Source organism: Arenivirga flava (assembly GCF_030161575.1).
In the GTDB taxonomy this organism is placed as follows: Bacteria; Actinomycetota; Actinomycetes; order Actinomycetales; family Microbacteriaceae; genus Arenivirga; species Arenivirga flava.
Window position 1 is genome coordinate 623,206 of sequence record NZ_BSUL01000001.1, and the last position, 221,584, is coordinate 844,789.

The 221,584-nt window shown below is 71.9% G+C and carries 214 protein-coding genes, 2 tRNA genes and 19 pseudogenes (2 of these 235 running past the window's edge); 85 read left to right on the forward strand and 150 right to left on the reverse strand.

The genetic code is table 11. The features are described from left to right. The 5 genes from QQK26_RS03000 to QQK26_RS03020 form a co-directional block, all read right to left on the reverse strand. Positions 1 to 235, reverse strand: the start of a protein-coding gene (locus QQK26_RS03000) for a cytochrome P450 (protein WP_284229912.1). It extends 1,058 nt beyond the left edge of the window; only the first 235 of its 1,293 coding nucleotides appear in the window; it begins with the start codon at positions 233 to 235; its stop codon lies off the left edge, out of view. A gap of 131 nt (positions 236 to 366) precedes the next feature. Continuing rightward, positions 367 to 1,893 carry an alpha-N-arabinofuranosidase gene (locus QQK26_RS03005; protein ID WP_284229913.1) on the reverse strand — a complete coding sequence of 509 codons (1,527 nt, stop codon included), beginning with the start codon at positions 1,891 to 1,893 and terminating at the stop codon, positions 367 to 369. 32 nt (positions 1,894 to 1,925) lie between these two features. Then, positions 1,926 to 2,750: a carbohydrate ABC transporter permease gene (locus QQK26_RS03010; RefSeq protein WP_284229915.1), complete on the reverse strand. Its 825-nt coding sequence runs from the start codon at positions 2,748 to 2,750 to the stop codon at positions 1,926 to 1,928. Further along, complete coding sequence (locus tag QQK26_RS03015; RefSeq protein ID WP_284229917.1) at positions 2,747 to 3,712, reverse strand: carbohydrate ABC transporter permease; 966 nt, start codon at positions 3,710 to 3,712, stop codon at positions 2,747 to 2,749. Before QQK26_RS03015 ends, QQK26_RS03010 begins: the two co-directional genes overlap by 4 nt. Positions 3,713 to 3,776: 64 nt before the next feature. Beyond that, positions 3,777 to 5,018, reverse strand: coding sequence for an ABC transporter substrate-binding protein (locus QQK26_RS03020; RefSeq protein WP_284229919.1), 1,242 nt, complete (start codon positions 5,016 to 5,018; stop codon positions 3,777 to 3,779). A gap of 163 nt (positions 5,019 to 5,181) precedes the next feature. Here QQK26_RS03020 and QQK26_RS03025 point away from each other — a divergent pair, with 163 nt between their 5' ends. Beyond that, the gene (locus QQK26_RS03025) at positions 5,182 to 6,171 is read left to right on the forward strand and encodes a LacI family DNA-binding transcriptional regulator (RefSeq protein ID WP_284234419.1); all 990 of its coding nucleotides are present in this window, start codon (positions 5,182 to 5,184) and stop codon (positions 6,169 to 6,171) included. A gap of 866 nt (positions 6,172 to 7,037) precedes the next feature. Here QQK26_RS03025 and QQK26_RS03030 read toward each other — a convergent pair. The 4 genes from QQK26_RS03030 to QQK26_RS03045 all read right to left on the reverse strand — a co-directional run bounded on the left by QQK26_RS03030 (position 7,038) and on the right by QQK26_RS03045 (position 9,845). Next, positions 7,038 to 7,817 carry a MerR family transcriptional regulator gene (locus QQK26_RS03030; protein ID WP_284229922.1) on the reverse strand — a complete coding sequence of 260 codons (780 nt, stop codon included), beginning with the start codon at positions 7,815 to 7,817 and terminating at the stop codon, positions 7,038 to 7,040. Positions 7,818 to 7,837: 20 nt separating this feature from the next. Next, positions 7,838 to 8,311: a VOC family protein gene (locus QQK26_RS03035; protein ID WP_284229923.1), complete on the reverse strand. Its 474-nt coding sequence runs from the start codon at positions 8,309 to 8,311 to the stop codon at positions 7,838 to 7,840. Positions 8,312 to 8,472: 161 nt separating this feature from the next. After that, positions 8,473 to 9,258 (reverse strand): SDR family oxidoreductase, encoded by a 786-nt coding sequence (locus tag QQK26_RS03040; protein WP_284229925.1) that lies wholly within the window; start codon positions 9,256 to 9,258, stop codon positions 8,473 to 8,475. After that, complete coding sequence (locus QQK26_RS03045; RefSeq protein WP_284229927.1) at positions 9,255 to 9,845, reverse strand: TetR/AcrR family transcriptional regulator; 591 nt, start codon at positions 9,843 to 9,845, stop codon at positions 9,255 to 9,257. Before QQK26_RS03045 ends, QQK26_RS03040 begins: the two co-directional genes overlap by 4 nt. A gap of 75 nt (positions 9,846 to 9,920) precedes the next feature. On the opposite strand from QQK26_RS03045, the gene QQK26_RS03050 reads away from it, so the two are divergent. Continuing rightward, the gene (locus tag QQK26_RS03050; protein WP_284229929.1) at positions 9,921 to 10,436 is read left to right on the forward strand and encodes a DUF8453 domain-containing protein; all 516 of its coding nucleotides are present in this window, start codon (positions 9,921 to 9,923) and stop codon (positions 10,434 to 10,436) included. On the opposite strand, the gene QQK26_RS03055 is transcribed toward QQK26_RS03050, so the two are convergent. Together QQK26_RS03055 and QQK26_RS03060 are read right to left on the reverse strand one after the other, a co-directional pair. Further along, entirely contained in the window at positions 10,430 to 10,684 is a 255-nt protein-coding gene (locus tag QQK26_RS03055; protein ID WP_284229931.1) for a Txe/YoeB family addiction module toxin, read from the reverse strand. The genes QQK26_RS03050 and QQK26_RS03055 overlap by 7 nt on opposite strands. Continuing rightward, entirely contained in the window at positions 10,681 to 10,938 is a 258-nt protein-coding gene (locus tag QQK26_RS03060; RefSeq protein WP_284229933.1) for a type II toxin-antitoxin system Phd/YefM family antitoxin, read from the reverse strand. The genes QQK26_RS03055 and QQK26_RS03060 overlap by 4 nt, the downstream gene beginning before the upstream one ends. A gap of 98 nt (positions 10,939 to 11,036) precedes the next feature. Here QQK26_RS03060 and QQK26_RS03065 point away from each other — a divergent pair, with 98 nt between their 5' ends. Beyond that, positions 11,037 to 12,230 carry an exonuclease domain-containing protein gene (locus QQK26_RS03065; RefSeq protein ID WP_284229935.1) on the forward strand — a complete coding sequence of 398 codons (1,194 nt, stop codon included), beginning with the start codon at positions 11,037 to 11,039 and terminating at the stop codon, positions 12,228 to 12,230. 688 nt (positions 12,231 to 12,918) lie between these two features. Here the strand turns inward: QQK26_RS03065 and QQK26_RS03070 are convergent. From QQK26_RS03070 to QQK26_RS03085, 3 genes and pseudogenes are all read right to left on the reverse strand, one after another. Continuing rightward, positions 12,919 to 13,311 (reverse strand): type II toxin-antitoxin system VapC family toxin, encoded by a 393-nt coding sequence (locus QQK26_RS03070; RefSeq protein ID WP_284229937.1) that lies wholly within the window; start codon positions 13,309 to 13,311, stop codon positions 12,919 to 12,921. Continuing rightward, positions 13,308 to 13,577 (reverse strand): hypothetical protein, encoded by a 270-nt coding sequence (locus tag QQK26_RS03075; protein ID WP_284229940.1) that lies wholly within the window; start codon positions 13,575 to 13,577, stop codon positions 13,308 to 13,310. The genes QQK26_RS03070 and QQK26_RS03075 overlap by 4 nt, the downstream gene beginning before the upstream one ends. A gap of 73 nt (positions 13,578 to 13,650) precedes the next feature. Then, positions 13,651 to 18,491, reverse strand: a pseudogene (locus QQK26_RS03085) (DEAD/DEAH box helicase). A gap of 75 nt (positions 18,492 to 18,566) precedes the next feature. Here QQK26_RS03085 and QQK26_RS03090 point away from each other — a divergent pair. Beyond that, positions 18,567 to 18,818, forward strand: a complete 252-nt coding sequence (locus QQK26_RS03090) for a GNAT family N-acetyltransferase (RefSeq protein ID WP_284229947.1) — start codon at positions 18,567 to 18,569, stop codon at positions 18,816 to 18,818. Here QQK26_RS03090 and QQK26_RS03095 read toward each other — a convergent pair. Next, a complete protein-coding gene (locus tag QQK26_RS03095; protein WP_284229949.1) occupies positions 18,808 to 19,107 on the reverse strand; it encodes a hypothetical protein in 300 nt (99 codons plus the stop codon). The genes QQK26_RS03090 and QQK26_RS03095 overlap by 11 nt on opposite strands. 55 nt (positions 19,108 to 19,162) lie before the next feature. Between QQK26_RS03095 and QQK26_RS03100 the strand changes: the two genes are divergently transcribed. The 4 genes from QQK26_RS03100 (at position 19,163) to QQK26_RS03110 (ending at position 20,316) form a co-directional block, all read left to right on the forward strand. Continuing rightward, on the forward strand, positions 19,163 to 19,492 hold the full coding sequence (locus QQK26_RS03100) for a hypothetical protein (RefSeq protein ID WP_284229951.1): 330 nt from the start codon (positions 19,163 to 19,165) through the stop codon (positions 19,490 to 19,492). Positions 19,493 to 19,565: 73 nt separating this feature from the next. Then, complete coding sequence (locus QQK26_RS16375) at positions 19,566 to 19,691, forward strand: helix-turn-helix domain-containing protein (protein ID WP_431308025.1); 126 nt, start codon at positions 19,566 to 19,568, stop codon at positions 19,689 to 19,691. 11 nt (positions 19,692 to 19,702) lie between these two features. Then, the gene (locus QQK26_RS03105) at positions 19,703 to 19,915 is read left to right on the forward strand and encodes a nucleotidyltransferase family protein (protein WP_284229952.1); all 213 of its coding nucleotides are present in this window, start codon (positions 19,703 to 19,705) and stop codon (positions 19,913 to 19,915) included. Then, a complete protein-coding gene (locus QQK26_RS03110) occupies positions 19,912 to 20,316 on the forward strand; it encodes an antitoxin (protein ID WP_284229954.1) in 405 nt (134 codons plus the stop codon). The genes QQK26_RS03105 and QQK26_RS03110 overlap by 4 nt, the downstream gene beginning before the upstream one ends. A 7-nt stretch (positions 20,317 to 20,323) precedes the next feature. Here QQK26_RS03110 and QQK26_RS03115 read toward each other — a convergent pair whose 3' ends face one another. After that, on the reverse strand, positions 20,324 to 20,554 hold the full coding sequence (locus tag QQK26_RS03115) for a hypothetical protein (RefSeq protein WP_284229955.1): 231 nt from the start codon (positions 20,552 to 20,554) through the stop codon (positions 20,324 to 20,326). Positions 20,555 to 20,726: 172 nt separating this feature from the next. Between QQK26_RS03115 and QQK26_RS03120 the strand changes: the two genes are divergently transcribed. Together QQK26_RS03120 and QQK26_RS03125 are read left to right on the forward strand one after the other, a co-directional pair. Further along, on the forward strand, positions 20,727 to 21,227 hold the full coding sequence (locus QQK26_RS03120) for a hypothetical protein (protein ID WP_284229957.1): 501 nt from the start codon (positions 20,727 to 20,729) through the stop codon (positions 21,225 to 21,227). Beyond that, positions 21,116 to 22,678 (forward strand): alpha-glucuronidase, encoded by a 1,563-nt coding sequence (locus tag QQK26_RS03125; RefSeq protein WP_284234421.1) that lies wholly within the window; start codon positions 21,116 to 21,118, stop codon positions 22,676 to 22,678. The genes QQK26_RS03120 and QQK26_RS03125 overlap by 112 nt, the downstream gene beginning before the upstream one ends. A 93-nt stretch (positions 22,679 to 22,771) precedes the next feature. Here the strand turns inward: QQK26_RS03125 and QQK26_RS03130 are convergent, their stop codons facing one another. The 8 genes and pseudogenes from QQK26_RS03130 to QQK26_RS16165 form a co-directional block, all read right to left on the reverse strand. Then, positions 22,772 to 24,814 carry a beta-galactosidase gene (locus QQK26_RS03130; protein ID WP_284229959.1) on the reverse strand — a complete coding sequence of 681 codons (2,043 nt, stop codon included), beginning with the start codon at positions 24,812 to 24,814 and terminating at the stop codon, positions 22,772 to 22,774. Then, the gene (locus QQK26_RS03135) at positions 24,811 to 25,275 is read right to left on the reverse strand and encodes a hypothetical protein (protein ID WP_284229962.1); all 465 of its coding nucleotides are present in this window, start codon (positions 25,273 to 25,275) and stop codon (positions 24,811 to 24,813) included. The genes QQK26_RS03130 and QQK26_RS03135 overlap by 4 nt, the downstream gene beginning before the upstream one ends. After that, on the reverse strand, positions 25,209 to 25,496 hold the full coding sequence (locus tag QQK26_RS03140; protein ID WP_284229964.1) for a hypothetical protein: 288 nt from the start codon (positions 25,494 to 25,496) through the stop codon (positions 25,209 to 25,211). Before QQK26_RS03140 ends, QQK26_RS03135 begins: the two co-directional genes overlap by 67 nt. Next, a complete protein-coding gene (locus tag QQK26_RS03145) occupies positions 25,496 to 27,133 on the reverse strand; it encodes an ABC transporter substrate-binding protein (protein WP_284229966.1) in 1,638 nt (545 codons plus the stop codon). The genes QQK26_RS03140 and QQK26_RS03145 overlap by 1 nt, the downstream gene beginning before the upstream one ends. A gap of 44 nt (positions 27,134 to 27,177) precedes the next feature. Next, positions 27,178 to 28,047: a carbohydrate ABC transporter permease gene (locus QQK26_RS03150; protein ID WP_284234423.1), complete on the reverse strand. Its 870-nt coding sequence runs from the start codon at positions 28,045 to 28,047 to the stop codon at positions 27,178 to 27,180. Between the two features lie 50 nt (positions 28,048 to 28,097). Next, entirely contained in the window at positions 28,098 to 29,135 is a 1,038-nt protein-coding gene (locus QQK26_RS03155; RefSeq protein WP_284229968.1) for an ABC transporter permease, read from the reverse strand. Further along, on the reverse strand, positions 29,132 to 30,193 hold the full coding sequence (locus tag QQK26_RS16160; RefSeq protein ID WP_348519983.1) for a glycoside hydrolase family 3 C-terminal domain-containing protein: 1,062 nt from the start codon (positions 30,191 to 30,193) through the stop codon (positions 29,132 to 29,134). The genes QQK26_RS03155 and QQK26_RS16160 overlap by 4 nt, the downstream gene beginning before the upstream one ends. 260 nt (positions 30,194 to 30,453) lie before the next feature. Beyond that, positions 30,454 to 31,470 (reverse strand): annotated as a pseudogene (locus tag QQK26_RS16165) (glycoside hydrolase family 3 protein); the annotation flags it as partial. A gap of 242 nt (positions 31,471 to 31,712) precedes the next feature. Between QQK26_RS16165 and QQK26_RS03165 the strand changes: the two are divergent. Together QQK26_RS03165 and QQK26_RS03170 are read left to right on the forward strand one after the other, a co-directional pair. Next, positions 31,713 to 32,756, forward strand: a complete 1,044-nt coding sequence (locus QQK26_RS03165) for a LacI family DNA-binding transcriptional regulator (protein ID WP_284229970.1) — start codon at positions 31,713 to 31,715, stop codon at positions 32,754 to 32,756. Positions 32,757 to 32,766: 10 nt separating this feature from the next. Next, on the forward strand, positions 32,767 to 33,759 hold the full coding sequence (locus QQK26_RS03170) for an acetylxylan esterase (protein ID WP_284229971.1): 993 nt from the start codon (positions 32,767 to 32,769) through the stop codon (positions 33,757 to 33,759). A 62-nt stretch (positions 33,760 to 33,821) separates the two neighbouring features. Here QQK26_RS03170 and QQK26_RS03175 read toward each other — a convergent pair whose 3' ends face one another. Beyond that, entirely contained in the window at positions 33,822 to 34,052 is a 231-nt protein-coding gene (locus tag QQK26_RS03175; RefSeq protein WP_284229974.1) for a hypothetical protein, read from the reverse strand. Positions 34,053 to 34,345: 293 nt separating this feature from the next. Then, entirely contained in the window at positions 34,346 to 34,741 is a 396-nt protein-coding gene (locus QQK26_RS03180; protein ID WP_284229976.1) for a hypothetical protein, read from the reverse strand. A 139-nt stretch (positions 34,742 to 34,880) separates the two neighbouring features. Between QQK26_RS03180 and QQK26_RS03185 the strand changes: the two are divergent. The 9 genes and pseudogenes from QQK26_RS03185 to QQK26_RS03225 form a co-directional block, all read left to right on the forward strand. Next, positions 34,881 to 35,276, forward strand: a pseudogene (locus tag QQK26_RS03185) (DUF4192 family protein); the annotation flags it as partial. Between the two features lie 8 nt (positions 35,277 to 35,284). Further along, entirely contained in the window at positions 35,285 to 36,034 is a 750-nt protein-coding gene (locus QQK26_RS03190) for a DUF4192 family protein (protein ID WP_284234425.1), read from the forward strand. A 31-nt stretch (positions 36,035 to 36,065) separates the two neighbouring features. Next, positions 36,066 to 36,641 carry a helix-turn-helix domain-containing protein gene (locus QQK26_RS03195; protein WP_284229978.1) on the forward strand — a complete coding sequence of 192 codons (576 nt, stop codon included), beginning with the start codon at positions 36,066 to 36,068 and terminating at the stop codon, positions 36,639 to 36,641. A 1-nt stretch (position 36,642) separates the two neighbouring features. Next, positions 36,643 to 37,194 (forward strand): hypothetical protein, encoded by a 552-nt coding sequence (locus tag QQK26_RS03200; protein WP_284229980.1) that lies wholly within the window; start codon positions 36,643 to 36,645, stop codon positions 37,192 to 37,194. A gap of 42 nt (positions 37,195 to 37,236) precedes the next feature. Further along, complete coding sequence (locus QQK26_RS03205; protein ID WP_284229982.1) at positions 37,237 to 38,394, forward strand: exonuclease SbcCD subunit D; 1,158 nt, start codon at positions 37,237 to 37,239, stop codon at positions 38,392 to 38,394. Next, entirely contained in the window at positions 38,394 to 41,399 is a 3,006-nt protein-coding gene (locus QQK26_RS03210; protein ID WP_284229984.1) for an AAA family ATPase, read from the forward strand. Before QQK26_RS03205 ends, QQK26_RS03210 begins: the two co-directional genes overlap by 1 nt. 24 nt (positions 41,400 to 41,423) lie before the next feature. After that, positions 41,424 to 42,358 (forward strand): annotated as a pseudogene (locus QQK26_RS03215) (aldo/keto reductase). A 52-nt stretch (positions 42,359 to 42,410) separates the two neighbouring features. Next, positions 42,411 to 43,715, forward strand: a complete 1,305-nt coding sequence (locus tag QQK26_RS03220; RefSeq protein WP_284229985.1) for an MFS transporter — start codon at positions 42,411 to 42,413, stop codon at positions 43,713 to 43,715. Further along, complete coding sequence (locus QQK26_RS03225; protein WP_284229988.1) at positions 43,702 to 44,436, forward strand: MerR family transcriptional regulator; 735 nt, start codon at positions 43,702 to 43,704, stop codon at positions 44,434 to 44,436. Before QQK26_RS03220 ends, QQK26_RS03225 begins: the two co-directional genes overlap by 14 nt. A 71-nt stretch (positions 44,437 to 44,507) precedes the next feature. On the opposite strand, the gene QQK26_RS03230 is transcribed toward QQK26_RS03225, so the two are convergent. The 5 genes from QQK26_RS03230 to QQK26_RS03250 form a co-directional block, all read right to left on the reverse strand. Continuing rightward, entirely contained in the window at positions 44,508 to 44,720 is a 213-nt protein-coding gene (locus tag QQK26_RS03230; RefSeq protein WP_284229990.1) for a hypothetical protein, read from the reverse strand. Between the two features lie 12 nt (positions 44,721 to 44,732). Further along, entirely contained in the window at positions 44,733 to 44,924 is a 192-nt protein-coding gene (locus tag QQK26_RS03235; protein ID WP_284229992.1) for a hypothetical protein, read from the reverse strand. A gap of 100 nt (positions 44,925 to 45,024) precedes the next feature. Beyond that, positions 45,025 to 45,300, reverse strand: a complete 276-nt coding sequence (locus QQK26_RS03240) for a hypothetical protein (RefSeq protein ID WP_284229995.1) — start codon at positions 45,298 to 45,300, stop codon at positions 45,025 to 45,027. After that, entirely contained in the window at positions 45,297 to 46,472 is a 1,176-nt protein-coding gene (locus tag QQK26_RS03245) for an alcohol dehydrogenase catalytic domain-containing protein (protein WP_284229997.1), read from the reverse strand. The genes QQK26_RS03240 and QQK26_RS03245 overlap by 4 nt, the downstream gene beginning before the upstream one ends. Before the next feature lie 116 nt (positions 46,473 to 46,588). After that, positions 46,589 to 47,182: a helix-turn-helix domain-containing protein gene (locus QQK26_RS03250; RefSeq protein ID WP_284230000.1), complete on the reverse strand. Its 594-nt coding sequence runs from the start codon at positions 47,180 to 47,182 to the stop codon at positions 46,589 to 46,591. A 77-nt stretch (positions 47,183 to 47,259) separates the two neighbouring features. On the opposite strand from QQK26_RS03250, the gene QQK26_RS03255 reads away from it, so the two are divergent. Both QQK26_RS03255 and QQK26_RS03260 read left to right on the forward strand, forming a co-directional pair. Next, positions 47,260 to 48,186, forward strand: a complete 927-nt coding sequence (locus QQK26_RS03255; RefSeq protein WP_284230003.1) for an NAD(P)/FAD-dependent oxidoreductase — start codon at positions 47,260 to 47,262, stop codon at positions 48,184 to 48,186. 118 nt (positions 48,187 to 48,304) lie between these two features. Next, positions 48,305 to 48,595, forward strand: coding sequence for a hypothetical protein (locus QQK26_RS03260; RefSeq protein WP_284230008.1), 291 nt, complete (start codon positions 48,305 to 48,307; stop codon positions 48,593 to 48,595). A gap of 106 nt (positions 48,596 to 48,701) precedes the next feature. On the opposite strand, the gene QQK26_RS03265 is transcribed toward QQK26_RS03260, so the two are convergent. From QQK26_RS03265 to QQK26_RS03275, 3 genes are all read right to left on the reverse strand, one after another. Then, positions 48,702 to 49,016: a rhodanese-like domain-containing protein gene (locus tag QQK26_RS03265; RefSeq protein WP_284230010.1), complete on the reverse strand. Its 315-nt coding sequence runs from the start codon at positions 49,014 to 49,016 to the stop codon at positions 48,702 to 48,704. Between the two features lie 68 nt (positions 49,017 to 49,084). Next, positions 49,085 to 49,309 (reverse strand): hypothetical protein, encoded by a 225-nt coding sequence (locus QQK26_RS03270; protein WP_284230012.1) that lies wholly within the window; start codon positions 49,307 to 49,309, stop codon positions 49,085 to 49,087. Continuing rightward, positions 49,306 to 49,500 carry a hypothetical protein gene (locus tag QQK26_RS03275; RefSeq protein WP_284230014.1) on the reverse strand — a complete coding sequence of 65 codons (195 nt, stop codon included), beginning with the start codon at positions 49,498 to 49,500 and terminating at the stop codon, positions 49,306 to 49,308. The genes QQK26_RS03270 and QQK26_RS03275 overlap by 4 nt, the downstream gene beginning before the upstream one ends. 129 nt (positions 49,501 to 49,629) lie before the next feature. On the opposite strand from QQK26_RS03275, the gene QQK26_RS03280 reads away from it, so the two are divergent. Beyond that, positions 49,630 to 50,133 carry an MOSC domain-containing protein gene (locus QQK26_RS03280; RefSeq protein ID WP_284230016.1) on the forward strand — a complete coding sequence of 168 codons (504 nt, stop codon included), beginning with the start codon at positions 49,630 to 49,632 and terminating at the stop codon, positions 50,131 to 50,133. Positions 50,134 to 50,186: 53 nt separating this feature from the next. Continuing rightward, positions 50,187 to 50,345 (forward strand): hypothetical protein, encoded by a 159-nt coding sequence (locus tag QQK26_RS03285; RefSeq protein WP_284230019.1) that lies wholly within the window; start codon positions 50,187 to 50,189, stop codon positions 50,343 to 50,345. Between the two features lie 5 nt (positions 50,346 to 50,350). On the opposite strand, the gene QQK26_RS03290 is transcribed toward QQK26_RS03285, so the two are convergent. From QQK26_RS03290 to QQK26_RS16385, 4 genes and pseudogenes are all read right to left on the reverse strand, one after another. After that, on the reverse strand, positions 50,351 to 51,502 hold the full coding sequence (locus QQK26_RS03290; protein WP_284230021.1) for an SLC13 family permease: 1,152 nt from the start codon (positions 51,500 to 51,502) through the stop codon (positions 50,351 to 50,353). A gap of 119 nt (positions 51,503 to 51,621) precedes the next feature. Continuing rightward, on the reverse strand, positions 51,622 to 52,662 hold the full coding sequence (locus QQK26_RS03295) for an NAD(P)-dependent alcohol dehydrogenase (RefSeq protein WP_284230023.1): 1,041 nt from the start codon (positions 52,660 to 52,662) through the stop codon (positions 51,622 to 51,624). A gap of 109 nt (positions 52,663 to 52,771) precedes the next feature. Continuing rightward, on the reverse strand, positions 52,772 to 53,230 hold the full coding sequence (locus tag QQK26_RS16380) for a PfkB family carbohydrate kinase (RefSeq protein ID WP_431308026.1): 459 nt from the start codon (positions 53,228 to 53,230) through the stop codon (positions 52,772 to 52,774). Beyond that, positions 53,188 to 53,769, reverse strand: a pseudogene (locus tag QQK26_RS16385) (PfkB family carbohydrate kinase); the annotation flags it as partial. The gene QQK26_RS16380 and the pseudogene QQK26_RS16385, both read right to left, overlap by 43 nt. 156 nt (positions 53,770 to 53,925) lie before the next feature. Between QQK26_RS16385 and QQK26_RS03305 the strand changes: the two are divergent. Further along, positions 53,926 to 54,456 (forward strand): annotated as a pseudogene (locus QQK26_RS03305) (DNA/RNA non-specific endonuclease); the annotation flags it as partial. Between the two features lie 156 nt (positions 54,457 to 54,612). On the opposite strand, the gene QQK26_RS03310 reads toward QQK26_RS03305, so the two are convergent. Then, positions 54,613 to 55,587, reverse strand: coding sequence for a helix-turn-helix domain-containing protein (locus QQK26_RS03310; RefSeq protein WP_284230027.1), 975 nt, complete (start codon positions 55,585 to 55,587; stop codon positions 54,613 to 54,615). Positions 55,588 to 55,642: 55 nt separating this feature from the next. Here QQK26_RS03310 and QQK26_RS03315 point away from each other — a divergent pair, with 55 nt between their 5' ends. Beyond that, positions 55,643 to 56,950 carry an MFS transporter gene (locus QQK26_RS03315; protein ID WP_284230029.1) on the forward strand — a complete coding sequence of 436 codons (1,308 nt, stop codon included), beginning with the start codon at positions 55,643 to 55,645 and terminating at the stop codon, positions 56,948 to 56,950. Between the two features lie 90 nt (positions 56,951 to 57,040). After that, positions 57,041 to 57,682, forward strand: a complete 642-nt coding sequence (locus tag QQK26_RS03320; RefSeq protein ID WP_284230031.1) for an NADPH-dependent F420 reductase — start codon at positions 57,041 to 57,043, stop codon at positions 57,680 to 57,682. On the opposite strand, the gene QQK26_RS03325 is transcribed toward QQK26_RS03320, so the two are convergent. Together QQK26_RS03325 and QQK26_RS03330 are read right to left on the reverse strand one after the other, a co-directional pair. Continuing rightward, positions 57,616 to 57,969 (reverse strand): hypothetical protein, encoded by a 354-nt coding sequence (locus QQK26_RS03325; protein ID WP_284230033.1) that lies wholly within the window; start codon positions 57,967 to 57,969, stop codon positions 57,616 to 57,618. The two genes, QQK26_RS03320 and QQK26_RS03325, sit on opposite strands and share 67 nt — an antisense overlap. A gap of 85 nt (positions 57,970 to 58,054) precedes the next feature. Next, entirely contained in the window at positions 58,055 to 59,017 is a 963-nt protein-coding gene (locus tag QQK26_RS03330) for an IS481 family transposase (protein WP_284230035.1), read from the reverse strand. 132 nt (positions 59,018 to 59,149) lie between these two features. Here QQK26_RS03330 and QQK26_RS03335 point away from each other — a divergent pair, with 132 nt between their 5' ends. Next, complete coding sequence (locus tag QQK26_RS03335; RefSeq protein WP_284230037.1) at positions 59,150 to 59,332, forward strand: hypothetical protein; 183 nt, start codon at positions 59,150 to 59,152, stop codon at positions 59,330 to 59,332. Between the two features lie 39 nt (positions 59,333 to 59,371). Here QQK26_RS03335 and mgrA read toward each other — a convergent pair whose 3' ends face one another. Both mgrA and QQK26_RS03345 read right to left on the reverse strand, forming a co-directional pair. Continuing rightward, complete coding sequence (mgrA, locus tag QQK26_RS03340) at positions 59,372 to 60,373, reverse strand: L-glyceraldehyde 3-phosphate reductase (RefSeq protein WP_284230039.1); 1,002 nt, start codon at positions 60,371 to 60,373, stop codon at positions 59,372 to 59,374. Positions 60,374 to 60,398: 25 nt separating this feature from the next. After that, positions 60,399 to 60,845: a helix-turn-helix domain-containing protein gene (locus tag QQK26_RS03345; protein ID WP_284230041.1), complete on the reverse strand. Its 447-nt coding sequence runs from the start codon at positions 60,843 to 60,845 to the stop codon at positions 60,399 to 60,401. Between the two features lie 162 nt (positions 60,846 to 61,007). Here QQK26_RS03345 and QQK26_RS03350 point away from each other — a divergent pair, with 162 nt between their 5' ends. Genes QQK26_RS03350 through QQK26_RS03360 form a run of 3 tightly spaced genes read left to right on the forward strand, consistent with a single transcriptional unit; the run spans position 61,008 to position 67,647 of the window. Then, entirely contained in the window at positions 61,008 to 64,199 is a 3,192-nt protein-coding gene (locus QQK26_RS03350) for a DUF5107 domain-containing protein (RefSeq protein ID WP_284230043.1), read from the forward strand. Continuing rightward, the gene (locus QQK26_RS03355; RefSeq protein WP_284230045.1) at positions 64,199 to 65,422 is read left to right on the forward strand and encodes a cellulase-like family protein; all 1,224 of its coding nucleotides are present in this window, start codon (positions 64,199 to 64,201) and stop codon (positions 65,420 to 65,422) included. Before QQK26_RS03350 ends, QQK26_RS03355 begins: the two co-directional genes overlap by 1 nt. Further along, positions 65,419 to 67,647 carry a beta-galactosidase gene (locus QQK26_RS03360; RefSeq protein ID WP_284230047.1) on the forward strand — a complete coding sequence of 743 codons (2,229 nt, stop codon included), beginning with the start codon at positions 65,419 to 65,421 and terminating at the stop codon, positions 67,645 to 67,647. The genes QQK26_RS03355 and QQK26_RS03360 overlap by 4 nt, the downstream gene beginning before the upstream one ends. Positions 67,648 to 67,669: 22 nt before the next feature. On the opposite strand, the gene QQK26_RS03365 is transcribed toward QQK26_RS03360, so the two are convergent. Together QQK26_RS03365 and QQK26_RS03370 are read right to left on the reverse strand one after the other, a co-directional pair. Then, entirely contained in the window at positions 67,670 to 67,972 is a 303-nt protein-coding gene (locus QQK26_RS03365; protein ID WP_284230052.1) for a transcriptional regulator, read from the reverse strand. Then, on the reverse strand, positions 67,969 to 68,793 hold the full coding sequence (locus tag QQK26_RS03370) for a hypothetical protein (RefSeq protein ID WP_284230054.1): 825 nt from the start codon (positions 68,791 to 68,793) through the stop codon (positions 67,969 to 67,971). The genes QQK26_RS03365 and QQK26_RS03370 overlap by 4 nt, the downstream gene beginning before the upstream one ends. Before the next feature lie 147 nt (positions 68,794 to 68,940). On the opposite strand from QQK26_RS03370, the gene QQK26_RS03375 reads away from it, so the two are divergent. The 3 genes and pseudogenes from QQK26_RS03375 to QQK26_RS03385 all read left to right on the forward strand — a co-directional run bounded on the left by QQK26_RS03375 (position 68,941) and on the right by QQK26_RS03385 (position 72,225). Beyond that, positions 68,941 to 69,441, forward strand: a complete 501-nt coding sequence (locus QQK26_RS03375) for a MarR family winged helix-turn-helix transcriptional regulator (RefSeq protein ID WP_284230056.1) — start codon at positions 68,941 to 68,943, stop codon at positions 69,439 to 69,441. A 54-nt stretch (positions 69,442 to 69,495) separates the two neighbouring features. Then, positions 69,496 to 70,437: a helix-turn-helix transcriptional regulator gene (locus tag QQK26_RS03380; protein ID WP_284230058.1), complete on the forward strand. Its 942-nt coding sequence runs from the start codon at positions 69,496 to 69,498 to the stop codon at positions 70,435 to 70,437. 802 nt (positions 70,438 to 71,239) lie between these two features. Continuing rightward, a pseudogene (locus tag QQK26_RS03385) lies at positions 71,240 to 72,225 on the forward strand (aldo/keto reductase). A 22-nt stretch (positions 72,226 to 72,247) separates the two neighbouring features. Here QQK26_RS03385 and QQK26_RS03390 read toward each other — a convergent pair. Next, positions 72,248 to 73,168 (reverse strand): GTP-binding protein, encoded by a 921-nt coding sequence (locus tag QQK26_RS03390; RefSeq protein WP_284230060.1) that lies wholly within the window; start codon positions 73,166 to 73,168, stop codon positions 72,248 to 72,250. Between the two features lie 45 nt (positions 73,169 to 73,213). Here QQK26_RS03390 and ykgO point away from each other — a divergent pair, with 45 nt between their 5' ends. After that, positions 73,214 to 73,336, forward strand: coding sequence for a type B 50S ribosomal protein L36 (ykgO, locus tag QQK26_RS03395; protein ID WP_284230062.1), 123 nt, complete (start codon positions 73,214 to 73,216; stop codon positions 73,334 to 73,336). Positions 73,337 to 73,345: 9 nt separating this feature from the next. Here ykgO and QQK26_RS03400 read toward each other — a convergent pair whose 3' ends face one another. Next, on the reverse strand, positions 73,346 to 74,176 hold the full coding sequence (locus QQK26_RS03400) for an aldo/keto reductase (protein ID WP_284230064.1): 831 nt from the start codon (positions 74,174 to 74,176) through the stop codon (positions 73,346 to 73,348). A 139-nt stretch (positions 74,177 to 74,315) separates the two neighbouring features. Here QQK26_RS03400 and QQK26_RS03405 point away from each other — a divergent pair, with 139 nt between their 5' ends. Then, positions 74,316 to 75,269: a Gfo/Idh/MocA family protein gene (locus QQK26_RS03405; RefSeq protein WP_284230065.1), complete on the forward strand. Its 954-nt coding sequence runs from the start codon at positions 74,316 to 74,318 to the stop codon at positions 75,267 to 75,269. 10 nt (positions 75,270 to 75,279) lie between these two features. Here the strand turns inward: QQK26_RS03405 and QQK26_RS03410 are convergent, their stop codons facing one another. The 3 genes from QQK26_RS03410 to QQK26_RS03420 form a co-directional block, all read right to left on the reverse strand. Further along, complete coding sequence (locus QQK26_RS03410) at positions 75,280 to 76,410, reverse strand: serine hydrolase domain-containing protein (protein ID WP_284230068.1); 1,131 nt, start codon at positions 76,408 to 76,410, stop codon at positions 75,280 to 75,282. An 83-nt stretch (positions 76,411 to 76,493) separates the two neighbouring features. Beyond that, positions 76,494 to 77,240, reverse strand: a complete 747-nt coding sequence (locus QQK26_RS03415; RefSeq protein ID WP_284230070.1) for a formylglycine-generating enzyme family protein — start codon at positions 77,238 to 77,240, stop codon at positions 76,494 to 76,496. A gap of 38 nt (positions 77,241 to 77,278) precedes the next feature. Beyond that, a complete protein-coding gene (locus tag QQK26_RS03420; RefSeq protein ID WP_284230072.1) occupies positions 77,279 to 77,494 on the reverse strand; it encodes a hypothetical protein in 216 nt (71 codons plus the stop codon). A gap of 219 nt (positions 77,495 to 77,713) precedes the next feature. Between QQK26_RS03420 and QQK26_RS03425 the strand changes: the two genes are divergently transcribed. Next, positions 77,714 to 79,156, forward strand: a complete 1,443-nt coding sequence (locus tag QQK26_RS03425) for an XRE family transcriptional regulator (protein ID WP_284230074.1) — start codon at positions 77,714 to 77,716, stop codon at positions 79,154 to 79,156. Positions 79,157 to 79,160: 4 nt separating this feature from the next. Here QQK26_RS03425 and QQK26_RS03430 read toward each other — a convergent pair whose 3' ends face one another. Next, entirely contained in the window at positions 79,161 to 80,216 is a 1,056-nt protein-coding gene (locus QQK26_RS03430; protein ID WP_284230076.1) for an EamA family transporter, read from the reverse strand. Here QQK26_RS03430 and QQK26_RS03435 point away from each other — a divergent pair. The 5 genes from QQK26_RS03435 to QQK26_RS03455 all read left to right on the forward strand — a co-directional run bounded on the left by QQK26_RS03435 (position 80,188) and on the right by QQK26_RS03455 (position 84,247). Next, positions 80,188 to 81,084: a LysR family transcriptional regulator gene (locus QQK26_RS03435; protein ID WP_284230078.1), complete on the forward strand. Its 897-nt coding sequence runs from the start codon at positions 80,188 to 80,190 to the stop codon at positions 81,082 to 81,084. The genes QQK26_RS03430 and QQK26_RS03435 overlap by 29 nt on opposite strands. A gap of 36 nt (positions 81,085 to 81,120) precedes the next feature. Next, the gene (locus tag QQK26_RS03440) at positions 81,121 to 81,663 is read left to right on the forward strand and encodes a YaeQ family protein (RefSeq protein WP_284230080.1); all 543 of its coding nucleotides are present in this window, start codon (positions 81,121 to 81,123) and stop codon (positions 81,661 to 81,663) included. 160 nt (positions 81,664 to 81,823) lie between these two features. Beyond that, positions 81,824 to 82,669 carry a helix-turn-helix transcriptional regulator gene (locus QQK26_RS03445; protein ID WP_284230082.1) on the forward strand — a complete coding sequence of 282 codons (846 nt, stop codon included), beginning with the start codon at positions 81,824 to 81,826 and terminating at the stop codon, positions 82,667 to 82,669. Positions 82,670 to 82,747: 78 nt separating this feature from the next. After that, entirely contained in the window at positions 82,748 to 83,581 is an 834-nt protein-coding gene (locus tag QQK26_RS03450; protein WP_284230084.1) for a MerR family transcriptional regulator, read from the forward strand. A 102-nt stretch (positions 83,582 to 83,683) separates the two neighbouring features. Continuing rightward, positions 83,684 to 84,247, forward strand: a complete 564-nt coding sequence (locus QQK26_RS03455) for a dihydrofolate reductase family protein (protein WP_284230086.1) — start codon at positions 83,684 to 83,686, stop codon at positions 84,245 to 84,247. 27 nt (positions 84,248 to 84,274) lie between these two features. Here the strand turns inward: QQK26_RS03455 and QQK26_RS03460 are convergent, their stop codons facing one another. Together QQK26_RS03460 and QQK26_RS03465 are read right to left on the reverse strand one after the other, a co-directional pair. Further along, the gene (locus QQK26_RS03460) at positions 84,275 to 84,955 is read right to left on the reverse strand and encodes a hypothetical protein (RefSeq protein WP_284230087.1); all 681 of its coding nucleotides are present in this window, start codon (positions 84,953 to 84,955) and stop codon (positions 84,275 to 84,277) included. A 2-nt stretch (positions 84,956 to 84,957) separates the two neighbouring features. Then, positions 84,958 to 85,896: a DMT family transporter gene (locus QQK26_RS03465; protein WP_284230089.1), complete on the reverse strand. Its 939-nt coding sequence runs from the start codon at positions 85,894 to 85,896 to the stop codon at positions 84,958 to 84,960. 71 nt (positions 85,897 to 85,967) lie between these two features. Between QQK26_RS03465 and QQK26_RS03470 the strand changes: the two are divergent. Together QQK26_RS03470 and QQK26_RS03475 are read left to right on the forward strand one after the other, a co-directional pair. After that, positions 85,968 to 86,093: pseudogene (locus QQK26_RS03470) on the forward strand (LysR family transcriptional regulator); the annotation flags it as partial. Positions 86,094 to 86,170: 77 nt separating this feature from the next. Continuing rightward, the gene (locus QQK26_RS03475; protein WP_284230094.1) at positions 86,171 to 86,869 is read left to right on the forward strand and encodes a LysR family transcriptional regulator substrate-binding protein; all 699 of its coding nucleotides are present in this window, start codon (positions 86,171 to 86,173) and stop codon (positions 86,867 to 86,869) included. A gap of 57 nt (positions 86,870 to 86,926) precedes the next feature. Here the strand turns inward: QQK26_RS03475 and QQK26_RS03480 are convergent, their stop codons facing one another. After that, the gene (locus QQK26_RS03480) at positions 86,927 to 87,553 is read right to left on the reverse strand and encodes an FMN-dependent NADH-azoreductase (RefSeq protein ID WP_284230096.1); all 627 of its coding nucleotides are present in this window, start codon (positions 87,551 to 87,553) and stop codon (positions 86,927 to 86,929) included. 146 nt (positions 87,554 to 87,699) lie between these two features. Then, a tRNA-Leu gene (locus tag QQK26_RS03485) sits at positions 87,700 to 87,785 on the reverse strand. 145 nt (positions 87,786 to 87,930) lie between these two features. On the opposite strand from QQK26_RS03485, the gene QQK26_RS03490 reads away from it, so the two are divergent. Genes QQK26_RS03490 through QQK26_RS03500 form a run of 3 tightly spaced genes read left to right on the forward strand, consistent with a single transcriptional unit; the run spans position 87,931 to position 90,323 of the window. Beyond that, positions 87,931 to 89,229 carry a M20/M25/M40 family metallo-hydrolase gene (locus QQK26_RS03490; protein ID WP_284230098.1) on the forward strand — a complete coding sequence of 433 codons (1,299 nt, stop codon included), beginning with the start codon at positions 87,931 to 87,933 and terminating at the stop codon, positions 89,227 to 89,229. A gap of 12 nt (positions 89,230 to 89,241) precedes the next feature. After that, a complete protein-coding gene (uppP, locus tag QQK26_RS03495) occupies positions 89,242 to 90,123 on the forward strand; it encodes an undecaprenyl-diphosphatase UppP (RefSeq protein WP_284230100.1) in 882 nt (293 codons plus the stop codon). Positions 90,124 to 90,182: 59 nt separating this feature from the next. Continuing rightward, positions 90,183 to 90,323: a hypothetical protein gene (locus tag QQK26_RS03500; protein WP_284230102.1), complete on the forward strand. Its 141-nt coding sequence runs from the start codon at positions 90,183 to 90,185 to the stop codon at positions 90,321 to 90,323. On the opposite strand, the gene QQK26_RS03505 is transcribed toward QQK26_RS03500, so the two are convergent. Together QQK26_RS03505 and QQK26_RS16170 are read right to left on the reverse strand one after the other, a co-directional pair. After that, a complete protein-coding gene (locus tag QQK26_RS03505; RefSeq protein ID WP_348519984.1) occupies positions 90,292 to 91,056 on the reverse strand; it encodes a PAC2 family protein in 765 nt (254 codons plus the stop codon). The two genes, QQK26_RS03500 and QQK26_RS03505, sit on opposite strands and share 32 nt — an antisense overlap. Before the next feature lie 38 nt (positions 91,057 to 91,094). After that, positions 91,095 to 91,175: pseudogene (locus QQK26_RS16170) on the reverse strand (hypothetical protein); the annotation flags it as partial. Between the two features lie 180 nt (positions 91,176 to 91,355). Between QQK26_RS16170 and QQK26_RS03510 the strand changes: the two are divergent. The 9 genes and pseudogenes from QQK26_RS03510 to lnt all read left to right on the forward strand — a co-directional run bounded on the left by QQK26_RS03510 (position 91,356) and on the right by lnt (position 101,221). Continuing rightward, positions 91,356 to 92,027: an HAD family hydrolase gene (locus QQK26_RS03510; protein ID WP_284230104.1), complete on the forward strand. Its 672-nt coding sequence runs from the start codon at positions 91,356 to 91,358 to the stop codon at positions 92,025 to 92,027. Continuing rightward, entirely contained in the window at positions 92,024 to 93,028 is a 1,005-nt protein-coding gene (locus tag QQK26_RS03515; RefSeq protein WP_284230107.1) for a tRNA (adenine-N1)-methyltransferase, read from the forward strand. The genes QQK26_RS03510 and QQK26_RS03515 overlap by 4 nt, the downstream gene beginning before the upstream one ends. Positions 93,029 to 93,062: 34 nt before the next feature. After that, positions 93,063 to 94,019, forward strand: coding sequence for an FKBP-type peptidyl-prolyl cis-trans isomerase (locus tag QQK26_RS03520; protein ID WP_284230109.1), 957 nt, complete (start codon positions 93,063 to 93,065; stop codon positions 94,017 to 94,019). A 17-nt stretch (positions 94,020 to 94,036) separates the two neighbouring features. Then, positions 94,037 to 95,035 carry a helix-turn-helix transcriptional regulator gene (locus QQK26_RS03525; RefSeq protein ID WP_284230111.1) on the forward strand — a complete coding sequence of 333 codons (999 nt, stop codon included), beginning with the start codon at positions 94,037 to 94,039 and terminating at the stop codon, positions 95,033 to 95,035. Further along, entirely contained in the window at positions 95,032 to 96,048 is a 1,017-nt protein-coding gene (locus QQK26_RS16390) for a helix-turn-helix transcriptional regulator (RefSeq protein ID WP_284230113.1), read from the forward strand. The genes QQK26_RS03525 and QQK26_RS16390 overlap by 4 nt, the downstream gene beginning before the upstream one ends. Before the next feature lie 40 nt (positions 96,049 to 96,088). After that, on the forward strand, positions 96,089 to 96,322 hold the full coding sequence (locus QQK26_RS03535; protein ID WP_284230115.1) for a twin-arginine translocase TatA/TatE family subunit: 234 nt from the start codon (positions 96,089 to 96,091) through the stop codon (positions 96,320 to 96,322). 7 nt (positions 96,323 to 96,329) lie between these two features. Continuing rightward, entirely contained in the window at positions 96,330 to 97,193 is an 864-nt protein-coding gene (gene tatC / locus QQK26_RS03540; protein WP_284230121.1) for a twin-arginine translocase subunit TatC, read from the forward strand. Between the two features lie 16 nt (positions 97,194 to 97,209). After that, positions 97,210 to 99,611 (forward strand): annotated as a pseudogene (locus tag QQK26_RS03545) (DEAD/DEAH box helicase). After that, positions 99,608 to 101,221 (forward strand): apolipoprotein N-acyltransferase, encoded by a 1,614-nt coding sequence (gene lnt / locus QQK26_RS03550; protein WP_284230123.1) that lies wholly within the window; start codon positions 99,608 to 99,610, stop codon positions 101,219 to 101,221. Before QQK26_RS03545 ends, lnt begins: the two are co-directional and overlap by 4 nt. A gap of 103 nt (positions 101,222 to 101,324) precedes the next feature. Here lnt and QQK26_RS03555 read toward each other — a convergent pair whose 3' ends face one another. From QQK26_RS03555 to QQK26_RS03570, 4 genes are all read right to left on the reverse strand, one after another. Next, positions 101,325 to 101,675 (reverse strand): RNA polymerase-binding protein RbpA, encoded by a 351-nt coding sequence (locus QQK26_RS03555; protein ID WP_284230125.1) that lies wholly within the window; start codon positions 101,673 to 101,675, stop codon positions 101,325 to 101,327. Positions 101,676 to 101,839: 164 nt separating this feature from the next. Next, positions 101,840 to 102,610 carry a glycerophosphodiester phosphodiesterase family protein gene (locus tag QQK26_RS03560; protein WP_284230128.1) on the reverse strand — a complete coding sequence of 257 codons (771 nt, stop codon included), beginning with the start codon at positions 102,608 to 102,610 and terminating at the stop codon, positions 101,840 to 101,842. Continuing rightward, positions 102,607 to 103,554, reverse strand: coding sequence for an SPFH domain-containing protein (locus QQK26_RS03565; RefSeq protein ID WP_284230130.1), 948 nt, complete (start codon positions 103,552 to 103,554; stop codon positions 102,607 to 102,609). The genes QQK26_RS03560 and QQK26_RS03565 overlap by 4 nt, the downstream gene beginning before the upstream one ends. After that, positions 103,551 to 104,024 (reverse strand): NfeD family protein, encoded by a 474-nt coding sequence (locus tag QQK26_RS03570; protein ID WP_284230132.1) that lies wholly within the window; start codon positions 104,022 to 104,024, stop codon positions 103,551 to 103,553. The genes QQK26_RS03565 and QQK26_RS03570 overlap by 4 nt, the downstream gene beginning before the upstream one ends. Before the next feature lie 94 nt (positions 104,025 to 104,118). Here QQK26_RS03570 and QQK26_RS03575 point away from each other — a divergent pair, with 94 nt between their 5' ends. The 4 genes from QQK26_RS03575 to QQK26_RS03590 all read left to right on the forward strand — a co-directional run bounded on the left by QQK26_RS03575 (position 104,119) and on the right by QQK26_RS03590 (position 106,912). Further along, positions 104,119 to 104,883, forward strand: a complete 765-nt coding sequence (locus tag QQK26_RS03575) for an SDR family oxidoreductase (protein WP_284230134.1) — start codon at positions 104,119 to 104,121, stop codon at positions 104,881 to 104,883. 88 nt (positions 104,884 to 104,971) lie between these two features. Next, the gene (locus tag QQK26_RS03580; protein WP_284230135.1) at positions 104,972 to 105,565 is read left to right on the forward strand and encodes a hypothetical protein; all 594 of its coding nucleotides are present in this window, start codon (positions 104,972 to 104,974) and stop codon (positions 105,563 to 105,565) included. Continuing rightward, complete coding sequence (locus QQK26_RS03585; protein WP_284230137.1) at positions 105,556 to 105,993, forward strand: hypothetical protein; 438 nt, start codon at positions 105,556 to 105,558, stop codon at positions 105,991 to 105,993. Before QQK26_RS03580 ends, QQK26_RS03585 begins: the two co-directional genes overlap by 10 nt. 4 nt (positions 105,994 to 105,997) lie before the next feature. Beyond that, on the forward strand, positions 105,998 to 106,912 hold the full coding sequence (locus tag QQK26_RS03590; protein WP_284230139.1) for a hypothetical protein: 915 nt from the start codon (positions 105,998 to 106,000) through the stop codon (positions 106,910 to 106,912). Here the strand turns inward: QQK26_RS03590 and QQK26_RS03595 are convergent. Genes QQK26_RS03595 through QQK26_RS03605 form a run of 3 tightly spaced genes read right to left on the reverse strand, consistent with a single transcriptional unit; the run spans position 106,909 to position 109,538 of the window. After that, complete coding sequence (locus QQK26_RS03595) at positions 106,909 to 108,546, reverse strand: DHA2 family efflux MFS transporter permease subunit (RefSeq protein ID WP_284230142.1); 1,638 nt, start codon at positions 108,544 to 108,546, stop codon at positions 106,909 to 106,911. The genes QQK26_RS03590 and QQK26_RS03595 overlap by 4 nt on opposite strands. Next, the gene (locus QQK26_RS03600) at positions 108,543 to 109,160 is read right to left on the reverse strand and encodes a TetR/AcrR family transcriptional regulator (RefSeq protein WP_284230144.1); all 618 of its coding nucleotides are present in this window, start codon (positions 109,158 to 109,160) and stop codon (positions 108,543 to 108,545) included. Before QQK26_RS03600 ends, QQK26_RS03595 begins: the two co-directional genes overlap by 4 nt. A 36-nt stretch (positions 109,161 to 109,196) precedes the next feature. Continuing rightward, positions 109,197 to 109,538, reverse strand: a complete 342-nt coding sequence (locus tag QQK26_RS03605; protein WP_284234427.1) for a nuclear transport factor 2 family protein — start codon at positions 109,536 to 109,538, stop codon at positions 109,197 to 109,199. A gap of 139 nt (positions 109,539 to 109,677) precedes the next feature. Here QQK26_RS03605 and QQK26_RS03610 point away from each other — a divergent pair, with 139 nt between their 5' ends. Next, entirely contained in the window at positions 109,678 to 110,208 is a 531-nt protein-coding gene (locus QQK26_RS03610) for a GNAT family N-acetyltransferase (RefSeq protein ID WP_284230145.1), read from the forward strand. A 55-nt stretch (positions 110,209 to 110,263) separates the two neighbouring features. Here QQK26_RS03610 and QQK26_RS03615 read toward each other — a convergent pair whose 3' ends face one another. From QQK26_RS03615 to ku, 6 genes and pseudogenes are all read right to left on the reverse strand, one after another. After that, complete coding sequence (locus QQK26_RS03615) at positions 110,264 to 110,608, reverse strand: hypothetical protein (RefSeq protein WP_284230147.1); 345 nt, start codon at positions 110,606 to 110,608, stop codon at positions 110,264 to 110,266. Positions 110,609 to 110,662: 54 nt separating this feature from the next. After that, positions 110,663 to 111,685 (reverse strand): FUSC family protein, encoded by a 1,023-nt coding sequence (locus QQK26_RS03620; protein ID WP_284230149.1) that lies wholly within the window; start codon positions 111,683 to 111,685, stop codon positions 110,663 to 110,665. A 287-nt stretch (positions 111,686 to 111,972) separates the two neighbouring features. Next, positions 111,973 to 113,471, reverse strand: a pseudogene (locus QQK26_RS03625) (catalase). Further along, positions 113,464 to 113,939 (reverse strand): annotated as a pseudogene (locus tag QQK26_RS03630) (Fur family transcriptional regulator). Before QQK26_RS03630 ends, QQK26_RS03625 begins: the two co-directional pseudogenes overlap by 8 nt. Positions 113,940 to 113,994: 55 nt before the next feature. Beyond that, on the reverse strand, positions 113,995 to 114,972 hold the full coding sequence (locus tag QQK26_RS03635; RefSeq protein ID WP_284230151.1) for a DNA topoisomerase IB: 978 nt from the start codon (positions 114,970 to 114,972) through the stop codon (positions 113,995 to 113,997). Between the two features lie 2 nt (positions 114,973 to 114,974). Then, positions 114,975 to 115,793 (reverse strand): non-homologous end joining protein Ku, encoded by an 819-nt coding sequence (ku, locus tag QQK26_RS03640; protein WP_284230153.1) that lies wholly within the window; start codon positions 115,791 to 115,793, stop codon positions 114,975 to 114,977. Positions 115,794 to 115,862: 69 nt separating this feature from the next. Here ku and QQK26_RS03645 point away from each other — a divergent pair, with 69 nt between their 5' ends. After that, positions 115,863 to 118,145: an ATP-dependent DNA ligase gene (locus QQK26_RS03645; protein WP_284230155.1), complete on the forward strand. Its 2,283-nt coding sequence runs from the start codon at positions 115,863 to 115,865 to the stop codon at positions 118,143 to 118,145. 51 nt (positions 118,146 to 118,196) lie between these two features. Here the strand turns inward: QQK26_RS03645 and QQK26_RS03650 are convergent, their stop codons facing one another. Then, a complete protein-coding gene (locus tag QQK26_RS03650; RefSeq protein ID WP_284230157.1) occupies positions 118,197 to 118,364 on the reverse strand; it encodes a hypothetical protein in 168 nt (55 codons plus the stop codon). Further along, a complete protein-coding gene (locus tag QQK26_RS03655) occupies positions 118,361 to 118,579 on the reverse strand; it encodes a hypothetical protein (RefSeq protein ID WP_284230160.1) in 219 nt (72 codons plus the stop codon). The genes QQK26_RS03650 and QQK26_RS03655 overlap by 4 nt, the downstream gene beginning before the upstream one ends. Before the next feature lie 79 nt (positions 118,580 to 118,658). Between QQK26_RS03655 and QQK26_RS03660 the strand changes: the two genes are divergently transcribed. Together QQK26_RS03660 and QQK26_RS03665 are read left to right on the forward strand one after the other, a co-directional pair. Beyond that, complete coding sequence (locus tag QQK26_RS03660) at positions 118,659 to 119,021, forward strand: RNA-binding S4 domain-containing protein (RefSeq protein WP_284230162.1); 363 nt, start codon at positions 118,659 to 118,661, stop codon at positions 119,019 to 119,021. 24 nt (positions 119,022 to 119,045) lie between these two features. Further along, positions 119,046 to 119,618, forward strand: a complete 573-nt coding sequence (locus tag QQK26_RS03665; RefSeq protein ID WP_284230166.1) for a TspO/MBR family protein — start codon at positions 119,046 to 119,048, stop codon at positions 119,616 to 119,618. A gap of 3 nt (positions 119,619 to 119,621) precedes the next feature. Here the strand turns inward: QQK26_RS03665 and QQK26_RS03670 are convergent. Together QQK26_RS03670 and QQK26_RS03675 are read right to left on the reverse strand one after the other, a co-directional pair. Beyond that, positions 119,622 to 121,411 (reverse strand): annotated as a pseudogene (locus tag QQK26_RS03670) (DEAD/DEAH box helicase). A 103-nt stretch (positions 121,412 to 121,514) separates the two neighbouring features. Next, the gene (locus QQK26_RS03675; protein WP_284230169.1) at positions 121,515 to 121,784 is read right to left on the reverse strand and encodes a GlsB/YeaQ/YmgE family stress response membrane protein; all 270 of its coding nucleotides are present in this window, start codon (positions 121,782 to 121,784) and stop codon (positions 121,515 to 121,517) included. A gap of 195 nt (positions 121,785 to 121,979) precedes the next feature. Here QQK26_RS03675 and QQK26_RS03680 point away from each other — a divergent pair, with 195 nt between their 5' ends. Further along, positions 121,980 to 122,756, forward strand: coding sequence for an SGNH/GDSL hydrolase family protein (locus QQK26_RS03680; RefSeq protein WP_284230171.1), 777 nt, complete (start codon positions 121,980 to 121,982; stop codon positions 122,754 to 122,756). Positions 122,757 to 122,768: 12 nt separating this feature from the next. Here QQK26_RS03680 and QQK26_RS03685 read toward each other — a convergent pair whose 3' ends face one another. From QQK26_RS03685 to QQK26_RS03695, 3 genes are read right to left on the reverse strand one after another with little or no spacing between them, the layout of a single operon-like run. Then, a complete protein-coding gene (locus tag QQK26_RS03685) occupies positions 122,769 to 124,037 on the reverse strand; it encodes a D-alanyl-D-alanine carboxypeptidase family protein (RefSeq protein ID WP_284230173.1) in 1,269 nt (422 codons plus the stop codon). 14 nt (positions 124,038 to 124,051) lie between these two features. Continuing rightward, positions 124,052 to 125,314, reverse strand: a complete 1,263-nt coding sequence (locus QQK26_RS03690; protein WP_284230175.1) for a D-alanyl-D-alanine carboxypeptidase family protein — start codon at positions 125,312 to 125,314, stop codon at positions 124,052 to 124,054. A 49-nt stretch (positions 125,315 to 125,363) separates the two neighbouring features. Beyond that, positions 125,364 to 126,170, reverse strand: a complete 807-nt coding sequence (locus tag QQK26_RS03695) for a TrmH family RNA methyltransferase (protein WP_284230177.1) — start codon at positions 126,168 to 126,170, stop codon at positions 125,364 to 125,366. Positions 126,171 to 126,254: 84 nt separating this feature from the next. On the opposite strand from QQK26_RS03695, the gene QQK26_RS03700 reads away from it, so the two are divergent. Then, positions 126,255 to 127,115, forward strand: a complete 861-nt coding sequence (locus QQK26_RS03700; protein ID WP_284230179.1) for a Sir2 family NAD-dependent protein deacetylase — start codon at positions 126,255 to 126,257, stop codon at positions 127,113 to 127,115. A gap of 41 nt (positions 127,116 to 127,156) precedes the next feature. Beyond that, positions 127,157 to 127,792 (forward strand): histidine phosphatase family protein, encoded by a 636-nt coding sequence (locus QQK26_RS03705; RefSeq protein WP_284230181.1) that lies wholly within the window; start codon positions 127,157 to 127,159, stop codon positions 127,790 to 127,792. A 10-nt stretch (positions 127,793 to 127,802) separates the two neighbouring features. Here the strand turns inward: QQK26_RS03705 and QQK26_RS03710 are convergent, their stop codons facing one another. Beyond that, positions 127,803 to 128,885 (reverse strand): glycosyltransferase family 4 protein, encoded by a 1,083-nt coding sequence (locus QQK26_RS03710; protein WP_284230183.1) that lies wholly within the window; start codon positions 128,883 to 128,885, stop codon positions 127,803 to 127,805. After that, positions 128,882 to 129,778 (reverse strand): alpha/beta fold hydrolase, encoded by an 897-nt coding sequence (locus tag QQK26_RS03715; RefSeq protein ID WP_284230185.1) that lies wholly within the window; start codon positions 129,776 to 129,778, stop codon positions 128,882 to 128,884. The genes QQK26_RS03710 and QQK26_RS03715 overlap by 4 nt, the downstream gene beginning before the upstream one ends. An 80-nt stretch (positions 129,779 to 129,858) precedes the next feature. Here QQK26_RS03715 and QQK26_RS03720 point away from each other — a divergent pair, with 80 nt between their 5' ends. Beyond that, positions 129,859 to 130,596, forward strand: a complete 738-nt coding sequence (locus QQK26_RS03720) for an exonuclease domain-containing protein (protein ID WP_284230187.1) — start codon at positions 129,859 to 129,861, stop codon at positions 130,594 to 130,596. A gap of 132 nt (positions 130,597 to 130,728) precedes the next feature. On the opposite strand, the gene QQK26_RS03725 is transcribed toward QQK26_RS03720, so the two are convergent. From QQK26_RS03725 to glgA, 3 genes are all read right to left on the reverse strand, one after another. Then, positions 130,729 to 130,977 (reverse strand): type B 50S ribosomal protein L31, encoded by a 249-nt coding sequence (locus QQK26_RS03725; RefSeq protein ID WP_284230189.1) that lies wholly within the window; start codon positions 130,975 to 130,977, stop codon positions 130,729 to 130,731. Between the two features lie 136 nt (positions 130,978 to 131,113). After that, positions 131,114 to 131,902, reverse strand: a complete 789-nt coding sequence (locus QQK26_RS03730) for an ABC transporter ATP-binding protein (RefSeq protein ID WP_284230192.1) — start codon at positions 131,900 to 131,902, stop codon at positions 131,114 to 131,116. Between the two features lie 53 nt (positions 131,903 to 131,955). After that, positions 131,956 to 133,140: a glycogen synthase gene (gene glgA, locus QQK26_RS03735; protein ID WP_284230194.1), complete on the reverse strand. Its 1,185-nt coding sequence runs from the start codon at positions 133,138 to 133,140 to the stop codon at positions 131,956 to 131,958. A gap of 101 nt (positions 133,141 to 133,241) precedes the next feature. Between glgA and QQK26_RS03740 the strand changes: the two genes are divergently transcribed. Next, complete coding sequence (locus QQK26_RS03740; protein ID WP_284230195.1) at positions 133,242 to 134,483, forward strand: glucose-1-phosphate adenylyltransferase; 1,242 nt, start codon at positions 133,242 to 133,244, stop codon at positions 134,481 to 134,483. A 53-nt stretch (positions 134,484 to 134,536) separates the two neighbouring features. Next, entirely contained in the window at positions 134,537 to 135,175 is a 639-nt protein-coding gene (serB, locus tag QQK26_RS03745) for a phosphoserine phosphatase SerB (protein ID WP_284230196.1), read from the forward strand. A 12-nt stretch (positions 135,176 to 135,187) separates the two neighbouring features. Here the strand turns inward: serB and QQK26_RS03750 are convergent, their stop codons facing one another. Both QQK26_RS03750 and fabG read right to left on the reverse strand, forming a co-directional pair. Continuing rightward, complete coding sequence (locus QQK26_RS03750) at positions 135,188 to 135,505, reverse strand: hypothetical protein (protein ID WP_284230198.1); 318 nt, start codon at positions 135,503 to 135,505, stop codon at positions 135,188 to 135,190. 40 nt (positions 135,506 to 135,545) lie between these two features. Continuing rightward, a complete protein-coding gene (gene fabG, locus QQK26_RS03755; RefSeq protein WP_284230201.1) occupies positions 135,546 to 136,307 on the reverse strand; it encodes a 3-oxoacyl-ACP reductase FabG in 762 nt (253 codons plus the stop codon). A gap of 73 nt (positions 136,308 to 136,380) precedes the next feature. Between fabG and QQK26_RS03760 the strand changes: the two genes are divergently transcribed. The 3 genes from QQK26_RS03760 to QQK26_RS03770 are packed head-to-tail and all read left to right on the forward strand — an operon-like array spanning position 136,381 to position 137,743. Next, positions 136,381 to 136,653 carry a DUF3099 domain-containing protein gene (locus QQK26_RS03760; protein WP_284230203.1) on the forward strand — a complete coding sequence of 91 codons (273 nt, stop codon included), beginning with the start codon at positions 136,381 to 136,383 and terminating at the stop codon, positions 136,651 to 136,653. Next, positions 136,650 to 136,898 carry a hypothetical protein gene (locus QQK26_RS03765; RefSeq protein ID WP_284230205.1) on the forward strand — a complete coding sequence of 83 codons (249 nt, stop codon included), beginning with the start codon at positions 136,650 to 136,652 and terminating at the stop codon, positions 136,896 to 136,898. Before QQK26_RS03760 ends, QQK26_RS03765 begins: the two co-directional genes overlap by 4 nt. After that, entirely contained in the window at positions 136,895 to 137,743 is an 849-nt protein-coding gene (locus tag QQK26_RS03770; RefSeq protein ID WP_284230207.1) for an SURF1 family cytochrome oxidase biogenesis protein, read from the forward strand. The genes QQK26_RS03765 and QQK26_RS03770 overlap by 4 nt, the downstream gene beginning before the upstream one ends. Positions 137,744 to 137,759: 16 nt before the next feature. Here the strand turns inward: QQK26_RS03770 and QQK26_RS03775 are convergent, their stop codons facing one another. The 6 genes from QQK26_RS03775 to sufB form a co-directional block, all read right to left on the reverse strand. Next, positions 137,760 to 139,358 (reverse strand): ABC-F family ATP-binding cassette domain-containing protein, encoded by a 1,599-nt coding sequence (locus tag QQK26_RS03775; RefSeq protein WP_284230209.1) that lies wholly within the window; start codon positions 139,356 to 139,358, stop codon positions 137,760 to 137,762. 138 nt (positions 139,359 to 139,496) lie between these two features. Beyond that, positions 139,497 to 139,826 carry a metal-sulfur cluster assembly factor gene (locus QQK26_RS03780; protein WP_284230211.1) on the reverse strand — a complete coding sequence of 110 codons (330 nt, stop codon included), beginning with the start codon at positions 139,824 to 139,826 and terminating at the stop codon, positions 139,497 to 139,499. Positions 139,827 to 139,835: 9 nt separating this feature from the next. Next, positions 139,836 to 140,594 (reverse strand): Fe-S cluster assembly ATPase SufC, encoded by a 759-nt coding sequence (gene sufC, locus QQK26_RS03785; RefSeq protein WP_284230213.1) that lies wholly within the window; start codon positions 140,592 to 140,594, stop codon positions 139,836 to 139,838. Between the two features lie 39 nt (positions 140,595 to 140,633). Then, a complete protein-coding gene (locus QQK26_RS03790; RefSeq protein WP_284230215.1) occupies positions 140,634 to 140,963 on the reverse strand; it encodes a non-heme iron oxygenase ferredoxin subunit in 330 nt (109 codons plus the stop codon). Positions 140,964 to 140,965: 2 nt separating this feature from the next. Then, positions 140,966 to 142,144 (reverse strand): Fe-S cluster assembly protein SufD, encoded by a 1,179-nt coding sequence (gene sufD / locus QQK26_RS03795; RefSeq protein ID WP_284230219.1) that lies wholly within the window; start codon positions 142,142 to 142,144, stop codon positions 140,966 to 140,968. A gap of 2 nt (positions 142,145 to 142,146) precedes the next feature. Further along, entirely contained in the window at positions 142,147 to 143,565 is a 1,419-nt protein-coding gene (gene sufB, locus QQK26_RS03800; RefSeq protein ID WP_284230221.1) for a Fe-S cluster assembly protein SufB, read from the reverse strand. A 373-nt stretch (positions 143,566 to 143,938) separates the two neighbouring features. Here sufB and QQK26_RS03805 point away from each other — a divergent pair, with 373 nt between their 5' ends. Beyond that, the gene (locus QQK26_RS03805) at positions 143,939 to 144,838 is read left to right on the forward strand and encodes a COX15/CtaA family protein (RefSeq protein ID WP_284234429.1); all 900 of its coding nucleotides are present in this window, start codon (positions 143,939 to 143,941) and stop codon (positions 144,836 to 144,838) included. Between the two features lie 160 nt (positions 144,839 to 144,998). On the opposite strand, the gene QQK26_RS03810 is transcribed toward QQK26_RS03805, so the two are convergent. Continuing rightward, complete coding sequence (locus QQK26_RS03810; protein ID WP_284230223.1) at positions 144,999 to 145,919, reverse strand: heme o synthase; 921 nt, start codon at positions 145,917 to 145,919, stop codon at positions 144,999 to 145,001. A 286-nt stretch (positions 145,920 to 146,205) separates the two neighbouring features. On the opposite strand from QQK26_RS03810, the gene tkt reads away from it, so the two are divergent. From tkt to pgl, 6 genes are read left to right on the forward strand one after another with little or no spacing between them, the layout of a single operon-like run. Beyond that, entirely contained in the window at positions 146,206 to 148,302 is a 2,097-nt protein-coding gene (gene tkt / locus QQK26_RS03815) for a transketolase (RefSeq protein ID WP_284230225.1), read from the forward strand. Between the two features lie 29 nt (positions 148,303 to 148,331). After that, positions 148,332 to 149,441 (forward strand): transaldolase, encoded by a 1,110-nt coding sequence (tal, locus tag QQK26_RS03820; RefSeq protein WP_284230227.1) that lies wholly within the window; start codon positions 148,332 to 148,334, stop codon positions 149,439 to 149,441. Next, on the forward strand, positions 149,438 to 151,030 hold the full coding sequence (locus QQK26_RS03825) for a glucose-6-phosphate isomerase (RefSeq protein WP_284230229.1): 1,593 nt from the start codon (positions 149,438 to 149,440) through the stop codon (positions 151,028 to 151,030). The genes tal and QQK26_RS03825 overlap by 4 nt, the downstream gene beginning before the upstream one ends. A 15-nt stretch (positions 151,031 to 151,045) precedes the next feature. After that, positions 151,046 to 152,587 carry a glucose-6-phosphate dehydrogenase gene (zwf, locus tag QQK26_RS03830; protein ID WP_284230231.1) on the forward strand — a complete coding sequence of 514 codons (1,542 nt, stop codon included), beginning with the start codon at positions 151,046 to 151,048 and terminating at the stop codon, positions 152,585 to 152,587. Further along, entirely contained in the window at positions 152,584 to 153,546 is a 963-nt protein-coding gene (locus QQK26_RS03835; RefSeq protein ID WP_284230234.1) for a glucose-6-phosphate dehydrogenase assembly protein OpcA, read from the forward strand. Before zwf ends, QQK26_RS03835 begins: the two co-directional genes overlap by 4 nt. Continuing rightward, on the forward strand, positions 153,543 to 154,346 hold the full coding sequence (pgl, locus tag QQK26_RS03840) for a 6-phosphogluconolactonase (protein WP_284230238.1): 804 nt from the start codon (positions 153,543 to 153,545) through the stop codon (positions 154,344 to 154,346). Before QQK26_RS03835 ends, pgl begins: the two co-directional genes overlap by 4 nt. A gap of 190 nt (positions 154,347 to 154,536) precedes the next feature. On the opposite strand, the gene QQK26_RS03845 is transcribed toward pgl, so the two are convergent. The 21 genes and pseudogenes from QQK26_RS03845 to polA all read right to left on the reverse strand — a co-directional run bounded on the left by QQK26_RS03845 (position 154,537) and on the right by polA (position 178,178). After that, entirely contained in the window at positions 154,537 to 154,902 is a 366-nt protein-coding gene (locus QQK26_RS03845) for an RNA polymerase-binding protein RbpA (RefSeq protein WP_284230239.1), read from the reverse strand. A 63-nt stretch (positions 154,903 to 154,965) separates the two neighbouring features. Then, positions 154,966 to 155,211 carry a preprotein translocase subunit SecG gene (gene secG / locus QQK26_RS03850; RefSeq protein WP_284230240.1) on the reverse strand — a complete coding sequence of 82 codons (246 nt, stop codon included), beginning with the start codon at positions 155,209 to 155,211 and terminating at the stop codon, positions 154,966 to 154,968. Between the two features lie 100 nt (positions 155,212 to 155,311). After that, a complete protein-coding gene (tpiA, locus tag QQK26_RS03855; protein WP_284230241.1) occupies positions 155,312 to 156,103 on the reverse strand; it encodes a triose-phosphate isomerase in 792 nt (263 codons plus the stop codon). Further along, on the reverse strand, positions 156,091 to 157,308 hold the full coding sequence (locus QQK26_RS03860; RefSeq protein ID WP_284230242.1) for a phosphoglycerate kinase: 1,218 nt from the start codon (positions 157,306 to 157,308) through the stop codon (positions 156,091 to 156,093). The genes tpiA and QQK26_RS03860 overlap by 13 nt, the downstream gene beginning before the upstream one ends. Positions 157,309 to 157,315: 7 nt before the next feature. Further along, complete coding sequence (gene gap, locus QQK26_RS03865; protein WP_284230243.1) at positions 157,316 to 158,323, reverse strand: type I glyceraldehyde-3-phosphate dehydrogenase; 1,008 nt, start codon at positions 158,321 to 158,323, stop codon at positions 157,316 to 157,318. Between the two features lie 163 nt (positions 158,324 to 158,486). Further along, complete coding sequence (locus QQK26_RS03870; RefSeq protein ID WP_284230244.1) at positions 158,487 to 159,107, reverse strand: superoxide dismutase; 621 nt, start codon at positions 159,105 to 159,107, stop codon at positions 158,487 to 158,489. A 127-nt stretch (positions 159,108 to 159,234) separates the two neighbouring features. After that, a complete protein-coding gene (gene whiA / locus QQK26_RS03875) occupies positions 159,235 to 160,212 on the reverse strand; it encodes a DNA-binding protein WhiA (RefSeq protein WP_284230245.1) in 978 nt (325 codons plus the stop codon). A gap of 80 nt (positions 160,213 to 160,292) precedes the next feature. Next, a complete protein-coding gene (gene rapZ / locus QQK26_RS03880; protein ID WP_284230246.1) occupies positions 160,293 to 161,171 on the reverse strand; it encodes an RNase adapter RapZ in 879 nt (292 codons plus the stop codon). A 70-nt stretch (positions 161,172 to 161,241) separates the two neighbouring features. Beyond that, positions 161,242 to 163,135, reverse strand: a pseudogene (gene uvrC, locus QQK26_RS03885) (excinuclease ABC subunit UvrC). A gap of 74 nt (positions 163,136 to 163,209) precedes the next feature. Continuing rightward, positions 163,210 to 166,068, reverse strand: coding sequence for an excinuclease ABC subunit UvrA (uvrA, locus tag QQK26_RS03890; protein WP_284230247.1), 2,859 nt, complete (start codon positions 166,066 to 166,068; stop codon positions 163,210 to 163,212). A gap of 94 nt (positions 166,069 to 166,162) precedes the next feature. Continuing rightward, the gene (locus QQK26_RS03895; protein WP_284230248.1) at positions 166,163 to 167,065 is read right to left on the reverse strand and encodes an SDR family NAD(P)-dependent oxidoreductase; all 903 of its coding nucleotides are present in this window, start codon (positions 167,063 to 167,065) and stop codon (positions 166,163 to 166,165) included. Continuing rightward, on the reverse strand, positions 167,062 to 169,125 hold the full coding sequence (uvrB, locus tag QQK26_RS03900; protein WP_284230249.1) for an excinuclease ABC subunit UvrB: 2,064 nt from the start codon (positions 169,123 to 169,125) through the stop codon (positions 167,062 to 167,064). The genes QQK26_RS03895 and uvrB overlap by 4 nt, the downstream gene beginning before the upstream one ends. A 10-nt stretch (positions 169,126 to 169,135) precedes the next feature. After that, positions 169,136 to 169,738: a dephospho-CoA kinase gene (gene coaE / locus QQK26_RS03905; protein WP_284234431.1), complete on the reverse strand. Its 603-nt coding sequence runs from the start codon at positions 169,736 to 169,738 to the stop codon at positions 169,136 to 169,138. Further along, on the reverse strand, positions 169,738 to 170,256 hold the full coding sequence (locus QQK26_RS03910; RefSeq protein WP_284230250.1) for a hypothetical protein: 519 nt from the start codon (positions 170,254 to 170,256) through the stop codon (positions 169,738 to 169,740). The genes coaE and QQK26_RS03910 overlap by 1 nt, the downstream gene beginning before the upstream one ends. Positions 170,257 to 170,352: 96 nt before the next feature. Beyond that, on the reverse strand, positions 170,353 to 171,822 hold the full coding sequence (gene rpsA / locus QQK26_RS03915) for a 30S ribosomal protein S1 (RefSeq protein WP_284230251.1): 1,470 nt from the start codon (positions 171,820 to 171,822) through the stop codon (positions 170,353 to 170,355). 230 nt (positions 171,823 to 172,052) lie between these two features. Continuing rightward, positions 172,053 to 172,322 (reverse strand): HPr family phosphocarrier protein, encoded by a 270-nt coding sequence (locus QQK26_RS03920; protein WP_284230252.1) that lies wholly within the window; start codon positions 172,320 to 172,322, stop codon positions 172,053 to 172,055. Between the two features lie 143 nt (positions 172,323 to 172,465). Next, positions 172,466 to 172,924, reverse strand: a complete 459-nt coding sequence (locus QQK26_RS03925) for a PTS mannitol transporter subunit IIA (protein ID WP_284230253.1) — start codon at positions 172,922 to 172,924, stop codon at positions 172,466 to 172,468. Between the two features lie 3 nt (positions 172,925 to 172,927). After that, positions 172,928 to 173,236, reverse strand: a complete 309-nt coding sequence (locus QQK26_RS03930) for a PTS lactose transporter subunit IIB (RefSeq protein WP_284230254.1) — start codon at positions 173,234 to 173,236, stop codon at positions 172,928 to 172,930. A gap of 25 nt (positions 173,237 to 173,261) precedes the next feature. Further along, positions 173,262 to 174,479 carry a PTS mannitol transporter subunit IICB gene (locus QQK26_RS03935; RefSeq protein WP_284230255.1) on the reverse strand — a complete coding sequence of 406 codons (1,218 nt, stop codon included), beginning with the start codon at positions 174,477 to 174,479 and terminating at the stop codon, positions 173,262 to 173,264. Between the two features lie 111 nt (positions 174,480 to 174,590). Next, a complete protein-coding gene (locus tag QQK26_RS03940; protein WP_284230256.1) occupies positions 174,591 to 175,352 on the reverse strand; it encodes a DeoR/GlpR family DNA-binding transcription regulator in 762 nt (253 codons plus the stop codon). A 158-nt stretch (positions 175,353 to 175,510) separates the two neighbouring features. Further along, positions 175,511 to 178,178, reverse strand: a pseudogene (polA, locus tag QQK26_RS03945) (DNA polymerase I). Between the two features lie 65 nt (positions 178,179 to 178,243). On the opposite strand from polA, the gene QQK26_RS03950 reads away from it, so the two are divergent. Next, complete coding sequence (locus tag QQK26_RS03950) at positions 178,244 to 178,672, forward strand: hotdog fold thioesterase (RefSeq protein ID WP_284230257.1); 429 nt, start codon at positions 178,244 to 178,246, stop codon at positions 178,670 to 178,672. Positions 178,673 to 178,731: 59 nt separating this feature from the next. On the opposite strand, the gene QQK26_RS03955 is transcribed toward QQK26_RS03950, so the two are convergent. The 17 genes from QQK26_RS03955 to QQK26_RS04035 form a co-directional block, all read right to left on the reverse strand. After that, entirely contained in the window at positions 178,732 to 179,340 is a 609-nt protein-coding gene (locus QQK26_RS03955; RefSeq protein WP_284230259.1) for an ANTAR domain-containing response regulator, read from the reverse strand. Between the two features lie 72 nt (positions 179,341 to 179,412). After that, positions 179,413 to 179,494: transfer RNA gene (locus QQK26_RS03960), tRNA-Leu, on the reverse strand. A gap of 30 nt (positions 179,495 to 179,524) precedes the next feature. Continuing rightward, a complete protein-coding gene (locus tag QQK26_RS03965) occupies positions 179,525 to 181,213 on the reverse strand; it encodes a cation:proton antiporter (RefSeq protein WP_284230261.1) in 1,689 nt (562 codons plus the stop codon). A 119-nt stretch (positions 181,214 to 181,332) separates the two neighbouring features. Continuing rightward, the gene (gene pyk, locus QQK26_RS03970) at positions 181,333 to 182,775 is read right to left on the reverse strand and encodes a pyruvate kinase (RefSeq protein WP_284230263.1); all 1,443 of its coding nucleotides are present in this window, start codon (positions 182,773 to 182,775) and stop codon (positions 181,333 to 181,335) included. Positions 182,776 to 182,823: 48 nt separating this feature from the next. After that, on the reverse strand, positions 182,824 to 184,281 hold the full coding sequence (locus QQK26_RS03975; RefSeq protein WP_284230265.1) for a glutamate synthase subunit beta: 1,458 nt from the start codon (positions 184,279 to 184,281) through the stop codon (positions 182,824 to 182,826). Then, positions 184,274 to 188,851: a glutamate synthase large subunit gene (gene gltB, locus QQK26_RS03980; protein ID WP_284230271.1), complete on the reverse strand. Its 4,578-nt coding sequence runs from the start codon at positions 188,849 to 188,851 to the stop codon at positions 184,274 to 184,276. The genes QQK26_RS03975 and gltB overlap by 8 nt, the downstream gene beginning before the upstream one ends. A gap of 97 nt (positions 188,852 to 188,948) precedes the next feature. Then, positions 188,949 to 189,959 carry a prolipoprotein diacylglyceryl transferase gene (gene lgt / locus QQK26_RS03985; protein ID WP_284230273.1) on the reverse strand — a complete coding sequence of 337 codons (1,011 nt, stop codon included), beginning with the start codon at positions 189,957 to 189,959 and terminating at the stop codon, positions 188,949 to 188,951. Positions 189,960 to 190,034: 75 nt separating this feature from the next. After that, positions 190,035 to 190,850: a tryptophan synthase subunit alpha gene (gene trpA / locus QQK26_RS03990; RefSeq protein WP_431307979.1), complete on the reverse strand. Its 816-nt coding sequence runs from the start codon at positions 190,848 to 190,850 to the stop codon at positions 190,035 to 190,037. Next, positions 190,847 to 192,058 carry a tryptophan synthase subunit beta gene (gene trpB / locus QQK26_RS03995; protein ID WP_284230275.1) on the reverse strand — a complete coding sequence of 404 codons (1,212 nt, stop codon included), beginning with the start codon at positions 192,056 to 192,058 and terminating at the stop codon, positions 190,847 to 190,849. Before trpB ends, trpA begins: the two co-directional genes overlap by 4 nt. After that, entirely contained in the window at positions 192,045 to 192,833 is a 789-nt protein-coding gene (trpC, locus tag QQK26_RS04000) for an indole-3-glycerol phosphate synthase TrpC (protein WP_284230276.1), read from the reverse strand. The genes trpB and trpC overlap by 14 nt, the downstream gene beginning before the upstream one ends. A gap of 2 nt (positions 192,834 to 192,835) precedes the next feature. Further along, entirely contained in the window at positions 192,836 to 193,090 is a 255-nt protein-coding gene (locus QQK26_RS04005; RefSeq protein WP_284230278.1) for an HGxxPAAW family protein, read from the reverse strand. A 61-nt stretch (positions 193,091 to 193,151) separates the two neighbouring features. Then, a complete protein-coding gene (locus tag QQK26_RS04010) occupies positions 193,152 to 193,784 on the reverse strand; it encodes a Trp biosynthesis-associated membrane protein (RefSeq protein ID WP_284230280.1) in 633 nt (210 codons plus the stop codon). Then, positions 193,781 to 195,304, reverse strand: coding sequence for an anthranilate synthase component I (locus QQK26_RS04015; RefSeq protein ID WP_284230282.1), 1,524 nt, complete (start codon positions 195,302 to 195,304; stop codon positions 193,781 to 193,783). The genes QQK26_RS04010 and QQK26_RS04015 overlap by 4 nt, the downstream gene beginning before the upstream one ends. Positions 195,305 to 195,318: 14 nt before the next feature. Beyond that, positions 195,319 to 195,681, reverse strand: a complete 363-nt coding sequence (gene hisI, locus QQK26_RS04020) for a phosphoribosyl-AMP cyclohydrolase (protein ID WP_284230283.1) — start codon at positions 195,679 to 195,681, stop codon at positions 195,319 to 195,321. A 31-nt stretch (positions 195,682 to 195,712) separates the two neighbouring features. Continuing rightward, positions 195,713 to 196,474 (reverse strand): imidazole glycerol phosphate synthase subunit HisF, encoded by a 762-nt coding sequence (gene hisF, locus QQK26_RS04025; protein WP_284230285.1) that lies wholly within the window; start codon positions 196,472 to 196,474, stop codon positions 195,713 to 195,715. Beyond that, entirely contained in the window at positions 196,474 to 197,313 is an 840-nt protein-coding gene (gene hisG, locus QQK26_RS04030; RefSeq protein WP_284230288.1) for an ATP phosphoribosyltransferase, read from the reverse strand. The genes hisF and hisG overlap by 1 nt, the downstream gene beginning before the upstream one ends. A 49-nt stretch (positions 197,314 to 197,362) precedes the next feature. Beyond that, positions 197,363 to 197,626 (reverse strand): phosphoribosyl-ATP diphosphatase, encoded by a 264-nt coding sequence (locus tag QQK26_RS04035; RefSeq protein ID WP_284230290.1) that lies wholly within the window; start codon positions 197,624 to 197,626, stop codon positions 197,363 to 197,365. Between the two features lie 171 nt (positions 197,627 to 197,797). On the opposite strand from QQK26_RS04035, the gene QQK26_RS04040 reads away from it, so the two are divergent. Then, on the forward strand, positions 197,798 to 198,442 hold the full coding sequence (locus QQK26_RS04040; RefSeq protein ID WP_284230293.1) for a hypothetical protein: 645 nt from the start codon (positions 197,798 to 197,800) through the stop codon (positions 198,440 to 198,442). Between the two features lie 71 nt (positions 198,443 to 198,513). Here QQK26_RS04040 and QQK26_RS04045 read toward each other — a convergent pair whose 3' ends face one another. From QQK26_RS04045 to aroQ, 19 genes and pseudogenes are all read right to left on the reverse strand, one after another. Continuing rightward, positions 198,514 to 199,347, reverse strand: a complete 834-nt coding sequence (locus QQK26_RS04045; protein ID WP_284230296.1) for a universal stress protein — start codon at positions 199,345 to 199,347, stop codon at positions 198,514 to 198,516. 36 nt (positions 199,348 to 199,383) lie between these two features. Continuing rightward, on the reverse strand, positions 199,384 to 200,052 hold the full coding sequence (gene rpe, locus QQK26_RS04050) for a ribulose-phosphate 3-epimerase (protein WP_284230298.1): 669 nt from the start codon (positions 200,050 to 200,052) through the stop codon (positions 199,384 to 199,386). A 37-nt stretch (positions 200,053 to 200,089) separates the two neighbouring features. Further along, positions 200,090 to 201,445, reverse strand: a complete 1,356-nt coding sequence (locus QQK26_RS04055; RefSeq protein WP_431308027.1) for an RsmB/NOP family class I SAM-dependent RNA methyltransferase — start codon at positions 201,443 to 201,445, stop codon at positions 200,090 to 200,092. Positions 201,446 to 201,552: 107 nt separating this feature from the next. Then, on the reverse strand, positions 201,553 to 202,473 hold the full coding sequence (gene fmt / locus QQK26_RS04060) for a methionyl-tRNA formyltransferase (protein ID WP_284230299.1): 921 nt from the start codon (positions 202,471 to 202,473) through the stop codon (positions 201,553 to 201,555). A 20-nt stretch (positions 202,474 to 202,493) separates the two neighbouring features. Continuing rightward, entirely contained in the window at positions 202,494 to 204,329 is a 1,836-nt protein-coding gene (locus QQK26_RS04065; RefSeq protein WP_284230301.1) for a primosomal protein N' family DNA-binding protein, read from the reverse strand. Positions 204,330 to 204,331: 2 nt separating this feature from the next. Then, complete coding sequence (gene metK / locus QQK26_RS04070; RefSeq protein WP_284230302.1) at positions 204,332 to 205,525, reverse strand: methionine adenosyltransferase; 1,194 nt, start codon at positions 205,523 to 205,525, stop codon at positions 204,332 to 204,334. Positions 205,526 to 205,595: 70 nt separating this feature from the next. Beyond that, a pseudogene (gene coaBC / locus QQK26_RS04075) lies at positions 205,596 to 206,800 on the reverse strand (bifunctional phosphopantothenoylcysteine decarboxylase/phosphopantothenate--cysteine ligase CoaBC). 19 nt (positions 206,801 to 206,819) lie between these two features. Further along, positions 206,820 to 207,071, reverse strand: coding sequence for a DNA-directed RNA polymerase subunit omega (rpoZ, locus tag QQK26_RS04080; protein ID WP_284230304.1), 252 nt, complete (start codon positions 207,069 to 207,071; stop codon positions 206,820 to 206,822). Positions 207,072 to 207,122: 51 nt separating this feature from the next. Further along, a complete protein-coding gene (gene gmk / locus QQK26_RS04085; RefSeq protein ID WP_284230305.1) occupies positions 207,123 to 208,022 on the reverse strand; it encodes a guanylate kinase in 900 nt (299 codons plus the stop codon). Beyond that, a complete protein-coding gene (pyrF, locus tag QQK26_RS04090) occupies positions 208,010 to 208,870 on the reverse strand; it encodes an orotidine-5'-phosphate decarboxylase (protein ID WP_284230307.1) in 861 nt (286 codons plus the stop codon). Before pyrF ends, gmk begins: the two co-directional genes overlap by 13 nt. Continuing rightward, positions 208,867 to 212,162 (reverse strand): annotated as a pseudogene (gene carB, locus QQK26_RS04095) (carbamoyl-phosphate synthase large subunit). Before carB ends, pyrF begins: the two are co-directional and overlap by 4 nt. Then, entirely contained in the window at positions 212,162 to 213,316 is a 1,155-nt protein-coding gene (gene carA, locus QQK26_RS04100; RefSeq protein WP_284230309.1) for a glutamine-hydrolyzing carbamoyl-phosphate synthase small subunit, read from the reverse strand. The pseudogene carB and the gene carA overlap by 1 nt, the downstream one beginning before the upstream one ends. Continuing rightward, positions 213,313 to 213,800, reverse strand: a pseudogene (locus QQK26_RS16575) (PH-like domain-containing protein). Before QQK26_RS16575 ends, carA begins: the two are co-directional and overlap by 4 nt. A 52-nt stretch (positions 213,801 to 213,852) precedes the next feature. After that, on the reverse strand, positions 213,853 to 215,196 hold the full coding sequence (locus QQK26_RS04110; protein ID WP_284230319.1) for a dihydroorotase: 1,344 nt from the start codon (positions 215,194 to 215,196) through the stop codon (positions 213,853 to 213,855). Beyond that, positions 215,193 to 216,163, reverse strand: a pseudogene (locus QQK26_RS04115) (aspartate carbamoyltransferase catalytic subunit). The gene QQK26_RS04110 and the pseudogene QQK26_RS04115 overlap by 4 nt, the downstream one beginning before the upstream one ends. Further along, positions 216,160 to 216,696, reverse strand: a complete 537-nt coding sequence (gene pyrR, locus QQK26_RS04120) for a bifunctional pyr operon transcriptional regulator/uracil phosphoribosyltransferase PyrR (protein ID WP_284230325.1) — start codon at positions 216,694 to 216,696, stop codon at positions 216,160 to 216,162. Before pyrR ends, QQK26_RS04115 begins: the two are co-directional and overlap by 4 nt. A gap of 127 nt (positions 216,697 to 216,823) precedes the next feature. Continuing rightward, positions 216,824 to 217,234, reverse strand: coding sequence for a transcription antitermination factor NusB (gene nusB / locus QQK26_RS04125; protein ID WP_284230327.1), 411 nt, complete (start codon positions 217,232 to 217,234; stop codon positions 216,824 to 216,826). A gap of 12 nt (positions 217,235 to 217,246) precedes the next feature. Continuing rightward, the gene (gene efp, locus QQK26_RS04130) at positions 217,247 to 217,804 is read right to left on the reverse strand and encodes an elongation factor P (RefSeq protein WP_284230329.1); all 558 of its coding nucleotides are present in this window, start codon (positions 217,802 to 217,804) and stop codon (positions 217,247 to 217,249) included. A 73-nt stretch (positions 217,805 to 217,877) separates the two neighbouring features. After that, entirely contained in the window at positions 217,878 to 218,312 is a 435-nt protein-coding gene (gene aroQ / locus QQK26_RS04135; RefSeq protein ID WP_284230331.1) for a type II 3-dehydroquinate dehydratase, read from the reverse strand. An 87-nt stretch (positions 218,313 to 218,399) separates the two neighbouring features. Between aroQ and QQK26_RS04140 the strand changes: the two genes are divergently transcribed. Then, positions 218,400 to 219,839, forward strand: a complete 1,440-nt coding sequence (locus QQK26_RS04140) for a DNA-3-methyladenine glycosylase 2 family protein (protein WP_284230333.1) — start codon at positions 218,400 to 218,402, stop codon at positions 219,837 to 219,839. After that, positions 219,836 to 220,369, forward strand: coding sequence for a methylated-DNA--[protein]-cysteine S-methyltransferase (locus QQK26_RS04145; protein ID WP_284230335.1), 534 nt, complete (start codon positions 219,836 to 219,838; stop codon positions 220,367 to 220,369). Before QQK26_RS04140 ends, QQK26_RS04145 begins: the two co-directional genes overlap by 4 nt. On the opposite strand, the gene QQK26_RS04150 is transcribed toward QQK26_RS04145, so the two are convergent. Together QQK26_RS04150 and aroB are read right to left on the reverse strand one after the other, a co-directional pair. Further along, entirely contained in the window at positions 220,337 to 221,521 is a 1,185-nt protein-coding gene (locus QQK26_RS04150; protein WP_284230337.1) for a MarP family serine protease, read from the reverse strand. The two genes, QQK26_RS04145 and QQK26_RS04150, sit on opposite strands and share 33 nt — an antisense overlap. Positions 221,522 to 221,561: 40 nt before the next feature. After that, a protein-coding gene (aroB, locus tag QQK26_RS04155) for a 3-dehydroquinate synthase (protein WP_284230339.1) crosses the window boundary here: on the reverse strand, positions 221,562 to 221,584 show its final stretch. The gene runs 1,054 nt beyond the window's last position; 23 of the gene's 1,077 nt are visible here — the last part of the coding sequence; the start codon falls outside the window, past its right edge; its stop codon occupies positions 221,562 to 221,564.

A 221,584-nucleotide genomic window follows, 5' to 3' on the forward strand; every position in this document is an offset into this window, starting at 1 on the left:
AGCCGTGTCCGAACAGCGACTCCTGCACGAGGCCGGGCATCGCGCCGTGCCGACGGATGCTGCCCTCGTCGTAGAACAGCTCGACCGCCTCGGCGCCGCGCACGAGCAGCGCCGGATCGCCGAGCAGCTGCAGCGGCGCCGAGCGCGCACCGCGGCGCACGCGCCGCCAGATGCGCTCACCGAAGCCGTAGCCGTGCAGCAGGAGAGCGGGGGAGTCGTCGCGCAGAAGGGCCATGCCCCCACGTCATCACGCAAGCGGATGCGGTCGCCGGCGCCCCCGTCCGCTCGCACCGACCGCGCACGCGGCTCCCAGGCGCGGACGAGGCGCCGGCCCCTGGGGACCGGCGCCTCGCATCCGCTCGAGGATCAGGCCAGCTGCAGCGACACCGTCACGTAGGAGTGCGGCGGCAGCTCGACCTCGAGGCCGCGCTCGTGCTCGCGCACGCCCGTGTGGGTGACCGGCGCGACCGCATCCGGCCGCTCGGGGGTGTTGTGCGTCTGCAGGGTGTCGGCGGTCAGCAGCGTCGCTTCGACGCCGGTGAACGCTCGGCCGCGCAGGTCCAGCACGATCGTCGTGGCCGAGGCCGCGTCGAGGTTCGACAGCGAGATCAGCGCGGCGCCGTCCTTCGTCGACGCCGAGGCGGAGACGAGCGGCACCTCCGCGCCCTCCACCGACCGGGTCGGCAGCGCCTCCTTGAACGCGAGCGGCAGCCGCGCGGCGTCGTGATGCCCCGTGTTCATCGCGAAGACGTGGTAGCTGGGCGTGAGCACGAGCGCGCCCGAGTCGGGGTCGGTGAGGATCATCGCCTGCAGCACGTTGACGGTCTGCGCGATGTTCGCCATGTGGATGCGCTCGGCGTGCTCGTGGAAGAGATCGAAGTGCACGCTCGCGACGAGCGCATCGCGCATCGCGTTCTGCTGATACAGGAAGCCGGGGTTGGTGCCCGGCTCGACATTCCACCAGGTGCCCCACTCGTCGACGATGAGGCCGACCGTGCGCTCGGGGTCGTAGGCGTCCATCACCGCGCTGTGGCCGCGCAGCAGCTCGCCCATGCGCTGGGCGCGCTTGACGGTCACGTAGTAGTCGTCCTCGCCGAACACGGTGGCGTCGCCCTTGTCCTGCCACGACCCGTTGATCGTGTAGTAGTGCAGCGACAGACCCTGGAACAGCTGGTGGGCCCGCTTGTCCGCGCCGCCGAGTCCGCTCTGCGCCTGCATGAGCGACTCGGTCCAGCCGTAGTCGTCGACGTTCGCGCCGGCAGCGATCTTGTAGACCGGGGTCTCGCCGTGGTTGCGGATGTACGTGGAGTACTGCCGCGCCAGGTGCGTGTACTGCCCGGCCGTCATGTTGCCGCCGCAGCCCCAGGCCTCGTTGCCGATACCGAAGAAGGGCACGGTCCACGGCTCGTCACGGCCGTGCTCGCGGCGCAGCGCCGCCATGGGCGAGTCGTCGCCGCGGGTGAGGTACTCGACCCACTCGCTCATCTCGCGCACGGTGCCCGAGCCGACGTTGCCGTTGATGTACGGCTCGGCGCCGAGCAGCTCGCAGAGGTGCAGGAACTCGTGCGTGCCGAAGGCGTTGTCCTCCACCACGTCGCCCCAGTGCGAGTTGACCATGCGTGGCCGCTCCTCGCGCGGGCCGACGCCGTCGCGCCAGTGGTAGTCGTCGGCGAAGCAGCCGCCCGGCCAGCGCAGGTTCGGGATCCTCAGTGCGCGCAGCGCCTCCACGACGTCGAGGCGGATGCCGCCCTCGTTCGGGATCTCGCTGTCCTCGCCCACGTAGAAGCCGCCGTAGATGCAGCGGCCGAGGTGCTCGGCGAAGTGGCCGTAGACGTGCCGTGAGATGCGCGCCCCGGGGAGGTCGAGGTCGATGACGGCGGTCAGCTGGGACATGGTTTCCGTTCTGTTCTCGGTACTGCGGTCGGTCATCCCTTCACGCTCCCCGCGAGGAGGCCGCTCACGATGTGGCGCTGCGTGAAGACGAAGAAGATCACCATCGGGATGAGGGCGATGACGGTCACGGTCATGAAGGCCGGCCAGTCGGTGGTGAACTCGCTGACGGCGCTGTAGACCTCCAGCACGACGGTCTTCTTCGCCGGGGTGGAGAGGAAGACCGTCGGCAGCAGGAAGTCGTTCCAGACCCACATGGTCTGGAAGACGCCGACTGTGATGAGGATGGGGCGGATGAGGGGCAGCACGATGCGCCAGAACACCTGGAACGTGCCGGCCCCGTCCACGCGCGCCGCCTCGATCACCTCGTAGGGGATCGTGCGCATGTAGCCCTGGATGAGGAAGAAGCAGAAGATCGACCCGCCCAGGTACATGAGCACGAGCCCGTTGAGGTTGTCGACCAGGCTGAGGCCCACGAGGGTGCGGTACAGCGGGATGAGCGTCGACTGCCCCGGGATCATGAACCCCAGCAGCATGGCCGCCGCGGCGAAGCGGGCCAACCTGCTCGAGGTGATGAGCATCGCGTACGCGGCCATCGCGCCGACCAGCAGCTGCAGCAGCACGCCGAGCACGGTGATGTAGAGGGTGTTGCCGAAGGACTGGTAGATGCCGGGATCGGCGAGCGTCGAACCCCAGTTCTCGAACGTCCACTGCTGCGGCAGGGCGAGCGGCGAGGCCACCATCTCGGCCTGCGTCTTGAAGGTGTTGACGACGATGTAGTACAGCGGCACCGCCATGATCAGTGCGAGCGCGATCATCACGACGCTCAGCGTGGTGCGGCGCCAGACGGGGACCCTCATGAGAACCGCTTCCCGATCGCGCTGGCGACCTTGAGCTGGCTGAAGCCGATCACGGCCACGGCGATGGTGAAGAGCACGGCCAGAGCGGATGCGAGACCGTAGCGCCCCTGCCCGACACCGGAGACGACGATCGACTGGGTGATCGTGTAGGTGGTGAAGCCGGGCCCGCCGCCGGTGAGGGTGAAGGGCAGCTCGTACACCTTGAGCCCCGCGGTCAGCAGCAGGAAGGTGCTGATGACGATCGCGGGGGTGAGCAGCGGCAGCGTGATGCCGAAGAACTGCTGCCGGCTGCTGGCGCCGTCGATCTTGGCGACCTCGTAGTACTCGGCAGGGATCGACTGCAGGTAGGCCACGTAGAGCACCGCGTGCCAGCCGGTCTGGGCCCAGACGCCGACGAGGATCACGGAGCCCTGCGCCAGCGTGTTGTCGCTCAGCCACGAGATCGCGTCGATGCCGAACCAGTCGTTCAGCAGCGTGTTGAACACACCCGACGGCAGCGGCGAGAGGATGTACCCCCACACCAGACCGAGGATCGCCATGCTCGGCACGGCGGGGAAGAACCAGAGCGAGCGCACGAAGCTGCGCCCCGCGAAGGCCTTGTTGAGCTGCACGGCGAGCGGGATCGCGATGAGCGTGGTCACGAGCGTGGAGCCGACGGCGAAGACCAGCGTGAAGCTGAGGCCGGCGAGCATCGACGGGTCGGCCATGATCGCCGCGTAGTTGGCGAGGCCGACGAAGTTCGCCTCCGTGCTGTACCCGGTGAAGTCGGTGAGCGACCAGTACAGCGACTGGGCGAGCGGGATGATGAACAGGAAGACGAAGACGACGACGGCGGGCAGCAGGAAGGCGCGGTTGAGCGCGATCTGCTTCCATCCGCCCTCGACGGAGCGGCGTCGCGTCACCGGCTTCGCGGAGACGGAGCCGGCCGGCGGTGCGGGGCGCGTGGCGAGTTGCGATGTCATGGAGTCACCTCGGGAGGGGACCCGACGGGGCCTGCGCAGCCCCGCCGGATCCGCATCCGCTCGCTCAGTCGCTCAGCTTCGCGTCGAGGGCGGCGGCGACGTCCTCGGGCTCGATCTGGCCCTGGATCATGCGCTGCATCTGGGCCACGGCCTCGACGTTGAGCACGTCCTCGTCGCGCTGCCACGAGATCATCGGCAGGTAGAGCTGGCCGTCGCGGATGGGGGCGACCATGGGTTCGAAGATCGGGTTGACCTCCGGCGTGAACGACTCGGTGACGGTGACGTCGTTGGTCTGCTGGTTGAACAGCTCCACGCCTTCCGGGCTGGCGAGCCAGGTGAGGAAGGTCTTCGCGGCCTCCTGCTTGGCCTCGTCGCTCTTGGCGTTGATGGCGTAGCCGGGGCTCGCGGCGCCGGCCTGGAACGGCTTGCCGCCCTCGATGCCGGGCACGGGTGCGAACGAGAACTGCAGCTCGGGGTTGGCCTCGGTGACGGCGTTGATGATCCACGGGCCGGCGTTGATGATCGCGACGCGCTCGTTGGCGAACTCGTCGCGCACCTGGTCGCCGTCGAGGGCGACCACGTCGCTGCTCACGAGCCCCTCGGTGTAGAGGCGGTCGTACTGCTCGAGCACGTCGCTCCACTCGTCCTCGAAGGTCGAGGCGCCCGAGAAGATCTGCTCGTCGAGGCTCGGGTCCATGCCGCTCGACTTCGCGCCGATCATGGCCGACACGGTCGTGGGCATCTGGTCGACGCTCTCGAGGAACGGCGTGTGGCCGGCGTCCTCGAGCGCCTGCAGCAGCTCGAGGAACTCGTCCCAGGTCTCGGGGATCGCGTCGTAGCCGACCTCGGCGAGCATCTCCTCGTTGTACGCGTAGCCGGCGGCCCAGCTCGAGAGCGAGAGGCCGTACTGCGCGCCGTCGCGGCCGTACGTGTCGAGGTTGAACTCCTGCACGCCCTCCATGAAGGGCTCGTCGCTGAGGTCGACCACGGCGCCCGCGTCGATGAGGTTGGTCTTGTTCTCGGCGGCGATGAGGAAGACGTCGGGAGCGGTGCCGGAGAGCACGCGGGTCTGCAGGGTCTGGATGTACTCGGCCACCGGCGGCGCGTACGAGACCTCGAGCTTCACCTCGGGGTGGTCCTCGGCGAAGGCGTCGAGCACCGGCTGCATCTGCTCCTCGCCGGTCCAGCTGAGGAAGGAGATGGTGGTGACGCCCTCGGCGTCGCCGCCGGCCGAGCAGGACGCCAGGCCGAGGCCGAGCGCGGCCGCGGCGGTGATGGCCGAGGCACGCACGAGACGTGACTTCATGGAGAACTCCCTTGTTCGCATGAGCGGGGCGTGGCTGCGGCCCCGTTGCGGTATATCGTTATACCGAACTGCAGGGAAGAATAGCCCGACGGTGCGGTGCCGCGTCAAGGGGCAATTCCGCTGCCATGCTGAGCGCAGCCGAGGGAGGTGCGCAGTGCCCACGATGAGCGATGTGGCGGCGGAGGCCGGCGTGTCGGTGATGACCGTCTCGAACGTGCTCAACGACCGCCCCAAGGTCGGTGCGGCCACGAAGCTGCGCGTGCTCGACGCCGTCGAGCGGCTCGGCTACGAGATCAACCTCACCGCCCGCGGCCTGCGCTCCGGCCGGACCGGCACCATCGGCCTCATCGTGCCGCGCTTCGACCACCCGTACTTCGGCGAGCTCGCCGCCAAGCTCGCCGTGGCGCTCGCGGCCACCGGTCGCCACCTCAGCGTCGAGCAGTCGAACGCCAGCCCCGAGAGCGAACGCGAGGCGCTCTCGCAGGCCCGCCTCGCCACCTACGACGCGGTGCTGCTCAGCGTCGTCGGCCTGCACTACGACGACGTCGACCGCCTGCGCACGAGCAAGCCGGTGGTGCTGCTCGGTGAGCAGCAGATGCCGCCGCGCTTCGACCACCTGCAGCTCGACAACGAGACAGGGGCCTACCTCGCCACGAGGCACCTCATCGAGGGCGGCGCCCGCAAGCTGCTCATGATCGGCGGCGGCGACGAGGGCTTCCCGTCCATGTCGACCATGCGCACCGTCGGTTTCGAGCGGGCGCTCCGCGAGGCGGGCCTGCAGGGGTCGGTGCGGCCGATCATCCGCTACGAACCGGCGGATGCGCGGGTGGCAGTCGCCGAGCGCCTGCGGCAGGACCCGGGGGTCGACGGCGTCTTCGCGATCACCGACCAGGTCGGCATCGGTGTGCTCGCCGGCGTGCGCGACGCCGGACTGCGCGTGCGCGACGACGTGCAGGTGGTCGGCTTCGACAACCTGGCGTTCGGCGAGCACATCGACGATGGCCTCAGCACCATCGACCCCAGCCACGACTGGGTCGTCTCGCGCGTCGTCGAGCTGATCGACCGGCGCATCGCGGGGGAGCAGCTGCCGCCGCAACACCTCACGAGCCCGGCGACGCTCGTGGTGCGCGGCTCGACGCGGCTGCCCGGCTGAGCGGGCGCCGGCCTGAGCCCGCCTGCCGTGTCGCGCGGCCCGGTGCGGTCCGCGCCCGCCGCCCGCCCGTGTCGCCCGCATGTGCTGCCCACCCGCCCACGCCGCCCACCCGCGCGCGCTGCCCGCCCGCGCGCGCTGCCCGCCCGCGCGCGCTGCCCGCCCGCGCGCGCTGCCCGCCCGCGCGCGCTGCCCGCCCGCGCGTGTCGCTCTCGCACTTCTTCCACATCGAGTTGCCGCGTATGGCTGTTTCGGCCGCCTCGAGACCGCCGTTCGCGGCAACTCGGTGGCGGTTCCGCTTGTAGCTCCCTTTCGACGAGCGGCCGAGCGGATGCGTTGGCCAGGTCACGGCGCCGCCGTCACTGTCCGTGTCGCGTGTCGCGACTCGTGACCGCAGTACCCGTCGAGTTGCCGCGTATGGCTGCTTGGGCCGTCTCAAGACCGCCGTTCGCGGCAACTCGGTGGCGGTTCCGCTTGTAGCTCCCTTTCGACGAGGGGCCGAGCGGATGCGTTGGCCAGGTCGCGGCGCTGCCGTCACCCTCCGTGTCGCGTGTCGCGACTCGTGGCCGCAGCATCCGTCGAGTTGCCGCGTGTGGCTGCTTTGGCCGCCTCGGGACCGCCGTTCGCGGCAACTCGATGGGCAGGCCGCTGTGAAAGCGCCCCCAGTGCTGACAACGGCGATGCGAACGAGCGGATGCAGATGCCCCAACCAGCACCGCTGGCATCGACGACCTCTCTGAGAACCGGCCGACCGACTCGCGCTACGAAACGCCTGGCATCCCGGTAAGGCGCCGCGATCGCCGGCGGATGGGCCACCCCAGCCCGCGATCGCCGGTGGGTGCATCAGCCCGCGAACGGCGCCGGATGGATCACCCCCAGACCGCGGTCGCCGGGTCCACGCCGTGCGCCCGCGCGTTCTCCTCGATGACCGCCCGCAGCCACTGCGCGAGCCCCTCGGCAGTGCGGTCGTAGTGGGCGCGGAAGCGCTCGTCGTCCACGTACCTCCGCGACAGGCAGACGTGCATCGCGTGCGTGCAGGCGAACTGGGTGCCGATCGTGGCGCGGTGGCGCTCGGCGAGCGCGTTCGCCGCATCCGATCCCGGCACCGTGCCGGCGAGCATAGCCGCGGCGAGGTTCTCGTCGAGGGCGCGCATCCGCTCGGCAACGTCCCGCCAGTCGTCGGCGTCGCGACCCGCCGCGCGCTCGGCGTACTCGCGCCACTGCGCGTTGCCGCCCCAGCGCTCACGGGCCTCGTCGAGCCAGGCGGGGTCCCATCCGGGCCCGAAGATCTCGGCCTGCTGGCGCGCGGTCAGCAGGAGTCCTCGGGAACCGGCGTCGATCATCCGCTCGACCCCCTCGACCATGCCCTGCAGGTCGCGGATGCGCTGCTGCAGCCGATCGCGCTGCTCGCGCAGCGAGGCGCTTGCGTCGCCCCCGTCGAGCAGGGCGGCGATCTCGTCGAGCGGCAGTTCGAGCGCGCGGTAGACCTGCACCCGCTGCGCCCGCGCGAGGTCGGCGGCGGCGTAGAGCCGGTAGCCGGCCTCGGAGCGAGCGGCCGGCGCGACCAGGCCGATGTCGTGCCAGTGGTGCAGCGTGCGCACGGTGACGCCGAGGCTCGCGGCGGCCTCGCCGACGGTGAGTCCGTCCATGGTCCCCAGTGTCGCAGCGCTCACGGAGCGATGCCGATGTCGGCGAGGTTCCGCGCCTCGATGCTCGCTGGGTCGAACGGCTTCGCGGCGGTCATGACGACGCGGGCCCCCTCCGGCGTGACGACCTCGAGGTCGACGGTGTTCCACGGCGTGTGCCGCGGCTCGACCCCGGTGCGCCGTGCGAGCTCGTCGATCTCGCCCAGCACGCAGGCGAAGCTGACGCTGCGCCCGTCCGCGGGCTCCGGGTCGCCGGGCGCCAGCAGCACGTCCTGGAACGCCCAGCGCCGCAGGTGCGTCAGCTGGCCGGGGATGCTGAACAGGTCGATGAAGCCGAGCGCGTCGATCCAGAAGCGGCGGCTGGCCTCGAGGTCGGCGGTGGGCAGCGTGACGAACATCGGCATGCCGTAGATGGCGCGGCTGATGCCGGGGGAGACGGCGTCGGGGCCGGGCGCGGGCACGGGGCTGAGGTCGAAGGCGGTGAAGTTCTCGGTCATGGAGTCGAGCGTGGGGGCTCACGCCGCGTGAGGGTCAAGCGGATGCAGGCATCGAGTCGCCGCGAGCTGAGATCGAGCGGATGCGCGCCGTCGCGTCGAGGTGCCGCGAACGGCTGGCATCGCGCGCTCGACGAGACCGTTCGCGGTAATTCGATGTCGTCTCAGACGAGCTCGGGTCGACGGATGCTCTCCGCGCCGCCGTCCGCGAAGATCACCTGTCCGGTGACGTAGAGGTTCTCGGGGCTGATCAGCCACGCGAGCAGGTTCGCGATCGCCGCGGGGTCGGCGGCCGGCCCGCCGTAGGGCGCGGGCGCGCCGGCGTCGAGGGCGGCGCGGCCCTCCTCGGTCTCGAGGGCGGCGGCGGTCATCGGGGTAAGGATCACGCCCGGCGCGACGGCGTTGAGCGCGATGCCGGCCTTCGCCCAGTCCGCGCTCGGCGCGGTGCGGCGGGTCCAGCGCGCGACCGAGAGCTTCGAGGTCGTGTAGAGCACGGAGGAACCGGTGGCGTTCGCGGTGGCGCCGAGCGAGCCCGCGTGGGCGAGCGCCGCATCCTCGTCGCCGGTCTCGATGAGGCGCAGCAGCTCCTCGTCGACCTCTTCGAGGGCGGCGAGCGAGGCGACGACGGCGGCACGCGGCGCCTCGGACTTCGCGAGCAGCGGCCGCAGGCCCTCGAGCGTCGCGATGGCGCCGAAGTGGTTCACCGCGACCGTGACCGGTGCGGGCGCGACCAGGCCGGCGATGGCGAGCACACCCTCGACGACGCCTCCGCTCAGCTCGGTCGCCTGCTCGACGAGCGCGGTGCGCCCCTCGGCGGTGGTGAGGTCGACGGCGATGTCGGCGTCCTTCAGATCGACGCCGATCACGCGGTGGCCGTCCGCGCGCAGCTTCGCCGCGGTGGCCTCGCCGATGCCGGATGCGGAGCCGGTCACGATGATGGTGCGGGTCATGGGTGCTTCCTCTCGTCGGGCTGCGCGTCGCTGCTCAGCCAGGTGGGCAGGAGTGCGAGCAGCTGCTGCTGCACGGTCTCCACGGGTGCGGGCTCGTCGCTGAGCAGCCAGGCGGTGAGCACGGCGAGTGTGCCGCCGGCAAGGTACTCGGCGGCGATGCGCGGGTCGAGGTGCGCCGGCGCGGTCTGCAGCATGGTGCCGAGCGCCTGCTCCGCGAACGCCTCGCTCACGGCCCGGTGCGTCTCGGTGGTGGTGCGGCTGCCGAGCACGCTCGCGTAGAGCGCGCGCCGCCGGGCGAACTCGGCGACGAGCTGCGCGGTGGTCGCACGGGCGGCGTCGATCGGGCTGGAGGTCGACCGCAGCTCGAGGTCGAGCGCCTCGATCTCGGCGAAGGCGCCGGTGAGGATGCGGACGGCCAGCGCATCGAGATCGCGGAACTGCGTGTAGAACGTCGAGCGGCTGATCCCCGCCTCGGCGACGATCGCGGGGACGGTGATCTCCTCGTCCCGCTCCGAGAGGGTGCCGACGGCGGCGAGGATCGCGGCGCGCGTGCGCGCGGGGCGGGGATCCTCGGCTCTGGGGGTCACGGGTCGACGGTAGCACTTTTCGGACGGCCGTCCGGAAAAGAGCTTGGCTAGGGTTGCCTCATGGACTGAGGATCCTTGGCGGAATGGTTCACCGTGCTCGTGACGGTGCCGACACTCATCTACGCGCTGGTGCAGCTGCGGTCCGCGCGCGATGCTGTCGACGCTGCGCGCGAGGCGACGCAGGCCGAAACGCGACCGTACGTGTGGCTCACCTTCCACGAGTCGGTGAACGAGCATGAACAGATCGGCGTGCGGCTCTGCGTCGCAAACAGCGGTCGCACGCCAGCGTTCGACGTCGTGATCACCTTCGACGACACATCCGCGCCGTGGAAGGACCCGAGCATCGCTCCGGGCTTCATGTTCTTGCGGGATGAAGGGGGCATCCGCACGCTGCCGCCTGGTGCCGAGCTGCGCTATCACGTAGGCCCTTGGAAACGCGGTGCGGCGCTCGTCACCGTCGCCAAAAACAGAGGCGTCTCGACCGGCTCCATCGAGTACCGAACGGCCGACGGCCGGGTCTTCTCCGAGCCCTTCGCCATCTCGCTTCGCGACCTCGCCGGCACAGGTGAGCTCAAGTCACCGCGTCAGTAGTGGTACCGAGCCTGGGCAATCCGGATCTCGTCGTCCATGATCTTGTAGACCAGCCGGTGCTCATCCGTGATGCGACGCGACCAGTACCCCTGGAAGCCGTGTTTCAGCGCCTCCGGCTTGCCGATGCCCTCATTGCCGTTGCGACGGATGTCCTCGAGCAGCAGGTTGATGCGCTTGAGCACGCGACGGTCGGTTGCTTGCCAGTGCAGGTAATCGGCCCACGCATCGTCCGACCAGACGAAGCTCATGCCTCGTCGAGCAGATCGCGCGCCGTGCCGCCGCCGCGTTCGAGGGCGTCGATCGAGCGGAGGAGACGGGCCGCGTTCGCAGGGCTGCGCAGCAGGTAGGCGGTCTCCTTGAGCGACTCGTAATCCTCGAGGCTCACGATCACCACCGGATCTTTGCCCGCACGCGTGATGACGACCTCCTCGCGGTCGTCGATCACGCTGTCGAGCGTCTGCGCGTAGTTGGCGCGCGAGGTGGTGAACGAGATCGTCTTCATGGTGGCCTCCTGTACATGAAAGCGTACACCCAGCCCCCGAACGCGGACTCTCGAGACCAGCGCGTCACTGCGTACCCTCTCGCAAGGGAGTACTGCGCATGACCGGCTTCGCCACGATCGACTTCGAGACCACGGGTCTTTTCCCGACCAAGCACGACCGCGCCATCGAGGTGGCCGTCGTCCACTCCGACCCGGATGGACGGATCACCGGGCGCTGGGAGACGCTCATCAACCCGGGCCGCGACCTCGGCGCGCAACGCATCCATGCGATCCGCGCCGCGGACGTGCTCCGAGCGCCGACGTTCGCGGACATCGCCGCCGAGCTCGTCGACCTGCTGAGCGGACGCGTCGTCGTCGCCCACAACGCCAGCTTCGACCAGCGTTTCCTGCTCGCGGAGCTCGACCGCATCGCGTATTGGGCGCCGCAGTTCGACCCGCTCTGCACGATGCGCCTCGCTCGCGACATCCTCCCCGGCGCCGGCCGCAGCCTCGCCGACTGCTGCGCGGCCTTCGACATCGACCTCACCGGCGCGCACCGCGCATCCGTCGACGCCTTCGCCACCGCCCAGCTGCTCGAGGCCTACATCGCGAGCACGAGCGACTGGAGCGGATGGGCGTGCGCCCTCGCCGAGGCGCAGCCGTGGACGCCGCACGACGCGCCGCGCCTCGCCTGGTTCAGCCGCGACGACGTCAGCTCGGACGAGCCCGCCGACTTCCTCGAGCGCATCACCGTCAAGCTGCCCGAGCACGCCGGCCCCGCCGAGCACCAGGACTACCTCGCCCTGCTCGACCGCTGCCTCATCGACCGTCACCTCTCCATCAGCGAAGCGGATGCGCTGGTCGCCGCAGCGGAATCGCTCGGCATCAGCCGCGACACCGCCGCCCGCCTGCATGACGACTACTTCGCGGCGCTCACCGCGATCGCCTGGGCGGATGCGGTGCTGACCGATGCGGAGATCGCCGACCTCACCGCGGTGGCGGCACTGCTGCGCATCCCGGATGCACGGCTCGCGTTGGCGCTCGTCGCGCCTGACGTTGAGGCCCCGGTTGCGGTCGCCGCCTTCGCGCTCGAGCCCGGCGACCAGATCGTGCTCACGGGCGAGATGACCCGCCCGCGCGTCGAGATCGAGGCGGAGCTGATCGCCCGCGGCTTCGTGCCGAAGTCGGCGATCACGAAGAAGACCAAGTTGCTCGTCGCGGCCGACCCGGACTCGCTCTCGGGCAAGGCCCGCAAGGCGCGGGAGTACGGGGTGGCCGTGGTGGGGGAGAGTTGGCTCGCCGGGCTGCATTGAGAGCGGACAGCTGACGACGCGGACGCGTTCATGCATGGCGGGGCGTTCCAGCGAAACGATGAGCGGCGATGACGTCGGCAGCAGACAACGCTGCGGCTCGGATCTCGTTCCCGCCGGCTGGGCGTTTCGGTGGCGCGCTCCACATCGGCCGCGCCGATTCTCGCGGGCAGCGGCGTGCCTCATGGGCGCGGAGAAGAACGGCCGTCGGCCTTCCTCGTCACCATTGCGCAGATGTTCGAGGACCTCGTTGCGGCGCAGCTCCGGCTGCATCTCGGGCGTCGTGCCGGTCGCGTACTGAGCCAGTGCTCCGACCAGCCCGATGAGGCGGGTCGATTCATCATCAGGCCCGACGTCGTGTGGTCCCGTGACGGCGCAGTGGCGGCAGTGGCCGGCGCCGAGCACAGTTCCGAGAAGCCGCAGGGATTCCCACGTGCCGACATCGATCGGTTGCACGTTTCCTGCAGCCGGTTCGGGCTGGCCGATGCCCATCTCATCTCTGCGCGCCGAGGAACCGACCGTGCACCAGCTGCGGGGAAACGGCGTGCGCGTGCATGGTCACGCAACCGATCTGAGTACGCCGGACGCTGCACAGGCGTCGATGGCGCGGGTCGCGGAGGCCATAGCCGCCGCCTCGCCGGAGGGGATGCCATAGCAGGAGAGCGCCGTATCGGCCTCGCTGCGCTGGGACTCAGGCGCCGGGCCGCAGTGTCGGCACGCCGAGCGATTCTGCGGCACGGGCGAGTGCCGTGTCGGTGGTGCAGAGGGTTGCATGATGCTGCTGTGCCGCGTGCAGCACGACCGCATCGGGCATGCGCAGACGCGATCGTGCGCGCAGCTCGGCCAGGGACCGGGCATCGCTGCCGCCCAGGACGAGACGCTGCAGACCGATGCTGTCGAGGGCTCGCTCGGCATCGCTGGCCGTACCCGCGAGTGACGGATGGACGAGCGCCTCAGCGATGGTGAGCGCGGTGCTGGCCAGCGCCTCATCGGCCGTCATGGCCAGGCTGTCGACGACCGCTGCGTGGTGCGCCTCATCGCGATCGAGGAAAGCGATCAGGATGTTCGCGTCGACGACGATCACGCCGGCCATTCGTCGTGCAAAGCCGCTGCGGCGCCTGCCGGGAAGCTGCCGGTCGCAGCGCCAGCGGCACCGCGCACCCGCTGCTCGCGCTCATCGCGCTGCAACCGATCCTCACGCTCGAGGCTCTCGGCCCCGCGCGCGACGAGAGCGCGCAGCAGCGCAGCACGATCGTCGCGCTGCGCGGGCCAGTGCTCGCCAGCGACGCGTAGCGCCGCCGCGAGCTCGTCAGTCTCGGTCAGCGTGTGGCGCGGGCGGGTGGTGGGCATGGCGGGAGTGTAGCACCGCGGGTTTCGGTGCAGCACTGCCCGGATCGATGGGTGTCTCGCGCCCTGACCTGGATCAGTCGAGACCAAGATCGGGCAGGGCGTCGACGATGCGCATCGTCTCGAGGCTGACCGTGACGACGCGGCCGATGAGATCGATGATGTAGCGCGGCTGCCCGTGCTCGCGTGACCAGTCGTTGGGGTCGTTGACGATGCCCGAAGGCTTGTCGGTCCTCACCTGGTAGCGCTCGAGGATCCAGTCGAGGCCCGAGCGGCTGCCGAGCAAGTAGCGCTGCGCCTCCTCGGGAATGCCGTCGAGGTCGACGGAGGCGTTGTAGCGGATGCGCGTCTTGTCCCATGCGCCCGCCTTGCCGGCATAGCTCATCTTGCGCACGGCGAACCGCTCGTAGGGATCGGTCGGTGCACCGCTCGCGACAGTCTCGACCAGCGGATGCGGCTCGACGCTTTCGTAGCCGATGTGCAGCTCGCTGAGCGCCCGGCCCGCCGTGGCGAACGCGTCGAAGCGCTCGCGGCCCGGCACCAGCGGGATGCGCGGCAGCTGCTTCTTGAGGTCGGCGGCGTAGCGATCGCGGTACTCGGGGAGTGCAACAGTCCGTAGACGGAGAAGAAGATGTCGTCCTTCGAGACCTGCGGGCCGTAGGTGCGCTGGTACTCGCCGAGCGCCCAATCGCTGATGTTGTCGATTCGCTCTGGCTCGGCGAAGAGCTGATTCTCGTCCGGCTGCGCGTAGGAGTAGCGGGCGAAAAACTGGCCCCCACTTCCCGCGCCTGTCACGTGGAGGTCTGGAAGATGATCGATCATAACGACGCTGAACGGAACGGCTGAGCCAGCGCCCACCTGGTAGAACCCTAAAGTTCCATTTCCAGCGTCGGGGAACAGGTCGTTCAAGCGGTAGATCATGTCGTTGGCTTGGCGGTCGAAGTACACATGCTGCTTCTGGAATGGTCGATACTGGGCAACTCGGGGAGCGCCAGGATCGAAGGTGTAGCGGCGGCCTCGAGCGAGGTGGACTTTGTCGGCACGGTTCCAACTGATCTTCGCGGGGTCGTTGTCGATGAACGCGCCGACATCCCCGCCAACACTCTTGTAGCGTTCGACTTCGCGGTTGTAGAAGTCGAGCATGCGCGTCACATTCGAAGTCAGTTCCTCGGTAGAGGAGTTGTAAACCCATGCGTCTCGAGCTGTTGCGAGGCCGCGAGTGTGAAGAGCAAAGATCGTCTCGCGCGCACCCTTCTCCGCGATCGGCGTGTAGGTGTCGAAGCGTGCATCCCGCTGGTTGATCCAGTCGCCCTCGGCGTTCGGCGTCAGCCGCTGCCAGTCGAGCGTGCCGATAGACGCCGCGTCGACAAGCGCGAGCTTCTGCGAACGATCGAGATAGTCACCGATGTCGCGGTAGTGCAGTGTGCTCGACTCCACCGGTCCGGGGCGCTTGATGAGCAGCAGGATCGCGACGGTGTTGCGCGATCCGGAGTCGAAGACCTTGCCTCCCTCCTTCCGGCTCTGCTCACCAGCAGTGCGCTGATTGCCGCGCAGGTTGTAGACGTACACGTCGTGAAACTCCTCCGCGAGGGTCAGCCGCAACCCGTCGGCGGTGTTGCCGTCGATGTAACCCCCGTTCGAGACGAAGCAGACGATACCGCCCTGCTCGGCACGCAGTACCCGGTTCGATGCCCAGCGGATGGCGCGGATGTACGAGTCGTAGAGCGAGTTCTTGTTCGTCGCGGAGGAACGTGCAGCGTAGGTGTTTCGGATCGACCGATCGAGGCTCGGGTACGACTGGTTCGCATTGTTGTCGTTGCCGCTCGTCTGTCCCACCGAGTACGGCGGGTTGCCCACGATCACCCGGATGTCGAGTTCGTTCTGCTCGACGGCTCGCTCGTTGTTGGCGGTGAACATCCGCTCGTCGAGGGCATCGCCGTCCTCGGTCATCTGGAAGGTATCGGCGAGCACGATGCCGTCGAAGGGCGCGTAGCCGACCTCCTTCGACGCTTCCGTCTGCTCCAGCTGCAGTGCGTGGAAGGTCGCCTCGATGTTGATCGCGGCGATGTAGTACGCCATGAGCAGGATCTCGTTGGCGTGCAGCTCCTGCGTGTACTTGCGCAGCAGATCCTTCGGGTCGATCAGTCCCGACTGCAGCAGCCGCACGATGAACGTACCGGTTCCGGTGAAGGGGTCGAGCACGTGCACGCCCTCGTCACTGAGGCGCGCGCCGAAGTGCTGCTGCAGCGCGTCGTTCACTGCGCGCAGGATGAAGTCGACGATCTCCATCGGCGTGTAGACGATGCCGAGGCTTTCGGCCACGCGCGGGAACGCGAGCTTGAAGAAGCGCTCGTAGAGCTCGGTGATGATGCGCTGCTTGCCGGCGGCATCCGTGATGCCCTCGGCGCGCACCCGAACCGAGTGGTAGAAGCGCTCGAGGTTGGCGGTCTCGCTGTCGAGGTTGTATCCGTCGAGGGTGTTGAGCATGCGGTCCATGACCTGCGACACCGGATTGTGCTGCGAGAAGGCGTAGTCCTCGAAGAGCGCGTCGAAGACGGGCTTGGTGATGAGGTGCTGCACCAGCATGTCGACCGCATCCGCCCGCCCGATGCCGTCGTTCAGATTCGCTTGCAGCGCCTCGTGGAAGCCGACGAACTCCTCGTTCGCCGCCGGCACCGTGTCGAGGATGGTCGTGATGCGGGTGACCTGGCGGTCGGTGATGTCCTTGACGTCGCTGGCCCAGTCCTCCCAGTAACGGCGGTCACCGACCTTCTTGACCATCCGGGCGAAGATCGCGTTCTGCCACTCGGTGGCGTTGAACATCGAGAACAGCGCCTGACCGGTGTCCCCGCCGTCGGAGGGCTTGCCCATCTCGCGGTCCTGGCCATCGCCGCCGACGCCGATCACGTCGATGCGCTTGTTGGCCTTCGGGTCGAGGTCGATCTTGTTGATCATCGCCTCGAAGCGGTCGTCGTGCGCGCGCAGCGCCTGCAGCACGTCCCACACGACCTTGTACTTCTTGTTGTCGCCCAGCGCCGTCTCCGGGTCCTGTGACGCGGGGACCGCGATCGGCAGGATGATGTACCCGTACTCCTTGCCAGCGGCGCGGCGCATCACGCGACCCACCGCTTGCACCACGTCGACCTGCGAGTTGCGCGGGTTGAGGAACAGCACCGCGTCGAGCGACGGCACGTCGACGCCCTCGGTGAGGCACTTCGCGTTGGTGAGGATGCGGCACTCGTCCGCGCGCTCTCCCGCCTGCAGCCAGCGCAGTCGCGCCGAGCGCTCCAGCACGTTGAAGGTGCCATCGACGTGCTGCGCCGCGAGCTGCAGCGACGGCGCATCGCCGCTGGCGTTCATCGCCAACTCCTGTCCGATGACATCGAGCTGGTGGGCGATCGCCTTCGACTCTTTGATGTTCCGGGCGAAGGCGACGGCACGCTGCATGGGCGCGTCGTCGGTGATGGAAAGCCGCTCACCGTTCACGCCGCGCTTGGAGAGGCCGTTCCAACAGCCGACGATGCGGGCGACGTCGTCGAGGTTCATATCGCCCTCGCGGGCCAGCAGGTCTTGGAACGACGAGGCCACCGACTCCTCGTCGACGGCGAGGATCAGCACCTTGTAGTCGGCCAGGTGCCCCATCTCGACCGCGCGGCCGAAGCCGAGGTGGTGGAACTCGGGGCCGAAGACCGCCTCGTCGTCCATGGAGTAGGTGGCGATGCCGTCCTTCGCGGCCTTCTGCTTCGAGTCCTCGACGTAGATGCGCGGGGTCGCCGTCATGTAGAGGCGCTTCTTGGCGCGGACGAAGGATGCGTCGTGCACCCGCACGAAGGCGGAGTCGTCGCTGCCTGGCTGCGAGATGCCGGTCGTGCGGTGCGCCTCGTCGCAGATGATGAGGTCGAACTCGGGCAGGCCGAGCTGCTGGGCGCGGTGTACGACATCGATCGACTGGTAGGTGGCGAAGACGACCGAGATCGTCTCCTGGCCCATCGAGATGCGGAAACGGTGGAACAGCTTCGAGGGGTCGGTCGTGGCGGGGAACCCGAGATCGTGGCTCGAGACGTCCTCGTTCTCGCGTCGGCCGACGGAAGCATCCGAGCACACGGCGAAGGGGCGCAATGGCTGGTCGGCCTGCGCGGTCCACTCGTTGAGCGTCTGCTGCAGCAGCGCGATCGACGGCACGAGGAGCAGCACGGAGCCGCCGATGGGCACCTGCTGCTCGACGAGCTTCAGTGAGGTGAAGGTCTTGCCGGTGCCGCAGGCCATGATGAGGCGCCCGCGGTCGTGCTGCATGAATCCGCTCGTGACGTCGTCGATGGCCACGCGCTGGTACTGGCGCGGCTCCTTGCCGGCGCCCTTGTAGAGCACCTCGGGCGTGGACGGGTCGAACTGCGACCAGTCGATGCGCGAGTCGGCCAGGTTGTTCAGGTCGACCCGCTGGATCGGCTTGCTCTGCTCGACGAGCGCGGCTTCGGCGTGCTTCGACCAGTTCTGCGCGGTCGTGACGATCATGCCGCTCGTGAACGGCTCCTTGCCCAGCTCGGTGAAGAAGGAGTCGATCTGCTGCTTCGGCAGCGGGCGCGCCGGGTCGAAGAACTTCGCCTGGATCGCGATGAACTCGCCCGTGTACCGGTCCTGTGCCACGAGATCGATGCCGGTATCGGGACGGCCCGCGCGCCCATCCCACTCCTGCCAGAGCCACACGTTCGAGAAGAGGTCGGCGTACTTCGGCTCGGTCTGCAGGTAGGTCTTGAGGAACCGTTCGAAGCGACTGCCCTTCTCGCGCTCGCTGGACGCGCCGTGATACATCCGATCGAGCAGGTCCCAGAGCGAGAACTGCGCGTCGGTGAGCGGCCGAAGGCCGCGACGGGAGCCTTCTACGACCTCAGCGGGGGGGGGGGGGGGAGTCACGGCCATCTTCTAACAGTGCCAGACGTCGCGCATCCGGAGGAGAGCGGCACGAAGTCGGTCGGTGGTGCGTGACTTCGACTCGTGTCCGACGTCCGCCGCACCACCCCCGCCGACCTCGAGACCTCGGCTCCGCTCGTCGAGGGCCACCTCCGCTTCTGCGGTCGCGCACTGCTGCGTGCGGTGGTCGAGGCGGCGCGTGAGGCGGGCGCCGTCGCGGTGAGCTTGGCGACGCAGCACGAGAACGAGCGGGCGCAGGCGCTGTACGAGTCCGAGGGGTTCGTCGCCGACAGCGCCTTCACGCACTACTCGAAGGCGCTGGAGTTCAGGCGCTGACCGCCCGGTTGTGCCGCACCGTCACGACGATCCACGGCAGCAGCATCGCGGGCAGCACGATCCACACGAGCCAGATCGACAGCGGGGAATCGACGGCCAGCGTCATCCCGCCCCAGATCGTCATGCCCGCGCCGAGCCCCAGAATCACCCTGAGTCGCCAGCCAGTCCCCGGCGGGTAGATGCCCGTCCAGGACAGTCGCTGGGGGCCGACCTTACGTGCCACGCGTGACCATCCCCATCCGATCACGCACATGCCGATGATGAGCACGGCAGCGGCGGCGATGAGCATGCCTCGACGCTCGCAGAGTCCGAGCGCCCGGTCAAGGCTCGTTACCCTGGAGCCGATGACCGAGTCGAAGCCCCGCACGTACATCCGTCCCCGCGTCGCCCTCGGTCTGGCGATCGCCGGCTTCATCGTGCTGGCGCTCATGGGCAGCACCATCGCCGGGGAGTCCGAGCTGGCGCAGACCGCCACGGGCGGCGGTGGGGCCGGGGGAGTCGCGGTGCTCCTCTCGACGTTCGGGCTGGCGGCCGGGGTCGGCTTCGTGATCGGGGCGATCATCGTGGCGCTCGACCCGATCATCCGCGACCGCGGTCGGCGGATGGGCGTCGCGGCCATCGTCGTCGCCATCGCCGCGCCGCTGGCGGCGGGCGTCGTCAACACGCTCGGGTGAGCGACGGGAGGGCTCGTGCGCCCTTCCCCTTCGATATCACCGCTGAGATACTCGAAGGGTGTCTCGATTCGATGTGCTCCGCGCTGCTGAGCTCATCACCGCTGCTCGGAAGGACGCGGGTCTGACGCAGCTCGAGCTGGCGGAGCGGTCGGGCGTGAAGCAGCAGGTATCCGACAGGCGGCCCTCCGCTACGGGCTGAGCGATCCCCGCGTGTTCGGTTCGGTGCTGCGGGGCGATGACCACTTCTACAGCGACATCGATCTCTTCGTGACCGCGACGAGCGGCGCAGGGCTCATCCCCGTCGCGGCCTTCGCCGACGCGGTCGAGCAGCTCACCGGGTTCCCCGTCGAGGCGATCGCGGAGCATTCTGCGGCGGCGACGCCACTCGGGCGCCGCCTGCTCGCAGAGGCGGTGCCGCTGTGAGCTTCGAGCCTGTGCCGAGAAGGGACGCCGCAGATCGGCCGCGGCACGACCTCGCGAATCTCCAGGACGAGTTGCGGCGCATCGAGCGGCGCCTGGAGGAGCGAGTCGTGGGCGGCGACCGCGCGGTCTTCCTCGACGGCTCCGATTCGTACGATGCGGCCTCGATGGCGGTGGTCCGCCTGCACGGCGTGCTCGAACGGCGAGAGTACGCCTTCCTGCTCGACGCCGTCTCCGACACCGAGATGCGCGCCATCTCGACGATTCGCAACACCGTCTCGCACGGTGGCTACCGCTCCATGGACGACGAGAGCTTCTGGGAGACGGCGACCTTGCAGCTGCCCGACCTCGTCCTGCGTCTCATCGCCCGGGCTGATGCCGAACCGGGCGCATCCGGTCGCTGACACCGGCTCAGCGGCGTCGCTGCGCCCGCACCCTCACCCGCACGGGCTGCCCGTCCGAGCCGCGACGACGGCCGTGCACGATGAGCAGCGCGCCGACGATCCACAGCAGGAACGCCATGGCCGCGAGCACGCCCTGCGCGAGCGGATGCGCGACGCCGTAGACCGCGGCGAGCAGCGCCACGAATCCGAGGAGCTCCATGACGATGCCGGCGGCGGTGAAAGCGCGGTGCTGGAGCACGAGCGTCCCTTCGGGTAGGAGCGGATGCGGGCAGCGTAGCGAGGCCGCCTGGGTGGTCGTCGACCGCGGCTGAGACCGTTTGCGCAACTCCGCGCCCCTGTTGTCAACCGGTTGCCATACTGAACGGGCCGCAACGGAGCGCGCCACCGCGCCGGCGGCGGAAGGAACGACGATGACGACCGACCTCCATCCCGCCTGGTTGCCGGATGCGGCCCTCGCCCCGATCGGCGCCGCCCGCGTCGCGGTGCTCACCACGGGGCCGCTCGCCGCGGCCGTGCGCGCCGAGGTCGAGCGAGCGGTCGCCCTGCACGGCGGCACCATCACCACCGAGCGGCCGGAACTCGTGCTCGCCGACACCGAGGCCGCGGCCGCCAACGAGGCCCACCGCGCCGCGCTGGAGGCCGGCCCCATCCCCGCCGACGGCTACGTCATCGCCCGCCGCGACGGCACGACCGCCGTCGTGGGCGCGGGGAGCGCGGCCTGCTGGTCGGGCTCTTCGCCCTGCTGCGCACGCCCGCCGACGCTGAGCTGGTGCGGGACGCCCCGGTGCGCGCCACCCGCATGCTCGACCACTGGGACAACATCGGCAGCCACCCCGTCATGGGCACCGTCGAGCGCGGCTACGCCGGCGACTCCCTCTTCTTCGACGAGCACGGCGTGCGCGCCGACCTGAGCCGCATCGACGCCTACGCGCGGCTGCTCGCCTCCGTCGGCATCAGCGCGATCGCGATCAACAACGTCAACGTGCACGCCCGCGAGGCGCGGCTGCTCACCGACGATCTGCTCGACGTCGCGCGGGTGGCCGACGTGCTGCGTCCCTGGGGCATCCGGCTGCACCTCTCGGTGAGCTTCGCGGCGCCGATGCTGCTCGGCGGGCTGACCACCTCCGATCCGCTCGACGAGGGCGTGCGCGCGTGGTGGCGAGCCGCGACGGATGCGGTCTACGCGGCGATCCCCGACTTCGGCGGCTACCTCGTCAAGGCCGACTCGGAGGGGCAGCCCGGCCCGTTCGCCTACGGCCGCGACCACGCCGACGGCGCCAACGCGCTCGCCCAGGCCCTCGCCCCGCACGGGGGCGTCGTGCACTGGCGCGCCTTCGTCTACAACCACCATCAGGACTGGCGCGACCGCGGCACCGACCGGGCCCGGGCCGCCTACGATCACTTCGCCCCGCTCGACGGCCGCTTCGCCGACAACGTGGTGCTGCAGGTCAAGCACGGGCCGATGGACTTCCAGGTGCGCGAGCCGGTCTCGCCCGTGCTCGGCGCGATGCCGCGCACCCGGCTGGCGCTCGAGCTGCAGGTGACGCAGGAGTACACCGGCCACCAGCGGCACGTCTGCCACCTCGAACCGATGTGGCGCGGGGTGCTCGACTTCCCGCTGCCCGACCGCCCGGTCGCCGAGCTCGTCGACGACGTGGTGGCCGTCGCCAACGTGGGCACCGATCGGTACTGGACCGGGCATCCGCTCGCCCAGGCGAACCTCTACGCCTTCGCGCGCCTAGCCTGGGGCGCCGAGGGCGACCTGCTCGAGGAGTGGCTCACGCTGACCTTCGCGGGCGCCGAGCCCGAGGTGGTCGACACGGTGCGCGACCTCATGGCCGACTCGTGGCGCACCTACGAGCACTACACGGCGCCCCTCGGCGTCGGCTTCATGGTCGCGCCAGGACACCACTACGGGCCCGATGTCGACGGGTACGAGTACTCCCGCTGGGGCACGTACCACTTCGCGGATCGCGACGGCATCGGCGTCGACCGCACGGTCGCCACGGGCACCGGCTACGCGGGCCAGTACCCCGAGCCGTGGCGCAGCGCCTACGAGTCGCTCGAGACCTGCCCCGACGAGCTGCTGCTCTTCTTCCACCACGTGCCCTACGGCCACCGGTTGCGGAGCGGCTCGACCGTCATCCAGCACATCTACGACACGCACGTCGAGGGCGCGGCCGAGACCGAGCGGATGCAGCGCGCCTGGCAGGGCGTGCAGGGCCGCGTCGACGACGCCCTCCACGAGCGGATCGCCGAGCGCCTCGCCGAGCAGGTGCGCTCGGCCGCCGAGTGGCGCGACCAGATCGGGGCGTACTTCCAGCGCAAGTCCGGCGTGCGGGACGAGCGCCTGCCGGCCTGAACCGGGCACGACGAAGGGCCCGCTGCGGATCGCAGCGGGCCCTTCGTCGCGCGGCAGGCCGGGCTCGCGCGACCTGGCGGCGCGCGCGAGGACTCAGTCCTCCCGCAGCACGATCACGTCGCGCGGCGCGATCGTGAGGGTCTGGCCTTGCTCGATGCGCGCGCCAGTCAGCACATCCACCCCGCTGGCGTGGGCGATGACCTCCACCGGCTCGAGGCCGTGGTGCAGCAGGAACGCGAAGCGACCGCCGGTTCCCTGGCGCACGGCGAACTCGAGGTCGTGCGCACCGGCGTAGGGACCGACGAGGCCGTGCCGCTCGAGGATCGGCGCGAACAGCCGCGCCAGCGCCGCGTCGTCGGCATGGGCGGCCACGTACCAGGCCTCACCCGAACCGACCGCGTTGCGGGTGACGACGGGGCGGCCGGCGTAGAAGTCGTGCTCGTAGACCGCCTCCGTCTCGGCGCCCTCCGGAACGAGGAGCTCGAAGACCAGGCTCGCTGAGCCCTCGACGCCGTCGGCCCAGCGCACGCCGTTGACCTCGCCCGGCGGCAGCGAGTCCGTCTCCTCCACGCGCACGCCGAAGAGCGGGGCGAACGGGCCGGGTGCGTCGCCGAGGAAGGCGTTGTCGCTCGCATCCACCCGCCCCGTCAGGGCGCTGGCGACGACGGTGCCGCCGCGCTCGGCGACGGCGCGCATCCGCTCGGCCACATCGTTCTGCACCAGGTGCAGCTGCGGCGCGACGACGAGGTCGTAGCCGTCGAGGTCGTCGTGCACCGAGATCACGTCGAGGTCGACACCGGCCTGCCAGAGCGCGCGGTGGTAGGCCTGCACGACGGCCGGGTAGGCGAGGTGCCGGTTGAGGCCGTCGGTGATCTCGCTGGCCCACCAGCTGTTCCAGTCGAAGACGAGGGCGGCCCGCGCCGGCGTGCGAGCGCCGAGCAGCGCGTCGCCCACCCGCTCGAACTCGGCACCGAGCGCCGCGGCCTCGCGGAAGGAGCGCGTGTCGGTGCGGCCGGCGTGGTCGAGCAGGGCGCCGTGGTACTTCTCGCAGGCGCCCGGCGACTGCCGCATCTGGAAGTAGAGCACCGCATCCGCTCCGTGGGCCACCGACTGCCACGACCACAGTCGCAGCACGCCGGGACGCTTGACCGGATTCACGTCGCGGCTGGCCGTGATGGTGGGCGTCTGCTCCATCACCCAGAACGGATCGCCCTGCTTGAGGCCGCGCATGAGGTCGTGCGTGAGCGCCATGCGCGCGTGCTCGCGGTCGCCGGGCGGGTAGTTGTCCCACGAGACGAAGTCGAGGTGCTCGGCCCAGCGCTGGTAGTCGAGCGGGCGGAACATCCCCATGAAGTTCGTCGTCGCCGGCGTCGTCGCGTCGTGCGCGCGGATCGCGGCCTTCTCGTCGAGGTAGTTGCGCAGCATGCTGTCGCTCATGAAGCGCAGGTAGTCGAGGGTGTTGCCCTGGAACGCGGTGTGGTTGGGGCCGCGCCAGTGCTCGCTGAGGATGTTCGGCGGCACGATCTCGTCCCAGTCGCCGTAGGTGTGCGACCAGAACGTGGCGTTCCAGGCGCGGTTGAGCTCGTCGAGGCTGCCGTAGCGCTCGCGCAGCCACACGCGGTATGCGATGCCGCAGTTGTCGCACCAGCAGCCGCCGTCGAAGCCGCCGTACTCGTTGCCGATGTGCCAGGCGACGAGCTGCGGGTGGTTGCCGTAGCGCTCGGCGAGGCGGCCGGCCAGCGCGGGGGAGAGGCGGCGGAACACCGGCGAGTTCGGGCAGTGGTTGTGGCGCTGCCCGTACCGGTGCTTGCGACCCTGGAAGTCGACGCGGGTCACCTCGGGGTGCTGGTGGGCGAGCCACGGCGGCAGCGCGCCGGTGGCGGTGGCGAGCACGAAGCTGCGACCCGTCGCCACGACGTGCTCGATGATCGCGTCGAGCTGGCTGAAGTCGAACTCGTGCTCCGAGGGCTGCAGCTGCGCCCAGTCGAACACGCCGAGCGTCAGGGTCTCGATGCCGGCCTCGGCGAACGCCGCGGCGTCCTCGTCCCACACCTCCCGCGGCCACTGCTCGGGGTTGTAGTCGCCGCCGTAGAGGATCTTGCGGGCGGCGGCGTCGGTGCGGTCGGTGAGCGTCACGAGACGAAGTTCTCCTCGATGTCGGAGCGGATGGGGCGGGTGCCGTGCAGCAGCACCAGCGCGAGGACGGCGCTGAGCAGGATCGGCACGAGCTCGGAGAGCAGCACCAGCGAGGCGGCGATCACCACCGCCAGCGCGAGCGTCGCGAGCGTCGACCGCGGCGAGCGGACGACGTAGTAGGCGGCCAGGCGCAGCACGTCGCGGGTGCGCAGCGCGTACAGGGCCGTGATGACGAGGGCGTTCGCGGCCACGAGCAGCAGCACGACGAGCAGCACGACGGTGATCGCGCCGAGCACCTCGCCGCCGGGCACCGCGTCGGCGCCCAGCAGGTTGATGCCGAGCACGGTGGCGGCGCCGAGGGCCGGCACCCACCACCGCAGCACGGGCAGGGCGTTCAGCCGGTAGCCGCGCCAGAAGTGGCGGGCCGGCTGGAGGAGGGCTCGGCCAGCGCCCGCCGCCACGCGAAGAGCGCGGCGGCGAGCGACGGGCCGAGCGGCACGGCCGCGAGGGCGACCAGGGGCAGGTTGCTCGCATCCGCTCGCAGCAGCAGCAGCATCGCGATGCCGGGGCTGGCCGTCAGCAGCAGCAGTCCCTGGTACACGAGCACGTGGTAGACGGCGAGGGCGCCTCGGGCGAGGGCCCCCTCACCCGCCTCCCGGCGCTGCGGAGCGGTGGCGGTCATCAGCCGTTCGCCTCCTCGAAGCGCTCCGCGGCGCCGTTCACGAGGTCGACGTAGGTCGAGGAGCCCTTGGCCTCGAGCTCGGCGACGTAGGAGTCCCAGTCGTCGAGGCTGCGGTCGCCGAGGATGAACTGCAGCGTCGCCTGCGCCGTGAAGTCGGCCAGCGGCGTCTCGAGCAGGGTCGCCTGCTCGCGCTCGGCCTCGCTGAACGGGTAGGCCGGCGGCAGCGGCAGCGTCTCCTTCTCGTTCATGGCGGCCTGGAACACGAGCTCCTCCTCGGAGAAGGTCGACTGCAGCAGCTCGGTCGGGCCGCCGTACGCGAAGACGCCGTTCGAGAAGCCGAAGTCCTTCTGCAGGTGCTTCGTGGCACCCGGGTTGAGGCCGACGAAGTCGATGTCCTCGGCGAGCACGCGCTTGCCCTCGGCGTCCTTCGTGAAGGTGGTGCCCTCGACGCCCCACTTGGCGAACTCGAGGCCGGCGTCGGAGTACCAGAGCCAGTCGATGAACTGCATCATCGCGACGAAGTCCTCCCGCTCGGTGGCGGCGGAGCTGATCATGATGCCGTTCTCGAGCTGCGTGGTGCCGCTGATGACGTTGCCGGCGGGGCCGGCGGGCAGCGGGATCTTGACGACCTCCGCATCCGGCTGGGTGTCGGCGAGCGTCGGGCGGTAGTCGTTCACGAGCGTCTGCGCGTTCGTGCTGATGGCGAAGGAACGCCCGTTCGTGAACTTCTGGATGGCGGTGTCGTCGTCCTGCGTGAAGCTCTCGGGGTCGACCAGTCCCTCCTCGACGAGGGAGGACACGTACTCCACGAAGTCGCGGTACTCGTCGGTGCCGCCGGTGTAGGCGAACTCGCCGGAGGCCTCGTCGAAGGTGGCGTCGTTGTAGCCCCAGCCCGCGGAGGTGCCGTAGGTCATCGCCACCAGGCTCAGGAAGTTGCCGCCCGGGGTCGGCACGTTGAAGCGGTCCGACAGCGGGTACATGTCCGGGTACGCGGCCTTGACGGCGCGCAGCACGTCGCGGAACTCGTCCCAGTCGCCCGGTGCCTCGAGGCCGAGCTCGGTCATGATGTCCTGCCGCACGGCGATGGTGTAGTCCTGCCACGGGTTCTCGTGCAGGCCGGGCAGCACGTAGAACTCGCCGTCCTCCTGGCGCAGCGTGTCGAGGTTGTCCTCGAGACCCCAGCGCTCCACCTTGTCCGTGAAGTTCGGCATGAGGTCGAGGTAGTCGCTGACCGGCAGCACCGCCCCGGAGGCGACGAAGGGCGTCTCCTGCCCGGCGTAGGTCTTCGGCAGGATGGGCGGGGCGTCGCCGGCGCCCACGAGCAGGCTGCGCTTCTGCTCGTAGTCGCTCATCGGCACGATGGTCGGCTCGAGCGTCACGTTCGTGCGCTTGCCGAGCTCCTCCCAGAAGAGCCAGTCGTCCTTGATCGGGTAGTTCGGGTGCTCGCTGTAGAGGATCGGGAAGGTCAGCGCCTCGGTGGCGGTGAACTGGTCGCCGACCGCGTACGCGTCCATCGCGCCGAGCGTCTGCTCGCTGACGTCGACGTCCTCGCTGCTGCTGCCGCAGGCGGCGAGGCCGAGGCCCAACGCCACGGCGGCGCCGACGCCGCCCGCCCTGAGGAGTGCTCGTGACTTCATGCTGTGTTCCTTTCGTAGCCGACGTCGCTGTCGGGGGTGGTGGGTCAGCCCTTGACCGAGCCGAGCATGACGCCCGACACGAAGTAGCGCTGGATGAACGGGTAGACGCAGAGGATCGGCAGCACCGTGAGCACCATGGTCACGGCCTTGATGTTCGAGGCGACCTGGGCGAGGTCGCCGCTGCCGCTGCCGAGCGAGCTCGCCGTGGAGGCACCCGCGATGAGGTTGCGCAGGTAGATGGTGACCGGGAACAGCTCCTGCTGGTTGAGGTACAGGAACGCCTGGAACCAGGAGTTCCAGAACGTCACCGCGTAGAAGAGCACCATCGTGGCGATGACGGCCTTCGACAGCGGCAGCACGATGCGCAGCAGGATCCCGTACGTCGAGAGCCCGTCGATCTGCGCCGCCTCCTCCAGCTCGGCCGGCAGGTTCTCGAAGAACGCCTTCATGACGAGCAGGTTGAACACCGAGATCGCGTTCGGCAGCACGATCGCCCAGATGCTGTTCGTGAGACCGAGGCTCGAGATGAGCACGTAGTTCGGGATCAGCCCGCCGTTGAAGAACATCGTGAACACGGCGATGCCGATGAGCAGGCCGCGACCGCGGATGTTCCGCTTCGAGATGACGTAAGCGTACGTCGTGGTGAGCACCATGGCGATCGCCGTGGCGACGACCGTGTAGAGCACGGTGTTGCCGTAGTTGCGCCAGAACATGCCGTCGCCCATCACGAGTTGGTACGTCGTGATGTTGAACCCCTGCGGGATCAGGTTGACCTCGCCGGCGCGGATGAAGGACTCCCCGCTGAACGACTGGGCGATGATGTTGAGGAAGGGGTACAGGGTGACGAAGACGACCCCCAGCAGGACCGCGCCGTTCACGACCTGGAAGACGCGGTAGCCGCGCGAGTCCTTCATCCGCTTCGGACGGTTCGAGCGGATGCGGGGGCGGTCGTCGTTCGTGATGGTCACCACAGGCTGGTCCCGACTACTCGGCGCGAGATCGCGTTGGCGGAGAGGATGAGGGTGAGGCCGATGAGGGCCTCGAACATGCCGATCGCGGCGGCGTAGCTGAAGTTGTTCGACTCGAGGCCGACCCGGTACAGATACGTGGCGATCACGTCGGCCGTGGGATACGTGAGGGGGTTGTAGATGAGCAGGATCTTCTCGAAGCCCACCGCCATGAAGGTGCCGATGTTGAGGATCAGCAGCGTGATCATGGTCGGGCGGATGCCCGGCAGGGTCACGTGCAGCGTCTGCTTCCAGCGGTTCGCACCGTCGATGCGGGCGGCCTCGTAGAGGCTCTGATCGATCTGGGTCAGCGCCGCGAGGTAGAGGATCGTGCCCCAGCCGACCGTCTGCCACACCTCGGAGGAGACGTAGACGGTCAGGAACCACTCGGGCCGCTGCATGAACGGCACGGCATCGCCGCCGAAGGCCCGCACGACCTGGTTGACCGTGCCCTCGAGGGAGAGCAGCTGCAGCAGCATGCCGGCGATGATGACGATCGAGAGGAAGTGCGGCAGGTACGAGACGGTCTGCACGAAGCGCTTGAAGTAGCGGGTGCGCACCTCGTTGAGCAGCAGCGCCAGGATGATCGGCGCCGGGAACGCGATGAGCAGCGAGACCAGGCCGATGGTGAGCGTGTTGCCGAAGACGTTCCAGAACGTGGGGTCGTTCAGGAACATCTCGACGTAGCGCAGGCCCACCCACTCCTCGCCGAAGATGCTGCCGCCGGGCTGGAACCGGCGGAAGGCGATGACGTTGCCGGCCATGGGCAGGTAGCGGAAGATCAGGAAGAAGGCGAGCGGTAGCAGCACCAGCGTGTAGAGCTGCCAGTCGCGGCGGATGGCCTTGCGCCAGGGGAGCTTGCCGCGGCCGGTCGCCGCCCGGCCGCGTCGACCGCGCGGCGGGCGGGCCTCGGCGGCGAGCATCGCGCTCGTGGCCGCCTCCGGTCCGCTCGCGCGAGCGCCGTCGGGGGCGGTCGTTGGTTCGTGCAGGCTCATACCGGCACCGCCTCGAACGCCTCGACCCTCGCGGTCGCGAGCAGTTCGCGGTCCTGCCCGACGCGGCGCTCGGCGCCGACGGAGACCAGGTCGAGCTCGGCGACCACGTCACCGCTCGACCGAGCGACGCGCAGCTGCACGGCGCCCGGCTCGACGATGCGGTGTCCGGCCCGTCCCGTGAAGGAGAGCAGGTCGGCGTGCACCGTCAGCACGACGCGGGCGCTGGCCCCCGGCTCGAGTGCGACGCGCTGGAAGCCGACGAGGCGCTGCACCGGGCGCACGACCTGCGCGACTGGGTCGTGCGCGTAGAGCTGCACGACGTCGGCGCCGCTGCGCTCGCCCGTGTTGGTCACGGTCACCGCGACCTCGACGGCCGAGTCGACCGGCCATTCCTCCGCGCCGCCGAGGATCTCGACGCCGCTCCACGCGAAGTCCGTGTAGCCGAGGCCGTGACCGAAGGGGTAGAGCGGGGTCGGGTCGATGTTGGAGACGCCGGAGCGCTGACCGAGCGGTGCCGTCAGGTAGGTGCCCGGCTGTCCGCCGGGGTCGCGCGGGATGCCGACGGGCAGTCGACCGGAGGGTGAGACGGCGCCGGTGAGCACCTCGGCGATCGCCGGACCGCCCTCCTGGCCGGGGAAGAAGCCCTGCAGCACGGCCGCGGCGCGCTCCGCGATGCCGCCGAGCGCGTAGGGGCGACCGGTGAGCAGCACCACGACGACCGGCCTGCCGGTGTCGAGCAGCGCCTCGAGCAGTTCGCGCTGCACGCCGGGCAGCCGCAGGTCCGCGGCATCGCAGCCCTCACCGGAGGTGCCACGGCCGAAGAGCCCGGCCCGGTCGCCGACGACGGCGATCGTCACGTCGGCGTCCCGAGCGGCGGCGACGGCCTCGGCGAAGCCGCTGCGATCGTCCGTGTCGACATCGGCGCCGCGTGCGTGCGCCGCGGCGAGGCCGGCCTCGCGCAGCGAGCCGAGCACGGTCGGGATGTCGAGGCCGATCGGCACGTCGGGATGCTGCGAGCCGACGTGGGCGGGGAAGGAGTAGCAGCCGAGCATGGCCATCGCCTCGTCGGCCAGCGGACCGACCACGGCGAGGCGTGCATCCTGTGCGAGGGGAGCGCCCCGCGGTTCTCGAGCAGCACGAGCGACTCGCGGGCGAGCCGCCGGGCGAGGTCGCGTGAGTCCGCGTCGTCGAGCACGGGCGTCTCGGCAGCTGCGACCGCGGCCGGGTCGTCGAGCAGGCCGATGGCGATCTTCTGCTCGAGCACGCGCAGCAGGGCGCGGTCGACGAGCGCCTCGTCGACGCGCCCGTCGAGCACGGCCTCGCGCAGCGGCGCGCCGAAGGCGTCCACGGTGGGCAGCTCCACATCCACGCCGGCCTCGAGCGCGAGCCCTGCGGCCTCGCCGCCGTCGCCGGCCACCCTGTGCAGCCGCTCCAGGAAGCGCACGCCGAAGTAGTCGGCCACCACGGTGCCCTCGAAGCCCCACTGCTCGCGCAGCAGCTCCGTGAGCAGACGGCGGTCGGATGCGGAGGGCACACCGTCCACATCCGAGTAGGAGTGCATGACGGAGCGGGCGCCGCCGTGGCGCAGCGCGGTCTCGAACGGCGGCAGGATCACGTCCGCGAACTCCCGCGAGCCCATGGAGACGGGGGCGAGGTTTCGGCCGGCGCGCGACGCGGAGTAGCCCGCGAAGTGCTTGAGGGTCGCGATGACGTCGCTGCCCTCGAGGCCGGCGACGTAGCTCGCCCCGATCGCGCCCACGAGGTACGGGTCCTCGCCGATGGTCTCCTCGGTGCGCCCCCAGCGGTGGTCGCGCGCGACGTCGAGCACGGGAGCCAGTCCCTGGTGCACGCCGGCGGCCCGCATGCTGCTGCCGATGCGCCCGGCCATCTCCGCCACCAGCTCCGGATCGAAGCTCGCACCCCACGACAGCGGCACCGGGTACGCGGTGGCCCGCCAGGCGGCGAAGCCGGCCAGGCACTCCTCGTGCACGAGCGCGGGGATGCCGAACCGGCTGTTCGCGGCGATCGCCGCCTGCGAGGCCTCCAGCGAGCGGGCCCCGGCGACGGGATCGACGGGCGCGGTGCCGTAGGGGCGGGTGAGTTGACCGAGGCCGTGGCGGATGGTCTCGTCCCAGTCGAGCGAGCCGGCCATGTCGGACTGGTGCGGTGCGACGCCGCCCCCGGAGGCGTCCGCGCCGACCCAGACGCCGACCAGCTGCGCGAGCTTCTCGTCGAGCGTCATGCGGGTGACCAGATCCTCGGCGCGGGCGCGCGCCGGCAGCGACGCGTCACGCCAGGCCTCGAGCGGATGCTCGTGGGGATGGGGCTGCGGCATGGGACTCCTTCGTCTGCGCTCGGTGGCGCAGCCGAGGGGCGCGAGCCCCGCATCCACGACACCGTGTTTCGAAACTTTCGCTCTTGAGAGCGATAGTCGTTGCACCGACCGTAGGGCGCAGTCGCCCGGTCGTCAAGCCGTTTTCTGCAGGAGTCGTCTCGATTGTTTCGAGACCGTAGAGGGAACGCGCCCGCTCTGCTAGCGTCGCCCCGATACTTTCGCTCGATGAGAAGGGCGCTCCGTTGACGACGACGAGTCCTGCCGACAGCCCTGCGGGCGCGCCCGCCACGATCGCTTCGATCGCCGCCGAACTCGGGGTCTCGGTGCCCACGGTGTCGAAGGTGCTCAACGGCCGCGCCGACGTCGCCGCCGACACGCGCGCCCGCGTCGAGGGCGCGCTGCAGAAGCACCAGTACCGGCGGCGCACGCAGGCGACCGGTCCTCGATCCGCTCCGCTCATCGACCTGGTCTTCCACGAGCTCGACTCGGCGTGGTCGATCGAGATCATCAAGGGCGTGCGCCGCACCGCCGGCGACCTCGGCATCGGCACGGTGCTCTCGGAGCTCGGCGGGCGGCACAGGCCGCAGCAGAGCTGGCTCGACGGGGTTCTGGCACGGCGGCCGCTCGGCGTGCTGCTGGTGCTCTCGCGCCTCGAGGCCGCGCAGCAGCACCAGCTCGAGAGCCGCTCGATCCCGTACGTCGTGCTCGACACCGACGGCGAGCCGCAGGCCGATGTGCCGACGGTCGGCTCGAACAACTGGATGGGCGGGCTCTCGGCCACCCGGCACCTGCTCGAGCTCGGCCACCGCCGCGTCGCGGTGATCTCCGGGCCGGCGGACGTGCTCTGCTCCCGGGCGCGCATCGACGGCTTCCGCAGCGCGCACGACGAGCTCGGCGTGGGCGTCGACCCCTCGCTGGTCCGCTACGGCGACTTCGAGGTGGAGGGCGGCTACCGCCACGGTCGCGAGCTGCTCGACCGCCCGGACCGGCCCACCGCGATCTTCGCCGGCTCCGACATGCAGGCGCTCGGCGTGCTGCGCGCCGCACGCGAGCTCGGCATCGACGTGCCCCGCGAGCTCTCGGTCGTCGGCTACGACGACCTGCCGCTCGCCGCGTGGGTCGGCCCGGCGCTGACCACCGTGCATCAGCCCCTCGTCGAGATGGCGGCCACGGCGACGAGGATGCTCGTCGACCTCTCGCGCGGCGTGCCGCCGAAGCCGCCGCGCATCGAGCTGCAGACCCAGCTCGTCGTCCGCGAGAGCACCACCGCCCCGCCCGCCGTCTGAAGGAGGCCCCGTGGCCCAGTTCGATCTGCCCCTCGAAGCGCTGCGCGAGTACCGTTCGGACTCGCCCGAGCCCGACGGCTTCGACGCGCACTGGGCGCGGACGATCGCCGCGGCCCGAGCGCACGACGTGATCCTCGAGCGGCGACCGGTCGAGACGGGGCTCAGCGCCGTCGACACGTGGGACGTGCGCTTCGCCGGCTTCGACGGGCATCCGATCGCCGCCTGGTGGACCGTGCCGCGCCACCGCCGGGCGCATCGCGGCGTGGTCGTCGAGTACCTCGGCTACGGGCGCGGGCGCGGTCTGCCCCACGAGCGCCTGCTCTGGTCCGCCGCCGGTTACGCGCACCTGCTCATGGACAGCCGCGGGCAGGGCGGCCAGCACGGCAACGGCGGCGACACGGTCGACCCGGTGGGCACGCCCCCGTCGGCCACGGGCTTCGTCACCCGCGGCATCGCCGACCCGGCCGAGCACTACTACCGGCGCCTCGTCGCCGACGCCGTGCGGGCGGTCGACGCCGCCCGAGCGCTGAACGGCGAAGCGGATGCGCCGGTCGTCGTCTCCGGCAACAGCCAGGGCGGCGCGCTGGCCCTGGCCGCGGGCGGGCTCGTGCCGGACGTCTCGGCGGTGCTCGCGGGGGTGCCCTTCCTCTGCCACCCGCGCCGCGCCCTCATGATCACGGAGGCGTCGCCGTGGTCGGAGGTCGTCAACTACCTCTCGGTGCACCGGGATGCGGTCGACGTCGCCCTCGGCACACTCGACTTCGTGGACGGCGTGAACTTCGCCCGGCGGGGTCGCGCGCCGCTGCACGCCAGCGTCGGCCTGCGCGACACGGTGTGCCCGCCGTCGACGGTCTTCGCGGCCTTCAACGCCTGGGGCGAGCACGCCGAGGCCGCGGTGGACCGCGAGATCGAGGTCTACCCTTTCAACCACCACGAGGGCGGCGACGCGGTGCACACGCGTCGGCAGCTCGACTGGCTCGCCGGGGTGCTCGGGGGCTTGTGAGCGTGTCCGACGCCTGAGGGCCACTGTGCTGCGGGAGCTGCTGACATCTGAGGCCGAACGGCTCAGCTACCCAACAACGCTTTGAAGATCTCGATGAGACCAGCGAGAGCACTCAAGCCAACGGCCAGAGCCGAGGCGATGCTGAGCTTCGGCGAGTACTTGCGCGGAAGCCAATGGATATCGATCATCTGTCGGCTTAGCCTGCGGGACGCGTCGGCTCGCCAAACGGCCGCCAGCCCCCAAGCCGTCTCGACCTCGTCCCGTCTTGCGCCGTCGATCGAGCCGGCTGCCATGTCGCAGAGGCGCGTAGTTGCCTTCGAGAGCGACGCGGAGTTCCTGGTGAGCGGGACAGAGGCCCGTCGGCCGAAGGAGGCGAGGAAAGAGCGTCGAGCCATGCGCTCGAGCGGCCGCAGGGTTCGAGAAGTGGATGAGCCGAGACGGACTGAAGATCGAGAAGGGTCGCTGAGATTCGACAATGCATCCGCTAGGTGCATAGCGCCGCCAAGTTCAGGAGGAAGGATCTTCCGCGGCAGGAGCTGCAAGAGAGCCGCCGGCGTAATGGCCCCGAGCGCCGTCCAAAGATAGATCAGCAAGAACGGCAGCAGCCAGGAACGATGTCCAACCCCTCCAAGCTTGAAACGTTGACAAGCACGACGGCGCTGGCAAGGGCGATGAGGCCGATCAGCAAGAAGGGGATCGTCGCAATACTGGCCCAGGACCTGGCGCGTTCTGCTTGAACCGCCATCCGCTCGAACTCGTCGATGGCCTGGTGATCCGCGGGGCGGGATGCTCGGAGCAGCGAAAAGCCGCGGGCATGGCCAGGTCGGGAGAACCAACGCCCTTCGCCCCGTTCCAGGTACCAAGCCCGCTCGCGGGGGTAGGAGGGAAAGGTGAAGGTCAACCAGACAAGCGCCGATCCTGCAATCGCGATGAAGCCACCCCAAAGGGCTGTGTTGGACATGAGATCGAGAAAGAAGTTCACGACTACACCTCAGCCGGAACGGCCGACATAGCCGGCTCCTCCACGTGACTACCGAACGAACGTCCCTCCACAATGAGTCGTTTGCCGGCGGGCTTGTGGAACTCCGCCCGGGGAGCCAGCGAGCGCGCACGCTGACGGCATGACCACCGCGACCCCGATCATCCGCTCGTCCAACGGTGCCGAGTTCCTCGGCACGGTGCCCGCCCTCGCCGGCTTCAGCCCGGCCGACAGCGTGCTCGCCATCCCCTTCGAGGGTCGGCGCACCGTCGGCGGGGTGTTCCGCTTTGATCTGCCGAAACCCAGGTCTCGCGAGGTGCACGACCAGCTGGCCTCGCTGCTGCTCGGCAACCTCAGCCGCTTCGAACGGGTCGACGGCGTCGTGCTCGTCGTCTACGCGCCCGGCCCGTTCCCGAACGCCCGGGCCGCGCACGACCGACTGCGCCGCACGATGGAGCGACGGCTGCGCGACGGCGGCTTCCGCATCGTCGACAGCTTCCTCGTCGCCGAAGACGGCTGGGCGAGCTGGCAGGAGCGCCGCAGCCCGTGGGCCGGGCATCCTCTCGAGCAGATCGAGCACGGCGAGGTGAAGGAGCGAGCGGATGCGGCCCGAGGCGCCCTGCGACCCATCCGTGCGCAGGCGGCGCTGCCGGACCCGGAGCCTCACCTGCGCGGCCTGCTCGACGACGCCGCGCTGGCGTTGCTGGAGTTCGAGGCCGAGGTCGACGCCTTCGGACGCGTCGTGCCGGCGGCGCCGTACGAGCGCAGCGCCTTCGTGGAGCAGCTGCTCGAGCACGACGCGGAGGCGCTGACGGTGCGGCAGCTCGCCCGCCTCGCGGTGCTCGCGGTGGTGCCGAGGAGCGGGACGAGTCGCTGCTGCAGATCGGCTTCGGCGTCGAGGCAGGTCGGCTCGCAGAACGCAGCAACGACGCGATGCACGCCGAACGTGAGCGCACCGGCGAGACGCTCGACGAGGTCGCCGCTCGGAGCATCAGCGCGGACGACCGCGCCATGCTCGACATGATGCTCGGCGAGACCCGGCGCCGGCCCGATCCGGACCGCGTCCAGCGGGCGATCGACGCGCTGGGTCGGGTCGCTGCGAACACGGGGGCCGCGCTGCAGCCTGGTGTGCGCTGCATGCTCGGGTGGCTGCACTGGGCGCTCGGCGAGGGCACGGCGGCGGGCATCCACCTCGACGAGGCGCTGCGCATCGACCCCGGCCACGGCATGGCCCAGCTGCTGCACGCCGTGCTCGGCACCGGCAAGGTGCCGGAGTGGGCGTTCGTGCGTGATTGACGCCAACTTTACTGATCCGTAAAATTCTGTCATGACCGTCACCAGCACCGTTCGCACCGCACGCCGAGCAGCCGGCGTTCGTCAGCGCGATCTCGCTCTGCGCACCGGTATCGCCGAATCGTCGTTGTCGCAGATCGAGCGCGGGCACCGAGTCGCGTCGACCGAGACCGCGGACCGCATCCTGGCGGGGCTCGGGGTGCGGCTCGTCGCCTATCGTTCGCGCGCCGGTGATGTGGCGGACGCCGCACGAGGGATCAGCGATCGCCTCTCGGCAGGGAACGCCCCTGGGGCGGTGCGACGTTTCGTGCAGCTCGCCGACGATCTGGATCACGCGCCCGCGGAGGAGCGGTATCTCCTGTCATTGACCGAACCGTCGACTACCGGAGCGGAGACCTGGGACGCTGCGCTCGCGGCACTCGTCCAGCACCGTCTCGAGGCGCTGTCCCTGCCAGCGCCCAGCTGGACGGATGCGCCCGAGCGATTCCTCTCGCAGGAGTGGATCCTCTCGGGAGGGCCCTATGTCGTGCCTGTCGATGCAGACGAGGCTCCGCCGGCGTTCCGTCGTCGAGGCGTGCTGATCGATCCCTCCTTCCTCGAGAGCGTCTGAGTTGCTCGACCGCGACGCACTGGTCGCCGGCCTGCGGGAGCTCGGCGGCCTCCTTCGAGCTCGTGAGGTTCCAGCGACGATCCGCATCGTCGGCGGCGCGGCGCTCGGCTTGGAGTACTTCGACCGAGGCTCGACCATCGATGTCGACGCTGCGTTCCGTCCGTCATCCGAGGTGGAGCACGCGGCGAGCATCATCGCCGAACGCCGCTCGTGGCCGGTCGACTGGCTGAATGCGCGTGTCGTGGCTTTTCTCCCGGTCGCCCGTGACGAGTGGCGAGAGCTGCATCGTGACGGCGATGTCCTCATCGAGATCGCGGGGCCGTCGATGCTGTTGGCGATGAAACTGCACGCAGGGCGACGGGGACGAGACGATCAGGATATCGCGGCGCTCATGTCCATCCTCGGCATCTCGAACCTGGCTGAAGCCGAGCAGTTGTACGAGAGCTTCTATCCGGGTGAGGCGCTTCGCGATCGAAGCATTCGCATCGTCGAGGCCATCGACGCCGCAGGTCTCCCCGAGCCGCCGGCGCCGCTGCCGCCCATCACGTGGTGAGCCGTCCCGCGCATGTCCCTGGTACCGGCTAGACATGACGCGATGAGACTCCTGCACAGCTCCGACTGGCACGTCGGGCGCACCTTCCACGGTAGCTCGACCACGGGCGCGCTGCGCGAGGTGCTCGGCGAGCTCGTCGAGGTCGCCCGCCGCGAGCGGGTCGACGCGGTGCTCGTCGCCGGTGACGTCTTCGACTCGGCGGTGCCCGCGGCGGAGCACTTCGACCTGCTGGCCGAGGTGCTCGTCGCGCTGCGCGTCGCCGGGCCCGCCGTCATCCTGACGAGCGGCAACCACGACTCGCCCGCGCGGCTCGGCTTCCAGGCACGGCTGCTGCGCGACGGCGTGCACGTCATCACCCGGCCCGAGCAGCTCGCCGAGCCGGTGCTGCTGCGCGACGAGCACGGTCCGGTCGCCGTCTACGGCATCCCGTACCTCGAGCCGGCGCTGCACCGCCACCGCTTCCCGGAACTCGTGCTGCGCACGCACGACCAGGTGCTCGCGCACGCGATGGACCGCATCCGCGCCGACCTCGAGGCGCGGCGGCGCGACGAGCCGGCGCTGCGCTCGGTCGTGTTGTCGCACTGCTTCGCCGTCGGCGTCGATCCGGCCGGCCCCGAGCGCGACATCACCGCCGGTGGCATCGAGTACGTCGCCCTCGAACGCTTCGCCGGGGTCGACTACACCGCCCTGGGGCACATCCATTCGCGAGCGCAGCTGGCGCCCTCCATCCGCTACTCCGGTGCGCCGCTGCACTACTCCTTCTCGGAGGCCGGCAAGCCCCGCGGCGCCTGGATCGTCGACCTCGACGCCGAGGGCTTCGCCGGTGCCGAGTGGGCGTCGCTGCCGGTGCCCCGCCCCCTCGTCGAGCTGACGGGCACCCTGGACGAGCTGCTCGACGACCCGCGTCACGCCGAGCACGAGCAGCACTGGGTGAGCGCCGTGCTCACCGACCGCAGCCGCCCCACCGACGCCATGGCCAAGCTGCAGCGCCGCTTCCCCCACTGCGCGACCCTCGAGCACCGACCCGAGCAGGTGCACGACGTCGGCCCGGGCGGCTACGCCGAGCGGATGCGGTCCAAGACCGATCCAGAGATCGTCGCCGACTTCATCGCGCATGTCCGGGGCGGCGACGCGGCCACCTCGGACGAGACGGCGCTGCTGCACGAGGAGCTGGCCGTCATCGAGAGCACGGCCGGCTGATGCGCATCCTCAGACTGACCTTCGCGGGGCTGGGGCCGTACCGCGGCGAGCAGACGATCGACTTCGCCGCCCTGCAGCACGACGGGCTCTACCTCATCGCCGGCCGCACCGGCGCCGGCAAGTCGACGATCCTCGACGCCATCACCTTCGCCCTCTACGGCTCGGTGCCCCGCTTCGACCACGGCGAGAAGCACCTGCGCAGCGACCACGCGGGTCCCGCCGACGAGACCTTCGCCGAGCTCGAGTTCGAGGCGGCCGGGCACCGCTACCGGCTGCGGCGATCGCCCGAGTACCAGCGGCCCAAGACCCGCGGCGAGGGGCTCACCCGGCAGGCCGCGAAGGCGGTGCTCGAGCGGCTCGGGCCGGGCGAGCCGCAGGGCTGGACGAGCGCGCGCGAGATCGGCGACGTGGTGCAGCAGGTCGTGGGCGTGAACGGCGAGGAGTTCCTGCAGGTCACGCTGCTGGCGCAGGGGCGCTTCAGCGAGTTCCTGCTCGCGCGGAACGACGACCGGCAGCGCCTGCTGCGCCGCCTCTTCGGCACGCACCGCTTCGACCGGCTGCGGCAGCGCATCGTGGATCGTGCCGCCGAGGCGGGGCGCGGTCTGGAGGCGGAACGCGCGCTGCTCGAGCAGGAGGCGGCTCGCCTCGCACAGCTCGCCGCGCTCGAGGGTGCCGACCCCGTCAAACCCCCGGTACCCCTGGAGGGCGACTGGTTCGCCGCGGCGGCCGAGCGGCTGCAGCCCGCACTCGAGACGGCGCACGCGGCAGCGCAGTCGGCATCGGCGGAGGAGGCGCGGCAGCGGGAGCTGCTCGACGAGCTGCGCCGCGTGACGGATCGCCAACGCCGCCGGGCTGCGGCCACCGAGACCCTCGGCCGACTCGATGGGCAGGCCGACGAGGTCGACGGCCTGCGCCGCGAACTCGAGCTGGCCCGCCGGGTCGAGGCGGTGCAGCCGCTGGTGGTGGGGGAGCGGCGGGCGCTCGACGACCTCGACCTCGCGCGCGACGCGGCCGTCCGGGTACGCCCGGCGGCGTTCGATGACATCCGGACCGCCGCTGCGCTCGACCGGCTGCAGGACGCGAGCGAGCCTGCGGGGCTCGCGGACGAACTGCTCGCCGAGCTCGGCTCGATCGAGCAGGCGCTCGAACTGGAAGGACGCCTGCCGGACGAGGAGAGCCGGCACCGCACCGCCGACGCGGACGTCGTGACGCGCCAGGCCGCGCTGACGCGCTCCGAGCAGCAGCTCGCGGCGCTGCCCGAACGCGAACGCCTCGCCACCGCAGCACTGCGAGACGCCCGCGAGCTCGCGGTGCTCGAGCCGGCGCGTGCCGATCGCCTCGCCGCGCTCCGTGCGCGGTCGCAGGCGGCGGACCGGCTGCAGGCCGCGCAGCAGCGGCTCGACGCCGCGATCGAGCACGAGGTGGCCGCGTCGCTCCACGACGCAGCGGCGGCGACCGAGCATGCGCGCACCCAGCAGGCTCGGCTCGAGGGCAACGCCGGCGAGCTCGCCGCCGCGCTGGTCGACGGGGAGCCGTGCGCCGTCTGCGGCGCCACCGAGCATCCGGCACCGGCGGCGCGCGATGCACAGCACGTCACCGACGACGCCGTCGAGGATGCGCGCGCGACGGCGGAGCAGGCCAGGGCGGCGCTCGACCGTGCCCGAACGGACCGCGAGGGGGCGCAGCGCTCCCGCGACCGGCTGGCCGAGGCCGCCGGCGGCGGCACGCGCGAGCAGCTGCGCGCCGAGGAGGGCGACGTCGCGCAAGCGCACCTCGCCGCCGCCGACGCCGCCGACCGCGTGCCCGCGCTCCAGGACGAGGTCGACGAGATCGCCGAGGAGCGCCGCCGTAACGAGCAGCAGGTGACCGACGAGCGCGCCGCGCTGGCCGAGGCCGCCGCCGAGCTCACGGCCGCGCAGACCGAGATCGAGGGTCTGCGCCGAGCGCTCGAGACCGCCCGCGGCGATGACGCGAGCGTCGCCGCCCGGCGGGACCGCCTCCAGCGGCGTCGGCGCGAGGCGCTCGACGAGGTCGCCGCCGCCGGCGCGCTGCGGGCCGCCCGGGTAGCGGCCACGACGGCGACCGGCCAGCTCGACGCGGCGCTCGAGGCGCGGGGGCTCGATCGCGAGGTCGCCGAGGCCGGGGCGCGCACGGCGCAGCGGATGGCCGAGCTCGACACGCGCATCCGCTCGCACGACGAGCAGCGCGCGGCCGCGCTATCCGTGCTCGACGACCCCGAGCTGCAGGAGCTCCCCGACGATGAGCAGCCTCTTGCCTCGGCGGAGGCGCTGCTTGCGCAGGCCTCCGAACGCCGCAGCGCCGCGGCGACGGCGCACGACGAGCTGCGCTACCGCGACCGGCAGCTGCGGCAGGGCGCCGCGGCCGCGATCGAGCGGCTCGAGCGCGACGCCGAGCGGCGCCGTGGCGCCGAGCGACTGCGCCGCCTCGCCGAGACCCTCGACGGCAAGGGCCCCAACACGAAGCGGATGGACCTCGAGGCCTTCGTGCTCGCCGCCCGTCTCGAGCAGATCGTCGAGGCCGCGAACGCGCGTCTCGGTGCCATGACGAGCGGCCGCTTCAGCCTTGAGCACGACGACTCCGTGCAGTACCGCAACACGGGCAGCGGCTTGGGCATCCGCATCCTCGACGCGTTCACCGGGCGCCGCCGCATACCGAGCTCCCTGAGCGGCGGCGAGACCTTCCTCGCCTCCCTCGCCCTCGCGCTCGGCCTCGCCGATGTCGTCACCGCCGAGTCCGGCGGCGTGCGCCTCGACTCGCTCTTCATCGACGAGGGCTTCGGCTCGCTCGACCCCGAGACGCTCGAGATCGCGATGGCGACCCTCGACGGTTTGCGCGCCGGCGGTCGCACGGTCGGCCTGATCAGTCACGTCGACGCGATGAAGGAGCGCATCCCGATCGGCGTGCACGTCGAGGTGGGGCCGCGCGGCGACAGCACCCTGCGCCAGCCGGCTGCACCGTCGCTGGCGGGGCGCGCCGCTGGCTAGGCTCGGAGCATGACGACGACGTCCGTGAAGACACGACTCCTGCCCGGCACCGACATCACCGCCCCGAACATCGTGCTCGGCCTCATGCGCATCGCCGACAAGAGCGACGACGAGATCCGCGCCCTCGTGCGGACCGCGAACGACCACGGCATCGATTTCATCGACCACGCCGACATCTACGGCGGCGAGCTGCACCGCAGCGAGCGGCGCTGGGCCGAGGCGACGCAGCTCAGCCCCGCGGAGCGCGACGCCGTCACGATCCAGACCAAGGCGGGCATCCGCCACCCCGGCCCCTTCTTCGACTTCTCCTTCGAGCACCTCGTGCGCTCCGCCGAGGCCTCCTCGCCGCGCTGCAGACCGACCGCATCGACGTGTTCCTGCTGCACCGCCCCGACGCGCTCGTCGAGCCCGACGAGGTCGCCCGGGCCTTCGATCACCTGCACGAGAGCGGCAAGGTGCGCCACTTCGGCGTCAGCAACCACACGCCGCGGCAGATCGACCTGCTGAAGACCGCCGTGCGTCAACCGATCGTCGCCAACCAGGTGCAGCTGTCGATCGCGCACGCGCCGATCATCGCGCAGGGCGTCGACGCCAACGTCGCCGGCCACGAGCAGTCCTTCACGATCGACGGCGGTGGCATGGTCGACTACGCGCGTCTCAACGACATCACGCTGCAGGCCTGGTCGCCGTTCCAGAAGGGCGGCTGGACCGGCACCTTCCTCGGCGACCCCGACTCGCCGGAGCTGAACGCCGTCATCGACCGGCTCGCCGCGAAGTACGACGTGCCCGCGATCGCCGTGGCGACCGGGTGGATCACGCGCCACCCCGCCTGGATCCAGGTCGTGCTCGGCACCACCACGCCGGAGCGCGTGGCCGGAGCCGCGCAGGGCAGCGACCTGCCGCTGACCCGCGAGGAGTGGTACGAGCTGTTCCGCACCGCGGGCTACCGCGTGCCCTGATCCCGCGGCATCCGTTTGACTCCGACGCTACGTCGTAGCGTTGCGTGGCGGCATGCGAACGAAGCTGCCCGTCATCACCTATCTGACCTCGTCGACCCTGTCGGCGCTCGGCAACGCCATCGCGGCCGTCGCCCTGCCGCTGCTGCTGCTCACGGCCACCGGCAGCGCGCTCGGCGCGGGCGTGCTCGCGGTCGCGACGGCCGTGCCGTCCGTGCTCGCCGGCGTGCTCGGCGGCGCGCTGATCGACCGGATGGACCGCCGGGTCGCCTCCGCGATCGCCGACGCCGTCTCGGCGCTCGCGCTGCTCGCCCTGCCGATCGTCGACACCCTGGCAGGGCTCGAGCTCGGCTGGTTCGTGCTCTTCGGCATCCTGGGTGCGGTCGGCGACGTGCCCGGCACGGCGGCGCGCGAGGCGCTCTCACCGCAGATCGCCCGCGCGGCCGGTATGCCGCTCGAGAGGCTCATCGGGCTGCGCGAGGCCGGCCAGGCGATCGCCATCGTCGTCGGACCGGGGCTCGCCGCCGTGCTCGTCACCGGGCTCAGCAGCAGCGGCGTGCTGATCGCGACCGCGGTCACCTCGACGCTGGCCGCGATCGCGACGCTGCTGCTGCCGCGCTCGGTCGGGCGTCCCTCCGCGACCAGTGCTGCCGTGGCCCGCGGCGATGGACCGGCCGGCGTCCTGGCCGGCCTCCGCCTGGTGCTGCGCCGCGGCCCGGTCCGTGCGGTCATGCTGCTCGGCACCGGCGTCATCGCCGTCGTCGGCACCATGCAGGGCCTGCTCCTGCCGGTGCACCTGCACGCCACCGGGCAGCAACCCGTGCTCGGTCTCGCCCTCAGCGCGCTCGCGCTCGGCTCGCTGCTCGGCGCTGGGCTGACGGCGACCGTGAGCGGACGACTGCGCCGACGGGTGATCGTGGTCGTCGCACTGCTCGCATCCGTCCTGCCGGTCATCGGACTCGCGCTGCTGCCGCCCGCCGGGGTGCTCATCGGGGCCGCGGTGCTGCTCGGCTTCGTGAGCGCACCGCTCGGCGCCGTGCTCGGCGCCGCCCTGCTCGACAGCGTCGACGACCGGCTGCACGGGCGCGTCCTCGGGGCGCAGAACGCGTTCGCCCTCGTCGCCGCGCCCCTGACGATCGGAGCGACGTCGGTGGTGGTGGAGGTCGCGGGCACCCGCGCCGCCGGCATCGCCCTGGCGAGCCTGTGGGCGCTCGTCGTGCTCGCCGCGCTGCTCTCGCGCTCCGTCCGGCGGGTCACCGCCGCGCCTACAGTGGAGCCGACCGCCGGGGCTGCGTCGGACGCCGCCGACGAGCACCGGGATGACGATGCGGGGGAGGGGAGCGCCGATGCGCAGCGCTGAGCTCGCCCGCCTGGCCGGGTCGACCGTGCGCACCCTGCGCCACTACCACCAGATCGGGTTGCTGGACGAACCGCCCCGCACCGCCGGCGGCTACCGTGAGTACGGCCTCGACCACCTCGTGCGCCTGCTCGCGATCCGCCGCCTCGTCGAGCTCGGTCTGTCGCTCGATGCGGTGGCGGACGCTCTCGACGGTCCGCCGCAGGGGGCGGCCGCGCTGCTGGACGCACTCGACGACGAGCTGCGCCGGTCGATCGAGCAGCTGGAACGACGCCGGACGGCACTGGCTGCGGTGCGGTCGGTCGCGGGCGATCCGACGCTGAGACCCGAGGGCGCGCGGTACGTGGAGCGGCTCGCCGCCGCCGGGGCCGGTCCGGACATGCTCGCCGACGAGCGTGCGCTGCTGCTGCTCGTGGGCCACGGTCTCGGCGATGCGGCGCAGCCGTTCCTCGCGGCGGTCGAACGCTCGATGCTCGAGCCCGAGCAGGCGCAGCGCTCGATCGAGCTGCTTGCGCTGTTCCGCGCGGCGCAGGACGCGGACGAGGACGAGCTGGTGCGCCGGTTCGTCGAGGACGCGGCTGCGCTCATGGCCGCCCTCGGCGCTCAGGCGCCGATTCCGGAGTCCACCGCACTGGACGCCCTGTTCGCGCTGTTCTCCTCCGAGCGCCTGAGCGCCGTGCAGCAGCGCGTACTCCGCCGCACAGCAGCCGCGTTCGCCACCTGAACCGGTAGCGCCCGCGGCGCATCCGCTTCGCCGTCGACGGCCCAGGAGGCCGTCGAACGGCTGCGGTGAGCTCAGTCCTGCCGGGGGCGCGTCGAGCGGTGCTGCTCGAGGTCCTCGTCGTGCACGGCGGGTTCGAGGTCCGCCGGCTCCTCGCCGTCGTGCGGCTGGAGCATCGGGTCGTCACCGCCCTCGCTCACGCCCGGTTCGGTCGTGAAGTCGGGCAGGTCGCGGTCGGGGCCCTTGGCCATGCCGGTCTCGGTCAGATGCTTGCGGTCATCGCTCATCGTGCGCTCCGTTCAGGCGAGATCGCTGCGGGTGCCGCGATCGAAGGGGTTCAGGTGGTCGTACCCCTGGCCGGGGTGTAGGGGGTCGAAGCCGGCTCGGCGCTGCTGCGGCTCAGGCTCGACCGCGATGTCCGGGTCGTCGCCCTCGCGCAGGGGGACATCGGGGTCGCGCGGCTCGCTGTCGATGCGGGTGGGATCGCTCATCGTCGGACTCCTCTCGTCGTGTGGTCACTCTGCTCGCGGACCGGAGGGGGCGAGCGGATGCGCAGCGCGCCATCCGCCCGCACCCAGCCGGTTCGCGACTTCAGGTCGCGTCGCGACCGGGGATGTGGATGTCGCGCTCGTCGACCTCCACGTCGCCGACGTCGTCGGGCCCGCCGGTGCCGGGTGCGATCCGCACCTGCGACTCGTCAATGTCGTCGTGGGCGGGATCGTCGTAGGCGGGCGGGTCGTCTTGCTTCGCACGGGTCTCGCGCTCGCTGCCGGGGCTCTCCGCCCTGTCCTTCTCGCGCCGTTCCCGTTCGCCGAGCGACTCGTCGAGCAGCTCGGCCTCGTCGCGCGCGTTCGGGTCGCGGGTCACGGCTGAAGCACCACCTTGATGCAGCCGTCGCGCTTCTCGCGGAACGTGTCGTAGTACGCCGGCGCCTCGTCGAGCGAGACGCGATGGGTGGTCAGGTCGAGCACACCCAGCGGGTCGTCGTCGCGCTCGACGAGGGGCAGCAGGTCGTCGGTCCAGCGACGGACGTTGCACTGCCCCATCCGCATCGAGATCTGCTTGTCGAACATCGTCTTCAAGGGCATGACGTCGGCGTCGCCCACGTACACGCCGCTGAGCGAGACGGTGCCGCCGCGGCGCACGGCGTCGATCGAGCTGTGCAGCGCCGCCAGCCGGTCGACACCGACGTGCTCCATGGCCTTCTTCGAGATGGCGTCGGGCGTGCGCTCGAGGATCTTGTGCAGGAAGCTCGTACCCGGGTTCCCGTGCGCCTCCGCGCCGACCGCGTCGACGACGCCGTCGGCACCGCGCCCGTTCGTGGCCGAGAGGATGTGGTCCAGAGCGCCGTCGTCGAGGTCGATGGCCTCGACGCCGTGCCGCTCGGCCATGGCGCGCCGCTCGGGCACCGGGTCGACCGCGATGACGCGGTGACCGAGGTGCACGCCGATGCGGGAGGCGAACTGGCCGACCGGGCCGAGGCCCATGACCGCCAGGGTGCCGCCGGGCTCGACACCGGCGTACTGCACGCCCTGCCACGCGGTCGGCAGGATGTCGCTGAGGAACAGGTAGGCGTCGTCGGGCAGCTCCGAGCCGACCTTGATCGCGTTGGCGTCGGCGAGCCGCACCCGCAGGAACTCCGCCTGCCCGCCCGGCACCTGGCCGTAGAGCTTCGTGAAGCCGTAGAGGGCCGTGCCCGATCCCTGGCTCTTCACCTGCATCGTGTCGCACTGCGACTGCAGGCCGCGGCGGCAGAAGAAGCAGTCGCCGCAGGCGATCGTGAACGGGATCACCACGCGGTCGCCGACGGCGAGGTTCCGCACGGCCGAGCCGGTCTCGACCACCACGCCCATCGGCTCGTGCCCCAGCACGTCGCCGGCGTCGAGGAAGGGACCGAGCAGCTCGTAGAGATGCAGGTCCGATCCGCAGATCGCCGTCGAGGTGATGCGGACGATCGCGTCCGTCGGCTCGAAGATCGTCGGGTCGGGCACCTCCTCCACGCTGACCCTCTTCGTGCCCTGCCAGGTGAGTGCGCGCATCCGCTCGCTCCTTCCATTCGATGCGTCCAGTCAGTCGCAGCCGCCTCAGCGGCCGGGGGAGCCGGCTGGACGCTGGCGCAGTCGGGCGCGAGTCCGCGCTCTGCGGACACGGCGGATCAGATCGCGGTCACGTGCACGCGTTCGCCGTCCGCCCCGAACAGGCTCAGCACCTCGGCGGGGCGCTGGTCGGCCGGTCCGAACCAGTGCGGCGTCAGGGTGTCGAACTCCACGGCCTCGCCGCGTTCGATCAGGTGCTCGGCGTCACCGAGCAGCAGGCGGATGCGGCCGCTGAGCACCGTGAACCACTCGTGCCCCGGGTGCGTGCGCCGCCGAGGGGCCGGGTCGCCCGGTCGAGCTCCGCGGTACACGTGCTTGAAGGCGTGCACGCCGCCGGCGCCGCTGCTGAGCGGCAGGATCACCTGACTGTCGCGGCGGAGCGGGCGGATGTGGATGCGCGGGTCCCCGCTCGCGGGGGCGTTCACGAGCTCGTCGAGCGGCACCCCGTAGGCCCGGGCGAGCGGGAGCAGCAGTTCGAGGGTCGGTTTGCGTCCGCCCGATTCGAGCCGGGACAGCGTGCTCGTCGAGATGCCCGTCTCGGCGGCCACCGCGGCGAGTGTGACGCCTCGAGCGGTGCGGATCGTCCGAAGACGGGGCCCGACGGCGGCGAGCGCGTCGCGCTCGGCGACGGAGGCGGGGGAGCGGGCGTGCACGAGTCCAGCATCCCGCCTCGTTGCCGAAGCGGCAAGGATGCTTGCCGATACGGCACGGTCGGCAGGAGGGTGCTGCCATGGACAGCATCGCCACACACGACGTCGCCGTGATCGGCGCCGGACCCGCAGGTCTCGCCGCCGCCACCGCGCTCGCCCGCTCCCTCCGCTCCGTCGTCGTGATCGACGCCGGCGAGCCCCGCAACCGCTTCGCCGAGCACGCGCACAACGTGCTCGGCAGCGAGGGCGACGCGCCCCGCGACATCGACGCCAGAGGTCGCGCCGAGGCCTCGGCGTACGGCGCCGAGTTCGCCGACGGCATCGTCGAGCGCGTCGCGCGACGTGGCGAGCACCTCGTCGTCTCCGTCGGCGCCGAGGAGCTGACCGTGCGCCGCCTCGTGCTGGCGACCGGTCTCGTGGACGTCCTGCCCGAGCTGCCGGGAATCGCCGAACGCTGGGGCCGCTCGGTGGTGCACTGCCCCTACTGCCACGGCTACGAGCTGCGCGGGCAGCGCATCGTGGTGCTCGCGACGGGGTCGAACTCCGCGCTGCAGGCGTTGTTCTTCCGCCAGCTCAGCGAGCAGGTCACGATGGTCGTGCAGCCCGGAGGCGAGCCGGACGCGGAGTCGGCGGAGCTGCTCGCGGCGGTCGGCGTGCGCGTCGTCCGTTCGCAGGCTGCGGCGGTGGAGGGGAAGGCCGACCTCCGGCTGGCCGACGGCGGCGTGCTCGGCGCCGATGCCATCGTCGTGGCCCCGCGATTTACGGTGCGCGGCGAGCTCTTCGAGCAGCTGGGAGGCTCGCTGCCGAACCATCCGATGACCGGACTGCCCTACATCGAGGCGGACCCCTCGGGTCGCACCGAGGTGCAGGACGTCTGGGCGGCCGGCAACGTCTGCGACCCGATGGCACAGGTGGTCGGGTCGGCGGCGCAGGGACTTCTGGCCGGAGCGGCCGTCAACGCCGACCTCGTCCTGACGGACGCGCGCCGCGCTGCGGGGCGGACCTGAGCGGCGACAACCGCGTCGGACGATCGGGCCCGCGCTGCGACGACGGTCCGCATCCGGAGCGCGAATCCGGGCAGAGCGGGGCAGCTACACCGCGCGCGGCGCGGGCTACGCTCGACCCGTGCCCTCGTTCCGCGTCATCCTCGGCATCGGCGCGCTGCGTCCGGGCGTGCATCCGCCCACCGTCCTGCCGGTCGTCGCCGAGGCGGTGGCCGAGGTCGCGACGGTCGAGGCCTCGTCCGTCGAGCTGGTGGCGGGCGAGCCGCGCGTCGTCATCCGCTTCACCGCCGATGAACCCGCGCAGGCGGTGCGGATCGCGGAGGAGGCGGACGCCACGGCCGGCGCCGTCGCGCAGGTGCTGAGCCGGCGGGTGACGAAGCGCGTCGGCGGCCGTTGGGTGGGCGTGACCTGATCTGCCACGGGCGTACCCCGGACCGCGCCCGCCGTCGACCGGGCGATCGAGACCCTGCTCGGCGTCGCCGTCGGCAGGGCGCCGACGGCGGCCACGCACGAGCAGATCAGCGGGGACGATCCCCGGTGACGACCGGCTGACCCGCCGCGACCCAGGCCGAGGTGCCCCCGGCGACGTTCACGGCCTCGACGCCATGCTGCTCCAGCCAGGCCGCAGCGCGGGCGCTCCGCCCGCCCGAGTGGCAGATCACGTAGAGCGGGTCGCCCTGCGGCACCTCGTCGAAGCGCTCCACGACCTCGCCGAGCGGGATCAGCACCGCGCCGGGTACGTGGCCGCCGGTGTACTCGTCGGGCTCGCGGACGTCCAGCACCACGGCGTTCTCGCCGAGGGCCGCCAGGCCGGTGACGTCGATCTCCTGCATGATTCCTCCTGAACGTGCGAGATGCGGGCCCCGGAGGGCCCGCATCAGGCTATCGCCGCTCGAACGGCTCAGTCGCCGCCGACGAGGTCGGGGTTGCTGACCTCGTCGGGGTCGACCTCGAGGTCGTCGTCGCTGCCGGGCGGCACGTCCTCGTGGGGCTCGGTCGCCTGCGCGTCGCGGGTGCCGTCCTCGAGGTCGCGCTGGATGCCCGCGTCGACGGCCTCGGTCGGATCGTCGTGCTGCTGGCGCTCCGGGAGCCCGTCCTCGGCGCTCGTCGGATTCAGGTCGCTCATACGTCCTCGCCCTCCTTCGGCATGCTCGCGGCCTCGTAGCCGCCGTACTCGTTCTCGGCCTCCTCGGCCTCGCCGCCGTCCTCGTGCTGCTCGGCGACGCCGTCGCCGGCCACCTCGTCCTCGGGCGCGGGGGACTCGTAGCCGCCCTTCGACTCCTCGGGCACGGAGGCGTGGGTGTCGTTGTGGGTCATCAGGTGCTCCCTTCGGCGTGCGGACGTGCATCCGCTCACGTAGTCAACCGCCGTCCGCCCTGCCGCGGCGGCACACGGAGGGCGCGCTCAGTCGCCCCTCAGCCGGCATGCGCCGGATAGGGTCGGCAGGTGCGCACTCCCGTCGAGATCGTCGAGCTGCTGGCCTCGGCGGCGCACCGCTACGAGGGCCGCCCGACCGACGGCCCCGACCCCGTGCCGCCCGCCGAGATGCGCGACCGGGTGGAGGTGCGCGCCGGACTCGGCGTGGTGGGGGACCGATTCTTCAACGCCCCCGCGCACCGCCGGGCCTCGGTCACCGTCATGGCCGCGGAGTCGCTGGATGCCGTGGCCGAGATGCTCGGGCTCGACGAGGCGCCGGGTCTCGCGCAGACCCGCCGCACGATCCTGCTGCGCGGTGTCGACGTCGACGCGCTGGTCGGCGCCGCCTTCGCCATCGAGCAGGACGGTGCGCTGCTGCGCCTGCAGGGCCACCGCGCCGCGAACCCCTGCGCCTGGATGGACCGCGTCATCGCCCCCGGAGCCTTCCGCGCGCTGCGCCACCGCGGCGGGGTGCGCTGCGAGCCCCTGGACGACGGCGCGCTGCGCGTCGGTCCGGCGGTGCTCGTCTCGTGACCGGCTCCGACGAGCTGCCACCGTGGCGGCGCCGGTGGCGCACGGTCCAGGCGGTGATCGCCACCGCCGCGATCCTGCTCGCGGGCCCGTTCATGCTCGGCGCGGCGGTGTTCCAGAAGCACCTGCTGCTCATCCCGATCGGCCTGATGACGCTGCTCGCGTCGGCGCATCTGCTGGGCGAGCGGATGCGGCGCCGGCGCCGACGGGACTGACGGGCTCAGCGCAGCAGCAGCGTCGCGGTCGCCGCGACCACGGTGATCGGCGCGACCACCGCGCCCAGTGCGATGAAGCGGCGCCACGGGAAGCGGACGCCCGCGGACCGCAGCCGCTCGTGCCAGAGCAGCACGGCGAGGGACGCCCACGGTGTGATGACGGCCCCGGCGTTCACCCCGATGAGCAGCGCGGCGAGTCGCAGCGGCGAGTCGGCGATCGGCTCGAGGGCGAGGTAGGCGGGCAGGTTGTCGAGCGCGTTGGCACCGAGCAGCCCGATCCCGGCGATCCCGAGCAGGCCCGCGGGACCGTCGCCGGTCGGCAGGACGGATGCGAGCGCCTGCGTGAGGCCGGCGGCGTGCGCCGCCTCGACGGCGAGGAACAGCCCGCAGGCGAAGACGACGACGCCCCACGGGACGAGACCGGCGCGCAGCGCCGACCGCCGGCGCACCGCGAAGACCAGCACGAGCCCGGTCGCGGCGCCGAGGGCGGGCAGCCAGACCGGCACCGGCAGGAGCAGCAGCGGCAGCAGCAGCACGAGCACGGCCGTGGCGATCCGCAGCAGCACCGGGTCCGCGGCGGGCTCCGGTGCCACGGGCTCGTAGCGCACGAGCAGCTGCCGCCGGTGCAGGAGCAGCACCGCGACGCAGGGCAGGATCGCGGCGACGAGCGCCGGCAGGGCCATCCGGGCCGCGAACTCGGCGGTGCTCGTCGGTTCGAGCGCTTGCTGGGCGAGCAGGTTGGTGAGATTCGACACCGGCAGCAGCAGCGACCCGGTGCTCGCCAGCCAGACCGCGGTGAGCGCGAATGGGGCCGGGTCCATCCGGGCGTGCCGGGCCAACGCGATCACGACCGGCGTCAGCAGCACCGCGGTGGTGTCGATCGAGAAGAAGACCGTCACGACCAGCGCGAGCAGCGCCGCCAGCGCCCAGAGCAGCAGGCCGCGCCCTCGGCCCGCGCCGGCGAGGCGTTCGGCCACGGCCGAGAAGACCCCGGCGGAGGCCGCCAGCTCGGCCACGACGGTGATCGCGATCGCGAAGAGCAGCACCGGCCAGACCCGCTCGCCGAGCGCGGCGGCCTCGTCCAGCGGGAGCACGCCGGCGGCGACGGCGACGCCGCCGATCAGCAGCAGGCCGAGGCCGATCAGGGCGAGTCGCACGTCCGGAGCCTAGGGCGGTCCGCCCGCTGCGGGGAGCCCGCTCCGGGCGCGGACCCAGCTACGGCGACGGGGCGCGGTCCCGATGGACCGCGCCCCGCATCCGCTCGACGGGATCGGCGTCAGATGGTGCTGGCGTCGATGACGAACCGGTACCGCACGTCGCTGCTCATCACGCGCTCGTACGCCTCGTTGACCTGGTCGGCGTCGATGAGCTCGACCTCCGGCGCGATGCCGCGCTCGGCGCAGAAGTCGAGCATCTCCTGGGTCTCGGCGATGCCGCCGATCGACGAGCCGGCGAAGGAGCGCCGGTTGTTGAAGAGCGAGAAGACCTGCACGGGCAGCGGCTCCGGCGGGGCGCCGACCGAGACGAGCACGCCGTCGAGGCGCAGCAGACCGAGGTACGCGCCGAGGTCGAGCTTCGCGCTGACCGTGTTGATGATCAGGTCGAACGTGTTCGCCAGGGTGTCGAAGGTCTCCGACTCCTTCGTGGCGTAGTGCGCGACGGCGCCGAAGCGCTCGCTGTCGGCGTGCTTCGCGGTGGTCTGCGAGAGCACGGTGACCTCGGCGCCCATCGCGGCGGCGATCTTCACGGCCATGTGGCCGAGGCCACCGAGGCCGACGACCGCGACCTTCTTGCCGGGGCCCGCCTTCCAGTGCGCCAGGGGCGAGTAGGTCGTGATGCCGGCGCAGAGCAGCGGCGCGGCGGCCTCGTAGGGGATGGACTCCGGCACGCGCAGCACGAAGTCCTCGTCGACCACGATGTGAGTCGAGTAGCCGCCCTGGGTGATGCTGCCGTCGCGGTCGACGGCGGTGTAGGTGCCGATGTTGCCCTCGTAGCAGTACTGCTCGAGGCCGGCCTTGCAGTTCTCGCACTCGCGGCAGGAGTTGACCATGCAGCCCACGCCGACGCGGTCGCCGACGGCGTGCGACGAGACCTCGTCGCCGACCTCGGTGACGACGCCCACGATCTCGTGGCCGACGACCTGCGGGTACTGGATCTCACCCCACTCGCCGCGCACGGTGTGGATGTCGCTGTGGCAGATGCCGGCGTAGGCGATCTCGATGAGCACGTCCTTCGGGCCGACGTCGCGGCGCTCGATGGTGGTGCGGATGAGGGGTTCGGTGGCGGAGGGGGCGGCGACGGCGTTGACAGTGCGCACGGGATTCCTTCGTTTCGTTCGTGGAGGGGCGCGGGACGTGCCCGCCTCGCCAGGCTACGCCCGGGCAGCTGAGCGGATGCGTGATGAGGGGTGCCCTGAGAGGGCGCGGTCAGGTTGCGAGGAACGCCTCGACCTCGGCACGGCGGGGGATGGAGCCGGCCGAGCCGAGCGTCGTGACCGTGAGCGACCCCGCGCCGAGCGCGAGCCGCAGTCGTTCACCGAAGTCCGCACCGGCGGACGCGGCGAGGTAGCCGACGAACGTGTCGCCGGCCGCCGTGGTGTCGACCGCCTCGACGCGTCGCGCCGGCGCGCGACCGGTGACGCCGCCGACCGCGTAGGCGGCACCCTCGGCGCCGAGGGTGCAGACGGCGTCGGCGCCGATGGCCTGCGCGACGGCGGCGAGCAGGGCGTCGATGCCGGTCGTCTCGGCGGCGCCCCCTCGGGGCCGGCGCCCGTTGCGACGCCGAGCAGCTCGGCGACCGCCTCCAGCTCGTGCTCGTTCACGACGAGCAGGTCGACGTCGTGCACGAGCTCGTCCGCGCTGGTGGGCGCCGGTGCGGCGTTCCAGACGACGGTCGCGCCGGCCGCGCGCGCCGCGGCGGCCGCGGCGCGGTTGACCTGGGCGGGGATCTCGTCCTGCAGCAGCACCAGCTCGCCGGGCTGCAGCGCGGCGAGCTGCGCCTCGATGCTCTCGACGGGGAAGCCTCGGTTCGCGCCGGGCAGGACCACGATGGAGTTCTCCGCCGCGTCGTCGATCATCACGATCGCCCGTCCGGTCGGCACGCCCTCGAGCCGCTGCACGCCCTCGACATCGATGCCCTCCGCGGCGATCGCCCCCACGACGGCGTCGCCGTCGTCCGCTCCCGCCGCGCCGACGAAGCGGACGGATGCCCCGCCCCGCGCCGCGGCGACCGCCTGGTTCGCGCCCTTGCCGCCGAGCGCTGTCGAGACGCCGAGCGCGGTGATCGTCTCGCCCGGGGCGGGGAGGGTGCGGACGCGGATGGAGTCGTCGGCGTTCATGCTGCCGATCACGACGACGGAGGGGGTGCTCATGACCGTCAGCGTGGCAGCGGGCCGCGACGCTGCGCAACCGCCGAGGATGCGCATCCGCCCTTCCCTCCTGTCGGTGGTCGCTGCTTGGCTGGAGGAGTGACCGGATACGCCCCCGAGTTCCTGCCCGTCGACGTCCCGCTCCCCGTGCCCCTCGCACCGCGCCCGATCCGCGAGCTCGACTACCAGCACTTCACCGTGCTGCTCGACCCTGTGCGCCGCCTGGCTGCGGCCACCGCGGTCAACATCGACGGGGACCGCCTCGTCGACGTGCCGCGCGGCGACGACTGGCGATTCGACCCGCGCGTTCCGGAGTCGGAGCAGTGCGGGAACGAGCTGTACCGCTCGAACGACCTCGACCGCGGGCACCTGGTGCGCCGCCGCGACCCGGTCTGGGGCGAGCCGCAGCTCGCGCGTCGCGCGAACGCCGACACGTTCGCCTACACGAACGCCGCGCCGCAGGCGGCCGGCTTCAACCAGAGCGGCGAGCTGTGGCTCGGGCTCGAAGACCACGTGCTCGCCTACGCCGAACGGCATCAGCATCGGGTGAGCGTGCTCACCGGCCCGGTGCTGGCCGAGGTCGACCCCGAGTACCGCGGGGTGCTGATCCCGCAGGAGTTCTGGAAGGTCGCCGTCTGGTCGGACGACGACGGCATCGCGGCAGCGGGCTTCCTGCTCGACCAGCGCTCGGCGCTCGAGCCGATCGTCACCGCGCTGGCGGTGCCGCCGCCGCTCGAGCCCTTCCGCACCTTCCAGGTGACGGTGGCCGACGTGGCCGCCGCGACCGGTCTCGACCTGGGTCCGCTGCTCGCCGCCGACGTGCTCGCCCGCCGCGGCGTGCGCGCGGGGAGCCGCCGCGGCGACTTCGGACGGCCGACGACCTCGTGCTCGGCTGAGCGCTCAGCCGCCGAGCGCGGATCGGCCCACCAGCGCCTCGCCGAGCTCGCTCCGGCGGAACCGCACGCTGCGGTGCTCGCGGCGCGCCTCGAGCAGCCCGCCGTCGCGCAGGGCGCGCAGGTGCTGGCTCGCGGCCGAGGCGGTGATGCCCCGACGCACCGCGAGCTCGGTGGGCGACATCGGCAGCTCCAGCTCGGCGAGGATGCTCGCCCGCGTCGCTCCGATGAGCCTCGCGAGCGCGGCGGCCGGTGGCGGTGGCGTGCGCTCGTAGAGGGCGCCGAGACCCCGCGCCGGGTAGAAGACCATGGGCGGCTCGTCGCCGGCGATCGGCGCGGAGGCGTTCTTGGTGAACAGCGTCGGCACCAGCGTGAGTCCCGCGCCGACCGAGCGCAGCTCGACGTCGCCGGGCATGGACCGCAGGCGCACCTCGACGACCGAGCCCCGCAGCCGCACCGTCGGGGCCAGCGTCTCGAACATGCCCGCGACGCCGCGTTCCGTGATCTGGCGCGCTCGGTGGAGCACGTCGGCCTCGAGCAGCGCCCGCCATCGCGGCCAGAACGGCTCGATCGCCCGGCGGTGGTACGCGTCGACCGCTCTGAGCGCGCGGTCGCGCACCTCCAGCGGATCGCCCTGCAGCGACTCCGGTGGTGCGAGCGGATGCACGGCCGCCAGATCGCGCGCGACCGTCGCCGTCGGCGTGGTCGCCACCGCGGCGAGCTCGCGTTCGAAGACCCCGAGCGGCGAGGCCGGTCGCGGGGTGAGGAAGTCGGGCGTCCAGAAGCGATCGTCGCAGAGCGCCCGGAGCATCGGCTCGTCCAGATCGGGCAGCACGCGCTCCAGGTGGCGCAGCCATGCCAGGTGCAGCGGGAAGCGCCCGGGGTCGCGCAGGGCGCGCAGGCTCAGCGTCACCTCGGTCAGCGGCGACACGGCGAAGCGGACCTCCGCGAAGTCGCCGGGGTCGAGGCGGTAGCGCAGCATGAAGCGCAACGCTACATGTCTGGTCCGTCCGCGCAGCGCTCGGCACAGTGGTCGGGTGACCCAGCCGGAGACCTCGCCGAACCCCGTCGTGGGCGCTGCACCGCCGCATCCGATCCCGTCCGAGACGACCAGCCCCGCGGGCGACGGCGCGCTCGCCCTGCTGCGACGCGACCCGCTGCTGCGCGGCCTCGTCGCCTCGACCCTGGTGGGCGCCCTCGGTCGCGGCGTGTTCTTCACGCTCACGGTGCTGTACTTCACCCGGTTCGTCGGCTTCGACCCCATAGCGGTCGGCGCAGGGCTCACCGTCGCGGGCGGCATCGGCGTCGCGACCGCCCTGCTCGGCGGCACCCTCGCGGACCGCTTCGGCGCCAAGCCGGTGCTCGTGCTGCTGACCCTGCTGCAGGGCGCCTCGCTCGCGGCCTACGCCTGGGCTGCGCACTACGCGGTGTTCCTGGCGCTGGCCGCACTGGTCGTCGGCTCGACCAACGCCGGGTACTCGGCCCGGTCCGCGCTCGTCGCGCGGGGCTTCGCCAGCGCCGACCAGGTGACGGCGCGGGCCACCATGCGCGTCGCGACCAACGTGTCGATCGCGATCGGCGCCGCCATCGCAGCGCTCGCCCTCGCCGCCGACACCGCCGAGGCGTACCGCCTCGCCATGAGCGGCGCCGGAGCGGTCTACCTCGTCAGTGCGCTGCTCGTGCTGAGGCTGCCGGCTCGCGACGTGCACGCGGGTCCCGCATCCGGTGAACGGACGCCGCAGCGCAGGCCCTGGCGCGATCGCCGCTACCTCGCGCTCACCGTGTTCAACGGGCTGGCCGTCATGCAGTTCACGCTCTTCGAGGTGGGCGTGCCCGTCTGGGTGGCCGAGCACACGAGCGCCCCCGACGTGCTCGTGTCGCTGCTGCTGCTCGGCAACACGGTGCTCGTCATCGCGCTGCAGATCCCGCTGGCGCGCGGCACCGGCGGGGTGCGCGGCGCCTCCCGTGCCGCACTGCTCGCGGGCATCTTCATGGCCGGCGCCTGCGGCCTCTACGCGGCCTCGAGCGTCGGCGCCGGCGCGGTGGTGGTCGTCGTGCTGCTCGGCGCCGCGGTCGGCCATTCGGTCGCCGAGCTGCTGTTCTCGGCCGGCGGCTGGTCGCTCGGCTTCGAGCTCGCCGACCAGCGACGCGCCGGTGCCTACCAGGGCATGCTCGGCGTGGGCACGGCCCTCGGCTCGATGGCGGCGCCGCTGCTCATCACGGCGACCGTGCTCACGCTCGGCGCGCCGGGCTGGGCGGTGCTGGCGGCGGTGTTCCTCGCCGCCGGCGTCGGGATGCACCGCATCAGCCGCAGCGCCCTGCGCGCCGGCGTCGGACGGGTCTGAGCGCATCCGCTCGTCGGCGCATCGCGACCATGCAGCGGTGCATCCGCTCGACGCAGGAATGCCGTAGTCCCGAGCCGGGTTGCCGCCCTCATGACGACATTCGGCATCATCGGAGCAGGCAACATCGGTTCGCAGGTGGCCCGCGCGGTCATCGCGCAGGGGCACGAGGTGGTGATCGCCAACTCGCGGGGCCCGGAGACCCTCGCCGAGCTCGTCGCCGACCTCGGTCCGCAGGCTCGGGCCGCGACCGCGCAGGAGGCGGCCGAGGTCGCGGAGGTCGCCGTGGTGACCGTGCCGCTGCACGCGGTGGAGCGCATCCCGGCGGCCCCGCTGGCCGGCAAGATCGTGCTCGACACGAACAACTACTACTGGGAGCGCGACGGCCGCATCCCGGCGCTCGACGCCGGCGAGACGACGACCAGCGAGCTCGTGCAGCGTCACTTCGCCGACGCGAAGGTGGTCAAGGCCTTCAATCACATCCAGGCCGCGGCGATCACGGCGGAGGGTCAGCCCGCCGGCAGCGCGGATCGGCGCGCGCTGGTCGCGGCGAGCGACTTCCCGGAGGCGACGGCCTTCGTCACCGCGCTTTACGACGGGATCGGCTTCGACACCGTCGACGCGGGGCCGCTCGCCGAGAGCTGGCGCATCGAGCGCGACCGCCCCGGCTACGTGGTCCGGCTCACGGCCGACCAGCTGCGCGAGAAGCTCGCCGAGGCGCCGCGCACGATCTGACCGCGGCGGCCCCTTCGCCGAACGACGGAGACCAGCAGTCGTGCGAGCGTATCCACACGCCTCAGGGCGTGATCTCGGTGGGAGACGCGGCGCGCATCGGCGGCATCTCCGTCGTTTGGCGAGAGGAGCTCGGGGCCTGGCCGACGGGCGGACCCGCGGCCGAGATCGCCGCCGTCGAGGAGCACGTGCTCGAGGTCGGCCTCGGCGTGGAAGGCGCTGGCGCGCACCTCGTCCAACACGCCCTGGTCGATCGAGGGGATGCGGGGCGTCGCGGGGGAGAGGCTCATGCCCGAACGGTGGCGTCGGCCAGCGGCATCCGAGCCACCAGCTCCGGATGCGGTGGAACCTCCGCCCGCGCGGCCGGCGCTGCGGCTAGGTGTAGTTCCCAGTGAGGTTGTGAACGCGGTCGGCGGGCGTGAGCCCGCCGATCCCGGTGTGGGGCCGGTGGTGGTTGTAGTGGTGGATCCAGTCGACGTAGGTCGCTGAGCGGGCTTCGTCGGTGGAGTAGAGCCGTTCGTAGGCCCACTCGGTCGCGAGGGTGCGGTTGAAGCGCTCGACCTTCCCGTTCGTCTGTGGCCGATAGGGGCGGGTGCGTCGATGCTTGACGTCGCCGAGCGCCGTCGCGAAGACGCGGGAGCGGTAGCAAGAGCCGTTATCGGTCATCACCGCGCTGACGGTGAAGCCCGCGGTCTCGAAGAACGCCCGCGCCCGCAACCAGAACCCGGCCGCGGTCTCCTTGCGCTCATCCGTGTGCTGCTCGGAGTAGACCAACCTCGAGTAGCTGTCGATCGCGTGATGCAGGAACGCGTAACCCCGGCCCCGCTTCTTGTTGTGCCGGTTCCCGACCGTGCGGCCGAGCATCCGGTGCCCGCCGCCGTCAGGGATGCGCCCGAGCTTCTTGATATCGATGTGGACCAGCTCGCCCGGCCGGGTCGCCTCCATCCGGACCGGGGCAGCCTTGCGAACGGGGAGCCCGGTGGCCTGATCGAGATGCACCAGGCGTGGCATCCGGTAGCGGGCCAGGACCCGCTCGACCGTGGAGCGCGGGATGCGCAAGCGGTAGCCGATGCGGTGCGGACCCCAACGGCGGGTGAACCTCAGCGCGACGATCCGCCGCTCCCGCCGCCGCGTCGTCCGCGATGGCGAACGATGCGGCGTTGAGGACCGGTCCGTCATCGCCTGCCCGGCCCGGAACCGGGCAGCCCAACGCGACGCGGTCGCGGGCGAGCACTGGAACCGCTCCGCAGCGCGGCGCACCGACCAGCCCTCGATGACGATCAGACGGGCCAGACGAGTCCTGCCCTCCGGGGTGAATGGCGCGTTAGCGTGGGTCACGAAGGCCTCCGTGGATGGTGGTGTGTGTCGTAACTCACATCGTCCCGGAGGCCTTCGCTAACGACCCCAACGTTCACAACCTCCCGAGGAAGTACAGCTAGGCTCGGAGGCACCTGGGGGAACGGGGGAGCGATGGACTGGCTGATCGTGGCGATCGCCGTGGCGGTGATCGCCGTCATCGTGGCGACGACCGTGCTCGCGGTGCGGGACCGGAACGCGTCGCCGACGCTCGACGACGAGGCGTTCGACCCCGAGCTGACCGAGCTCGAACGCGCCGCGGCGGCACGGCGCCGCGCCGAGCGACGACGGCGCTGAGGGTGCGCGGGGTGGCCCGCGCGTTCTCGTGCGTGCGGGTCAGCCGGCGAGGCCCTGGATGGCGTGGGGCTCGATCGCGGCCAGCTCGTCGTCGGTGAGGTCGGGGCCGTCGAGCGCGGCGACGTTCTGCTCGAGCTGCGCGACGCTCGAGGCGCCGATGATCGCGCTCGTGATGCCCGGATGCCGCAGCACCCAGCGCAGCGCGAGCTGCGCGAGGCTCTGCCCGCGCTGCTGGGCGATGCCGTTCAGGGCGCGGGCGTGCTGCAGGTACTCCTCGGTGATCGAGTGCTCGCCGAGGAACCGGCTCGTCGCCGCGCGCGAGTCGGCCGGCACGCCCTGCAGGTAGCGGTCGGTCAGCAGGCCCTGCGCGAGCGGGGAGAACACGATGCAGCCGGCGCCGATCTGCTCGAGGGCGTCCAGCAGGCCGTCCTCGATGCGGCGCTCGAACATCGAGTACCGCGGCTGGTGGATCAGCAGCGGCACCTTGAGGTCGGCGAGGATCGCGGCGATGGCGATCGTCTGCTCGGGGGAGTAGTTCGACACGGCCGCGTAGAGCGCCTTGCCCTGCTGCACGGCGCTGGCGAGCGCACCGGCGGTCTCCTCCAGCGGCGTCTCGGGGTCGGGACGGTGGTGGTAGAACACGTCGACGTAGTCCAGCCCCAGCCGCTCGAGACTCCGGTCGAGCGAGGCGAGCAGGTACTTGCGCGAGCCGTGATCCCCGTACGGGCCGGGCCACATGTCGTAGCCGGCCTTGCTCGAGATGATCAGCTCGTCGCGGTACCGGCCGAGACCGCCGGCGAGGATGCGCCCGAAGTTCGTCTCCGCGGCGCCGTAGGGCGGGCCGTAGTTGTTGGCGAGGTCGAAGTGCGTGATGCCCAGGTCGAAGGCGCGGTGCACGATCGCCTGCTGGGTCTCGACCGGGCGCCCGTGCCCGAAGTTGTGCCACAGCCCGAGCGAGAGGGCGGGCAGCTGCAGACCGCTCCGACCCGAACGGCGGTACTGCATGGACGAGTAGCGGGTGTCATCGGCGACATGGCTCATGGGCCACGAGCCTAGCGAGCGCGGGTCATCCCTTGCGCTGGGCGCGGTAGGCGCTCGGGCTGAGCCCGTGGTCGCGGGCGAAGCGGCGCGAGAAGTAGAGCGGATCGGGGTGGCCGGTCTCGCGTGCGATGGCGGCGATCGTCAGCTCGGTCGTGTCGAGCAGGATGCGCGCCCGCGCCATCCTGCGCGCCCGCAGGTACGCGACCGGTCCGGCGCCGGTCGCGGCGCGGAACAGCGCGCGCAGGTGGGACGTCGAGACGCCCGCGTGCGCGGCGAGCTCCGGCATCGCGACCGGCTCGGCGAGGCGCTCGTCGAGCCGGCGCATCGCGCGCGCGAGGGGCGCGCCCGCGTCGGGGCGCATCCGCTCGCTCAGCACCGTGGCGAGCAGCGACCAGCAGAGCGCGGACGCCGCGGCCAGATGGGCCGGGGTCTGACCCCGCTCGAGCTGCGCGATGAGCTCGTCGAGCAGCACGAGCGCGCGCTCGGGGAGCGCAGGCGCTGCGGCTCGCCGCCGCCGAGCGCCCGAGCCGCCTCGACGGCTTGATCGCCGCGCACATGCAGCCACCAGATCGTCCATGGGTGCTGCCCATCCGCACCATACCGCGCGAGGGCGCGCCGCCGTAGCGTCGAGCCCATGCCCACGTCAGCGTCGATCGAACCGCTCGTCCTGCCGACCCCGCCCGCCGACGAGGCCGCGGTGCTCGACGCCGGCGGCGTCGCCTGCTGGAGCGGCGACGTGCGGATGCGCACCTACGAGCCCGCCGAGCCGGACCGCTTCCCGGCGTTCTTCGATCGCCGCGTCTACCAGGGCTCCGACGGCCGCGTGTACCCGCTGCCCTTCACCGACCGCATCGCGGCCGAGGGCGTCGACCGCGACTGGCGCGCGGTGGTCGTCGAGAACCGCTGGCTGCGCGTCGTGGTGCTGCCCGCCCTCGGCGGGCGCATCCACGCCGTCCTCGACAAGACGTCGGGCGCGGACCTCTTCTACCGCAACGGCGTGATCAAGCCGGCGCTGGTCGGCCTCGCGGGACCGTGGGTCTCGGGCGGCGTGGAGTTCAACTGGCCCCAGCACCACCGCCCCGGCACCTACCTGCCCGTCGAGACGAGCGTCCAGCGGGACGACGACGGCACCGTCACGGTCTGGCAGGGCGACGTGGACCCGCTGCAGCGGATGCGCGGCACGCACGGCGTGCGCCTGCGCCCGGACTCCGCGGCCCTCGAGGTCGTCGCCCGGCTGCAGAACCGCACCGACGAGCCCCAGAGCTTCCTCTGGTGGGCCAACGTCGCCACCGAGGCGCACGCGCACTACCGCTCCTTCTTCCCCGACGACGTGCGCCACGTGGCCGACCACGCCCGCCGCGCGATCACCGCGTTCCCGACCGCGGACCGGCCGTACTACGGCGTCGACTACCCGAACCGCGCCTCCGCCCGCCTCGACGACTACGCCGACATCCCCGTGCCCACGTCCTACATGGTCACGGGCACCGCGGACCCGTTCTTCGGCGGCTACGACCACGCCGCCGGCGTCGGCTTCGTGCACTGGGCCGACCACGACCTCTCACCCGGCAAGAAGCAGTGGACCTGGGGGCACGGCGAGCTCGGCCGCGCCTGGGACCGGCAGCTCAGCGACGACGGCCGGCCCTACCTGGAGCTCATGGCCGGCGTCTTCACCGACAACCAGCCGGACTTCAGCTGGCTCGCGCCGGGCGAGACGCGCACGTTCGCGCAGCGCTGGTTCCCGATCCACGCCATCGGCGCGCCGCAGCAGGCCTCCCGTGACGCCGCGCTGAGCGTCGAGGTCGCCGAGGGCGAGCTGCGCCTGGGGGTCGCCGCGAGCCGCATCGCCGAGGGCGAGCTGCTGGTCGTGCTGCCGGGCCGCGAGCACCGGCTGCCGGTGCGCCTCGAGCCGGGGCGGCCGGTGCAGCGATCCCTGCCGGCGCCCGGCGTCGCATCGCGCGACGACGTACGCGTGGAGCTGCTGGTCGACGGGGCGCCGGTGCTCGTCTGGGCCCGGCACGACGAGCAGCCGACGCCCTGGTCGGCCACCGCCCCGCCGGAGCCCGCGGCCATCGACGGCGTCGACGAGGCGCTGCTCACCGCGCAGCACCTCGTGCAGAACCGGCACCCCACCCGCAGCGCGCTGCCCTACCTGGAGCGGGCCCTCGCGCTCGACCCGCAGGACAGCCGCGCCCACCTCGCCCTCGCCGAGTACCGGCACCGCCGCGGCGAGCTGGACGCCGCGCGCGAGCACCTCGACGCCGCCGAGGCCCGGCTCACCCGGCGCAACCTCAACCCGCGCACCGGCGAGCTGCACCACCGGCGCGCCCTGCTGCTCGAGCGTGCCGGCGACGACCGCGGCGCCCGCGCCGCGTTCGTGAAGAGCGGATGGGACACCGGCTACGCCCTGCCGGCCCGCCTCGGCGCCGCCCGCGCCCACCTGCGCCTCGGCGAGGCGCCGGAGGCACTGGAGCAGGCCCGCGCTGCCGTCGCCGTGGATCCGGCGAACCCCGCGGCCCGCGCGCTGCTCGTGCTGGCGCTGCGGCGCACCGGAGGGGACGCCGCCGCCGAGCTCGCCGCGGCCCGTGCAGCCGACCCGCTCGATCCGCTGCTGGCGGCGCTCGACGACGACCTGCATCCGCTCGATCCGCGCACGCTGCTCCTGGTGGCCTTCGAGCTCGAGCGCAGCGGCGAGCCCGAGCTCGCGGTGCGCTGGGCTGCAGGGGCCGCGCAGGCCGGGGCGAGCGCATTCGGCAACCCGGCGCCGCTGGCGCACTACCTGCGTGCGCGCATCCTGGACGACCCGGCCGAGCGCGCCGCCGCCCGCGCCGCCGACCGGCGCTGGGCGTTCCCCGACGGGCTGGACGAGGAGGGCGTGCTGCGCGACGCGATCGCTGCGGAGCCGCACGATCACGTGGCCCTCGGCCTGCTCGGCCAGCTGCTGCTCGGCGCCCGTCGCGGCGATGAGGCGGCGACCGTGCTCGACGCCGCCGTCGCGGCCGGCAGCGACGACCCGGTCGTGCTGCGCAGCGCCGCGATCGCCGCGGTGAACGCGCGCGGCGACCTGGACCGCGGGGACGCGCTGCTCGCGGCGGCCATCGCGAGCGCCGGCCCGATGCCGCGGCTCGTGTTCGAGCGCGACCAGCTCGCCCGACTGCGCGGCGTGGGCCCGTTCGAGCGCCTCGCAGCCCTCGAGGCGAGCGGTGCCGCACTGCACGAGCGCGACGACCTCACGGTCGTGCACCTGGGCCTGCTCGTCGACGCGGGGCGCGCCGAGGAGGCGCTCACGGTGCTCGAGCGGAGGCGGTTCCAGCCCTTCGAGGGCGGCGAGGGGCAGGTGCTCGCGGTCTTCGACCGCGCCAGCCTCGCCGTCGCTGCGGGACTCGACCCGATCGGGGCCGCAGCCCTGCTGGACGCCGGACTGACGGCCCCTGAGCAGCTGGGCGAGGGTCGGCACCCGGGCGACCCGATCGCGGAGCGGCTCGTGGCCGCGGGCGACGCCCACGCCGCGGCCGGTGACGCGGACGCCGCCCGCGAGCGCTGGCGGCGCGCGACGGTGCGGCTCGACGTGGCGCCGCGACCGGCCCGGGAGGACGACCACTGGGTGGGTCTCGCCCACCTGCGCCTCGGCGAGCGCCGCGAGGCGGAGGCCGTCTGGGCGGATCTCGACCGGGCGGCGGACGAGCTTGAGGCCGCGCCGCTGGCGCCGGACTACTTCGCGACCTCGTTGCCGGAGCTGCTGCTCTTCTCGGTCGATGATCCGGTGGGGCGCTCCGAGCGCGTCGCCCGCCTGCGGGAGCTGGCCGGGCTGGGAAGGAGCGCCGCCTGATGGAGCGCAGCACGATCTGCTTGTGGGACTTCTCCTGGTACACCCTCGCCGGACCAGGCGAGCCCTACGCCGACCTGGAGCGGGTGCTCGACGAGACGCAGGACTTCGGGTACACGACGGTGCGCATCTGCGCGGCGCCGCTGCTGCTCGCCGGCGGGCTGGGCCTCGACGACCTCGCGGAGTCGCTGCCGATCGAGGGCCTCGGCCGTCGCGAGACCGGGTACTACGGGGAGCGGACTCGCTGGTACGCGGTGCCCGGCGGGTTCTCGACGCCGATCGCCGAGCGGCTGCTGCAGCTGCTCACCGGGTTGCAGCGGCGGGGCATGACGGTGATCCTCTCCAGCTGGGAGTACCAGCAGTCGGCGGCCTTCGCGGGCGATCGTCGCTGGCACGACGCCGTCACCGCGGTGCCGATGGACGAGCGCCTGCCGACGTTGGCGCGCGCCTTCACGGCGCTGCTGCACCGCATCCGCGACGCCGGCCTGCTCGCAACGGTGGCGCTCGTGGAGCTGCACAACGAGATCGACTTCTCGCTGCTGCCGGCCCTCGACGCGGTGGCTGTGCGCTCCGTCGACGCGGTGCGGCGGGAGCATCCGTCCGTGCGCGTGACGATCAGCATGGGCAAGCCGCCGCACCTCGCGATGCACCGCGTGCCCGCGGGGCTCGACGCCGGGCAGTTCCACGTCTACTCCTACGGGGTGCTCGACGCGCTGCAGGCGGCGATCGACATCCGGCTGACGGCGAGCGAGGGGTTCCCGAACGCCGCGCTGCGCGCCCTGCAGCGAGCGGATGCGTCGAGCTGGGCGGAGTACGGACGTCCGGCGGCATGGAAGCTCGAGGCCACCGTCGTGACCGACCAGATGTTCTACGGCTACGACACGATCGACGCCGACCGGTGGGACACCTGGCTGCTGGAGCATTACGGGCCCTACCGTGAGGTGATGCGCCGCGAGATCGAGTCGCGCACCATCGCGATCGCCGAGTGGGGGCGCTGGCGGGGCGTGCCGACGCTGGTCGGCGAGGGGTGGATCGGCTACACCCCGCTGCACGGGCGCTTCGAGGAGGGGCCCGTGGGTCGGGCGCTCGCCGAGCACGGCATCGCCACGGCCTGGGAGCAGGGCGTGGCGGGCGTCGTGACGTGCTCGAACGCCGCCCCGCACCATCCGATGTGGACCACCGACGCCGCCTGGCAGCGTCGCATGAATCAGGAGTTCCTGCGTTGACCCTCTCCCTCGACCTCCGCGACTGGGCCGCCGACGAGGCGCCCGCGCCCGCATCCGGTCCGCACGACCGCGTCGCCGTCACGAACCGGCGGATGCTGCTCGACGGCCGTTCCTGGATCCCCGTCTCCGGTGAGATCCACTACTCCCGGGTGCCGCGCTCCGAGTGGCGCGAGCGGCTGCTGCTCATGCGCTCCGGTGGCATCGATGTGATCGCCGCCTACCTGTTCTGGAACCACCACGAGCAGCCGGACGGCAGCCTCTCCTTCGACGACCGGCTCGACGTGGCCGCCTTCGTGCGCCTGTGCGCCGAGCTGGACCTGTTCGTGGTGCTGCGCATCGGGCCCTGGGCGCACGGCGAGTCGCGCAACGGCGGCTTCCCAGACCGCGTGCAGCGCGCCGCGGTAGTGCATCGCACCGACGACCCGGCCTACCTCGAGCTGGTGCGGCCCTGGTACACGGCGATCGGCGAGCAGCTCGGTGGTCTCTGCGGGCCCTCGTCGAACGTGATCGGCGTCCAGATCGAGAACGAGCTCTACGACCAGCCCGGGCATCTCGCCACCCTCAAGCGCATGGCCATCGAGGCCGGCCTCGCCGCGCCGCTGTTCACCGCGACGGCTTGGGGCGGCGCGCAGCTGCCCGCCGGAGAGCTCCTGCCCCTCTACTCCGGCTACGGCGACGGCTTCTGGGCCGAGGCCGGGGCGCCGTGGGACGAGACGTTCCGATCGCACTTCCTGTTCTCGGACGAGTGGGACGACCCGGGCGTCGGGGCGGATGTGCGCGGTGGCACCGGTGTCGCGGCGGAGCGGGACACCGCGTTCCCGCCGGCGACCTGCGAGCTCGGCGGCGGCATGGCCTCCACCTACCACCGCCGCATCGTGCCGAGCGGGGCGGACATCGCCGCCGTCGCGAACGCCAAGCTCGGCAGCGGTTCGGCGTGGCAGGGCTTCTACATGGTCGCGGGCGGAGCGAACCCGCCCGGCACCGAGCTGCAGGAGAGCCATGCGACGGGCTACCCGAACGATCTGCCGCGCTACGACTACGGCTTCCAGGCCGCCATCGGCGCGAGCGGCGAGCTCGGTGCCGCCCACGCGCCGCTGCGCGGGCAGCACGCCTTCCTGCGGGCCTTCGCGGAGCAGCTGGCCGCGACGCCGACGTCGTGGCCGGCCGTGCTGCCGTCCGGCATCGACGACGCGGCGACCCTGCGCTGGGCGCACCGGGGCGGCTTCGTCTTCGTCAACCGCCACCAGCCCCACGTGCCGCTGCCGCCGCTGCACGGGGTGCGGCTGCGGGTCGGCGACCGCACCCTGCCGCACGAGCCGATCACGATCCCGACCGGAACGATCGCCCGCTGGCCGGTCGGGCTCGATCTCGGCGGCTCGGTGCTGCGGTACGCCACCGCGTCGGCGCTGACCGTGCTCGGCGACGGCGCGCTCGTGCTCGTCGCCGACGAGGCGGTGCCGGTGGAGTTCGCCGTCGATCCCGTCGTCGTCGTCGAGGGGGACGTCCGCCGTATCGCGCCGGGCGTCTACCGCGTCGACGTCGAGACCGCCGCGTCGGTGCGTGTCGGCGACGACAGCCTCGTGCTGCTGCCCGTGCGCGATGCCGATCGGCTCTGGGTGCTCGAGACGCCTTCCGGCCGCGAGCTGCTGCGCAGCGCGTCGCCCCTCTGGCACGACGGCGACCGCCTCGTCGCCCGTTCGGGCGCCGCGCCGGTCGTCGAGCGATGGTCGGTGGGCGGATGGGAGCGGCTGGCCGCCGAGGGCGCGCCCGGCGCGCATCCGCCCCGCCCCGTCGAGGCGCAGCGGGTGTCGGACGCCCTGCCGCCGCTGACCGGCTACGGCACCTCGCAGGGCCGGGCGTCGGCCCCATCCGCCGACGTGGTCGTCGAGCGCGCCGCCGAGCTGCAGCTCACCGGGCTCGGCGCCGCGCAGCCCGGCGTGCGCCGGCTGCTGACGCTGCACTGGGCCGGCGACGTGGGGCACCTCGAGGTCGACGGCGTGCTCGTCGCCGACCGGTTCTGGGACGGCGGCGCATGGACGCTCGACCTCGACGCCCTCGGGGTCGGCGACGAGGCGACGCTGCGCATCCTGCCCCTGCATCCCGACGCGGAGATCTGGCTCGAGGCGGCGGCGTTCGACCGGCGCCGCTCGGCGCGCGAGCCGGAGGCCGTGCTCGACGGCGCCTCGCTCGAGCGCGTCGCCGCATGGACGCTCACCCGGCGATGAGGTCGCCCAGCGGCGCCGCGGGTCAGCCCGCGGCGCCGCCCGTGATGGCGTGCAGCGCGGCGACGTGCGCGGCGAGCGCTGATCGTCCCGCGCCCGTGGCCGCGACCCAGGTGCGCGAGCGCCCGCCGAGGGTGCGCTTCTCGACCCGCACGTAGCCGAGCTCCTGCAGGTGGCTGATGGCCTTGCTGAGGGGCGAGTCCGCCACATCGAGGAGCTCGCGCAGGGTGGCGAAGTCGGCTTCGTCCACCTCGGCGAGCGCCGCCATCAGCGAGAGGCGCACCGGAGTGAGGAGCGCCTCGTCGAGCTGGTGCCGCGGGTGGCTCATCGGGCGCGCCGGGGGAGTGCGGAGAGGGCGACTGGAGCCGCTACGACGACGCCGATCGCGAGCGCGACGGGGAGGGTCTGCGGGCCGGCGAGGGCGATCAATGCCACATCGCCGAGGAGCAGCAGCACCGAGAGGCCGAACGCCGCCCAGTGCCCCCGTCCCCACTCCATTCCGACGCGGGCGAGGCTCCACGGGCTCTCCTTGGCGGCCAGGGCGACGAACATCGCCACGATCACGAGCAGGAGTATTCCGAGGCTGGCCACGGGATGCCCCTGACCGACGGCGATCGCCCCGAGCAGCGCGGCTGCTGCTGCGGTGAGTATCCGGGCGGAACGGCTGAGCGGCTCCGTCGGCCACTCCGCCGTGGTCGTGCGTCCGCTCGCCGCGGCGGAGCGCTGCATGCGCTGCAGACGCACTGCGGGCGCGGCGGCGAAGACCGCCGCGCCCACGGCACCGACGACCGCTCCCGACCATGCCGGCAGCGAGACCAGTATGGAGAGCGCGAGCGACGAGACGATCAGGACCAGGCTGGCGACGAGCATGATGATGTCTCCGGCGCGCAAGCCCCGGCGCACGCCGGAGTGCTCGCGCGCGCCCTCGAGGATCGCGCTGTGCAGCACCAGCGCCGCGATCATCATCTGAGTGACCGCGGGGTCCTCGGCGATCGCGGTGAGCGTGGTCAGCAGTCCGATGTAGAGCCCGAGCAGCACGCCGAACCAGACGTTCACCCACTCGTAGGCACTGCCGCGGGCCGACGACCGCTGGCGTACGCGCTCGATCGTGCGCAGCGCCTCGAGATCGTCCATCCGCTCGCTTTCCATGTGGAAACCCTATTCGCTCGCTTTCCGATTGGAAAGCCCCGATCCGCGACGGCGACACGCAGCGCTTGCGCAGGTGCAATGCGAGGACGATGCTCGTCCTCTCAGTACCGTCGCTGGTACCGCCCACCCCCTTCGAGGAGCACCCCGATGACCACCGAAGCCCCGTCCCAGCCCGCGGAGCACGCCGCGGAGCATCTGCGCAGCGACCGCGGTGAGCACGCCGACGACGCCGCCTGGGCGGTCGAGAGGCTTCGGCTCGCGGAGTCGCAGCTCGGGCGGCGTCGCCAGGCCGCCTGCGGGCCCAGCGACACCGATCGCGCGGCGATGCGCTTCGTGCTCGAGGAGACCGATCTCGGCCGCCTCGTCACGCCGAGCGACCTCGGCGAGCATCTCGGCATCGTCTCCTCCTCGGTGACCGGACTGCTGGAGCGGCTGCGCGACGGCGGCCTGATCGAGACCCGCCCGCACCCGAGCGACCGGCGCAGCAAGGTCGTGCTGCCGGTCGACCGCAACGACGACCCGGAATCGGTCGATCCGCTCTCCGCCGTCATCCGCTCGCTCGCCGCGGAGCTGGACGAGGACGAGGCCGCTGCCGTCGCCCGGTTCCTCGACCGCGTCGCCGCCGCGGTCGACGAGGAGTGCCGCTGACCGGGGTACTCCCCGTGCCTCCCGGTGCGGACCGCGGGTGCGTAGCGTGAGGGGATGCACGATGCCGCAGAGGTCCGCGACTTCCTGACCACCCGCCGCGCGCGGCTGACCCCGCGCGAGGCCGGTCTGCCGTTCGCGGGCGGGCAGCGTCGCGTGCCCGGGCTCCGTCGGGAGGAGGTGGCGATGCTCGCCGGCGTGAGCGTCGACTACTACACGCGACTCGAGCGCGGCAGCCTGGGTGGGGCCTCCGACGCCGTGCTCGATGCGCTCGCCCGCGCACTGCGACTCGACGAGGCCGAGCGCGAGCACCTGCACGACCTGGCGCGGCTCGCCAACGCCTCGCCGACGGCCAGGACGCGCGCCCCGCGCTCCGCGAAGCCGTCCGTGCGTGCGTCGCTGCAGCGCGTGATCGACGCGATGCCCGCGGTGCCGGCCATGATCCGCAATGAGCGCCGCGATCTGCTCGCGCTCAACACCGTCGCCGCCCGGCTCTACACCCCGGTGCTCGCGAACGAGGCGAACCGGTCGAACCTCGCCCGCTTCTGCTTCCTCGATCCTGCGTCGCGGGCGTTCTTCTCCAACTGGTCGACCTCGGCCGGCGACCTGGTCGCCAGCCTGCGCAAATCCGCCGCCGCCGACCCCGACGACCGGGGGCTCACCGACCTCATCGGCGAGCTGACGGCACGCAGCGACGCCTTCGCGCAGTTCTGGGCGGCGCACCGGGTGCGGTTCCACCAGAACGGGGCCAAGCGCATCCGGCATCCCGAGGTCGGCGAGCTGCGCCTCGACTACGAGTCCATGCCGCTGCCCGCCGATCCGACGCTGTCGCTGGTGGTCTACACCCCCTCCGACGACGCGACGGCGGATGCGCTGGCCCTGCTGGCCTCGCTCGCCGCCACGGAGCGCGCGGCGTCGGGCGCCGCCGCCGAGCCGTCCGCGGCGTCGTCGACCGGCGTCGAAGCGAGCCGAGGCGCCGACCGGGCCGACGAGGCGTGACCCCACGCACCCGGGGGTGAGACGGGTCGGCGCGCCGTACTCGGGAGCCGAGGCGGGACCACGCCTCGCGTCCTGGGGATGGAGGCGGGTCGACGCCTCGCGTCCTGGGGTAGAGGCGGGTCGACGCGAGGCATCCGACGACCGACCCGGCCTGACGGAGGGCGTCGAATGCGAGGGTCCGGTCACCGATCGGCGCTGCGTCCCGCTCGGGACCGCAGCACGCTCCCGTGCGATTCGGAGGAGCTGATCCGTTCCCGACCCTGCAGCGACGCATCCTCACGACGCTCTCAAGCCTGCAGACTTGTTGCCGATCGTCCTCGCGGCGGAGCATCCTCCGAATCGAACACGGGCCCCTCCGATCCTGCAGAAGGGGCGGTGGCGAGTCACCGGCCTTCGGCGAAACGGCGGAGACGGGCGGTGACAGGTTGTCGTGACAGGGCGTTTCTGGAGATCATCAAGCGCACGGGCTTGATCGCAGGGCGCCGCTCCGCCGCCCCTCCGTCGTTTGGCGAATGGCGAACGGCGAGCGGCGAGCACGCGGCGAGCGACGGCAAGCGTCAGGGGGCAGGGAGCGGACGCGGTCAGCGGATGCGATCAGCGAGCGCCGTCGACCAGCAGGCTCAGTCGATCGGATGCGGTCGGCTGCACGACGGCGCGACCGACGGCACCGACCCCGCAGCCCGGACCGCCGGCGCCCCGAGGGGCCCTGCGGGTACCGGGCAGCGCGGCCACTGGCGGCGCGCATCCGCTCGTCATGGAATGGGAGCGCACGAAGCAGGCGGCACGTAGGAGAGGACGCAGGATGCACACGAGGATGCTGGGCCAGGGGCTCGAGGTCGGAGCGATCGGCTTCGGGGCGATGGGCATGTCGATGAGCTACGGGCCGAACCCGGGCGACCGCGACGAGATGGTCGGGGTCATCCGGCACGCGGTCGAGCGCGGAGCGACCCTGGTGGACACCGCCGAGGTCTACGGGCCGTACGTCAACGAGGAGCTCGTCGGCGAGGCGATCGCCCCGATCCGCGACGACGTGGTGGTGGCGACCAAGTTCGGCTGGAACATCGTGGACGGGCGGATGCGGGGCACCGACTCGCGCCCCGAGCAGATCCGCCGCGTCGCCGAGGGCTCGCTGCGCCGGCTCGGCGTCGAGGCCATCGACCTCTTCTACCAGCATCGCGTCGACCCCGACGTGCCGATCGAAGAGGTCGCGGGCGCGGTGCGTGAGCTCATCACCGAGGGCAAGGTGAGGCACTTCGGGCTCTCCGAGGCGGGTGCCGGCACGATCCGCCGGGCCCACGCGGTGCAGCCCGTCACGGCGCTGCAGAGCGAGTACTCGCTGTGGACGCGCGACCCCGAACCGGAGATCCTGCCGACGCTGATCGAGCTCGGCATCGGCCTGGTGCCGTTCAGCCCGCTCGGCAAGGGGTTCCTCACCGGCTCGGTCGGCGCCGATGCGACCTTCGGCGAGGGCGAGTTCCGGGCGACCACGCCCCGGTTCGAGGCGGGGAACCTGGCGGCGAACCAGGCGATCGTCGAGCACGTGCGTGCTCTTGCGGCGCGCCGCGGCGCGACCCCGGACAGGTAGCGCTGGCCTGGCTGCTGGCGCAGCACCCCATGGTCGTGCCGATCCCGGGCACCCGCCGCATCGACCGGGTCGACGAGAACGTCGCCGCCGCCGCCGTCGCGCTCTCGGCCGACGACGTCGCCGACCTGAACGGGCTGGTCGAGCGGATGGGCGTGGCCGGCGAGCGCTACGGCGAGGCGGGCATGCGCGCGGTCGGGCTCTGAGCGGCCCCGGCCGCACGGGGGCTCAGCGCTCCGAGCGCGTCGTCAGCGGGAGCCGGTCCGGGAACGAGCGCCACTGCTCGGGCCCGGCGAGCAGCTCGGCGGGGGAGAGCACGGCGTCGAGCAGCGCGGCCTCCAGCGCCGCCGGGCGCAACCCCCAGCCGAGCACGACCAGCTCGTGCCCGGACGGCGCCTCCTCGCCCGCCCGAAGCAGCCCGAGGTGCAGCGCGTCGCCGAGCCCGCTGAACTCGACCAGCTCACCCGGGCGGGTGGCGACCCGCGCCACACCGCGGGCCGCGGCGATGCGCCCGACGTGCTCCCCGACGAAGCGCTCGGTCAGCGCCGTCATGAGCCGCTCGGGATGGAACGGGCGCGGGTCCGAGAGGTGCAGTGCCCGCAGATCCGTCGCGAACCACTCGCTCCCGCGTCCGCTCGCGGCGAGCTGCGACCAGGCCGGCGCCGGGCGACCGCGGTGGGCGATGCGCAGCGGCTCGTCGCCGAAGCGCGCCGTGGGGGCCAGCGCCCGTGCCACCGCCATCGCGCGTCCGTTCGGCCGTGCGTCGCGCGCATCGGCGAGCTGCACGATGTCCGCCGCCTCCAGGCGGTCGACGACGAGCTCGGAGGGCACGGAGCCGTATCCGCTCAGCTGCGCCTCGAGCTCGCCCAGGCTCAGCACGGAGAGCACGGTGAGCCTCGGGGCGGCGCCGTCGAGGAGGCGTTCGAGCCGCGATGCGACGTGCTCCGCGGCGACGTCGGCGTCGAGCGCGGCGACGATCGTGGCGCCGTCGGCAGCGCCGACCGCCTCGACGATGCGGGCCAGCTCCGGCGACGCGCCCGAGCGGATGCGCAGCGGCACCGATCCGGGGAAGCGCCGGGCCGCCTCGTCGAGCGCCTCCTCGTCCGAGAGCGCGGCGACGAGATGCAGGGCTGCGTGCGGGGAGGGCATGGCGCTACTCTAGACGAGAATCGTTCTCAGTAAGGAGCACTCACCATGAAGGTCCGCAACTCGCTCAAGGCGCTCAAGAGGATCCCCGGCTCGCAGATCGTGCGCCGCCGGGGCCGCGTCTACGTCATCAACAAACAGAATCCGCGCGTCAAGGCCCGGCAGGGCTGAGCCCCGAGGTCAGTGACCGTCGACGTCCGAGTCGACGCCCGCATCCGGCCCCTGCGACAGCTCGCCGAGCCGGGCCAGCTGGGCGTCGTCGAGGACGAAGTCGAACACGTCGAGGTTGGCGCGCATCCGCTCCGGGTTCTGCGACTTGGGCAGCGGCACGAGGCCCTGCTGCACGTGCCACCGGAGCACGATCTGCGCGGGCGTGCGGCCGTGCTCCTCGGCGATCGCGCTGATAGCCGGGTGCTGCAGCAGGTCGCCGCCCTGCCCGATGGGCGACCAGGACTGCGTGACGATGCCGTGCTCGGCGGCGTAGGCCCGCTGCGCCTCGCGCGGGATCGTCGGGTCGATCTGGATCTGGTTCACGGCGGGCACGAGCCCGGTCTCTTGCTCGAGCGCCCGCAGGTGCTCGGCGGTAAAGTTCGAGACGCCGATGGAGCGGGCGAGACCCCGCTCGCGAAGGCCCGCGAAGGTGCGGAACGTGCTCGCGTACTCCCCACGAGCCGGCAGCGGCCAGTGGATGAGCAGCAGGTCGACGTAGTCGAGGCCCATGAGCTCGAGACTGCCCTCGAGGCCGGCGACGGCGCGATCCTCGCCCTGGAACTCGCCGTCCAGCTTCGTGGTGACCCAGACGTCCTCGCGCGGCAGCCCGGAGGCGATCACGCCCCGGCCGACGCCGCGCTCGTTGCCGTAGCGCCGGGCGGAGTCGACGTGCCGGTACCCGATCTCGAGCGCGTCGAGCACGGCGCGCTCGGCGCCGTCGTCGTCGAGCGGCCAGGTGCCGAGCCCGAGCTGCGGGATCGAGCGTCCGTCGTTGAGGGGGATGAGCGGGGCAGTGAGCATGGAGCGTTCCTCTCGTCGAGATGGTTCGCTCACGCTATCGTCGCGGCCTCCCGGACGCGCGGGCTCTGCGCTCGCACCGAGGCCGGTAGGGTCGACGGGTCGCCGACCGGCGACGGCAGCGGATGCGCGGAGGAGCAGGATGATCAGGGTCGCCACGATCGGTACGAGCGTCATCACGAACGCCTTCGCGGCGGCGGTGCAGCGCACCGACGGCATTCGGATCGACGTGGTCACCTCCCGCGCGCCCGACCGTGCCGCGGCCGCCGCGGCCGACCTCGGCGTCGCCGACTCCGCGCACGACCTCACCGAGCTGTACGCCTCGGACCGCATCGACGCCGTCTACATCGCCAGCCCGAACAGCGCGCACGAGCAGCAGGCGCTCGAGGCGGTGCGCGCGGGCAAGCACGTGATCGTCGAGAAGCCGGCCGTCACCGCGGCCGCCGGCTGGCGCGCCCTGGTCGCCGAGGCCGAGACGCACGGCGTCGTGGTGCTCGAGGCGATCCGCAACGAGTACGACCGCGGCATGACCGCGGTGCGCGAGCTGCTGCCCGGCCTCGGCGCGATCCGCCGCGTGAGCTTCCGCAGCGAGCAGCGCTCCAGCCGCTACGACAGGGTGCTCGCCGGCGAGCACGTCAACATGTTCGACCCGGCCATGGCGGGCGGCGCGCTCTTCGATCTCGGCATCTACTGCGTGCATCCGCTCGTCGCGCTCTTCGGCGAGCCCGTGAGCCTCGCGGCAGCGCAGGTGCCCGTGCGCTCGGGCGTCGACGGCGCGGGGCATGCGCTGCTGACCTACGAGGGCTTCGTGGCCGACGTCTCCTACTCCAAGATCACCTCATCGCGGCTGCCGAGCGAGATCCAGGGCGAGGTCGCCAGCCTCGAGATCGATCACATCGCGAGCCCGCGCCGCCTGGTGGTGCGCGGCCACGACGGCGCCGAGACGGTGCGCGAGCTGGCCGACCCGCAGCACGTGCTCGACGACGAGGTGGCCCGTTTCGTCGAGCTGGTCACGAGCGGGGCGGATGCGAGCGTCGACCACGCGCGCACGGAGGCGACCCTGCGGGTCATGGAGGCCATGCGCGCCGACTGGTGACGCGCGGGCCTCACTCGCCCAGCGCTGCACCCAGCCCCGCGGCGAGCCGCACGGCGCGGCCATCGGCTCCGCCCGGCCACGGCCCGCGGGCCACCGTGTACCCGAACGCGAGACCGACGGAGGGATCGACGAGACCGAGCGCCCCGCGGGCCCCGTCGTGCCCGAACGCCCACGGGCCGCCGAACGGCATCGCAGCGGTCGGTTTCTGGAACACGATCGCGTGCGCCCGCGACTCCTGGCCCAGCACCTGGTCGTAGCCGCGCACCTGCTGCTGGCCGATGACGCGCACCGTCTCGGCGTCCAGCAGCGGGGCCGCATCCTCGAGGCCGGTGACGGTTGCGGCGAAGAGCCGGGCGATGCCTCGGGCGCTGGCCGTGCCGGACGCTGCGGGGTGCCCGTAGCCGGTGCTGCGCCGGTCGCCGGCGAGGTCGATCTGCTCGCCGGGCACCCGCAGCACGTGGCCGATCCAGCTCGTCGGGTCGGGCGCCGGGCCGTTCACCGGGCCGCCCTGCACCGGCAGCCCGGGCACGAGCCGGTGCTCCTGGTCCTCGGGCAGCCCGAGGAAGAAGTCGATGCCGTGGGGCGCGCGGATCTCCCGCTCGTACACCTCGTGCAGGGTGCGGCCCGTCGCCCGGAAGACCAGCTCGTCGGCCAGGTTGCCGATGGTGAGGGCGTGGTAGCCGAAGCCTGAGCCCGGCGCCCACAGGGGCCGGCTGGCGGCCAGCAGCTCGGCGGCGCGATGGTGGTCGAGCAGATCGGATGCGGTCGCCGGCCGGTCGGACTGCGGCAGCCCCGCCTGGTGCGACAGCAGCTGCCGCACGGTGATCGCACCCTTGCCCTTCGCCGCGAACTCCGGCCAGTACTCGGCGACGGCGCGGTCGAGGTCGAGGTCGCCGCGCTGCACGAGCAGGCCGACGACGAGGCCGATCGTGTTCTTGGTGACCGACCACGGCACCATGAGCGAGTCCGCAACGAGGTGCGGACCGCCCCAGACGTCGAGCACGATCCGCCCGTGGTGCAGCGCGACCGCCTGGAAGGAGCAGTCCGGGTCGCTCGCGAGCGATCGCTCGAGCTCGGCCAGGAGGGGCCGCAGCCGCTCGTCGATGTGTCCCTGCAGCGCTGTCGTGCTCGTGCCGGTCATGGTGCTCCTCGTCGAGTCGTGGCGTGCGATGCGCGCCTCGACCGATCCTGGCGGAATCCGGTCGTGCCCGCATCCGCGCCGGGTCAGCGTCGCCGCGGAGTCCATCCGCTCGACAGCGGGCCGGAGACGTCGGCGCGCTCGGCGTCCACGGCCGCCGACCAGCCCTGGGCCGCATCCGCTCCGTCGAAGCCGCCGCGGGCGAAGCGGAAGCCGACGTCCTCCAGCCCCGTGCGCGGGTGCCCGCCGCGCCGTGTGGACGCTCGCACGCTCTGCACGTCGTCGGCGAAGCCCCCGCCGCGGAAGACGCGGTAGTCGCCGTACCGGGCGGGGTCCAGCAGGTCCCAGCACCACTCCCACGCGTTGCCGAGCGTGTCGAACAGGCCGTGGAGGTTTGGCAGCCTGCCGCCCACGTCCTTCGGCGCCGTGAGGCCGTCGGCGCTGGTCCAGGCGATCTCGCCGAGCGGGCCGTAGTGCGCGCCCGTCGAGCCCGCGCGGCAGGCGTGCTCCCACTCCGCCTCGGTGGGCAGCCGGTAGCCGTCGCTGTCGACGTGCCAGGTGACGTCCTCGCCGTCGAGGGTGTAGGCGGGCTCGAGCCCCTCCCACTCCGAGGCGGCGTTGCAGGTGCGGACCGCCCGCAGCCAGCTCAGGCCGGTGGCCGGTCGGCGGGGATGGGCGGCGCTCTCACCGAGCAATTCGCCCAGCTGCTCCTGCGTCACGGCGAAGACGCCGAGCTCGAACGGCTCGAGCGTCACCTCCCAGCGCTGCCGGCGCCGCGCGTCGTGCAGGCGCACCGTGCCGCCGGGGATGCTCGCCATCTCGATGTCGTCCACCGGGGGAGTCTGGCACGCGGCCCGCGCGCCGGGTGGCGTCAGTCGCCGGCGGCGAGCGAGCGGATGCGCTCCGAGGCTGCGATGAGCGCCGCCGCGTCGATCTCGCCCGCCTGGAAGCGGTCGCGAGCGTCGAGGAACTCGAGGCGCAGGCGAGCGGAGCTGCCCGGGCTGCGCCGGTCGAGCGCGCCCAGCGCGTCTCGCGCGGTGCGGACGGCGGTGACCGTGCCGGTCTCGGTGGGCTGCGTGAGCGTCATCGCACATCCGTTCGTCTCGAAGAGGATCGGGGTCCGGCGGACGGCCCGGGAGCAGGAGATTGGAGTATCCCGACCGGGTCCGTCCGCCGACCGACCGTCCGTCGCTCGCACCGAGGCAGTGGTCCGCGCGCCGAAGTGCTTCCATGCTGCGCGCATCCGAGCGGATGTTCGCGGCCTGGAGGCCGTGAAGAACGCCGATTCTTTCGCTATCGTCAAGGCATGGCGAACGATGAGGGCCGAGCGACGCTGCTCGGCGCGAGGATCCGGCATTTCCGCGCCCGAGCCGGGCTGACGCTCGAGGCGCTCGGCTCGGCCCTGGGCAGCAGCCCGAGCCGCATCTCGATGATCGAGAACGGCCGGCGGGAGCCGCGCATCTCCGAGCTCGCCGACTTCGCCCGCGCGCTCGGCGTGCAGGTCGACGACCTGCTGCGCGAGGAGGCTCCCGACGACCGGGCCGGTCTCGAGCTCGAGCTGCGGCGCCTGCAGAACGGCGCCCTCTACGCGGGCCTGGGCCTGCCGACGCTGCGGGCCGGCCGCGGCATGCCCGACGACACCCTCGAGGCGCTCGTCGGCCTGCACCGGGAGCTCGAGCGCCGTGCCGCCACCGCATCCGCCACTCCGGAGATCGCCCGGCTCGGCAACACGCAGCTGCGCGCCTGGCAGCGCGAGCGCGACAACCACCTGCCCGAGATCGAGGCGGAGGCGGAGGCGCGGCTCGCCGCGGTCGGGCACGTCTCCGGTGCGCTCACCCACCGCGAGGTGCACCTCATGGTCGAGCAGCTCGGCCTCGAGATCGTCTACGTCGACGACCTGCCGCGCTCGACCCGCAGCATCACCGACCTCGAGCACGGGCGCATCTACCTGCCGCCCGCCTCGATCCCCGGCGGCCACGGGCTGCGCTCCATCGCCCTGCAGGCGATCGCCCACCGGATCCTCGGCCACCAGCCGCCGAGCAGCTACGCGGAATTCCTACGCCAGCGCCTCGAGATCAACTACTTCGCGGCCGCCTGCCTCATGCCCCGCACCCAGGCGGTGCGCTTCCTCGAGGAGCGCAAGGAGGCCCGCGATCTGGCCGTCGAGGACTTCCGCGACGCCTTCGGCGTGACCCACGAGTCCGCCGCGCTGCGCATGACCAACCTGATGACCGCCCACCTCGGCCTGCGCGTGCACTTCCTGCGCGTCGGCGCCGACGGCGAGATCACGAAGGCCTACGAGAACGACGGCCTGCCGCTGCCCCGCGATGTCACGGGCGCCGTGGAGGGGCAGATCGTCTGCCGCAAGTGGGGCGCCCGCCGCGCGGCGGCGAAGGCCCACCGCACGACCGAGTTCCTGCAGTACACCGACACCCCGGCGGGCACCTTCTGGAACTCGGTGCAGACCGGCAACTCCGACGAGGGCCACTTCTCCATCACCTTCGGCGTCGCCTTCGACGACGCCCGATGGTTCCGGGGCCGCGAGACGACGGAGCGCCAGGTGTCCACGTGCCCCGACGAATCCTGCTGCCGGCGACCGGCACCGGAGGTGGAGGCGCGCTGGTCCGGCCGAGCGTGGCCGAGCGCACGCCTGCACGCGCAGATCCTCGCGTCGCTGCCGGCCGGCCGCTTCCCGGGCGTGGACGAGTCGGAGATGTACGCGTACCTCGAGCGGCACGCGGAGTCCTGAGCGATCAGCGCACCGCAGCCACCGGTGCGGTCGGTGGACCGGGCGCACGCTCGGACGCGCGTGGAGCCGACAGCGTGCTGACGATCGACGCGGCGATCACCACGGCGACCGCTGCGAGCTGGGCGGGCTGAAGATGCTGGTCCAGGAGCACCCACCCGAACAGGGCCGCCGCCGCGGGCTCGAGGCTGAGCAGCACGCCGAATGCGCGCGCATCGAGGCGACGGAGCGCTGCGAACTCCAGCGAGTACGGGAGGAACGACGAGAGCAGGGCGACCAGGGCGAAGGGCAGCAGATCCATCGGGGACCTCACCGCATCGTGCAGACCGGCGATCCCGAACGGGGCGAGTAGTACTGCACTCACGAGCATGCCGACCGCCAGCGCTCCATGGCCGGGTACGACCGTGCCGACACGTCGGCCAGCCACGATGTAGGCCGCCCAGAACGCCCCGGCCACGATGGCGAACAGCACGCCGAGCGGGTCGAGGGGAGCGCTGGCCGTGTCACCGTGACCGCCGCCGAGCGTGAGCACCACGATCGACCCGGCTGCCGCGCCGACGCAGATCCCATCGATGAGTCGGCGCGAGAGCGCCGCTGCGAGCAGGAGGGGGCCGGCGAACTCGATCGCGACCGCGACACTCAGGGGGATCCTGTCGATCGAGGCGTAGAAGAAGCCGTTCATGCCGGCCATCGTCGCGCCGAACAGCAGCACGGTTCCCCATTGCGGACGGCGCCATCCGCGAAGATCCGGTCGTACGAGGAGCAGGAGCAGGAGCGCTGCGCCGAGGAGGCGCAGCATCGTAGTCGTTCCCGGCCCGGCCGAGGCCAGCAGTGGAACGGCCACGGCTGCGCCGAGCTGGAGCGAGATGCATGAGCCCAACACCATGGTGATGGCGCCGGAAGGTCGAGACGAGAACTGCACAGACCCATGCTGATCGCCCTCGGTCCTTCGGTCCAGCGAGCATCGTTGGTCGATATCGTTAAGCAGAAATGGATGATCGGAGGTGGAGATGCTCGACCTGCGAAGGTTGGCCGTGCTCGCCGAGCTGGAGCGACTCGGCACCCTGACTGCGGTGGCGCGGGCAATGGATTACAGTCCGTCGGCGATTTCGCAACAGCTCGCCCTGCTGGAACGCGAGGCCGGGACCCCACTCATGGAACGGGTCGGCCGTGGCGTGCGGCTGACCGACCCGGCGCGGATTCTCGCCGCTGGGGCGCGTGAAGCCGCCGACGTGCTCGAACGGGCTCAATCGGAAGTCGCCCGGACCACCGGGCGCGTCGAGGGGACGCTTCGCGTGGCGTCCTTCCAGACGGTGACCCTCGCGCTCCTCCCCGCCGTGCTCGTGGCGCTCGGCCAGGAGCAGCCTGCTCTGCGCGTCGAGCTGGCGCAGCGCGAGCCTGCGGAAGCCGTCGACGGTGTGCTCGCCGGAACCTTCGACGTCGTGCTCGGCGAGGAGTACCCGGGCGGCATCATCCCGCTGCGCCCTCGGATGGACCGCGCACCGCTCGGCACCGACGAGCTGCGGCTCGCAGTGCCTGAGGTGGGTCCGTGGAGCGGCGCGACGACCATCGAGGACCTCCACGACGCGCCCTGGGCGGTCGAGCCCGAGCAGACGGAACCGGGCCGATGGGCGTACGCGCTCTGTCGCACTGCGGGATTCGAGCCCCGCGTGCTCTTCGAGGGCGAGGACCTCACCACACATGCCCATCTCGTGCGCTCCGGCCTCGCGGTCGCCCTGCTCCCCGATCTGCTCGGTGCCGGGCGGATGCCAGGCATCCGGTCGGTCCGGCTGCCAGGCGCACCGGAGCGCACCCTGTTCACGCTCACCCGCGCGGCCCGAGCGATGCATCCGGCGGTGCTCGCCTTCCGTTCCGCCCTGGCGACGGCGTTCGCGCAGCAGCAGGTGATCGCAACGTCATCGACGACCTGAGGTCGCCGACCCGCGTGACCCGTAGGCTCGATGCCCATGGCTGCCGGCGCGACGATCCACACCTTCGATGTCGACCTCTCGGACGTGGACCGCGGCGTCTACGAGTCGTTCTCCCTCCGCGCGGCGAGGCACCCTTCCGAGACCGAGGCGTTCCTGCTCACCCGCGTGCTCGCCTACTGCCTCGAGTTCGCCGACGGCATCGCGTTCAGCGAGGGCATCTCGACGAAGGAGGAGCCGGCCGTGCTGGTGCGTGATGCGACCGGCGCGATCACGACCTGGATCGAGATCGGCGCGCCCGATGCCAGTCGGCTGCACACCGGCAGCAAGCAGGCTGAGCGCACCGTGGTCTACACGCACCGCGACCCCGACAAGGTCGCCGCGCTCTGGGCGGGCAAGCGGATCCACGAGGCCGAGCGCATCGAGCTGCGCAGCTTCGACCCCGGCTTCATCGAGCGCGTGGTCGGTGCGCTCGGCCGCCGCAACGCCCTGACGGTCTCGGCGGTCGAGGGTCGGCTCTACCTCGAGCTGGGCGGCGAGAGCTTCGACAGCGAGCTGCTGAGCCGTCCCGCGCAGGGCTGAGCTCAGGGACACGGTCGGGGCCGGGGCGCCGTCGCCGACCGCGGCCAGGGGCAGGCGCCGACAGCTCAAGCCGGCAGATCGATGTCGATGGGGCGGATCGACGATCCGTGGCTGCGCCGACCGGCGGCTGCGAGGATCGGAGGCGACGTCAGGAGGACGGATGCGCACGATCGACCGCGAGGGGCTGGCCGCGTTCCTGCGCCGTCGCCGCGAGGCGCTGCAGCCGGAGGACGTGGGCCTGCCGCGCGGCCAGCGCCGCCGCACGAGCGGCCTGCGCCGTGAGGAGGTCGCCGCCCTCAGCAGCATGTCCACCGACTACTACGCCCGCATCGAACGGAGCGTCGGCCCGCAGCCCTCCGAGCAGATGCTCGCCGCGATCGCGCAGGGCCTGCACCTCACCGTCGACGAGCGCGACCACCTGTTCCGCCTCGCCGGACACGAGCCGCCGGCGCGCGGCGCCTCGAGCGAGCACGTCTCGCCGGGACTGCTGCGCATCCTCGACCGCCTACACGACACCCCGGCCGAGATCGTCACCGAGCTGGGGGAGACCCTGCGCCAGACGCCGCTCGGCGTCGCGCTCACGGGCGACCTCACCCGCTTCGAGGGACCGTCGCGCAGCATCCGCTACCGCTGGTTCACCGATCCCGCGACGCGCGAGCGCTACGCTCCCGAGGGGCACGAGCATCTGGCGCGCCTGTGGGCCTCGGGACTGCGCGAGGCGGCGACCCGCCGCGGCCCGCAGTCGCGGGCGGCCCGCTACGTGGACCTGCTGCTCGAGCGCAGCGAGGAGTTCCGGGCGGTGTGGGCGCTGCAGGAGGTGGGCGTGCGGCCGAGCGAGCTCAAGCGCTTCGTGCACCCCGAGCTCGGCGTGCTGGAGCTGCAGTGCCAGAACCTGATCGACCCGGCCCAGTCGCACTCGCTGCTCGTCTACACCGCGGAGCCCGGCACCGAGACGGCCGAGAAGCTGCGGCTGCTCGCGGTGCTCGGCGCCCAGCAGCTCGCCTGACGCCCGCCGCTTGCACGTGCCGCAGCGTCATGTGGTGCGCTGGTCCCGTTCCCGTCACTCCCTGAGGAAGGCCCGCCCGTGCATCCGTCCCTCATCCCGCCGCGCCTGGTGCGCATCGGCGACGCCGCGGCGTTCGTCGGCACGACGCCGCGCGCCATCCGGCACTACCATGCGATCGGGCTGATGCCCGAGCCGGAGCGCGGCGCCGACGGTCGCCGGCGCTACGGCTACGAGGAGCTGATCCGCCTGCTCTGGGTGCGCAGGATGGCGGATGCGGGCGTCGCCCTCGAGAGCATCCGCGACGCCGCCGCTGCAGACGATCTCGCCGCCACCCTGGAGCGCCTGGGGCGCTCGCTGGCCGCGCAGGAGGCGGAGCTGCGACGTCAGCGCTCAGCGGTCGAGCGGATGCGCGCCCGCGGCGCGAGACTGGGTCTGCTCTCCGACCTGGTCGCCGAGCGCCTCGAGGGCCTGCCGGAGGGCTCGATCCGCGAGGCGGACCTCGACGGCCTGCTGGTCATGGAACGCATCTTCGGCCCGGTCGGCGCCGCGGCGAACGCCTCCCGCACCGTGGCGATGGCGACCGACCCGGCGCTGCGGGAGGAGTCCGATCGGGTGGAGACCGCCGAGGGGGCTCTCGACGACACGGTGCCGGTCGACGACCCCCGCGTCGCGCAGGCCGCCGCACAGCGCCACGCCTTCGAGACGAGGCTCCTCGACGTGATCGAGCGCTCCGGCATCGCGGCGCAGGAGCAGGCGCTCATCGACGCCTGGGAGGCGGAGCATCCCGACGACGCCGGGGAGCCGTCGGAGCGCGTCATGAGCGCGGTCGAGGCGGTGGGGAAGACGCCCTACGACCTGTCGCCGGCCCGCGTGCGCTGCATGGAGCTGGTCGAGGAGCTCGCCGCGCGCTGATCCGCGGGACCACCGGATGCGTGCAGACGCCGGTCCTGATGCGGAGATCGAACCGGGAGGATCATGGACTGCACGACGTTCCGTGAGCAGAGGAGGGGCCGCATGGGCAGGGTCGTCTCTCCCGTGAACATGTCGATCGACGGCTTCATCGAGGACGAGCGGGGCGAGTTCGCCTGGCTCCCCGTCGACCCCGACGTCTTCGAGCACCACACGCAGCTCATCCGCTCGGCCGACGTGCTGTTGTACGGCCGTCGTCTCTACGAGGCCATGGCGGTGTGGGAGACGGACCTCGCCGTCGGCGCTCAGTCAGCGGCCTTCGGAGCGTTCGCCGCCGCGTGGCGGGCACCGGAGAAGGTCGTCTCCTCGAGGACGCTCGACGAGGTGCTCATGGAGCGCACGCGCATCGAGCGGGAGTTCGATCCGGTCGAGGTCGCGAGGATCGCGCGCGCCGCGAACCGCGACGTGCTCGTCGGCGGTGCCGAGCTCGCTGCCGTCGCCTTCGAAGCGGCCCTGATCGACGAGGTGCACCTCTACGCGCTGCCGCTCACCGTGGGCGGCGGCAAACCCGGGCTGCCGACGGGCGTTCGGCTCGATCTGCGCCTGCTCGAGACACGGCGCCTCGGCGAGGGGGTCGTGTTCACGCGCTCCGCGTGCGCGCGGCCATGAAGACGGAAGCGAGGCATCGCTCGCAGTTCAGCAGTCCTCAACGGGCACGAAGTCGTCCTCGCGGATCCGATGGGCATCGAGTGCGGGCTCGCCGAGCACCGCGAGGCCCGTCGTGAGGCCGCATCCGAGGATGAGGCTGCGGGCGTAGATGTCCTGACCTACGCACCAGGAGAGGTCGTCGGGCCACCAGTGCATCGGGACCCTGCCAGCTCCCGTCAGTGGTGGCAGCGGGGCGTTCCGGGCGTCGAGCAGCGGGCCGGAGTAGAGCACCATCTCCCGTCCCTCCGGCGAGAACGAGATGGCAGGTTGCCGATCGTCCTCGGCGTAGCCGTACCACGCGGCGAAGCGATGAGGTCCGGTGAGGTCGTGATGCAGGGCGATGGCCCGGATGAGTGCTCGGGCGAGCTCCGGGTGCGGATCGCCCATGCGCGGCTCACCGTCGCCGTCCGGGAGGATCGGTTCCCGGCGTGCGGCGAGCTCGTCCCACTGCATCCACGGTGACGCCTCGATCCCGTTCGCAGCCCACGCGGCGCTCCAGGAGGAGGTCGAACCGTCGCGGTGCTCGATCGGGTTCAGGAGCCGCAGGTAGATGTCGTAGCCCGGAGGCACGAAACCCGTCACGCGCCGACCGTGCCGGTCGAGCGCCGCTCCCAGCGCCCGGGCCGACGGCAGGTCCGTCTCGTGCACGAGCATCGGTGTCGCATCCATGCTCAGACGGTACTCGTCGAGGAGCGGGGCGCCGCACGACGGGTACTCGCTCCCTCCCGCTGCCGCCGCTCGATGGCCTGTCCCGCGTAGGTCGCCGTGACGATGACGACCGCGCCGATGAGCCCCGCCGTGCCGACCGTCTCGCCGGAGACGACCACGCCGATGACGACGGCCCAGATCGGCTCGGCGCCCATGAGGATGCTGGCGCGCGAGGCGGAGGTGCGCCGCACGGCCCAGAGCTGCACCAGGAACGCGAACAGCGAGCAGAGCAGGCCGAGGAAGGCGATGCTCAGCCACCCGCTCCCGCCGAGCGTCGCGACGGCGGTCGGCAGCGCCGGACCCGCGAACAGCGAGAACGCCGCCGCGCAGACGAGCATCTGCACGAAGACGACGGCGAGCGAGCTGTCGGCTCGTCCTCGGGTGAGACGTGCGCTGGCGGTCACGTGGAGGGCGCGCACGACCGCGGCGAGGATGACGAGCGCATCGCCGGCCGTCGGCGCGCGCAGGCCGCCCTCCGACACCAGCAACGCCACGCCGACCACCGCGGCGACGGCCGTGACGAAGTACGAGCGCGGCAGCCAGGACCGCGAGGCGAGGCCCTCGAGCGCCGGGGTCATGACGAGCGCGAGGCTGATGAGCAGCCCGGCGTTCGTCGCCGAGGTCAGGTACACGCCCCAGGTCTCGAGCCCGATCACCGCGGCCTGGCTGAGGCCCAGCAGCACCGCGATGGTCAGGCCCCGACCGCCCGGCATCCGCTCCCTGCGCAGGGCGCAGAGCAGACCCGCCGCACCCGCGGCGATCGCGAAGCGCAGGGCGATCGTCGAGGGCACGCCGATCTCGGCGGTGAGGTCCTTCGCGACGACGAAGCTCGCACCCCAGACGGCGGCGACGGCGAGGAGCAGCAGATCGATGCGGCGGGAAGCGGAGGGGATGCGGTGCACCCTCGAACCCTCCCGCCCCCGAACCCGTAGAACAAGGCCCGGTTCCTTCATCCATTCGTTAGCATCCGCTTATGCATATCGAGCGCCTCCGCCTGCTCCGCGAGCTCGGCGACCGCGGCAGCGTGGCCGCCGTGGCGGCCGCTCAGCACGTCAGCCCATCCGCCGTCTCGCAGCAACTCGCCGCGCTCCAGCGCGAGGTGCCGCAGCCGCTCACGGAGCGCCGCGGTCGGGCGCTGGCGCTGACGCCGGCGGGGAGGCCCTCGCGGCCGCGAGCGTGCGCGTCGAGGAGGCGCTCGAGGTCGCGCGCGGCACCGTCGCCGCGCTGGCCGTGGACGGGCGGCGCACGGTGTCCGTCTCCGCGTTCCACAGCGCGGGGCTGCTGCTCTTCGCGCCGCTGCTGCGACGGCTCGGAGGGGCAGCGCCCGTGTCCCTGCACGATGCCGACGTCGCACTCGATCGGTTCCCCGGCCTCACCGCCGACCACGACGTCGTCATCGCGCACCGCCTCGCCCACGACGCATCCTGGCCGGAGACGCGGATCGACGCCGTCCCGCTCTTCACCGAGCCCATCGACGTCGCCTTGCACGCCGAGCATCCGCTCGCCGCCGAACCGGGCATCCGTCCCGATCAGCTGCGCGATGAGCGCTGGGTCGCCGTGCGCGACGGCTTCCCGCTCGCCGGCGTGCTGCAGCACTGGGGCGCGATGAGCGGCGGGCCGCCGCGGATCGAGCACCGGGTCAACGAGTTCTCGCTCGCCGCCGCGATCGTGCGCACCGGCGCTGCCGTGGCAGCGCTGCCGAGGGCGACCGGGGCACCGCTCGCGGTGGACGGCATGGTGCTGCGCCCGGTGCTCGGCTCGCCGATCGTGCGTCACGTCGACGCGCTGGTGCGTCCCGACCTGCGCGCGCAGGCCGCCGTCGGCCGGGTGCTGGACACGCTGCGGGAGGTCGCGCGCGAGGCGTCGGACGGCTGAGCGGCGCTGGCGCTGTGGTCCGGATCGACGACCCGGCGACCGCGACCTCGCAGAGCGCTACAGCGAGCCCGCCGCTGCGAGGCGGCGTGCACGCTCGATGCCGTCGGCGATGGCGTCGTCCGCGGCCGGGTCCCAGGTCCTGTCGACGACCAGCGTTCGCACGTCGCGCACGCCGATCGTGCGCAGGAAGAACTCGACGTAGGCGATCTGATGGTCGAAGTGGGAGCCCGGCGTGGGGCCGTCCTCGCCGTAGTACTGACCCCGAACAGCGATGACGTCGGCGCGAGCGACGTCGACGGCTGGGCCGAAGTGAACGCCGTCGTAGGTGAACAGCAGATCGCGCTGCGCGGCGAGGTCGATCAGCTGCTTCAGCTTGTAGGGGATCGACCAGTTCCACATCGGCACGCCGAGCACGATCCGATCGGCCTCGCGGATCCGCTGCGCGAGCGACTCGATGGTCGCCCACGCACGGGACTCCGACGCGTCCAGCGGCTCGCCGGACACCCGCTTGTACTTGGCCTGGATGGTGCGCTCGTCGAACTCGGGGAGCTCCTCCCGCCAGAGGTCCATGACGTCGAGCTCGATGTCGGGTCGCGACGCCCGCACGGTGTCGATGAGTGCGTTCGCGATGGTCACGGAGACTCCGTCGTGCCGTGGGGAGGAGATGATGTGGAGAAGGCGCATGGCTTCATGGTCCATCGGACGCGGCTTCCGCGTCTGGCAGATCACCGTCAACCCTGTCGCCGTACGAGAGGCGGACGGGGACCGGTACGAGCACCGGAAACTGCAGAAGGCCCCGGATCTCGACGATCCGGGGCCTTCACCATGCGTGCGCGAGGGGGGACTTGAACCCCCACGCCCTAATACGGGCACTAGCACCTCAAGCTAGCGCGTCTGCCATTTCCGCCACCCGCGCATGGGATATTGCCGGGCTCTGCAGCCCCGCCGCTCTCGCGGCCAACAGAGGAAGACATTAGCACGGAAACGAACGCGCCCTGAACACGGCCCCGCACCCCGGGCGCGTCGTCGCCCACGGGTGCCCCGGCGTTAGCGTGGTGGGCATGAACGAGCAACTCGACGAGACGGCGATCATCGCGCGGGACCTCATCCGCTTCGACACGACCAACTACGGCGAGGGGCGTTCGAAGGGCGAGACCGAGGCCGCCGAGTACGTCGGGGCGAAGCTCGAGGCGCTGGGGCTCGCGCCGACCTACATCGACGCCGAGCCGGGCCGCACGAGCGTTCTCGCGCGGGTGCCGGGTCGCACCGGCAGCGAACGCGGCGCCCTCGTGGTGCACGGCCACCTCGACGTCGTGCCGGCGGTCGCGGAGGACTGGAGCGTCGACCCGTTCGGCGGCGAGATCCGCGACGGCATGCTCTGGGGCCGCGGCGCGGTCGACATGAAGAACATGGACGCCATGATCCTCACCGCCCTCGGCGACGTGCTCGAGCACGGTGGGCCCGAGCGCGACCTCATCGTGGCGTTCTTCAGCGACGAGGAGGCGGGCGGCGTCCGCGGGTCCCATCACGTCGTCGAGCACCATCCCGAGCTGTTCGCCGGCGCCACGGAGGCGATCAGCGAGGTCGGCGGCTACTCGATCACGGTCGGGGGCGAGCGCGCCTACCTGCTGCAGACCGGCGAGAAGTCGCTGCGCTGGCTGACCCTCACCGCGCACGGCGCCGCCTCCCACGGCTCGCAGGTGGTCCGCGACAACGCCGTCACGCGGCTGGCCGAGGCGATCGTCGCCATCGGACGGGAGGAGTGGCCGGTGCGGCTCACCGGCACCACCAGCGCGCTGCTCGGCGAGATCGCGCGCATCCTCGGCGTCGACCCGGAGCGCACCGGGCCGGACGAGCTCGCCTTCGCGACCGGCACCGCGAACCGCTTTATCGCCTCGAGCCTGCGCACGACCTCGAACCCGACGCGGCTCGAGGCCGGCTACAAGCACAACGTCATCCCCGGCACCGCGCAGGCCTTCGTCGACGTGCGCACGCTGCCGGGGGAGGAGGATCAGGTGATGGCCCGCCTCCGCGAGCTCGTCGGCGACGGCATCGACATCGCCGTCTCGCACGGCGATACCGGGCTCGAGGTGCCGTTCGAGGGTCCGCTCGTCGAGGCGATGGTGGCCGCGATCGGAGCGCACGACCCCGGCGCCCCCGTGCTGCCCTACCTGCTCGGCGCGGGCACCGACAACAAGGCGCTCAGCCTGCTCGGCATCGCCGGCTACGGTTTCGCGCCGCTGCGGCTGCCCGCCGACTTCGACTTCCCCTCCCTCTTCCACGGCGTCGACGAGCGCGTGCCGCTCGACGCGCTGGTGTTCGGTCGCCGGGTGCTGCGCGATCTCCTGGCGCGGTACTGACAGGATCATCGGGTGTCATTCATCGAAGCGGCCATCCTCGGCCTCATCCAGGGGCTCACCGAGTTCCTGCCGATCTCCTCCAGCGCGCACCTGCGCATCGCGGGCGAGTTCCTGCCGTCGGCCACCGACCCGGGTGCGACCTTCACCGCGATCACCCAGATCGGCACCGAGATCGCCGTGCTCGTCTTCTTCTGGAAGGACATCACCCGCATCATCGGCAAGTGGTTCCGCCACTTCTTCGTCGCCAAGGGACGGCGAGCGGATGCGGCGGGCAGCATCTCCCGCGACGATCCCGACGTGCGGATGGGCTGGCTCATCATCATCGGCACGGTGCCGATCGTGCTGGCCGGCTTCTTCCTGCAGGAGTACATCCGCGACGCGTTCCGCTCGCTCTGGATCGTCGCGATCGTGCTCATCGTCTTCGGCCTGATCCTCGGCGTCGCCGACCGGCTCGGCAAGCGCACCCGCGAGCTCACCGACCTCACCTACGGGCACGGCGTGCTCTACGGTCTGGCCCAGATGCTCGCTCTCGTGCCGGGCGTCTCGCGCTCGGGGGCCACGACGACCATGGGCCTCGCGCTCGGCTACAGCCGGCCCGCTGCCGCTCGCTACGCCTTCCTGCTGGCGGTGCCCGCCGTCTTCGGCAGCGGTTTCTACGAGCTCTACTCGGCCTTCAGCTGCGACCCGGCCGCCGGCGACGTCTGCACGCCGGCCGTCTACGGTCCGCTCGAGACGCTGCTCGCGACGGTGGTCGCCTTCGGCGTGGGCCTCGCCGTGATCGCCGGCCTCATGGCGTACATCTCGAAGCGCAGCTTCCTGCCCTTCGTCATCTACCGGGTGCTGCTCGGCGGCACGCTGCTGGTGCTGCTGTCGATGGGCGTCATCCAGCCGTAGGCAGCCCGCGCCCAGCCGGGCGCATCCGCTCGTCCAGCGGTGACGGCGATGCTCGATGCATGAAGCGCATCATGAGCATCGCCGTCTTCGCGTTCACGGTCATCCGCATCGTGCAGAAGGCGCGCAAGGGCAAGCTGACGACCGCGACGCAGTCGACGAGCCTCCACGCTAAGGAGCTGGACCCCACGAAGGCCGGTTAGGGGTCTTGGGGTCCTCGGGGGTCGAGCCGTCGCTGCCGGCCACTCCGTCATCGCCCTTGCGCAGGAACCGCTCGAACTCGCGGGCGATGGCCTCGCCGCTGGCGTCGGGGGAGTCGACGGTGTCGCGGGCCTGCTCGAGCTGCTCGATGTAGGCCGACATGTCCTCGTCCTCGCCGGCGAGCGCGTCGATGCCGCGCTCCCAGTGCTCCGACTCGTCGAGCAGGTCGCCGCGCGGGATGACCACGTCGAGCACCTCCTCGAGCCGGTCGATCAGGGCGAGGGTGGCCTTCGGGGAGGGTGCGTTGTGCACGTAGTGCGGCACGGAGGCCCAGATCGAGACGGTCGGGATGCCCGCCGTCTCGGCGGCGTCGGCGAGGATGCCGAGGATGCCCGTCGGCCCCTCGTAGCTGCTGCGCTCGATGCCCAGCTGCTCGCGCACCGTGCTGTTCTCGCTGGTCGTGAAGATGGAGATCGGACGCGTGTGCGGCACGTCGGCCAGCATGGCGCCGACGAAGACGATGCCGGTGATCTTCGCGGCACGGGCGCTCTGCAGCAGCTCGGCGCTGAAGCGCCGCCAGCTGCGCGACGGCTCGGTGCCGAGGATCGCCCACAGGTGCGAGCCGTCCTCGTGCACGCTGAGCTCGGCGTCGGCGGCGAGGCCCTTGCCGCGACCGAAGCGACGGGCGGACGGCGTGCTCGCCGCAGGGGGCCGTAGAGGGTGACGCTCGGCCACTCGATGCGCTTCACGCCGTGCTCGTCAATGCCCACCGTCGGCCGGTTGAACTGGTAGTCGACGTAGTCCTCCGCGTCGACGACCTCCGCGCGCTCGACCAGTTCGAGGCGGTCGCGCACGGTCTTGACGGCGGTGCTGGCCGCCTCGGCGGCGTCGTTCCAGCCGTCGAAGGCGACGATGAGGATGCGTCCCTCGGTGAATCCGGTGCGTGCTGCCAATCGCTGCTCTCGTCCTGCTCGCGCGGCGCCGGTGCCGACGCCGCACTCCAGGATAGAACGGCCCGGGTACAGTGGATGCCCGTGACTGCGCGCTTCCCGGAAGCCGTCCTCTGGGATATGGACGGCACCATCATCGACTCCGAGCCCTACTGGATGGAGGCCGAGGCCGCACTGGTCGCCCGCTTCGGCGGCACCTGGAGCCACGAGCAGGCCGAGGGCATGGTCGGCAACGGCCTGGAGACCTCCGCCGCGATCCTGCAGGCCGCGGGCGTCGACCTGCCCGTCCCCGCGATCGTGGACTGGCTCGACGCCTACGTGCAGGACCGCCTCGCCGAGGAGCTGCCGCTGCGCCCCGGCGCGGTGGAGCTGCTCACCGAGCTGCGCGACGCGGGCGTGCCGTGCGCGCTGGTCACCATGTCGTATGAGGGCATGGCCCGCCGGGTCGCCGACGCGCTGCCCGAGGGGGTCTTCGGCGAGGTCGTGGCGGGCGACAACGTCGAACGCCCCAAGCCCTTCCCGGACGCCTACGAGCTGGCCGCGCGCCGCCTCGGCGTCGACGTGACGCGCTGCGTCGCCTTCGAGGACTCCGTGCCGGGCCTGACGGCCGCCGTCGCCTCGGGCGCGGTCTCCATCGGCATCCCCCTGTACGCCGATCTCGACGAGGTCGAGGGCGGCCTGCGCTGGGAGAGCCTCGACGGCGTCACGGTCGAGCGCCTGCGCGCCCTCGAGCCCGTGCTCGAGGGCGGCCGATGAGCGCCGAGCGCCGGCAGTCCGGCCCCTTCCGCGAAGGCGATCGCGTGCAGCTGACGGGCCCCAAGGGCTCGATGAACACCGTCACCCTGCAGGCCGGCAACGCCTTCCACTCGCATCGCGGCGTGCTGCCGCACGAGCAGCTGATCGGGCTGCCCGACGGTTCGGTGGTGCAGAACAGCGGCGGCGTCGAGTACCTGGCGCTGCGCCCGCTGCTTGAGGACTTCGTGATGTCGATGCCGCGCGGTGCGGCCATCGTCTACCCGAAGGACGCGGCGGCGATCCTCGCGTACGCCGACGTCTTCCCCGGCGCCACGGTCGTCGAGGCGGGCGTCGGCAGCGGCGCGCTGTCGCTCTGGCTGCTGCGTGCGATCGGTCCGAGCGGACGCCTGGCCTCCTTCGAGCGCCGGGAGGAGTTCGCGAACATCGCCCGCGGCAACGTCGGCAGCTTCCTGGGCGGTGCGCCCGACAACTGGTCGATCACCATCGGCGATCTCGCCGACGCCCTGCCCGAGACCATCGAGGCCGGCACGGCCGACCGGGTCGTGCTCGACATGCTGGCACCGTGGGAGTGCATCGACGAGGTGGCCACCGCGCTCACCCCGGGCGGCGTGCTGCTCTGCTACATCGCCACCGTCACGCAGCTCAGCCGGGTGGCCGAGGCCATCCGCTCGACCGGTCTGTTCACGAACCCGCAGTCCAGCGAGACGATGGTGCGCGGATGGCATGTGGAGGGCCTCGCCGTGCGCCCCGACCACCGCATGGTCGCCCACACCGGCTTCCTGCTCACCGCCCGCCGCCTGGCGCCGGGCACGGTGCTGCCCGAGCTCAAGCGGCGCGCCTCGAAGAGCGACTTCAGCGACGAGGACGTCGAGGCGTGGACGCCCGGCGCGCTCGGCGACCGCACGGCCAGCGGCAAGAAGCTGCGCAAGGCCGCTCGCGAGGCGCAGCGCGCAGCCGAGCAGGCCGCCTCGGCGAGCGGTCGCGACGACGCCGACCAGTAGGATGACAGCCGTCCCCACCATGAGGAGTACTTCCGTGCGCAAGATCCCCGCGCTCGTCGCCGTCGGCGGCCTGCTGCTCAGCCTGACCGCCTGCGCCACCCAGAGCGCGGCGGGCGGATCGGCCGGCTGCGAGCCCGCCGTCGCCCCGGGCGACGCGTCGAACGCGATCTCGGCCACCGGCGAGATCGGCAGCTCGCCGAGGATCGACGTGCCGTCGCCGCTCTACGCGTCGGAAAACGAGCGCAGCGTGCTCACCGCCGGCGAGGGCGACATGGTCGGCGAGGGCGCGCCGGTGATCTTCCAGTTCACGATCCTCAACGGTCGCGACGGCAGCGTGCTGCAGGAGTCCGAGTACGGCGAGAACGGCGGCACGATCCTCACCGCCACCGAGGACGCGGCGACGAACCCCGGCATCGAGGATGCGCTGCTGTGCACCACGGTCGGCTCGCGCATCGCGGTCGTCCTGTCTCCCGAGGACTCGCACGGCGGTCAGGGCATCGCCCAGCTCGGCGTCGAGGCCGACGACTCGCTCGTGTACGTGATCGACGTGCGCGAGGCCTTCCTGCCCAAGGCGGACGGCGCGAACCAGCTCATCACCCGCAGCGACATGCCCGCGGTCGTGACGGCGCCCGACGGCACTCCGGGCATCACGGTGCCCGACACCGAGGCGCCCACCGAGCTCGTCGCCGAGACCCTGAAGGCCGGTGACGGCGAGACCGTCGAGGCCGACGACCAGGTCGTCGTGCACTACACCGGCGTGCTCTGGGACGGCGGCACGGTCTTCGACTCGAGCTGGCAGAACGGCGCGCCCGCGCTCTTCACGCTCGACGGCATCGTGCCCGGCCTCGCCGAGGCGCTCGAGGGCCGCAAGGTCGGCTCGCAGGTCGTCGCCGTGATCCCGTCGGAGCTCGGCTACGGCGAGCAGGGCAGCGGCTCCATCCCGCCCGGCTCGACGCTGGTCTTCGTCGTCGACATCCTCGGGATCCGCTGATCGGGAGGAGCCCGCTGGTGCCTGCCGGTCCCGCCCGCGTACCCGCCGAGGAGCGGCTCTTCTCGCTGGTGCTCGCGCTGCTCGTGACGGAGTCCGGGCTCACGAAGTCCGAGATCCTCGCGACCGTGCAGGGCTACCGGCAGCGATACGACGCGAGCGGTGCCAACGCCAACCTCGAGCGCCAGTTCGAGCGCGACAAGGACGACATCCGCGAGCTCGGCGTGCCCCTCGAGACGATCGAGTCGCCGGGCGACCCCGGCAACAACCAGACGCTGCGCTACCGGATCCCGCGCTCCGGGTACGAGCTGCCCGAGGGCCTCGAGTTCAGCCCGCAGGAGATCACGCTGCTGCGCCTGGCGGGCATGGTCTGGCGCGAGGGCTCGCTCTCGGCGGAATCGCGCCGCGCGCTGCTCAAACTGCAGTCGCAGGGAGCGACCGCCGCGAGCGACCTGATCGGCTACGCGCCCCGGGTGCGGGTGCGGGAGGCGTCCTTCGAGCCGCTCGGCGACGCGCTCGCCCGCGGCCAGCGGGTGCGATTCGACTACCTCAAGCCGGGCGACCCGGCGCCGCGGCAGCGGCACGTGGAGCCGCTCGCCCTCGTGCAGCACGAGGGTCGCTGGCACCTGTACGGCGTCGACGTCGATGCGGGGGCGCCGCGCACGTTCCTGCTGCGCCGCATCCTCGGGGCGGTCCGCCTCGCCGGCGCCTTCAGCGCGCCCGAGGGCGACCACACCGCCGCCGCGCTCGCCGGCCTCGAGGAGGTCTGGCGCCGCAGCACGGCGACGGTGCGCATCGAGCCGGGAACGGATGCGGAGCTGCGCCTCGGCCGCCGCCGCGGCGTGCAGCGCGCCGACGACGGCACGAGCACGCTGCACTTCACCGACCTGCAGATCCTCGCCGACGAGCTCGCCGGCTTCGGCCCGGAGGTGCTCGTGATCGAGCCCGCGACGCTGCGCACCGCGGTGCACGATCGACTCGCCGCCGTGGCACGGCTGCACGAGGGGAGCACCGCGTGAGCGAGCAGCAGCGACCGCTCCAGGCGCAGGACAAGCTGGCCGTCCTGCTCGCCCTGGTGCCGTACCTCATCGACCGCGAGCGGGTCCCGGTCGCCGAGGCGGCTGCCCACTTCACGCTGCCGGAGCAGGCCGTCCGCGACGCCGTGCGGCTCATCGCGGTCTCCGGCGTGCCCGGCGACACCCGCGCCTACCAGGTCGACGACCTCTTCGACATCGACTGGGACGCGTTCCTCGACGACGACGAGATCGTGCTGACCCATCGGGTCGCGCTCGACGACGCACCGCGGTTCTCCTCCCGTGAGGCTGCCGCGCTCATCGCCGGCCTGCAGTACCTCTCGGCCATCCCCGAGAACGCCGACCGCGCCGCCATCGCCGGCCTCATGGACAAGCTCTCGCGCGGCGCATCCGCCCGACCGAGCGCGCTCGCGGTCGAGTCGCGCGACGTCGACGCCAACCTCTCGGTGCTGCGAGCGGCGATCGAGGCCGACGAGCGCGTCGTCTTCGAGTACCGCAACGCCCGCGGCGACCGCGAGCGGCGCACCGTCGACCCGCTGCGGCTCGACTCGCTCGACGCCGACTGGTACCTGCGCGGCTACGACCACGGCCGTGAGGCGGTGCGCACCTTCCGCCTCGACCGGATGCTCGCGCCCGCTCCCACGAGCGAGCGCCGCAGCGCGCAGGCCGAGGGCCTCGTGCCGGGGGAGCAGCTCTTCGAGGGCAGTGCGGAGGACAGCCTGGTCACCGTCGCGCTGCCGACGGCCGCCCTGGCGCTCATCGCCGACTACCGTCCGGAGAGCGTCGCGGATGCGGGGAGGGGCGCAGCACCGCGCGGCTGCGGATCGCGGACGGCACCGGCCTCGCACGGCTCGCCGCTTCGCTCGGCGGCGCGCTCGAGGTGCTGGAGCCCGCCGCCGCGCGCTCGGCCGTCGCGGCCTGGGCGCGGGACGCGGCAGCGCGGTACGCGGGCTGATCCGAGGCCGGTCCTGGACGGGCGCCCAGCGGGACGCGGGTAGACTGATCCCGTCCCCTCACGCCGAGCACAGGAGAAGGCCAATGCCGTCCCACTTCATCGGACCCGTGGGCATCGTGATCGTGGTGCTCATCATCCTGCTGTTCGCGGCGCCCAAGCTGCCCGTGCTCGCCAAGAGCATCGCCCAGTCGCTCAACATCTTCAAGAGCGAGGTCGGCAAGAAGGACGAGCCGAAGGCCGACGGAACCGGCGGGCCGGGCACCGCCCCCACCGGCGGCACGCCGACCGGCAGCGGCACCGACGAGCCGAAGTCCTGACCCGGTCGTGACCCAGGCCTCCGCCTCGGGTCGCGGCGGTGCCGCACCGAAGGAGCCCGCCTCCGAGAAGCGGCGCCTCGGCGGCCGTCGCAACACCGAGGGGCGCATGTCGCTCGGGCAGCACCTGATCGAGCTGCGCAACCGCATCCTCATCTCCGCCGGAGCCATCTTCCTCGCCACGATCGGCGGCTTCTTCCTGTACCCGCCCGTCTGGCAGGCGCTGGAGCGCCCGCTGCTCGAGGCCGGCGCCGAGGGGCAGGCGGTGATCAGCTACGTGGCGATCAACGAGCCCTTCGACATCATCATGCGCGTCGCCCTCACGCTCGGGCTCGTCATCTCGAGCCCGGTGTGGTTCTACCAGCTGTGGGCGTACATCATGCCGGCACTGCTGCGCACGGAGCGGCGCTACGCGGTCGGCTTCATGCTCGCCTCCATCCCGCTCTTCCTCGCCGGTTGCTTCATGGGCTGGATCGTCTTCCCTCGCATCATCGACCTCATGACGAGCTTCGTGCCCGATGGCGCGGAGGCGAACTTCACCGCCACGTTCTACCTCGACTACTTCCTGAAGCTCACGCTGGCGGTCGGCATCGGCTTCGTCTTCCCCGTGGTGCTGGTGCTGCTCAACTTCCTCGGCATCGTGAGCGGCAGGGCGATCCTCAAGCAGTGGCGCGTCGCCATCATCGTCGTGGCGATCTTCGCGGCGCTCGCGACGCCGTCCACCGACGTCGTCTCGATGCTGCTGCTCACCGCTCCGCTCGTCGGCCTGTACCTCGCCGCCGGCGTGGTCGGCATCTTCCGCGACCGCCTCGTCGCGCGTCGCACCGCCCGCATCCTGGAGGACGGCGTGCCCACCCCTGATCGGACGACATGATGGCCGAGACCACGGCATGAGCACCGAGCTCTCGCCCGCCGAGCGCTTCGCCCGCGCCAAGCAGCGCGGGCGCACGCCCGAGCTCGACCTGTTCCGACGCGACCAGCGCTTCGACCTCGACGACTTCCAGCAGGCCGCCTGCGTCGCGCTCGAGCAGGGCCGCAGCGTGCTCGTCGCCGCGCCCACGGGCGCCGGCAAGACGATCGTCGCCGAGTTCGGCGTGCACCTCACGATGCGCCACCCGACGGACAAGATCTTCTACACGACGCCGATCAAGGCGCTCAGCAACCAGAAGTTCAACGAGTTCGTACGAACCTACGGGGCGAGCGAGGTCGGGCTGCTCACCGGCGACACCAACGTCAACCCGCAGGCGCGCATCGTGGTGATGACCACCGAGGTGCTGCGCAACATGCTCTACGCGGGCAGCGACCTGCTGCGCGATCTGCGCTTCGTCGTCATGGACGAGGTGCACTACCTCGCCGACCGCTTCCGCGGTGCGGTGTGGGAGGAGGTGATCATCCACCTGCCGAGCGACGTGCGGATGATCTCCTCAGCGCGACCGTGTCGAACGCGGAGGAGTTCGGCGACTGGCTGCAGGCGGTGCGCGGCGACACCGATGTGATCGTCTCGGAGGAGCGGCCGGTGCCGTTGCACCAGCACGTGCTCGTGCGCGGTCGCATGGTGGACCTCTTCGACTCCTCGGGGCAGGCGGCGACCCACCGGGTCAACCCCGAGCTGGCGCGGCTCGCGAACGGCCGTGTGCAGCACAGGGGCGGCAAGGGCCGCGGACGCCCGATACCGCGGATGGAGGAGCGCGTCGACCGCGCCGCGCTCGTCGCGATGCTGGGGGAGCGCGGCCTCATCCCGGCGATCTTCTTCATCTTCAGCCGCGCCGGCTGCGACGGCGCGGTGCGCCAGGTGCTTCGCGCCGGCGTGCGGCTCACCGAGGAGTGGGAGCGCGAGGAGATCCGCTCCATCGTGGAGGAGCGCTGCCGCACCATCCGCGACGAGGACCTCGCCGTGCTCGGCTACTGGGAGTGGCTCGAGGGACTGCTGCGGGGCGTCGCCGCGCACCACGCCGGCATGCTGCCCGCCTTCAAGGAGGTCGTGGAGGAGCTCTTCCAGAAGAAGCTCGTCAAGCTGGTCTTCGCCACCGAGACCCTCGCGCTCGGCGTCAACATGCCGGCGCGCACCGTCGTGCTGGAGAAGCTCGAGAAGTTCAACGGCGAGGGTCGCGTGCCGATCACGCCGGGGGAGTACACCCAGCTCACCGGCCGCGCCGGTCGCCGCGGCATCGACGTCGAGGGCCACGCGGTCATCCAGTGGACCAACGAGCTGGACCCGCAGGCCGTCGCCTCGCTCGCGAGCCGACGCACCTACCCGATGAACTCGAGCTTCAAGCCCACCTACAACATGACGGCCAACCTGGTCGACCAGTTCGGGCGCCGTCGCACCCGCGAGATCCTCGAGTCGTCCTTCGCGCAGTTCCAGGCCGACCGCGCCGTCGTCGACCTGGCCCGCAAGGTCCGCTCGCAGCAGGAGTCGCTGCGCGGCTACGAGCAGTCGATGCGCTGCCACCTCGGCGACTTCCGCGAGTACGCGGGCATCCGCCGCGAGCTGAACGACCTCGAGCGCAAGAAGACCGTCGGCCTCAGCCGCGCCCAGCGCGACCGTCGGCAGGAGCAGCTGCAGACGCTGCGCGATCGGCTGCGCCGGCATGACTGCCACGGCTGCCCCGAGCGCGAGCAGCACGCCCGGTGGGCGGAGCGCTGGGGCAAGCTCAAGCGCAAGACCGACGAGCTGCGCGGCCAGATCGAGCGCCGCACCGGGGCGGTGGCGAAGGTCTTCGACCGGGTCAGCGAGGTGCTGCTCGAGCTCGGTTACCTGGAACGAGCGGATGGGGAGCTCACCCTGGCCGCGCACGGCCGCACCCTGCGCCGCGTCTACGGCGAGCGCGACCTGCTCGTCGCCGAGAGCCTGCGCAGGGGCTACTGGGACGAGCTGGATGCGCCGTCGCTGGCCGCGATGGCGACCGTGATGGTGTTCGAGTCGCGACGGGAGGAGCCGTACGGCGCCGACCGCAACCTGCCGCGCGGGCGCTTCCGCACCGCCCTCGACCGCACCCTCGAGACCTGGGCCGTGCTCGACGACCTCGAGCGCGACCACCGGCTGCCGGGCAGCGCGCCGCCCTCGACGGGGCTCGCGCTCGCCATGCACCGGTGGGCGAGCGGCTCGCCGCTCGACGCCGTGCTGCGCGACGCCGACCTCGCGGCCGGCGACTTCGTGCGGTGGAGCAAGCAGACGATCGACCTGCTCGATCAGCTCTCCGTCGTCGCGCAGGCCCCGGTCGGCGCGACCGCGCGGCAGGCGCTCGATGCCGTCCGTCGCGGCATCGTGGCCTACTCGAGCGTCGCGTGAGCGCCACGGCACGGCACCGCCCTGCTGCGGCCGGCTCGGACCGGCCGCTCGGCGCGCCGGAGCTCGCGCGCCCCGCGCTGCCGCTCTGGCAGGCGCTGCTGCTCGCCGCCGCGGCCGGGCCGGTGCTCGACGCCGCGTTCCCCGACCTCGGCTGGTGGCCGCTCGCCCTGCCCGGCGTCGTCATGCTCTACGTCGCCATGCTCGGGCGCCGGCCCGGCGCGGCGCTGCTCGTCGGCGTCGTCGGCGGCTTCTCCTTCTACGGCCTGCACATCCAGTGGGCCACGGTCTACCTCGGCTTCCTGCCCTGGTTCGCGCTCACCGTCGCGCAGACGCTCTTCGTGGCGTTCGGCGTGCTGCTCATGTCGATCGTCTGGCGGCGCGGGCCGCTGGTCTGGACCACCCGTCGCACGCGACTCGGCGCGCTCCCCGTGGTCGTCGCGGGCCTCTGGACGCTGCGCGAGGTCGTCGCGAGCATGTTCCCGTTCGGCGGCTTCTCCTGGGCGCGGCTCGCGTTCTCGCAGGCCGACAGCCCGCTCGGCGACCTCGCCAGCGTCGTCGGCGCATCCGGTCTGAGCTTCGCCATCGCCTGGTTCGCCGCGTTCCTGGTGCAGCTGGTCCGCGAGCCCCGCAGCCGGCCGCTCCTGCCCCCGATCCGACTCGGCCGCACGCTGCTCGCCGCGGCGATCGGCGCGCTGCTGCTCGCCGTGCCGAACTGGCCCGTCGCGGTCACCGGAATGCTGCGGGTGGGCGGCGTGCAGGGCGACGCGGACTCCGGGCTCTACTCCACCGTCGAGCGCGGCACGGTGCTGCGCAACCATCTTGACGCGAGCGCGCCGCTGCTCGACGGCGACGAGGATCTCGACGTGCTCGTCTGGCCGGAGAACGCCTCCGACATCAGTCCGCAGGGCAGCGGCGGGGTGCGCAGGGTGCTGCAGGCGGTGGCGGATGCGGTGGACGCCCCGTTCGTGCTGGGCGCGATCACCTGGACCGGTGACGGGGACGACCAGGAGATCTTCAACAGCGTGCTGCAGATCGACCCGGGGGAGGGGCAGGTCGACCAGTACGACAAGATCCACCCCGTGCCGTTCGCCGAGTACCTGCCTGCGCGCGAGTTCTTCTACCCGCTCGCGCCCGATCTCTTCGACATGGTGCCGCGCGACTACACCTTCGGCACCCGCGACAACGTGCTCGACCTCGACGGCGTGATCGCCGGCTCGGCCATCTGCTACGACATCGTCGACGACGACCTCGTGCGGCGGATGGTCGGCGATGGCGCCGAGATCATCCTCGCCCCGACCAACAACGCCGACTTCGGGCGCACGGATCAAGGGGCGCAGCAGCTCGCGATCGCCCGCATCCGCTCGATTGAGACCGGACGCAGCCTCGCGAACGTGTCGACGGTCGGGGTGAGCGCGATGGTCGAGCCCGACGGCACCGTCGTGGAGCAGCTGCCGACGTTCGAACCGGGCGTCATGGTGGCCGATCTGCCGCTCAGCGACACGACCACCGGCGCGACGATGGTCGGTCGCGGCGTGGAGTACCTGGTGGGCGGCCTCGGCCTCGGCGGGCTCGCCCTCGTGCTGGTCACGCGACGGACGCGGCGACGCTGAGCGTCGCCGCGGTCCGGCACCGGGCTGCCGTCGCGTGCACGCAGCGGAGCCCGGTACCGTCGCGGTGCCGGGCTCCGACCGGGGTCTCGCGTCGCGCGCGCCCTCAGGCTCCGCGTCGGGCGCGCAGGTACTGCAGTCGCTCCTCGAGGATCTCCTCGAGCTCCTCGCGGGTTCGCCGTTCGAGCAGCATGTCCCAGTGCGTGCGCACCGGCTTGGCGTCGTCCACCTCGTTCTCGACGGGGTCGCCCTGCGCGTCGAGCAGCGTGCCCTCCTGTCCGCTCTTGGGTGAGCTCCAGGTGGTGGGCACCTCCGCGTCCTCGGCGAAGACGACCTCGAACGTGCTGCCGTCCTCCGTGCGGTAGACGGCGCGCTTGCGGGCGGAGTACTCGACACCCTCCTCGCTCTGGAGGCTCGTCGCTCCGATCCTCATTCCTCGCAGGCTCCGATCGGCCATGGTGCGCTCCTTCCGCCGTGCGTGGTCGTGGTCTTCCGGTATAAACCCCCAGCCTTGGCGGAACCTTTCCGCGGGCGGGGTGGTCCAGAGCATTCCCAGTCTCGTGATGCAGAGGGAATGGTCACCTGGGCTTCGGAGACGAGCGGATGCGCGGATGGGCCCGTTCAGCGTCGCGCGGCGATGATCGGCGCGGCCAGGTCGGCCCGATCCGTGACGATTCCGTCGACGCCGAGGTCGAGCAGCCGCTCCATCTCGGCCGGCGCATTGACCGTCCAGACGTGCACCTCGAGCCCCGCCCGGTGGTAGGCGGCGATCCGCCGACGGTCGACGATCGTGAGGGGACCCTGGCGCTCGGGCACCTGCAGCGCGTCGATGCCCCGCGCGGCGAGCTGGACGAGCGGTTGCAGCCCGAGCCCCGCACCCACGGCGGCGAGCAGGACCCGCGGCGCCGCCGCCGATGTGGCGACGCCGGGCAGCGCCGCGGCGGCGCGTCGTCGTCGTCCGGCGTCGAAGGAGGTCAGCAGCACCCGATCCCGCGCCTTCGCGCGTCGCACGGCCTCGACCACCGGGCCGATCGCATCCGCCGACTTCACGTCGATGTTGAACCGGGCCTCCGGCAGCCCGTCGAGCGCCGAGGCCAGCGACGGCACGCCGCTGCCGCCGCCGAGGTCCAGACGCTCGAGCGCGAGGGCCGGGGTGTCGGCGATCACGACCTCGCGGGCGGCGCGACCGTGGCGCTCGGGCAGCCGGAGTTCGGCGTCGTGGTGCAGCACGGCGACCCCGTCGGAGGAGGCGCGCGCGTCGGTCTCGAGGTAGTCGGCGCCGACGGACAGCGCGGCGACGAACGCCGCGAGCGTGTTCTCGGGCGCCTCCCGGGCGAGACCCCGGTGCGCGAGCAGCCGGGGCGCGGGGGAGTCGAAATAGCGCTTCGTCACGGGGTGGGCGCGCCGCCCCTGGCGCCGAACGCGCCGCCGATGCCCTTCAGCGCCTCGGTGAGCTCGCTGGGGATCACCCAGAGCTTGTTGGCGTCGCCCTCGGCGAGCTTCGGCAGCGTCTGCAGGTACTGGTACGCGAGCAGCATCTGGTCCGGCTCGCCGCGGTGGATCGCCTCGAACACCGTCGTGATGGCCTGCGACTCGCCCTGCGCTCGCAGCGCCTGCGCCTCGGAGTCGGCCTGCGCGCGCAGCACGGCGGCCTTGGCCTCGCCCTCGGCGGTGAGGATGGCCGATTGGCGCGAGCCCTCCGCCTCCAGGATCGCCGCCTGCTTGGTGCCCTCCGCCATGAGGATCTGCGCTCGGCGGTCGCGCTCGGCCCGCATCTGCTTCTCCATCGAGTCCTGGATGGAGGCGGGCGGGTCGATCGCCTTCAGCTCGACGCGTCCGACGCGGATGCCCCACTTGCCGGTGGCCTCGTCGAGCACGATGCGCAGCTGGCTGTTGATGTTGTCGCGGCTGGTCAGCGCCTCCTCGAGGTTGAGGCCGCCGACCACGTTACGGAGGGTCGTGGTGGTGAGCTGCTCGACGGCGCCGAGGTAGTTCGCGATCTCGTAGGTGGCCGCGCGCGCATCCGTCACCTGGAAGTAGACGACCGTGTCGATCGAGACGACGAGGTTGTCCTCGGTGATGACCGGCTGCGGCGGGAAGGAGACGACCTGCTCGCGCATGTCGATGAGCGGGCGCATGCGGTCGATGAACGGTACGAGCACGTTGAGGCCCGGCGTGAGTGTCTTGTGGTACCGGCCGAGCCGTTCGACGACGCCGGCGGTGGCCTGCGGCACGATGCGGATCGCGCGCACCAGCACCACCAGCACGAAGATGGCGACGACGACGATCAGCGCGATCACGAAGATCTGGCCGATGAACGTTCCCTGGTCGGTCATGAGGGCTTCCTCTCGATGGGGACGACGACGGCCGTGGAGCCGTCGATGGTGGCGACGCTCACGCGGTCGCCATCCGCGAGCGTCAGCTCGGGCACCTCGGGGGCGAAACGGGCCGTCCAGGTCTCGCCGTTGGTGAGCTTGACCTGGCCGCCGAGCGGTCCGAGGCCGCCGAGCACGCGGCCCTGCAGGCCGAGCAGCGCCTCGACGTTGGTGGGCCGTTCGTCGCGGCCCTTGTGCAGGGTGCGCAGCAGCAGCGGTCGGATGGTGAAGAGGAGGGCCACCGAGAGCAGCCCGGCGACGATGATCTGCAGCCACCACTCGCCGCCGGCCATGTACGTCGCGAGGCCGCCGACCGAGCCGATGGCGAGCATGAGGCTCGTGAACTCGAAGGTGAGCAGCTCGATGATGAGCAGCACCACGATCACGATGAGCCAGCCGATCCAGACGTACTGCTCGAGGTCGATGAACATGCGCTCCGCCTCCCCGGGGTGCCGCAGCCCCGTGCCACGACGCTACCAGTGCGGGTCGGGGGAGCGTCGGGGCGTTTCGGTAGGATCGGGCACCATGAGCAACCCCCTGCCCGCCGGCTCCCTCGCCGGCCGCCGAGCCCTCGTCACCGGATCCTCCCGCGGCATCGGCGCCGACACCGCGCGCTACCTCGCCGCGGCCGGCGCGAAGGTCGTCATCAACTACCGCAACAAGGAGGCGCGGGCGCTCAAGCTCGTCGCCGAGATCGAGGCCGCCGGCGGCGAGGCGATCGCCATCGGCGCCGACCTCACCGATCCCGCGTCGCTCGAGGCGATGTTCGCGCAGGTGGAGGATGCATGGGGCGGCCTCGACGTGCTCGTCATGAACGCCTCCGGCGGCATGGAGGGCGGCATGGCCGAGGACTACGCCATGCAGCTCAATCGCGACGCGCAGGTGAACCTGCTCGCCGCTGCCCGCCCGCTGCTCGGCGCGGGCGCGCGCGTCGTGTTCGTCACCAGCCACCAGGCGCACTTCATCCGCACCACCGAGACCATGCCCGAGTACGTGCCGGTCGCGCTCAGCAAGCGCGCCGGCGAGGACGCCCTGCGCGAGCAGATCCCGTCGCTCGCCGACGCGGGCATCGAGTTCGTCGTCGTCTCCGGCGACATGATCGAGGGCACCATCACCGCGACGCTCCTCGAGCGCGCGAACCCGGGCGCCATCGCGAGCCGCCGCGAGGACGCCGGCAAGCTCTACAACGTGCAGGAGTTCGCCGCCGAGGTCGCCCTTGCCGCGATCGAGCCCGTACCCGCCGAGAACACCCGGTACGTGGGCGACGTCTCCGGCTTCGCCACGGCCTGATCGAGCGCTCGCGCGCGGCCCCGCGCATCCTCCCCGGTCATCCCGGGGGCGGATGAGCGGGGCCGTGTCGTGTCAGTAGCCTGGTCGGATGCACAGCTTCCGGCGCTCCGTCGCCGCGGTACTCGGGGCGCTGGCGGCCTGCGGCGCCGTGCTGGCCGCATCCGCTCCGGCAGCTGCGGCGCCGGTCGAAGCGGCTGCTGCGACCATCGTCTGGGCGGATGAACGCCTCGAGTCGGTCTTCGGCGACCCGGTCGGCTCGTCGCTGCGGGTGCCGGGACTCGGCGAACTGTGCGACGAGCCCTTCGCCTGCCGCGTCGATCTGAGCGCGCAGGGCGGGACCTTCGCCCCGCCGCCGGCGCAGACCCTCTCCGCCGAGGCGGATGGCGACGGCGTCGCCGCGTGGTCCGTCGAGGGCGGCACGGCGACGCTGCCGGCCGGCACCCATCGCGTCGACGCGGCCCTGACGCTGCCGGACGGCGCGATCGTGCGCACCGCCGCACCGCTCGTGCTGGAGGTCGCGCAGCGCGCACTCGATGTCTCGGTGCGCGTGGACGAGGATCCGGGGAGCGTTCGGGCGCCGTCATCGTGGGGCAGCTGGGCGGCGAGTACCTCGACGTCGTCAACTCCGGCGACGTCGAGCAGCCGCTGCGGACGCCGGCCGGCGAGTGGTCGGTGGTCGTGACGGACGGCGACGGCGCGCAGGTCTTCGCCGAGCAGCGCCGCATCGCGGCGGGCGGGCCCGGAGCGGTCTCCTGGTACTGGCCGGGAGTGCCCGCCGAGGGTGTCTTCACGGCGTCCGCGACCTTCGCGACGGCGGGAGAGGCGGCCGTCAACGCGGTCGTCGGGCCGCCCGCCACCGCGCAGTTCGCCGCGCCCGAGGCGGAGCCCGCCCCCATCGTCGAGATCACCCCGCCGGCGCAGCCGGAACCGACGGTCGGCGACAGCGTGCCGATCCCGACCGGGGTCGTCGCCGTGACGGGCCTCGCCGCGCTGCTGCTCCTCATCGTCGCGATCGTGCTCGCCGTGCGCCTCGAGCGCCGCGCCGTCGCCGCCGGCATCGCGCACGCCGACAGCGCGCACACGGGCAGGGAGGGCGTCGATCGTGCCTGAGCGGATGGGACGGCTCGTCGCAGGGGCGCTGGTGCTGGGGGCGCTGCTCGCCACCGGCGTCGCCTCGCCGGCCTCCGCGGCCGTCGGAACCGATGTCGCTTGGCAGCAGCAGGAGGTGGCCGTCGACTACGGGGAGCGGTGGCACGCGCAGCTGCGCATCGATCGCGAACCACCGCAGCTCCACGAGTCCGGGCCCCTGCCGACCGTCGGCAGGGACGACGGCACGATCGACGTCTACCTCGACGGCGGCGAGGAGCCCTGGGCGAGCGGGATCCCGATCGCCGAGGACGGCGCCGCCTACGTGTCGACGCCTCGCGACCGCGATCCGCTCCCGGCTGGCGAGCACGCACTGCGGGCCGTGCTGGTGCCGTCCGAGGACTCGGACCTCGACGGGGCCTCGACGGTCGAGCCCCTGCGCATCACCGTCGCCTCCTTCCCGGTCACCGCGTCGCTCACGTCCCTGGGAGCGCCCGAGCAGGATTCGCTGGCCTGGGACGTGCGACTCGAGCTGAGCGGCGCATGGGTCGAGCGCAATGGCGCGGTACCCGCCGGCACCTGGAAGGTGCGGCTGCTCGAGGGCCCGCAGGAACGGGTCGTCGAGACCCGCGTGCTCGACATCGAGCGCAGCGCAGCCGCCGAGGCGGAGACGGTGCGCTTCGAGCGTCTCCGCGACGCGGTCACCTACACGGCGGAGGCCGTCTTCGAACCGCGCGACGACATCGCCGGGGGACTCGAGCTCGAGCAGCCGGACCGCGCCTCCCACGAGGTGAGCGGCAGCCTCGGGGCGATCCTCGAGGCGCCGCTCACCATCCCGGTGCCGATCGTCATCGGCGGGGGAGCGGTGCTGCTCATGCTGCTGCTCGCGATCGTCGCGATCGCCGGCCTGCTGCTGCGGTTGCGGGTGCGGACGGAGTCCTAGGGACGGCGATCCGCCTCGGCGCCGGGTGCGCCGGTGCGTGCAGCGCGCTGCTCCGCCTCCATCCGCTCGGCCTCCTCGCCGGAGACCGCCTCGCCGCGCGCGACCATGCCCGAGACGTCGGCGAGCGGGATCTGCTTGATGAGCAGGGCGAGCACGAAGGCGATGGCCACGAAGGGCAGGAGGTACCAGAACACCGGCGCGAGCGAGTCGGCGTAGGCGGCGACGACCTGTTCGCGGACGGCATCGGGCAGGGCGTTCAGCGCCGCCGGGTCGAGGGTGGAGGTCGCGGCGGCCGCGTCGTCGGGGGAGGCCCCCGCGTTCGCGAACACCTCGCGCAGCTGCTCGGCGAGGCGGCTCTGGAACAGGGCGCCGAACACGGCGACGCCGAGCGCCGCACCGACCTCGCGGAAGTAGTTGTTCGTGCTCGTCGCGGTGCCCACGTCCTGCGGAGCGACCGAGTTCTGCACGACCAGCACGACCACCTGCATGATGAGCCCCATGCCGGCGCCGAAGACGAACAGGAACACGCAGATCAGCCAGATCGGGGTGTCCGCCGCCAGCGTCGTCATCGCCAGCATCGCGGCCGCCATGACCACGGTGCCCGCGATGGGGTAGCCGCGGTAGCGCCCGGTCTTCGAGATCAGGATGCCCGAGGCGATCGACGTGCCCATGACGCCGACCATCATCGGGATCATGAGCAGGCCCGAGACGGCGGCGGAGGTGCCCGAGGACATCTGCAGGAAGGTCGGCACGAAGGCGATCGCGCTGAACATGCCGATGCCGAGCACGAAGCCGACCGCGGTGGCCGTGACGAAGGTGCGGTTGCGGAAGAAGCCGAGCGGGATGATCGGGTCGTCCGCCCGCGCCTCGACGAGCACGAAGGCGGAAGCCGCGATGAGCAGTCCGGCGCCGAAGGCCCACGTCTGCCAGGCGCCCCAGCCGTGCTCGTCGCCGCCGCCGAACTCCGTGAAGAAGATGAGGCAGGTGGTGGCGATCGAGAGCAGCACCACACCGAGCACATCGATGCGCCGCTCGGCGCGCTTGCTCGGCAGAGTGAGCGCGAACCACGCGACGAGGAAGGCGGCGATGCCGACCGGGATGTTGATCCAGAACGCCCACTCCCACGTCATGTGGTCCACGAAGAAGCCGCCGACGAGCGGTCCGGCGACCGCGGAGAGGCCGAAGACGGCGCCGAGCGGCCCGAGGTACTTGCCGCGCTCGGAGGCCGGCACGATGTCGGCGATGATCGCCTGCGACAGGATCATGAGCCCGCCGCCGCCGAGGCCCTGCATCGCGCGGAAGAGCACGAAGGTCCAGAAGTCGTCGGCGAGGGCGCAGCCGATCGAGGCGAGCGTGAAGAGCGCGATGGCGACGAGGAACAGGTTGCGGCGGCCGAGCACGTCGCCGAACTTGCCGTAGACCGGCATGACGATGGTCGTCGCGAGCAGGTAGGCGGTCGTGATCCAGGCCTGGTGGTCGACGCCGCCGAGCTGGCCGACGATCGTCGGCATCGCGGTGGAGACGATGGTCTGGTCGAGGCTCGAGAGCAGCATGCCCGCGATGAGGGCGGAGAAGATGATCCAGATGCGCCGCTGGGTCAGCAGCAGGGGGCCGGATGCGGTCGTGGCGGTCATGCGTCCTTCGTTCGGGTGATGGGGGTGGCGGGGGAGTCGTGCATCGCGGAGCGGGCCGCGTCGAGGTGGGCGCGCAGGACGTCCGCGAACTCGGCGAGGTCCCCGTCGCCTTCGAAGACCTGCTGCGCGGTGGTACGGACGATGGCCCCGAGCAGCACGGCCGTCATGCGGGCGGCGAGCGGGTCGACGCCGTCACGATCGACGATGGCATCGGTCAGCCGCTGCTCCTGGGTGCGGTCCTGCTCGATGAAGGCGGCGAGGATGCGCGGCTCGCGTCGCACCGCGGCGACCATCGTGCGCGCCTCGTCGCGGGTTGTGCCCATCTCGGCGAAGGCGTCGACCGTGAGGCTCGCCAGATCGTCGAGCGGGCCGAGGCGATCGTGCGCCGGGATGGAGCGGAAGCGCTCGAGGAATGCCTCGTCCCAGTCCGGGTCCACGCCGAGCACGGCCGACTCCTTCGTGGGGAAGTAGTTGAAGAAGGTCCGCCGGGACACGCCCGCGAGCTCGCAGAGCTGCTCGACCGTGAAGCCGGCGAGGCCGTGCTCGGCGGTGAGCGCCCGGGCGCCGTCGACGAGGGCTCGCCGGGTGCGGCGCTGACGATCGGAGGGGGTCACCGCCTCATAGTTGCACTATCGAGCCTAGAGTGCAATTCAGGCCGCATCGCGCGGCAGCGTCATGTACCACTCGGTGAAGGAGCTCGCCCTCCCGTCGGGCGTCAGGTGCACGACCCAGAGGTTGGCGTAGTCGTGCTCGTCCTGGGGGTAGCGCGTGACGCCCTCGACGAAGTGCAGCTCGCCGTCGGCGGCGAGACCGCCGCGCTCGAACGTCCAGGAGCCGGGGGAGTCCGCCCCCTCGAGCCATGCCGCGATGATCGAGTCGTGGCCCGAGGCGCCGTCCTCCCACGGGTGGAACCGGTAGACGGCATCCTCGGTGAAGAGCGCGCGCACGTCGGCGGGGGAGTTCGTCGCCCAAGCGCGCTCGTAGCCGTCCAGTCAGGTCTCGATCTGCTCGATGCTCATGCGGCCCAGGCTGCACCCGGCACCCTGGGCTCAGCCGTGTGCGCGTTGCGCCGGACGGGCCGCGGCGTCTCAGTACAGTGAGCTGGTCAGCGCGACGAGAGGACCACGCAGCATGCGCATCCAGGACGCCGACGAGGCCCACCTCGGGGGCATCGCCGCCATCTACAACGACGCGGTGCTGCACAGCACCGCCATCTGGAACGAGCGCACGGTCGATGCCGCGGATCGCGCGATCTGGCTCGCGGACCGCACGGCGGCGGGATTCCCCGTGCTGGTCGCGCTCGACGAGCATGATGTCGTCGGCTACGCATCGTACGGACCGTGGCGCGCCTTCGACGGGTTCCGGCACACCGTGGAGCACTCGGTGTACGTGCGCGGGGATCAGCGCGGCAAGGGTGTCGGTCGGGCGCTCATGAAGGCGCTCATCGGGCGCGCGCGCACCTCGGGCGTGCACGTCATGGTCGCCGCCGTCGAGCGCGGCAACGTCGGTTCGATCCGGCTGCACGAGCAGTTCGGCTTCACGCACGCGGGCGTCGTCGAGCAGGTCGGTGCGAAGTTCGGGCGCTGGCTGGATCTGGCGTTCCTGCAGCTCGTCCTGGACGATCGCGCGGCTCCTCCCGCCGCTGTTTCCGACATCCGATAATCCTTATTATGTCGGAACGAGTGTTCGACACTGCTCTTGCGTGCTCCGCGACGGCTCAGCCGATCAGCAGCGGCAGGGTCGTGAGGATCGAGGCGGTGATGGTGAGCACGACCCCGACTCGCGAGCAGATCTGCTTCTGCTTGACGGCCGCTCGCAGCGGGAAGCCGAGCGTCGGGCAGCCGGACCAGCCGAAGCACGCCAGCGCGCCGAACCAGGCCGTCGCCCCGACCCACCAGACCGCCCCGGCTGCCGGTGCGAGCTCGCTCGGCCGCCAACCCGACGAGAGCACGCCGGAGAACGCTACGGCCCCCGCGAGCAGCACCGCAGCGAACCAGATGGCCCCCGCGTAGACCATGCGGCGCAACTCCGCCTCGGGTGACTCGTCGTGCACGTCGATCATGGACCTCAGCTTCCCGCCCCTCCCCCGGGCGCTCGAGTGCTGTCCAGCCGGCGCTCAGGAGGCGTCTCGGGCTTCCACGATCGCCTCCCGGATGCGGCGGAGGTCCTCCAGCAGCGAGCCGAGCACGATCCAGTGCAGCGGATGCGGTTGCACGACGGTGAACGGCCTGGTCAGCGCGGGCGGCTCCGCGGCAGCCGACGGCTCCCCCAGGGTGCGCAGGTCGTGGGCGGCGCGGCGCAGCTCCTCGGCGATGCCGGCGATCGCCGGTTCCTCGAGCAGCCCGGGCGCGGCGTGGTCGTGCACGGCGCGCGTCATGCCGGCCACCTGCTGCACGATGGGATTCAGCAGCCGAGCCATCGCCTGGTCCCGTTCCGCGGCGTCCTTCCAGCGGGAGCGCCGGGGGTTGAGGGCCAGGCTCTCGGTGCTGGCGGCGAGCTGCTCGACGACCTCCTGCATCCGCTCGCGCAGCGCCCGTGCCTCGACGAGCGCGCCGCGCAGGTCGGACTGCTCGGGCGCACCGCCCAGCTCCAGAGCCAGCCGGTCCATGGCTCCCGCGGTGCCCTCGCGCAGCGCGAGCAGTGCCTGGTGCGCCGGTGTGACGAGCACCGGCGCCGCGATCACCGCGTTGACGATGAGCCCGATCGCGGCGCCGATGGCGGTCTCGACGATGCGCTCCAGCGCGTAGCCCTGCGTCGCGCCGCCGAGCGCGAGCACGAGCATCGCGGTGATGGCGATCTGGTTGCTCGAGGGCGTCGTCATCCGTGCCGCCCAGCCGAGCAGCGCGGACGCCACGATGGCGACGATGAAGAGCCAGCTCGCCGTGCCGAAGACGAACAGCGCACCGCTGGCGACGGCCACGCCGACGATGACGCCGACGACCCGTTCCACGGCGCGGCCGACCGACTGCGTGACGCTGGGCTGCACGCACAGCAGCGCGGCGATCGCGCCGAAGACGGGCAGCTGCTCCGGGAAGACGAGGGTGCAGGCGAACCAGGCGAGCAGGGTCGCGGCGGCGGTCTTCGCCACCTGCAGGATCGGCGGGCGCGTGGCCGCCCGGAAGCTCGCAGCTGCTGTCACTCCCCCGACCCTAGCCCGGAGGCGGCACCTGGTTCGAGGGCGCGCACGCCCTCCGGCTACGATGGAGCGGATGCCCGGGCAGCGCCGGGCACGCACCCTCGGAACGGAGCAGCATGGTCGAGTCGGTCTTCTGGAGCATCATCATCGGCGCCTCGATCGTCGAAGCCGCCTTCATCGTGATCTGCCTGTCGGTGATGTCCAAGAAGGGCACCCGCGAGGAGTGAGCCTCCCTGAACCTGCGAAGGGCCCGTCCGATCGGACGGGCCCTTCGTCGTGCGCGGCGAGGATCAGGCCTCGACCGCGACCTCCTCCGGCGACACACCGGCGCCGGGCTGCTCCGGCTGCACGCCGCGGCGCACGGCGGCGCCGAGGTCCGCGTCCACCGCGTCCCAGTAGGCGAAGATGCGCTCGAAGAGCTCCGGCCGGGTCACCTGCGAGACGTGGCCGATGATGTTCTGCGCGAGGCGCTCGCGCGCAGCGTCGTCCAGCACCTCGCGCACGAGGGTGCCGGCCTGGCCGAAGTCGTCGTCCTCGGGGTGCAGCGTCGCCGCGGCGCGCACGAGCTCGCCGTCGGCCGCCCAGTTGCCGGCGTCGCCGGCCTTCTCGGCGTCGGCGTGCGGGCCGCCGACCGTGTTCGGCGCGTAGACCGGCACCTCGGGCTCGTTGAAGTGGTACGCCATGGCACCCTCCTTCGAGTACGAGTTGACCTCGCTCTTCGGGCGGTTCACGGGCAGGTGCGCGTGGTTGGTGCCCACGCGGTAGCGGTGCGCGTCGGCGTAGCTGAAGATGCGGGCCTGCAGCATCTTGTCGGGGCTCGCGCCGATGCCGGGCACGAAGTTCGACGGCGCGAAGGTGGCCTGCTCGATCTCCGCGAAGAAGTTGCGCGGGTTGCGGTTCAGCGTCAGCACGCCGACCGGGATCAGCGGGTAGTCGCCCTTCGGCCACACCTTCGTGAGGTCGAAGGGGTTGAAGCGGTACGTCTTCGCGTCCTCGTACGGCATGACCTGCACGAAGAGGTCCCACTGGGGAAGTCGCCGCGCTCGATCGCCTCGACGAGGTCGCGGCGGTGGAAGTCGGCGTCCTCGCCGGCGATCTGGTCGGCCTGCGCCTGCGTGAGCGTCTCGTTGCCCTGGCGGGTCTCGAAGTGGTACTTGACCCAGAACCGCTCGCCCGCGGCGTTGGTCCACTGGTAGGTGTGCGAGCCGAAGCCGTCCATGTGGCGCCACGAGGTCGGCAGGCCGCGGTCGCCCATGAGCCAGGTGACCTGGTGGGCGCTCTCGGGCTGCAGGGTCCAGAAGTCCCACTGCATGTCGTGGTTGCGCAGGCCGCTGCCGGGCAGGCGCTTCTGCGAGCGGATGAAGTCGGGGAACTTGATGCCGTCGCGGATGAAGAACACGGGCGTGTTGTTGCCGACGAGGTCGTAGTTGCCCTCGCTCGTGTAGAACTTCAGCGCGAAGCCGCGCGGGTCGCGCCAGGTGTCCGGGCTCCCCTGCTCGCCGGCGACCGAGCTGAAGCGCAGCAGGGTCTCGGTGGTGGTGCCGGGCTGGAAGACCGCGGCGCGGGTGTACTGCGAGACGTCGGCGGTGACCTCGAAGGTGCCGAACGCGCCGCCGCCCTTCGCGTGCACGACGCGCTCCGGCACGCGCTCGCGGTTGAACTGGGCGAGCTTCTCGACCAGGTAGTGGTCGACGAGCGCGACGGGGCCGTCGTTGCCGACGGCGGCCGAGTGCTGGTCGCTCGCGACGGGCGCGCCGCTGTTGGTGGTGGTGGCCGGGTTCTCAGACATCGGTCTCCTTCGAGGGGTGTTCGGTGTCCCCCGCCTCGGCCGACCCGCAGGCGGCGCAGAGCCCCCAGAAGGTGACCTCGGCGGTGGTGATGGTGAAGCCGCTCGCATCCGAGGGCTCCAGGCAGGGGCTGCGCCGTGCACGCAGTCGACGTCGGCGACGGCGCCGCAGCGCGTGCACACGACGTGGTGGTGGTTGTCGCCCACGCGCCGCTCGTAGCGTGCGGGCGAGCCGGCCGGCGAGATGCGGCGCAGCAGACCGGCATCGGTCAGCGCGCCGAGCACCACGTAGACGGCCTGCAGTGCGGTGCCCGGCAGCTCGTCGGCGACCGCCCGATGCACCTCATCGGTGTCGGCGTGCGGCATCGCGGAGAGCGCGCGCAGCACCGCGAGGCGCTGCTGCGTGACCCGCAGTCCGCGCGCGCGCAGCGACTGCTCGAGATCCTCCCGGGAGTCGGGATGCGCGGTGATGGTCACGAGGACCAGTGAACCACGTTGTTATGAATTCTTCAAAATAAGGTCGGCCTCACCTGCATCGCATCCGCTGGTCAGGTGAGCAGGGCGAGGACCTGCGACTCGACCGAGCCGCTCCCCGCGGGTCGACCGTGGTGCCGTCCCGGAACAGGTCGAAGATGCGCGGGTCGATGTACGAGGCGCGCGCTACCGAGATGGTATTGCCGAGGGTGTCGGCCGCCGCCTTCACCGCGGCCCGCTCGGCCCGTTTGCGGGCCACCTCGGTCGGCTGCGGCTGCTCGTCGGCGAGCACCCGTGCGGCGACGAGTGTGCCGTGCACCGTGCGGAAGTCCTTCGCCGTGAAGTCACCACCCGTGCGCTGCCGGATGTCCGCGTTGATGTCGGCGGCACTCGGACTGCCCCAGGAGCCGTCCTTGAAGCTCAGCAGGGGCTCGGCCAGGCCGCGGCGCCGCGCCCGGCGCAGATAGGCCGCCAGATCGACGTCACGGAACTCGCTCGACCACTCCTGCCCGCTCTTGCCGGGGAAGCGCAGGCTGATGCGGTCGCCGTCGAGCGCGACGTGCTCGCCCTTCAGTGTCGACAGGCCGCGGCTGCCGTGCGCATCGAGGTAGCGCGTCGAACCGATCCGCGGCGACGCCGTGTCGAGGATCCGGAAGGCGGCCGCGAGCGCCCGCTCCCGCGAGCTGTCGTCGCGGCGCAGGTCGATGGTCACGCCGCGCCGAGCGACCGGCAGCGACTCGAGCAGCAGGATCGCGCGGTCGAACTTGCGGCGGTCGTTCCGCGCGCGCCAGTCCGGGTGGTACGCGTACTGCCGTCGTCCTGCGCCGTCGCGGCCGATCGCCTGGATGTGGCCGCGCTCGTCCGGGCAGATCCAGACGTCCTCCCAGGCGGGCGGCAGCACGAGCGCCTCGCAGCGGTCGCGGTCCGCGCCGGTGAGCACCGCGCCGTCCTGGTCCATGTAGCTGAAGCCGCTCCCCTGCCGGCGCCGCGTCCATCCCGGTCCGCTCGGTCGGCTCCTGCGCAGCCGCATCCTCAGCCCGCCTTCTTCTTCGACTTGCGCGCCGACGGCTTGGCCTTGCCGCGGTTGCGCTCGACGCTGCGCCGCAGCGCCTCCATCAGGTCGAGCACCTCGCCCTCGTCCTCCTCGCCCGTCGTGGCCTCGGTCGGCAACGCCTCGCCCGTGTCGAGCTTGCGGTCGACCAGCTCGCGCAGCTGCGCCTGGTACTCGTCGACGAAGCGCTCCGGGTGGAAATCGCTGGCGAACGAGCGGATGAGCTCCGCCGACATCTCCCTCTCCCGCGCGTTCAAGCGGACCGAGCCGGCGAGCGAGTCGAAGTCCGCCTCGCGGACCTCGTCGTCCCAGAGCAGCGTCTGCAGCATGAGCACCTTGCCGCGCACACGCACCGCGGCGAGCCGGGTGCGCTGCCGGAGCGCGAACTGCACGATCGCGGTGCGGTCCTCGTCCTCGAGGGTGCGGCGCAGCAGCGTGTACGCCTTCGCGCTGGAGCCGTCGGGCTCGAGGAAGTAGCTGCGGTCGAGCATGATCGGGTCGATCTGCTCGTTGGGCACGAACTCGACCACGTCGATCTCGCGGCTGCGCTCCTCCTGCAGCGTGGAGAGGTCGTCCTCGGTGAGCACGACGGTGCGCTCGCCGTCGTCGTAGGCCTTGTCGATGTGGTCGAAGGCGATGACCTTGCCGCACACCTCGCAGCGGCGCTGGTACCGGATCCGCCCGCCGTCGGCATCGTGCACCATGTGCAGGGGCACGTCGTGGTCCTCGGTCGCGCTGTACAGCTTCACGGGCACGTTCACGAGACCGAACGTGATGGCGCCCTTCCAGATCGCACGCATGCCACCAGTACACCGGGAGCGGGCTGACGTCGGCCCACCTCCCCGGCCGCTTCCAGCGAGCATGACCGCATGGCCCGCGACGATCAGACCGTGCAGATCGAGGGCCGCAGGCTGCGGCTCACCAACCTCGACAAGGTGCTCTACCCGGAGACGGGAACGACGAAGGCCGATGTGCTCGCCTACTACGCGGAGATCGCCCCGGTGATCTTCCCCCACCTCGACGGACGGCCGATCACCCGCAAGCGATGGGTGCACGGCGTCGGCACCGTGGACGAGCCGGGCGCAGTCTTCTTCCAGAAGAACCTCGACGACACGACCCCGGACTGGGTGGCCCGCGGCACCATCCAGCACCGCGACCACGAGAACAGCTACCCGATCGCCACCGAGCCCGCGACGCTCGCCTGGCTGGCCCAGATCGCCAGTCTCGAGCTGCACGTGCCGCAGTGGCGGTTCGCGGGTGACGGCTCCCCCGCGCATCCCGACCGGCTCGTCATCGACCTCGATCCCGGCCCGGGCGCGGGGCTGCCCGAGTGCGTCGAGATCGCCCGCCTCGCGCGGGCCATCCTCCGAGACGTGGGCCTCGACCCGGTCCCGGTCACCAGCGGCAGCAAGGGCGTGCACCTGTACGCCGAGCTCGACGGCACCCTCAGCACCGAGCAGGCGGCGGCCTTCGCGAAGGAGCTCGCCCGGTCCATCGAGGCCGACCACCCGGACCTCGCGGTGAGCGACATGAAGAAGTCCCTGCGCCAGGGCAGGGTGCTCGTCGACTGGAGCCAGAACAGCGGGGCGAAGACCACCGTGAGCCCGTACTCGCTGCGCGGCCGCCTGCGCCCCACGGTCGCGGCGCCGCGCACCTGGCGGGAGCTGTTCTCGCCGCAGCTGCGGCAGCTCGAGATGCACGAGGTGCTGAAGCGGGTCCGCCGACGCGGCGACCCCGCCGAGGCGGTGGCACCGGACCCGCCGGATCGGCTGGCGACGTACCGCAGCATGCGGGACCCCTCCCGTACCGGCGAGCCGGTCCCCGAGCGCCACGGGCGCGGCGGCGGTCGCGAGTTCGTCATCCAGGAGCATCGCGCGCGGCGCCTGCACTGGGACTTCCGGCTCGAGCGCGACGGCGTGCTGGTCAGCTGGGCCCTGCCGAAGGGCGTGCCGACGGACGACCGCCGCAACCACCTCGCCGTGCCGACCGAGGACCATCCGCTCGAGTACGGGTCCTTCGAGGGCGTCATCCCGAAGGGCGAGTACGGCGCGGGCGAGGTGACGATCTGGGACGCGGGGCGCTACGAGCTCGAGAAGTGGCGCGACGACGAGGTCATCGCCACGCTCCACGGCCGGGCGGACGGCGGGCTCGGCGGCGAGCCGGTGCGGCTCGCCCTCATCCGCACCGGCGACGGCTGGCTGATCCACCGGATGCAGCAGCAGCCGGATGCGTGGGCGCGGCCCCCTCGGATCGCGCCGATGCTCGCCACCCGCGGGACGGAGCAGGACCTGGACGGCGACGACTGGACGCTGGAGGGCAAATGGGACGGCTACCGTGCGATCGTCACGGTCGAGGACGGCCGGGCCCGCCTGCGCAGCCGCAACGATCAGGACCTCGGACGCCGCTTCCCCGAGCTGCGCGGCCTGGCCCCAGGCGTCCGGGCCGGACGCGCCGTGCTCGACGGCGAGATCGTGGCGCTCGACGCCCGTGGCCGACCGAGCTTCCGCGCGCTGCAGCAGCGGATGCAGGGCGCCGGTGGCGATGGCCGACTGCGTTTCATCGCCTTCGACCTGCTCTGGGTCGACGGACGCGACCTCCAGCGCGAGCCGTACGAGGTGCGCCGTCGGCTGCTGGCCGAGACGATCGAGCCGGGAACGCTGCTCGAAGCCCCCGACGATCTCGGCACGGATCCGGCGGCGGCGCTCGCCGTGGCCGAGGACCTGGGTCTGGAGGGTGTCGTGGCGAAGGCTCGGGGCGCGAGGTACCGGGCGGGACGCAGGTCGAGCGACTGGCGCAAGCTGACCCGCACGCGCACCGCCGAGGTGGTGATCGCCGGCTGGAGGGAGGGCACGGCGTCCCTGCTGCTCGCCGTCCCCGAGGACGACGGGTGGCGCTACGCAGGCCGCGTCGGCTCCGGCCTCGGCTCGGACGAGCTGGACGGCATCGTCGCCCGCCTCGAGCGGATGGAACGCTCGACCGCCCCGGTCGACGCCGTCCCCGCAGCGGATGCGCGCGACGCGCGCTGGTCGCGCCTCGAGCTCGTCGCGGAGATCGCGTTCGCGGAGCGGACGGACGGCGGACGGTTCCGTCAGCCCCGCTGGCGCGGGCTGCGCCCCGACAAGGCGGTATCCGACGTCGACGTCGACGCGTGAGCGCACACGAGGGGCGCCACCGCCGCGGTGACGCCCCTCGTGTGTCGCGGGTCAGCCCTCGGACTTCGAGGGCTTGCCCACCGCTCCGGCCGGGTGGCCGTGGTCGCCGAGCTCGCCGCCCTCCAACGTGGGTGAGCCGTCGGTGCGCTGCTCGGTCGCCTCGTCGGCGCCCTCGGCCTGCGACGGCTTGCCGTCCGCGTGCTGGTCGTGGTCGGTCATCCTGCGATCTCCTTCGCGTGTCGGGTGAGCTCGTCCGGGTCCAGCTCGACGCCGGTGTCGGCGAGCCGGTCGCGCAGCAGCCGCTCCACGGTGACGATATCGGCGCCTCGGGCGTCGGATCGCACCTGGGCGAGCAGGCCGGCGAGACGGCCCTCCTCGGTGATCTCGTGCATGTCCTCGACGGGTCCGTCCTGGCCCTGCTGGGATGCGTTCATGCTCGGACGCTAGGGCCGCACCCTCGGAGGCTGCGCGGCGGGACCTGTGCGCGGCGTGCGCGGCGCGTACCCTGGGCCCATGCCCTCCGCCCGCGTCGACGCCTGGATCTGGGCGGTGCGCGTCGTGAAGACGCGCTCCGCCGGCACCGCCGCGTGCAAGGCCGGGCACGTCTCCGTGAACGGCGATCGTGCGAAGCCGGCGCAGACGGTGAAGGAGGGCGACGAGGTGCGCGTGCGCCTGCACGGCGTCGAGCGCATCCTGATCGTCCGGCAGCTGCTCGCCAAGCGCGTCGGCGCCCCGCAGGCCGCGCTGGCGCTGGAGGACCGCACACCGCCCCCGTTGCCGCGCGAGGAGCGCCCCGCGGTGCCGTTCCGCGACCGCGGCACCGGTCGACCGACCAAGCGCGAGCGCCGTGACCTGGAGCAGTTGCGGGGGTACTGAGCGCTCGCCGCGCGCGCAGCCGCCGTGTCGACCGCACCCAGCATCCGTGCATACCGTTCCGAGCATGACCGCCGTGCACCACCCCGCAGCCCCCGTCGCGATTCCGCCGCACGATCCGGCGTCGCCCTCGTCCTCTTCCTGGTCATCGCCTACGGCGTGGCCGCATTCGGCTCGCTCTCCACGATCGACAACGTGGACGGCTGGTACGCCGGTGCCGAGAAGGTGGCCTGGAACCCGCCGAACGTCCTCTTCGGCCCGGTCTGGACGGTGCTCTACGCGCTCATGTCGATCGCGGCATGGCTCGTCTGGCGACGTCGCGAGCTGCCCGGGGCGAAGGCGGCGCTCGGCTGGTACGTCGCGCAGCTGGCGCTCAACGCCATCTGGACGCCGGTCTTCTTCGGCGCTTACCCGCTCATCGGCGGTGCGGCGCTCTGGATCGCCTCGGGCATCATCGTCGCCCTCGACGTCGCAGTCGTCATCACGATGCTCCGCTTCGCCCGGATCCGGCCGGTCGCGGCATGGCTCCTGGCGCCGTACCTCGTCTGGATCCTCTACGCGACCACGCTGAGCTTCGGTCTCGCCGTCCTCAACGGCTGACCTCTAGCGCGGCCGGCCTGCCGTCCACGCGCGCACGCGCTCGATGCGCGACTGCAGCTGCGCCACCGAGCACTGCGGCACGGCCGGCCCGCCGCAGACCCGGCGCAGCTCCGCGTGCACCATGCCGTGCGGCTGGTTCGAGCTCTTCGCCCAGATGCCGACGAGGCTGTTCAGCAGCTGCCGCTGCTCCTTGAGGGTGCGGTGCATGGCCTGCGGCACGGGCGCCTCGGGGTTCGCCTTCCGGCGGGCGGCGCTGGTGCGCTGCTGCTTTTGATGCCGCTGCTTGAGCAGCTCGGCGACCTCGGCGGGCTCGAGGATGCCGGGCAGGCCGAGGAACTCGAGCTCCTCCTCGCTGCCGACCTCGGCCTGGCTGCCGAACTCGTGCCCCTGGTAGAGCACCCGATCGAAGTGGGCCGTCGAGCCGAGCGCCTGGAAGCTGAAGAGCTGCTCCTCGAGGGAGTCGCTCGACTTCTCCTCGCGGTTCGCGCTGTCGATCAGCTCGTCCTCCCACATCACGTCCTCGCCGTCGTCGCGACGGTCGAGGGCGTGATCGCGGTGCTTCTCCATCTCGCTCGCGAGACCCGTGAGCTGCAGCACGTTGGGCAGGAAGATGCTGGCGACCTCGCCACGGCGGCGGGTGCGCACGAAGCGCCCGACGGCCTGCGCGAAGAAGAGCGGCGTCGAGGAGCTGGTGGCGTAGACGCCCACCTGCAGGCGCGGCACGTCGACGCCCTCCGACACCATGCGCACGGCGACCAGCCAGCGACCGGTGCCCTTCGAGAAGGCGTCGATGCGGTCGCTCGCCTCCTTCTCGTCCGAGAGGACGATGGTCGGGGCCTCACCGGTGATGCCCTGCAGGATGCGCGCATAGGCCCGCGCGTTGGTCTGGTCGGTGGCGATGACGAGGCCGCCCGCATCCGGCACGCTCTCGCGCACCTCGCTGAGCCGGCGGTCGGCGGCGGCGAGCACCGAGGGGATCCACTCCCCTCCGGCGACAGCGCCGTGCGCCACGCCTGGCTCGCGATGTCCTTGGTGTCGCCCTCGCCGAGGCCGGCCTCCATCTCGTCGCCCATCTTGGTGCGCCAGCGCATCATGCCGGCGTAGGCGAGGAAGATGACCGGGCGCACGACGCCGTCGGCGAGCGCGCGGCCGTAGCCGTAGTCGAAGTCGGTCTGCGAGGTGCGCACGCCGTGCTGGTCCTGCAGGTACTGCACGAAGGGGATCGGCGCGGTGTCGCTGCGGAACGGGGTCCCCGTGAGCGAGAGGCGCCGGGCAGCGGGGCCGAAGGCCTCGCGGATGGCGTCGCCCCAGCTGAGCGCGTCGCCGCCGTGGTGCACCTCGTCGAGGATCACGAGCGTGCGACCGCCCTCGGAGATGCGCCGGTGCACCTCGGCCTTGACGGCGACCTGCGCGTAGGTCACCGCGACGCCGTGCCAGTGGCGGGCGAACCAGCCGTCGGCGTTGCGGAACTCGGGGTTGAGCCGCAGGCCGACGCGGTCCGCAGCGTCGGCCCACTGGCGTTTGAGGTGCTCGGTGGGGGCGACGACCGTGATCCGGTCGATGGTGCCCCGATCGCGCAGCTCCTTGGCGAGGCGGAGCGCGAAGGTCGTCTTGCCGGCGCCGGGGGTCGCGTTGACGAGGAAGTCGCGGGGCTCGCTAGCGAAGTACTGATTGAGCGCTTCGGCCTGCCAGGCGCGCAGGCGATCGGCGGTGCCCCAGGGCGCGCGGCCCGGGAAGGCCGGGGAGAGGTGGTCGCCGGGCGTGTGGTGCGTCGCGGTGCTGGGATCCGGGATGGGATCGAGGGACGGCGTGCTCACTGGTGCGATGGTACCCGGCACCGACGACAGAGGAGCCCCGCACCAGTCGGTGCGGGGCTCCTCCGGAGTGTCGCGAGGCTCAGGCGCGGCTGCCCTTGCGGCCCGTGATGAGGCCCCAGATGACGAGCACCAGCAGGGAGCCGCCGATGGCGACGAGCCAGGTCTGGATGGAGAAGAAGTCCTCCAGCGGCGCGTTGAAGAGCGCACTGCCGATCCATCCGCCGATCAGGGCTCCGACCACACCGAGGATGAGGGTGGCGATCCAGCCGCCGGCCTGCTTTCCGGGCAGGATCGCCTTCGCGATCGCGCCGGCGATGAGCCCGAGAAGGATAAAGGCGAGGAAACCCATGGTGATGCCTCCGTTGTCTTGCTGTGAGGAGCGGATCTCGCTGCCCAGTGCCCTCAGTCGACCACCGTTCGCGCGAACCTGAGAGGGCTCTCGGGGGCATCCAGACCGCGCACAGGTCGCGTTCCGAACCACCGTCGTGCGGCGCGCCGTTACGGCGCTGGCCGACGAGGCGATAGCGGGTGCAGGCTGGGGAGCATGACGGAACGGCTGCATCCCTGGTCGCGCTACGTCGCTCTCGGCGACTCCTTCACGGAGGGCATCGGCGACCCCGAGCCCGCCAGCCCGGGCGGGCACCGAGGCTGGGCGGACCGCGTCGCCGAGGTGCTCGGCGCGCAGACCGAGGACTTCGCGTACGCGAACCTCGCCATCCGGGGCCGGCTGCTGCAGCAGATCATCGACGAGCAGATCCCCGCGGCCTTGGAGCTGCGCCCGGACCTCGTCGCGCTCTCCGCGGGCGGCAACGACATCATCCGCCCCGGCACGGACCCGGATGAGGTCGCGAGCCGCTTCGAGGGCGCGATCGAGCGTCTGCGCGCCGATGGCGCGACCGTCATCTTCTTCAACGGCCCCGATATCGGTCAGACGCCCGTGCTCGGCCGCATCCGGGGCAAGGTCGCGATCTACAACGAGAACCTGCGCGCGATCGCCCAGCGCCACGACGCGATCGTCGCGGACATGTGGGCGCTGCGCGAGCTCAAGGAGCAGCGGATGTGGGCACCCGACCGCCTGCACTTCTCCCCCGTCGGCCACCACACGATCGCGATGATGGTGCTGGAGTCGCTCGGCGTGGAGCACGGACTCGTCGCCGAGGAGCCCGAACCGCTGCCCGCCCGCAGCTGGCGGCAGGCGCGCACCGAGGATCTCGGCTGGGCGCGCGAGTACCTGGTGCCGTGGGTGCTCCGTCGCATCCGGCACCAGTCCTCGGGTGACGGCATCGTGCCGAAGCGGCCGATGGCCGGACCGCTGGGCTGAGGCCGAGCCGCCTCAGCCGCCGAAGACGGCCGCCGGATTGCCGAGCCGCCAGAGCGCATCCGCCTCGTCGAGGGCGCCCGATGCGACGGCGTCGACGGTGGTCCGCGCACCATCCGGCGCGGTGACCACGACCGTGCCGACCCGGTCGCCCGGAGCCGCTGCCGACAGGGGATCCAGCCGAACCTCGACCGCGGCCCGCTCGTCGCCCCAGAGCAGCAGCTCCACGTCGTCGGCGGCGACCGCCGTCGTGGTCGCTCCCCACGCGGTGCGGTACTCGCCGAGCTCGTCGCCCTCCGCGATGGCGGTCACGCGGTGGAGATGCTGCGCGGCCGACGCGACCAGTCGCAACACGTCCTCGCCGTTGGCGTCGCGGCTGGTGCCGCCGAGGACGGCGCCGACGAGCTCGACGGGCGCCCCGTCGACGTCGACGGTCGCCGAGAAGAGCAGGTTGTAGCCGGCCTCGACCGTGTACCCGGTCTTGAGCCCCGTGATGCCGCCGATGCCGAGGATGCGGTTGGTGTTGCGGATCTGCCCGACGACGGGGATCTCGGCGCTCGTCATGCCGGTGATCTCCACGATCGCGGGCTCGGCGACGGCGTAGCGCGCCAGCGCGACGAGGTCTGCGGCGGTGCCGAGATTGTGGGGCGACAGCCCGGTCCCGTCCGCGAGCCGGATCGACGTGAGCCCGCGCTCGTCGAGCCACACCCGCGCGGCGGCGAGGAAGCGATCCATGTCCCCGTACGCCCAGTCGATGAGCGTGTGGGTGTAGTTGGCCGCGGAGGGGATGAGCGAGAGCTCCATGAGCTCGCGCTGGGTGAACGTCAGCCCTGGCGAGACCGGCTGCACGGAGGCGTTGTCGGCGACCCAGAAGTTCCAGTGCTCCACGTCGCGTGCCGTGGTGGTGATCACGGGTCCCGATTCGCCGGCCGCGAGCGGACGCGCGTCCAGCACCACGAGGTTCGCCACCACCTTCGTGATGCTGGCGAGCACGCCCGCATCGTCCGCTCCGTTCGTGGCGAGCACCCCCTCGCCGTCGGCGAGGCCGATCGCGGCGCGCCCCTGCGCGGGCCAGGCCAGCTGCGCCGGCTGCGCGGTGACCGGCTCGATGATCCGGAGCTCGGCCGAGGCCCGCGCGAGCGGCGCGCTGAGCGCGCTCGGCACGTAGACGCCGGCGGCGACGAGCACGGCGAGCAGCGTCGCGAGGAGTGGCCATCGCCGGCGGCGGCGGGCGCGTCGGGGGCGAACGCCGGGATCGGCGAGCGGATGGTGCTCGGAGCTCACCGCACCACCCTAGGTCAGCCGGTGAACAGCTCGACCGGATGCGTCAGCCGCCAGATCGGGCCCGGATCGCCGAGGGCCTCGCCGGCGATCGCGGCGATCTCGACGTCCGGCGCACCGGGCGTCGAGACGGTGACCGTGCCGATCCGCTCGTCCTGCTCGGCGGTCGCCAGCGGCTCGAGCTCGATCGCGACGGAGACGGCGTCGTCGCCCCAGACGAGCGCCGCGGCGGACTCCGCCGCGACCGCGGTCGTCGCGCCGCCCCACTCGGTCTCGTACGCGCCGAGCTCGGCACCCGCCTCGACCGCGGTCACCCGGTGCAGGTTCGCCGCAGCGCTGGCGACGATGCGCACCACCGCCTCGTCGGTCGCGGCCCTGCTCGGGCCGCCGAGCAGGGCGCCGACGAGCGTCACCGGGGCGCCGTCGACGTCGACGGTCGCCGAGAACAGCAGGTTGTAGCCCGCCTCGGTCGTGTAGCCGGTCTTGAGGCCCGTGACGCCGCCGACGCCGAGCACCGTGTTGGTGTTCTCGATCGTGCCGACGAGGGGCACCTCCGCGGTGGCCGTGCCGGCGATCTCGGCGATGGTCGGGTCGGCGAGGGCGATGCGCGCGAGGGTCACGAGGTCGCTCGCAGTGGCCGTGTTGCCGGGGGCGAGGCCCACCCCCTCCTCCAGCTGCACCGCTGCGAGGCCGTGGCCGTCGAGCCACGTGCGCGCTTCCGCGAGGAAGGCGCCCATGTCGCCGAAGGCCCACACGATCAGCGAGTTCGTGTAGTTGGCCGCCGACGAGATCAGCGACAGCTCCATGAGGTCCCGCTGGCTGAGCACGGTGCCGGCGGCGACCGGTTGCACGGAGGCGTTGTCGGCGACCCAGAAGTTCCAGAGGTCCACGTCCGCCTGCGTCATGGTCACCTCGGGCCCCTCCTCGCCGGGCGCGAGCGGATGCTCCTGCAGCACCACCAGGTTGGTCACGATCTTCGTGACGCTGGCGATGACCCCGGGGTCCTCGACGCCGTTGGTGGCGAGCACCCCGCTGCCGTCGGCGAGACCGATCGCGCCGCGACCGTAGTCCGGCCACTCGACCGCCGCGGCCTCCGTCGCACCCGGCTCGATGACGGCGACCTCGGGCTGCGCGGCCTCGAGGGGCGCCGCCAACGCGCTGGGCACGTAGACGACGGTGGCGAGCAGCACGCCGAGCAGCCCGAACACGACGATGCGGCGACGGCGGTAGATCTGCTGACGGCTCAGGCGCGGGCGACTCTGCTCGGTCTCGGAACTCACCGGGCCACCCTAGGCGAGCGGATGCGCACGGCGGACGAGCCGCGCCGGGTCACGCGCGCGGACGCAGCGCCCAGAGCGCGACCGAGGCGGCCGCCGCCACGTTGAGCGAGTCCACGCCGTGCTGCATCGGGATCGTGACCACCGCATCCGCTTCGGCGAGGGCGCGACGGCTCAGCCCGTCGCCCTCGCTGCCCATCACGATCGCGACCTTCTCGTGGCCCGCGTCGGCGAAGACGCCCAGGTCGACGGCGTCGTGCGACAGGGCGAGGGCGGCGATCGTGAAGCCGGCCTCGTGCAGCAGGCGGGAGCCCTCCGGCCACCAGGGGATGCGCGTCCACGGCACCTGCAGCACGGTGCCCATGCTCACCCGCACGCTGCGCCGGTAGAGCGGGTCGGCGCACCGGGGCGTCACGAGCACGGCGTCGGCGCCGAGACCGGCTGCGGCACGGAAGATCGCGCCGACGTTCGTGTGGTCGGCCAGGTCCTCGAGCACCACCACCCGGCGGGCGTCGCGCAGCACCTCGGCGACCTCCGGCAGCTCGGGTCGGTGCATCGACACGAGCGCGCCGCGGTGCAGATCGAAGCCCGTGATGCCGGCCAGGAGGTCGGCGGAGGCGACGAACACGGGCACGTCGAAGGGCTCGAGCAGCGGGGCGAGCTCGGCCAGGAACGCCTCCTGCAGCAAGGCCGCGCGCGGGCGGTGCCCGGCGGCGAGGGCCCGCTGGATGACCTTCGCCGACTCGGCGAGGTACAGCCCGCCATCCGTCTCCAGCCGGCGCCGGAGCGCCACGTCGGTGAGCCGGGTGAAGTCGTCGAGCTGCGGATCCGCCAGATCCTCGACGTACACGACGCGCATGCGGCTTCCTTCCGTTCGGCTCGTGGAAACATAGCGGATGCGCGCCGGCGTCGAAGTGCCGGAGCGGGCGACGAGGAGCGGTACATGACGGGTTCGGCAGCGGCTGAGCGGCAGGACGCGGAGTCCATCGGCTCCGCGGCCTTCGAGCGGATCCTCGAGGTGCTCGGAGGTGGCACGGCCGCCGTGCTCACCGGCGCCGGGGTCAGCACCGATTCCGGCATCCCCGACTACCGGGGCGAGGGCGCGCCCCGGCGTACGCCGATGACCTTCCAGCACTTCCTCGGCGACGACGACTACCGGCGCCGCTACTGGGCGGGCAGCGAGCTCGGCTGGTCGCGGTTCAGCTCCGTGCGACCCAACGACGGGCACCGCGCGCTGGTCCGTCTCGAGGCCGCGGGGCGCATCAACGGCGTCGTCACGCAGAACGTCGACGGCCTGCACGTGCGCGCCGGCAGCCAGCACGTGGTCGACCTGCACGGCAGCATGAGCCGTGTGCGGTGCCTCACCTGCGGCCAGGAGTTCTCCCGCGACGACGTCGGCGAGCGCATCCGCTCGCTCAACCCGTGGATCGCAGCCCCCGCCGAGGAGGAGCTCGGACCCGACGGCGACGTGGTGCCGGAGCGGCTGACGGACTTCGCGGTGCCCGACTGCAGCAACTGCGGCGGGCTCCTCAAGCCCGACATCGTCTTCTTCGGGGAGTTCGTGCCCGCTGACAAGTTCGCGCAGGCGAGCGCCCTCGTCGACCGCGCGGACGCCCTGCTCGTGGCGGGCTCCTCGCTCGTCGTGAACTCGGGCATCCGGCTGCTGGAACGGGCGCGTCGGCGGCGCATCCCCGCCCTCATCGTGAACCGGGGCGAGACCCGCGGCGATGCGCGGGCCGAGGTTAAGCTGGACGCGGGGGCGAGCGAGGTGCTCACCGCGCTGGCCGACCGGCTCGGCGCCTGAGCCGACGCCGCCCGATCAGCACCTCCACGATTGCGAGCCCGATGACCCTGTTCCACCTCGTGCGCCATGGCGAGACCGATTGGAATCGCGCCCGGCGCATCCAGGGCCGCACCGACATCCCGCTCAACGACCTCGGCCGGGGGCAGGCCCGGTCCGCGGCGCGCTACCTGCGCGGCCTGCCGGTCGACCGCGTCGTCGCCAGCTCGCTCTCCCGCGCCGCGGAGACCGGGTCGATCATCGCCGAGGCGTTGGGGCTGCCGGCTCCCGCGCTGCGCGACGACCTCGTGGAGCGCGAGTACGGCGAGGCCGAGGGCCTCACCATCCTCGAGGTCGACCAGCGCTATCCGGCTGGGGAGGACGTGCCGGGCCGCGAGCTGCCCGAGCGCGTCGTCGAGCGGGTCGGCGCGGCGCTGGCGGAGCTCGCCATCGCGCATCCCGGCGAGTCGATCGTGGTGGCCACCCACGGCGCCGTCATCCGGGCGATGATCACCGCCGTCTCGCCGGACGACGCCCCGGAACGCGGCGTGCCGATCCGGAACGGCTCCGTGCACGGGTTCCGTCTGGTCGACGGCGTGCTCGGTCTCACCGGGGTGGACGTCGACCTCGACGGCGGTCTCGACGCCGACGGCGGAGCGGAGGAGCGCGAGCTGCGCCAGGACGTCGCCACCGGCGCCTGACGACCCGGGCTCAGCGGCCGGCGGCCAGGTCCACCAGCAGGCCCGAGAGCTGCTCGGCGGCGCGGTCCCAGCGGAACCGGCTCGCCTGCTCGATGCTGAGCGCGGACCGGCGCTCCCACTCCGCGGCCGGCTCGAGCGCCCGGATCGCCGTCGCGAAGGCCGCCGGCGAGCCAGCCGACGCGAAGGACGCGGCCTCGCCGCCGATCTCGCGGAAGACCGGGATGTCGCTGACCACCACGGGCGTGCCCCAGCTCATGGCCTCGACGAGAGGGATGCCGAAGCCCTCCTCGCGCGAGGCGGTCATCAGCGCGAACGCGCTCCGCAGCAGCTCGCGGTACTCGTCCTCGGGTGTGCCGTCGTGCACCACGAGCGAACCCGGCGGCGCGAGCGCCTCCAGACGGCTGCGCTCCCCCGCCGGGATCCGGCTCAGCAGGTGCAGGCGGTAGCCGGGCAGCTCGTGCATGGCCCGGGCGAGCGTCTCGGCGTTCTTGTAGGGGGCGAACGCGCCCATGTAGAGCAGGTCGCGGGAGGCCGGCGCGCTGCGCGGCGGCACGGGCGGATGCGGTTCCGGCGCGTTCGGCACCACGACGATCCGCTTGTCCGTCAGCCGGTGCCGACGCAGGAGCTCGCCGGTGGCCGCGGAGACGGTGACGACCGCGTCCGCGCCTCGCAGCAGCAGCCGCTGGGGCCACCAGGCGAGGTGGTAGAGCCGCCAGAGGAGCCGCACCGGCGCGGGGAGGTCGCGCGGCGGGGTGCGGTGCGTGTAGTAGATGAGGTCGTGGATCGTGAGGACCACCCTGTAGCGCCGCCCCGCGGTGCCCATCGTCTGCATGGGGCTGAAGACGACGTCGGGTTGCAGGCGGTTGACCTGGCGGGCGCGCCACGGCTCCCCAGGGCCGGTCGGCGAGCCGATGACCGTGTGCGGCAGGTCGGGCAGCTGCCGCAGCTGGCGCTCGTCGTGCACGAGCATCGTCACGTCGTGGCGTTCGGCCAGTTCGCCGACGAGGCCGGCGGTGTAGCGGCTGATGCCGTCGTGGTGGTCGATGCGCACGTAGCGGCAGTCGACGGCGACCCTGAGCCTGTCCGTGCTCATGCCGGCTCCTCCAGGAAGCTCCCGATGGCGGCCGCCGCGATCTCCGGCGTCTCGTAGTGGATGAGGTGGCCCACCGCCGGGATCTCGACGAGCTCGCCGTGCGGCAGGCGCGACACGAGGCGGCGCTGCGCCTCGATCGGCGTGATGTCGTCCTGCTGCGCGGCGACGAGCAGGGTGGGCATCGGGATGCGCTCGGCGACCGCGCTGACGTCCCGAGAGACGGATGCGCGGAACGCCTCGAGCACGACCCGCCGGTCCGCGAACGCACCGAAGTACCGGTCGTGCTCCTCGTGGATCCAGCGGCGCAGACGCGGCTCGCGGGTCTTGGCCATCGTGACGCTCATGATGCGCGTGACGAAGCGGGCGCGCAGCACCGCGAAGCCGGCGCGCTCGGGCAGCGCCGCACCGACGCGGTAGAACAGCACCGCCAGCCGGGTCAGGATGCCGCGCGGGCCCGACAGCGCCGGTGCGCCGATCGGGTTCACGAGCACGGCCCTCGGGGTCTCCAGGCCGTTCGCGAGCGCGTGCGCGACGACGATCGAGCCGAAGGAGTGGCCGAGCAGGAACGCCGAGCCGCGCAGCTCGAGGGCGTCGAGCAGCTCGCCCAGCCAGCCGCCGTAGCCGGCGACGTCGTGCCCGCGACCGTCGGTGAACGGCGTGGACGCGCCGAACCCGGGGAGGTCGGGCGAGATGATCCGCAGCCCGTGCAGGTTCGCCACGACCGGTTCCAGCCCGTGATGGTCGCCGCGGAAGCCGTGCACGAGCACGATGGTGCGCGTCGCCGCGGGGTCGCCGTACTCCCAGTAGGCGGTCCGGGAACCGCCGATCGCGAGCTCCCCGCGCCGCTGCGGCACGGCGTCGAGCTGGGCGGCGTACGGGGAGGGGGCGGGCATCCGTCGAGTGTAGCGACGGCTCCCTGCGCGCCCGGGCGTGGCGCGGCGGGGCGTCGGTGGCGCTGGCTAGCCTGAAGGGCATGAGCAGCTGGCACGATTCCGTCGCGGTGTTCGATCTCGAGACCACCGGCATCGACGTCACCAGCGCGCGCGTCGTCACCGCGTTCGTCGGGGTGCTCGACGCCGACGGCCGGGTGCTGGAGTCCCGCACCTGGCTGGCCGACCCGGGCGTCGAGATCCCGGCCGGTGCGGCGGCGGTGCACGGCATCACGACCGAGCGAGCGCGAGCGGAGGGGCGGCCGGCCCGAGCCGTCGTCGGCGAGATCGTCGCGGCGCTGCAGGAGGTGCTCGATCGCGGGCTGCCGCTGGTCGTCTACAACGCGCCGTACGACCTCACACTGCTGCACCACGAGACCGCCCGGCACGATCTCGCCGCGCTCGCGGTGCCCGAGGCGGTGGTCGACCCGCTCGTCATCGACAAGGCGGTCGACCGCTATCGCAAGGGCAAGCGCACCCTGACCGCCGCCGCCGAGGTGTACGGCGTGCCGCTCGAGGGCGCGCACGATGCGGGCGCGGACGCGGTCGCCGCCGGGCGCGTGGCCCAGGCGCTGGCGCAGCGCTACCCCGAGCAGCTGGCCCTCCCGCTGGCCGAGCTGCACCGCGCCCAGCGCTCCTGGTGCGACGAGGCCAACGACAGCTACGAGCGCTTCCGCCGTCGCAACGATCCGTCGTTCGTCGTCGAGCGCGGCTGGCCGCTGCGGGGCGAGCGCGTGCCGCACCTCGACCTTCCGCCGGCCGCCGCCGACGCGCTGTTCTGAGTTCCCGGCTGCGCCGCCGCCCGGCGGTGCACGCGCCTTCCGCTGGTCGGCGCAGCGCAGGGAGCTCATCCGCCCGGACATGCGGAAGGGCGACCCGCTTCCGCGAGTCGCCCTTCCGTCTGGAGCCTGTGGTCAGGCGCCGAAGCCCTTGAAGCGCTTGTTGAACTTCTCGACGCGGCCGGCCGAGTCCATGATGCGCTGCTTGCCCGTGTAGAACGGGTGCGAGGCGGCCGAGATCTCGACGTCGACGACCGGGTAGGTCTCGCCCTCGAACTCGGTGGTCTTCTCGCTGGTGAGGGTCGAGCGCGTGAGGAACTTCTCCCCGGAGGCGAGGTCGTTGAACACGACGTAGTTGTAGTCGGGGTGGATGTCGGTCTTCATGACGGTGTTCCTCAGGTGGTGGCTCCGGCAGCGGATGCGGCCGGGGTGAATGGAAGTCTGCAGCGCGTGCGCCAAACGACGAGCATAGCAGAGCGGATGCGCGCACGCCGGTCGGAATCGGCTCCGCGCGTCGCGCTCAGGAGGCCGCGCGCGCGGTGAATCGCCCGGCCTGCTCGACGACCTCGAGTTCGAGGCCGAAGGCGCTGCCGAGCCGCTCCGCCGTCAGCACCTCGGCGACGGGACCGGCCGCCGCGATGCGGCCCTCGGTGAGCAGCAACGCGTGCGAGAAACCGACCGGGATCTCCTCGACGTGGTGGGTCACCATGACGATCGCGGGCGCGTCGTCCGAGCTGGCGTAGGCGGCCAGCAGCTGGAGCAGCTCTTCACGGGCGCCGAGGTCGAGACTGGCCGCCGGCTCGTCGAGCAGCAGGATCTCGGGGTCGGTCATGATCGCGCGGGCGATCTGCACCCGCTTCTGCTCCCCGTCGCTCAGCGTGCCGAAACGGCGCTGCTCGAGATGCCCGAGGCGCCACTCCTGCAGCACGCGCTGAGCGCGGCGCACATCGATGTCCTCGTAGCGCTCGTTCCAGCGCCCTGTCACCGAGTAGGCGGCGGTCAGCACGACGTTCAGCACCGTCTCCTCGGCCGGGATGCGCTTCGCGAGCGCGCTGGAGGCGAATCCGATGCGCGGGCGCAGCTCGAACACGTCCGTGCGCCCCAGCGTCGTGTCGAGGATCGAGACGGTGCCGGAGCTGGGGTGCTGCAGCGCCGCCGCGAGCTGCAGCAGGGTGGTCTTGCCGGCGCCGTTCGGGCCGAGCACGACCCAGCGCTGGTCGCCGGTCACCGTCCAATCGATCCCGTCGAGGATGGTCTTGCCATCACGGACGAAGGAGACGGACTGGAGCTCGAGGACGCTGCTGGCCATGCGTCCAGCCTAGCGGCGCAGGCTCCTGCGGCCGCCGCCGCCGCGCCCGGCGGTCAGCCGAGCAGGGAGCGGTAGATGGCCTCGGTGCGCTCGGCGATGCGGGCCCAGCCGAACTCGGCCTCCGCCCGCTCCCGACCGGCGCGGCCCCAGGCCGCGGCGCGGTCCGGATCCGAGACGACCTCGGTGAGCGCGGCGGCGAGGTCCGCCACGAAGCGCTCCGGGTCGACGGGCGTGCCGGTCCCGTCCTGCACCTGCTCGATCGGCACGAGCCGGCCCGTCACGCCGTCCGCGACGACCTCGGGGATGCCGCCGGTCGCCGTACCCACGACGGGAGCGCCGCAGGCCATGGCCTCGAGGTTCACGATGCCGAGGGGTTCGTACACGGACGGGCAGACGAAGGTCGTGGCGGCGGTCAGCAGGGCCGACAGCTCGTGGCGGGCGAGCATCCGGTCGATCCACACGACGCCGCTGCGCTCCTGCTGCAGGGCGGCGACGCCGCCGCGCACCTCCTCGAGGATCTCGGCGGTGTCCGGGGCGCCGGCGCAGAGCACGAGCTGCACGTCGGCAGGCAGCTGCCGGGCGGCGCGCAGCAGGTACGGCAGGCCCTTCTGACGGGTGATCCGGCCGACGAAGACGACGCTCGGGCGGGTGGGGTCGAGCCCCAGCGAGCGGACGAGGTCGTCGTCGTGCACCGGGCGCCAGGCGTCCAGGTCGATGCCGTTGTGCACCGTGTGCACCCGTTCCGGGTCGAGGGCGGGGTAGCTGCGCAGGATGTCGCGTCGCATGCCGTCGCTCACCGCGATCACCGCGTCCGCCGCCTCGAAGGCGCTCCGCTCGATCCAGCTCGAGAGGCGGTACCCGCCGCCGAGCTGCTCGGCCTTCCAGGGCCGCAGCGGCTCGAGGCTGTGCGCGGTGACGACGTGGGGCACGCCGTGCAGCATCGAGGCGAGGTGCCCGGCGTGGTTGGCGTACCAGGTGTGCGAGTGCACCAGGTCGGCGCCGGCGACGTCCTGGGCGATCCGCAGATCGACGCCGAGCGTGCCGATGGCCGGGTTGGCGCCGTCGAGTTCGGCGGGCACGGTGTAGCTGTGCACCCCCGGCTCGTCGCGCGGAGCGCCGAAGGCGCGCACCGTCACGTCGACGCTGCCGCGCAGCGCCTTGACGAGCTCGGCGACGTGCACCCCGGCTCCTCCGTAGATCTCCGGCGGGTACTCACGGCTGATGACATCGACGCGCATGGCGCCACGCTACTGCAGCGCGCCGCGTGGGAACCGGCACGCCGGCTGAGAGTGGAGCGGATGCTTCCGGTGCCCAGTTCCGTACCCCTACGCTGAGCAGCATGGCTGCAGCGAAGAAGATTTTCGGCATCGTCCTGGCCGGTGGCGAGGGCAAGCGGCTCATGCCGCTGACGGAGGACCGCGCCAAGCCGGCGGTGCCGTTCGGCGGAGGTTACCGGCTCATCGACTTCGCCCTGTCGAATCTCGTGAACTCCGGGCTCACCCAGCTCGTGGTGCTGACCCAGTACAAGTCGCACAGCCTCGACCGCCACGTCTCGCAGACCTGGCGCCTCGACAACATGCTCGGCTCCTACATCGCCTCGGTGCCCGCGCAGCAGCGGCTCGGCAAGCGCTGGTTCTCCGGCTCGGCCGACGCCATCCTGCAGAGCCTCAACCTGCTGCGCGACGAGCAGCCCGACATCGTCGTCGTGGTCGGCGCCGACCACGTGTACCGCATGGACTTCAGCCAGATGATCGAAGCGCACGAGGCCTCCGGCGCCGGTGTGACGGTCGCGGCCATCCGCCAGCCCATCGGTCTCGCCGACCAGTTCGGGGTCATCGACACCGACCCCGAGCGCCCGGACCGCATCAAGGCCTTCCTCGAGAAGCCGAAGAACCCGGTCGGTCTCGCGGACTCCCCCGGCGAGGTCCTGGCCTCGATGGGCAACTACGTCTTCGACGCCAAGGTGCTCATGGACGCCGTGCAGCGCGACGGCGACGACCCGACCAGCGTGCACGACATGGGCGGCAGCATCGTGCCCTGGTTCGTCGATCGCGATCAGGCCGCCGTGTACGACCTCAACCGCAACGAGGTGCCGGGCGCCACCGAGCGCGACCGGTACTACTGGCGCGACGTGGGCACCATCGACTCGTTCTTCGACGCCCACCAGGACCTCGTCGCCGCACTGCCGATCTTCAACCTCTACAACGAGGACTGGCCGATCTTCACGCAGCAGCGCAACTCGCCGCCGGCGAAGTTCGTGCGCGACGCCGACGGAGGCATCGGCACGGCCATCGACTCGATCGTGAGCCTCGGCTGCATCATCGCGGGAGCGCACCTCGAGCGCAGCGTGCTGAGCCCGTGGGTCTCCGTCGACTCGGGCGCCAAGGTGGTCGACTCCATCGTCTTCGAGCGCGCGTCGATCGGAGCTGGAGCGGTGGTGCGCCGCGCCATCCTCGACAAGAACGTCGTCGTGGCGCCCGGTGCTACCGTGGGCGTCGATCACGCGGCCGACCGTGCGCGCGGCTTCACCGTGACCGACTCCGGCATCACGGTGGTCGGCAAGGACGCTCGCGTCGACTGAACGCCGGAGGGCTGCGCCCTCCTCCCTCCGCACTCGAAGGCACTCCGCGCACCATGACCTCCCTCCTCGTCGTGCTCGACGTCGACTCCACGCTCATCGACGAGGAGGTCATCGAGCTCATCGCCGCCGAGGCCGGTCGCGAGGCCGAGGTGACCGAGGTCACGGAGCGCGCCATGCGCGGCGAGATCGACTTCGCCGACAGCCTGCGGCACCGCGTGCGGGCGCTCGCCGGGCTCGAGGTCGCGGCGATCGGACGGGCGGCCGCCCGCGTGCATCCCACGAACGGAGCGGATGCGCTGATCGCCGGCGTGCACGCGGCCGGCGGCGCCGTCTGCGCCGTATCCGGCGGCTTCCACGAGATCCTCGACGGACTGGCGCCGCGGCTCGGCCTCGACCGCTGGCGGGCGAACCGCTTCGCAGCGGTCGACGGCCGGCTCACCGGGGAGGTCGACGGCCCGATCATCGACGCCGCGGCCAAGGCCGTGGCACTGCGCGGGTGGGCCGACGAGCTCGGCGTGCCGATGCGGCGCACGGTCGCGATCGGCGACGGCGCGAACGACCTCGGCATGATGGGCGTCGCGGGACTGGGCATCGCGTTCGACGCCAAGCCGAAGGTGCGCGCCGAGGCCGACCTCGTGATCGACCGGCGCGACCTCTCGCAGGTGCTGCCGCTGCTCGGCCTGCGCGGCTGAGCAGCGCGCGGCTCAGCGCTTGAGGGCCTTCACGACCTTGGCGAGGGCGTGCCCGCCCACGCAGATCACGGGGATCGAGACGGCCAGCAGCGCGATGAGGTTCGGGCGGAACTTGAGCCCGTCGGCGCCGCCGACGTAGGCGCCGAGCGGCACGGACCAGCCGCCGCCGCCGCTGCCGGTGCCGTTCTCGTCGCCGCCCTCGCCGAAGCCGAAGCCGACCGCGGCGACGGGCACGATCTCCACGCCGTCGACGGTGCGGGCCTCGCCGTAGGCGGTCTTGACGCCCCAGTTCGGGACGTTCGCGGCCAGGGACTCGTTCGTGTTCGCCATAGCGACGACGCTATCGGCGGGAGCGGGTCGACCGGAAGCGTTAGTGGCCCATCCCCAGGCCGCCGTCGACCGGGATGACCGCACCGGAGATGTAACCGGCCTCGTCCGAGGCGACCCAGCGGATGACGTCGGCGACCTCCGAGGCGGAGGCGTAGCGCGCCGCGGGGATCGCTGCGAGGTACTGGGCCTTCTGCTCAGCGGGCAGCGAGGCGGTCATCTCGGTCTCGATGAAGCCCGGGGCGACGACGTTCGCCGTGATGCCTCGGCCGCCCAGCTCGCGGGTGAGCGAGCGGGCGAAGCCGACGAGGCCGGCCTTCGACGAGGAGTAGTTGGTCTGCCCCGCGGAGCCGTAGAGCCCGACGACGCTGGAGACGAGGACGACGCGTCCAAAGCGCGCCTTGAGCATGCCCTTCGACGCCCGCTTGACGACACGGAACGCACCGGTGAGGTTCGTGTCGACGACCGAGGTGAAGTCCTCCTCGCTCATGCGCATGAGCAGTGTGTCCTTCGTGATGCCCGCGTTGGCGACGACGACCTCGACCGGGCCGAGCTCCGCCTCCACCTGCGTGAAGGCCGCGTCGATCGAGGCTGCGTCGGTGATGTCGGCGCGCACCGTGAGCGAGCCCTCCGGGCCCTCGCCGCTGCGTGCCGTGACCGCGACGCGATGCCCCTGCGCCAGGAACGACTCGGCGATCGCGAAGCCGATGCCGCGGTTGCCGCCGGTGACGAGGACGGTACGGGGGTGCTCATGCTGCGGGCCTCTCTTCGAACGCGGTCGCCCGCCGCCGAGCGGGCCGCGCACCACTCTATCCAGCAGGAGAGGCGTACCCTGGGATGCACGGCCGAACGCCGCGCCACTCCCCGGATCGAGCCCCATGTCCAAGCATCACGCCATCACGAGACTGCCGTCGTCGCCCACCGACGACCGCCGTCTGCGCATGATCAAGTACTGCGTCGCCATGGGCGCTCGCATGATCTGCATCTTCGCCTGCTTCTTCGTGACCGGCTGGTGGCTGCTGGTGCCGGCCATCGGCGCGGTCGTGCTGCCCTACGTCGCGGTCGTGATCGCCACGACCAGCGTGCGCAGCGGCGTGAGCGTGGAACGGCCCTCGGCCATCCAGGTCTACCGCCCGGAGGGCCCGCGGTGATCGGTTTCGGAGCGAACCCGTCCGGCCCGCAGTGCTCGCGCGCGGGCTGCCGCGAGGAGGCGGCGTGGGCGGTCAACTGGCGCAATCCGCGCATCCACGACGCCGACCGGGTGAAGGTCTGGCTCGCCTGCGACGAGCACCGCGACCACCTCTACGACTTCGTCGAGACGCGGGGCTTCCCCGTCGCGATCACGCCCTTCGGGGTCGTGCTCGAGCGCCTGCCGGATGCGGAGGCGGCCGAGTGACCGTCTGGCAGCTCGCCCGCTCGCGGCAGTGGCTCGGCTGGCTCGGTCTCACCGTGCTCGTCGCGATCGTCTGCTGCGCGCTCGGCACCTGGCAGTTCGCCCGCCGCGCCGAGGCGCAGGCGGAGATCGCCAAGGTCGAGGCCAACTACGACCGCGAGCCCGTGCCGCTGTCGCAGGAGCTGGCCGCCGTCGACGCATGGGACGAGCAGCAGGAGTGGACCCCCGTCATCGCCGAGGGCGAGTACCTCGTCGAGGACGAGATGCTCGTGCGCAACCGCCCCCGTGCGGGCCGGGTGGGCTTCGAGGTGCTCACGCCGCTGCGCCTGCAGGACGGTTCGGTGTTCATCGTCAACCGCGGCTGGGTCCCGTCCGCCGGGCTGAACGCGGCCGCGGAGGTGCCGGCGCCCCCGGCGGGCGAGGTCGCCGTCGTGGCCCGTCTGAAGCCGTCCGAGCCGCAGATCGCCGGGCGCACCGATCCGGAGGGCACCAACCAGATCGCGACCATCCGCCTCGACGGCATCGCCGACCGCCTCGGCGGCGACGTGCACACGGGTGCCTACGGCCAGGTGGTGGCCGAACGGCCCGCACCGGCCGAGACCGCCGAGCTCGCCGCCCGGCCCGTGCTCGACGAGGGTCCGCACCTGTCGTACGCCCTGCAGTGGTTCGTGTTCGCGACGCTCGCCTTCATCGGCTACGGCTACCTGCTGCGGCAGGAATGGCGTCGTGTGAACGCCGACGATCCCGACGAGCGGATGCGCGCGGAGGCCCGTCGCCGCAAGGCGGCGTCGCGCCGGCCCAGCGACGCCGAGTCGGAGGACGCGCTGCTGGACGCGGTCGGACGCTGACGGGCGCCGCGAGCGCCTACGCGAGCTCGATGAGGTCCGCGTACTCCTTGTTCCAGTGGTCCTCGACGCCGTCGGGCAGGATCAGCACGCGCTCCGGGTTCAGCGCCTCGACCGCACCCGGGTCGTGGCTCACGAGCACGACCGCGCCGGTGTAGCCGGCCAGGGCGCCCAGGATCTCCTCGCGGCTCGCCGGGTCGAGGTTGTTGGTGGGCTCGTCGAGCAGCAGCACGTTGGCGCCGGAGACGACGATCATCGCGAGCGCCAGACGGGTCTTCTCGCCGCCGGAGAGCACGCCGGCGGGCTTGTGCACGTCGTCGCCGGTGAACAGGAAGGAACCGAGCGTCTTGCGCGCCTCGGTGTCGTTCAGGTTCGGCGAGGCCGAGATCATGTTCTCGAGCACGCTGCGTTTGACGTCGATGGTCTCGTGCTCCTGGGCGTAGTACCCGATGCGCAGGCCGTGCCCGGCCTCGATGACGCCGGTGTCGGGCTGGTCGACCTGGGCGAGGATGCGCAGCATCGTGGTCTTGCCCGCTCCGTTGAAGCCGATGATGACGACCTTGGAGCCGCGGTCGATCGCGAGGTCGACCGCGCTGAAGATCTCGAGCGAGCCGTAGCTCTTGCTGAGCCCCGAGGCGCTGAGCGGCGTGCGCCCGCAGGCGACGGGGTCGGGGAAGCGCAGCTTCGCGACCTTGTCGACCGCGCGCACCTCCTCCAGCCCGGAGAGCATCTTCTCGGCGCGCGCGACCATCTGGTGGGCAGCGGCGGCCTTCGAGGCCTTCGCGCCGAAGCGCGCGGCCTGGTCCTTGAGCGTGGCGGCCTTCTTCTCGACGTTCGCGCGCTCCTTGCGGCGGCGCTCCTCATCCGCTGCGCGCTGGCGCAGGTAGTGCTTCCAGCCCATGTTGTAGACGTCGACGACCTGCCGGTTCGCGTCGAGGTAGAAGACCTTGTTGACGGCCTCCTCCACGAGCTCGGTGTCGTGGCTGATCACGATGAAGCCGCCGGAGTAGCCCTTGAGGAACTCGCGCAGCCAGACCACGGAGTCGGCGTCGAGGTGGTTGGTCGGCTCGTCGAGGATCATCGTCTCCGCGTCGGAGAAGAGGATGCGCGCCAGCTCGATGCGTCGCCGCTGACCGCCGGAGAGGGTCTTCAGCTGCTGATCGAGGATGCGGTCGGGCAGGTTCAGGTTGCTGGCGATCGATGCCGCCTCGGCCTCGGCCGCGTAGCCGCCCAGCGCGTCGAAGCGGTCGACGAGCCGCGAGTAGCGGTTCATCGCCTTCTCGGCGACGACGGGGTCGTCGCTCGACATCGCCTCGGTGGCCTCCCGGATGTCGATGACGATCTGGCCCAGTCCGCGAGCATCGAGGATGCGGGTGCGCGCGAGCATCTCCGGGTCGCCGGTGCGCGGATCCTGCGGCAGGTAGCCCACCTCGCCGACGCGGTCGATCGTGCCGGCGTTCGGCTGCGTCTCCCCCGCCAGCGTCTTGGTCATCGTCGTCTTGCCGGCGCCGTTGCGGCCGACCAGTCCCACCTTGTCGCCCTTGTCGATGCGGAATGTGACGCCCTCCATGAGCAGGCGGGCGCCCACGCGGATCTCGAGGTCCTTGACGGAGAGCACAGTGCATCCAGTTCTGCGGCGGCCTCGTGGGCGCCGCGTCGAGGGGGTGGGGGTGAGGAGCCAGTCTACGTCGCGGGGTCTTGCCGGCGCGCAGCACCGCCCGCCGCGGGCGGGGCCTGCGACGGGCGGTGGGCGGTGTCAGAGGGCGAAGCCGAGGGCGCGCATCATGTCGCGCCCGTCGTCCGTGATCCGCTCGGGACCCCACGGCGGCATCCACACCCAGTTGATGCGGAAGGCGTCGACGATGCCGTCGAGCGATCGGGAGGTGTCCTCCTCGATCACGTCGGTGAGGGGGCACCCCGCCGAGGTCAGCGTCATGCTGATGATGAGCGCGTCGTGCTCGTCGTCCCAGGCCAGGTCGTAGATCAGGCCGAGGTCGACGATGTTGACCCCGAGCTCGGGGTCGACGACGTCCTTGAGCGCCTCCTCGACCTTGTCGAAGAGCTCGGGTGCCAGCGCGGAGACCATCGGGTCAGCCTACGCCGAGGCACCGAGGAAGCGGTCGTAGCCCTCGTCCTCGAGCCGGTCGGCCAGCTCGGGGCCGCCCTGCTCCGCCACCTTGCCGGCCACGAACACGTGCACGAAGTCCGGGCGGATGTAGCGCAGGATGCGGGTGTAGTGCGTGATGAGCAGCAGGCCGAGGCCGGTGTCCTGCTTCACGCGGTTGACGCCCTCGGACACGATCTTCAGCGCGTCGACGTCGAGGCCCGAGTCGGTCTCGTCGAGCACCGCGAACTTCGGCTTCAGCAGCTCGAGCTGCAGGATCTCGTGGCGCTTCTTCTCGCCACCCGAGAAGCCCTCGTTGACGTTGCGCTCCGCGAAGGCGGGGTCCATGCGCAGCTGCTCCATCGAGGAGCGGACGTCCTTGATCCAGGAGCGGATGGCGGGCGCCTCGCCGTCGATGGCCGTCTTGGCGGTGCGCAGGAAGTTCTGCACGGTGACGCCCGGGATCTCGACGGGGTACTGCATCGCGAGGAAGAGGCCGGCGCGGGCGCGCTCGTCCACGCTCATGTCGGTGACCTCCTCGCCGTCGAGCAGGATCGAGCCGCTCTCGACGGTGTACTTGGGGTGGCCGGCGATCGTGTACGCGAGGGTCGACTTGCCCGAGCCGTTGGGGCCCATGATCGCGTGGGTCTCGCCCTGGTTGATCGTCAGGTCGACGCCGCGCAGGATCTGCTTGGTGCCCTGGTCGGTCTCGACGCTGACGTGCAGGTCCTTGATCTCGAGGGTGGACATGCTCTCTCTTCCGTTCGGGTCGGGCTCGCGCCCGGAGTCTTAGGAGGCGACCTCGACGGTCACCGTGGGATCGATGTAGACATCGCCGTCGCGCAGCTGCACGGCGAAGACGGGCACGGGCTCGTAGGCCGGCAGGTTCTGCGGCACGCCGGTCGTCAGCGAGAACTTCGAGCCGTGCGCCCAGCACTCCAGCCCGTCCTCCTCCACGAAGCCCTCCGCGAGGGAGATCTCGCCGTGCGTGCAGGTGTCGCCGATCGCGTGGATGTCGCCGGCCGAGTCCTTGACGACGGCGATGGGCACGCCGTCGAGCACCACGCGCACCGCCTGGTTGGCGGGCAGCTCGTCGGAGCTGCAGACCCGCTGCTCCACGCTCAGGCGCCCTGCGCGGCGGCGAGCTCCGCCTCGATCGCGCCCAGCAGGCGCTCCTCGAGCTCGGGCGCGCCGATCTGCTGCACGATCTCGGCGAGGAAGCCCTTGACGACGAGCCGCCGCGCCTCCTCCTCGCTGATGCCGCGCGCCTGCAGGTAGAAGAGCTGCTCGTCGTCGAAACGACCGGTCGCACTCGCGTGGCCGGCGCCCGCGATGTCGCCGGTCTCGATCTCCAGGTTCGGGATCGAGTCGGCACGGGTGCCGTCGCTGAGCACGAGGTTGCGGTTCTGCTCGTAGCTGTCGGTGCCGGTCGCGGACTGGCGGATGAGCACGTCGCCGATCCACACGGACCGCGCGCCCTCGCCCTGCAGCGCACCCTTGTAATTGACGCGGCTGCGGGTGTGCGGAGCGTCGTGGTCGACGTAGACCTGCTGCTCGAGGTGCTGGCCGGCGTCGGAGAAGTACAGGCCGAGCAACTCGACGTCGCCGCCCTCCGAGGTGAGGTGGCCGGACGGGTTCACCCGCACGACCTCGCCGCCGAAGCTGACCACGACGTGCTTGAGCTTGGCGTCGCGGCCGATCTGCGCGAAGTGGCTCGCCAGGTGCAGGGCGTCGTCCGCCCAGTCCTGCACGGAGACGACGGTCAGCTGCGCGCCGTCGCCGACCACGATCTCGACGTTCTCGGCGAGCACGGCCGAACCGCGGTTCTCGAGGATGACGATGCCGGTGCTCTGCGGCGCGGCCGTGATCACCGTGTGCGCCGCGCGCGCGGCGGTGCCGAGCTCGGAACGCACGACCGTCGCCTCGCGGCCCTCGCCCGCGACGGTGATCGCGAGGGCCTGCTCGAAACCGCTCCAGGCGTTGGCGGAGCCCCGGTCCTCGGGCACACCGGCGGAGCCGATGCGGGCGTCGTCGCGGCCGACCCACTCGATCGTCACACCGTCGCCGGTCCGGGCGTCGAGCGGATGCGCGGAGCCGTCGAGCGGGCCGTCGAGCAGGGCGCTCAGCTTGCGGACGGGCGTGAGCTTCCAGACGGCCTCGGCGCCGGTGACGGCCTCGAAGTCGGCGACCTCGGTCGAGGCGAAGCGCTCGGAGCGGGTCTGCACGGGCACGAAGGCGCCGTCGGAGTGGGCCTTGATCCTGTGCTGACCGGGCTCGAGGGTGGAGGTGGTGCTGGTCATCCTTAGCCCACGGATCCTTCCATGCCCATCTCGATGAGCTTGTTGAGTTCGAGTGCGTACTCCATCGGCAGCTCCCGGGCGATCGGCTCGATGAAGCCGCGGACGATCATCGCCATGGCCTCGTCCTCCTCCATGCCGCGGGACATGAGGTAGAACAGCTGCTCCTCGCTGACCTTCGAGACCGTGGCCTCGTGGCCCAGCTGCACGTCGTCGACGCGGATGTCGATGGCCGGGTAGGTGTCCGACCGCGAGATCGTGTCGACCAGGAGGGCGTCGCAGCGCACGGTGTTCGCGGAGTGGTGCGCGTTTGCATCCACCCGCACCTCGCCGCGGTAGCCGGCGCGGCCGCCGCCGCGGGCGATCGACTTCGAGACGATCGACGACTGCGTGAACGGCGCCATGTGGATCATCTTCGCGCCGGCGTCCTGGTGCTGCCCCGGGCCGGCGAAGGCGACCGAGAGGGTCTCGCCCTTGGCGTGCTCGCCGACGAGGAAGATCGACGGGTACTTCATCGTCACCTTCGAGCCGATGTTCCCGTCGATCCACTCCATGGTGGCGCCCTCGTGGGCGACGGCGCGCTTGGTGACGAGGTTGTAGACGTTGTTCGACCAGTTCTGGATCGTCGTGTAGCGCACGCGGGCGTTCTTCTTGACGATGATCTCGACGACGGCCGAGTGCAGCGAGTCCGACTTGTAGATCGGAGCGGTGCAGCCCTCGATGTAGTGCACGTAGCTGCCCTCGTCGGCGATGATGAGCGTCCGCTCGAACTGGCCCATGTTCTCCGTGTTGATGCGGAAGTAGGCCTGCAGCGGGATCTCGACGTGCACGCCCTTCGGCACGTAGACGAAGGAGCCGCCCGACCACACGGCGGTGTTGAGCGCGGCGAACTTGTTGTCGCCGGCGGGGATGACGGTGCCGAAGTACTCCTCGAAGAACTCGGGGTGCTCGCGCAGCGCCGTGTCGGTGTCCATGAAGATCACGCCCTGCTCCTCCAGGTCCTCGCGGATCTGGTGGTAGACGACCTCGGACTCGTACTGCGCAGCGACGCCGGCGACGAGGCGCTGGCGCTCCGCCTCCGGGATGCCGAGCTTCTCGTACGTGTTCTTGATGTCCTCGGGCAGGTCCTCCCAGGTCTGGGCCTGCTTCTCCGTCGAGCGCACGAAGTACTTGATGTTGTCGAAGTCGATGCCGCTGAGATCCGCGCCCCACTTCGGCATGGGCTTGCGCTCGAAGAGCTTGTGGCCCTTGAGACGCTGCTGGAGCATCCACTCGGGCTCGTTCTTCAGCTGCGAGATGTCGGCGACCACCTGCGGCGAGATGCCGCGGCGCGCCGAGGCGCCCGCGACGTCGGAGTCGGCCCAGCCGAACTCGTACTGGCCGAGGCTCTCGAGCTCGGGTCGGTCGATGAGCACATCAGACATTGCTACCTCTTCTCTCGCCGGTGCCAACCCGGGTCGGTCGGTCGGCATTCCCTCGCGCAGCACTCTCCCCGACGCAGCTGTACGCGTGCAGGTGGCCGGGTTCGCGCATGGGACGCTCGGATCGCCCGCCTACAATCGGCGGGTGGACGGGATCGCGGAAGACCGCGCCCGATCGTCCGCATCGACTCTCCGGCCAGGGCTGTGCTCCTGAACCTGTCAATCGTACGAGAGAGCCGCCCAGAAATACAGGCCGCCCCGCCGTGTCGCGCGGGACAGCAGTGAGAGAAGGACCCCCGTGAGCCAGTCCCCCGCCACCGGCACTCGCCCGACGAGCCTCGTCCGCACGCTCTGGGCGTGGTTGCCGAGCCATGCTATGGACCGGCGCATCGGGCTCTTCGCGTGGCTCTCCGCCGCGGCCGAGCTGCTCATCATCGCCACCGGCGGCGCCGTCCGTCTCACCGGCTCCGGGCTCGGCTGCCCGACGTGGCCGACCTGCACCGCCGAGTCCATCGTCAACACGCCCGAGATGGGCATCCACGGCGTCATCGAGTTCGGCAACCGCACGCTCACCGGTCTCGTCGGCATCCTCGCCGTGGTCGTGCTGCTGCTCGTGCTGCGGATCCGCAGGGAGCGGCGCGACCTCTTCGTGCTCGCCGCGATCGTGCTGGGCGGCGTCGTCGCGCAGGCGCTCGTCGGCGGCGTGACCGTGCTCACCGGGCTCAACCCCTTCATCGTCGGCTTCCACTACGTCGCCTCGGTCATCCTGGTAGCCGTCTGCGCCGCATTCCTCGCACGTCGCGTCGAACCGGCCGGCCCGCGCGAGCGGGCGGTGCCCAAGGCGTTCGCGATCCTCACGCACGTCACCACGCTGGTGCTCGCCGTGACGATCGTCTTCGGCGTGCTGACCACCGGTGCGGGACCGCATTCGGGCGACGCAGCCTCGGTGCGCAACGGCTTCGATGCGCAGCTGCTCGAGCACGTGCACGCGTGGCCGGGCTACGCGCTGCTCGCGCTCACGGTGGCGCTGACGATCGCGGCCTGGCGCGGCGCGCTGCCCGTGCGCCGCTGGATCACGGCGCTGCTGCTGGTCGAGCTCGTGCAGATCGGCGTCGGCCTCTACCAGGCCCGCAACGGGCTGCCTGAGCTCGCGGTCGGCGTGCACATGGTGCTCGCCGCCGTCACGGCGGCGCTCATGGTGGTCGTGGTGCTGCGGCTGAAGCGGGTGCGCGTCGCGCGGTCCGCGACCGCCGAGCAGGAGTCGCTGGCGGTCTGAGCCCGGCGCCTGCAGAGCGCTCAGGACGCTACCCGCCAGGTCCTCCTCTGCCGAGGCTCGCCGACAGTGCACCGTGGACCCGTGCGGCGACCGTAGCGGGCGCCGACGAGATCCGATCAGAGCCTGCGAACCCCTTCCGGTCGAGGGTTCTGCGGAGGGCTTAGAAGGGCAGCAGCGGGTCGACGCCGACGGCGACAAAGACGAGCGTCAGGTAGGTGATCGACGAGTGGAACACGCGCATCGGGCGCACCTCGCCCTCGCGGATGGCGTGCGCGTAGAGGCGGTGCGACTCCCAGAGGAACCAGGCGCCCGCCGCTACGGCGACCACGGAGTACACGACGCCCATCGGGGCGATCGGGATCAGCAGCAGCGAGCACGCGACGGTCGCCCACGCGTAGAGGATGACCTGCAGGCCGACCTCGGACCGCTGGCGCACCACGGCGAGCATCGGCACGCCGGCGGCGGCGTAGTCGTCCTCGTACTTCATCGACAGGGGCCAGTAGTGCGGCGGCGTCCAGAGGAAGACCACCAGGAAGAGGATGAACGCCTCCCACGACAACGACTCCGTGACGGCGGACCAGCCGATGACCACCGGGAAGCAGCCGGCGATGCCGCCCCAGACGATGTTCTGCTCGGTACGGCGCTTGAGCACGATCGTGTAGAAGACGACGTAGGTGAGGATGGCGGCGAGCGCGAGCGCCGACGCCAGCCAGTTGGTGGTGAACCAGAGCCAGGCGATCGAGGCCAAGCCGAGCGCCCACGCGAACACCACGGCCTCGCGGTCGCTGAGCTCGCCGGTGACGAGCGGACGGTTCGACGTGCGCTTCATGAGGCGGTCGATGTCGCGGTCGATGTAGCAGTTGAACGCGCCGGCGCTCCCCGCGGCCATCGCGCCGCCGAGCAGTGTGGCGAAGACGAGGAAGAGGTCCGGGATACCGCCCTGGGCCAGGATCATGACCGGCGCCGTGGTCACCAGCAGCAGCTCCACGACGCGCGGCTTGGTCAGCGCGAGGTAGGCCCTGGCCTTACGGCGGAACCCGATCGGCGAGCGGTCGAGCTGCGGGGCGACGGTGACGTCCATGACTCCTCAGGAGGATCGGGGAAGCGCGGCGCCGGACGCGGCGAGGCTGCGGAGAGTCTACGTGATGTCGAAGGAATCGCTGTCTGGACGGGGCTTCCGAATGCGTCCGCGAGCGCCGGATGTGGCTATGCTGGACGATGCTTGCCCGCCTTCTGCGGTGCCCTCCACACCCCTCAACCTCCGAGTTCGACGGTGGCGCCCTGGCGCGACGCGGACGTCCCGGCAAGCCCCAAGGGCTGGTCCGTCGGGCCATGCCCGGTCAACACCAAGAAGGGTCAGCAATCCAGTGGCAGCTCTGCAGTGGGATCCCATTGACAACAAGGCCGTGAACACGGCCCGCATCCTCGCCGCGGACGCGGTCGAGAAGGTGGGCAACGGCCACCCGGGCACGGCGATGAGCCTCGCCCCGCTCGCGTACCTCCTCTTCCAGAAGGTGATGCGCCGGGACCCGAGCGAGAACACCTGGATCGGTCGCGACCGCTTCATCCTCTCGGCGGGTCACGCGTCGATCCTGCAGTACGTGCAGTTCTACCTCGCCGGCTACGGCCTCGAGATCGAGGACCTGCAGGCGCTGCGCACCTGGGGCTCGAAGACCCCCGGCCACCCCGAGTACGGCCACACCGACGGCGTCGAGATCACCACCGGCCCGCTCGGCCAGGGCCTGGCCTCGGCCGTCGGCTTCGCCTACGCCCAGCGCTTCGAGCGCGGCCTCTTCGACCCGGAGACCCCGGCCGGCGAGAGCGTCTTCGACCACTACACCTACGTGATCGCCGGCGACGGCGACCTGCAGGAGGGCGTCACCTCCGAGGCCGGCTCGCTCGCGGGCCACCAGCAGCTCGGCAACCTCATCGCGTTCTACGACTCGAACCAGATCTCGATCGAGGACGACACCAACATCGCGTTCACCGAGGACGTCGTGGCGCGCTACGAGTCCTACGGCTGGCACGTGCAGGTCGTCGACTGGAAGGCCGGCGCCGAGTACCACGAGGACATCGAGGCCGTCTACGCCGCCATCGAGGCCGCCAAGGCCGAGACCGGCAAGCCGTCGCTCATCGTCGTCAAGACGATCATCGGCTGGCCCGCGCCCAAGAAGCAGAACACCGGCAAGATCCACGGCTCGGCGCTCGGCGCCGAGGAGCTCGCCGCCACCAAGCAGATCCTGGGCTTCGACCCCGAGAAGACCTTCGAGGTCGACCCGGACGTGCTCGAGCACACCCGCGGCGCGATCGCACGCGGCCAGGCGCAGCACGCCGAGTGGCGCGAGGCCTTCGACGCCTGGGCGGCGGCGAACCCCGGGCGCAAGCAGCTGCTCGACCGCGTCCTGTCGGGCGAGCTGCCCGAGGGCGTCGAGGAGGCCCTGCCGGTCTTCGAGCCGGGCAAGGAGGTCTCGACCCGCGCAGCCTCCGGCCAGGTCATCAACGCCCTGGCCGGCGTCGTCCCCGAGCTCTGGGGCGGCAGCGCCGACCTCGCCGAGTCGAACCTCACCACCATCAAGGGCGGCGGCTCGTTCGTGCCCGCGGGCGTGGAGACTGAGGAGTGGGGCCAGGGCAACCCGTACGGCCGCGTGCTGCACTTCGGCATCCGCGAGCACGCGATGGGCTCGATCCTCAACGGCATCACCCTGCACGGCAACACCCGCCCGTTCGGCGGCACCTTCCTCATCTTCAGCGACTACATGCGCCCGGCGGTGCGTCTCGCCGCGCTGCAGAAGTCGCCGACGATCTACGTCTGGACGCACGACTCCGTCGCGCTCGGCGAGGACGGCCCCACGCACCAGCCGATCGAGCAGCTCTGGGCGCTCCGCGCCATCCCTGGCCTCGACATCGTGCGCCCGGCCGACGCCAACGAGGTCGCCTACGCGTGGAAGACCATCCTCGAGCGTCGGGAGGGCCCGGCCGGCATCGCGCTGAGCCGTCAGAACCTGCCCGTCTTCGAGCGCGGCACCGGCGAGGCCTCGGGCGACACCTTCGCGTCCGCCAGCAACGTCTCGAAGGGCGCCTACGTGCTCGCCGAGGCGCCGAACGGCACCCCGGACGTCATCGTGATCGCAACCGGTTCAGAGGTGCAGATCGCCGTCGAGACGCGCGAGGTGCTGAAGGCCGAGGGCATCAACGTCCGCGTGGTCTCCGCGCCCAGCCTCGAGTGGTTCGAGGAGCAGACCGCGGAGTACCGCGAGTCGGTGCTGCCGGCCGCCGTGAAGGCCCGCGTCTCGATCGAGGCGGGTTCCTCGCTCGGCTGGCGCGGCTACGTCGGCGACGCCGGCCGCAGCGTCGCCATCGACCACTTCGGCGCCTCCGCCGACTACAAGACGCTCTTCCGCGAGTTCGGCATGACCACCGAGCACGCCGTCGCCGCCGTCAAGGAATCGCTGGCCGCGCTCTGAGCGCGACCTCCACGAAGGGAACACCCAGCATGAGCACCACCCCCACCGCCCAGCTCTCCGAGGTCGGCGTCAGCATCTGGCTCGACGACCTCTCCCGTGAGCGGATCAAGTCCGAGGGCCTGCAGCAGCTGATCGCGGAGCGCGACGTCGTCGGCGTGACGACCAACCCGACGATCTTCGCCTCCGCCCTCTCGAAGGGCGAGGCCTACGACGAGCAGGTCCGCGAGCTCGCGGCCGCCGGCGTCGACGTGACGAAGGCGGTCTTCGAGATCACCACGGACGACGTCCGCGACGCGAGCATCGTCTTCCGCGACATCTACGAGAGCTCGAAGGGCTTCGACGGCCGCGTGTCGATCGAGGTCGAGCCGGGTCTGGCGCACGACGCGCAGGGCACGATCGAGCAGGCGAAGGCCCTCTGGGCCAAGGTCGACCAGCCCAACGCGATGATCAAGATCCCGGCCACGGTCGAGGGGCTCGAGGCCATCACCGCCGTCATCGCCGCGGGCATCAGCGTCAACGTGACGCTGATCTTCTCGCTCGAGCGCTACGCGGCCGTCATCGACGCGTACCTCGCCGGCCTGGAGCAGGCGAAGGCCGCCGGCATCGACCTGTCGACCATCCACTCGGTCGCCTCGTTCTTCGTGTCGCGGGTCGACAGCGAGATCGACAAGCGCCTCGACGCGGTCGGCACCGACGAGGCCGCGGCGCTCAAGAGCAAGGCCGGCGTCGCGAACGCTCAGCTGGCCTACAAGCTCTACGAGGAGCAGTTCGCCGGGGAGCGGGCCGCCGCGCTGATCGGTGCGGGCGCCAACCCGCAGCGTCCGCTCTGGGCCTCGACCGGCGTCAAGGACCCGAGCCTGCCCGACACCCTCTACGTGACCGAGCTCGCCGTCGCGGGCGTGGTCAACACGATGCCGGAGAAGACGCTCGAGGCGACCTTCGACCACGGCGTCATCGAGGGCGACCGCGTGACGGGCTCCTACGCCGCCGCGCAGGAGGTCATCGACGCGATCGAGGCGCAGGGCATCTCGGTCGCCGAGGTCACCGCGCTGCTCGAGAAGGAGGGCGTGGAGAAGTTCATCGTCTCCTGGAACGAGCTCCTCGAGACCGTGACCTCCGCGCTGGAGGCCGCCAAGTGACTCTCGTCGTAGCGACCACGGGGGCGGCGGCCGAAGCCGCCGCCCGCGTGGTGCCCCAGCTCGTCGACGACCTCGTCGCGAGCCGCATCACCGCCCAGGACCCCACCCTCTGGGGCCCCGACGCCGAGGAGGAGTCGGCCAAGCGCCTCGGTTGGACCGAGGCCGTCTCGATCTCCCGTCCGCTCGTCGCCGAGATCGCCGCGCTGCGCGCGAAGCTGCAGGCCGACGGCGTCGACCACATCGTGCTCGGCGGCATGGGCGGTTCCTCGCTCGCGCCCGAGGTGATCACCCGCACGGCGGGCGTGGAACTCACCGTGCTCGACTCGACCGACCCGCAGCAGGTGCTGACCGCGCTGAACGACCGCCTCGCCACGAGCGCCGTCGTCATCTCCTCGAAGTCCGGCTCGACGGTCGAGACCGACAGCCAGAAGCGCGTCTACGAGCGCGCCTTCCGCGAGGCCGGCATCGAGCCGACCTCGCGCATCGTGATCGTCACCGACCCGGGCAGCCCGCTCGACGGCGCCGCTCGCGCGGACGGCTACACCGTCTTCAACGCCGACCCGAACGTGGGCGGCCGCTACTCGGCGCTCACGGCCTTCGGCCTCGTGCCTTCGGGGCTCGCCGGAGTGGACCTCGACGCGCTGCTCGACGAGGCGGACGCGGCGCTCGCCTCGCTCGCCGTCGACAGCGCCGAGAACCCCGGCCTCGTGCTGGGCGCCGTGCTCGGCGCCACCGGCAAGGACAAGGTGGGCATCGTCGCGGACGGCACCCACATCGTCGGCTTCGCGGACTGGGCCGAGCAGCTCATCGCCGAGTCCACGGGCAAGCTCGGCAAGGGGATCCTCCCGGTCGTGCTCGACGTGGACGCCCCGGAGATCACCGCCGGCCAGCCCGACGTGCAGATCGTGCGCGTCGTCGGCAGCGCCAAGGAGACCGAGCAGGTCGCCGACGGCGAGGTCGAGGTCAGCGGCAGCCTGGGCGGGCAGCTCCTGCTCTGGGAGTACGCCACCGTGGTCGCGGGCCGGCTCATCGGCATCAACCCGTTCGACCAGCCCGACGTCGAGTCGGCCAAGGTCGCCACGCGCGGTCTGCTGGACGCCCGGCCCGAGCCGGCCGCCCCTCTCTTCGAGGAGTCGGGCGTCGCCGTGCGGGCCACGGGCGGCTTCGCCGCGGGCGCCACGACCCTCGAGGCCGCCGTGTCGGCACTGCTCGCGCAGCTCGGCGAGGACGGCTACCTCTCCGTGCAGGCCTACCTCGACCGCATCGCGTACCCGGAGCTCGAGCAGCTCCGCGGTGCGCTCGCGGCGAAGACGGGCCGCCCGGTCACCTTCGGCTGGGGCCCGCGCTTCCTCCACTCGACCGGTCAGTACCACAAGGGCGGCGCGCCGGTCGGCGTGTTCCTGCAGATCGTCGGCGACACGGCCGAGGACCTCGACATCCCGGAGCGCCCCTTCACCTTCGGTCAGCTCATCCAGGCCCAGGCCGCGGGTGACGCGAGCGTGCTCGCCGAGCTCGGCCGTCCGGTGCTGACGCTGACCGTGAGCGACGCCCGCGCGGCCCTCGCCACGCTCGCCGCCGCGATCCAGTAAGACCCGAGGAGACGCATGTCACCGGTGGAGATCACCCCGGAATTCAATCCCCTGCGGCTGCCCAGCGACCGCCGGCTCAACCGCATCGCCGGACCGAGCAGCCTCGTCATCTTCGGCGTGACGGGCGACCTGTCGCGCAAGAAGCTGATGCCGGCCGTGTACGACCTGGCCAACCGCGGCCTCCTGCCGCCCGGCTTCGCGCTCGTGGGCTTCGCCCGCCGCGACTGGGAGGACCAGGACTTCGAGAAGGTCGTCTACGAGGCGGTCAAGCAGTACGCCCGCACGCCCTTCGACGAGGACGTCTGGAAGCAGCTCGCGCAGGGCATCCGCTTCGTCCAGGGCGAGTTCGACGACGACGCGGCGTTCGACCGCCTCAAGGAGACCGTCGAGGAGCTGGACCGCACCCGCGGCACGATGGGCAACCACGCGTTCTACCTGTCGATCCCGCCCAAGGCGTTCCCGCTCGTCACCGAGCAGCTGAAGCGCTCGGGCCTGGCCGACCAGGTCGGAGACTCGTGGCGCCGCGTCGTGATCGAGAAGCCGTTCGGCAGCGACCTGAAGACGGCTCGCGAGCTGAACGCCGTGGTCGAGTCGGTGTTCCCGCCCGACTCGGTGTTCCGCATCGACCACTACCTCGGCAAGGAGACCGTCCAGAACATCCTGGCGCTCCGCTTCGCGAACCAGCTGTACGAGCCCCTCTGGAACGCGAACCACGTCGACCACGTGCAGATCACCATGGCCGAGGACATCGGCGTGGGCGGTCGGGCGGGCTACTACGACGGCATCGGCGCTGCGCGCGACGTCATCCAGAACCACCTGCTGCAGCTGCTCGCGCTAACGGCGATGGAGGAGCCCGTCTCGTTCGACGCCGCCGATCTGCGGGCCGAGAAGGAGAAGGTGCTCTCGGCGGTGCGGCTGCCCGAGGACCTGTCGACGGCGACCGCACGCGGCCAGTACGCCGGCGGTTGGCAGGGCGGCGAGGAGGTGACCGGCTTCCTCGACGAGGACGGCATGAACCCCGAGTCCGTCACCGAGACGTACGCGGCCATGCGCCTCGACATCAACACGCGCCGCTGGGCCGGCGTGCCGTTCTACCTGCGCGCCGGCAAGCGCCTGGGTCGACGCGTCACCGAGATCGCGGTCGTGTTCAAGCGCGCGCCGCAGTACCTGTTCCCCGAGTCGCAGACGGCCTCGCTGGGCCAGAACGCGCTCGTGATCCGCGTGCAGCCCGACGAGGGCGTCACCATCCGCTTCGGCTCGAAGGTGCCCGGCGCCGACTTCCAGGTGCGCGACGTCACCATGGACTTCGGCTACGGTCACGCCTTCACCGAGGCGAGCCCCGAGGCCTACGAGCGGCTCATCCTCGATGTGCTGCTCGGCGAGCCCCCGCTGTTCCCGCGGCACGAGGAGGTGGAGCTCAGCTGGAAGATCCTCGACCCGATCGAGGAGTTCTGGGCCACCCAGGGTCAGCCCGAGCAGTACCGACCCGGCACCTGGGGACCCGCGTCCGCCGATGCCCTACTGGCCCGCGACGGCCGCGTCTGGAGGCGTCCATGATCGTCGACCTGCCCGATACCACCATCAGCAAGGTCTCCAAGAAGCTCGTCAGCATCCGCGAGGAGGGCGGCGCGGTCGCCCTCGGCCGCGTGCTCACGCTGGTGATCTCGACCGCGCTCGGCCACGAGGAGGAGGCGATCGAGGCGGCCAACGACGCCTCCCGCGAGCACCCCATGCGGGTCATCGTCATCAGCACCGCGGATGAGACGTCTTCCGGTGAGACGGCCCGCGTCGACGCGCAGATCCGCGTCGGCGGCGACGCCGGTGCGAGCGAGGTCATCGTGCTGCGCGCCTACGGGGAGGCTGCCGACGACGAGGAGAGCCTCGTCACCGGTCTGCTGCTGCCGGATGCGCCGGTCGTCGCCTGGTGGCCCGGCACCGCTCCGGCGGTGCCCGCGGAGTCCCCGCTCGGCCGCATCGCGCAGCGACGGATCACGGACGCAGCCGCGCAGCCGAACCCGGCGGCCTCGCTGCGCGAGCGCGCGGCGAGCTATGCGCCCGGCGACTCGGACTTCGCGTGGACCCGGCTGACCCTGTGGCGGGCGCAGCTCGCCGCGGTGCTCGACCAGCCGCCCTACGAACCCATCACCCGCGTGCGGGTGTCGGGTGCGAGCGACTCGCCGTCCACGGAGCTGCTCGCGGCGTGGCTGCGCCTGCAGCTCCGGGTGCCGGTCGAGCTGACGATGACCACCCGTGCGACCGGCTCGAGCGGCATCCACGGCGTCGTGCTCGAGCGCGCCTCGGGCGAGATCGACCTCGAGCGCTCGCTGCCCAACGTCGCCACGCTGGTGCAGCCCGAGCAGCCGACGCACGACATCGCCCTCCCCCGCCGCAGTCTGCGCGACTGCCTCGCCGAGGACCTCCGGCGCATCGCACCGGACGAGCTCTACGGCGAGGTGCTGCGGGGCGGTCTCGCGCTGCTCGACGAGCAGGAGAGCGTGGGAGGATCGGCGGCATGACCAAGGAACGCCGTGTCCTCGTGCACCCGGACTGGGAAGCGCTCGTCGCGAGCGTCGCCGCGCGCTTCCTCACCAAGATCATCGACGTGCTCGAGGAGAAGGACGAGATCCACATCGTCCTGACCGGGGGCACCACGATCGGTGACGGGGTCCTGGGGGCGATCAACGCGTCGCCGGCGCGGGACACGGTGGCCTGGTCGCGGGTGCACTTCTGGTGGGGCGACGAGCGCTGGCTGCCCGCCGGCGATCCCGAACGCAACGACGAGCAGGCGTTCGACGCCCTGCTCTCGCACATTGCGCTCGACCCCGCCAAGGTGCATCGCTTCGCCGCCTCCGACGCCGGTCTCGATCTCGACGCAGCGGCCGCCGCCTACGCCGACGAGCTCGCGTCCGCGACCGAGGACGAGCGGGGCTTCCCGGTGTTCGAGGTCATGTTCCTCGGCGTCGGCCCCGACGGCCACGTCGCCTCGCTGTTCCCCGGCAAGGACGAGGTGCTCGTCCGCGATCGCACCGTCGTGGCGGTGCGCGGCGCGTGGAAGGCGCCCGCGGAGCGTCTCAGCCTGACGCTGCCCGTGATCAACGCCTCCGAGCGCCTGTGGATGGCGCTCGCCGGCGGTGACAAGGCCAGCGTGCTCGGCCTCGCCCTGGCCGGCGCCAGCGTCGACGAGGTGCCCGTGGCCGGCGTGCTCGGGCGCAAGCGCACCGTCTTCTTCGTCGACCAGGAGGCCGCGGCCGAGGTGCCCGAGTCGCTCATCGCCCCCGGTGACGAGTTCCATGCGCTGGTGGACCAGAACAGCTGACGTCGTCCGCCGCAACGCAGGAGGGTCCGTGCCGATCGGCACGGACCCTCCTGCGTTGCGGCGAGTCGGGGACGCATCCGCTGCCCTCGCTCCTCCTCGGCACGCACCCGCCCGATACAGCGGCTCGGCGCGCACAGCATGCGCGAAGGGCCCGGACCGAGACGGTCCGGGCCCTTCGTGCTGACGTGCCTCAGGAGGCGACGGCGGTGCCCCGACGGATGCGGAGCTGCTGCAGCGCCTCCTCGAGGAGCTGCTCCGCCTCCTCGGGCGTGCGGCGCTCCTTCACGTACGCGAGGTGGGTCTTGTACGGCTCGTTCTTGGCGAGCTGCGGCGGGTTCGCCTGGTCGCGACCGGCGGGCAGACCCGAGGTCGGGCAGTCGATGATCTCCGGGATCTCCTCCTCCGGCAGACCCGCGGCGAAGTAGCGGACGGTCTCGTTGCCGAGCGCGTCCCAGTACTGCACCGCGATGCGGTCCGCGTGGAAGCCGTGGTCCTGCTCGCCCATGGGTCCCGCGCCGACGCGCGAACCGCGGATGGCGCTGCCACCAGAAGCCATGATGTTGTTTCCTCCCCTGCGGCGCTGGAGAGCCCGGCGCCGCGGATGTTGTTCAGACGGGCGTCAGCCCTGGAACTTGGTGATGAGACCGAGCACGACGATGCAGGAGACCCAGACGAGCCCGAGGATCACCGTGATGCGGTTGAGGTTGCGCTCCGCCACGCCCGAGGCGCCCAGATTCGAGGTCACGCCGCCGCCGAACATGTCGGAGAGCCCGCCGCCGCGACCGCGGTGCAGCAGGATCAGCAGGGTGAGCAGGAGGCTCGTGATGGCGAGCAGCACCTGCAGGACGACTTGGAGGATTTCCACAGGGGACCTTTCGGCGGGATGACGGAGACCAGTCTAACCGGCCGTGCGCGACGTGATCGTCGCGCACGGCTGGTGCGTCGGCGCGAGGCCGACCACGCGATCAGACCCCGACGTGCTTCTGGTAGCGGACGATGCTGGCGAACTCGTCGAGGTCGAGGCTCGCGCCGCCGACCAGCGCGCCGTCGACGTCGGGCTCGCGCATGAAGCCGGCGATGTTGCCCGACTTCACGGAGCCGCCGTAGAGCACCCGGGTACTGGCGGCCGCATCCTCACCGAGGAGCTGCGCGAGCTCCGCGCGCAGCGCCGCGGCGACCTGCTGCGCCTGCTCGGGCGTGGCGGCCTGGCCGGAGCCGATGGCCCAGACGGGCTCGTAGGCGACCACGATCTCGGCCCCCTCGGCCACACCCTCGAGGGCGGCCCGCAGCTGCGCGACGGGCACGGCGCTCGGGCCGTGCTCCTCGAGGTCCGCGGCCGTCTCGCCGACGCAGAGCACGGGCACGAGACCGTGGCGCAGCGCGGCCGCGACCTTGCCCGCCACGACCTCGTCGGTCTCCGCGTGCAGGGTCCGCCGCTCGGAGTGCCCGATGAGCACGTAACTTGCGTCGAGCTTGGCGATGAACGCGCCGGAGATCTCTCCGGTGTAGGCGCCGGAGTCGTGCTGCGAGAGATCCTGCGCGCCGTAGGCGATCTCGTACTTGTCGGCCGTCACCAGCGTCTGCAGCGAGCGCAGGTCGGTGAAGGGCGGGAACACGGCCACCTCGACGGCGTCGAAGTCGTGCGACGCGTCCTTGAGGCTCCAGTGCAGCTTCTGGAGGAAGGCGATCGACTGCAGGTGGTCGAGGTTCAGCTTCCAGTTGCCGGCGATGAGCGGGGTGCGGTTCAGGCTTCCCATCCGAGGGCCTCCAGTCCGGGGAGGGCCTTGCCCTCGAGGAACTCCAGGCTGGCGCCGCCACCCGTGGAGATGTGTCCGAACGCCTCATCGGCGAAGCCGAGGGCGCGCACTGCTGCGGCCGAGTCGCCGCCGCCGACGACGGCCAGCCCGTCGACCTCGGTCAGCGCCTGCGCGACGGCCTTCGTGCCGGCCGCGAAGGGCGCGAGCTCGAAGACGCCGGCGGGGCCGTTCCAGAAGACCGTCTTCGACGAGCGGATGCGCTCCGCGAAGACCGCCGCCGTGGCCGGTCCGATGTCGAGTCCGAGGCCCTTCGCGCCGAAGGAGGTGTCCTCCAGGGCGTCGACGGGCTGCACCGCGGTCTCCGCATCGGCCGAGAAGCCGGACGCCATGACCACGTCGGTGGGCAGCACGATCTCGACGCCGAGCGCCTTCGCGCGCTCGAGGTACTCGAGCACGACGGGGATCTGGTCCTCCTCGAGCAGGCTGGAACCGATCGCGTGGCCCTGCGCCTTGAGGAAGGTGAAGAGCATGCCGCCGCCGATGAGCAGGGTGCTCACGCGCGGCAGCAGGTGGTCGATCACGCCGAGCTTGTCGCTGACCTTCGAGCCGCCGAGCACCACGGTGTAGGGCTTCTCGGGCGAGGAGGTGAGGCGATCGAGCACGTCGAGCTCCGCCTCGATCAGCGTGCCGGCCGCGCTGGGCAGCAGGGCGGCGAGGTCGGTGACGCTCGCCTGCTCGCGGTGCACGACGCCGAAGCCGTCGGAGACGAGCGCGTCCCCCAGCTCGGCGAGCTGCGCCGCGAAGGCGCTCCGCACCTCGACGTCCTTGCTGGTCTCCCCCGCATTGAAGCGCAGGTTCTCCAGCAGGGCCACGTCCCCGTCCTCGAGCGCGGCGACCGCCTCCTGTGCCGCGGCACCGACGGTGTCGCTGGCGAAGGTCACGGGCTTGCCGAGCAGCTCCGAGAGGCGCTGGGCCACCGGAGCGAGGCTGTACCGCGCATCCGGGGCGCCGTCGGGACGTCCGAGGTGCGAGACCACGACCACTCGGGCACCGCCGTCGATGAGGCGGTTCAGGGTGGGCAGGGAGGCCCGGACGCGGCCGTCATCCGTGATCACGCCGTCCTTCAACGGGACGTTGAGATCGCAGCGGACGATGACGGTGCGGCCGGCGAGCGGGCCGAGAGTGTCGAGGGTGCGGAGCGTCATCGACGGATCAGAGACGCTCGGCGACGTACTCGGTGAGGTCGACGAGGCGGTTCGAGTAGCCCCACTCGTTGTCGTACCAGGACGAGATCTTGACGGTGGTGCCGATGACCTTGGTGAGACCGGCGTCGAACAGCGAGGAGTGCGGGTCCGTGACGATGTCCGAGGAGACGATGGGCTCGTCCACGTACTTGAGGATGCCCTTGAGCGGACCCTCGGCGGCCTCCTTGTAGGCCTCGTTGATCTGCTCGACCGTGAGGCCCTCGGTGGAGGTCTCGAGGGTCAGATCCGTGATCGAGCCGGTGGGCACCGGCACGCGCAGCGCGAAGCCGTCGAGCTTGCCCTTGAGCTCCGGGAGGACGAGGCCGATGGCCTTCGCCGCACCGGTGCTCGTGGGGATGATGTTCAGCGCGGCACCGCGGGCGCGGCGCAGGTCGCCGTGCGGGCCGTCCTGCAGGTTCTGGTCGGCGGTGTAGGCGTGCACGGTGGTCATGAGACCGCGCTCGATGCCGAACTTGTCGTTGAACACCTTGGCGAGCGGCGCGAGGCAGTTCGTGGTGCACGACGCGTTCGAGATGATGTCGTCCTTCGCGGCGTCGTAGAGGTGCTCGTTGGCGCCGATGACGAAGGTGGCGACGTCGCCGGAGGCGGGCGCCGAGATGAGGACCTTCTTCGCGCCGGCCTCGATGTGCTTGCGCGCGTCGACGTCCTTCGTGAAGCGGCCCGTCGACTCGATGACGATCTCCACGCCCAGGTCGCCCCAGGGGAGGTCCGCCGGGTCGCGCTCGGCGAGGACCTTGATGGCCTTGCCGTTCACGATGATCGAGTCGCCCTCGACCGAGACCTCGGCGTCGAGACGGCCCGTGATGGAGTCGTACTTGAGGAGGTGGGCCAGCGAGGCGGGGTCGGAGAGGTCGTTGACGGCGACGATCTCGAGGTCCGCGCCCTGGGCGAGAGCCGCCCGGAAGTAGTTGCGGCCGATGCGGCCGAATCCGTTGATACCGATCTTCACGGTCACGTGAACTCCTGTTGCTCAGCGTCGTCTGACGCGATTTGGGGGATACTCCGCCATCCAGCCTAGCGCGCACGAGGGCGGTGCTCCGGCACGGAGACGGCGGGGAACGGCGGAGGGCGGATGCTCCGCGCGAACCGCGCATCGCATCCGCCCTCCGGCTGCGGCATCAGAGCGTGATGAGGCCCTGGGTCTTCTCCTTCGCCGCGGCGTAGCGGGCGGCGACGTTGTCCCAGTTCACGATGTTCCAGAACGCCTTGACGTAGTCGGCGCGCACGTTCGCGTAGTCGAGGTAGTAGGCGTGCTCCCAGACGTCGAGCATGAGCACGGGCACGAGGCCGAAGGGCACGTTGCCCTGCTGGTCGAAGAGCTGGAAGATCGAGAGGCGCTCGCCGAGCACGTCGTAGGCCAGCACGGCCCAGCCCGAGCCCTGCACGCCGAGCGCGACGGCGTTGAAGTGGGCCTGGAACTGCTCCAGCGAACCGAACTGTGCGCCGATGGCCTCGAGCAGGTCGCCGGTGGGCTCTCCGCTCTCGGGCGACAGGTTGGTCCAGAAGATCGAGTGGTTGACATGGCCGCCGAGGTTGAAGGCCAGGTCCTTCTCGAGCTTGTTGACGTTCGCGAGGTTGCCCGACTCGCGCGCCTCGTGCAGCTGCTCGAGCGCGGTCTTCGCTCCGGTCACGTAGGCGTTGTGGTGCTTGGAGTGGTGGAGCTCCATGATGCGCGCGCTGATGTGGGGCGCGAGAGCGGAGTAGTCGTAGGGCAGATCGGGCAGCGTGTAGTCGGCCATGGGTTCTCCTTGCGTTGGCGGCCCCCGGCGCAGCGCCGTCACCGGCCGGCGCGAGGGATGGGACTATCTCATCACGGGAACGCACCCGCATGCAGGATGCTTCCCGCGGTTGTCCAGGAAGCCGGGGTCAGAGCTCCAGCTCGGCCGGCACGCTCGCCTCGGTGTCCGGCTCGCCCCGCTCTTCGGCGGTCTTGTCCGCCAGCGCGAGGAGGCGGCGGATGCGGCCCGCGACCGCGTCCTTCGTCATCGGCGGATCGGCGTGGTGGCCGAGCTCGTCGAGGCTCGCGTCGCGGTGCGCGAGGCGCAGCTCGCCGGCGTAGCGCAGGTGGTCGGGCACCTCGTCGCCCAGGATCTCGAGCGCGCGCTCCACGCGGGCGCAGGCGGCGACCGCGGCTTGCGCGGAGCGGCGGAGGTTGGCGTCGTCGAAGTTCACGAGACGGTTCGCGGTGGCGCGCACCTCGCGGCGCTGCCGCAGCTCCTCCCAGGTCGCGACCGTCTGCGACGCGCCCATCCTGGCCAGCATCGCGCTGATCGCCTCGCCGTCGCGGATGACGACGCGGTGCACGCCGCGCACCTCGCGTGCCTTCGCGGCGACGCCCAGGCGGGCGGCGGCGCCGACGAGCGCCATCGCCGACTCGTTGCCGGGGCAGGTCACCTCGAGCGAGGCGGAGCGCCCGGGGTCGGTCAGCGAGCCGTGGGCGAGGAAGGCACCGCGCCAGACGGCGGCGATCTCCTCGACGGTGCCGGTCGTGAGCCGGTTCGGCAGACCGCGCACCGGGCGGCGGCGCGCGTCCAGCAGACCGGTCTGCCGCGCGAGCTGCTCGCCGCCCTCGACGACGCGCACCAGGTAGTAGGCGCCGCGCCGGAGGCCGTTGCCGGAGATCTGGGCGACGTCGCTGCGCACGCCGTAGAGCTCGGCGAGGTCGCGGCGCACGCGGCGGGCGATCGGCACGGTGTCGATCTCGGCCTCGACGGCGATGCGGCCGGAGATGAGGTGCAGGCCGCCGGCGAAGCGGAGGATGGTGGCCAGCTCGGCCGCTCGGACGGTGGCCTTCGCGACCTCGACTCGGGCCAGTTCGTCCTTGACGTCGGCGGTCAATGCCACGGTGAATCCTCGTTCCTGCTCGCTTCGCCCGGCGGGGCGACGTTCGATACTACAGGTCGTGGAACGGGCCCCGATCCGTGCTATTCGCGCCCGAGGTCGCGGTGGCGCACCGACACGGCGACGCCGTCGTAGCGCCGCAGCAGCTCCGCCAGGGCGACCGCCATGGCGACCGAGCGGTGCTTGCCGCCGGTGCATCCGATCGCGATCGTCGCGTGCCGCTTGTTCTCCTGCTGGTAGCCGTGCAGCACGGGTTCGAGGCTCTCCGCGTAGCGCTCGAGGAACGGACGGGCACCGTCGAGACCGAGCACGTAATCGCTCACCTGCGGGTCGAGACCGGTGTGCGGCCGCAGCTCCGGCACCCAGAAGGGGTTCGGCAGGAACCGCGCGTCCGCGACGAGATCGACGTCGGAGGGCAGCCCGTACTTGAAGCCGAAGCTCTGCACGGTGAGGTGCAGCCCGGGCTGGTCCTCGTGCCCGAAGGACTCCTGGATCTTGGTCGAGAGCTGGTGGATGTTGAGGTCGGTCGTGTCGATGATGAGCGTGCTGAAGGCCCGCAGCTCGCGGGTGCGCGAGCGCTCCTCGAGGATGCCGTCGAGGATGGTGCCGTCGCCCTGCAGCGGGTGGGGCCGCCGCACCTGCTCGAAGCGGCGCACGAGAGCGCTGTCCGTCGCCTCGAGGAAGAGCACGCGGGCGTTGACCCCCTCGCCCAGCGTCTCGAGCACCTCCTGCAGATCGGCGAAGAGCTTGCCGCCGCGCACGTCCATGACGGCTGCGATGCGCGGCAGGCTGTCACCGGCGCGGCCGGCCAGCTCGATCATCGGGCGCAGCATCTGCGGGGGCAGGTTGTCGACGACGTACCAGCCGAGATCCTCGAGGGCGTTGGCCACGGTCGAGCGGCCTGCGCCGGACATGCCCGTGACGATGAGGACTTCCTGGTGGTGGCTGTGCTGCTCGTTCATGGGGCCCCTCGGCGTCGATCGCCCTCCAAGCCTAGACGTTCCCGGTCGGGTGTCGTGGATCGCATGGCCCTCAGGACCGCAGCGCCCGCCCGATCGCCTCGGCGAGGGCGGCCCCGATGCCCCGGACCTCCGCGATCTCCTCGGCGCTCGCCTGCTTGAGCCGGGCGACGGAACCGAAGTGGCCGAGCAGGGCCTTCACCCGCGCCTCCCCCAGGCCCGGCACGTCGCCGAGCACCGAGCGGATGTCCTTGCTGCGCTTCTGACGCTGGTAGGTGATCGCGAAGCGGTGGGCCTCGTCGCGCACGCGCTGGATGAGGAACAGCGCCTCGCTCTGCCGCGGCAGGATCACGGGGTACTCGTCGCCCGGCAGCCAGAGCTCCTCGAGCCGCTTGGCGATGCCGGCGATCTGGATCCCCTCCACGCCGGAGTCGGCCAGCGCCCGGGCTGCCGCCTTCACCTGCGGCTCGCCGCCGTCGACGATGAGCAGCTGCGGCGGGTAGGCGAACTTCTTCTTGACCGCATCCCCTCCGCCTGCTCGCTGCCCTGCTCGAGGTAGGCGAGCCGTCGGCGCAGCACGCGGTAGATCGAGTCGGTGTCGTCGGTGGTCTCGGGGATGCTGAAGCGCCGGTACTCGCTCTTGCGGGCGAGACCGTCCTCGAAGACGACCATCGAGGCGACGACGTTGGTGCCCTGCAGGTGCGAGGCGTCGTAGCACTCGATGCGCAGGGGGCCTCGGTCATGCCGAGCGCCTCCTGCAGATCGGTGAGCGCCGCCGTGCGCGCCAGGTAGTCGGCGCTGCGGCGGGTCTTGTAGAGCTGCAGCGCCTGCTTGGCGTTAACCGTCGCCGTGTGGAGCACGGCGGCCTTGTCGCCGCGCTGGGCGGCGCGCAGCGCGACCGGACGACCGCGCTGACCGCGCAGCCATGCCTCGAGGGGCGTCGCATCGTCGGGCAGCACCGGCACGATCACCTCCTTGGGCGGAGGGTTCGCCTCGTCGTAGGCGCTGCGCATGATCGAGTCGATCAGCTCGCCCACACCGTGATCGAGCTCCTTGTCGACCACCCAGTTGCGCACACCGCGCAGTCGTCCCCCGCGCACGATGAACTGCTGCACGGCCGCCGCGAGCTCGTCGTGGTCGATGCCGAAGACGTCGGCGTCCACACCGTCGGGCAGCACGATCGCGCTCTTCTCCATCACCTGCTCGAGGGCGGCGATCCGGTCCCGCGCCTTCGCGGCGCGCTCGTACTCCATCCGCTCGGCCGCTTCGCGCATCTCGGCCCGCGCCTCGGTGATGAAGCGCCGGTCGTTGCCGGCGAGGAAGGCCACGAACTCGTCGACCCGCAGCCGGTGCTCCGCGATCGAGACCTTCTGCGAGCAGGGCCCGCCGCACGCGCCGATCTGGCCGGCGAAGCACGGCTTGCCGGTGCGCATGGCCCGCTCGTAGTCGCTGTCCTTGCAGGTGCGGATCGGGAAGGCCTTGGTCATCAGCTCCATGGTCTCCCGCACCGCCCACACCTTCGGGTACGGGCCGAAGTAGCGAGCGCCGCGGATGCCGTGCCGCCGGCTGATCATGACGCGGGGGCTCTCCTCCCCCAGCGTGACGACCAGGTACGGGTAGCTCTTGTCGTCGCGGAAGACGACGTTGAACGGCGGCTCGAACTCCTTGATCCAGGTGAACTCGAGCTGCAGCGCCTCGAACTCGGTGCCGACGACCGTCCACTCGACCTTCGAAGCCGTGGTGACCATGCGCGCGGTGCGCTCGTGCAGGGTGCGCAGCGGCGCGAAGTAGTTGCTGAGGCGCTGGCGGAGGTTCTTCGCCTTGCCGACGTAGAGGATCCGACCGCGCGGATCCGAGAAGCGGTACACGCCCGGCTGGGTGGGGATCTCCCCCGACGCCGGACGCCACGGCACGCTGTCGGCACGCCGCGGTCGACCCGGCGCGCGCGTCTCGGTGCCCGTGCTCATCCGCCCTGCCTCATCCGCCCTGCCTCATCCGCTCTGCCTCATCCGCTCTGCCTGTTCCGCTCTGCTTGGCCCACTCAGTGCAGGATCTCCTGCAGGAAGGTGCCCGTGTGGCTCTCCTCGACCTTGGCCAGCTGCTCGGGGGTGCCCACGGAGACGATCGTGCCACCCCCGGCGCCGCCCTCGGGGCCGAGGTCGATGAGCCAGTCCGCGCTCTTGATCACATCGAGGTTGTGCTCGATCGTGATGACCGTGTTGCCCTTGTCGACGAGGCCGTTCAGCACGAGGAGCAGCTTGCGCACGTCCTCGAAGTGCAGGCCCGTGGTCGGCTCGTCGAGCACGTAGATGCTGCGGCCGTTCGAGCGCTTCTGCAGCTCCGTGGCGAGCTTGACGCGCTGCGCCTCGCCGCCCGAGAGCGTGGTGGCGCTCTGGCCGAGGCGCACGTAGCCGAGGCCGACGTCGACGAGCGTCTTGAGGAAGCGGTGGATGGAGGTGATGGCCTCGAAGAACTCCGCCGCCTCCGAGATGGGCATGTCGAGCACCTCGGCGATCGTCTTGCCCTTGTAGTGCACCTGCAGCGTCTCGCGGTTGTAGCGCGCGCCGTCGCAGACCTCGCAGGCGACGTAGACGTCGGGCAGGAAGTTCATCTCGATCTTGATCGTGCCGTCGCCCTGGCAGTGCTCGCAGCGGCCGCCCTTGACGTTGAAGCTGAAGCGGCCGGGCAGGTACCCGCGCGCCTTCGCCTCCGCCGTCTCCGAGAACAGGGTGCGGATGCGGTCGAAGACGCCCGTGTAGGTCGCCGGGTTCGAGCGCGGGGTGCGGCCGATCGGAGCCTGGTCGACGTGGACGACCTTGTCGAGGTGCTCGAGACCGGTGACGCGCGTGTGCTTGCCGGGCAGCTGCTTCGCGCCGTTGAGGCGGTTGGCGAGCACCTTGTAGAGGATGTCGTTGACCAGCGTGGACTTGCCCGAGCCGCTGACGCCCGTGACCGCCGTGAAGACGCCGAGCGGGAAGTCCGCGCTCACGTTCTTCAGGTTGTTGGCGCGCGCCCCCTCGACACGCAGCACCCGCTTGCGGTCGACGGGTCGGCGCTTGGCCGGGGTGGCGATCGATCGGCGCCCGGCGAGGTAGTCGCCGGTGACCGATTCCTCGTTCGCGATGAGCTCGTCGTAGCTGCCGGAATGCACGACCCTGCCGCCGTTCACACCGGCGCCGGGGCCGATGTCGACCAGATGGTCCGCGATGCGGATCGTGTCCTCGTCGTGCTCGACGACGATGAGCGTGTTGCCGAGGTTCTTGAGCTTCACCAGGGTGTCGATGAGCCGCCGGTTGTCGCGCTGGTGCAGGCCGATGGAGGGCTCGTCGAGCACGTAGAGCACGCCGGTGAGCCCCGAGCCGATCTGCGTGGCCAGGCGGATGCGCTGCGCCTCGCCGCCCGAGAGCGAGCCGGCGTTCCGGGCGAGGGTGAGGTAGGTGAGCCCGACCTCGATGAGGAACTCGAGGCGCGCGCGGATCTCGCGCAGCACCTGCGCGGCGATGCGCGCGTCGCGCTCGCTGAGCACGAGCCGCTGCATGAAGGCGTACGCCTCGCCGAGGCTGAGCTCGGTGATGTCGGCGATCGAGTGGTCCTCGACCGTGACGGCCAGCACCTCGGGCTTGAGGCGCTTGCCCTTGCAGACGGCGCAGGGCACCTCGCGCAGGTACTCGCCGTGCCGCTGGCGCTGCGAGTCGGTCTCGGCCTCGGCGTACTTGCGCTCGATGTAGGGGATGACGCCCTCGAAGCCGGTCGAGTACTTCATCTCACGGCCGTAGCGGTTCCGCCAGCGCACGACCACCTCGAAGTCGTTGCCGTGCAGGATCGCGGTCTGCACGTTCTCGGGCAGCCGCTCCCACGGGGTGTCGAGCGAGAAGTCGAGGTCCCGAGCGAGGCCGCCGAGCAGCTTCTCGAAGTAGCTGTACACGCCCTTGCCCTGATTGGTCCACGGCAGGATGACGCCCTCGGTGATCGCCAGCGCCGGGTCGCCCAGCAGCAGCTCCGGATCGACGGACATCTTCGTGCCGATGCCGGAGCACTCCGGGCAGGCGCCGAAGGGGGCGTTGAACGAGAACGTGCGCGGCTCGATCTCGGTCAGGCTGACCGGGTGTTGGTTCGGGCAGGAGAGCTTCTCGCTGAACGTGCGGTACGCCGCGTCGCCCTCGAGGTCGACGAAGTTGATCGTGACCAGGCCGCTGGCGAGCCGCAGTGCGGTCTCGAGGGAGTCGGTGAGGCGGTTGAGGACGTCGTCGCGCGCGACGAGCCGATCGATGACGACCGCGATGTCGTGCTTCACCTGCTTCTTGAGCTTCGGCGGGTCGGTGAGCTGCACGGTCTCGCCGTCGACGATGGCGCGCGAGTACCCGCCGGCCGAGAGCTCCTTGAAGAGATCGACAAACTCGCCCTTCTTCTGCGAGACCACCGGCGCGACGACCTGGTAGCGGGTGCCCTCGTCGAGGGTCATCAGCTGGTCGGCGATCTGCTGCACCGTCTGCCGCTCGATGCGCTCACCGCAGATGTGGCAGTGCGGCACGCCGATGCGCGCCCACAGCAGGCGCATGTAGTCGAAGATCTCCGTGATGGTGCCGACGGTTGATCGCGGGTTGCGGTTCGTGGACTTCTGGTCGATCGACACCGCCGGGCTGAGTCCCTCGATGAAGTCGACATCCGGCCGGTCGACCTGCCCGAGGAACTGGCGCGCGTAGGCGCTCAGCGACTCGACGTAGCGTCGCTGGCCCTCCGCGAAGATCGTGTCGAAGGCGAGGCTCGACTTGCCGGAACCGGAGAGGCCGGTGAACACGACGAGCGAGTCGCGCGGGATCTCGACGTCGACGTTCTGGAGATTGTGGACCCTTGCCCCCCGGACGCTGAGCACGGAGGAGGACGGCGAAGAGGTAGGCACCGAACGAGTGTACGAGTCACCGCCGACATCGATGACCGCGCTCGCCTTCGGCGAAACGCTCTTGCGCTGACGTCCAGGATGCGGGCAGGCCGGCTCAGGTCGGGATCCGCAGTCCGGTAGCCCGCTCGGATGCACGCCAGAGGGCGGCGGCCGCGACCCGGTCCCGCGCGTGGGGCTCCGCCGCCGTCCGCGTAGGAGCACCCTTCAGCTGGAACCAGCCGCGAGGGCCCCAGTAGCCCCCGCCGCCGGCATCCGGCGCCGTCAGCGCGTGCACGAGCGGGGCGGCACCCGCGTCCTTGCCCTGACTGATCGTGGCGGCGGCCCGCCTGGCCAGCCGTCCGAACGTGCGGGACCAACCGGGGTCGTCCGCGTCGAGCTCGTCCCAGGAGAAGCCGGGATGCGCGACGATGCTCGAGGCCGGGGAACCGGCCTCGCGCAGGCGCAGCTCCAGCTCGAAGCCGAAGAGCATGACCGCGAGCTTGGAGCGCGCGTACGCGGAGGCGCCGTCGTAACGCCGTTCGGACTGCAGGTCGTCGAGGTGCAGCCGGAACCAGCGGTGGCTGATGCTGCCGAGGTGCACGATGCGTGCGGATCCGGCCTCGAACCAGGGCAGCAGGTGCGCGACGAGGGCGAAGTGGCCGAGGTGGTTCGTGCCGAACTGGAGCTCGAAGCCGTCCGTCGTCTGCCGCCGGGTCCTCGCCCCGACGACGCCGGCGTTGGCCAGCAGTCCCGCGACGGGAGGGCCGGAGGCGAGGCGCTCCGCCGCGGCGCCGACGGAGCGGAGGTCGGCGAGATCGAGCTGCTGGTGCTCGACCCGCGCGCCCGGCACGCGATCCCGCAGCGCGGCGAGGACCGACTGCGCCTTCTCGGGGCTGCGCGCCGCGAGCACGACATCGGCGCCGCGCTCGAGCAGGAGCCTGGTGGCGTGCAGGCCGAGCCCGGCGGTGCCACCCGTGACGACGTAGCGCCGTCCCGACAGATCGCCGCCGTCGCTCACAGGTGACCGGCCGTAGCCATCGCCCGCAGCTCCTTCTTGAGGTCGGAGACCTCGTCGCGCAGCCGTGCCGCGAGCTCGAACTTGAGCTCGCCCGCGGCGATGAGCATCTGCGCGTTCAGGTCCTCGATGATCGCCTCGAGCTCGGCACCGCCCGACGCGCCCTTCGCGCCGGAGCCCAGCGACGGCGTGGGCGCCCGTCCCTTGCGCTCCTTCTTCGCCAGCAGCTCGGCCGTGTCGGCGCCCTCGCGCAGCAGCGACTCGGTGATGTCCGCGATGCGCTTGCGCAGCGGCTGCGGGTCGATGCCGTTCGCGGCGTTGTACGCCACCTGCTTCTCGCGGCGCCGGTTGGTCTCGTCGATCGCCAGCTGCATCGAGTCGGTGATCGTGTCGCCGTACATGTGCACCTGGCCGGCGACGTTGCGCGCCGCGCGGCCGATCGTCTGGATGAGCGAGGTGGAGGAGCGCAGGAAGCCCTCCTTGTCGGCGTCGAGGATGGCGACGAGCGACACCTCGGGCAGGTCGAGCCCCTCGCGCAGCAGGTTGATGCCGATGAGCACGTCGTAGACGCCCTGCCGCAGCTCGGTGAGCAGCTCGACGCGACGCAGCGTGTCGACGTCCGAGTGCAGGTAGCGCACCCGCACCCCGGCCTCGCCGAGGAAGGCGGTGAGCTCCTCCGCCATCTTCTTGGTCAGGGTCGTGACGAGCACCCGCTCGTCGCGCTCGACGCGAACTCGGATCTCCTCGAGCAGATCGTCGATCTGCCCCTTGCTCGGCTTCAGCACGATCTCGGGATCGACGAGGCCGGTGGGGCGGATGATCTGCTCCACCACGCTGTCGGCGACGCCCAGCTCGTACTTGCCGGGCGTGGCCGAGAGGTACACCTTCTGCCCCACCCGGTTCAGGAACTCGGGCCAGCGCAGCGGACGGTTGTCCATCGCGCTCGGCAGCCGGAAGCCGTGCTCCACGAGCGTGCGCTTGCGGGACGCGTCGCCCTCGTACATGGCGCCGATCTGCGGCACGGTGACGTGGGATTCGTCGATCACCACCAGGAAGTCCTCGGCGAAGTAGTCGAGCAGGGTGCTCGGAGGCTGCCCGGGCCCTCGGCCGTCCATGTGCCGCGAGTAGTTCTCGATGCCCGAGCAGAAGCCGATCTGCTCCATCATCTCGAGGTCGAAGGTGGTGCGCATGCGCAGGCGCTGCGCCTCCAGCAGCTTGCCCTGCCGCTCCATCTCCTCGAGGGTGACGGCGAGCTCCTCCTTGATCGTGCGGATGGCGCGGTGCATGGTCTGCGGGCTCGCCGCGTAGTGCGTGGCCGGGAACACGCTCGTCGCGTCGACCTTCTCGATGACGTCGCCGGTGAGCGGATGCAGCATGTACAGCGCCTCGATCTCGTCCCCGAACATCTCGATGCGCAGCGCGTGCTCCTCGTAGACGGGGATGATCTCGATCGTGTCGCCGCGCACGCGGAACTTGCCGCGCGAGAAGTCGACGTCGTTGCGGTCGTACTGCATGTTGACGAAGCGGCGGATGAGCTGATCGCGGGAGATCCGGTCGCCGACCTGCAGCGCCACCATCGCCTCCAGGTACTCCTCCGCCGCACCGAGTCCGTAGATGCAGGAGACGGTCGAGACCACGACGACGTCGCGGCGGCTCAGCAGCGAGTTGGTCGTGGAGTGGCGCAGCCGTTCGACCTCGGCGTTCACCGAGCTGTCCTTCTCGATGAAGGTGTCCGTCTGCGGCACGTACGCCTCGGGCTGGTAGTAGTCGTAGTACGAGACGAAGTACTCGACCGCGTTGTTCGGCAGCAGGTCGCGGAACTCGTTCGCGAGCTGCGCGGCGAGCGTCTTGTTGTGGGCGAGCACCAGGGTCGGCCGCTGCACGGCCTCGATGAGCCAGGCGGTCGTCGCCGATTTGCCGGTACCGGTCGCGCCGAGCAGCACGACGTCGGTCTCGCCGGCGTTGATGCGGGCCGTCAGCTCCGCGATCGCCTGAGGCTGGTCGCCGCTGGGCTGGTACTCGCTGATCACCTCGAAGGGCCTGACCGAGCGTGTGGGTTCCATGAGGTCGAGTCTAGGAGCGACCCCTGACACGCTCCCACAGGCGCTCGACCTGCTCCAGGGTCGCGTCCAGCGTGCCGCCGGTGTCGATCACCACGTCCGCGATCGCCAGGCGCTCGTCGTCGCTCGCCTGCGACGCGACCCGCCGCTCCGCCTCGGCACGGTCCATGCCGCGCAGCCCGACCATCCGCTCGATCCTGGTCGGCGCGGGCGCGTGGGCGACCACGACGAGCTCGAAGCCGTGGTCCGGGCCGGCCTCGGCGAGCAGGGGAACGTCGTAGACGACGACCGCCGCGGGGTCGGCCGCCTCGGCAGCGGCCATGCGCTCGGCGGCGAGACGGCGGACGGCCGGATGCGTGATGCCCTCCAGCTCGCGACGGCGCGCCGGATCCGCGAAGACGATGGCGCCGAGGGCCGCGCGGTCGAGCGCACCATCGGGGCCGAGGACCCCAGGGCCGAAGACCTCCGCGACGCGCGCGAGGCCCTCGGAGCCGGGCTCGACGGCCTCGCGCGCCAGCGCGTCCGCGTCGACCACCACCGCGCCGAGCTCGGCGAGCCGGTGTGCGATCGTCGACTTGCCGGCGGCGATGCCTCCGGTGAGGGCGATGCGCACGATCAGCTCTCGGCGCCCGGAGCGACCGCGAGGAAGAGGTACTGCAGCAGCACGTCACCGCTCTGCGCGCCGTTCTCGTCGAGGCGGATCCCCGCCTGCGCTCCGACGACCCAGTCGCCGTCGGTCCAGTAGCCGGTGGAGAGCGCACCGGGCGCGGACGGCACCTGGCTGCCGTCCGGCAGCTGCGTCACCGCCGTCAGGCCGGCGTCCCGCAACGCCGCGGCGGCCTCGCCGACGATCGTCTCCCCCTCCCCCGCGCGTCCGCCGAAGAGCGACTCCGCGTGGAAGCCGGATCCGTCCCCCGCGCCGGCGAGTGCACTCGGCTCGAGGGACTGCTCGCCGCCGGGGAGCATGAACGCGGTGAGCTCGGCGCGGAGGGCGTCGGCCCGCTCCTGCGCCTGCTGCGCCGCATCCCCGCCCGGCGCGGCGGCGTCCTGCGCGGTGCAGCCGGCGATGGCGGCGGATGCGGCGAGCAGGAGGGCCGGGAGCACGGCGCGACGGGTGCGGGTCGTCGAGGGCATGGATCCAGCCTAGGGCCGGTGGGGCGCGCCCGGGAACGCCGACGGCGGCCGGCCCGGGAGGGGCCGACCGCCGTCGGGATCACGCCGAGGCGTGGATCAGGAGTTGCCGCCCGAGAGGCGCTCGCGGAGCGCGGCGAGCGACGCGTCGTCGGCGAGGGTGCCGGCTCCGCCGGTCTCGCTCGAGAAGGTCGAGTTGCTGCTCGACGAGGACGACGCGGCCGAGGGGGCCTCGTTCTCGGCCTCGATCGCCGCGGCGACCTGCTTCTTGTGAGCCTCCCAGCGACCCTGAGCGGCGGCGTACTCGGCCTCCCAAGCAGTGCGCTGCTCGTCGAAGCCTTCCTTCCACTCGTTGGTCTCCGGGTCGAAGCCCTCGGGGTACTTGTAGTTGCCCTGCTCGTCGTACTCGGTGTGCATGCCGTAGAGCGCCGGGTCGAAGTCCGTGCCCTCCGGGTCGACGCCCTCGTTGGCCTGCTTGAGGCTCAGCGAGATGCGGCGACGCTCGAGGTCGATGTCGATGACCTTGACGAACACCTCGTCGCCGACCGAGACGACCTGCTCGGCGAGCTCGACGTGCTTCGACGACAGCTCCGAGATGTGCACGAGGCCCTCGATGCCGTCCGCGACGCGCACGAACGCGCCGAATGGGACGAGCTTGGTGACCTTGCCGGGCGCGACCTGGCCGATGGCGTGGGTGCGCGCGAAGACCTGCCACGGGTCCTCCTGCGTGGCCTTCAGCGACAGCGAGACGCGCTCGCGGTCCATGTCGACCTCGAGGATCTCGACGGTGACCTCCTGGCCGACCTCGACGACCTCGCTGGCGTGCTCGATGTGCTTCCAGCTGAGCTCGGAGACGTGCACGAGGCCGTCCACGCCGCCCAGGTCGACGAACGCGCCGAAGTTGACGATCGAGGAGACGACGCCCTTGCGGACCTGGCCCTTGTGGAGGGCGTTCAGGAACGAGCTCCGGCTCTCGCTCTGCGTCTGCTCGAGCAGCGCGCGGCGCGAGAGGACGACGTTGTTGCGGTTCTTGTCCAGCTCGAGGATCTTCGCCTCGAGCTCCTGGCCCAGGTACGGGGTGAGGTCGCGAACGCGGCGGAGCTCGATGAGCGAGGCGGGAAGGAAGCCGCGCAGGCCGATGTCGACGATGAGACCGCCCTTGACGACCTCGATGACGGTGCCGGTGACGACGCCGTCCGCTTCCTTGATCTTCTCCACGTCGCCCCAGGCGCGCTCATACTGCGCGCGCTTCTTCGACAGGATCAGACGGCCTTCCTTGTCCTCCTTCTGGAGGACGAGGGCCTCGACGGTGTCGCCGACGGCGACGACCTCGGAGGGGTCCACGTCGTGCTTGATGGAGAGCTCGCGCGAGGGGATGACGCCCTCGGTCTTGTAGCCGACGTCGAGGAGGACCTCGTCGCGGTCGATCTTCACCACGGTGCCCTCGATGAGGTCTCCGTCGTTGAAGAACTTCAGCGTCTTCTCGACCGCTGCAAGGAAGTCCTCGGCAGATCCGATGTCGTCGATCGCGACCTGCTTGGTGGCCTTGTCGGTCGTTGCGGTAGTCATGTAGTTGTTGCTCCAGGCGGACAATTACTCGGGCCACGGCGGCACGGCACCCGCTCGGCCGGATCGGCGTTCGCGAGCTCGCGGTGCATCCGTCGTGGCGGATGGATGGGATGCGCACAGACGTGCGACTCATCATCCTAACTCGCGATCCCCGCCGCGGACAAGCCGTCCGGGCCGCACGACGACGGCCCGCCCCGCGAAGCGGGACGGGCCGTTGCGGCTCCGGAGACCTACTCCTTGTCGAGGTCCGTGCCGAGCAGCGTCGCGAGCTCGTCGAGCGCGGCGTCGGCGCCCTCGGCGTCCGACGAGAGCACGACCTCCTCGCCGTGGCCGATGCCGAGCGAGAGCACGCCCAGGATGCTGGCGGCGTTGACCGACTTGCCGGCGGCCGACGTCAGCGTGACCGGCACGCCGGTCTTGGCCGCGGCCTGGCTGAACAGCGAGGCGGGGCGGGCGTGCAGGCCGACGCTCGAGGCGATCGTGACGGTGCGTTCGGGCATGGGGTCTCCTTCGTGTCGTTCGGCGGCGGTCGCGTCGGATCGTCGCCGGCATGGCTCCGCCGCTGGGGCGGGGTACGGGCCATCGCGGCCCCGTGCGAGCGGGGCGCGTCGTTCACCGTAGTGCACGACGCGCCCCGCTCCGCTCAGTCCGCGTCGGTGTCCGACAGCAGCTCGTACACGGCGGCCGGCGTCTCGGCCGAGCGCAGCGCCGCCGCCTTGTCCGGGTCCATGAGCACCTCGGCCAGAGCCGAGAGGAGCGCGATGTGCCCGTTGCCCTTCGCCGCGATGCCCACGGCGACCGAGACGTGGTTGCCGTCCCAGTCGACGCCCTCCGGGAAGCGGAGCACCACGAGGGCGTCCTGCCGCACCGAGTCCTTGCCGGCGAGGGTGCCGTGCGGGATCGCCACGCCCTCCCCGACGTAGGTCGAGACGGACTGCTCCCGCTCGAGCATCGCGTCGACATAGCTCGCATCGACCGCGCCGGCCTCGACGAGCGCGGCGCCCGCGAGGCGGATCGCGTCGTCACGGCTGGCCGCGGACTCCGAGAGGCGGATGGAGGACTCGGCGAGCAGCGCCGTCAGATCGGTGGTCCCGTCGCTCACGGCTCAGACCTCGATCGACGTGCCGTCCTGGATGGCCTTGACGACCTTCGCGACCGCGGGGTCGCCCAGGAACAGCTGGAACGGGACGACGGGCACATCCGGAACGACCGCGCGGGCGCGGTCGGCGAGACCCGACTGGGTCACGACCACGTCGGCGTCCTTGGGGATCTCGGGCACCGAGGAGTGCTCCACGGTGACGCCCTGCTTCTTCAGCTGCTTCTTCAGCGTGCTCGCGAGCATCACGCTGGAACCCATGCCGGCGTCGCACGCGACGATGAGCTTCTTGACGTTCGATCCGTCGATGGTGGCCATGTCGTTCGTCTCCTTGTTCGGTGGGTCAGGCGTCGGCCTGGGCCGGCTTGTTCTTGTTGCGGGCGTTCTGCTCCTGCGCCGCGGCGAGGGCGGCCTCGGCGTCGGCCTCCTGCTTCTCCTTGCGGCCGAAGCCGAGGAGCGCGGAGCCGACCACGAAGGACACGACCGCGGCGACGAGGATACCGAGCAGGACCCCGATGTGGGCCCCGGGCGGGGTCATGATCATGTACGCGATGATCGAGCCCGGCGAGGGCGAGGCGACCAGGCCCGCGCCGGAGAGCATGAACACGGTGATGCCCGACGCGCCGCCGGCGATCGCCGCGGCGATCATCTGCGGCTTCATGAGCACGTACGGGAAGTAGATCTCGTGGATGCCGCCGAAGAAGTGGATCACGATCGCGGCGGGGGTCGACTGGCGGATGGCGCGCGGACCGAAGAAGAGGAACGCGAGTAGGATGCCGAGGCCGGGGCCGGGGTTCGACTCGAGCATGAACAGGATCGACTGGCCGTCGATCGCCGACTCCTGCGCGCCGAGGGGCGTGAGCACGCCCTGGTTGAGGGCGTTGTTGAGGAACAGCACCTTGGCGGGCTCGATGATGAGCGACGCGAGCGGCAGCAGCTGGTTGTCGACGAGGAACGCCACGCCGTTGCCGAAGCCCTCGGAGATGACCCGGACGACCGGGCCGAGGCCGAAGAGGCCGACGAGCGCGAAGATGCCGCCGATGATGCCGGAGGAGAAGTTGTCGACGAGCATCTCGAAGCCCGACTTCACCTTGCCGTCGATGAAGCGGTCCCACAGCTTGAGGAAGAAGGCCGTCAGCGGGCCGATGATCATCGCGCCGAGGAACTGCGGGGGCACGTCGCCGATGGTCTCGACGTAGCCGTAGGCCAGCGGCGAGACGATCACGCCGATGGTGCCGAGCGCGCCGACGACGGCGCCGCGCTGACCGTGGACCATCCGTCCGCCGGTGTAGCCGATGAGTAGCGGCAGCACGAAGGCGATGATCGGGCCGACGACGGTCGAGGCCATCGCGACCCACTCGAGGGTCTCGCCGGCCTCGACGGCGTCGCCGCCGAGCACGAGGCGGTTGATCCATCCGGTCTGGATGAACAGCGCGGTGATGAGGCCCCAGGCGATGAAGGCGCCGATGTTGGGCATGACCATGCCGGCGAGGAATCCGCCGAAGCGCTGGACGCGCGCGCGGACCCCCGTTCCGGTGACGGTGGGCGTGAAATCGGACATGGGTTCAGTGCTCCTTCGTGCGAGGACGATCCGGGTGAGGGGACTGCGGATTCGGCGGTGGGGCGGCCATTCGGGGCCGTTCCAGGTCTGGCCGCCACGCCAGCCGGACGTTCATGCGATCACGATCTGCGGTCCGGCGGCCTCGATCTCGGCAGCCAGCTCTGCATCCGTTCGTGCATCGGTGATGACGGTGTCGACCGCGCTCAGGGGCGCCACCAGGGCGAAGTCCTGGCGGCCGAACTTGAGGTGGTCGGCGAGGACGACCGTGCGCCGCGACGCGGCGATGAGCGCCCGCTTGACGCTCGCCTCGACGATGTCGGGGGTCGTGAGCCCGCGCTCGACGGAGATGCCGTTGGTGCCGAGGAAGGCGACGTCGGCGAAGACCCCGGCGATCTGGGTGGTGGTCCACTCCCCCACGGCGGCCTCGGTACGGGCGCGCACGATGCCGCCGAGCAGGTGGAGGTGGATGTTCGGGCGGGCGATCAGGCTGTGCGCGATGGGGATCGAGTGGGTCACGACCGTGAGCTCGCGGTCGGAGGGGAGGAACTGCGCCAGTCGCGCGGTCGTCGTGCCGGCGTCGATGATCACGGAGCCGCCCTCGGGCAGCTCGGCGAGCGCGGCTCTGGCGATGCGGTCCTTCTCGGTGGGGCTGAGCGATTCGCGCTCGGCTACCGCCGGCTCGGCGTTCAGACGCTCAACGGGGATCGCACCGCCGTGCACGCGGCGCAGCAGGCCCCGTCGCTCGAGCGCGGTGAGGTCGCGGCGCACGGTCTCGGGGGTGACGTCGAGCTCCTTCGCGATGCCGCTCACCTCGACGCGACCGTGGAGCCGTGCGGCGTCCAGGATCTGCGCGTGGCGCTCCGTTGCGTACATGCGGTGGGCTCCGTCGTCCGGTCAGACTGCTCCGATCGATGTCCGATCGGGTGTGGTTACGGGGGCTATTGCAGTCCGATCCTGTCCGCCTGTCAACTCAGGCCGTCGAAAACGGATGAGGTCGCGCCGAATCGGGCACGACCTCATTCGTTTCAGCCTCAGTGCGCGGCGCGGTCCCAATTCTCGCCGGTACCGACCTGCACGTCGAGCGGCACGGCGAGCTCGGCCGCGCCCGCCATCTCCCGCCGCACGAGCTCGGTCAGCGCAGCCGTCTCGCCCGGTGCGACGTCGAAGAGCAGCTCGTCGTGCACCTGCAGCAGCATCCGGGACGCGAGCCCCTCCTGGCGCAGCGCGCGGTCGACCCCGAGCATGGCGATCTTGACGATGTCGGCGGCGGAACCCTGGATCGGCGCGTTGAGGGCGGCGCGCTCCGCGTTCTCGCGCAGCACCCGGTTGGTCGAGTTGAGATCGGGGAACGGGCGGCGGCGACCGAAGATCGTCTCCGTGTACCCGTCCTCCTTGGCCTTCGCGACCACGCCGCGCAGGTACTCGCGCACCGCGCCGAAGCGGGCGAAGTAGTCCTCCATGAGCTGCTTGGCCTCGCCGGTCTCGATGCGCAGCTGCTTCGACAACCCGAAGGCGCTGAGCCCGTAGGCGAGCCCGTACGACATCGCCTTGACCTTCGTGCGCTGCAGCGGCGTGACGTCCGCGGGGTCGACGTGGAAGATGCGCGCGCCGACGAAGCGGTGCAGGTCCTCCCCGGCGTTGAACGCCTCGATCAGACCGGCGTCCTGCGAGAGGTGCGCCATGATGCGCATCTCGATCTGCGAGTAGTCGGCCGTCAGCAGCGCCTCGGCCCGCTCCCCCGCGCGGAACGCCGAGCGGATGCGGCGGCCGTCCTCCGTCTTGACCGGGATGTTCTGCAGATTCGGTTCGGTCGAGCTGAGCCGGCCCGTGCTGGCGCCGCCCTGGTCGTAGCTCGTGTGGATGCGCCCGTCGCCGGCCACGGTGCGCTCGAGCGTCTCGATGATCTGCCGCAGCTTCGCCGCGTCGCGGTGCTCGAGCAGCAGGGAGAGGAACGGATGCTCGGTCTTGTCGCGCAGGTCCGCCAGCGCGGCCGCATCGGTCGAGTACCCGGTCTTGTTGGCGCGCGTCTTGGGCATCGCCAGCTCCTCGAAGAGCACCTGCTGCAGCTGCTTCGGCGAGCCGAGGTTCACCTCGTGGCCGATCTCCGCGTACGCGCGGCGCGCGAGGTCGTCGATGCGTGCCGTGAGGGCGCCGCGCTGCTCGGCGAGGCCGGCGGCATCGACCGCGATGCCGTCCTGCTCCATGGCCGCGAGCACGGCGACCAGCGGCTGCTCGATCTCGCGGAGCACGCGGCGCGAGCCCTCGCTGAGGCGGCCGTCGAGCTGCTCGGCGACCCGCAGCGCGTACCACGCGCGGGTGGCCGGGCTCAGCGGCTCGTCGACCGGCACGAGCTGGTTCGGGTCGCCGGCGGTCACCGTCTCGCCGAGCACGTCGTAGACCTGCTGTTCGAAGCCCTTCCAGGCCTGACCCGGCGCCAGGAGGTGTCCGGCGATGCGGGTGTCGACGTCGAGCCCACCGAGCTCCACGCCAATCGCGCGGAGGGCCTTGATCTGCGGTTTCGCGTCGACGACGGCCTTGGGCGCGCTGCTCACGAGCCACGCCTCGAGCGCCTCGTAGTCGGGTCGGTGCGCGCCCCAGGGCACCCGCACCGAGTCGTTCGCGGCGGCGACGCCGAATCCCAGGAGCGCACCACCGGCGTCGACGTCGACCTGCAGACCGAGCCGCGCTCCGTCCTTCGCCGCCTTCTCGAGCCAGGTGGCGAGCTCCTCGTCGACGAGCTCGCGCACCGCGGGTGCGCCCGTGCCCCCGCGGTCGCCTCGTCGGGCTCGCCGCCATCGGCGGCCCCCTCGCTCGCGGCGACCTTCAGCACCCGTTCGAGGAGGGTGCGGAACTGGAGCCGACCGAAGACCTCGCGCACGGCGGCCGTGTCCATGGTGCGCCGTGCGACGTCCTCGGGGCCGATCGGCAGCTCGACGTCGTCGACGAGACGGTTCAGTCGTCGGTTGCGCTCGGCGTTGCCGCGGTGCTCGCGCAACGACTCGCCCACCTTGCCGGTGACCTCATCCGCTCGCTCGAGCAGCGCCTCGAGGCTGCCGAACTGGTTGATCCACTTGACCGCGGTCTTCTCCCCACCTTCGGCACGCCCGGCAGGTTGTCGCTCGTCTCGCCGACGAGGGCCGCGATCTCGGGGTACTGCTCCGGGCGGATGCCGTAGCGCTCCATCACCGTCTCGGGGTCGTAGCGCTTCAGCTCGCTGACACCGCGCACCGACGGGTAGAGCAGCGTGACGTCGTCGTTGACCAGCTGGATCGTGTCGCGGTCGCCCGAGACCACGAGCACCCGCATGCCGGCTTCGCGGCCGCGGCGGGCGAAGGTGGCGAGGATGTCGTCGGCCTCGAAGTCCTCCTTCGTGATCGTCGGCACGCCCATCGCCGCGAGTGCCTCCTGCAGCAGCGGCACCTGCCCCTTGAACTCGGACGGGGTCTCGTCGCGCGTGGCCTTGTACTCGGGGTAGTCGCGGGTGCGGAACGAGAAGCGGGAGATGTCGAAGGCGATGGCCAGATGGGTCGGCTGCTCCTTGCCGAGCAGGCTGATGAGCATCGACAGGAAGCCGTGGATGGCGTTCGTGTGCTGGCCGTCTCGGGTGACGAAGCTGTCCACCGGGAGGGCGTAGAACGCGCGGTAGGCCAGCGAATGGCCGTCGACGATCAGGAGGGTAGGCTTCGTGGAATCCGTCACCCGACCACCCTAGCGGCGGCCTCCGACCTCGCTCCGAGCCCCGCGGCCGAGCCCCAGGAGCCCCGATGACGAAGCTGCCCGACGACCTGCACCCCGAGCTCGTGGAGCGGCTGATCGGCACCGGGGGCGGTGCGCTGGCGCAGCGGATGGGGTTCGAGTTCCTCGAGCTCTCCGCCGAGTTCTCCGTCGCCCGCATGCCGGTCGAGGGCAACACGCAGGTGATCGGCCTGCTGCACGGCGGCGCGCACGTGGTGCTCGGCGAGACGCTCGGCAGCGTCAGCAGCGCCATCCACGCGGGCCCGGGCCGCTTCGCGGTCGGCATCGAGATCAACGCGACCCATTCGAGGTCGGTGACGGAGGGATGGGTCACCGGCACCTGCCGCGCCCTGTCGCTGGGCCGCACGCTGGCCACCCACGAGATCGTGATGACGGACGAGCAGGGCCGCCGGCTCTCGACGGTGCGGATGACGAACATGCTGCGCGATCAGCGCTGACCGCGAAGCCCCGCCGCCCCGATGGGGGCGACGGGCCTGCATCCGCTCCGTGCGGGCGGTTACTTCTTGGCGGAGAGCTGCTCGATGATCGCCTGCGCCACGTCGTGCATGGTGAGGCGGCGGTCCATCGACGCCTTCTGGATCCAGCGGAACGCCTCCGGCTCGCTGAGGCCCATCTTCTCGTTGAGGAGGCCCTTGGCGCGGTCGACGAGCTTGCGGGTCTCGAAGCGCTCGACCATGTCGGCGACCTCGGCCTCGAGGGCGACGATCTGCGCGTAGCGGCTCAGCGCGATCTCGATCGCCGGCAGCAGGTCGTTCGGGGTGAAGGGCTTCACGACGTAGGCCAGGGCGCCGGCCTCGCTGGCGCGCTCGACGAGCTCCTTCTGGCTGAAGGCGGTGAGCAGCACGACGGGTGCGATGCGCTCCTTGCCCAGACGCTCGGCCGCGGAGATGCCGTCGAGCTTGGGCATCTTGACGTCCATCACGACCAGGTCGGGACGCAGCTCGGTCGCGAGCGCGACGGCGGTCTCGCCGTCACCGGCCTCGCCGACGACCTCGAAGCCGTTGTCGCGGAGCGTCTCCACGATGTCGAGCCGGATGAGGGACTCGTCCTCCGCCACGACGACGCGGCGGGGGCTGGTGCTGGGGTTGGTCTCCTGGTCGGTCACCTGACCACCCTAACGCCTGTCGACAACGGGGCGACGCCGTCGCCCGCCGGCGGCGGGTCGCGGCGCCCGAGGTGCTCGTCGAGGGACTTGAACCCTCACGCCTCTCGGCACGCGAGTTTGAGTCGCGCGTGTCTGCCAATTCCACCAGACGAGCCGGGCAGGACCAGTGTAGCGGGGCTCCGGCTCAGAGCCGGTTCTGCGCGCGGGCCTCGAGCGCCGCCTCCTGATGGTCCAGCTGCTCGAGGTGATCGCGGCCGACCTCGTCGTCCAGGGCTCCGGAGGCCATCTCGCGCTGGAGCGCCGAGCGCTGCGCGGCGAGCGTCCGGCGGCGCAGATCCACGAGCACCCTCGTCGCGGCATCGTGCTGCTCGGGATCGGGGGCGGTGCTCGCGGCCTCGACCTGCCGGCGCGCGATGCGCGTCGCGCGGTCGACGGAACCCGGGTCGGCACCGGTCGGCGGATCCTCGCCGAAGCGCTGCACCACCACCAGCGCGGCATCGCGCTGCACGGCGACCGCCCGTTCGACCTGCTGCGCCAGCCGGCGCTCCTCCTCGGGGTCCTCGACGCCCAGGCGCCGGATCAGCCAGGGCAGCGTCGCGCCCTGCAGCAGCAGCGTGCCGAGCGCGACGATCAGCGCGATCGCCTGGATCTCGGTGCGAGCGGGGAACGGGGTCCCGTCCGCGAGCGTCTGCGGCACGCCGGCCGCGGCCGCCAGCGTCACGACGCCGCGCATGCCCGTCCACGAGAGCACCGCGCTCTGCCGCAGGTCGAGACCGCGCCAGTCGGCGAAGGTCACGGCGCCGCGCTGCTCCCGCTGCGCCAGTGCCGCCTCGAAGCGCTCCCTGAAGCGGGCGTCGGCGTCCATCCTGCGGCGCAGGTGCCGGAGCGAGAGCTGTCGCCGTCCGAACATCACGAAGACCCAGAGAGGACGGATCAGCAGCACCGCGGCGAGCACGGCCAGGCCGCCTCCGACCACGGGCCAGGGCGAGCCCCCGTCGTCGAGCAGCTCCTCGAGCACGAAGCTCGCCTGCAACCCCATGTAGGCGAAGACGAAGGCCTCGAGGAGCACCTCCACCGAACCCCAGACCTGCCGCTCCTGCATCCGCGTCGCGAAGTGGAAGTCCTTCGAGCGGCCGCCGATCACGAAGCCCGCCGCGACCACGGCGAGCACCCCGGAGGCCTCGAGCTGCTCCGCCAGCAGATAGGCGGCGAACGGCAGCACCAGCCCGAGCACCGTCTCGAGCCCGGCGTTGCGCAGCATGGCCCTGACGCGGTCCGTGACCAGTCCGAGCGCGACGCCGACGACGACGCCGACCGCGGCGGAGTAGAGGAAGAGCAGCACCGCGTCGTCAATGAAGGTGTGGGTGCCGGCCACCGCCGCCACGGCGATGGTGAACAGGGTGAGCGCCGCCGCGTCGTTGATGAGGCTCTCGCCCTTGAGGATCGTCATGAGCCGTCCGGGCAGCCGCAGCTCGCGGCCGACCGCGACGGCCGCGACCGCGTCGGGCGGGGCGATGATCGCACCGAGGATGAGGGCCGTGCCGAGGGTCAGCGCGGGCACGAGCCACGCGGCGACCACGCCCGCCACGGCCGCGGTCACGAGCACGAGCACGACGCCGAGGCCGAGGATCGGCCGCAGGTTGCGCACGAAGCTGCGCCACGAGAACTCGAGCGCGGCCGTGAACAGCAGCGGGGGCAGCACCACGCCGAGGATGATCTCGGCGTCGAGCTCGAGTCGGGGCATGCCGGGCACGAAGGACGCCGCGATCGCGATCACCGTGATGACGAGAGCCGGCTGCAGGCCGCGCCGCCGGGCGAGGCCTGTGATCGTGATCGCCGCGACGATGACCAGGATGAGCTGCACGCCGTTCACGGCACCACCCTAGGCGGCACCGTCGCGAGGGGTGCGCGGATCCGCCCGCGGGAGGCCGCAGGCGGGAACGACGGAGGCCGACCGCCCCGGAGGGACGATCGGCCTCGCCGTCGTGCGGGTTACGCCTCGTACGCGGGCGCCGCGGCGTTCACCGCGTCGCCGATGCGGTGCACCCGCAGGTCGTTCGTCGAGCCGGCGATGCCGGGAGGGGAACCCGCGATGACCACCACGGTGTCGCCGGGCTGCGCCAGACCCTCGGCGAGCAGTACCTCGTCGACCTGCTTGAACATCGCGTCGGTGTGCGTGACGGTCTCGACCTCGAAGGTCTGCAGACCCCAGGTGAGCGCCATGCGGCGGCGGATGGCCTCGTGCGGCGTGAAGGCGATCATGGGGATGCTCGAGCGGAGCCGGCTCATGCGGCGCGCCGAGTCGCCGGACTCGGTGAACACGCAGAGGTACTTCGCGTCGACGAACTTGGCCACGTCGACGGCGGCCAGCGTGATGGCGCCGCCCTGGGTGCGCGGCTTGCTGCCGAGCGGCGCGATGCGCTCGAGCCCGTGCTCCTCGGTCGAGGCGACGATGCGCGCCATGGTCTGCACCGTGACGACCGGGTACTCGCCCACGCTGGTCTCGCCCGAGAGCATCACCGCGTCTGCGCCGTCGAGCACGGCGTTGGCCACGTCGCTGGTCTCGGCGCGCGTGGGCACCGGGCTCGAGATCATCGACTCGAGCATCTGCGTGGCCACGATGACCGGCTTGGCCAGGCGGCGCGCGATCTCGACGGCGCGCTTCTGCACGATCGGAACCGCCTCCAGCGGCAGTTCGACGCCGAGGTCGCCGCGGGCGACCATGATCGAGTCGAAGGCCTCGATGATCTCCTCGAGGTGGTCGACGGCCTGCGGCTTCTCCACCTTCGCGATGACGGGGAGGCGGATGCCCTCCTCGTCCATGATCTCGTGGACGCGGACGATGTCGTCGGCGTTGCGCACGAAGGAGAGCGCGATCAGGTCGGCGCCGAGCTTGAGGCCCCAGCGGAGGTCCTCCTCGTCCTTCTCGCTGAGGGCGGGCACGTTGACCGCGACGCCGGGCAGGTTGATGCCCTTGTTGTTCGACACGTTGCCGGCCACGACGACCTCGGTGCGCACGCGCACGCCGTCGGTGTCGAGCACGCGCACGCGCACCTTGCCGTCGTCGATCAGCAGGAAGTCGCCGGGGCTGACATCCTGCGGCAGTCCCTTGAAGGTGGTGCCGGAGAGCTCCTTGGTACCCTCGACCTCCTCGGTGGTGATCGTGAAGACGTCGCCGACCTCGAGGTAGTGGGGGCCGGCGGCGAACTTGCCGAGGCGGATCTTCGGGCCCTGCAGGTCGACGAGCACCGCGACGGGCTTGCCCGCGTCGGCGGCCGCGCGACGCACGTTCGCGTAGACCTCCTCGTGCACGGCGTAGCTGCCGTGGCTGAGGTTCATGCGGGCGACGTCGACGCCCGCCTCGATGATGGCCTTGATGTTCTCGTAGCTGGAGGTCGCGGGGCCGAGTGTGGCGACGATCTTGGCGCGTCTCATGTGTTCCTTCTTGTGTCCTTGCCTCGGTGCTGGTCGGTCGTGCGGTCGTCAGATGCTGATGGCGCGATCGGTGGGGCGGATCGGCGCCGGCAGGGAGGTGCTGCCCTGCAGGTAGCGATCCACCGCTGCGGCCGCGGCGCGGCCCTCGGCGATCGCCCAGACGATGAGGGACTGGCCCCGCCCGGCGTCGCCGGCGACGAAGACGCCGGGCTCACCCGTCTGGTAGTCGCGATCGCGGGCGACGTTGCCGCGCTCATCGAAGGCTACCGGCAGCTGGGCGTCCAGCGCGTCCCGCTCAGGCCCAGTGAAGCCCATCGCGATGAGCACGAGGTCGGCGGGGATCTCCCGCTCCGTGCCCGCGCGGGGCACGCGGCGTCCGTCGACGAACTCCGTCTCGGCGACGCGCAGCGCGCGCACCTCGCCCACATCGTTGCCGAGGAACTCGACGGTCGAGGCGAGGTACTGGCGCTGACCGCCCTCCTCGTGAGCGCTCGACACCTCGAAGAGCGTGGGGAACGTGGGCCAGGGCTGGTGCTCCGGCCGGTCCTCCGGGGGCTGCTCGCCGATCGCGAGGTTCGTGACGCTCAACGCCTGCTGGCGGTGCGCCGTGCCGATGCAGTCGGCGCCTGTGTCGCCGCCGCCGATCACGATGACGTGCTTGCCCTCCGCGGTGATCTGCTCGGCGAGATCGTCGCCGGCCACCGCGTGGTTGCCCTGCACGAGGTACTCCATGGCGAAGTGCACACCGTCGAGGTCCCGGCCCGGGATGGGCAGCTCGCGCGGCACGGTGGCACCGGTGGCGACCACGATCGCGTCGAAGCGCGCGCGCAGGGCGGACCAGGACAGGTCGCGCCCGATCTCCGTGCCCGCCTGGAAGCGGGTGCCCTCGGAGCGCATCTGCGCGATGCGGGCGTCGATGTGGTGCTTCTCCATCTTGAAGTCGGGGATGCCGTAGCGCAGCAGCCCGCCGATGCGATCGTCGCGCTCGTACACGCGCACCGTGTGCCCGGCGCGCGTGAGCTGCTGGGCCGCCGCGAGGCCTGCCGGGCCCGAGCCGACGACGGCCACCGTGCGCCCGGTGAGGCGCTGCGGCGGATGCGGTTCCACCCATCCGCTGCTGAAGGCCTGATCGATGATCGAGACCTCGACCTGCTTGATCGTCACCGGCGGCTGGTTGATGCCGAGCACGCAGGAGGACTCGCACGGCGCGGGGCAGAGCCGGCCGGTGAACTCGGGGAAGTTGTTGGTGGCGTGCAGGCGCTCGATGGCCTGACGGCCCTCGCCGCGCCACATGAGATCGTTCCACTCGGGGATGAGGTTGCCGAGCGGGCAGCCCTGGTGGCAGAAGGCCACGCCGCAGTCCATGCAGCGGCCGGCCTGACGGCGCAGCTGGCTCGGATCGCCCTGCTCGTAGACCTCCTTCCAGTCCATGAGCCGCACCGGCACGGGCCGGCGCTTCGGCAGCTCGCGCTCCGTCGTCGTGAGGAAGCCCTTCGGGTCAGCCACCGGTCACCTCCAGAATCCGTCGCCAGACGACGTCGCCGTCCGGATCGAGCCCTTCCTCCACCGCATCCTGCCTCGTCGCCAGCACGGCGGCGTAATCGCGGGGCAGCACCTTCACGAACTCGGCGGAGCGCTCCTCGAGGTCGTCGAGCAGCTCCATCGCGACGGTCGAGCCGGTGCGCTCCACATGCTGCGCGAGCAGGTTGCGCAGCAGCTCCACGTCGCCGCGGTCGAGCTGCTCCAGGCGCAGCTCCCCCGAGGCGAGCGCGTCGCGGTTGACCTGCTCCGGCTGCAGGCCGCGCACATAGGCCACGCCCCCGGACATGCCCGCGCCGAGGTTGCGCCCGGTCGCGCCGAGGATGACGGCGGTGCCGCCGGTCATGTACTCGAGCGCATGATCGCCCACGCCCTCCACCACGGCGGTCGCACCGGAGTTGCGCACGAGGAAGCGCTCCCCCACGATGCCGCGCAGGTTCAGCGAGCCGGCGGTGGCGCCGTAGCCGATGACGTTGCCGGCGATGACGTTGTGCTCGGCCTCGAAGCCGGCCTCCGCGTGCGGCCTGACCACGATCTCGCCCCCGGAGAGCCCCTTGCCGACGTAGTCGTTCGCATCGCCGACGAGCGTCAGCCGGATGCCGCGCGGCACGAACGCGCCGAAGCTCTGGCCTGCGGTGCCGTGCAGCTCGACGTCGATGGTGCCCGGTTCGAGCCCCTCGGCGCCGTGGCGCCGGGTCAGCTCGTGGCCGAGCATGGTGCCGACCGCTCGCTCGGTGTTGCGGATCGTGCGCTCGATGCGCACCGGCCGCCCGTGCTCGAGCGAGTCGTGGCTGCGGCGGATCAGCTCGACGTCGAAGTGCTGCTCGAGCTCGTGGTCCTGGTCCCGGTGACGGCGCACCGGCTCGTCGTCGGCGAACTCCACACCGGCGAGGATGGGGGTCAGGTCGAGCCCGTCGGACTTCCAGTGCCGCACGGCGCTGTCGACGTCGAGCAGCTCGCGGCGGCCGATCGCCTCGTCGAGGCTGCGGAAGCCCAGGGCCGCGAGGTGCTCGCGCACCTCCTGCGCCAGGAACTCGAAGAAGTTGACGACGAATTCGGGCTCGCCGGTGAAGCGCTCGCGCAGCACGGGGTTCTGGGTGGCGACGCCGACGGGGCACGTGTCGAGGTGGCAGACGCGCATCATGATGCAGCCGGAGACGATGAGCGGAGCCGTGGCGAAGCCGTACTCCTCCGCACCGAGCAGCGCCGCGACGACGACGTCGCGCCCGGTCTTCATCTGCCCGTCGACCTGCACGACGACGCGATCGCGCATCCCATTCAGCATCAGCGTCTGCTGCGTCTCGGCGAGGCCGATCTCCCAGGGGGTGCCGGCGTGCTTCAGCGAGTTCAGCGGGCTCGCACCGGTGCCGCCATCGTGACCGGAGACGAGCACGACGTCGGCGAGGGCCTTCGTCACGCCGGCCGCGACCGCGCCGATGCCGGCCTGGCTCACGAGCTTGACGTGCACGCGCGCCGAGGGGTTCGCCCGTTTGAGGTCGAAGATGAGCTGCTTGAGGTCCTCGATCGAGTAGATGTCGTGGTGCGGCGGTGGCGAGATCAGGCCGACGCCGGGGGTGCCGCCGCGGGTGCGGGCCACCCACGGGTAGACCTTCTGCGGCGGCAGCTGACCGCCCTCGCCGGGCTTCGCGCCCTGGGCCATCTTGATCTGGATGTCGTCGGCGTGGGTCAGGTACATGCTCGTCACGCCGAATCGGCCCGAGGCGACCTGCTTGATGGCGCTGCGGCGCTCGGGGTCAAGCAGTCGCGCGACGTCCTCGCCGCCCTCGCCCGTGTTGGACTTGCCGCCGAGACGGTTCATCGCGACCGCGAGGGTGCTGTGCGCCTCCTCGCTGATGGAGCCGTAGCTCATGGCGCCGGTCGAGAAGCGCTTGACGATCGCGCTCACGGGCTCGACCTCGTCCAGCGGCACCGCCGGTCGCACCCCTGTGCGCAGCCGGAACATGCCGCGCAGGGTCATCAGCTCCTCCGCCTGCGAATCGACGGCGCGCGTGTACTCGCGGAAGACGTCCATCCGCCCCGAGCGCGTGGCGTGCTGCAGGCGGAACACGGTCTCCGGATTGAACAGGTGCGGCGGGCCCTCGCGGCGCCACTGGTACTCGCCGCCGATCGCGAGGCGCTCGTGCGCGGTGGCGGTCGGGTCCTCGGGATAGGCGCCCCGGTGCCTCGCCGCGTTCTCCTCGGCCACGACCGCGATGCCGTTGCCGCCGAGCATGGTGCGGGTGCCGGTGAAGTAGGCGTCGACGAAGTCCCGGCTCAGCCCGATGGCCTCGAACGCCTGGGCGCCGGCGTAGGACGACACCGTCGAGATACCCATCTTCGACATGATCTTGAGCACGCCCTTGCCGAGCGCCTTGATCACGTTGCGCACCGCCTGCTCCGGCGTCACCGACCCGAGCATGCCGCTGCGCGCCAGGTTCTCGCTCGTCTCCATCGCGAGGTAGGGGTTCACCGCGCTCGCGCCGTAGCCGATCAGGGTCGCGACGTGGTGCACCTCGCGCACGTCGCCGGCCTCGACCACGAGCCCGACCCGCATGCGGGTGGACGAGCGGATGAGGTGGTGGTGCACCGCCGCGAGCGACAGCAGCGACGGGACCGGCGCGAGGTCGCGGGTGGAGTCGCGGTCGCTGATCACCAGGTAGCGCGTGCCGGCGGCGATGGCCGCATCCGCTTCCTCGCACAGCTCGGCGATACGGCGCTCCATCGCGTCCGGGCCGTCCTCGACGCGGTACAGCGCGCGCAGCACCGTGGTGGCACGTCCGCCGCGTCCCCCGTCCAGGTGCTGGATCTTGGCCAGCTCGTCGTTGTCGATCACCGGGAAGTCGACGACCACCTGGCGCGCGTGCTCCGCAGTCGCGGCCAGCAGGTTCAGCTCGGGGCCGATGCCGGCACGCAGCGAGGTGACGACCTCCTCGCGGATCGAGTCGAGCGGCGGGTTCGTGACCTGCGCGAACTGCTGCACGAAGTAGTCGAACAGCAGCCGCGGGCGCTGCGACAGCGCCGCGATCGGGGTGTCGGAGCCCATGGCCCCGAGCGGCTCGGCTCCGGTGCGCGCCATGGGGGTGAGCAGGATGCGCACCTCCTCCTCCGTGTAGCCGAAGGTGCGCTGACGCCGCACGATCGACGCCGGCGTGTGCACCACGTGCTCGCGCTCCGGCAGGTCGCGCAGGTTGATGCGCTGCTCGCGGATCCACTCGCCCCAGGGGCGCTCCGCGGCGAGCTCGGCCTTGATCTCGTCGTCCTCGACGATCCGGCCCGCCTCGGTGTCGACCACGAACATCCGCCCCGGCCGGAGCCTGCCGCGTCGCACCACCGAGCCCGGAGCGATGTCGAGAACGCCGGTCTCGGAGCCGAGCACCACGAGCCCGCCGTCGGTGACGAGGAAGCGACCGGGACGCAGCCCGTTCCGATCGAGCGTGGCCCCGACGAGCGAGCCGTCCGTGAAGGTGAGGGCGGCCGGGCCGTCCCACGGCTCCATCATCGACGAGTGGTACTCGTAGAAGTCGGCGAGCTCCTGCGGGTAGCCATCCTGGCGCTCCCACGCCTCGGGCACCATCATCATCATCGCGTGGGGCATCGAGCGGCCACCGAGGTTGAGCAGCTCGAGCACCTCGTCGAAGGACGCGGAGTCGCTCGCGCCGGGCGTGACGATCGGCAGCAGCGGCGTGAGATCGCCGAGCAGCTCGGACTCGAGCTGCGACTGCCGCGCGCGCATCCAGTTGCGGTTGCCCTCGACGGTGTTGATCTCGCCGTTGTGCGCCATCATCCGCAGCGGCTGCGCGAGCGGCCACGACGGAAAGGTGTTCGTGGAGTAGCGGGAGTGCACGATCGCGAGCTTGGTGGCGAAGCGCTTGTCGGAGAGGTCGGGATAGAAGGGCTCGAGCTGCAGCGTGGTGACCATGCCCTTGTAGGTCAGGGTGCGCGCGGACAGCGACATGAAGTAGGCGCCGAGCTCGCGCTCCGCGCGCTTGCGGACGCGGAACGCCTGGCGGTCGAGCGCGATGCCGCTGGGCGCGAGGCCGTGCTCGTCGCGGCGTGCGCTCGTCAGGAAGAGCTGTCCGAAGGCCGGCATCGCGCGGCGGGCCAGGGTGCCGAGCTCCTCGGGGCGCACGGGCAGATCCCGCCAGCCGAGCACCTCGAGCTCCTCCTCGACCGCGAGCTCCTCGAGCCGTGCGAGCAGCCGCTCGCGCTCCTGCTCGTCGACCGGCAGGAAGGCGTTGCCCACCGCATAGGCGCCCGCCTCCGGCAGCGGTGCCGGCGCCACCGCGCGCAGGAAGGCGTCCGGGATCTGGGTCAGGATGCCCGCGCCGTCGCCCGTGCCCGCATCCGATCCCACCGCGCCCCGGTGCTCCAGGTTGCGCAGCGCGTCGAGCGCGGCATCGACGATGTCGTGGCCGGGCGTGCCCCGCAGGGTGGCCACCATCGCGAGTCCGCAGGCGTCCTTCTCGTTGCGAGGATCGTAGAGGCCTGCGGCATCGGGCACGGCGGAGAACGGACGATGCGCGGGGTGCTGTGCCATGTGAACCGTCCTCACGGTCAGACGATGGGGTGGCCGGGACCGCTCGGACCCGGGACGCGCCTGCGCATCGCGCCCGAACGACGGGCGCGCTCCGCGATCAGCGCCGGGTGGCGGCTCCACGCGCAGGCTCCGCGTCGGGTGCGGCGAGGTCCTCGTCGCGGTCCGAGTAGACCTCGGCCGACTCTACCCGCCCCTGCTGCGAGGGCCCGCGGCCGGCCACGTACGGGCCCGGCTCCGCACCCGTGTGGCGCTTGGACTGCACGAGGAGGATGATCGCTCCGATCAGGATCGCGGCGAAGGCGGCCCAGACGTTGGTGCGGATGCCCAGGTACACGTCGCTGGCGTCGAGACGGATCGTCTCGAACACGCTGCGGCCGATGCCGTACCAGACGAGGTAGAAGCCGATGGCCTTGCCCCACTGCAGGCGGAAGGCGCGCTCGAGGACGAACACCAGGATCAGCGCTCCGGCGGTGTTCCAGATCATCTCGTAGAGGAAGGTCGGGTGGAACAGGGTGTCCTCGGGCAGGCCCACGGGGATGGCCGCGTTGCCCGGATCGATCCGCAGACCCCACGGCAGATCGGTGGGCAGGCCGAAGAGCTCCTGGTTGAAGTAGTTGCCGAGGCGGCCAAAGACCTGCGCGATGAGCAGACCGGGCGCGAGGGCGTCCACGAAGCTCCAGAAGCGGATGCCCGTCCAGCGGCATCCGAGCCAGATGCCCACGGCGCCGAACAGCATCGAGCCGAAGATGGCCAGGCCGCCCTCCCACACGAAGAGCGCCGAGACGAGGCCGCGCGGGTCCTCGGTGTAGTCGCCGAGGTGGGTGAGCACGTGGTAGAGCCGGGCGCCGATGATGCCGAGCAGCACGGTCGGGATGGCGATGTCCACCACGACCCACTTCTCCGCACCGCGCTTGGTGAGGCGGTGGTTCGTGATCAGCACGGCGAGCACGATGCCGACCAGGATGCAGATCGCGTAGGCGTGGATCGTGATGTCCCAGGGGAACCAGGCGAGGCCCACGTCGCGCAGCCACTGGCCGAGGTTGAACGAGGCCAGGGCCGGATCCGGGCTGGGGAGGCCCGCGGTCGCGGTGCTCAGGTCGGAGGTCACGTCCGTGATCGCCTTTCGGTTCGGTGTGCGACGCGCTCGGCGGCGCGCCGCGGCAACTCTACAGCGGTGCTGGGGTCAGGCCTTGCCGGCGGCGAGCTCGGCGGCGAGCCGGCCGAGGGCGTCGACTCCGCCGTCGGCGAGTGCCTTCACCAGTGCGGAACCCACGATGGCGCCGTCGGCGTAGCCCAGGATCTCGCGCACCTGCTCGGCGGTCGAGACGCCGATGCCGACGCAGGCGCGCTCCGCGCCGGCATCGCGCAGGCGGCCGACGAGGCCGCGGGCGGCCGCGTCCACATCCGCCCGGGCACCGGTGATGCCCATGGTGGAGACGGCGTAGACGAACCCCCGGCTGCGCTCGGCCACCGTCGCCAGACGTGCCTCCGACGAGCTCGGCGCGGCCAGGAAGACCCGCTCCAGGCCGTGGCGGTCGGACGCCTCGAACCAGTCGCCGGCCTCGTCCGGGATGAGGTCGGGCGTGATCATGCCCGCGGCGCCGGCGTCCTCCAGGGCGGCGGCGTAGCGCTCGACGCCGTACTGCTGCACCGGATTCCAGTAGCTCATCACCAGCACGGGGGCATCGCAGCGCTCGGTGATGCCGCGCACCGCCTCGAACGTGTGCCGGAGCTTGAAGCCGTTCGCGAGCGCCTGCTGGGTCGCGGCCTGGATGACCGGGCCGTCCATCACCGGGTCCGAGTACGGCGGGCCGAGCTCGATGACGTCGACGCCGTTCTCGGCGAGGGCGACGGCGGCGTCGATGCTGGTGGCGAGGTCGGGGAAGCCGATCGGCAGGTAGCCGACCAGGATGCCGCTGCCCTGCGCGCGACGCTCGTCGATCAGGCGCGCGACGGCGCCTCGGGCGCCCTCGGGGACGATCGCACTGGGTTCGCTCACGACTGCTCGGCCCCCTCGTCGATGAGGTCGAACCAGCGTGCGGCGGTCGTCATGTCCTTGTCGCCGCGACCCGAGAGGTTCACCAGGATGATCGCCTCCGGCCCGAGTTCGCGACCGAGCTCGAGCGCGCCGGCGAGGGCGTGCGAGGACTCGATGGCGGGGATGATGCCCTCCGTCCGGCTCAGCAGGCGCAGGGCCTCCATCGCGGCGGTGTCGGTGACCGGTCGGTACTCGGCGCGACCGAGGTCGGCGAGCCAGGCGTGCTCGGGGCCGACACCGGGGTAGTCGAGGCCTGCGGAGATCGAGTGCGACTCGACCGTCTGGCCGTCCTCGTCCTGCAGCAGGTAGCTGCGCGCCCCGTGCAGCACGCCCGGGCGGCCCTTGCCGATGGTCGCGGCGTGGCGCAACGTCTCGATGCCGTCGCCGGCGGCCTCGAAGCCGAGCAGGCGCACGTCCTCGTCGTCGAGGAAGGCGTGGAAGATGCCCATGGCGTTGGAGCCGCCGCCGACGCAGGCGGCGATCGCGTCCGGCAGCCGGCCGGTGAGCGAGAGCACCTGCTCGCGGGCCTCCTCACCGATGATCTTCTGCAGGTCGCGCACCATCGCCGGGAAGGGATGCGGTCCCGCCACGGTGCCGAAGATGTAGTTGGTGTGCTCGACGTTCGTGACCCAGTCGCGCATCGCGTCGTTGATCGCGTCCTTCAGGGTGCGCGATCCGCTCGTCACCGCGACGACCTCGGCGCCGAGCAGGCGCATGCGGGCCACGTTCAGCGCCTGGCGCTCGGTGTCGACCTCGCCCATGTAGATCGTGCACTCGAGGCCGAACAGGGCGGCGGCCGTGGCCGTAGCGACACCGTGCTGCCCGGCGCCGGTCTCGGCGATCACGCGCCGCTTGCCGATGCGCTTGGTGAGCAGCGCCTGGCCGAGCACGTTGTTGATCTTGTGCGAGCCCGTGTGGTTGAGGTCCTCGCGCTTGAGGATGATGCGGGCGCCGCCGGCGTGCTCGGCGAAGCGCGGGACCTCGGTGATGATCGAGGGCCGTCCGGTGTAGCTGCGGTGCAGCTCGTCCAGCTCGTCGAGGAACGCCGGATCGGTCTTGGCGTGCTCCCACACCGTGGTGAGCTCGTCGAGCGCGGCGACGAGCGATTCGGGGACCCAGCGACCGCCGTAGGCGCCGAAGTAGGGTCCGGTCTCGTCACGCAGCGCCATGGGGGTCCACCTCGAGGAATTCGGCCAGGGTGCGCGCGGGGTCGCCCGTGACGAGCGCCTCCCCCACGAGCACGACATCGGCGCCGGCGCGGCGGTAGTGGGCCACGTCGCCGGCGTTCTTGACCGCCGACTCCGCGATGCGGACGACGCCGGAGGGGATCTGGTCGGCCAGCCGGGCGAACAGGTCCTGATCGAGCTCGAAGGTCGACAGGTCGCGCGCGTTGACGCCGACGACCTGCGCGCCGAGATCGAGGGCGCGCGACACCTCGTCCGCGGAGTGCGTCTCCACGAGCGCGGTCATGCCCAGCTCGCCGATGAGGCCGTGGAGCTCGGCCAGCAGCGGCTGATCGAGCGCGGCGACGATGAGCAGCACGAGGTCGGCGCCCGCGGCTCGCGCCTCGAAGACCTGGTACGGCTCGGCGATGAAGTCCTTGCGCAGCACGGGGACGGAGACCGACTGGCGAACCTGCTCGAGGTCGTCGAGCGATCCCTTGAACCGGCGCTGCTCGGTGAGCACGCTGATGGCGCTCGCGCCCCCGGTCTCGTACGAGACCGCCAGAGCGGCTGGGTCCGGGATCGCGGAGAGGTCGCCGCGCGAGGGGCTCGCGCGCTTCACCTCGGCGAGGATCTTGACGCGGTCGGCGGGCGCGAGGGCTGCCAGCGCGTCGAGGGCTGCGGGGCGCGCGAGAGCGTCGGCCTCGACCTGCGCGAGCGAGCGGTGCTCGCGGCGGGCGGCCGCGTCCTCGAGGGCCCCGGCGACGAGATCGCCGAGCAAGATCAGTGGGCCTTCGGCGAGTACTTCGGGCCCTTGGCGCCGTAGCCGGCCTTGGCCATCGCCCAGCCGACGAGGAGCCCGACCAGCACGATGCCCGCCGACGCCCACACGATCCAGGAGGCGTTCGCGAACTCCGGGACGGTGCCCACGAGGAAGAAGGCGATGGTACCGATGGTGAAGCCGACCAGCATGATGACGACCGCGGTCCAGGCTGCGGGCGAGTGGCCGTGTCCGGGCTCTTCGGGCTCAGTGCTCATAGGGTCCATCCTACCGGTCGCGTGGTGGCGCCGACGCCACCACGCGGGCTGCGGTCGGCGCTCAGCGGGAGTCTGCGCCGGGCTCGTCGTCCGCGGCCCGCTCGGTCGGGTCGTGGCCCTTCGTGACCGCGTCCCAGTCGGCGACGCGGTCACGGGGCCCGTCGGTGGGCGCGACGACCTCGGTGCGTACCGCCTGGTACTTGCGCGAGGAGGCCGGCCAGCGGCGCGAGGTCGCGAGCACGGCGACGGCGACCACGACCAGCAGGGCGCTGCAGACGATCGCCACGTACGGCCATCCGCTCAGCGTCCACGGCGCGTCGTCGGGCGCGGAGCCGACGGAGAAGTCGGTCACGCCCGTCGCGGCGATGGCCGCCGGTGCGGCGACGGCGAGCGGGTCGATGAGCGGCAGCACCGACGAGACCAGCGCGCACCCGGCCAGCAGCGCCTGCAGCACGGCGAGCACGACGCGGAACACCGGGCCCGCGAGGGCGATCGCCGCGATGAGGGCGAGCCCGGCGAGGGCGAGGGCGCTGAGCGCTGGGGCGACCGTCTCGCCCGTCACATCGATGGTGCGCAGCGCATCCGCCACCGACACCTCCAGCGCCACCCAGGTCTGGGTCCAGGCGAGCAGCAGGCCGAGGTTGAGCAGCGCGAGCGCAGCGAGGACGCTCCCCTTCAGGCGCTTCGGGCTCATGCGCGGACCGCCTGCAAGGCGTTGGCGATGGCGACGGCGCGCAGCGGGGCCGCGGCCTTGTTGCGCGCCTCCTCGTGCTCGGTGGCGGGCACCGAATCGGCGACGAGCCCGGCACCGGCCTGCACGTGCGCCATGCCTCCGGCCAGCACCGCCGTGCGGATGGCGATGGCCAGGTCCGCGTCGCCGCCGAAGGCGAAGTAGCCCACCACGCCGCCGTAGACCCCTCGCTGCGCGGGCTCGAGCTCCGTGATGATCTCGAGCGCACGCGGTTTCGGCGCTCCCGAGAGCGTGCCAGCCGGGAACGTCGATCGGAAGGCGTCGACGGGGCTGCTCTCCTCGCGGAGCGTCCCCTCGACCGTGGAGACGATGTGCATGATGTGGCTGAAGCGCTCGACGCGCATGAACTCGGTGACCTCGACGCTGCCCGGACGGCAGACCCGGGCGAGGTCGTTGCGCGCGAGGTCGACGAGCATGAGGTGCTCGGCGCGCTCCTTCTCGTCGGCCAGCAGCTCCTCCGCCAGCGCCTGGTCCTCCTCGGCGCCGGCGCCGCGCGGCCGGGAACCGGCGATGGGGTGGGTGAGCACCCGCTCCCCCTGCACCTTGACGAGCGCCTCGGGGCTGGAGCCGACGATCGCGTACGGCTCCCCCGCGCCGCTCTCGAGGGAGAGCAGGTACATGTACGGGCTCGGGTTCAGCGCGCGCAGCACGCGGTAGACGTCGAGCGGATCGGCCTGGGTCGGCAGGTCGAAGCGCTGCGAGACGACGACCTGGAACACGTCGCCGTCGCGGATGTGCTCCTTCGAGCGCAGGACCGCCCGCTCGTACTCGTCCTGGGTCACCCGCGGCAGCGGCGAGCCCTGCGCCTGCAGGTCGATGACGGCGAGCGCCGGCTCGCCCGGCAGGGCCAGCGCCTCGACGAGCTCGTCGAGGCGAGCTTGCGACTCGGCCCACAGCGCGGCAGGGTCGAGGGCGCCGTCGTTGAGCGCGTTGACGATGAGCTGCACGGTGCCCTGGTGGTGGTCGAGCACCACCAGATCGGCGACGAAGCCGAGCGCCTGACCGGGCACGGCGAACTCGCGCGGCTTCGCCTCGGGCATCCGCTCGAGCTGGCGGATCGCCTCCCAGCCGATGAAGCCGACGAGGCCGCCGGTGAGCGGCGGCATGCCGGGCACGGCCGGCGTCCGCCAGCGCTCGTACAGGTGCTCCACGGCCTCGAGGGGTGCCTCCGGGGCGGTGCCGCCGAAGGCGCGCTGCTCGGTCAGCCCGTAGCCGATCCACTCGCTGCGGTCACCGTCCTGCCCGAGCACGCCGAACGACCGCACCCCGACGAAGGAGAAGCGCGACCAGATGCCGCCCTGCTCCGCGGACTCCAGCAGGAAGGTGCCCGGCCGGCCGCCCGCGAGCTTGCGGTAGAGGGCCACGGGGGTCTCGCCGTCGGCGAAGAGCTCGCGCACGACCGGCACGACGCGGTGCCCGTCCAGGAGCGCGTCGAACGCGGAGCGGGTGGTCGTGCTGGTCATGCTGGCCTCCCGGCTCAGGCGGGGGCGCCCTGCACGGGCGCGAGGGGGTCGACGTCGAAGCAGGAGCGTTCGCCCGTGTGGCAGGCGGCGCCGATCTGCTCGACCGTCACGAGCAGCGTATCGGCGTCGCAGTCCAGGGCGGCGGCCTTGACGTACTGGGCGTGGCCCGACGTGTCGCCCTTGCGCCAGTACTCCTGGCGGGATCGCGACCAGAACGTCACACGGCCCTCGGTGAGCGTGCGGCGCAGCGCCTCCGCGTCCATCCAGCCCATCATGAGCACTTCCAGGGTGTCGTGCTGCTGGATGATGGCGGGCAGCAGTCCGTCGCCGTTGAAGCTGGCGCGGGCGAGCACGGCGTCGACGTCGGTCGCGGTCATGATGGCTCCGATCGGATGGGGGTGGACGTGCTCAGCGGACGAGCGCGCCGGCGTCGGTGAGGGCCGCCTTCACCTGGCCGACCGTGAGCTCGGAGCGGTGGAAGACGCTCGCGGCGAGGACGGCGTCGGCGCCCGCGGCGATCGCCGGCGGGAAGTGCTCCACGGCACCCGCGCCGCCGGAGGCGATCACGGGCACGCTGCTGACCTCGCGCATGAGGCCGATGAGCTCGAGGTCGAAGCCGCGCTTGGTGCCGTCGGCGTCGATGGAGTTGACCAGCAGCTCCCCCGCGCCGCGCTCGATGGCCTCGCGGGCCCAGTCCAGCGCGTCGAGGTCGGTCTCCTTGCGGCCGCCGTGGGTGGTCACCACGAAGCCGCTCGCCGTGCGCTCGCTGCGCTTGACGTCGAGCGAGAGCACGAGCACCTGTGCGCCGAAGCGGTCGGCGATCTCGCCGAGCAGCGCGGGGCGCGCGATGGCCGCGCTGTTGACGCCGACCTTGTCGGCGCCGTGCGCGAGCAGCCGGGCGACATCCTCGTCCGAGCGCACGCCGCCGCCGACGGTCAGCGGGATGAACACCTGCTCGGCTGTCGCCCGCACCACGTCGTAGGTGGTCGAACGGTCGTCGACGGTGGCGGTGACGTCGAGGAACGTGATCTCGTCGGCGCCCTGCTCGAAGTAGCGGGCGGCCAGCTCGACCGGGTCGCCCTGGTCCTCGAGGTTCAGGAAGTTGACGCCCTTCACGACCCGCCCGGCGGCGACGTCGAGGCAGGGGATCACCCGGACCGCGACGGACATCAGATGCGTGCCGCGGCGATCGGCGTGACCAGGATGGCGCGCGCGCCCAGCTCGTACAGGTCGTCCATGACGCCGTTGACGCCCTTGCGCGGCAGCATGACGCGCACGGCGACCCACTCCGGGTCCTGCAGCGGCGAGACCGTCGGCGACTCGAAGCCGGCGGCGATCGCCGTCGCCTGCTCGAGCAGGCGCTTCGGCAGGTCGTAGTCGAGGAGCACGTACTGGCGTGCGACGACCACGCCCTGCAGGCGGCGCTGGAGCTTGGCCAGACCGGGGATGTCCTGGTCGGCCGTCACGAGCACCGCCGACGACTCGAGGATGACCGGGCCGAAGATCTCGAGCCCCTGCTTCTTGAGGGTCGAACCGGTCTCGACGACGTCGGCGACCGCATCCGCGACACCGAGGCGCACCGCCGACTCCACCGCGCCGTCGAGGTGCACGATGTCGGCGGTGATGCCGGCCTCGGCCAGGAAGTCGCCGACGAGGCTCTCGTAGCTCGTCGCGATGCGCTTGCCCTGCAGGTCGCCGAGCTCCTGGAAGCGGCCGACCGGGCCGGCGAAGCGGAAGGTCGAGCGGGCGAAGCCGAGGTCCTCGATCTCCCGTGCCTTCGAGTGCGAGTCGAGCAGCAGGTCACGGCCGGTCACGCCGACGTCGAGCGCACCCGAACCCACGTAGGTGGCGATGTCGCGAGGACGGAGGTAGAAGAACTCGACGCCGTTCGCCGGATCGGCGACGATGAGCTCCTTCGGGTCGCGGCGGCCGTGGTACCCGGCCTCCGCGAGCATCTGCGCGGCGGTCTCGGCGAGCGAGCCCTTGTTGGGCACGGCGATCTTGAGCATGGGTCTTCCTGGAAGAGGTTGGAGGGGAACGGACGTCTCGAGCGCGGGCTCAGAGATGTCGGTAGACGTCCTCCGGGGAGATACCCTTCGCGAGCATCATGACCTGCAGGTGGTAGAGCAGCTGCGAGATCTCCTCGGCAGCCTCGTCGTGGGACTGGTACTCGGCGGCCATCCACACCTCGGCGGCCTCCTCGACGATCTTCTTGCCGATCGCGTGGACGCCCGCATCGAGCTGCGCGACGGTGCCGGATCCCTCAGGCCGCTCCTTCGCCTTCACGGCGAGCTCGGCGTACAGCGCATCGAAGGATTTCACCGCACCAGCGTAGCGGCCCACCGGGCGCCGCCGAGACGCGCGTCTAGCTGCCAGCTGTCTGAAGATGACGACGCGCTGCGGACGCGACCCCTCATCCGCGGCCCGACAGCGCTACGGTGGGAGATCGGAGCCCGTGCTCCTCGCACGAACGAACAACCTCTGGAGCTGACGATGACCGACGCGCCCACCACCGAGTCCGCCGAGACGATCGGCTTCACCGGCCACGAGCTGCTCGCGCTGCTCTCCTTCAACCCGGGTGCCGCGTCCGACGCGACCCGCACGGCGCTGCGACTGCCGGAGGTCGAGGGCAACGAGCTGCTCGGGGCCGGCTACTCCACGCTGGTCGTGCGCGACCTCCTGCAGCTGCAGGACGGCAGCGCCGTGCCCGCCGGCGGTGCCGCGCGCACGACCGCCGTGCTGACGACCGCGGACCGATGGGTCGAGGTCGGCGTCGTGAGCATCGAGGCCAGCCGCTCGAACATCTTCGTCAGCAGCGAGACCGCCGGCACCGTGCTGCTCGCCGCCCGCGGCTTCGGCATCTACGACGTCACCCCCGTCGAGGGCGGCTCGGATGCGCTCGACCGCGCGATCGAGCTGGCGCGCAGCGCCCTCGAGGCGGGCGAGCTCGGCGCTCCGGCCGCCGCCAGCGTCGTGGTCACCTCCCTGGAGTCGGGTAGCCGCACTGCGAGCATCCGCACCGTGGGCGAGGGCCGCTGGGAGCTCGCCTCGGAGCCGTACGACGAGGAGGGCCAGCTGACCGTGCGCCAGGTCGCACCCGAGCAGGCCTTCGACGACTTCGCCGGCGCGCTGCGCTGAGCGCGACCCCCGCCGGTGAAGGCCGGGTCGGACCATCTCGACGGTCCGACCCGGCCTTCGTCGTACCGGCGTCAGCGCACGATGGCCGTGACGGTGTCGAGCCGTTGCAGGACCTCCTGGCTCACCGAGCCGAGCAGGGCGCGGGCGATCGCACCCCGGCCGTGCGTGCCCACGACGACGAGCCGCGCCGAGCGTGCCGCGTGGCCGAGCACGTCGGCGGCGCGACCCTGCTCGGTGCGACGCTCGACCCGCAGGTCGGGATGGTCCTGCGCCAGGCCCGCGAGGGCGAGGGCGAGCTGCTCCTCGGTGAGCGCCGCCACCGCCTCGAGGTACTCGGCCGCGTTCACCACCGAGTGCAGGGGCGCCGGGATGGGCGACCACGCGGAGACGGCGACGAGGGGTTCGCCCAGCCGCTCGGCCTCGGCCGCCGCGAAGGCGACGGCGGCCTCGGAGATCGGCGAACCGTCCACGCCGACCACCACTCCCGAGCGCTCGCCGAGCGGGCGCTCGGGCACCACGACGACCGGGCTCGCCGCCAGGGACGCCACCCGCAGGCCGAGCCCGCCGCGCGGTGGCCCGTCGGCCCCGCGGAAGTCGCTGCCGATCACGAGCGTCTCGGCACCCTCCGAGATCTGCCGCAGTTCCCGAGCCGGGTCGCCCCGGAGCACCGTGTGCCCGATCGACAGGCCGTCGCGCTGCAGCCCGTCGCGCAGGCCCCGCAACCGCTCCTCAGCCGCCGCCACCGCTGCTTCGACGACCGGGCCCTCGCCGACCACGCCGATCGCCCCGCCGACGACGCTCACCAGCCGCAACGGCAGGCGGCGCTCGACGGCTCGGCGCACCGCCCAGTCCAGGGCCCGGTCCACGGCACCCTGCGGCGGCACGGCCACGATGATCTCTTTCATGAGCAACCCTCCAGTTCGGTTGCTCCGAGTCTACGTTCAGTGGACGTGCGTGCGCCGTTCAGCCGCGGACCGGAGCTCGGCGATGGCCGCATCCGTGTCCGGCTTGCCGTAGACCGCGCTGCCCGCCACGAACGTGTCCGCGCCCGCCTCCGCCGCGATCGCGATCGTGTCGAGGGCGACGCCGCCGTCGACCTGCAGCCACACGTCGAGGCCGCTGCGCTGCCGCTCGTCGCGCAGCGCCTGCAGCTTCGGCATCACCTGAGGCATGAACGACTGGCCGCCGAAGCCCGGCTCGACGGTCATCACCAGCACCAGGTCGAACTCGGGCAGCAGTTCGAGGTACGGCTCGACCGGCGTGCCCGGCTTGAGGGCGATGCCGGCGCGCGCGCCGATCTCCCGCAGCCGGCGCGCGACGGCCACCGGGTCCGCGGCCGCCTCGGCGTGGAACGTGACCGAGTACGCGCCGGTCTCGGCGTAGTCGGGGGCCCAGCGGTCCGCATCCTCGATCATCAGGTGCACGTCGAGCGGCACCGGCGAGACCTCCTGGATGCGCTGCACCATCGGCAGCCCGAAGGTCAGGTTGGGCACGAAGTGATTGTCCATCACGTCCACGTGCACCAGGTCGGCGGTGGCGATGCGCTGCAGCTCGGCGTCGAAGTTGACGAAGTCGGCGGAGAGGATGGACGGGTGGATGCGTGGGGACATGCTCCGATCGTATCGACGCCGGCGCGCTCGCCCCGTCTCAGGCGGTGCGACGCAGCAACGCGATGAACATCGCATCGGTGCCGTCGCTGTGCGGCCAGAGCTGCACGGCGCCGCCCTCCTCGGCGGTCTCGAGCGAGCCGCCCGTGACCTGGTTGAGCACCGCGGCGGTGTCGAGCTGCTCCAGCTCGGGGTGCCGCTTGAGCAGGCCGCGCAGCACGCCTCGGGTCTCGGCGACGTGCGGCGAGCAGGTGACGTACGCCAGCAGTCCGCCGGGCTTGAGGGCGCGCACCGCCGACTCCGCGAGCTGGTCCTGCAGCCCGGTCAGTCCGGGGAGGTCGCCCGGCTGCTTGCGCCAGCGCGCCTCCGGGCGGCGTCGCAGGGCGCCCAGACCGGTGCAGGGGGCGTCGAGCATGATGCGGTCGAACTCCTGCGGGTGCGACTCGCCGAAGTCGCGACCGTCGCCTGCCAGCACCTCCGGCGGGTCGGGCAGCGCGACGAGCGCACGACGGACGAGCTCGGCGCGGGCCGGCACCACCTCGTTGGCGAGCAGCGCCGCGCCGCCGACCGCCGCCTCCGCCGCCAGCAGCGCCGCCTTGCCGCCGGGCCCGGCGCAGAGGTCGAGCCAGCGCTCCCCCGGCTCGACGGGGCGGGCCCGGCTCAGCGCGAGCGCCGCGAGCTGCGAGCCCTCGTCCTGCACGCGCACACGGCCGTCCCGTACCTGCGGCAGGCGAGCGGGGTCGCCGCCCTCCGCACGCACGCCGACCGGCGACAGCGGGGTCGGCGTCCCGGGCAGCTCGGCGCGCTCCAGCAGGCCCGGCAGCGCGGTGAGGCTCACGCGGGGGGCGGCGTTGTCGGCGGCCAGCAGCTCGGGCAGCTCCGCCTCGCGCTCGGCGGCGGCCAGGGCGCGGCGGAGCGCCCGGACGATCCAGAGCGGATGGCTGTGCTCGATCGCGAGGCGCTCGTCCTCGTCGCGCACGCCGGCGAGTACCTCGACGAGCCAGGCCTCCGCATCCGCTCGTCCGATCGTGCGCAGCACGGCGTTGGCGAAGCCGGCGGTGGACCGCGACCCGACCTCGCGGGCCAGGCTCACGGACTCGTCGACCGCGGCGTGCGGTGCGACGCGGGTGGCGAGCAGCTGGTGGGCACCGAGGCGCAGGACGTCGAGCAGCGGGGCGTCGATCTCGCCGACCGGCCGGTGCGCCGCCAGCTCGATGACGCGGTCGTAGAAGCCGTGACGGCGCAACGTGCCGTAGGTGAGCTCGGTGGCCAGCGCGGCGTCCTTCGCGTCGAGACCGGCGCGGTCGATGCGCTGCGGCAGCAGCAGGTTCGCGAAGGCCTCGTCCTCGCGCACCGCGGCGATCACGCCGTACGCCACGCGCCGGGCGGGCTGCACACGGGCGGGGCGGCGCACCGCCTGGCTGCTGCGCGCCCGGTTGCGGTCGCCGTAGTCGCCCTGCTCGCGGTAGCGCTTCCCGCCGTCGCGGCGGGGCCGTTGCTCGTTCACGCGAGCACCTCCTCGGCGTCGGCCGCGCGGCCGCGCCACCAGTCCGCCGCCGGCATGGCCCGCTTCCCGGCGGGTTGGACGACGAGCAGTTCGAGCGGATGATCGGCGGTGCCGACCAGGATGCGGCCGTCCTGCGCGTGCAGGCGCCCGGCAGGCAGCGTCGGGGCGTCCTCCGCGGGACGGCCCGCGTGGATCTTGAAGCGCTCTCCGGCCAGGAGTGCGAAGGCGCCGGGCTCGGGGGTGACGCCGCGCAGCCGCGCGTCGACCTCCCGGAGGGGTCGGGTGAGATCGAGCCGGGCGTCGTCGATGGAGAGCTTGGGGGCGAGCGTCGGCTCGCCGATCTGCGGTGTCGCCTCGGCGGTGCCGTCGGCGAGGGCGTCGACGACGCCCGCGAGCAGACCGGCGCCGCTGTGACTGAGCTCCTCGAGCAGCTCCCCCGCGGTCTCGACGCCGTCGAGCGGGCGCTCGAGCTCGGCGTAGACGCGACCCGCGTCCAGCGCCTCGACGAGGTCGAAGACCGCGGCGCCGGTGACGGCGTCGCCGGCGATGAGCGCGCGCTGCACGGGCGCGGCGCCGCGCCAGCGCGGCAGCAGCGAGAAGTGCAGGTTGATCCAGCCGAGCCGTGGCACGGCCAGCAGCGGCGCGCGGACGAGGCCGCCGTAGGCGACGATCACGCCGAGGTCGGGCTCGAGCTCCGCGATCGCGCCGGTCGCCGTGTCGTCGAGCCGCGCGGCGCGGAGCACCGGCAGGCCGAGCTCCTCGGCGCGCGCGGCGACGGGCGACGGGGTGAGCACGCGTCTGCGGCCCAGCGGCGCATCGGGTCGCGTCACGACCGCGGCGATCTCGTGCGGGCCGGCGGCCAGCAGGTCGAGGCTGGGCACTGCGGGCGCCGGCGTGCCGGCGAAGACGATCCTCAAGGCGTTCCTTCCGAGGCCGCTCATCCGAAGGCCTCCGGTCCATCCAACCGCACCTGCAGGCGGGCGCGAGGACGCGACCCGCCCTCGCGGGCCACCGAGCGGCGGCCCGTGGCGTTGCGGATGACCGCGGCGCGCAGGTGCTCCGCGACGGCGCGGCCGGCGCCGTAGTCGAAGCGGACGACCGCCCTGAAGCGGCCCTCGTCCACGGGCTCCGGCTCGAGCGCGTCGACGTGCGGCAGCTCGTCCAGCTCGTGCAGCACCTGGCGCACGGTGGGCAGGTCGCTCGCGATCGTGGCGGTGCGCACCGCGGGCGGGAACCGCAGCCGCCGGCGGTCCTCGAGCTCGGAGGCGGCGAGCAGCTCCTGCCGCCAGGTGACCAGGGCGCGAGCCGGCGCGCCGCCGACGCCCACCAGCACCGTGGTGGCGTGCTCGGCGGCGAGCGCGACCGCATTGGACCACCAGCGGAGGCAGTCCTCGGCGACGCGCAGGCTCTCCCTGCTGAGCATGCGGGGCCCGTCGAGCAGCAGCACGGCCCGGTAACCGCCATCCGCGATCGGCTCGGCGCCCCGCGTGGCGATCACGAGGGCCGGACGACCGTCCACCCGCTGCACCGGCCGCTCGCCGTCGGCGACGATCACGCGGGTGCGCGGGAAGGCGCGCCCGAGATCCTCCGCGGTGCGACCGGCGTCCACGGTCACCGCCACCGGCTCGCCGCGCCGGGCGGCGGCGGCGCTGTTGCCGGGTCGCGCCACCTGCACCAGCACGGGGCCGTGCTCGAGGGCGTCGCGGGCAATGCGCCAGGCGGAGGAGGGGATCCGGGCGATGGCCGCCATCCGCTCGCCGCCGTCGTCCTGCTCGGCCGTCGGGATCACCCTGGGCGCGGCGTGGCGCTCGGGCTCGTGGGCCTCGAACCATCCGAGCTCGACCAGACGCTGCACCTCGGTGCTGCGGGTGTGACCGGCGACGACGAGCGCGCATCCCGACTGCTCCTGGCGCACGAGGGCGGCGTCGCGGGCGTGCACCCCGGGGCTCAGCGGCTCGGCGTGCAGGGGGTCGCCGTCGTCCCAGAGCGCGATGAGGCCGAGGTCCTGCACCGGCGCGTACACGGCCGAGCGGTTGCCGACCACGATGCGCGGGGCGCCCTCGAGGCAGGCCAGGAAGGCGCGGTAGCGGTCCGGGTTGGACTGCCGGGCGTCCATCCGCTGCACGTGGCCCTCCGGGGCGATCGCGGCGAGGGCCGTCTCGAGCTGCTCCTGGTCGCGGTAGTCGGGCACGACGAGGATGGCGCTGCGGCCGCTGGCGAGCGTCGTCACCGCGAGTGCGGCCAGGCTGGCCGCCCAGTGGCCGATCCAGGTGCCCTGCGCCTGCACCAGACGGGGCACGGCGTGGAGGGCGATGCGGGCGCCACGGCTCACCGCATCCGTCAGCCCGGCACCGTACCCGCTCGGATGCACCGGCTCGGGCAGCGCGAGCGCTGCGACCGGGCCCGCCGCGAGCCAGGCCTTCTCGACGCGCACCTGACGTCGTGGCACGGCCAGCCGGACGAGATCGTTGGCGGAGCCCGCCGCGCGGTCGGCGAGGCGACGCGTGAGCGCGCGGACCTCCGGCGTGAGCACGCGTGCCTCGGAGACCACCTCCTCGAGGCGGGCGAGCTCGCCCTTCGCCTCGCTGGTCGCGGCGCGCTCGACGAGGTATCCCTCGGCGATACGGCCGGCCGAGCGCAGCGGCACCTTGACCCGCACGCCAGGCACGGCGATCGCATCGAGGCGCTCGGGCACCGCGTAGTCGAACAGCCGGTCGAGCTGGGGCAGGGCGGAGTCGATCAGCACTCGGGCGACCGGCTCCGAGGCGCTCATGGTCAGAGCCCGGCGGCGGTGCGCAGCGCGTCGACGCGGTCCAGGCGCTCCCAGGTGAAGTCGGGCAGTTCGCGGCCGAAGTGGCCGTAGGTGGCCGTGGCGGAGTAGATCGGGCGGAGCAGTTCGAGATCGCGCACGATCGCTGCGGGACGCAGGTCGAACACCTCGCGGATCGCCTCGATGATGCGGTCCTCGTCGACGTGCGCGGTGCCGAAGGACTCCACGTAGAGGCCCACGGGGGCTGCCTTGCCGATGGCGTAGGCCACCTGCACCTCGAGCCGGTCCGCGAGGCCGGCGGCGACCGCGTTCTTCGCCACCCAGCGCAGCGCGTAGGCGGCGGATCGGTCGACCTTCGACGGGTCCTTGCCGCTGAAGGCGCCACCGCCGTGACGGGCGGCACCGCCGTAGGTGTCGACGATGACCTTGCGGCCGGTGAGGCCGGCGTCGCCCTGCGGCCCGCCCAGCTCGAATCGGCCGGTGGGGTTGATGAGCAACCGGGTCGTCGCGATGTCGAGGCCGCTCGTGGCGAGCACCGGGCGGATGATGCGCGCCTCGACCTCGCGCTCGATCTCCTCGTTGCTCACGGAGGGGTCGTGCTGGGTCGAGAGGACGACCGTGTCGACCGTGCGCGGCACGGCGCCGTCGTAGCCGACGGTCACCTGGGTCTTGCCGTCCGGTCGCAGCCACGCGAGCTCGCCGGTCCTGCGCACGTGGGCGAGGCGCTCGGCGAGCCGGTGCGCCAGCCAGGCGGGCAGCGGCATGTACTGCGCGGTCTCGTTGCTGGCGTAGCCGAACATGATGCCCTGGTCGCCAGCGCCCTGCTGGTCGAGCAGGTCGTCGGAGCCCTCGCCGCGGGCCTCGAGCGCGCTGTCGACGCCCTGCGCGATGTCGGGCGACTGCGCGCCGATGGAGACGGAGATGCCGACGGTCGAACCGTCGAAGCCGATCTCCGAGGAGGTGTAGCCGATCGCGTCGATGCGGGCGCGCACGATCGCGGGCACGTCGATGAGGGCGGTGCTGCGCACCTCGCCGGCGATATGCACGAGGCCCGTGGTCACCAGCGTCTCGACCGCGACGCGCGCCTGCGGGTCGACCGCCAGGTAGGCGTCGAGGACCGCATCCGAGATCTGGTCGCAGATCTTGTCCGGGTGGCCTTCGGTGACCGACTCGGACGTGAAGAGGCGCAGGGAGCTCATCGGGGCGTTCTCGCTTCGTGACGACCACGCGCTCGCGGCACGGGTCGTCGGACTTGATGACGGACGGTTCTCAGATGCTGGTGAGAGGACGGATCGCATCGAGGATCCGGTGGGCCACCGCGAGCTTGTCGCCGGCGGCCTGGCCCACTCTATCGCCCGTCCGATCCAGGATCGTGACCGTGTTACGCGGGCTCGCGAAACCCTCCGTCCACCCCACTCTGTTGAGGACGAGAAGATCTGCGCCCTTGCGCGCAATCTTGGCCCGCCCGAGTTCGAGCAGCCGTTCGTCGTCCGCCTCGGTCTCCGCGGCGAAGCCGACCAGCACCATGCCCTCGGGACGCCGCGCACCCAGGGAGGCGAGCACGTCCGGGTTCTCGATGAGCCGCAGCTGCAGGTCCGCGCCGGAGCCGTCCTTCTTGAGCTTGCCCTCGGCGGTCTCGGCGGGCCGGTAGTCCGCGACGGCCGCGGCCATGACGACCGCGTGCTGCGAGGGGGCCAGCGCGTCGACGGCCTCCTGCAGCTCGCGGGTCGTGCCGACCTCGCGGACGGCGACGCCGGGGGCACCGGCACCTCCAGGTGCGCCGCCACGAGGGTGACGTCGGCCCCGCGATCGCGGGCCGCCTCCGCGAGCGCGACGCCCTGGCGACCGCTGGAGCGGTTGCCGATGAAGCGGACGGGATCGATGGGCTCGCGGGTGCCGCCGGCGGTCACGAGCAGACGGAGGCCGGCGAGATCGCGGCCGCGCTCGAGGATGGCGCGCGCCGCCTCGGCGATCTCCTCGGGTTCGGCCATACGGCCCGCGCCCGAGTCGCTGCCGGTGAGCTGCCCGACCCCCGGGCCGACGACGTGCACGCCGCGCTCCCGCAGCAGGGCGATGTTCGCGACGGTCGCCGGGTGCTGCCACATCTCGGTGTGCATGGCCGGAGCGATCAGCAGCGGGGCGCGGCTGGCCAGCACCGTGTTGCCCAGCAGGTCGTCGGCGATGCCGTTCGCGAGCTTGGCGATGGTGTTGGCCGTCGCCGGTGCGATGACGATGAGGTCGGCGTGCTGGCCGAGCGCGACGTGGCGCACCTCGGCGACCCCGTCGTAGAGGTCCGTCGCGATCGGATTGCGGCTGATCGCCTCGAAGGTCGGGGCGCCGACGAAGCGCAGCGCCGCCTCGGTGGCGATGACCTGCACATCGTGGCCCGCGAGCACGAAGGAGCGGACCGCGCCCACCGCCTTGTAGGCGGCGATGCCGCCGGTCACGCCGACGACGATGCGCGATCCGCTCATCCTTGCTGAACCGGGTCGACTACTCGGCGAGGGGCTTCAGCTCGAGCTTGTCCTCGTTGATCTCGTGCATCGCCACCGAGAGCGGCTTGTCGTTGACCGTCGAGTCGACCAGCGGGCCCACGTTGTCGAACAGGCTCGCGTCGTGCAGGTCGGCGTAGTAGTCGTTGATCTGGCGGGCGCGCTTGGACGCGAAGATCACCAGCTGGTACTTGGAGTCGACCTTCGAGAGCAGCTCGTCGATGGGCGGGTCGATGATGCCGTTGTCGGCCATGGGGATCTCCTTGCGATCGTCCGGGAAGCTGGGGAAAAGGGCGTACGGCGGCTACCGGGCCGCGGGCACTGCCAGCAAGTCTACGACCTCCTGAGCGGCACGGGCCACGTCGTCGTTCACCACGGCGTGGTCGAACTCGTCCTGCGCGGCCAGTTCGACCTTCGCGGTCTCGAGCCGGCGCTGCTGCTCCTCGGGCGACTCGGTGCCCCGCCCGACCAGCCGGCGCACCATTTCCTCCCAGCTCGGCGGCAGCAGGAAGACGAGCACCGCCTCCGGCATCGCGCGCTTGACCTGCCGCGCGCCCTGGATGTCGATCTCGAGGAGGACGCTGTCGCCCGCGTCCAGGGCGGCGTCGACCGGGCCGCGCGGCGTGCCGTACCGGTTCTGGTTGTGCACGGTCGCCCACTCGAGCAGCTCGTCCTCGGCGATGAGCCGATCGAACTCGGCGTGGTCGACGAAGTAGTAGTGCTTGCCGTCGATCTCGCCGGGGCGGGGATCGCGGGTGGTGGCCGATACCGAGAGCAGCACGCCGGGGAAGTTGTCGCGGATGTGCGTCGAGACCGTGCCCTTGCCCACCGCGGTGGGACCGGCGAGCACGACGAGTCGCGCGCGCTCGGGCGAGGCCCCCTCGCGTTCGAGGAGGAACTCGCGCAGCCGCACGCGCTGCCGCACCCCGAGCCCGCCCACGCGCTTCGCGTCGGCGATCCCGAGCCGCTCCATCACGCCGGCGGCCCGCACGGGCCCGAGGCCGGGGACGCTCGTCAGCAGCTCCCTGACGCGCAGGGTGGACTCCGGACCGCCCTGGCCCTTCCACGCGGTCTCGGCGACGTCGAGCGCCGTGCGGGAGCGGTCGGCGACCGACCTCTTCACGGCGGCACGGGCACGGCGCGCGGCGACCGCGGCCTGCGCGGCGGCGACCCGATCGACTTCCGGCGGGTTCACGCGAGGCATGCTGCGACCTCCTCGGTCTGTCGTGCGATGGCGTCGGCGAGGCCGTCCGGGCCGGCGGAGAGCAGCTCCCGCGAGGAGCTGACGAGCACCTGGCCCGACGCAGCCCCGTAGAGCCGGCGCAGGTCCTGCAGCCGAGCTCCCTGATGACCGAAGCCGGGGGCGAGGATCGGCGCGCCGCCGAACGACGCGGTGTCGATGCCGATGGCCGCCAGATCGACGGTGGCGCCGAGCACGAGACCGAAGGAGCCGAGCGGCTCGTCGGCGAACCGTGCCGCGTTCTCGGCGACGACCTCGGCGGCGACGCCCGCGGCGACCGTGCGCCCGTCGGCGCGCAGCGCGCGCTGCGGCACGGCGGACTCCGGATTCGAGGTGGCCGCCAGCACGAACAGCCCGGCTCCGGTGCGCTGCGCGAGGTCCATGGGGCCCGCGAGCGATCCCACGCCCTGGTAGGCGACGACGGTCAGCGCATCCGAGCGCAGCGGCGAGCCGTCGCGGAGCCACGCCTCGCCGTACGCCTCGACGGTCGAGCCGACATCGCCGCGCTTCGCATCCGCGATGACCAGCAGCCCCTCGGCGCGCGCGGCCGCGATGACCTCCTCCAGGGCGGCGAGTCCGAGGGCGCCGTGGCGCTCGAAGAAGGCCACCTGCGGCTTGACCACGGCTGCCCGGCCGGCGGCGGCCGAGACCACCCCGAAGCCGAAGCGCCGCAGCCCCTCCGCCGTGTCGGGCAGCTCCCACCGCTCGAGCAGCCACGCGTGCGGGTCGATGCCGACGCAGACGGTCCCGTGCGCGCCGGTCGCCCGGGCGAGCCGGGCACCGAAGCTCACCGGCGTCACCTCCGTGCTCATCCGGCGACCGCCTCCCGGCGCTTGACCGCGTAGTTCTGCAGGCTCGTGACCTCGAAGCCCCGGCCGATCACCGAGAAGCTCGCCACGGCGGCGCTGAGCTCGGCGATGGTCGTGAACAGGGGCTTGTCGGCCGCGACGATCGCGGCTCGGATCTCGTAACCGTCCGCTCGCGCCGTGCCACCGCCGGGCGTGTTCACGACCAGGTCGACCTCGCCGCGGTGGATGAGGTCGACGATCGACTCCCCTCCCCCGCCTCGACGGTCTCGCTGTACTTGCCGACCACCGAGGAGGCGATGCCGTTGCGGGCCAGCACCTCGTGGGTGCCGGCGGTCGCGAGCAGCTCGAAGCCGAGCTCGGCGAGCCGCAGGGCGGGCAGGATGATCGCGCGCTTGTCAGCGTCGGCGACGGAGAGGAAGGCGGTGCCGCTGGTGGGCAGCCCGCCGTAGGCCGCGGCCTGGCTCTTCGCGAAGGCGGTCGGGAAGTCGACGTCGATGCCCATGACCTCGCCGGTGGAGCGCATCTCCGGACCGAGCAGCGAGTCGACGATCTGGCCCTCCCGCGTGCGGAAGCGCTTGAACGGCAGCACCGCCTCCTTGACGGAGACCGGCGCGTCGAGGGGCACGACCGAGCCGTCCTGCTCGGGCAGCATGCCCTGCGCGACGAGCTCGCGGATGGACGTGCCGACCATGATGTTCGACGCGGCCTTGGCGAGCGGGATGTCGAGCGCCTTCGACACGAACGGCACCGTGCGGCTGGCGCGCGGGTTCGCCTCGATGACGTAGAGGACGCCGGCGGCGATCGCGAACTGCACGTTGAGCAGGCCGCGCACGCCGATGCCCTCCGCGATCAGGCGGGTCGCCTCGCGCACCCGGTCGATCTCGAGCCGGCCCAGCGTGACCGGGGGCAGGGTGCACATGGAGTCGCCGGAGTGGATGCCGGCCTCCTCGATGTGCTCCATGACGCCGCCGATGTAGAGCTCGGTGCCGTCGTGCAGGGCGTCGACGTCGATCTCCACCGCATCGTCGAGGAAGCGGTCCACCAGCAGCGGCAGACCCGGGCCGATGATGGCCGCGTCGGCGATGCGCACGAAGTAGTCGCGCATGGCGTCGCTCGAGTAGAGGATCTCCATGCCGCGGCCGCCGAGCACGTAGCTGGGGCGCACGAGCACCGGGTAGCCGATCTCCTCGGCCACCTGCACCGCGCCGTCGACGTCGATCGCCGTGCCGTTGCGCGGGGCGACGAGTCCGGCCCGGTCGAGGATGTCGGCGAAGAGGCCGCGCTCCTCCGCGAGGTCGATGGCGGAGGGCGAGGTGCCGAGGATCGGGATGCCCGCCTGCTCGAGGCCCTTGGCGAGGCCGAGCGCGGTCTGGCCGCCGAGCTGCACGACGACGCCGACGAGCTCGCCCGACTGCTGCTCGGCGTGGACGATCTCCAGGACGTCCTCGAGCGTGAGCGGCTCGAAGTAGAGCCGGTCGCTCGTGTCGTAGTCGGTCGAGACCGTCTCCGGGTTGCAGTTGATCATGATGGTCTCGTAGCCGGCCTCGGCGAGGGCGAACGAGGCGTGCACGCAGGAGTAGTCGAACTCGACGCCCTGGCCGATGCGATTCGGGCCGGAGCCGAGGATGACGACCTTGCGGCGGTCGCTCGCGACCACCTCCGTCTCCTGGTCGTAGCTCGAGTAATGGTACGGCGTGAAGGCCGGGAACTCGCCCGCGCAGGTGTCGACGGTCTTGAACACCGGGCGCACCCCGGCGGCGTGGCGGACGCCACGGACCTCCAGCTCGGTCAGACCCCGCAGCTCGGCGATCTGCGCATCGCTGAAGCCGTGCTCCTTCGCCTCGCGCAGGGTGTCCTCGTCGAGCTCGGCCGCGGCGCCCACCGACGCGGCGACCTCGTTGATCAGCGCGATCTGGTCGAGGAACCAGGGGTCGATCTTCGTCGCGTCGAAGACCTGCTCCGCCGTGGCGCCCTGGCGCAGCGCCTGCTGCACGTGGATGATGCGGCCGTCGGTCGGATGCGCGGCGAGCGCGAGCAGCTCGTCGATCGACCGGGTCTGCTCGCCCCAGTGGAAGCTGGACCCGCGCTTCTCGAGCCCGCGCAGCGCCTTCTGCAGCGCGGTGGAGAAGTTGCGGCCCATCGCCATGGTCTCGCCGACCGACTTCATGGTCGTGGTGAGCGTGTCGTCCGCGGCCGGGAACTTCTCGAAGGCGAAGCGGGGCACCTTGACGACCACGTAGTCGAGCGTCGGCTCGAAGGAGGCCGGCGTTACCTTGGTGATGTCGTTCTGGATCTCGTCGAGCGTGTAGCCGATCGCGAGCTTGGCGGCGATCTTTGCGATCGGGAAGCCGGTCGCCTTCGAGGCGAGGGCGCTCGAACGCGACACGCGCGGGTTCATCTCGATGACGATGATGCGGCCGTCGGCCGGGTCGACCGCGAACTGCACGTTGCAGCCGCCGGTGTCCACGCCGACCGCGCGGATGATCTCGATGCCGAGGTTGCGCATCTTCTGGTACTCGCGGTCGGTGAGCGTGAGCGCGGGTGCGACCGTGATCGAATCGCCCGTGTGCACGCCCACCGGGTCAACGTTCTCGATCGAGCAGACGACGACCGTGTTGTCGGAGCCGTCGCGCATGAGCTCGAGCTCGTACTCCTTCCACCCCAGGATGCTCTCCTCGAGCAGCACCTCGGTGGTCGGGCTCTGGTGCAGGCCGTCGGTGACCATGCGGCGCAGCTCGTCCTCGGTGTAGGCGAAGCCGGAGCCGAGACCGCCCATGGTGAACGAGGGGCGGATGACCATGGGCAGGCCGATCTCGTCGGCGAACTCGAGCGCGTCCTCGAGGGTCGAGACGACCTTCGAGCGGGCGACGTCGCCGCCGAGGCCGATGACGAGATCCTTGAACAGCTGGCGGTCCTCGGCCTTGTTGATCGAATCGACCTTGGCGCCTATGAGCTCCACGCCGTGCTTCGCCAGGATGCCGGCCTCGTCGAGCGCGAGCGCCGCGTTGAGGGCGGTCTGGCCGCCGAGCGTCGGCAGCACCGCGTCGGGCCGCTCCTTGGCGATGATCGACTCGAGCACCGGCGTGGTGATCGGCTCGACGTAGGTGGCGTCGGCGAAGCCGGGGTCGGTCATGATCGTCGCCGGGTTCGGGTTGACGAGGATGACGCGCAGGCCCTCCTCCCGCAGCACGCGGCAGGCCTGCGTGCCCGAGTAGTCGAACTCGGCCGCCTGGCCGATGACGATCGGCCCGGAGCCGATGACGAGGACGGAGCTGATGTCGGAGCGCTTGGGCATTACTTGGCGTCCTTGCTGGTGCTCGCGACGTGGTCGACCACCATGTCGCGGAAACGGTCGAAGAGGTAGTTGGCGTCGTGCGGGCCGGCCGCCGCCTCGGGGTGGTACTGCACGCTGAACGCGGGGATCTCGAGCGCTTCGAGCCCCTCGACCACGTCGTCGTTCAGACCGACGTGGCTCACCCGCACCTGGCCGAAGCCCGCGGGCGATGCCACGGGGCCGTCGAGCGGCGCGTCGACCGCGAAGCCGTGGTTGTGGGCGGTGATCTCGACCTTGCCGGTCGTCCGGTCCATGACCGGCTGGTTGATGCCGCGGTGGCCGAAGGGCAGCTTGTAGGTGCCGAAGCCCAGGGCACGGCCGAAGAGCTGGTTGCCGAAGCAGATGCCGAAGTAGGGCAGGCCGGCGCGCAGCACGCCCTGCAGCACCTCGACGTGGTGGTCGCTCGCAGCGGGGTCACCGGGGCCGTTCGAGTAGAAGACGGCGGTCGGTTCGAGCGCGAGGATCTGCTCGAGCGTCGACGACTGCGGCACGACGTGCACGTCGAAACCGCGGGCCTGCAGGTAGCGCAGGGTCGCGGTCTTCACACCGAGGTCGAGCACGGCGACGGAGCCGAGGCGCTCGCCCTCGGCCGGCAGCGAGTAGGTCTCAGTGGTCGACACCTGGCCGGAGAGGTTCTGGCCGGCCATCTGCGCGCCGCCCTGAACGAGGGCGAGCTGCTCGGCCTCGTCCAGCGCCGCATCCGCTCCCGAGAAGATGCCGGAGCGCATGGAGCCGGTGTCGCGCAGCCGTCGGGTGAGCGCGCGGGTGTCGATGCCGCTGATGCCGACGATGCCGTCGGTGGTCAGCTGCTCGTCGAGGCTGCCCTCGGCGCGGAAGCTCGACACGACCCGGGAGGGGTCGCGCACGACGTAGCCGGCGACCCAGATGCGGGCCGACTCGGTGTCCTCGCCGTTGACCCCCGTGTTGCCGATGTGCGGCGCGGTCTGCACGACGATCTGGCCGGCGTAGCTGGGGTCGGTCAGCGTCTCCTGGTAGCCGGTCATGCCGGTGGCGAAGACCGCCTCGCCGAGGGTGCGCCCCCGCGCCCCGTAGGCGCGACCGCGGTAACGGGTGCCGTCCTCCAGCACGAGCACGGCGGGTTCACGCAGGGTCACGATGTCTCACTTTCTGCCCGGTCACGGGGCTGTTCCGGCTCGGTCCCCGGCGCTGAGGCCGAAGAGGGAATGATACTGCGCACGGCGGCCTCGAGCGTTCGGCCGGCGGCGGGATCGGGAGTGCGCAGGGCGGTCTCGACGCGAGTCCGGCCGAGGGTCCAGCCCAGCAGCAGCAGTCCCTCCGGCTCGACGACCCGGTCGATGGCCCACGTCGCTCGGCCCACCTCGAGATCGGCCGCGGGCAGCAGCACGGGGTCGCTGCCGTCGAGGTCCAGCACGACGCCGAGCGGATGCACGAGGGCGCTCCCCTTGCACGGAACCCGAGGCCCGGCACGGCGACGCGCTGCAGCGGCTGCCCGGCGATGGTGGTCGCCACGTAGAGCACTTCGGCGACCGCGAGAGGCGCTCCGGCATCGGTCGGCGCGGGCAGCGGCGTGCCCAGCGCGGCCCCTCGCCGGCGGCGGGCACGCCAGCTCAGCAGCATGCCGAGCCCGGCGAGCACCACCACCGCGCCCAGCAGCAGCGCGGGCAGCAGCCTATCCACGCGCCGCACCGCCCACGAGCTCCGGGGCGAGCACCGCACCGTCCAGCACCGTCGGGCGACCGTGGAAGGTCGCCACGACGCGGCCGGGCAGGCTCCGGCCGAGGTACGGGCTGTTGACCGACTTGCCGGCGAGCTGCGCCGTGTCGAAGCTGCGGCGGGCAGCGGGATCGTAGAGCGTCAGCTCGGCGGGCGCGCCAGCGGCGATCGCGTGGCCGTGGCCCTCGACGCGTCCGATCCTGGCCGGCTCGCTCGAGAGCACCCGCGCCACGCCGGACCAGTCCAGCAGGCCGGTCTCGACCATGGTCTGGTGCACGACCGGCAGGGCGGTCTCGAGGCCGACCATGCCGTTGGCCGCGGCGGCCCACTCGCACTGCTTCGCCTCCGCCGTGTGCGGCGCGTGATCGGTCGCGACGATGTCGATGGTGCCGTCGGCGAGGGCTGCGCGCAGGGCGAGCACGTCCTCCTCGCGGCGCAGCGGCGGATTGACCTTGAAGCGGGCGTCGTAGGCGCCGTCGAGCGGAGCCGGGGCGCCGCCGGCGATGAGCTGCTCGGTGAGCAGCAGGTGGTGCGGGGTGACCTCGGCCGTCACCGCGATGCCGCGTGCCTTGGCCCAGCGGACCACCTCGACGCTGCCGGCGGTGGAGAGGTGGCAGATGTGCAGGCGTGCGCCGACGTGCTCCGCGAGCAGCACGTCGCGGGCGATGATCGACTCCTCCGCGACCGCCGGCCATCCAGCGAGCCCGAGCTCGGCCGACAGCACGCCCTCGTTCATCTGCGCGCCGATGGTCAGCCGGGGATCCTGCGCGTGCTGCGCCAGCACGCCGTCGAAGCCCTTGATGTACTCGAGCGCCCGGCGCATGAGCAGCGGGTCGCTGACGCAGATGCCGTCGTCGCTGAACACGCGCACCCTGGCGCGCGAGGTCGCCATCGCGCCGATCTCGCTGAGCTGCTCCCCCGCGAGGCCCTTCGAGACCGCGCCGATCGGTCGCACCGTGACGTAGCCGGCGAGCTCGCCGAGCGCCTGCACCTGCTCGACCACGCCGGCCGTGTCCGCCACGGGCGAGGAGTTGGCCATGGCGTTGACCGCGGTGAAACCGCCGGCGGCTGCGGCCTGCGAGCCGGTGAGCACCGTCTCGCTGGCCTCGCCGCCGGGCTCGCGCAGGTGCGTGTGCAGGTCGACGAGGCCGGGCAGGGCCAGCAGGCCGTCGGCGTCGATGACCTCGGCGCCGACGGCGCTCAGGCCCGTGCCGACCTCGGCCACGACACCGTCGCGCACGAGCAGATCGGCGCGGGCGCCGTCCACGAGGGTGGCCGAGCGGATGAGGTGGGTGGTCATACGATCTCCGTCTCGGTGGGTGCGGCGCCGTCGTTGCCGGTCATGCTGAGGAAGAGCACGGCCATGCGCACGGCGACGCCGTTGGCGACCTGCTCCAGGATGGTGGACTGCGGCGAGTCGGCCGCCTCGTCGCTGATCTCGAGGCCGCGGATCATCGGGCCGGGGTGCATCACCAGCGCGCCGTCCGGCAGCGTCGCCCAGCGCTCGGCGGAGAGCCCCCACTGCCGCGAGTACTCGCGCGGATTCGGGAAGAAGGCCTCGTGCATCCGCTCGCTCTGGATGCGCAGCATCATCACGACGTCGGGCTGCTCCGCGAGGGCGTCGTCGAGGTCGTAGCGCACGGACGCGGGCCAGGCGCCGACCGCGGAGGGCAGCAGCGTCGGCGGCGCGACGAAGGTCACCTCGGCGCCGAGCGTGCGCAGCAGCCACAGGTTCGACCGGGCGACGCGCGAGTGCACGATGTCGCCGACGATCACCACGCGCACGCCGTCGAGGTCACGGCCCCGGCTGCCCGCCCCGTGCAGCCGACGGCGCATCGTGAACGCGTCGAGGAGGGCCTGGGTGGGGTGCTCGTGCGTGCCGTCGCCGGCGTTGACGACGCCGGCGTCGATCCAGCCGCTGCCCGCGAGCACGGCGGGGGCGCCGGAGGCGGAGTGCCGGATGACGACGCCGTCGGCGCCGATGGCGGCGAGGGTCTGCGCCGTGTCCTTGAGCGACTCCCCTTGGACACGCTGGAGCCCTTCGCCGCGAAGTTGATCACGTCGGCGCTGAGGCGCTTGGCCGCCGCCTCGAAGGAGATGCGCGTGCGGGTGGAGTCCTCGAAGAAGAGGTTGACGACCGTCTTGCCGCGCAGGGTCGGCAGCTTCTTGACGGACCGCTGCTGCGTGTCGGCCATGTCCTCGGCGACGTCGAGGATGCGGATCGCCTCCTCGCGGGAGAGCTGCTTGGTGGAGAGCAGGTGCCTCATGACTCGATGCTCACCTCCTCGACGCCGTCGGTCTCGACCAGGCGCACGTTGATGCGCTCGCTCGTCGAGCTCGGCAGGTTCTTGCCGACGAAGTCGGCGCGGATGGGCAGCTCGCGGTGGCCGCGGTCGACGAGCACGGCCAGGCGCACCGCGCGCGGACGGCCCAGGTCGCCGATGGCGTCGAGCGCGGCCCGGATGGTGCGGCCCGAGAAGAGCACGTCGTCGACCAGCACCACGGTGCGGCCGTCGATGCCGGACGCGGGGATGCTCGTCGGCTGGGGCGTGCGGGTGGGGTGGTGCGCCAGGTCGTCGCGGTACATCGTCACGTCGAGCGCTCCCACGATCTCGGCCCCGAGCGAGGGCTCGATGCCGCGCAGGATCGCCGCGAGCCGCTCCGCCAGCGCGACGCCGCGCGTCGGGATGCCGAGCAGCACGATGTCGGTGGCGCCCTTGGCGGACTCGAGGATCTCGTGAGCGATCCGAGTCAACGCCCGGTTGATGTCAGCCTGCTGCAGCACGGTGCGCGCCGCCATGCGGACCTCCTTCCCCGCCTCACAGGACGGTGCTTAAAGGATGTCTGGGAACGACCCCACCCTAGCAGCAGCCCGGACGCGGCGAACGCCCCGGCACGGTGTGCCGGGGCGTTCGGGCGGCGTCGGATCAGCGGCTCGCGGCGACCGCGCCGAGCACGCCGTTGATGAAGCCCGCGGAGTCGTCGGTGCTGAGCACCGTGGCGCTCTCGACGGCCTCCGCGATCGCGACCGAGTCGGGCACCTCGTCGTTGAACAGGATCTCCCAGACGGCGATGCGCAGGATGGCGCGGTCGGTTGCCGGCATCCGCTCGAGGGTCCAGCCGCGGGCGTGGCTCGCGATGGTCTCGTCGATCTCGCCCGAGCGCTCGATGACGCCGAGCACGATCTCGCGTCCGTACGCCCAGGATGCCTCGCGCTCGGGCTGCGTGCGGGCGCGGACCGCCTCCTGGTCGAGCACCTCGATCGCCGGCACGCCGCGCAGATCGGCGGCGTAGAGCATGTCGAGGGCGCGCTTGCGCGCCTTGCTGCGTGCACTCATGCGGTCGGCGGGTCAGACGCGGCCGAGGTAGTCACCCGTGCGGGTGTCGACCTTGACCTTGGTGCCGGCCTCGAGGAAGAGCGGCACCTGGATCTCGTAGCCGGTCTCGACGGTGGCCGGCTTGGTGCCGCCGGTCGAGCGGTCGCCCTGCAGGCCCGGCTCGGTGTAGGTGACCTCGAGCACGACGGAAGCGGGCAGCTCGACGTAGAGCGGGTTGCCCTCGTTGAGCGCGACGGTGACGTTCGTGCTCTCGAGCATGAAGTTCGACGCGTCGCCGACGATCGCGTCGGCCACGGTGATCTGGTCGTAGGTGTCGAGGTCCATGAAGACGTAGCCGGTGCCGTCGTTGTAGAGGTACTGGTAGTCGCGGCGGTCGACGCTCGCGAACTCGAGCTTGGTGCCGGCGTTGAAGGTGCGGTCGACGGTCTTGCCGCTCAGCACGTTCTTCATCTTGGTGCGCACGAAGGCGCCGCCCTTGCCGGGCTTGACGTGCTGGAACTCCACCACGCTCCAGAGCTGTCCGTCGATCTTGACGACGCTGCCGTTCTTGATGTCGTTCGAGGTGGCCATTGCCGAGTCGTTTCCGTTCGATGAGTGCGTGGGGGCGCGACTGCGCCCGGAACAGTGTAGAGGGTGGCCCGGCTCAGCCCGCGGTGACGGCGCGCAGCGCGAGGCGGTAGCCCTCGAGGCCGAAGCCCGCGATGACGCCCGTGGCGACGCCCGAGATCGTGCTGTGGTGCCGGAAGGACTCGCGCGCGTGCGGGTTGGAGATGTGCACCTCGACCAGCGGCAGGCCGGCCTTGCTGACGAGCGCCGCCGCGTCGCGGAGGCCGTAGGAGTAGTGCGTGAACGCCGCGGGGTTCACGATGACGGGGCTGGCCGTGTCGACGGCCTCGTGCATCCAGCCGATAATCTCGCCCTCGTGGTCGGTCTGGCGCAGGTCGATCTCGACGCCGTCGGGCGCGTCGCCCTCCAGGAGCGCGCGCAGCGCCTCCAGATCCTGCGCGCCGTAGACGTCGGGCTCGCGGCTGCCGAGACGGCCGAGGTTGGGTCCGTTGAGCACGAGCACGCGGGTCATGCCGCCACTCTACCGAGCGGGCGGTCGCCGCACCGTCGTGTCCGATTCCCGCTGGCAGCCGGTGCGTGCAGCCCGCAGGATGGACGCATGGACTTCGCGCAGCGCTACCGCATCGTGGCCTCGCGCGACCGCCGCTTCGACGGGCTCTTCGTCACGGCCGTCACGAGCACGGGCATCTACTGCCGCCCGTCGTGCCCCGCCCGCACGCCCAAGGAGTCGAACGTGCGCTTCTACCCGACCTCGGCGGCGGCCCACGAGGCGGGCTTCCGAGCCTGCAAGCGCTGCCTGCCCGAGGCCGTGCCCGGCGGCCCGCGCTGGAATCTGCACGGCGAGACGGCATCGCGCGCACTCTCGCTCATCGGCGACGGCGTGGTCGACCGCGAGGGCGTGACCGGTCTCGCCGCCCGGCTGGGCTACTCGACGCGCCAGCTCGGCAGGCTGCTGCACGCCGAGCTCGGAGCGGGCCCGTTGGCGCTCGCGCGGGCTCGTCGAGCGCAGACCGCGCGCGCCCTGCTCACCTCGACGCCGCTGCCCATCGCCGAGATCGCCCACGCCGCCGGGTTCGGCAGCATCCGGCAGTGCAACGACACGGTGCGCGAGGTCTTCGGGGTCTCCCCCACCGAGCTGCGGGCCAGGGCGCCGCGCAGCGCGGGGACGCCGGATGCGCTGCGACTGCGTCTGCCGGTGCGCGAGCCCTTCGACGCCGCCGGGCTGCTGGCCTTCCTCGCGGCGAGGACCATCGAGGGCGTCGAGCGGATCGAGGGCTCCCGCTACCTGCGCGCGCTGCGGCTGCCCCGGGGCACCGCCCGCATCGACGTGGATCTCGGCGGCGGCCCGCCCGAGGTGCGCGTGCGGTTGGAGGACCTCGCGGACCTCGTGCCCGCCCTGGCGCGCGTGCGCCGGCTGCTGGACGCGGATGCGGATCCGGCGGCGGTCGACGCGGTGCTCGGCGCGCGGACGCCGCTGCGCGCCTCGGTGAGGTCGGTGCCGGGCATCCGTCTGCCCGGCAGCGTCGACGGCACGGAGATGCTGGTGCGGGCCATGGTCGGGCAGCAGATCACCGTCGCTGCCGCGCGCACCCAGCTCGGCAGACTGGCGGGCCGGCTGCGGACGACGACGGTTCCGGACGCGCTCGAGCCCTTCCCCGACGCCGCGACGCTCGCCGAGCGGGGCGCCGAGGCGCTCCGGGGCCCCGCACGCCGCATCCGCTCGATCCTCGACGCCTGCGCCACCGTCGCCGACGGCGCGCTCGACCTGGACGGCGACCGCGATCCCGCCGAGCTGCGGGCCGAACTGCTCGAACGGCCCGGCATCGGACCGTGGACCGCCGACTACCTGCTGCTGCGGCTCACCGGCGCGCCGGATGTGCTGCTCGACGGCGACGCGGCGCAGCGCGCGGGCGCTGCGAACCTCGGCCTGCCCTGGCCGCTCGGCGCGGCGGGCGAGGCGTACGCGCCCTGGCGCTCCTACCTCGGCATGCACCTCTGGCGTGCCGCGAAGCCCGCACCGTCTGGAGGACGACCATGACCACGCTGCCCCTGCTCATCCTGGAGACCCCGGACGGGCCGTTCGGCCTCGTCACGGCCGAGGACGGCGCCGTGCTCGCCTCCGGATGGACCGACTCGCCCGAGGCGCTGCTGGGTCGGATCCACCCGACGCTGCGACCGGCTGCGCTCGCACCGACCGCACAGCGCGGAGCGGCGGCGGATGCGGCGCTCGCCTACTACGACGGCGAGCTCGCGGCCATCGACGGCGTGCCCGTGCGCCAGCACGCCGGCGGCACCTTCCGCCAGCTCGCCTGGGAGGGCCTGCGCGCCATCGCCCCCGGCGCCCCGCTCACCTACGCCGGCTTCGCCGCGGCGCTCGGGCGCCCCTCCGCGGTGCGGGCGGCGGCGGGCGCGTGCGCGGGCAATGCACCGGCCCTCTTCGTGCCCTGCCACCGGGTGCTGCGCACGGACGGCTCGCTCGGCGGCTTCGCCTGGGGCCTCGCCGTCAAGCGCTCGCTGCTCGAGCGCGAAGACGCGTCAGGCGGCGCAGGCGCCGGTCGCGACCGGTGACGTCCACCCGGCGGCTCCGGTGAGCACGTCGGAGGCCTCCTCGACCGTGGTCGCGTAGCCGATTTGCTGGCCGTCCGCACCGCGGGCGAAGATCACGCCCACCACCTCGCCATCGGTGCTGAGCAGCGGGCCGCCCGAGTTGCCCGGGTACACGTCCGTGGCCAGCGCCGAGACGCCGCGCGGCTCGGACGCGCCGCCGTAGATGTCCGGCACCGGCACATCGCCCACCGCCACCACCTCGGCGCCCACCGTGCTGAACGGCCCGCCGTAGGGATAGCCCTGCACGACCGCCTGCTCGCCGACCGCGAGGTCGCCCGCGATGGGCAGGGGCTCGCCCTGCAGGCCGTCGACGGCGATCACGGCGAGGTCGTCGACGGGGTCGAAGTAGACCACCCGTCCCGGCAGCGCCGCCTCGCCGGGCAGCTCCACGACCGGGTCGTCCACGCCCGCGACGACGTGCGCGTTCGTGACGATGCGGTCCTCGGCGACGATGAAACCGGTGCCGCTCACCGAGCGGCCGCACGAGTAGGCGATGCCGGTGATGCGCGCGACCGACTCGCCCGAAGCGCGCAGTGCAGCGCTCCCCGCGTCGACCTCGGGAACGTCCTGCCCGTCGAGGCCGCCGAACAGCTCGCCGAGCTCGGGCAGCTGGCCGTCGAGGATCGCGGTGCGCACGCGGGCGAGCGCGCCGGCGACCGGCGCGGGGGTCAGCCCGTCGATGGTGCGGACCACGGATGAGGCGCCGAGCGCGCTCGAGACGACCGGCACGCCGAGCGGCACCACGGTCGCCGTCAGCAGCGATGCGGCGAGGGCGCCGACGACGACGCCGGCGGCGCCGCCGAGCAGCCGTTCGAACCAGCGGAGGCCGACCTTGTCGGCGACCCCGCCGAGCAGCCGGCCGATCCCCTCGCCGAGGGACGATCCGACGCCGAGCAGCACGATCGCCGCGAGCACGGCCGCGGGTCCGCGCCACACGGCGGAGGGCACGGCGGCGATGACGATCGGCACCGCCCAGTACGCCGCGATGGCGCCGGCCACGAGCCCCGCCCAGAGGCCGAGGCTGCTCAGCAGTCCGCGGCGGACGCCGGCGACGAGCGCCGAGACGAGTAGCAGGACGATGACGACGTCGGCGACGGCTCCGAGCTCGAACACGCGACCACCTCTCCCTGGTAGGGCACCAGGCTAGAGGTGCCTAGCTGCCGACCTCCTGGTAGG

Excerpts from the sequence above, each read along its gene's own strand:
- QQK26_RS03575 (WP_284230134.1), top strand. The coding sequence starts at position 104,119 with ATGAGCAACCCCCTGCCCGCCGGCTCCCTCGCCGGCCGCCGAGCCCTC.
- QQK26_RS03660 (WP_284230162.1), top strand. The coding sequence starts at position 118,659 with ATGCCCTCCGCCCGCGTCGACGCCTGGATCTGGGCGGTGCGCGTCGTG.
- QQK26_RS03220 (WP_284229985.1), top strand. The coding sequence starts at position 42,411 with ATGCGAACGAAGCTGCCCGTCATCACCTATCTGACCTCGTCGACCCTG.
- pgl (WP_284230238.1), top strand. The coding sequence starts at position 153,543 with ATGACCAAGGAACGCCGTGTCCTCGTGCACCCGGACTGGGAAGCGCTC.
- QQK26_RS03535 (WP_284230115.1), top strand. The coding sequence starts at position 96,089 with ATGCCGTCCCACTTCATCGGACCCGTGGGCATCGTGATCGTGGTGCTC.
- gmk (WP_284230305.1), bottom strand. The coding sequence starts at position 208,022 with ATGCCTCGCGTGAACCCGCCGGAAGTCGATCGGGTCGCCGCCGCGCAG.
- rpe (WP_284230298.1), bottom strand. The coding sequence starts at position 200,052 with ATGTCCCCACGCATCCACCCGTCCATCCTCTCCGCCGACTTCGTCAAC.
- QQK26_RS03590 (WP_284230139.1), top strand. The coding sequence starts at position 105,998 with ATGGGACGGCTCGTCGCAGGGGCGCTGGTGCTGGGGGCGCTGCTCGCC.
- glgA (WP_284230194.1), bottom strand. The coding sequence starts at position 133,140 with ATGCGCGTCGATGTCATCAGCCGTGAGTACCCGCCGGAGATCTACGGA.
- QQK26_RS03445 (WP_284230082.1), top strand. The coding sequence starts at position 81,824 with ATGCGCACGATCGACCGCGAGGGGCTGGCCGCGTTCCTGCGCCGTCGC.
- uvrB (WP_284230249.1), bottom strand. The coding sequence starts at position 169,125 with ATGGAACCCACACGCTCGGTCAGGCCCTTCGAGGTGATCAGCGAGTAC.
- QQK26_RS03480 (WP_284230096.1), bottom strand. The coding sequence starts at position 87,553 with ATGCGCCTTCTCCACATCATCTCCTCCCCACGGCACGACGGAGTCTCC.
- QQK26_RS03870 (WP_284230244.1), bottom strand. The coding sequence starts at position 159,107 with ATGGCCGACTACACGCTGCCCGATCTGCCCTACGACTACTCCGCTCTC.
- QQK26_RS03265 (WP_284230010.1), bottom strand. The coding sequence starts at position 49,016 with ATGCAGGAGATCGACGTCACCGGCCTGGCGGCCCTCGGCGAGAACGCC.
- QQK26_RS03195 (WP_284229978.1), top strand. The coding sequence starts at position 36,066 with ATGACCGTCACCAGCACCGTTCGCACCGCACGCCGAGCAGCCGGCGTT.
- QQK26_RS03490 (WP_284230098.1), top strand. The coding sequence starts at position 87,931 with ATGAACGAGCAACTCGACGAGACGGCGATCATCGCGCGGGACCTCATC.
- QQK26_RS03245 (WP_284229997.1), bottom strand. The coding sequence starts at position 46,472 with ATGCGCGCACTCACCTGGCAGGGCACGAAGAGGGTCAGCGTGGAGGAG.
- QQK26_RS03175 (WP_284229974.1), bottom strand. The coding sequence starts at position 34,052 with ATGGCAGCCGGCTCGATCGACGGCGCAAGACGGGACGAGGTCGAGACG.
- rapZ (WP_284230246.1), bottom strand. The coding sequence starts at position 161,171 with ATGAACGAGCAGCACAGCCACCACCAGGAAGTCCTCATCGTCACGGGC.
- QQK26_RS03405 (WP_284230065.1), top strand. The coding sequence starts at position 74,316 with ATGATCAGGGTCGCCACGATCGGTACGAGCGTCATCACGAACGCCTTC.
- rpoZ (WP_284230304.1), bottom strand. The coding sequence starts at position 207,071 with ATGGCCGACAACGGCATCATCGACCCGCCCATCGACGAGCTGCTCTCG.
- QQK26_RS03715 (WP_284230185.1), bottom strand. The coding sequence starts at position 129,778 with ATGCCCGCCCCCTCCCCGTACGCCGCCCAGCTCGACGCCGTGCCGCAG.
- QQK26_RS03120 (WP_284229957.1), top strand. The coding sequence starts at position 20,727 with ATGACGACCGACCTCCATCCCGCCTGGTTGCCGGATGCGGCCCTCGCC.
- QQK26_RS03635 (WP_284230151.1), bottom strand. The coding sequence starts at position 114,972 with ATGCGGCTGCGCAGGAGCCGACCGAGCGGACCGGGATGGACGCGGCGC.
- QQK26_RS03845 (WP_284230239.1), bottom strand. The coding sequence starts at position 154,902 with ATGGCTTCTGGTGGCAGCGCCATCCGCGGTTCGCGCGTCGGCGCGGGA.
- QQK26_RS03615 (WP_284230147.1), bottom strand. The coding sequence starts at position 110,608 with ATGATCGACGTGCACGACGAGTCACCCGAGGCGGAGTTGCGCCGCATG.
- QQK26_RS03725 (WP_284230189.1), bottom strand. The coding sequence starts at position 130,977 with ATGAAGACCGACATCCACCCCGACTACAACTACGTCGTGTTCAACGAC.
- QQK26_RS03645 (WP_284230155.1), top strand. The coding sequence starts at position 115,863 with ATGGCCCGCGACGATCAGACCGTGCAGATCGAGGGCCGCAGGCTGCGG.
- hisI (WP_284230283.1), bottom strand. The coding sequence starts at position 195,681 with ATGACCGCGACCGACGTCGACGCCGTGCTCGCCCGCGCCAGCTTCAAC.
- QQK26_RS03125 (WP_284234421.1), top strand. The coding sequence starts at position 21,116 with ATGCTCGACCACTGGGACAACATCGGCAGCCACCCCGTCATGGGCACC.
- QQK26_RS03655 (WP_284230160.1), bottom strand. The coding sequence starts at position 118,579 with ATGAACGCATCCCAGCAGGGCCAGGACGGACCCGTCGAGGACATGCAC.
- ykgO (WP_284230062.1), top strand. The coding sequence starts at position 73,214 with ATGAAGGTCCGCAACTCGCTCAAGGCGCTCAAGAGGATCCCCGGCTCG.
- QQK26_RS03335 (WP_284230037.1), top strand. The coding sequence starts at position 59,150 with ATGGACTGGCTGATCGTGGCGATCGCCGTGGCGGTGATCGCCGTCATC.
- aroQ (WP_284230331.1), bottom strand. The coding sequence starts at position 218,312 with ATGACCCGCGTGCTCGTGCTCAACGGACCCAACCTCGGCCGTCTCGGC.
- ku (WP_284230153.1), bottom strand. The coding sequence starts at position 115,793 with ATGCGTGCGATCTGGAAGGGCGCCATCACGTTCGGTCTCGTGAACGTG.
- QQK26_RS03005 (WP_284229913.1), bottom strand. The coding sequence starts at position 1,893 with ATGTCCCAGCTGACCGCCGTCATCGACCTCGACCTCCCCGGGGCGCGC.
- QQK26_RS03710 (WP_284230183.1), bottom strand. The coding sequence starts at position 128,885 with ATGAGCACGGACAGGCTCAGGGTCGCCGTCGACTGCCGCTACGTGCGC.
- tpiA (WP_284230241.1), bottom strand. The coding sequence starts at position 156,103 with ATGGGAAGCCTGAACCGCACCCCGCTCATCGCCGGCAACTGGAAGCTG.
- QQK26_RS03150 (WP_284234423.1), bottom strand. The coding sequence starts at position 28,047 with ATGAAGGACTCGCGCGGCTACCGCGTCTTCCAGGTCGTGAACGGCGCG.
- QQK26_RS04045 (WP_284230296.1), bottom strand. The coding sequence starts at position 199,347 with ATGAAAGAGATCATCGTGGCCGTGCCGCCGCAGGGTGCCGTGGACCGG.
- QQK26_RS04010 (WP_284230280.1), bottom strand. The coding sequence starts at position 193,784 with ATGAGCCCGAAGCGCCTGAAGGGGAGCGTCCTCGCTGCGCTCGCGCTG.
- QQK26_RS03440 (WP_284230080.1), top strand. The coding sequence starts at position 81,121 with ATGGCTGCCGGCGCGACGATCCACACCTTCGATGTCGACCTCTCGGAC.
- QQK26_RS03235 (WP_284229992.1), bottom strand. The coding sequence starts at position 44,924 with ATGAGCGATCCCACCCGCATCGACAGCGAGCCGCGCGACCCCGATGTC.
- QQK26_RS03230 (WP_284229990.1), bottom strand. The coding sequence starts at position 44,720 with ATGAGCGATGACCGCAAGCATCTGACCGAGACCGGCATGGCCAAGGGC.
- QQK26_RS03730 (WP_284230192.1), bottom strand. The coding sequence starts at position 131,902 with ATGGCCAGCAGCGTCCTCGAGCTCCAGTCCGTCTCCTTCGTCCGTGAT.
- QQK26_RS03595 (WP_284230142.1), bottom strand. The coding sequence starts at position 108,546 with ATGACCGCCACGACCGCATCCGGCCCCCTGCTGCTGACCCAGCGGCGC.
- QQK26_RS03460 (WP_284230087.1), bottom strand. The coding sequence starts at position 84,955 with ATGGATGCGACACCGATGCTCGTGCACGAGACGGACCTGCCGTCGGCC.
- QQK26_RS04140 (WP_284230333.1), top strand. The coding sequence starts at position 218,400 with ATGGACTTCGCGCAGCGCTACCGCATCGTGGCCTCGCGCGACCGCCGC.
- QQK26_RS03760 (WP_284230203.1), top strand. The coding sequence starts at position 136,381 with ATGTCCAAGCATCACGCCATCACGAGACTGCCGTCGTCGCCCACCGAC.
- QQK26_RS03095 (WP_284229949.1), bottom strand. The coding sequence starts at position 19,107 with ATGCTCATCGCCGCCGCTGCCGTGCTCATCATCGGCATGTGCGTGATC.
- QQK26_RS03695 (WP_284230177.1), bottom strand. The coding sequence starts at position 126,170 with ATGCGCGTCGTGTACGTCGAGGATCTGGCGGATCCGCAGCTCGACGAC.
- QQK26_RS03060 (WP_284229933.1), bottom strand. The coding sequence starts at position 10,938 with ATGAAGACGATCTCGTTCACCACCTCGCGCGCCAACTACGCGCAGACG.
- QQK26_RS03145 (WP_284229966.1), bottom strand. The coding sequence starts at position 27,133 with ATGAAGTCACGAGCACTCCTCAGGGCGGGCGGCGTCGGCGCCGCCGTG.
- pyrR (WP_284230325.1), bottom strand. The coding sequence starts at position 216,696 with ATGGCGGCGCGCACCGTGCTGCAGCAGGCTGACATCAACCGGGCGTTG.
- QQK26_RS03065 (WP_284229935.1), top strand. The coding sequence starts at position 11,037 with ATGACCGGCTTCGCCACGATCGACTTCGAGACCACGGGTCTTTTCCCG.
- gltB (WP_284230271.1), bottom strand. The coding sequence starts at position 188,851 with ATGGCACAGCACCCCGCGCATCGTCCGTTCTCCGCCGTGCCCGATGCC.
- QQK26_RS03500 (WP_284230102.1), top strand. The coding sequence starts at position 90,183 with ATGAAGCGCATCATGAGCATCGCCGTCTTCGCGTTCACGGTCATCCGC.
- QQK26_RS03410 (WP_284230068.1), bottom strand. The coding sequence starts at position 76,410 with ATGACCGGCACGAGCACGACAGCGCTGCAGGGACACATCGACGAGCGG.
- QQK26_RS03555 (WP_284230125.1), bottom strand. The coding sequence starts at position 101,675 with ATGGCCGATCGGAGCCTGCGAGGAATGAGGATCGGAGCGACGAGCCTC.
- QQK26_RS03375 (WP_284230056.1), top strand. The coding sequence starts at position 68,941 with ATGACCACCGAAGCCCCGTCCCAGCCCGCGGAGCACGCCGCGGAGCAT.
- QQK26_RS03365 (WP_284230052.1), bottom strand. The coding sequence starts at position 67,972 with ATGAGCCACCCGCGGCACCAGCTCGACGAGGCGCTCCTCACTCCGGTG.
- QQK26_RS04110 (WP_284230319.1), bottom strand. The coding sequence starts at position 215,196 with ATGACCACCCACCTCATCCGCTCGGCCACCCTCGTGGACGGCGCCCGC.
- QQK26_RS04145 (WP_284230335.1), top strand. The coding sequence starts at position 219,836 with ATGACCACGCTGCCCCTGCTCATCCTGGAGACCCCGGACGGGCCGTTC.
- zwf (WP_284230231.1), top strand. The coding sequence starts at position 151,046 with ATGTCACCGGTGGAGATCACCCCGGAATTCAATCCCCTGCGGCTGCCC.
- QQK26_RS03940 (WP_284230256.1), bottom strand. The coding sequence starts at position 175,352 with ATGTACGCAACGGAGCGCCACGCGCAGATCCTGGACGCCGCACGGCTC.
- sufC (WP_284230213.1), bottom strand. The coding sequence starts at position 140,594 with ATGTCCACCCTCGAGATCAAGGACCTGCACGTCAGCGTCGAGACCGAC.
- tal (WP_284230227.1), top strand. The coding sequence starts at position 148,332 with ATGAGCACCACCCCCACCGCCCAGCTCTCCGAGGTCGGCGTCAGCATC.
- QQK26_RS03700 (WP_284230179.1), top strand. The coding sequence starts at position 126,255 with ATGACGGGTTCGGCAGCGGCTGAGCGGCAGGACGCGGAGTCCATCGGC.
- QQK26_RS04040 (WP_284230293.1), top strand. The coding sequence starts at position 197,798 with ATGACCGACGCGCCCACCACCGAGTCCGCCGAGACGATCGGCTTCACC.
- QQK26_RS03580 (WP_284230135.1), top strand. The coding sequence starts at position 104,972 with ATGCACAGCTTCCGGCGCTCCGTCGCCGCGGTACTCGGGGCGCTGGCG.
- rpsA (WP_284230251.1), bottom strand. The coding sequence starts at position 171,822 with ATGACTACCGCAACGACCGACAAGGCCACCAAGCAGGTCGCGATCGAC.
- QQK26_RS03835 (WP_284230234.1), top strand. The coding sequence starts at position 152,584 with ATGATCGTCGACCTGCCCGATACCACCATCAGCAAGGTCTCCAAGAAG.
- QQK26_RS03420 (WP_284230072.1), bottom strand. The coding sequence starts at position 77,494 with ATGACGCTCACGCAGCCCACCGAGACCGGCACGGTCACCGCCGTCCGC.
- QQK26_RS03400 (WP_284230064.1), bottom strand. The coding sequence starts at position 74,176 with ATGCTCACTGCCCCGCTCATCCCCCTCAACGACGGACGCTCGATCCCG.
- QQK26_RS03750 (WP_284230198.1), bottom strand. The coding sequence starts at position 135,505 with ATGGCGAACACGAACGAGTCCCTGGCCGCGAACGTCCCGAACTGGGGC.
- QQK26_RS03015 (WP_284229917.1), bottom strand. The coding sequence starts at position 3,712 with ATGACATCGCAACTCGCCACGCGCCCCGCACCGCCGGCCGGCTCCGTC.
- QQK26_RS03515 (WP_284230107.1), top strand. The coding sequence starts at position 92,024 with ATGAGCGCCGAGCGCCGGCAGTCCGGCCCCTTCCGCGAAGGCGATCGC.
- QQK26_RS04015 (WP_284230282.1), bottom strand. The coding sequence starts at position 195,304 with ATGACCAGCACGACCACCCGCTCCGCGTTCGACGCGCTCCTGGACGGG.
- QQK26_RS03705 (WP_284230181.1), top strand. The coding sequence starts at position 127,157 with ATGACCCTGTTCCACCTCGTGCGCCATGGCGAGACCGATTGGAATCGC.
- QQK26_RS03675 (WP_284230169.1), bottom strand. The coding sequence starts at position 121,784 with ATGGGTTTCCTCGCCTTTATCCTTCTCGGGCTCATCGCCGGCGCGATC.
- QQK26_RS04065 (WP_284230301.1), bottom strand. The coding sequence starts at position 204,329 with ATGAGCGCCTCGGAGCCGGTCGCCCGAGTGCTGATCGACTCCGCCCTG.
- QQK26_RS03155 (WP_284229968.1), bottom strand. The coding sequence starts at position 29,135 with ATGAGCCTGCACGAACCAACGACCGCCCCCGACGGCGCTCGCGCGAGC.
- QQK26_RS03370 (WP_284230054.1), bottom strand. The coding sequence starts at position 68,793 with ATGGAAAGCGAGCGGATGGACGATCTCGAGGCGCTGCGCACGATCGAG.
- QQK26_RS03225 (WP_284229988.1), top strand. The coding sequence starts at position 43,702 with ATGCGCAGCGCTGAGCTCGCCCGCCTGGCCGGGTCGACCGTGCGCACC.
- sufD (WP_284230219.1), bottom strand. The coding sequence starts at position 142,144 with ATGACCAGCACCACCTCCACCCTCGAGCCCGGTCAGCACAGGATCAAG.
- QQK26_RS03140 (WP_284229964.1), bottom strand. The coding sequence starts at position 25,496 with ATGACCGCCACCGCTCCGCAGCGCCGGGAGGCGGGTGAGGGGGCCCTC.
- QQK26_RS03720 (WP_284230187.1), top strand. The coding sequence starts at position 129,859 with ATGAGCAGCTGGCACGATTCCGTCGCGGTGTTCGATCTCGAGACCACC.
- efp (WP_284230329.1), bottom strand. The coding sequence starts at position 217,804 with ATGGCCACCTCGAACGACATCAAGAACGGCAGCGTCGTCAAGATCGAC.
- trpB (WP_284230275.1), bottom strand. The coding sequence starts at position 192,058 with ATGGCGCTGCGTGACGAGACCGGACCCTACTTCGGCGCCTACGGCGGT.
- QQK26_RS03780 (WP_284230211.1), bottom strand. The coding sequence starts at position 139,826 with ATGGTCTCCGCGCTGGCACCCGAGCTCTTCGACAAGGTCGAGGAGGCG.
- QQK26_RS03860 (WP_284230242.1), bottom strand. The coding sequence starts at position 157,308 with ATGACGCTCCGCACCCTCGACACTCTCGGCCCGCTCGCCGGCCGCACC.
- QQK26_RS03075 (WP_284229940.1), bottom strand. The coding sequence starts at position 13,577 with ATGCCCACCACCCGCCCGCGCCACACGCTGACCGAGACTGACGAGCTC.
- QQK26_RS03610 (WP_284230145.1), top strand. The coding sequence starts at position 109,678 with ATGCGCATCCAGGACGCCGACGAGGCCCACCTCGGGGGCATCGCCGCC.
- pyrF (WP_284230307.1), bottom strand. The coding sequence starts at position 208,870 with ATGAGCACGGAGGTGACGCCGGTGAGCTTCGGTGCCCGGCTCGCCCGG.
- QQK26_RS03570 (WP_284230132.1), bottom strand. The coding sequence starts at position 104,024 with ATGTTCATCGACCTCGAGCAGTACGTCTGGATCGGCTGGCTCATCGTG.
- QQK26_RS03255 (WP_284230003.1), top strand. The coding sequence starts at position 47,260 with ATGGACAGCATCGCCACACACGACGTCGCCGTGATCGGCGCCGGACCC.
- QQK26_RS03210 (WP_284229984.1), top strand. The coding sequence starts at position 38,394 with ATGCGCATCCTCAGACTGACCTTCGCGGGGCTGGGGCCGTACCGCGGC.
- QQK26_RS03020 (WP_284229919.1), bottom strand. The coding sequence starts at position 5,018 with ATGAAGTCACGTCTCGTGCGTGCCTCGGCCATCACCGCCGCGGCCGCG.
- hisG (WP_284230288.1), bottom strand. The coding sequence starts at position 197,313 with ATGCTCAAGATCGCCGTGCCCAACAAGGGCTCGCTCGCCGAGACCGCC.
- QQK26_RS03650 (WP_284230157.1), bottom strand. The coding sequence starts at position 118,364 with ATGACCGACCACGACCAGCACGCGGACGGCAAGCCGTCGCAGGCCGAG.
- QQK26_RS03910 (WP_284230250.1), bottom strand. The coding sequence starts at position 170,256 with ATGCCCTCGACGACCCGCACCCGTCGCGCCGTGCTCCCGGCCCTCCTG.
- QQK26_RS03350 (WP_284230043.1), top strand. The coding sequence starts at position 61,008 with ATGCCCACGTCAGCGTCGATCGAACCGCTCGTCCTGCCGACCCCGCCC.
- serB (WP_284230196.1), top strand. The coding sequence starts at position 134,537 with ATGACCTCCCTCCTCGTCGTGCTCGACGTCGACTCCACGCTCATCGAC.
- QQK26_RS03310 (WP_284230027.1), bottom strand. The coding sequence starts at position 55,587 with ATGCTGCGCTACCGCCTCGACCCCGGCGACTTCGCGGAGGTCCGCTTC.
- QQK26_RS03055 (WP_284229931.1), bottom strand. The coding sequence starts at position 10,684 with ATGAGCTTCGTCTGGTCGGACGATGCGTGGGCCGATTACCTGCACTGG.
- QQK26_RS03275 (WP_284230014.1), bottom strand. The coding sequence starts at position 49,500 with ATGACCCACAACGACACCCACGCCTCCGTGCCCGAGGAGTCGAAGGGC.
- QQK26_RS03035 (WP_284229923.1), bottom strand. The coding sequence starts at position 8,311 with ATGACCGAGAACTTCACCGCCTTCGACCTCAGCCCCGTGCCCGCGCCC.
- mgrA (WP_284230039.1), bottom strand. The coding sequence starts at position 60,373 with ATGAGCCATGTCGCCGATGACACCCGCTACTCGTCCATGCAGTACCGC.
- pyk (WP_284230263.1), bottom strand. The coding sequence starts at position 182,775 with ATGAGACGCGCCAAGATCGTCGCCACACTCGGCCCCGCGACCTCCAGC.
- QQK26_RS03325 (WP_284230033.1), bottom strand. The coding sequence starts at position 57,969 with ATGAGCCTCTCCCCCGCGACGCCCCGCATCCCCTCGATCGACCAGGGC.
- QQK26_RS03320 (WP_284230031.1), top strand. The coding sequence starts at position 57,041 with ATGACGACATTCGGCATCATCGGAGCAGGCAACATCGGTTCGCAGGTG.
- nusB (WP_284230327.1), bottom strand. The coding sequence starts at position 217,234 with ATGAGTGCACGCAGCAAGGCGCGCAAGCGCGCCCTCGACATGCTCTAC.
- QQK26_RS03920 (WP_284230252.1), bottom strand. The coding sequence starts at position 172,322 with ATGCCCGAACGCACCGTCACGATCGCCTCGAGCGTCGGCCTGCACGCC.
- QQK26_RS03935 (WP_284230255.1), bottom strand. The coding sequence starts at position 174,479 with ATGTCCGATTTCACGCCCACCGTCACCGGAACGGGGGTCCGCGCGCGC.
- QQK26_RS03390 (WP_284230060.1), bottom strand. The coding sequence starts at position 73,168 with ATGCCCTCCCCGCACGCAGCCCTGCATCTCGTCGCCGCGCTCTCGGAC.
- QQK26_RS03010 (WP_284229915.1), bottom strand. The coding sequence starts at position 2,750 with ATGAGGGTCCCCGTCTGGCGCCGCACCACGCTGAGCGTCGTGATGATC.
- QQK26_RS03930 (WP_284230254.1), bottom strand. The coding sequence starts at position 173,236 with ATGGCCACCATCGACGGATCGAACGTCAAGAAGCTCATCGTCGCGTGC.
- sufB (WP_284230221.1), bottom strand. The coding sequence starts at position 143,565 with ATGTCTGATGTGCTCATCGACCGACCCGAGCTCGAGAGCCTCGGCCAG.
- QQK26_RS03565 (WP_284230130.1), bottom strand. The coding sequence starts at position 103,554 with ATGACCGACCAGGGAACGTTCATCGGCCAGATCTTCGTGATCGCGCTG.
- QQK26_RS03950 (WP_284230257.1), top strand. The coding sequence starts at position 178,244 with ATGACGAAGCTGCCCGACGACCTGCACCCCGAGCTCGTGGAGCGGCTG.
- QQK26_RS03270 (WP_284230012.1), bottom strand. The coding sequence starts at position 49,309 with ATGAGCGACCTGAATCCGACGAGCGCCGAGGACGGGCTCCCGGAGCGC.
- QQK26_RS03205 (WP_284229982.1), top strand. The coding sequence starts at position 37,237 with ATGAGACTCCTGCACAGCTCCGACTGGCACGTCGGGCGCACCTTCCAC.
- QQK26_RS03355 (WP_284230045.1), top strand. The coding sequence starts at position 64,199 with ATGGAGCGCAGCACGATCTGCTTGTGGGACTTCTCCTGGTACACCCTC.
- QQK26_RS03425 (WP_284230074.1), top strand. The coding sequence starts at position 77,714 with ATGGCGAACGATGAGGGCCGAGCGACGCTGCTCGGCGCGAGGATCCGG.
- QQK26_RS16160 (WP_348519983.1), bottom strand. The coding sequence starts at position 30,193 with ATGGCCATGCTCGGCTGCTACTCCTTCCCCGCCCACGTCGGCTCGCAG.
- hisF (WP_284230285.1), bottom strand. The coding sequence starts at position 196,474 with ATGTCCGTCGCGGTCCGGGTGATCCCCTGCCTCGACGTCGCCGCCGGG.
- QQK26_RS04005 (WP_284230278.1), bottom strand. The coding sequence starts at position 193,090 with ATGAGCACTGAGCCCGAAGAGCCCGGACACGGCCACTCGCCCGCAGCC.
- QQK26_RS03810 (WP_284230223.1), bottom strand. The coding sequence starts at position 145,919 with ATGGACGTCACCGTCGCCCCGCAGCTCGACCGCTCGCCGATCGGGTTC.
- QQK26_RS03455 (WP_284230086.1), top strand. The coding sequence starts at position 83,684 with ATGGGCAGGGTCGTCTCTCCCGTGAACATGTCGATCGACGGCTTCATC.
- QQK26_RS03380 (WP_284230058.1), top strand. The coding sequence starts at position 69,496 with ATGCACGATGCCGCAGAGGTCCGCGACTTCCTGACCACCCGCCGCGCG.
- QQK26_RS03680 (WP_284230171.1), top strand. The coding sequence starts at position 121,980 with ATGACGGAACGGCTGCATCCCTGGTCGCGCTACGTCGCTCTCGGCGAC.
- metK (WP_284230302.1), bottom strand. The coding sequence starts at position 205,525 with ATGAGCTCCCTGCGCCTCTTCACGTCCGAGTCGGTCACCGAAGGCCAC.
- QQK26_RS03740 (WP_284230195.1), top strand. The coding sequence starts at position 133,242 with ATGGCTGCAGCGAAGAAGATTTTCGGCATCGTCCTGGCCGGTGGCGAG.
- QQK26_RS03030 (WP_284229922.1), bottom strand. The coding sequence starts at position 7,817 with ATGGACGGACTCACCGTCGGCGAGGCCGCCGCGAGCCTCGGCGTCACC.
- QQK26_RS03805 (WP_284234429.1), top strand. The coding sequence starts at position 143,939 with ATGGACCGGCGCATCGGGCTCTTCGCGTGGCTCTCCGCCGCGGCCGAG.
- QQK26_RS03100 (WP_284229951.1), top strand. The coding sequence starts at position 19,163 with ATGACCGAGTCGAAGCCCCGCACGTACATCCGTCCCCGCGTCGCCCTC.
- QQK26_RS03040 (WP_284229925.1), bottom strand. The coding sequence starts at position 9,258 with ATGACCCGCACCATCATCGTGACCGGCTCCGCATCCGGCATCGGCGAG.
- QQK26_RS03025 (WP_284234419.1), top strand. The coding sequence starts at position 5,182 with ATGAGCGATGTGGCGGCGGAGGCCGGCGTGTCGGTGATGACCGTCTCG.